The sequence below is a fragment of the Brachybacterium timonense genome, assembly GCF_900258505.1.
Taxonomy (GTDB): domain Bacteria; phylum Actinomycetota; class Actinomycetes; order Actinomycetales; family Dermabacteraceae; genus Brachybacterium; species Brachybacterium timonense.
Window position 1 is genome coordinate 2,869,347 of the sequence record NZ_LT984895.1, and the last position, 216,093, is coordinate 3,085,439.

The 216,093-nt window shown below is 68.3% G+C and carries 157 protein-coding genes, 2 tRNA genes and 1 other RNA gene; 80 read left to right on the forward strand and 80 right to left on the reverse strand.

Features of this window, described 5'->3' with window-relative positions; translation table 11 throughout:
- Positions 1-359 precede the first annotated feature (359 nt).
- The 5 genes from C8271_RS12795 to C8271_RS12820 all read right to left on the reverse strand — a co-directional run bounded on the left by C8271_RS12795 (position 360) and on the right by C8271_RS12820 (position 6,531).
- Positions 360-2,714, reverse strand: a complete 2,355-nt coding sequence (locus C8271_RS12795; RefSeq protein ID WP_138774580.1) for an ABC transporter permease — start codon at positions 2,712-2,714, stop codon at positions 360-362.
- Positions 2,715-2,716: 2 nt separating this feature from the next.
- A complete protein-coding gene (locus C8271_RS12805) occupies positions 2,717-3,535 on the reverse strand; it encodes an ABC transporter ATP-binding protein (protein ID WP_170957897.1) in 819 nt (272 codons plus the stop codon).
- An 80-nt stretch (positions 3,536-3,615) separates the two neighbouring features.
- Entirely contained in the window at positions 3,616-4,977 is a 1,362-nt protein-coding gene (locus C8271_RS12810) for a HAMP domain-containing sensor histidine kinase (protein WP_138774581.1), read from the reverse strand.
- A gap of 42 nt (positions 4,978-5,019) precedes the next feature.
- Complete coding sequence (locus tag C8271_RS12815; protein WP_106507619.1) at positions 5,020-5,706, reverse strand: response regulator transcription factor; 687 nt, start codon at positions 5,704-5,706, stop codon at positions 5,020-5,022.
- A 21-nt stretch (positions 5,707-5,727) separates the two neighbouring features.
- Positions 5,728-6,531, reverse strand: a complete 804-nt coding sequence (locus C8271_RS12820) for a DUF4194 domain-containing protein (RefSeq protein ID WP_245921141.1) — start codon at positions 6,529-6,531, stop codon at positions 5,728-5,730.
- A gap of 232 nt (positions 6,532-6,763) precedes the next feature.
- Here C8271_RS12820 and C8271_RS14320 point away from each other — a divergent pair, with 232 nt between their 5' ends.
- Positions 6,764-6,889 (forward strand): hypothetical protein, encoded by a 126-nt coding sequence (locus C8271_RS14320; RefSeq protein WP_281260367.1) that lies wholly within the window; start codon positions 6,764-6,766, stop codon positions 6,887-6,889.
- Positions 6,890-6,968: 79 nt separating this feature from the next.
- On the opposite strand, the gene C8271_RS12825 is transcribed toward C8271_RS14320, so the two are convergent.
- The 4 genes from C8271_RS12825 to C8271_RS12840 all read right to left on the reverse strand — a co-directional run bounded on the left by C8271_RS12825 (position 6,969) and on the right by C8271_RS12840 (position 11,274).
- Complete coding sequence (locus tag C8271_RS12825) at positions 6,969-8,582, reverse strand: type 2 periplasmic-binding domain-containing protein (RefSeq protein WP_106507620.1); 1,614 nt, start codon at positions 8,580-8,582, stop codon at positions 6,969-6,971.
- A gap of 101 nt (positions 8,583-8,683) precedes the next feature.
- On the reverse strand, positions 8,684-9,340 hold the full coding sequence (locus tag C8271_RS12830; protein WP_245921200.1) for a DUF624 domain-containing protein: 657 nt from the start codon (positions 9,338-9,340) through the stop codon (positions 8,684-8,686).
- Between the two features lies 1 nt (position 9,341).
- Entirely contained in the window at positions 9,342-10,313 is a 972-nt protein-coding gene (locus tag C8271_RS12835; RefSeq protein WP_212591351.1) for a carbohydrate ABC transporter permease, read from the reverse strand.
- Positions 10,314-10,317: 4 nt separating this feature from the next.
- Positions 10,318-11,274 carry an ABC transporter permease gene (locus C8271_RS12840; RefSeq protein ID WP_106507623.1) on the reverse strand — a complete coding sequence of 319 codons (957 nt, stop codon included), beginning with the start codon at positions 11,272-11,274 and terminating at the stop codon, positions 10,318-10,320.
- Between the two features lie 681 nt (positions 11,275-11,955).
- On the opposite strand from C8271_RS12840, the gene C8271_RS12845 reads away from it, so the two are divergent.
- Positions 11,956-13,161 carry a hypothetical protein gene (locus tag C8271_RS12845; protein WP_106507624.1) on the forward strand — a complete coding sequence of 402 codons (1,206 nt, stop codon included), beginning with the start codon at positions 11,956-11,958 and terminating at the stop codon, positions 13,159-13,161.
- A gap of 165 nt (positions 13,162-13,326) precedes the next feature.
- On the forward strand, positions 13,327-13,725 hold the full coding sequence (locus C8271_RS12850; RefSeq protein WP_106507625.1) for an MGMT family protein: 399 nt from the start codon (positions 13,327-13,329) through the stop codon (positions 13,723-13,725).
- Between the two features lie 54 nt (positions 13,726-13,779).
- Here the strand turns inward: C8271_RS12850 and trhO are convergent, their stop codons facing one another.
- The 5 genes from trhO to C8271_RS12880 form a co-directional block, all read right to left on the reverse strand.
- Positions 13,780-14,667, reverse strand: coding sequence for an oxygen-dependent tRNA uridine(34) hydroxylase TrhO (gene trhO / locus C8271_RS12855; protein WP_106507626.1), 888 nt, complete (start codon positions 14,665-14,667; stop codon positions 13,780-13,782).
- A 326-nt stretch (positions 14,668-14,993) separates the two neighbouring features.
- The gene (locus tag C8271_RS12865; RefSeq protein WP_106507628.1) at positions 14,994-16,490 is read right to left on the reverse strand and encodes a DUF3375 domain-containing protein; all 1,497 of its coding nucleotides are present in this window, start codon (positions 16,488-16,490) and stop codon (positions 14,994-14,996) included.
- Between the two features lie 162 nt (positions 16,491-16,652).
- Positions 16,653-17,285 carry an ABC transporter ATP-binding protein gene (locus C8271_RS12870; protein ID WP_106507629.1) on the reverse strand — a complete coding sequence of 211 codons (633 nt, stop codon included), beginning with the start codon at positions 17,283-17,285 and terminating at the stop codon, positions 16,653-16,655.
- Between the two features lie 8 nt (positions 17,286-17,293).
- Entirely contained in the window at positions 17,294-18,496 is a 1,203-nt protein-coding gene (locus C8271_RS12875) for an ABC transporter permease (protein ID WP_245921142.1), read from the reverse strand.
- Positions 18,493-19,815, reverse strand: a complete 1,323-nt coding sequence (locus tag C8271_RS12880) for an ABC transporter permease (RefSeq protein WP_245921143.1) — start codon at positions 19,813-19,815, stop codon at positions 18,493-18,495. Before C8271_RS12880 ends, C8271_RS12875 begins: the two co-directional genes overlap by 4 nt.
- Before the next feature lie 332 nt (positions 19,816-20,147).
- Between C8271_RS12880 and C8271_RS12885 the strand changes: the two genes are divergently transcribed.
- The 7 genes from C8271_RS12885 (at position 20,148) to C8271_RS12915 (ending at position 30,835) form a co-directional block, all read left to right on the forward strand.
- Complete coding sequence (locus C8271_RS12885) at positions 20,148-21,182, forward strand: hypothetical protein (RefSeq protein WP_106507630.1); 1,035 nt, start codon at positions 20,148-20,150, stop codon at positions 21,180-21,182.
- Positions 21,183-21,360: 178 nt separating this feature from the next.
- Entirely contained in the window at positions 21,361-22,164 is an 804-nt protein-coding gene (locus C8271_RS12890) for a hypothetical protein (protein WP_138774582.1), read from the forward strand.
- Between the two features lies 1 nt (position 22,165).
- Positions 22,166-22,846: a hypothetical protein gene (locus C8271_RS12895; RefSeq protein ID WP_106507632.1), complete on the forward strand. Its 681-nt coding sequence runs from the start codon at positions 22,166-22,168 to the stop codon at positions 22,844-22,846.
- Between the two features lie 192 nt (positions 22,847-23,038).
- The gene (locus C8271_RS12900) at positions 23,039-25,717 is read left to right on the forward strand and encodes a family 78 glycoside hydrolase catalytic domain (RefSeq protein WP_170957898.1); all 2,679 of its coding nucleotides are present in this window, start codon (positions 23,039-23,041) and stop codon (positions 25,715-25,717) included.
- Positions 25,718-26,192: 475 nt separating this feature from the next.
- Positions 26,193-29,165, forward strand: coding sequence for a glycoside hydrolase family 2 TIM barrel-domain containing protein (locus C8271_RS12905; protein ID WP_106507634.1), 2,973 nt, complete (start codon positions 26,193-26,195; stop codon positions 29,163-29,165).
- Between the two features lie 235 nt (positions 29,166-29,400).
- On the forward strand, positions 29,401-29,952 hold the full coding sequence (locus tag C8271_RS12910) for a hypothetical protein (RefSeq protein ID WP_106507635.1): 552 nt from the start codon (positions 29,401-29,403) through the stop codon (positions 29,950-29,952).
- 181 nt (positions 29,953-30,133) lie between these two features.
- Complete coding sequence (locus tag C8271_RS12915; RefSeq protein ID WP_106507636.1) at positions 30,134-30,835, forward strand: hypothetical protein; 702 nt, start codon at positions 30,134-30,136, stop codon at positions 30,833-30,835.
- Here the strand turns inward: C8271_RS12915 and C8271_RS12920 are convergent.
- Together C8271_RS12920 and tgt are read right to left on the reverse strand one after the other, a co-directional pair.
- Positions 30,804-32,618: a PQQ-binding-like beta-propeller repeat protein gene (locus C8271_RS12920; RefSeq protein WP_106507637.1), complete on the reverse strand. Its 1,815-nt coding sequence runs from the start codon at positions 32,616-32,618 to the stop codon at positions 30,804-30,806. The two genes, C8271_RS12915 and C8271_RS12920, sit on opposite strands and share 32 nt — an antisense overlap.
- Positions 32,619-32,650: 32 nt before the next feature.
- Positions 32,651-33,991, reverse strand: a complete 1,341-nt coding sequence (tgt, locus tag C8271_RS12925; protein WP_425428196.1) for a tRNA guanosine(34) transglycosylase Tgt — start codon at positions 33,989-33,991, stop codon at positions 32,651-32,653.
- A gap of 120 nt (positions 33,992-34,111) precedes the next feature.
- Between tgt and C8271_RS12930 the strand changes: the two genes are divergently transcribed.
- The 4 genes from C8271_RS12930 to C8271_RS12945 all read left to right on the forward strand — a co-directional run bounded on the left by C8271_RS12930 (position 34,112) and on the right by C8271_RS12945 (position 42,544).
- Positions 34,112-37,045 carry an acyltransferase family protein gene (locus C8271_RS12930; protein ID WP_245921144.1) on the forward strand — a complete coding sequence of 978 codons (2,934 nt, stop codon included), beginning with the start codon at positions 34,112-34,114 and terminating at the stop codon, positions 37,043-37,045.
- Between the two features lie 67 nt (positions 37,046-37,112).
- Complete coding sequence (locus C8271_RS12935; protein WP_106507638.1) at positions 37,113-39,149, forward strand: DUF6541 family protein; 2,037 nt, start codon at positions 37,113-37,115, stop codon at positions 39,147-39,149.
- Positions 39,146-40,456 (forward strand): M18 family aminopeptidase, encoded by a 1,311-nt coding sequence (locus C8271_RS12940; protein WP_106507639.1) that lies wholly within the window; start codon positions 39,146-39,148, stop codon positions 40,454-40,456. Before C8271_RS12935 ends, C8271_RS12940 begins: the two co-directional genes overlap by 4 nt.
- 24 nt (positions 40,457-40,480) lie before the next feature.
- Entirely contained in the window at positions 40,481-42,544 is a 2,064-nt protein-coding gene (locus C8271_RS12945) for an acyltransferase family protein (RefSeq protein ID WP_106507640.1), read from the forward strand.
- A 14-nt stretch (positions 42,545-42,558) separates the two neighbouring features.
- Here C8271_RS12945 and C8271_RS12950 read toward each other — a convergent pair whose 3' ends face one another.
- Positions 42,559-42,828 (reverse strand): hypothetical protein, encoded by a 270-nt coding sequence (locus C8271_RS12950; RefSeq protein ID WP_106507641.1) that lies wholly within the window; start codon positions 42,826-42,828, stop codon positions 42,559-42,561.
- The gene (locus C8271_RS12955; protein WP_106507642.1) at positions 42,825-44,147 is read right to left on the reverse strand and encodes a glutamyl-tRNA reductase; all 1,323 of its coding nucleotides are present in this window, start codon (positions 44,145-44,147) and stop codon (positions 42,825-42,827) included. The genes C8271_RS12950 and C8271_RS12955 overlap by 4 nt, the downstream gene beginning before the upstream one ends.
- Before the next feature lie 90 nt (positions 44,148-44,237).
- Between C8271_RS12955 and hemE the strand changes: the two genes are divergently transcribed.
- The 10 genes from hemE (at position 44,238) to C8271_RS13005 (ending at position 55,198) form a co-directional block, all read left to right on the forward strand.
- Positions 44,238-45,536: a uroporphyrinogen decarboxylase gene (hemE, locus tag C8271_RS12960; RefSeq protein ID WP_106507643.1), complete on the forward strand. Its 1,299-nt coding sequence runs from the start codon at positions 44,238-44,240 to the stop codon at positions 45,534-45,536.
- Entirely contained in the window at positions 45,533-47,086 is a 1,554-nt protein-coding gene (gene hemG / locus C8271_RS12965; protein WP_106507644.1) for a protoporphyrinogen oxidase, read from the forward strand. The genes hemE and hemG overlap by 4 nt, the downstream gene beginning before the upstream one ends.
- A complete protein-coding gene (gene hemQ, locus C8271_RS12970; protein ID WP_106507645.1) occupies positions 47,083-47,817 on the forward strand; it encodes a hydrogen peroxide-dependent heme synthase in 735 nt (244 codons plus the stop codon). The genes hemG and hemQ overlap by 4 nt, the downstream gene beginning before the upstream one ends.
- Before the next feature lie 17 nt (positions 47,818-47,834).
- Positions 47,835-49,091, forward strand: coding sequence for a ferrochelatase (locus C8271_RS12975; RefSeq protein WP_106507646.1), 1,257 nt, complete (start codon positions 47,835-47,837; stop codon positions 49,089-49,091).
- Entirely contained in the window at positions 49,088-50,038 is a 951-nt protein-coding gene (gene hemC / locus C8271_RS12980) for a hydroxymethylbilane synthase (RefSeq protein WP_106507647.1), read from the forward strand. Before C8271_RS12975 ends, hemC begins: the two co-directional genes overlap by 4 nt.
- Before the next feature lie 14 nt (positions 50,039-50,052).
- Positions 50,053-50,823, forward strand: coding sequence for a uroporphyrinogen-III synthase (locus tag C8271_RS12985; protein WP_106507648.1), 771 nt, complete (start codon positions 50,053-50,055; stop codon positions 50,821-50,823).
- A complete protein-coding gene (gene hemB / locus C8271_RS12990; RefSeq protein ID WP_106507649.1) occupies positions 50,820-51,827 on the forward strand; it encodes a porphobilinogen synthase in 1,008 nt (335 codons plus the stop codon). Before C8271_RS12985 ends, hemB begins: the two co-directional genes overlap by 4 nt.
- A gap of 154 nt (positions 51,828-51,981) precedes the next feature.
- The gene (gene hemL / locus C8271_RS12995; protein ID WP_106507650.1) at positions 51,982-53,325 is read left to right on the forward strand and encodes a glutamate-1-semialdehyde 2,1-aminomutase; all 1,344 of its coding nucleotides are present in this window, start codon (positions 51,982-51,984) and stop codon (positions 53,323-53,325) included.
- An 86-nt stretch (positions 53,326-53,411) separates the two neighbouring features.
- Positions 53,412-54,596 (forward strand): WD40 repeat domain-containing protein, encoded by a 1,185-nt coding sequence (locus C8271_RS13000; RefSeq protein ID WP_106507651.1) that lies wholly within the window; start codon positions 53,412-53,414, stop codon positions 54,594-54,596.
- 128 nt (positions 54,597-54,724) lie between these two features.
- Positions 54,725-55,198, forward strand: a complete 474-nt coding sequence (locus tag C8271_RS13005; protein ID WP_106507652.1) for a hypothetical protein — start codon at positions 54,725-54,727, stop codon at positions 55,196-55,198.
- Between the two features lie 69 nt (positions 55,199-55,267).
- Here C8271_RS13005 and C8271_RS13010 read toward each other — a convergent pair whose 3' ends face one another.
- From C8271_RS13010 to C8271_RS13025, 4 genes are all read right to left on the reverse strand, one after another.
- Entirely contained in the window at positions 55,268-56,392 is a 1,125-nt protein-coding gene (locus C8271_RS13010) for a glycosyltransferase (protein WP_106507653.1), read from the reverse strand.
- Between the two features lie 97 nt (positions 56,393-56,489).
- Positions 56,490-57,638, reverse strand: coding sequence for an NAD-dependent epimerase/dehydratase family protein (locus C8271_RS13015; protein ID WP_106507654.1), 1,149 nt, complete (start codon positions 57,636-57,638; stop codon positions 56,490-56,492).
- Positions 57,639-57,919: 281 nt separating this feature from the next.
- A complete protein-coding gene (locus C8271_RS13020; RefSeq protein ID WP_106507655.1) occupies positions 57,920-58,732 on the reverse strand; it encodes a serine hydrolase domain-containing protein in 813 nt (270 codons plus the stop codon).
- A complete protein-coding gene (locus C8271_RS13025; RefSeq protein ID WP_170957899.1) occupies positions 58,729-59,550 on the reverse strand; it encodes a serine hydrolase domain-containing protein in 822 nt (273 codons plus the stop codon). Before C8271_RS13025 ends, C8271_RS13020 begins: the two co-directional genes overlap by 4 nt.
- A gap of 237 nt (positions 59,551-59,787) precedes the next feature.
- On the opposite strand from C8271_RS13025, the gene C8271_RS13030 reads away from it, so the two are divergent.
- From C8271_RS13030 to C8271_RS13070, 9 genes are all read left to right on the forward strand, one after another.
- Positions 59,788-60,546, forward strand: a complete 759-nt coding sequence (locus C8271_RS13030; protein ID WP_170957900.1) for a L,D-transpeptidase family protein — start codon at positions 59,788-59,790, stop codon at positions 60,544-60,546.
- Between the two features lie 182 nt (positions 60,547-60,728).
- Positions 60,729-61,439 carry an FHA domain-containing protein gene (locus C8271_RS13035; protein WP_106507656.1) on the forward strand — a complete coding sequence of 237 codons (711 nt, stop codon included), beginning with the start codon at positions 60,729-60,731 and terminating at the stop codon, positions 61,437-61,439.
- A 7-nt stretch (positions 61,440-61,446) separates the two neighbouring features.
- Positions 61,447-61,947, forward strand: coding sequence for an FHA domain-containing protein FhaB/FipA (locus C8271_RS13040; protein WP_106507657.1), 501 nt, complete (start codon positions 61,447-61,449; stop codon positions 61,945-61,947).
- Positions 61,944-63,329 (forward strand): PP2C family protein-serine/threonine phosphatase, encoded by a 1,386-nt coding sequence (locus C8271_RS13045; protein WP_106507658.1) that lies wholly within the window; start codon positions 61,944-61,946, stop codon positions 63,327-63,329. Before C8271_RS13040 ends, C8271_RS13045 begins: the two co-directional genes overlap by 4 nt.
- Positions 63,329-64,711, forward strand: a complete 1,383-nt coding sequence (locus C8271_RS13050; protein WP_106507659.1) for an FtsW/RodA/SpoVE family cell cycle protein — start codon at positions 63,329-63,331, stop codon at positions 64,709-64,711. The genes C8271_RS13045 and C8271_RS13050 overlap by 1 nt, the downstream gene beginning before the upstream one ends.
- Entirely contained in the window at positions 64,708-66,153 is a 1,446-nt protein-coding gene (locus C8271_RS13055) for a peptidoglycan D,D-transpeptidase FtsI family protein (protein WP_106507660.1), read from the forward strand. The genes C8271_RS13050 and C8271_RS13055 overlap by 4 nt, the downstream gene beginning before the upstream one ends.
- Positions 66,150-67,724: a serine/threonine-protein kinase gene (locus C8271_RS13060; RefSeq protein WP_106507661.1), complete on the forward strand. Its 1,575-nt coding sequence runs from the start codon at positions 66,150-66,152 to the stop codon at positions 67,722-67,724. The genes C8271_RS13055 and C8271_RS13060 overlap by 4 nt, the downstream gene beginning before the upstream one ends.
- Positions 67,721-69,892 carry a Stk1 family PASTA domain-containing Ser/Thr kinase gene (gene pknB / locus C8271_RS13065; RefSeq protein WP_106507662.1) on the forward strand — a complete coding sequence of 724 codons (2,172 nt, stop codon included), beginning with the start codon at positions 67,721-67,723 and terminating at the stop codon, positions 69,890-69,892. Before C8271_RS13060 ends, pknB begins: the two co-directional genes overlap by 4 nt.
- On the forward strand, positions 69,892-70,539 hold the full coding sequence (locus C8271_RS13070; protein ID WP_106507663.1) for an anthranilate synthase component II: 648 nt from the start codon (positions 69,892-69,894) through the stop codon (positions 70,537-70,539). The genes pknB and C8271_RS13070 overlap by 1 nt, the downstream gene beginning before the upstream one ends.
- A gap of 72 nt (positions 70,540-70,611) precedes the next feature.
- Here the strand turns inward: C8271_RS13070 and C8271_RS13075 are convergent, their stop codons facing one another.
- From C8271_RS13075 to C8271_RS13085, 3 genes are all read right to left on the reverse strand, one after another.
- Positions 70,612-70,800 carry a hypothetical protein gene (locus tag C8271_RS13075; protein ID WP_106507664.1) on the reverse strand — a complete coding sequence of 63 codons (189 nt, stop codon included), beginning with the start codon at positions 70,798-70,800 and terminating at the stop codon, positions 70,612-70,614.
- Positions 70,801-70,804: 4 nt separating this feature from the next.
- Positions 70,805-71,488 (reverse strand): class E sortase, encoded by a 684-nt coding sequence (locus C8271_RS13080; protein ID WP_245921201.1) that lies wholly within the window; start codon positions 71,486-71,488, stop codon positions 70,805-70,807.
- Positions 71,489-71,595: 107 nt separating this feature from the next.
- Positions 71,596-72,402, reverse strand: a complete 807-nt coding sequence (locus tag C8271_RS13085; RefSeq protein WP_106507666.1) for a DUF881 domain-containing protein — start codon at positions 72,400-72,402, stop codon at positions 71,596-71,598.
- Positions 72,403-72,548: 146 nt separating this feature from the next.
- Here C8271_RS13085 and C8271_RS13090 point away from each other — a divergent pair, with 146 nt between their 5' ends.
- From C8271_RS13090 to C8271_RS13105, 4 genes are all read left to right on the forward strand, one after another.
- The gene (locus C8271_RS13090) at positions 72,549-73,163 is read left to right on the forward strand and encodes a cell division protein CrgA (RefSeq protein WP_106507667.1); all 615 of its coding nucleotides are present in this window, start codon (positions 72,549-72,551) and stop codon (positions 73,161-73,163) included.
- Between the two features lie 5 nt (positions 73,164-73,168).
- Positions 73,169-74,095: an SGNH/GDSL hydrolase family protein gene (locus tag C8271_RS13095; protein WP_425428197.1), complete on the forward strand. Its 927-nt coding sequence runs from the start codon at positions 73,169-73,171 to the stop codon at positions 74,093-74,095.
- A 196-nt stretch (positions 74,096-74,291) separates the two neighbouring features.
- Positions 74,292-75,293 (forward strand): LppM family (lipo)protein, encoded by a 1,002-nt coding sequence (locus tag C8271_RS13100; RefSeq protein ID WP_106507668.1) that lies wholly within the window; start codon positions 74,292-74,294, stop codon positions 75,291-75,293.
- A gap of 144 nt (positions 75,294-75,437) precedes the next feature.
- A tRNA-Arg gene (locus C8271_RS13105) sits at positions 75,438-75,510 on the forward strand.
- 705 nt (positions 75,511-76,215) lie between these two features.
- Here C8271_RS13105 and C8271_RS13110 read toward each other — a convergent pair.
- On the reverse strand, positions 76,216-77,406 hold the full coding sequence (locus C8271_RS13110; RefSeq protein WP_245921145.1) for a Gfo/Idh/MocA family protein: 1,191 nt from the start codon (positions 77,404-77,406) through the stop codon (positions 76,216-76,218).
- Positions 77,396-78,160, reverse strand: coding sequence for a ThuA domain-containing protein (locus tag C8271_RS13115; RefSeq protein WP_106507670.1), 765 nt, complete (start codon positions 78,158-78,160; stop codon positions 77,396-77,398). Before C8271_RS13115 ends, C8271_RS13110 begins: the two co-directional genes overlap by 11 nt.
- Positions 78,161-78,908: 748 nt before the next feature.
- Here C8271_RS13115 and C8271_RS13120 point away from each other — a divergent pair.
- Positions 78,909-79,994, forward strand: a complete 1,086-nt coding sequence (locus C8271_RS13120; protein ID WP_138774583.1) for an alpha/beta hydrolase — start codon at positions 78,909-78,911, stop codon at positions 79,992-79,994.
- Between the two features lie 126 nt (positions 79,995-80,120).
- Here C8271_RS13120 and C8271_RS13125 read toward each other — a convergent pair whose 3' ends face one another.
- The 4 genes from C8271_RS13125 to C8271_RS13140 all read right to left on the reverse strand — a co-directional run bounded on the left by C8271_RS13125 (position 80,121) and on the right by C8271_RS13140 (position 84,189).
- Positions 80,121-80,741 (reverse strand): histidine phosphatase family protein, encoded by a 621-nt coding sequence (locus C8271_RS13125; RefSeq protein WP_245921146.1) that lies wholly within the window; start codon positions 80,739-80,741, stop codon positions 80,121-80,123.
- A 103-nt stretch (positions 80,742-80,844) separates the two neighbouring features.
- Positions 80,845-82,548, reverse strand: a complete 1,704-nt coding sequence (locus C8271_RS13130) for an FAD-binding oxidoreductase (protein WP_106507673.1) — start codon at positions 82,546-82,548, stop codon at positions 80,845-80,847.
- On the reverse strand, positions 82,545-83,408 hold the full coding sequence (locus C8271_RS13135; protein WP_170957901.1) for a lysophospholipid acyltransferase family protein: 864 nt from the start codon (positions 83,406-83,408) through the stop codon (positions 82,545-82,547). Before C8271_RS13135 ends, C8271_RS13130 begins: the two co-directional genes overlap by 4 nt.
- Before the next feature lie 4 nt (positions 83,409-83,412).
- Positions 83,413-84,189, reverse strand: a complete 777-nt coding sequence (locus C8271_RS13140) for an SDR family NAD(P)-dependent oxidoreductase (RefSeq protein WP_106507675.1) — start codon at positions 84,187-84,189, stop codon at positions 83,413-83,415.
- A 135-nt stretch (positions 84,190-84,324) separates the two neighbouring features.
- Between C8271_RS13140 and C8271_RS13145 the strand changes: the two genes are divergently transcribed.
- A complete protein-coding gene (locus C8271_RS13145; protein ID WP_106507676.1) occupies positions 84,325-86,616 on the forward strand; it encodes an HAD-IB family hydrolase in 2,292 nt (763 codons plus the stop codon).
- 78 nt (positions 86,617-86,694) lie between these two features.
- On the opposite strand, the gene C8271_RS13150 is transcribed toward C8271_RS13145, so the two are convergent.
- From C8271_RS13150 to C8271_RS13170, 5 genes are all read right to left on the reverse strand, one after another.
- A complete protein-coding gene (locus tag C8271_RS13150; protein WP_106508086.1) occupies positions 86,695-87,480 on the reverse strand; it encodes an amino acid ABC transporter ATP-binding protein in 786 nt (261 codons plus the stop codon).
- Between the two features lie 77 nt (positions 87,481-87,557).
- A complete protein-coding gene (locus tag C8271_RS13155; RefSeq protein ID WP_106507677.1) occupies positions 87,558-88,541 on the reverse strand; it encodes an amino acid ABC transporter permease in 984 nt (327 codons plus the stop codon).
- Positions 88,538-89,449, reverse strand: a complete 912-nt coding sequence (locus C8271_RS13160) for an ABC transporter substrate-binding protein (protein ID WP_245921147.1) — start codon at positions 89,447-89,449, stop codon at positions 88,538-88,540. Before C8271_RS13160 ends, C8271_RS13155 begins: the two co-directional genes overlap by 4 nt.
- A gap of 90 nt (positions 89,450-89,539) precedes the next feature.
- Positions 89,540-91,582, reverse strand: a complete 2,043-nt coding sequence (locus tag C8271_RS13165) for an ABC transporter ATP-binding protein (RefSeq protein ID WP_106507679.1) — start codon at positions 91,580-91,582, stop codon at positions 89,540-89,542.
- Positions 91,582-93,318 carry an ABC transporter ATP-binding protein gene (locus C8271_RS13170; protein WP_106507680.1) on the reverse strand — a complete coding sequence of 579 codons (1,737 nt, stop codon included), beginning with the start codon at positions 93,316-93,318 and terminating at the stop codon, positions 91,582-91,584. The genes C8271_RS13165 and C8271_RS13170 overlap by 1 nt, the downstream gene beginning before the upstream one ends.
- Positions 93,319-93,435: 117 nt before the next feature.
- Between C8271_RS13170 and C8271_RS13175 the strand changes: the two genes are divergently transcribed.
- On the forward strand, positions 93,436-94,086 hold the full coding sequence (locus C8271_RS13175) for a DUF6318 family protein (RefSeq protein ID WP_170957903.1): 651 nt from the start codon (positions 93,436-93,438) through the stop codon (positions 94,084-94,086).
- A 14-nt stretch (positions 94,087-94,100) separates the two neighbouring features.
- On the opposite strand, the gene C8271_RS13180 is transcribed toward C8271_RS13175, so the two are convergent.
- The 6 genes from C8271_RS13180 to C8271_RS13205 form a co-directional block, all read right to left on the reverse strand.
- Positions 94,101-94,949, reverse strand: a complete 849-nt coding sequence (locus C8271_RS13180) for a hypothetical protein (RefSeq protein WP_106507682.1) — start codon at positions 94,947-94,949, stop codon at positions 94,101-94,103.
- Between the two features lie 18 nt (positions 94,950-94,967).
- The gene (locus C8271_RS13185) at positions 94,968-96,059 is read right to left on the reverse strand and encodes a WXG100 family type VII secretion target (protein WP_106507683.1); all 1,092 of its coding nucleotides are present in this window, start codon (positions 96,057-96,059) and stop codon (positions 94,968-94,970) included.
- 158 nt (positions 96,060-96,217) lie between these two features.
- Entirely contained in the window at positions 96,218-97,240 is a 1,023-nt protein-coding gene (locus C8271_RS13190; RefSeq protein ID WP_106507684.1) for a class I SAM-dependent methyltransferase, read from the reverse strand.
- Entirely contained in the window at positions 97,237-99,117 is a 1,881-nt protein-coding gene (locus tag C8271_RS13195; protein ID WP_106507685.1) for an ABC transporter ATP-binding protein, read from the reverse strand. Before C8271_RS13195 ends, C8271_RS13190 begins: the two co-directional genes overlap by 4 nt.
- Positions 99,114-101,168: an ABC transporter ATP-binding protein gene (locus C8271_RS13200; RefSeq protein WP_106507686.1), complete on the reverse strand. Its 2,055-nt coding sequence runs from the start codon at positions 101,166-101,168 to the stop codon at positions 99,114-99,116. The genes C8271_RS13195 and C8271_RS13200 overlap by 4 nt, the downstream gene beginning before the upstream one ends.
- Before the next feature lie 138 nt (positions 101,169-101,306).
- Positions 101,307-101,816 (reverse strand): DUF456 domain-containing protein, encoded by a 510-nt coding sequence (locus C8271_RS13205; RefSeq protein ID WP_245921148.1) that lies wholly within the window; start codon positions 101,814-101,816, stop codon positions 101,307-101,309.
- A gap of 184 nt (positions 101,817-102,000) precedes the next feature.
- Between C8271_RS13205 and C8271_RS13210 the strand changes: the two genes are divergently transcribed.
- Positions 102,001-102,648, forward strand: a complete 648-nt coding sequence (locus C8271_RS13210; RefSeq protein ID WP_106508087.1) for a VanZ family protein — start codon at positions 102,001-102,003, stop codon at positions 102,646-102,648.
- An 8-nt stretch (positions 102,649-102,656) separates the two neighbouring features.
- Here the strand turns inward: C8271_RS13210 and C8271_RS13215 are convergent, their stop codons facing one another.
- The 4 genes from C8271_RS13215 to C8271_RS13230 all read right to left on the reverse strand — a co-directional run bounded on the left by C8271_RS13215 (position 102,657) and on the right by C8271_RS13230 (position 112,885).
- A complete protein-coding gene (locus tag C8271_RS13215; protein WP_106507688.1) occupies positions 102,657-105,980 on the reverse strand; it encodes an AAA family ATPase in 3,324 nt (1,107 codons plus the stop codon).
- On the reverse strand, positions 105,977-107,170 hold the full coding sequence (locus C8271_RS13220; RefSeq protein ID WP_106507689.1) for an exonuclease SbcCD subunit D: 1,194 nt from the start codon (positions 107,168-107,170) through the stop codon (positions 105,977-105,979). Before C8271_RS13220 ends, C8271_RS13215 begins: the two co-directional genes overlap by 4 nt.
- A gap of 312 nt (positions 107,171-107,482) precedes the next feature.
- Positions 107,483-110,344 (reverse strand): ExeM/NucH family extracellular endonuclease, encoded by a 2,862-nt coding sequence (locus C8271_RS13225; RefSeq protein ID WP_106507690.1) that lies wholly within the window; start codon positions 110,342-110,344, stop codon positions 107,483-107,485.
- Positions 110,345-110,515: 171 nt separating this feature from the next.
- Positions 110,516-112,885 carry a bifunctional metallophosphatase/5'-nucleotidase gene (locus C8271_RS13230; RefSeq protein ID WP_106507691.1) on the reverse strand — a complete coding sequence of 790 codons (2,370 nt, stop codon included), beginning with the start codon at positions 112,883-112,885 and terminating at the stop codon, positions 110,516-110,518.
- A gap of 307 nt (positions 112,886-113,192) precedes the next feature.
- On the opposite strand from C8271_RS13230, the gene C8271_RS13235 reads away from it, so the two are divergent.
- Positions 113,193-114,731, forward strand: a complete 1,539-nt coding sequence (locus C8271_RS13235; RefSeq protein ID WP_106507692.1) for an NAD(P)/FAD-dependent oxidoreductase — start codon at positions 113,193-113,195, stop codon at positions 114,729-114,731.
- A gap of 321 nt (positions 114,732-115,052) precedes the next feature.
- Here C8271_RS13235 and C8271_RS13910 read toward each other — a convergent pair whose 3' ends face one another.
- From C8271_RS13910 to C8271_RS13255, 4 genes are all read right to left on the reverse strand, one after another.
- Positions 115,053-115,529, reverse strand: a complete 477-nt coding sequence (locus C8271_RS13910) for an endonuclease domain-containing protein (RefSeq protein ID WP_106507693.1) — start codon at positions 115,527-115,529, stop codon at positions 115,053-115,055.
- Positions 115,530-116,368: 839 nt separating this feature from the next.
- On the reverse strand, positions 116,369-119,452 hold the full coding sequence (locus C8271_RS13245; protein ID WP_106507694.1) for a transglutaminase TgpA family protein: 3,084 nt from the start codon (positions 119,450-119,452) through the stop codon (positions 116,369-116,371).
- Positions 119,449-120,999 carry a DUF58 domain-containing protein gene (locus tag C8271_RS13250; RefSeq protein ID WP_106507695.1) on the reverse strand — a complete coding sequence of 517 codons (1,551 nt, stop codon included), beginning with the start codon at positions 120,997-120,999 and terminating at the stop codon, positions 119,449-119,451. The genes C8271_RS13245 and C8271_RS13250 overlap by 4 nt, the downstream gene beginning before the upstream one ends.
- Positions 120,996-121,988: an AAA family ATPase gene (locus C8271_RS13255; RefSeq protein WP_245921149.1), complete on the reverse strand. Its 993-nt coding sequence runs from the start codon at positions 121,986-121,988 to the stop codon at positions 120,996-120,998. The genes C8271_RS13250 and C8271_RS13255 overlap by 4 nt, the downstream gene beginning before the upstream one ends.
- Positions 121,989-122,235: 247 nt before the next feature.
- Here C8271_RS13255 and C8271_RS13915 point away from each other — a divergent pair, with 247 nt between their 5' ends.
- The 3 genes from C8271_RS13915 (at position 122,236) to C8271_RS13270 (ending at position 126,884) form a co-directional block, all read left to right on the forward strand.
- On the forward strand, positions 122,236-123,585 hold the full coding sequence (locus C8271_RS13915) for a hypothetical protein (protein ID WP_170957904.1): 1,350 nt from the start codon (positions 122,236-122,238) through the stop codon (positions 123,583-123,585).
- 81 nt (positions 123,586-123,666) lie between these two features.
- Complete coding sequence (locus tag C8271_RS13265) at positions 123,667-125,166, forward strand: glycosyltransferase family 4 protein (protein WP_170957905.1); 1,500 nt, start codon at positions 123,667-123,669, stop codon at positions 125,164-125,166.
- A complete protein-coding gene (locus tag C8271_RS13270) occupies positions 125,163-126,884 on the forward strand; it encodes a heparinase II/III domain-containing protein (protein ID WP_106507697.1) in 1,722 nt (573 codons plus the stop codon). Before C8271_RS13265 ends, C8271_RS13270 begins: the two co-directional genes overlap by 4 nt.
- Here C8271_RS13270 and C8271_RS13275 read toward each other — a convergent pair.
- Entirely contained in the window at positions 126,879-127,958 is a 1,080-nt protein-coding gene (locus C8271_RS13275) for a hypothetical protein (RefSeq protein WP_106507698.1), read from the reverse strand. The genes C8271_RS13270 and C8271_RS13275 overlap by 6 nt on opposite strands.
- Before the next feature lie 329 nt (positions 127,959-128,287).
- Here C8271_RS13275 and wecC point away from each other — a divergent pair, with 329 nt between their 5' ends.
- The 3 genes from wecC to C8271_RS13290 all read left to right on the forward strand — a co-directional run bounded on the left by wecC (position 128,288) and on the right by C8271_RS13290 (position 134,617).
- Positions 128,288-129,535 carry a UDP-N-acetyl-D-mannosamine dehydrogenase gene (gene wecC, locus C8271_RS13280; RefSeq protein WP_106508089.1) on the forward strand — a complete coding sequence of 416 codons (1,248 nt, stop codon included), beginning with the start codon at positions 128,288-128,290 and terminating at the stop codon, positions 129,533-129,535.
- Positions 129,526-131,700 (forward strand): glycosyltransferase, encoded by a 2,175-nt coding sequence (locus C8271_RS13285; RefSeq protein ID WP_106507699.1) that lies wholly within the window; start codon positions 129,526-129,528, stop codon positions 131,698-131,700. Before wecC ends, C8271_RS13285 begins: the two co-directional genes overlap by 10 nt.
- 76 nt (positions 131,701-131,776) lie before the next feature.
- A complete protein-coding gene (locus C8271_RS13290; protein WP_106507700.1) occupies positions 131,777-134,617 on the forward strand; it encodes a heparinase II/III domain-containing protein in 2,841 nt (946 codons plus the stop codon).
- A gap of 55 nt (positions 134,618-134,672) precedes the next feature.
- Here the strand turns inward: C8271_RS13290 and C8271_RS13295 are convergent, their stop codons facing one another.
- The 3 genes from C8271_RS13295 to C8271_RS13305 form a co-directional block, all read right to left on the reverse strand.
- Positions 134,673-136,394, reverse strand: a complete 1,722-nt coding sequence (locus C8271_RS13295) for a glycosyltransferase family protein (RefSeq protein WP_106507701.1) — start codon at positions 136,392-136,394, stop codon at positions 134,673-134,675.
- A 141-nt stretch (positions 136,395-136,535) separates the two neighbouring features.
- Positions 136,536-138,026 (reverse strand): hypothetical protein, encoded by a 1,491-nt coding sequence (locus tag C8271_RS13300; protein WP_106507702.1) that lies wholly within the window; start codon positions 138,024-138,026, stop codon positions 136,536-136,538.
- Between the two features lie 87 nt (positions 138,027-138,113).
- Positions 138,114-143,213, reverse strand: coding sequence for a glycosyltransferase (locus C8271_RS13305; protein ID WP_106507703.1), 5,100 nt, complete (start codon positions 143,211-143,213; stop codon positions 138,114-138,116).
- A 316-nt stretch (positions 143,214-143,529) separates the two neighbouring features.
- Between C8271_RS13305 and C8271_RS13310 the strand changes: the two genes are divergently transcribed.
- The 3 genes from C8271_RS13310 to C8271_RS13320 are packed head-to-tail and all read left to right on the forward strand — an operon-like array spanning position 143,530 to position 146,987.
- On the forward strand, positions 143,530-144,849 hold the full coding sequence (locus tag C8271_RS13310; RefSeq protein WP_106507704.1) for a nucleotide sugar dehydrogenase: 1,320 nt from the start codon (positions 143,530-143,532) through the stop codon (positions 144,847-144,849).
- A gap of 32 nt (positions 144,850-144,881) precedes the next feature.
- The gene (locus C8271_RS13315) at positions 144,882-145,985 is read left to right on the forward strand and encodes a DegT/DnrJ/EryC1/StrS family aminotransferase (RefSeq protein ID WP_106507705.1); all 1,104 of its coding nucleotides are present in this window, start codon (positions 144,882-144,884) and stop codon (positions 145,983-145,985) included.
- A 3-nt stretch (positions 145,986-145,988) separates the two neighbouring features.
- A complete protein-coding gene (locus C8271_RS13320; RefSeq protein ID WP_106507706.1) occupies positions 145,989-146,987 on the forward strand; it encodes a Gfo/Idh/MocA family protein in 999 nt (332 codons plus the stop codon).
- A 75-nt stretch (positions 146,988-147,062) separates the two neighbouring features.
- Here C8271_RS13320 and wecB read toward each other — a convergent pair whose 3' ends face one another.
- The 6 genes from wecB to rfbB all read right to left on the reverse strand — a co-directional run bounded on the left by wecB (position 147,063) and on the right by rfbB (position 154,654).
- Positions 147,063-148,238, reverse strand: coding sequence for a non-hydrolyzing UDP-N-acetylglucosamine 2-epimerase (gene wecB, locus C8271_RS13325; RefSeq protein WP_106507707.1), 1,176 nt, complete (start codon positions 148,236-148,238; stop codon positions 147,063-147,065).
- 35 nt (positions 148,239-148,273) lie between these two features.
- Positions 148,274-149,305 (reverse strand): ABC transporter ATP-binding protein, encoded by a 1,032-nt coding sequence (locus C8271_RS13330; protein ID WP_106507708.1) that lies wholly within the window; start codon positions 149,303-149,305, stop codon positions 148,274-148,276.
- Positions 149,286-150,182, reverse strand: coding sequence for an ABC transporter permease (locus C8271_RS13335; protein ID WP_106507709.1), 897 nt, complete (start codon positions 150,180-150,182; stop codon positions 149,286-149,288). Before C8271_RS13335 ends, C8271_RS13330 begins: the two co-directional genes overlap by 20 nt.
- Positions 150,182-151,984 carry a glycosyltransferase gene (locus tag C8271_RS13340; protein ID WP_170957906.1) on the reverse strand — a complete coding sequence of 601 codons (1,803 nt, stop codon included), beginning with the start codon at positions 151,982-151,984 and terminating at the stop codon, positions 150,182-150,184. The genes C8271_RS13335 and C8271_RS13340 overlap by 1 nt, the downstream gene beginning before the upstream one ends.
- 150 nt (positions 151,985-152,134) lie before the next feature.
- Positions 152,135-153,559, reverse strand: a complete 1,425-nt coding sequence (locus C8271_RS13345; protein WP_106507711.1) for a sugar nucleotide-binding protein — start codon at positions 153,557-153,559, stop codon at positions 152,135-152,137.
- An 81-nt stretch (positions 153,560-153,640) separates the two neighbouring features.
- Positions 153,641-154,654 (reverse strand): dTDP-glucose 4,6-dehydratase, encoded by a 1,014-nt coding sequence (gene rfbB / locus C8271_RS13350; protein ID WP_106507712.1) that lies wholly within the window; start codon positions 154,652-154,654, stop codon positions 153,641-153,643.
- 225 nt (positions 154,655-154,879) lie between these two features.
- Between rfbB and C8271_RS13355 the strand changes: the two genes are divergently transcribed.
- Positions 154,880-157,831 (forward strand): AAA domain-containing protein, encoded by a 2,952-nt coding sequence (locus C8271_RS13355; protein WP_106507713.1) that lies wholly within the window; start codon positions 154,880-154,882, stop codon positions 157,829-157,831.
- Entirely contained in the window at positions 157,828-159,840 is a 2,013-nt protein-coding gene (locus C8271_RS13360; RefSeq protein WP_106507714.1) for a hypothetical protein, read from the forward strand. The genes C8271_RS13355 and C8271_RS13360 overlap by 4 nt, the downstream gene beginning before the upstream one ends.
- Before the next feature lie 8 nt (positions 159,841-159,848).
- On the opposite strand, the gene C8271_RS13365 is transcribed toward C8271_RS13360, so the two are convergent.
- The 9 genes from C8271_RS13365 to C8271_RS13405 form a co-directional block, all read right to left on the reverse strand.
- Positions 159,849-161,387, reverse strand: coding sequence for a hypothetical protein (locus C8271_RS13365; RefSeq protein WP_106507715.1), 1,539 nt, complete (start codon positions 161,385-161,387; stop codon positions 159,849-159,851).
- Positions 161,384-162,922, reverse strand: a complete 1,539-nt coding sequence (locus C8271_RS13370; protein WP_106507716.1) for a hypothetical protein — start codon at positions 162,920-162,922, stop codon at positions 161,384-161,386. Before C8271_RS13370 ends, C8271_RS13365 begins: the two co-directional genes overlap by 4 nt.
- A gap of 53 nt (positions 162,923-162,975) precedes the next feature.
- Positions 162,976-163,857, reverse strand: a complete 882-nt coding sequence (rfbA, locus tag C8271_RS13375) for a glucose-1-phosphate thymidylyltransferase RfbA (RefSeq protein ID WP_106508090.1) — start codon at positions 163,855-163,857, stop codon at positions 162,976-162,978.
- Positions 163,858-163,911: 54 nt separating this feature from the next.
- Positions 163,912-165,216, reverse strand: a complete 1,305-nt coding sequence (locus C8271_RS13380; protein WP_106507717.1) for a glycosyltransferase family 4 protein — start codon at positions 165,214-165,216, stop codon at positions 163,912-163,914.
- Positions 165,213-165,563, reverse strand: coding sequence for a PRC-barrel domain-containing protein (locus C8271_RS13385; RefSeq protein ID WP_106507718.1), 351 nt, complete (start codon positions 165,561-165,563; stop codon positions 165,213-165,215). Before C8271_RS13385 ends, C8271_RS13380 begins: the two co-directional genes overlap by 4 nt.
- 167 nt (positions 165,564-165,730) lie before the next feature.
- Positions 165,731-166,507 carry a TetR/AcrR family transcriptional regulator gene (locus tag C8271_RS13390; RefSeq protein WP_106507719.1) on the reverse strand — a complete coding sequence of 259 codons (777 nt, stop codon included), beginning with the start codon at positions 166,505-166,507 and terminating at the stop codon, positions 165,731-165,733.
- Positions 166,504-167,616: an aspartate-semialdehyde dehydrogenase gene (locus C8271_RS13395; RefSeq protein WP_106508091.1), complete on the reverse strand. Its 1,113-nt coding sequence runs from the start codon at positions 167,614-167,616 to the stop codon at positions 166,504-166,506. The genes C8271_RS13390 and C8271_RS13395 overlap by 4 nt, the downstream gene beginning before the upstream one ends.
- 194 nt (positions 167,617-167,810) lie before the next feature.
- Positions 167,811-169,178: an aspartate kinase gene (locus C8271_RS13400; protein WP_106507720.1), complete on the reverse strand. Its 1,368-nt coding sequence runs from the start codon at positions 169,176-169,178 to the stop codon at positions 167,811-167,813.
- A 787-nt stretch (positions 169,179-169,965) separates the two neighbouring features.
- On the reverse strand, positions 169,966-172,302 hold the full coding sequence (locus C8271_RS13405; RefSeq protein ID WP_106507721.1) for an NAD(+) synthase: 2,337 nt from the start codon (positions 172,300-172,302) through the stop codon (positions 169,966-169,968).
- A 140-nt stretch (positions 172,303-172,442) separates the two neighbouring features.
- Between C8271_RS13405 and C8271_RS13410 the strand changes: the two genes are divergently transcribed.
- The 5 genes from C8271_RS13410 (at position 172,443) to C8271_RS13430 (ending at position 176,397) form a co-directional block, all read left to right on the forward strand.
- Positions 172,443-172,763, forward strand: a complete 321-nt coding sequence (locus tag C8271_RS13410) for a helix-turn-helix domain-containing protein (RefSeq protein WP_106508092.1) — start codon at positions 172,443-172,445, stop codon at positions 172,761-172,763.
- Positions 172,760-173,581, forward strand: coding sequence for an ImmA/IrrE family metallo-endopeptidase (locus C8271_RS13415; protein ID WP_106507722.1), 822 nt, complete (start codon positions 172,760-172,762; stop codon positions 173,579-173,581). Before C8271_RS13410 ends, C8271_RS13415 begins: the two co-directional genes overlap by 4 nt.
- Positions 173,578-174,198, forward strand: a complete 621-nt coding sequence (locus C8271_RS13420; RefSeq protein ID WP_106507723.1) for a PIN domain-containing protein — start codon at positions 173,578-173,580, stop codon at positions 174,196-174,198. Before C8271_RS13415 ends, C8271_RS13420 begins: the two co-directional genes overlap by 4 nt.
- 94 nt (positions 174,199-174,292) lie before the next feature.
- Positions 174,293-175,297, forward strand: a complete 1,005-nt coding sequence (locus tag C8271_RS13425) for an ABC transporter ATP-binding protein (protein WP_245921150.1) — start codon at positions 174,293-174,295, stop codon at positions 175,295-175,297.
- Positions 175,297-176,397: an ABC transporter permease gene (locus C8271_RS13430; protein WP_106507725.1), complete on the forward strand. Its 1,101-nt coding sequence runs from the start codon at positions 175,297-175,299 to the stop codon at positions 176,395-176,397. Before C8271_RS13425 ends, C8271_RS13430 begins: the two co-directional genes overlap by 1 nt.
- Positions 176,398-176,480: 83 nt before the next feature.
- Here C8271_RS13430 and C8271_RS13435 read toward each other — a convergent pair whose 3' ends face one another.
- Both C8271_RS13435 and recR read right to left on the reverse strand, forming a co-directional pair.
- Positions 176,481-178,145 carry a hypothetical protein gene (locus C8271_RS13435; RefSeq protein WP_106507726.1) on the reverse strand — a complete coding sequence of 555 codons (1,665 nt, stop codon included), beginning with the start codon at positions 178,143-178,145 and terminating at the stop codon, positions 176,481-176,483.
- Between the two features lie 134 nt (positions 178,146-178,279).
- Positions 178,280-178,873, reverse strand: a complete 594-nt coding sequence (gene recR, locus C8271_RS13440) for a recombination mediator RecR (protein WP_106508093.1) — start codon at positions 178,871-178,873, stop codon at positions 178,280-178,282.
- A 135-nt stretch (positions 178,874-179,008) separates the two neighbouring features.
- Between recR and C8271_RS13445 the strand changes: the two genes are divergently transcribed.
- The 3 genes from C8271_RS13445 to C8271_RS13455 are packed head-to-tail and all read left to right on the forward strand — an operon-like array spanning position 179,009 to position 181,428.
- Positions 179,009-179,221 carry a DUF6199 family natural product biosynthesis protein gene (locus C8271_RS13445; protein WP_138774586.1) on the forward strand — a complete coding sequence of 71 codons (213 nt, stop codon included), beginning with the start codon at positions 179,009-179,011 and terminating at the stop codon, positions 179,219-179,221.
- Positions 179,222-179,261: 40 nt separating this feature from the next.
- The gene (locus tag C8271_RS13450) at positions 179,262-180,077 is read left to right on the forward strand and encodes a DUF6199 family natural product biosynthesis protein (RefSeq protein ID WP_106507728.1); all 816 of its coding nucleotides are present in this window, start codon (positions 179,262-179,264) and stop codon (positions 180,075-180,077) included.
- Positions 180,078-180,105: 28 nt separating this feature from the next.
- Positions 180,106-181,428, forward strand: a complete 1,323-nt coding sequence (locus tag C8271_RS13455; RefSeq protein WP_106507729.1) for a glycoside hydrolase family 125 protein — start codon at positions 180,106-180,108, stop codon at positions 181,426-181,428.
- 118 nt (positions 181,429-181,546) lie between these two features.
- On the opposite strand, the gene C8271_RS13460 is transcribed toward C8271_RS13455, so the two are convergent.
- From C8271_RS13460 to C8271_RS13475, 4 genes are read right to left on the reverse strand one after another with little or no spacing between them, the layout of a single operon-like run.
- Positions 181,547-182,968, reverse strand: coding sequence for a glycoside hydrolase family 32 protein (locus C8271_RS13460; protein ID WP_106507730.1), 1,422 nt, complete (start codon positions 182,966-182,968; stop codon positions 181,547-181,549).
- Positions 182,969-182,991: 23 nt separating this feature from the next.
- A complete protein-coding gene (locus C8271_RS13465; protein WP_106507731.1) occupies positions 182,992-186,108 on the reverse strand; it encodes a DNA polymerase III subunit gamma and tau in 3,117 nt (1,038 codons plus the stop codon).
- A gap of 9 nt (positions 186,109-186,117) precedes the next feature.
- On the reverse strand, positions 186,118-187,068 hold the full coding sequence (locus C8271_RS13470; protein ID WP_106507732.1) for a hypothetical protein: 951 nt from the start codon (positions 187,066-187,068) through the stop codon (positions 186,118-186,120).
- Positions 187,065-187,922: a metallophosphoesterase gene (locus tag C8271_RS13475; protein ID WP_170957907.1), complete on the reverse strand. Its 858-nt coding sequence runs from the start codon at positions 187,920-187,922 to the stop codon at positions 187,065-187,067. The genes C8271_RS13470 and C8271_RS13475 overlap by 4 nt, the downstream gene beginning before the upstream one ends.
- Positions 187,923-188,436: 514 nt before the next feature.
- Here C8271_RS13475 and C8271_RS14540 point away from each other — a divergent pair.
- Complete coding sequence (locus C8271_RS14540) at positions 188,437-188,871, forward strand: winged helix-turn-helix transcriptional regulator (protein WP_483861866.1); 435 nt, start codon at positions 188,437-188,439, stop codon at positions 188,869-188,871.
- A gap of 69 nt (positions 188,872-188,940) precedes the next feature.
- Here C8271_RS14540 and ffs read toward each other — a convergent pair.
- Positions 188,941-189,037: signal recognition particle sRNA small type (ffs, locus tag C8271_RS13485), an RNA gene on the reverse strand.
- A gap of 322 nt (positions 189,038-189,359) precedes the next feature.
- Here ffs and C8271_RS13490 point away from each other — a divergent pair.
- The 4 genes from C8271_RS13490 to C8271_RS13505 all read left to right on the forward strand — a co-directional run bounded on the left by C8271_RS13490 (position 189,360) and on the right by C8271_RS13505 (position 193,243).
- Positions 189,360-190,943 carry an alanine/glycine:cation symporter family protein gene (locus C8271_RS13490; protein ID WP_106507735.1) on the forward strand — a complete coding sequence of 528 codons (1,584 nt, stop codon included), beginning with the start codon at positions 189,360-189,362 and terminating at the stop codon, positions 190,941-190,943.
- Between the two features lie 204 nt (positions 190,944-191,147).
- Complete coding sequence (locus tag C8271_RS13495; RefSeq protein WP_106507736.1) at positions 191,148-192,815, forward strand: sodium-dependent transporter; 1,668 nt, start codon at positions 191,148-191,150, stop codon at positions 192,813-192,815.
- A 92-nt stretch (positions 192,816-192,907) separates the two neighbouring features.
- Positions 192,908-193,012: a methionine/alanine import family NSS transporter small subunit gene (locus C8271_RS13500; RefSeq protein ID WP_106507737.1), complete on the forward strand. Its 105-nt coding sequence runs from the start codon at positions 192,908-192,910 to the stop codon at positions 193,010-193,012.
- A gap of 146 nt (positions 193,013-193,158) precedes the next feature.
- A tRNA-Ser gene (locus C8271_RS13505) sits at positions 193,159-193,243 on the forward strand.
- Positions 193,244-193,287: 44 nt separating this feature from the next.
- Here the strand turns inward: C8271_RS13505 and C8271_RS13510 are convergent.
- Positions 193,288-194,520, reverse strand: coding sequence for an IS481 family transposase (locus tag C8271_RS13510; protein ID WP_106507738.1), 1,233 nt, complete (start codon positions 194,518-194,520; stop codon positions 193,288-193,290).
- 340 nt (positions 194,521-194,860) lie between these two features.
- On the opposite strand from C8271_RS13510, the gene C8271_RS13515 reads away from it, so the two are divergent.
- The 12 genes from C8271_RS13515 (at position 194,861) to C8271_RS13570 (ending at position 211,104) form a co-directional block, all read left to right on the forward strand.
- On the forward strand, positions 194,861-196,156 hold the full coding sequence (locus tag C8271_RS13515; protein WP_106507739.1) for a hypothetical protein: 1,296 nt from the start codon (positions 194,861-194,863) through the stop codon (positions 196,154-196,156).
- Positions 196,157-196,255: 99 nt separating this feature from the next.
- Positions 196,256-198,208, forward strand: a complete 1,953-nt coding sequence (locus tag C8271_RS14245) for a hypothetical protein (protein ID WP_245921151.1) — start codon at positions 196,256-196,258, stop codon at positions 198,206-198,208.
- A gap of 109 nt (positions 198,209-198,317) precedes the next feature.
- A complete protein-coding gene (locus tag C8271_RS13525) occupies positions 198,318-199,484 on the forward strand; it encodes an LLM class flavin-dependent oxidoreductase (protein ID WP_106507740.1) in 1,167 nt (388 codons plus the stop codon).
- Positions 199,481-200,218, forward strand: a complete 738-nt coding sequence (locus C8271_RS13530) for a CE1759 family FMN reductase (protein ID WP_106507741.1) — start codon at positions 199,481-199,483, stop codon at positions 200,216-200,218. The genes C8271_RS13525 and C8271_RS13530 overlap by 4 nt, the downstream gene beginning before the upstream one ends.
- 290 nt (positions 200,219-200,508) lie before the next feature.
- Entirely contained in the window at positions 200,509-201,531 is a 1,023-nt protein-coding gene (locus C8271_RS13535; RefSeq protein ID WP_106507742.1) for a LacI family DNA-binding transcriptional regulator, read from the forward strand.
- A 73-nt stretch (positions 201,532-201,604) separates the two neighbouring features.
- Entirely contained in the window at positions 201,605-203,257 is a 1,653-nt protein-coding gene (locus C8271_RS13540) for a xylulokinase (protein ID WP_106507743.1), read from the forward strand.
- Between the two features lie 246 nt (positions 203,258-203,503).
- Positions 203,504-204,946 (forward strand): sugar porter family MFS transporter, encoded by a 1,443-nt coding sequence (locus C8271_RS13545; RefSeq protein ID WP_106507744.1) that lies wholly within the window; start codon positions 203,504-203,506, stop codon positions 204,944-204,946.
- A 91-nt stretch (positions 204,947-205,037) separates the two neighbouring features.
- The gene (locus tag C8271_RS13550; protein ID WP_106507745.1) at positions 205,038-205,790 is read left to right on the forward strand and encodes an L-ribulose-5-phosphate 4-epimerase; all 753 of its coding nucleotides are present in this window, start codon (positions 205,038-205,040) and stop codon (positions 205,788-205,790) included.
- A 2-nt stretch (positions 205,791-205,792) separates the two neighbouring features.
- Complete coding sequence (gene araA / locus C8271_RS13555; RefSeq protein WP_106507746.1) at positions 205,793-207,301, forward strand: L-arabinose isomerase; 1,509 nt, start codon at positions 205,793-205,795, stop codon at positions 207,299-207,301.
- A gap of 450 nt (positions 207,302-207,751) precedes the next feature.
- Positions 207,752-208,498: a DedA family protein gene (locus C8271_RS13560; RefSeq protein WP_106507747.1), complete on the forward strand. Its 747-nt coding sequence runs from the start codon at positions 207,752-207,754 to the stop codon at positions 208,496-208,498.
- Positions 208,495-209,469 (forward strand): NAD-dependent protein deacetylase, encoded by a 975-nt coding sequence (locus C8271_RS13565; protein WP_170957908.1) that lies wholly within the window; start codon positions 208,495-208,497, stop codon positions 209,467-209,469. Before C8271_RS13560 ends, C8271_RS13565 begins: the two co-directional genes overlap by 4 nt.
- A 225-nt stretch (positions 209,470-209,694) precedes the next feature.
- Positions 209,695-211,104, forward strand: a complete 1,410-nt coding sequence (locus C8271_RS13570) for an MFS transporter (protein ID WP_106507748.1) — start codon at positions 209,695-209,697, stop codon at positions 211,102-211,104.
- A gap of 109 nt (positions 211,105-211,213) precedes the next feature.
- On the opposite strand, the gene C8271_RS13575 is transcribed toward C8271_RS13570, so the two are convergent.
- Complete coding sequence (locus C8271_RS13575; protein ID WP_106508096.1) at positions 211,214-212,083, reverse strand: uroporphyrinogen-III synthase; 870 nt, start codon at positions 212,081-212,083, stop codon at positions 211,214-211,216.
- 41 nt (positions 212,084-212,124) lie between these two features.
- Here C8271_RS13575 and C8271_RS13580 point away from each other — a divergent pair, with 41 nt between their 5' ends.
- The gene (locus C8271_RS13580; RefSeq protein ID WP_138774588.1) at positions 212,125-213,141 is read left to right on the forward strand and encodes a hypothetical protein; all 1,017 of its coding nucleotides are present in this window, start codon (positions 212,125-212,127) and stop codon (positions 213,139-213,141) included.
- A 1-nt stretch (position 213,142) separates the two neighbouring features.
- Here the strand turns inward: C8271_RS13580 and C8271_RS13585 are convergent, their stop codons facing one another.
- Both C8271_RS13585 and C8271_RS13920 read right to left on the reverse strand, forming a co-directional pair.
- Positions 213,143-213,913, reverse strand: a complete 771-nt coding sequence (locus C8271_RS13585) for a class I SAM-dependent methyltransferase (RefSeq protein ID WP_106507750.1) — start codon at positions 213,911-213,913, stop codon at positions 213,143-213,145.
- Between the two features lie 58 nt (positions 213,914-213,971).
- On the reverse strand, positions 213,972-214,451 hold the full coding sequence (locus C8271_RS13920; protein WP_170957909.1) for a hypothetical protein: 480 nt from the start codon (positions 214,449-214,451) through the stop codon (positions 213,972-213,974).
- A 214-nt stretch (positions 214,452-214,665) separates the two neighbouring features.
- On the opposite strand from C8271_RS13920, the gene C8271_RS13595 reads away from it, so the two are divergent.
- A partial coding sequence (locus C8271_RS13595; protein WP_106507752.1) for an APC family permease occupies positions 214,666-216,093 on the forward strand: 1,428 nt, incomplete at its 3' end.

A 216,093-nucleotide genomic window follows, 5' to 3' on the forward strand; every position in this document is an offset into this window, starting at 1 on the left:
ACTTCTCCGGCTCCACCCGAAGAGTCGCCAGTCTCCCGCGGATGCTCTGCTTGCACATACCGCGCGCCACGCTTGTGCCCACCTGCTCGAGCACTCCTGCTTGTACCAGCGCCGCGGGCGGGCGAGATACGCCGACAACTGCCTGCGCAGCTGCTCCAGGGCGTCGAGCAGTGCCTGGCGGTCACGGTTCAACGCCGGAGTCGCGATGATCGAGGTCCCGGCGGTGCGCATAACACCCCTCACGTCAGTTGATAACTGATGTGGCGAACTATTGCAGCCAACGTGGCCCAGGGCGAGCCCCGTCGGCCCGCCGTGCTTCGCACCCCAGCAAACAGGTCGGCGGCGGAGCGTCGCCCACCTCACTCCCCCATCAGCGCCACCGGGGTCACCCGGCGCAGCCGCAGCGCCGCCAGCCAGGTCACGGCCAGCACCACCGCCACCATGCCCACAGCGCTGCCGGCCACCGCGAGTGGGGACAGGGACAGGTCCATTTTCACCATGCCGATCGTCCCGAAGGCTGCGCTGATCAACGGGTTCATGCTGACTGCGCCGACGGTGGCGCCCAGCAGCGCCGCCAGCAGCACCACCGGCAGGTACGTCCAGATGATCTGGGAGACGAGGTCCGCAGTGGTGAAGCCCAGCGCCTTCTTCACCCCGAGCACGCCCTGGGACTGCACGATCATGGTGGTCACCACGAGCGCTGCCACGAGCACCACCGCGAACACCGTCAGCGACACGATCACCCCGGCGAGCAGCGTGATCATCGCAAAGTATCCGCCGAGCATGATGCGCACCGAGTCCGTGGAGGACTCCACCAGCTGCACCCGGTTCCCGAGCCGTTCCGTGAGGTCAGCGACCACAGCATCGATGTCAAGCCCGGGGGCGACACTGGCCGCGACCATCGCGGGCCGGTGGCCCGGGTCGAGGCGGTGCATGCCGTCCGTGGTGAAGGACAGGGTGCGGCCCAGGTTCCGCCCAGTGGACATGATCCCGGTGACCACGTACTCGGCGCTGCGTCCCGTCGAGGTGACGGTGTGCACGTCCCCCACCTGCAGGTCGAGCGCGCGGGCGGCGCTCGCCCCAACCACCATCTCGTTCTCATGCAGCGGGTAGCGTCCCTCGGTCAGGGAATCGGTGCTCCACACGCTGTAGTCATCCGTCACGGACACCACGTACGGATCGCCGTCGATCATCTGGCCGTCCCAGGAGATGCCGTACGGGTCCTCGATGCCCGGCGTGTCCCGGATGATGCGCATGACCTCGTCGGTGTCGGATATCGCCGACAGCCCCACGGTGACATCCTCGACGTCACCCACGACCATGCGGCTGAACGCCTGCGTGTCGCCGGTCAGGCTGGAGGCCATGCCGAGCGCGATCACGGGCGCGGCGGTGAGCAGTGTGATCGTCACCAGCAGCAGGAGGCTCTGCGCAGGCTGCTGCAGCAGGGTCTTCACACCCAGCAGCATGTTCAACGGCCCCCGCGCGGTGGCGAGCGGCAGGTGATCAATGCGGCGCGAATGGGTGGCGGTGCCGCCGCGCAGAGCCGCGACCGTGGTCACCTGGCGCACACGCAGCGCTCCCAGCAGCGCGAACACCAGCACAGCACCGGTGAGCAGTGCGAGGGTGAGCGCGGTGGCGGGCGGGCTGAACGGCGCCTGCCAGTCGATTCCGGACTGGGCGGCGAGCGCATCGGCCACCCATGGCAGCATCAGGTGCGACACGCCCACTCCCATCGTCGAGGCCACCAGGGCGGTGCCGCCGAAGACGATCAGCAGGTGCCCGATGACCTGGGCGGTGGTGAAGCCTGCGGCGCGCAGCACCCCGAATGCCGTCATATCGCGAGTGACCAGGTTCGCCATGACGAACCGCATGATCACGAGCGCGACCACGACGATCACCGCGGCAAGCACCAGGAACACCATCGTGAACAGTTCCGCGCCGAGCGCGGCGCTGCCCCGGGTGAGCACGTTGCGGTTCGCGCCCCAGGTCACGCGTGCGGAGACGCCGGACTGCTCGCTCGCCTCATCGACAGCGCCGACGGCGGCGTCATACACCGCGCCCTCGCCGCGCAGATCGGCCACGAGCGCAGGTTCGAGCCCTGGTACGAGCGGTTCATCCAGCGGATGGTCGACCGCGAAGTACAGCATCCCCATGGCCGTGGAAGCACCGAAGAGATCTTCGTAGAAGCCCTGGATGTGGAAGGTGACAGAGCCCTCCGGGGTGGTCAGCGTGATCGGGTCGCCGACGGCATAGTTCTCGGAGTAGAGCAGCAGGGCGGGCGCCCAGATCGGGTTCTCGACCGCCTCATCCGCTTCGGCGACCACGGTGCGCGATCCCATCTTCGGATCCTCGCCGCGGTCGAACACCGTGATGTTGATCGGCAGTTCGGAGCCGTCATAGTCGAAGGTGACCAGGCCGGTCTGGGCGTCGATCACGTCGAGCTCATGGATCTGCTCTTGGCTCTGCAGCGCGGCCGTAAGCAGTTCGCGCAGATGCCCGAGCGCATCTGGGGCGGCGTCGGCGACCAACACCACTGTGTCATCCGGGGAGCGGTCCGCGGTGGCGCGGGCCTCCAGGGAGTCGAGGTACGTGAAGGCCAGCACCATCGCGGTGTTCGTCAGGAGCGCTGCGATCAGGGTGAGCAGACCGAGGGTGGCCACTTGGCCGCGGCGCAGGCGCAGTTGGCGGCGCACCAGGGGGAGCAGGGCACGCATCCTCACCACCCCATCTCGGCAAGGAAATCATTGACAGTGGCCAGGCGGTCCTCGCTCTCCATCTCGAAGCGCGGCAGGTCCAGGTGTCCTCGCAGGGAGCCGTCGCGCAGATACCAGATGCGGTCCGCGCGGGCGGCGGTGCGCGGGTCGTGCGTGACCATGACGATGCTCTGGCCGCCGTGATGCACACGGCTGAGCAGGTCGAGCACGACACGGGAGTACTCAGAGTTCAGCTGGCCAGTGGGTTCGTCGGCGAACACGACGGCTGGGGAGGCGATCAGGCTGCGCACGATGCCGACGCGCTGCGCCTCGCCGCCGGAGAGCATGGAGGGGAACTTCCGCTGGTCGCGCGGACCCAGCCCCACCATGTCGAACAGCTCGTCGGCGCGGGCGAGGATCTCGCGGCGCGGTCGACCGGTGAGCAGCCCGACGGTCAGCACGTTGTCACGAACACTGAGGGAATCCAGCAGGTGGATCTGCTGGAACACGAACCCGCAGTGGTCCCGGCGGAAGCGGGCGAGCTGATCCTCGCTGCGGCCGGAAATCTCGGTGCCGTCCACGGTGACGGTGCCGAGAGTGGGCCGATCCATGCCGGACAGTGCGTACAGCAACGTGGACTTGCCCGAGCCTGAGGGGCCCATGATCACGGTGAAGCTGCCGCGATCGATGTCAAGGTCGATGTTCTTCAGCACATGTTGCTGGGTGCCGCCGTGGGAGAACGTCTTGGACAGCAGCCGCGCTGTGATCACTGGGTCAGTGCCGGCGGCAGCCCGGGCGGCGTCGTCGGGAGTTGAGGAGACGGTCGCAGTCGTGGAGCTCATGGCCATCACGCTATGCAGGCACTGCCCACACGTCGCTGACCGATTCCCTACGAAAGTCCTAACGCCACGGCGTCCGTCACTCACGCCAGCGGCACATCGAGGTCGACCACGAGACCGCCACCGGGACGGTTGCGCACAGCGAGCGCGCCGCCCATGCGCTCCATCAAGTGCGCGGCGGTGAACAGGCCGAGCCCGCTGCCGGGCACCTGCTCTGCGGCGCTGCCGCGGACGCCGCGCCCCAGGATCAGGCCGAGCTCATCCTCGGGCACCCCGGGCCCCGTATCGGCGAGGCTCATCCGCAGCAGGTCGCCCTGACGTTCGAAGCTCACCTCGACACCGCTGCGGGCGTGCTTGTGGGCGTTGGATATGACGTTGTCGATCACCTGCTGCATGCGCCGCGGGTCGATCTGCACCAGGAGGGCAGGCGGTTCCTCCATGCGGGAGGGGGCATCCACCACTGCGTGGTGCACCATCTGCGCGAGCTGCGCGGCCGGAACGGTCTCGGGTTGCACTGGAAGAGCGGAGAGCTGATCACGGTTTGCCACAAATAGGTCCGTGACCAGGGCGTCCATCTGTGCGGCTTTGCGGGCCACCACGTCGAGGCGGTCGCGGGTGGTCGCGTCGTGGGTGCCCAGCTGCAGCAGCTCCACGGTCGCGGCGATCGACGCGACGGGGGTGCGGACGTCGTGGGAGAGCTGCGCGAGGATCGTGCGGGTGTCCTCACGGGCCTGCTCTTCGGCTGCACGCGCAGCCGCGAGCTCGGTGCGCATGAGGTCGAAGCTCTCGGTCCAGGCGCCGAACACATTGCCATGGTCCATGTCCAGCGGAGCATCCAGGTGCCCGGAGGCGACGTCCTGCGCGAACCCCTGCAGGCGGCGGAACGGCGCGAGGACGCGTCGGTCGAGCACCAGCACAGTCACGACAGCGATCGCGAGGATGACGAGCACACCGAGCGTGGCGGCTAGGCGGGACCGGATGATCGCGTCCCGCACCGCCGCGACCGCTCCGGGGTCGGTGGCGTGCACAGTGCCCAGCACGGTGCCATCCTGCGCGGTGATCGGCAGCGCCAGGGCGCGGGCGGCGAGCACTTCCTGCACGGTCACGATCGGCGGACCGGTTGCGTGCAGCACCGCCCCGTCGGCGTCCACCACGGTGACCTGTGTTCCGGGTGGCAGCGGCATGACGCTCGCCGTGCCGGCATCGCCGCGCAGCGCCGCATCCACCGCCTCCGCAACGATCCGCGCATCCGGCTCCGCGGCCTCGCTTACGCTGGCAGGTGCCTCGCGCCCGTTCCCCCAGGCGTCGGCGAGCTGGTGCGCGAGGTGGTTCAGCTCGCCGACGGGCGGGCGCGGCGCCTTGGTCTGGGCGGGCCACCACAGTGCGCTGAGCACTGCGGCGGCGGTGGCGGCGAGCAGGAGCACGGTGACGTGGAGAGTTCTCATCGTCGCCTCGACGTGCTGCACCGGGCTGCCGGAGACGCAGGCTCAGTGCGCATCGGCATCGAACAGGTAGCCACGGCCCCACACCGTGCGAATGTAGGTGGGCTGGTCAGGGTCAGGTTCGATACGGGCGCGCAGGCGGCGCACGTGCACGGTGAGCGTGCCGTCGGAGGCGTCGGGCTCACCCCAGACGTCGTCGAACAGCTCCTGCTTGGTGACGACGCGGCCGCGGTGCCGCACGAGATGGCGCAGCAGTCTGTCCTCCATCGCAGGCAGCACGATCTCCCGGCCATCCAGCCAGGTGCGTCCGGACTCCTCCACACGCAGGCGACCATCGTCGAACGAGGCCGATGGCTGCTCCTGCTCCTCCTGTCCCCGGGCGAGAATCCGACGGATCTTCGCCAGCAGCACGGCGAGGGAAAACGGCTTAGTGATGTAGTCGTCCCCGCCCACACCCAGGGCGAGCACCTGGTCGTCGTCGGTGCCGCGGGCGGACAGGAACAGGATCGGCACCTGGCTGCGTGTGCGCACCTGACGGGTGAAGCGGAAGCCGTTCATGCCCGGTAGGTTCACGTCCAGCACCACGACGGCGGGGGCGAGCTCGTCGAGCCGTTCCAGAGCAACCTCCGCGGTGCCGACGCCGACAGCACTGAGGTCGAAAGCGCTCAGGTACTCGACGATGGAGTCGACGATCGCTGCTTCATCGTCGACGACGAGAACATCGACACCCATGCGCTCCTCAGCTCCCTTCTCTCAATCCTCAGCACCCTGGGGATCGGCGCCGTCCTCATCCGCGTCCCCAGCGGCGAGCGGATCGTCGGCCGGTGCGCCAAGCGCCACTCCCGCCTCGCGGTACAGGCGGCTAAATTCGCGTGCCGTGTCCGGGCCGATCATGAGGCGCAGCACCGGGGAGACTTCGTAGGAATCACCCTGCTCATCCAGCAGCCCGGCACGCTGGATCTTCGCGATCGAGGCGCGGACCTCCTTGGCGAAACCAGCCTCATCGGTGGAGGCGGTGCGGCGGTAGGCGGCAAGAGCCTGCTGGATCTCCGCCTCGTTCACCACTGCCCGCTGGCCACGGGAAGACTGAGTCAGCAGCATCTGACGCAGCACCAGCAGCAGCACACTATCCAGACGGTTCAGACCGGTCAGACGACGCAGCAGCTTCGGGGCGTCTGCATCGTCCTCGCTCTGACGCAGGAACGCCACTTGTGCGTCGTCGTCGACCACGAGCTCGAGGTACAGATCCGCGAGGCGCGCTTCGATCGCGGCGCGGTCACGCAGCAGCTGCGCGTACCGCTGGGGGTCTTTGCGCCCGTCGAGGAACGGGCCCTGCAACAGCGCCACCAGCACGCGGCGGGAGTCATCGACCAGGGCACCGAGCATCGCCGACGGGGCCGCGTGAGTGTCGGCCGTCTCTTCGTCGGTGTTCGTCTCACCTGCGGCTGCTGAGGTGAACGGGCCGCGGCGGGCGGGATCGTGCTGGGCGGTGCTGTCGGGCTGCCCAGTGCGGGCAGGATCGCCGCTGGGCCTGGCCGGGTTCGAGGAGCTGGTCACCCGACGAGCCTACCGGTCTGCCGACGCTACATTCCCGGCAGGCGTGGCGCGCCACGGCCCGACTGTCCACACAGGAGAGCTCCCCATCGCCGACTGTCCTCTCCCCGACTTCGACAAGCTCCTCGACGTTCTCGCCGGAGTTCCCCATCGCCGCGCAGCCTCGCCCCTGGTTGGATGAACTGCACGGAGCTCCATGAGAGGACACCGATGGTTTTCTGCGACGCTGATGCTCATGCATGATCATCACGGCACCCCACTGGCCCGTCGCGCTCTGCTCGCCGCCCTGCCACTTGTGGCCCTGGGCGGCTGCGGCCAACGCACGACGCCGCTACCTGCCCGCGACACCAACTGCGGCTGACATCTCGTTGGGAACACCGGGCGCAGACCGCACGTGACAGGGGCGCCAACCGTTGTCGTCAGCGCCCCCATCACCCTGGTCAACCGAGGCGATCGTACGCCGCCTGCTGGATCTCCAGGAACTCGGGCAGACCAATCTTGTCCAGAGTGGCCACGTAGTCATCCCACTCGGACATCTTCTTCTGCCCGGTCACAAAACCAGCGCGGGATTCACCGAGGAACGTGCCGATCTCCGTGCCGACCACGGACAGTCGGTCCGCTTCTTCCTCGGTCAGCGGGAACGGGTTCCACACGTCATCGATCGCGTACTCCGAGACCATCCGGGACGCCTCCATGGACTGCTCGGAGCCCTCCACGCCCTTGAACCATTTCTCCGTCACCCACCCCGGGTAGCTCCCGCCCATGAACAGGGCATGCGGCTTCAGCCCGTCGTCGAGTGTCTTGCCACCCTCGGTGATCTCTGGCTTGAGCGTGTACTCCCCGTCGACCTCATCCCAGCTCTCGCCCTTGGCACCCAGGAAGAACGTCGCCGCGCCCTCCTCGCTGTACCAGTAGTCCATCCACCGGGCCAGCTCCACGGGATGCTCACAACGGTCGGTCATCACGAACTGGCCGATGCCTGCACACTCGGCGCGCACGGCATGCCACGTCGGCTCATCACCGGCGTTCTTCACCAGAGGCTTCAGCGGAATGTAGTTCTCGCCCACCTCGCCGAAGAATCCCGCCGGAGTCTGGGTGGCGCACGCGGCCAGGCGTCCGTCGGCGCCATACGTGTTGAACTTGGCCCGATCGGTGGAGAAGATGTCCTGCAGAATCAGTCCCTTGCTGTACAGGCGATTCAGGTACTCCATCATCTCCCGGTACTCATCGGATGCCGGGAAGTACCGGACCTTTCCGCTGCTGGGGTCCAGGTCGATCTGCCCGGCAGCGTCGCCGTGATTGGCAACCCCGAAGATGCCGTAGAAGCTCGACCACATCTCACCGAAGCTGGCGGCGTCGGCCAGGCCGATCGCCTTGTCGTGCTTGTTCACGGCTTCCTCGAGGTATGCCTCGAACTCGTCGATCGTCTCCGGCGCATCCATACCGGCCTCGTCCAGCCAATCCTTGCGCGCCCAGAGCTTGAACATGTAGCGCATTCCGGCGAAAGAGGAATCGTAGATCTGGGGCAGCGAGTAGATGTTGCCGTCAGGGAAGGTCAGCGCCTTGCGAACTCCCGGCATGTCCTCCAAGCGCTGCTTGACGTTCGGCATGTAGGACTCGATCAAGTCGTTCAACGGCAGGAACGTCCCGCGAGCCCCGTACTTCGCGATGTCACCGGTGGGAACCCCGGTACGGAAGAAGGCCTCCGGATAGTCACCGCTGGTCAGCAGGAGGTTCCGCTTCTCACCGGCGCCGTCCTGGGGGACCAGACCGAAGTCGATCTTCACATTGGTCAGCTCCTGCGTGGCCTTCACCGCGCTGACCTCATCCCAGTTCTCGGCAGTGGTAGAAGGCCGGGCGCTCAGGAACGTGATCGTCACCGGCTCCTTCACGATCGGCATGCCCTCGGCGTTGATATTGGGGTCCAGATCATCGATCGCCTTGGCGAGGTCCTCGTTCTTGTCCGAACCGCCTCCTCCACAGGCTGCCAGAGCAGCGGTGGAAGCGAGAGCGGCACCAGAAGCAAGGGCGGTGCGTCGGGTGACAGAGCGCATGGTCGGGTTCCTTTCGGGGTTGCAAGTCAGGCACTCGGTTGGGGGAACGGCATGAACGGCTGGAGGGGAAAGAACAACGACGGGTACAGGACCGATAGGAGTCAGGAGGGTGGACAAGGGCGGTGAGTCAGGGCGCGAGCCTGCAGCCGCGCCGCAGCTGCGATCGGCACGCTCGCTCCGAGTACCGGTAGTAGCCCTGGCCAACCGGACAGGATCAGCAACACCGGCCAGCCAGCGGTAAGCGCGAGTAGCGCTGCCGTGAGCATGGGCTTGCCCACGCCGACAGCGAAAGCTGCAAGCAGGACCGACGGCCACCGGCGGGGCGCGCCGGGTGTCTCCCGGGTTGCCACCCACAGCACATGCGGCGCCGCGGCGAGCACCATAAGCAATCCGATGCTGGCTAGCCCCTGGCCGATGCCCGAGGCGATCGGACTGAGGTGTCGAGCCTGTAACAGAGTCAGCAGGAGTCCGATGGTGGTGACACCGAGCACGAGCACTGGCGCGGTCACACGTCGCACGTCGCGGCGGTACTGGGCCCACATGGACTGAGCGATAGGGGCATCGACGTCCCCGTCGGCCCACCGCGACGCGACCGCGAGCGCCGCTGACGTGGCCGGCCCGATGCCGAGCACAACCGCGCCGAGAACGGTGAGAGCACTCCAGCAGACGTTCAGCCACACCAGACGGACCAGCCACTGCAGCATCCGATCCAGTGCACCCAGTGGACCCTGCATCGGCGCCATAGCTCTGTGCGTCATATCAGCCACGCACCGATCCGATGAGCACGCCCTGAGTGAAGTACCGCTGCAGGAACGGGTAGACGATCAGCAGCGGCGCCGACGCCACGATCATCACCGCGTACTTGATCAACGCGGCCAGGCGCTGCTGCTCGATGAACGATGTGTCGCTGGCGGCCTCGCCCTGCGAGGCGTCCTGTGCCACGACCAAAAGCTCACGCAGCACCAGCTGCAGGGTGTACTTGTCGCGATCAGTCAGATAGATCAGCGCTTTGAAGTACTCGTTCCACAGCCCCACACCGTGGAACAGCGCAAGTGTCGCAATAATCGGGGCCGACAGCGGCAGAGCGATCCGGAAGAAGATCTGGACGTCACCGGCGCCGTCCATCTTCGCGGCCTCCGCGATCTCCATAGGGACGGTCTGAGTAAAGAAGGCGCGGCCCACCAGGATTGACCACGCCCCTGCGGCACCTGGCACCACCACTGCCCACATGGTGTCCAGCATCCCCAGCTGCTTGACCACCAGATAGGTGGGGATGATGCCGCCGGAGAACAGCATCGTGAACAGGATGTACCAGGTGACTGCGGTACGGCCAGCCATCGTCGATCGCGAGAGCGCGTACGAGCAGGGCAGCACGATCGCAAGATGGATCGCCACACCCACCACGGTGTAGATCGCGGTGTTGCGATACCCCGTCCAGATCGCCTTGTGGGCGAAGACCCGCTTGTAGCCGTCGAATTTCAGGTCCACCGGCCACAACCACACCTTGCCGGATTCGACCGCATTCGGGTCACTGACAGAGGCGATCAGCACGAACCACAGCGGGTAGCCGATCGCGATCACGACAGCGATCACCAGGACAACGTTCAGTCGGTCGAACCAGACGTCGTCCCGCGCCCGGACCGATACGCGCTGAGTGTCGGCGCTGCCGCCGATCCGGTGGCCGTCGGCGACATCGCTACGTGAGGCCCCATTGTTGTGCACCATCGTCATGTCATCACCACAGGCTGTTCTCGGAGTAGCGGCGCGCCAGCTGATTGACGCCCACCAGCAGAAGAATGTTGATCACGGAATCGAACAGCCCCACTGCTGCCGCATAGCTGTACTGGCCCTGCAGGAGGCCGGTCTTGTACACAAAGGTCTGAATAATGGAGGAGGTATCTGCGTTGAGGTTGTTAGACATCAACAGCACCTTCTCGAAGCCCACTGACATGAAGCTGCCAAAGTTCAGGATGAACAGAATGACGACAGTGGGCATAATCGCGGGAATGTTGACGTGACGGATACGTTGCAGTCGGTTCGCGCCATCTACCTGAGCGGCTTGATGCAGCTCCGGATTCACCCCAGCCAATGCCGCCAAGTAAATGATCGTGCTCCAGCCCAACCCCTGCCAGACCCCCGACCACACGTAGATGTGCCGGAACCAGCCCGGCTCCTGCATGAACTGCACAGGCTCGAGCCCGAGGAGCCCCAGAAGGGTCGTGATGAGGCCACTATGAGGATCCAGGAACGCGAACAGCATGCCGACCACAACAACGGTGGAGACAAAGTGAGGTGCATAGGTCAGGGTTTGCGCGAACCTCTTGAAGATCACGTTCTTCAGCTCGTTCAACGAAAGCGCAAGGATGATCGGCAGCGGGAAAAGGAGCAGCTGATAGAGGCTTAGCGCCACAGTGTTCCAGAGCAGGCGCCAGAAGTAGTAGGAGTCGAAGAATCGCTGAAAGTGCTTAAACCCGGCCCATTGACTCCCCCAGACCCCGTCGGAGGCAATGAAATCCTTGAACGCGATCTGGACGCCATACATCGGCACATAGTTGAAGATAAAGAAGAAGATGATCGCCGGAGCTGCCAGTGCATACAGCTGCCAGTTAGCTGCGATCACCGCCCCCAGTGACTTACGGCGCCGGACGTTCGGACCGGAAGACCCGGCCTTCGGGTCCACGACAGTGGACATAACGCTCCTTCGAGTTCCGACGAGACCCGCCAGTGGCAGAACAGGTCCAGCGTCGGGACGACATAGAAATCAAGGTGCTCGGCCGCACCGCACTCGACTCGCTCATGCAAGTGAGTGACCGGGCCGCAACATCGGATCACCGGGCACCGCATCTACTCTCAACCGCGGGTCAGCCCGCCGCTGCGTCGGCACCGACCGGGACCCCAAAAGTCTATCAGAGCTACAGCCGATCCCACCTCTCACCTGCAGCGTTCCCGCGAAAAGCGTCGATTTTGTTATGTCGAGTTCACCCCCATCCATTGCTGTTCATGCCGTCGACGAGCTGCCGTCACTTTCCAGTCCCCGCCTTCTGGGCGCAGCCGCCACCGGAAGCCATCGTGACGCGCATGCAGAACCGCCGAGGCCAGGCTCGATGTCACGCGCACATACTCGGCGGCGGTTCCGCCCGAAGGCGCCTTGCCGATCACCACATCCGCCTCGGCAACTCCGGAGCCGACATCTCCCCGACGCCCCGGCATCCCCGATTCCGACCGATCGTTCGAAGCCCACGCCCGCCGCCTTGACATGCAAAAACGTCTCGAATGTGGCGCCGGACACGTCTGATCTGGTGCAATCCTCCCGTTCACGGAATGTCGCGCAGATGGGCAAGCGCCCACGAGCTCCCGGAAAGGAACGCCTCCCATGAACAACCTCCCCAGCTGGGTGATCCCCGTCCTGATCGTGGTTGCGGTACTCGTGGTGATCGCGATCATCGTCGGTATCGCTGCCGCGGCTCGTGCCTCGAAAAAGAAGAAGGAACGTCAGCAGGAAGCGGATCGGGCACGTGCCGCCGAGCTGCGGCAGCAGGCTGAACGCGACCGACTGAAGGTCGAAGAACAGGAGCTGAGTGCTCGCGAAGCACAGTTGCAGGCTGACCGCACCCGCCACCAGGCTCGCCAGGAGGAGCAGGCCGCGGCCCAGCGCACCGAAGAGGCTCGCGCCTCCCGCTCGCAGGTCGATGAGCGCCTCGCTGAGGCCGACCGTCTGGATCCTGCCGGCGCTCACGATCGCCAGGCTGACCACCGCGGCGCCGCCGCAGGAGCTGCTCGTACCGATGCTGAAACCTCGGCCCAGAGTCGCCGCGATCACGGCAGCGCGCCTGATCACCGTGATGGGCTGGACAATCGCAACGAGGACGGCACTGCGGTGCACGGCGACCAGCACCAGGACGCTCGGGCCAACGCGCAGACTTACAGTCGGTACGACGGCCGCGAGAACCTGTACGCCGACACCCAGCACGACCGCAACGAGGGCCAGTACCGCAATGCGCAGGGTCGTGACGACGAGCGTCGCGAGACCCATCTCGGCGCTGACCAGTACGACGATCGACGCGATGGCCGCCCCACCGCAACGTCAACCGGTGCCGTTGCAGGCATCGAGAGCGATGGCTCCGAAAACGGGAGCACTGTTGCAGCCGACGGGCACGGACGTCACGCTGCACGTCACGACGAGCACGGGTATGAACAGCCGGCACAGGGCTACGCCCAGGCTGATCAGCACGGCTACGACCAGCGCGCGGCCACGCAGGGCTACCCCCAGAACGACCAGTTCACGCGGGAGGCACACGACGGCCAGCAGGGCTACCCCCAGGACGCCCACGTCACCCGGGAGGCACACGACGGCCAGCAGGGCTACCCCCAGGACGCCCACGTCACCCGGGAGGCACACGACGGTCAGCAGGGCTACCCACAGGACGCCCAGCAGGACTACGAGCGGCAGAATCAGGAGGGTTTCGACCAGCACGAGCAGCAGGTCGATGAGTTCGGTCAGCCGGACCAGCCCGGTCTGAACGAGCAGCAGGGTCAGAGCCAGTGGCGCCCGCAGGACGGCGACACCCCGCGTCACTGATCCCACCAGCCACCCACCGCGTCTGAACTGGGACGCATCGTCGGGGCGCAGCGCACCACACGTTGCGCCCCGACGTCTATCCGCCCAGCCGCGTCGTATCGTCGGCCCCGGTGCGCATCACCGATCGCGGCGCACGACTCATCACCGCTCAGCGCTAGGAGGGCCATGGACGATGTGATCGTCGAGCGTGTGCTGCGCACCGTCGAATGCATCCCGCCGGGGCGAGTCGCCACCTACGGCGAGATCGGGTCGCTGCTCGGGCTGTCACCACGGATCGTCGGCCGCATCATGGCCACGTGGGGATCCTCCACCCCGTGGTGGCGTGTCACGAACGCTGCTGGCGAGCTGCCAGCCCATCTGCTCGCCGACGCCGACGCCCACTGGCAGGCAGAGGGAATCACGAAGAAACCCACCGGCCGCGGCTGCCGCATCCGCGCACACCGCGTGGACCTCAACCGGCTCGCAAGCGATGCCGACGCAGCCTGCGCCGACCTCCCGGCGACGACCTCCGGCCCCCGTGGGCACGACACGGCCTCAGGTTTCCGCCGCGATCACACCCGCTGATCCCGCAACCGTCCACACTGCGCCCGCGGGCCCTTCGGTCGGCCCTACCCAACCTCAGTCAGCGTGGACCGCGTGCAAAGACTCGGCTTCCTGCTCACAGTTCTCGCAGGCCAGCACCATTTTCCTGCAGGTTGACACCTCACAGTTCACGTACCGCGGGGTCGGCTCGCCGCAGCGGATGCAGCACCCCAGAGACTGGACACCGTCGGCGAACTCACGATGCATTGTGCCGTCGAAGGTGTACAGCGACCCTTTCCACAGGCCCCGGTCACGGAACGCCTCGGCGTAGCGGACGATCCCGCCATCCAGCTGGTACACGTCCTGGAAACCACGGTTCTTCATGAGGACTGTGAGCACCTCGCAGCGGATCCCTCCGGTGCAGTAGGTGACAACGGGTTTGTCCTTCAGCTCGTCATACCGGCCTGACTCGAGCTCAGCCACGAAGTCACGAGTGGTCTCCACCTGAGGCACAACCGCCCCCTCGAACCGCCCGATTGCCGCCTCCATCGTGTTGCGCCCGTCGAAGAAGACGACGTCCTCGCCGCGGGCGGCCACCAGCTCGTGCAGCTGCTGCGGGGTTAGGTGCTCACCACCGCCGAGCACCCCGTCCTGGCTCACCTTGATCTCCTCGGGGCGGCCGAAGGTGACCAATTCGGGGCGGACCTTCACCGACAAGCGAGGGAAATCGTCGCCGGTGCCCTGCGACCATTTGATGTCCGCGTCCTTGAATGGCGCGTACTCCTTCAGACCCCGCACGTACTGCTTGATCGCGCCGAGCTCTCCGCCGAGCGTCGCGTTGATGCCGTGCTCGGAGAGGATCACCCGGCCGCGCAGGTCCAGGCTGCGGGCCAGCGTCAGCTGCCACAGGCGGACGGCATCAGGGTCCGCCAGCGGCGTGAAGACGTAGAACAGGATGATGCGATGCTGGGTCTGTGGGGGCACTCTTGAATCCTAGGTGCGAGCCCATGGGTCACCGCCTTGCACGATCCGCGCGCACGCCACCGCACACCGCACGCCCCGGCCCGCACGCCACCGCACGCCCCGTCCCGCACATCCCGCGCCCCGCCCCGCACACCCTGCACACCCCGCTCGCCCGCACCCCCGCCCGAACATGGTGCATAGAGCATCTCAACAGCCCGGTGAAGGGTGACTTTCGCATCACGTTCACGGCGCAACGGCCGCTGTCGCGCGGCCGACGCTGATCATGCCCACGCGCCGTATCCTCAGACGCGGCAACGGCCTCTGCCACGGGGCCAACGGCCGCCGGGTCACTGCGCCGGGACGTCGTCCAGGAAGTAGTAGGCCGGCACCTTCGCGGCGTAGTCGTTGCCGTCCAGCTCACGCCAGGTGACGATCTCGGTGGAGCCCTCACGCGCCTGCGCATGCTGTGTGGCCAGGAACATCAGGCCGATCACGCTCGCCAAGCCCTGCCGTGCCGGGGCGGCACGCAGCACGTCGCCAATAGAAGCCTGACCAGCTCTGCCTCGCACCGTGTTGACATCGTCCGTGAGCGTGACGATGTCGATGTCGTTCGTGCGCACCAGATCCTGCAGCACTTCAACGCTGAGCGTGGTGGCGTCGTGAACCTCCGCCTCGGCAGGCGCACCCGGATCGGTGGGATCCTTCAGCTGGTGCTGGGAGACTGACGCGAGACGAGCACGGGACAGCAGCGGCTCGAGGGGGAATGGGGCGCGGCTGGACACCTCATCCTTCTGCGCCAGCGCAATGCCTTGGGCTTCCTGCAGCGCCTCCAGCAGCACCCGGTGCTGGCGGAAATCCTGAGAGCGCACGAACCGAGCCAGGGACCGGTACAGCTCGGTCTTCACGTCGAGGACTTCCTGCGCCGGCTCGTACAGGTCGCTGAACACGTTGGCGAGCTTCTCGCGTTCCTCCCGCGTGAGAGTGCGTGCGAAGTCGCGCTCCAACAGGCGGTCCACGAGCTCCTGCGCCATGCGGGTCTGCTGCGGATCGTTCAGCATGCGGAAGAACGCGGTGAACGTGCGTCCCACCGTGGATTGGCCCAGCAGGTCGTCACCGGCAAGCAGCTGTTCGAGCACCTCGCCACGGGATCCCTCGGGGCTGAGGATCTGCTCGCGCAGGCTGAGATCCACCGCCCGCAGGTCCTCGCGGTACTGCAGGAAGTCGCCTGACAGCTCGGAGGCGATCTGCAGAATGTCCCGCAGCCGATCCACCGACGCCTCCGGGCTGGGCAGTAGCAACTCGCCCTCGGCCAGCTCCCGGATCTCCGCCTCGATCCGTTCGCGTCGGCGCTGCAGGTCTGCCAGGCGCACGTCGCGGTCGGTCTCGGTCTCCTGCGCGAGGCGTTCGAACTGCTGGACCACCAACTGCAGGCGGGACTCAGTGGTGGTGGGACGATGCTCCTCGAGGGAGGCGATGAACTGGATCGCGTCGATCGTCGCGGGTGACGGCTCGAAAGTGGTCTCCACTCGCTGCGGGTCATCGCGCCGCGTCAGATAGCCCTCACGCACCCAGGAATCGACGTACTCGGGCGCGGTGCGCGCCACCTGCTCATCCTCGTGCAGCAACGGCAGGTGAGTGGCCACACGCGCCACCAGTTCGGAGCGGGGCAGGCGCCGATCCCCGCCGGGGAAGACGGCCTGCAGGATGGAGAGCACCGCTGGCGCTTTGGTGGCGGCCAGCAGACGCCACGTGGACAATCCCCGCAGCTGCTCGTACGCCTCCTTGCGTGCGGCCACGGCGTCGCGGCGGGATGCCGCGGGGCCGTCACGGAAGGGTGGGTTCACGATGGGCGAGCCTACCAATGCGGCTCGAGAACCTGTCGGTCCCCGCCGTGCATCCGTCCCGCCATCAGCGCCGCCCCGCCGTGCATCCGTCCCGGCGCCGACGACTCCCGCCGCTCTGCCGAACGACGCTCCCGCCGCACTTCCGGCCCACGTGGCGCGCGGTCAGCGCTGCACGAGTGCGCGTCGCTCCAGCTGAAGGGAGACGTCTGCCGCCCGGGCGAGCTGTTTGGAGTGCGTCACGACGATGACGCATTTGTTGCGCTCATGTGCCGCGTCTCGAAGGATGTCGATCACTCCTTGGGCAGTGTCTTCATCCAGGTTTCCCGTGGGTTCATCGGCAAGGATCACCGGTGCCGAAGACACGAGGGCTCGAGCAATCGCCACTCGCTGCTGCTGGCCGCCGGAGAGCGCCAGGACACTACGTTTGGCGGCGTCGGCGTCGATGCCCAGCTCCTGAAGGGTGTCGACCGTCGCCTTCCGGTTCACCAGGCGCAGGTTCTCCAGCGGGGTGAGGTAGTCGATCAGGTTGTAGTTCTGGAAGACCAGCGCGATGTTCTTTCGGCGGTGCGCGGAGTATCCGGATGCGGCAATGTCTTTGCCGTCGAAGCGCACGGTCCCCGAGCTGGGGGCATCCAGCCCGGCCAGCAGATTCAGCATCGTCGTCTTCCCCGCCCCGGAGCGGCCGACGATAGAGTAGAACGTCCCCGTCTCGAAATCATGCTGGACGTTGTTCAGCACACGCTGCGAGGTGCGCTTATAGGTGTAGCTGACATGATCAAGCTGCATAATGCTCATTATTGTTCCTAACTCATCGAAGAAAGAATGTGCTGCGGCCGCTGCCGCATGATGGGGAAAACTCCGACGGTGATTCCCACCGCCGTGACGAGCACTCCGATTCCCAGCGCGATAGCAATACTGGATGCACTGATCGTGAAATGAACAGCGGAGAGGGCCTCACTGCCTGCGTGCGCAACGACCGTGCTTGCGAGATGGCTCGAGAGGAGCTGCCCCACCACCGTGGCGATCACCGCGGCGATGAGAGCGAACACTCCCGATTCGAGAGCTAGTTGGGCCACGATGGCACCTTTGCTCTTCCCGACTGCTAACAGGATTCCGATCTCGCGAATGCGCCCGCGGACCCAGAACGCGCTCACCAGCGCCAGCACGGATCCGCCCGCAGCGCTGAGGCCCAGGAGCAGCAGGGTCAGCAGACGCTCCACCCCGGCGATCGCGTGAAGCACCGGCGCGAACTGCGCGGAGTTATCGTCCAGCACCAGATCGGGGGCGGCCCGCTCGGCAGCGTGCAGAGCGGCAGGAAGCTGGTCGGCCGACGCGGCGAGATACCGGCCGGCGGACAGCTGAGCACCAAGCTCTTGGGCCGACGCCACGTCGACGAACACCTGATTCTCCGAGTCCCCAGACGGCAACCCCGACGGATTGTCGGCCTTTCCGTCGAAGATCCCGACCACCGTCACGGTGACCTCGGCGCCTTCCCGGGTGAGCGTGAATGTGCTGCCCACCGTCAGCGAATTGTGCTCGGCGAACGCACGATGGACGAGCGCCTGCCGCTTCCCTGAGCCCACACCGCTGCCCTCCACGAGGCGATACAGCGAGCCCTGGAAAGCCGGATACAGCGCCGAGTTGCCCGCGCCGATCACACTGACATCACCGCCGAACTCGGGGTCGAGCTGAATGCCGCCTGTCCCCGGCACCGCGCTGGCTCCTGCCGGTGTGGCGAGGGTTTCTGCTTCGAGACTGTGCTGGGCGACTTCGGGCAGGTGGGCCAGCCGCTCCGCCTGCTCCGCATCCAGGGTGGGTTCGCCGTGGGCGGTGAACCCTGCACCGATGCTGGTGTTGATCGCCTGTTTGACGTCATGCATCGTCGATCGCACACCGGACTGGGCGACGAGCGCGGTGAACACCACGGCCATGAGCAGGACCATCAGCGCGCTGCGGCGCGGTCTGCGGATGATGCAGCGCCAGGCTCTGGACCAGGCGTCGCTCATGCGTCAGTCACCAGGATGTCGCGGGGGTGCTTGCGCATCATGGGGAAGGCAGCGATGGCAACCACCAGCACGATGACAGCAAGGCACAGAACGGCTGCGTAGATTCCCGCGTCGGGCGTCAGACCCACGGACAGGCTGTCCAGCGTCTGCGTGGACATCGCTGACTCCATGTCCGCGCCGAACTGGCCGGCCCGAGACATCTCCTCCTGGGCCGCGGCGTTGACGGCGCTCAGCGTCGCGTTCCCCATGGACTGGGCGATGAGGCTCGCTGCCCCGAAGGCGATCACGCATGCCGGCACGGCGATGACCAGCAGTTCGATCAGGTATTGGCCGACGATGCTGGCTTTGGTGACGCCCAACGACAGCAGCGTGCCCGTCTTTTTATGGCGTTCGTTCAGCCAGAGGAACAGGATGAGCATGACGATGGCGGCAGCGATGATCGTCGTAGCCGTCGTCGTCTTCCGCATCACGCTCTTGATTCCGTCCACGGCGCCCGTGATGCCCGAGAAGTACTGCGTGGCGCGGGAGAGCTGATAGTTCTTCCAGTCGATGCTCAGACCGGCGGCGTCCCTGACCACCTGATCGACGTCGGCGCCCGACGCGACGAAGAAGTTCGCGTCCTGATAGATCTCGGTCTCGTCAGTGAACTGATACAGCGCCCGCGTGGTGTCGAGGTCCGTGAAGACCGTATTGGCGTACAGCTCGCTGCGCTGAGCAACGGGGCCGGTGTTCTTGCCGGAGAACAGGCCGACGATCTCAGTCTCCACTTCCTCGGTCGACTGTCGCTCATTGTCGGCGTCGTACTTGTTGCCCTTCACCGTGAGCTTGCTGCCCACGGTGAGGTTGTTGGCCTTGGCCAGGTCCTCATGAATCAGCGCCTTATGCGTATCGTCGGGCCTGAGGTGACGGCCTGCGCTGAGTGTCAGAGCACCGCTTCGGAAGTTGCCCGCGATCTCGCTGGTGTTGACGCCCCACACATTGACGGCGTTACCGAACTGAGCCTCACGTTCGCTGTCGTAGTCATCGCGGTCGAGCTTCTGGACCGTCGCACCGACCAGATCAGCCGTGACGTTCTGCCTGGCGACGTAGTCCTGCACCCGATCCAGCTGGGCGATCTTCTCGATGTCGGCACGTTTCACTGTGCCCGCACCGCGCGGCGTCCCCAGGTTGTTCTGCGGGTTGTTCTCGAGCACGAAGCCCTGGCCTGTCTTGGCGTCGATCTCATCCGAGACCTTGTCAGCTGCGTGGGTCACTGCATGAGTCGCCATCACCACCGTGGCCATGATGGTGAAGACCACCAGGATGATGAGGGTCTTCACCGGCTTTCTGGCGCAGTAGCGCACTGCTCTTCCTACGAACGACAACGATGTCCCTTTCCTGTCGGCATTCCTGTCGGCATCAACGGTGCTCGCCCATACCAGGGGGGAGTGTGCGCATCGTTCCTGTGGAACTCATGGATGACACTTGTACGGATGCTGTCATCTGCGTGGGTGCTGGGAGCAGCGTCGTCGTCAGCCCCCGGAGGACCCACCGGGATGGCACGGGGACTTCTCCCCATCGACGTCCCCCACGCCCACGTCTACTGTCTGACGTGTTCGGGTCGACGGGCGGCCCTGGTACGACCCACTTTTCACTCGCCAAGGAGGCGGCGATGACGTTTTATGGCGCTGATACCGAGCAGCTGCGGACGATGTCAGACACGATGCGCGCCAAGATCGGCACGCTCACCGATATTCAGAACCGGGTCATCCAGTCGTCCCAGACCGTGACGTGGGAAGGTCCCGACGCCGACACGTTCCGCGACACTGTCTTCAGCAGCATCAGCCCGCGCTTCAACGACCTGACGGCCTCGCTCTACGACCATGCTGACGAGCTCTCCACTCACGCCGACGAACAGGATGACGCCTCTGACCCCCGCAGCTTCTGGGAGAAGCTCAACGACTGGCTGAAGGGGCCCGCCGACCTCACCAAGCTCGCCCGCAATATCCAGAAGCTCATCCAGGACCCGAAGAAGATGCTGGACATGTTCAAGCGCTTCCCGGATCTTCGAGATGCCTTCAAGGACCTCAAGAACCTCGAGCAGATGTTCCCGGCCCTGGCGGAAATGGAGCGCAAGGCTATCCGAGCCGAGTGGGTCGATGAGCTGCTCGGCAAGGGCTGGGAGAAGCTCGGCAACGCAATCCCCAAGACGATCAGCTCGCTCTTCGGCATCAACATTCCGGGCAAGGAGTGGGCGGGGAAGCTCCTCTCGCACATGGATGAGATCACCGACGCCACCAAGCCGTGGGTGAAGCTCGGCTCGAAGACCTTTGGGAAGCTCCTGCCAGGTCTCGACATCGGCCTGGGCATAAACCAGATGATGAGCCCGGACTCCACAGGCTATGACAAGTTCTCGGGTGGCCTGTCCGTTGCCTCGGGCACCCTGACCCTCATTGCTCCGTTGACCGGCCCGGCTGCGCCGATCGTCGCTGGTGTCGGCATCGGGCTCGGCGTGGTCTCGGCCGGTATGGATATCGGCAAGATGGCGTACGAGAACATCCCGCTCGTGAGAGGCGCCGCGGACGCTGTCGGCAATGCCGCCGTGAGTGCCGGCAACGCAGTCGTCGATGGAGCGAAGGCCGTCGGGAATGCGATCGGCGACGGGCTGGGGGCCGTCGGCAACGCTTTCGGCTCGATCTTCGGCTAAACCGCCGCGTCACCTCGTCGCAGCCGAGCGTGGTTGCGAACGACATCACCGGATCGTCGGATGAACCTCGCACTGTATGCGAGGATCACATCAACCCCGGCTCCACAAAGCCCCTTCGTGGAAGGACCCCATGGCTGCCTCGACTCCTCCCCCTCCGACCGGTGCCTCCCGTGCAAACATGTGCGCCGCTGTCGTCCTCGAGGGGGCTGACGACGGCCCCCAGAAGTTCGGCATCTTCACCGATGAGGAGCTGATCGCGCTTGACGGCATCGCCACCGATCAGCTCGTGCCCACACCGTGGATCACCGCCAATGCGGAGACCATCAGCACAGAGCACGCCGCGAGCGTGGCACTGCGCGGGCTGATCGCCCGCCAGCTAGTTCTGCCCGCTGAGATGCTGGCCGAAGACTGGTCAGACCTTGGCGACGATCCTCGCCGTTTGATCGCTGCCGACCCGGTTCAGGGGCTGATCACGCTACGTCGATCCGCCTCGTCGGTCGTCTCTTTCCATCGGGTCGTCCAGCAAAGTTCCCACACACTGATTCACTACGGCTACGAAAACGGTCGCATCCTCGAGGAAGAGATCACCCAGGATGGCTTCCACCACTTCGTCGTGCTACCTGCGGCCCAGGCTCCCCAGCGCGCACTGATGCTCGTGGACCAAGACCAGGTCGCCTCCAACGACGGAGAGTCCATCGTCGCTGATCTCGATGATCTCAGCGAGACCTCGCCGCTGAGCACAACGCTCGCCGATACCCGCGCCCTGACAGTCGCGACCGTCGTCCGCCGTGACACGGAGCCAGAGCAGTTCACCTTTTATGCAACTAGCACTGCGCTCCTGGTCTCCCGCCCGGAGTCCGAACCTGGTACGGCCGACGACTCGACGCCGATGCAGTTCATCGAGATCTCCCGCGCGACCGCCGAGCAGCTCCTCGGCGAACTTCTCGAGGACGACGCCACACCGCCCAGCGAGGCAGGCTGAGGTGTCCTCACCGCTATCGCATCCCGACCTCGTCGGCGTACCGCAGGCCCGCTTCATCATGCACTGGCCGTGGTACGTCTGGATCGTGTTGTGGTTCCTGCCCGTGCTGATCGCGCTCGGTATTCTCGCCACGGGCAGCCCGGGCGCAGCGATCGCTATCCTCGGGGCCCTCTGGGTGCTCGTCGCGGCCCCGCTCAGCTGGTTCCTGTGCCGCCACCGACTTGTCATCACCGACCGGGCGATTGTGATGGGCGCGTTCGTCCCCGGCGGACGCCCCGATGTCATCTTCCTCAACGACGTCGACCCAGCCTGTGTGCGCACCTGGTCCAACCTCCGCGCCTACCTGAAAGCCGTCGACAGATCGTCCTTCACCAGCGGCATGATGATCACCGAGGGTTCCGGAACAGGCGTCTCGCTCCGTGTGCGGCGCATCGGCACCGTGCGCAATGGCCGCCTTCGGGAGAACGAGATCGTGGCCAGCATTGGCAGCACTGTTGAACTCTTCGCGCTGTCCGGGTCCGCCGAACGGTTCGTCCACGCCCTCACCGCCGCCATGACGAATGCTCGAGTGCCCGGCGCCGAGCAGATCCCCTCGGTTGCACTGCCGCCCGGTCGCCTCTCCGGTGCCCCTGGTTCCCATCGGCAGGAGATCCCCGGCTGGGGCGCCGGCCGGGCCACCTAACAACACCGGATTGCGCGAGCATCACCTGGGCGCGCACGGGTGAGCCCACCCTCTCGTCGGCAGTCGATCCGAACCGCACACAGGTGAGCGCGTGAACGCGCCGGACAGTGCTCGCCGGATCCCCATCACGCTGCGATCCATAGGTGAGTCTGCATGCTCGTCGGCCAGCGGACGACATGGTGGAATGGGGCGATGAACGGCCCGGAGCCCTCGCCCCACCTCGCAACGGACACTGCGCAGCCCGCAACGGGCTCAGACGGTGCGCGGTGGATCAGCGCCCCGTTCCATGATCTGCCGGCTCCCCTGCTGCGTCGCGCCATTCCCGTGGATGCAGTGCTGTCCGATGACGATGCACCTGCTGCCGGAGCGCAGGCGGCGCTGCAGCGCCCCCAACAACGCGACTCCGCGCGCCGTACCGCCCACCGGCTCGGGGACCGCATCGCGCGCTCGACCGTGACCTGGTCGGTGCTGGGCACCGCGGATCTGCGGCTGAACGGGCACCGCCTCGATGATGCCCGTCTGGCCCCTGGCCAAAGCAACTTCTCCACCATCGCCCGCTGCCGCACCGTCGACCTCACCGCCCTCGTGCGCGCGCTGCTCGACGGGCGCGCCCCGGCATCGGACACCACGGCAGTGCGCGGCGCGGACCCGAATGCCGAATCGGCTGCTCCAGAACTCGTGCTGTCGGCTGAGCTGGGCCGCGGTTTCTACGACATGCACACTCTCGGCGCCTGGCAGTGGGAGTCCGCCCCGTGGCGTGGCCGGCCCGCCCTCTGGCTGCGATGGGATATCGAGCTGCACGACGGGGCGCGCATCCGGATCTGCACCGACCAGCAGTGGCGCTGCGCCACCGGTGCCCGCCGCTTCGACTCACTGTACGAAGGCGAGACCTGGGAGGAGCCGCGAGAGCCCGCCGGTTGGCGCGAGCCCGGCTTCGATGACAGCCCCTGGGCAGCCGCAACGCCCCATCCGCACGCGCCGCAGCTGCGCGAGGCCATCACCCCACCGATCCGCGTCATCGAACAACCGACCGTCTCCTGGACCCAGGTCGCTCCGTCCCACTGGGTCGGCGACCTGGGGCGAGTCATTGCGGGCTGGGTGCGCGTGGAGCCGCAGCGCCCCGGACCACACCGCCTGGAGGTGATGCACGGGGAGAGCCTCGGGCCCGACGGCCGCATCGATACCCGATCGGTCCATATCCCCACCGGACGCTTCCAGCGCGACATCGTCACCGTGGATCAGAAGCCCTACGAAGCCGAGCACTCCTGGAAGGGGTTCCGCTATCTGGAGGTCACCGGCGCGGAGGTCGGCACCGACGTGCAGGTCATTCCCCGCGAGGCACGCGCAGACGTCCCGGTCACCGGCACTTTCGCCTGCTCGGACCCGACTCTCACCTGGCTGCATGAGGCATTCGTCGCAACGGCCGCGATGAATCTGTTCTGGGTCCCCACCGATACCCCGACCTACGAAAAGAACGGGTGGACGGGCGATGCGCTCACGTCCCTCCCGGCACTGCTGGCAAGCTTCGATCTGCGCACGATGATGCTCAGCTGGCTGCAGGACATGCGCGATGCGCAGCGAGATGACGGGGCGCTGCCGGTGATCGTGCCCTCCGCCGGATGGGGCTTCGCCCCCGGCCCGTGCGCACCAGCACCGGAGTGGACGACGCTGTACCCGATCCTGGTGGAGGCGGTCGCCCAGGAGTACGGCGAGGAGGTATGGCCCGAGCATCGTGAGTCGGTGCTGCGGTATCTGCGCCATGAGCTGTCGGTGCTGGATGCGGACGGTCTCGCGGTCGGCATCCTCGGCGATTACCTCTCCCCCGGCACGTGGGGCGCCCCGCCCGAGGACACACGCTTCTATGCAACGTCGGCCCTGATCCGGGCTCTGCGCACCGTGCATGACTCCCCCGGCGCCGACGCCTCCGGGTGCGGCTTCGGTCAGGCGGCCGACGCGCTCACCGCGGCCCTGCACCGCGTGTTCTTCGATGAGACGAGTGGTTGCTTCCGCACCGGTGTGCCCGGCGCCGGGGACTGGCCGCAGGGCGCCCCGTCCGGCACCGACGACTCACCGCAGAGCGCCGCTCCCGGCACCAACGTCTCACCGCAGGGCACCGTATCTGGCGCCGGGGACTGGCCGCAGGGCGCCCCGTCCGGCACCGACGACTCGCCGCAGGGCACCCCGTCCGGCACCGATACTCGTGAACCCGCGCCTCAGCCGTGGGAGACCGCCCCGGGCGCCCCGTCCGGCAACGAAACCCGCGAGCCCGCACCCGATCCCGCCGGCGCGCGCCCTTACCGGCAGGCGCCCAACGCCCTGGCCCTCGCCCACGGCCTGTGCCCGCCAGGCACCGAGCAGACGGTGCTGGACTCACTGCTGGCCGACCTCGCCGCACGCGACGGGCATCATCACGTGGGTTGTCTGGGCATCGCCGCGCTGCCCGGCGTGTTGACGCGTGCAGGTCACGGCGCGGAGGCGATGCGGATGGCCACCCACCCGCAGGCTCCAAGCTGGGAGGCATGGCGACGGGCAGGGCATTCGACGCTGCTGGAGATGTGGGTGGATCCGGTGCGATCGCGCGCGCACTACTTCCACGGCTCCGGCGCGATCTGGTTGCACGAGGACGTGCTCGGGCTGCGGCGCACGGGCCCGGCCTGGTCCTCATTCACGGTGGCACCGACGATCCTGCCCGGGCTGACGTGGGCGCGCGGCCGACGCGGAAAGATCAGTGTGGACTGGGCCGTGCGGGACCGGCGCTTCCACCTCACCGTGGCCGTGCCGGCAGATGCACAGGCACGCGTCGAGCTGCCCGACGGCACCGTGCACGAGGCAGGCCCGGGCGAGCACCGCTTCGCCTGCCCCGCCGCCTGACCAGGTCCTTCCCGTGCTCGGCCTGGCCCGTAACCGCCCCTCCCACCGCGCCACGGCCGGGCCCTTTCCACGCTCGGCCCGGCCCACAATCACCCCTCCCGCCGCGCCGCGGCCGGGCCCTTTCCACGCTCGGCCTGGCCCGTAACCGCCCCTCCCACCGCGCCGCAGCCAGGCACCTCCCCCACTCGGCCAGGCACCTGTGGCATCCCCGGCGGGGGAATTCGGTACTGCAGCGTGGTGCCACCGCCCTGTGGCACGGTGACGCCACGCTGCAGTACCGAATAGCACCGCCCAAGCCGAAGCACCGACCGAAGGGCGTGGCCCAGACCATCACAATGGCGCGGAATCGGTGCACGATGGCCCCCACCGAACGCCCAGGCCCAGACCCACGCTCAGCCCCAGCCCACGCCCAGGCCAGCGCATCGGGGGCTAGGGTTATCGGGAACGCTCAGAACCCGCCGCTGGGAGGACACCGATGCCCACCACCACGATCCCCGTCGACCGCACCGACCGTTGGTGGGAAGAGCTGCCCGGCGGCCGCAATCGCCTGCCCGCCCGCGCCCACCTGAACAGCGACGCACCGCAGCTGAACCTCGACGGCACCTGGGGTTTCCGCTACGGACAGCGCGCCGACGGCACCGGCCTGGGTGAGCCCGGCACGATCGAGGTGCCCGGCATGTGGCAGCTGCAGGGTCACGGCGCCCCGCAGTACACCAACGTCATCTATCCGATTCCGCGGCAGGCGCCGCATGTGCCGGACGAGAACCCCACGGGCCACTACTTCCGTACCGTGCAGGCCCCGGCGGAGTGGTCGAACACTGTCGAGGCGGGCGGCCGGATCGTGCTGCGTTTCCTGGGTGTCGACTCGGCGGCCCGTATCTGGATCGACGGGCAGGACGTCGGCGTCACCTCCGGATCCCGTCTCACCCAGGAGTTCGACGTCACTGATGCGCTTGCGGACGGAGCCGAGCACCTGCTCGAGGTGCGCGTGGTGCAGTGGTCCGTGAACACGTACCTGGAGGACCAGGACATGTGGTGGACCTCCGGGATCTTCCGCAGCGTGGATCTGCTGCTGCGTCCCGCCGGCGGTGTCGAGGACCTCACCACCGTGGCCGACTATGACCCCGCCACCGGCGCCGGCACCCTCACCGTCACGGCCCGCGACGCGTCGGGCGAAGAGATCCCGGCGCAGGTGCAGGTGCCAGCCCTCGGGATCGATGCGTCCAGCACCGACGGCCCGATCACCGTGCAGCAGGTCGCGCCGTGGTCTGCGGAGGGGCCGACGCTGTACGACGCGACCATCGCGACCGACTCCGAGACGGTCACGCTGCGGATCGGTTTCCGCCGCGTCGAGGTGGATGGCGAGATCTTCCGGATCAACGGGGAGCGCATCGTGCTGCGCGGCGTGAACCGTCACGAGGCCGATCCTCGTGTGGGCCGCACCCAGCACTTTGAGAACATGGACCGCGATGTGGAGCTGATGAAGCTGCACAACCTCAACGCGGTGCGCACCAGTCACTACCCGCCGCATCCGCGCTTCCTCGAGGTGTGCGACGAGGCCGGACTGTACGTGCTGGTCGACGGCGACTTCGAAGCTCACGGCTTCCACTCCGACTCCACCTGGGGCGAGGATCCCTCCGGCCGCGCTGAGCGTCCCGCCGATGACCCGCAGTTCAAGGACGCCCTGGTGGAGCGCACGCGGCGGTTCATCGCCCGCGACCGCAACAGCACGTCGGTGGTGATCTGGTCGCTCGGCAACGAGGCGGCCACCGGGCAGGTCACCGATGCCATGTTCGACGCCGCCGAGGCCGCGGACCCGACGCGCCCGGTGATCTACGAACAGGACTACCGCACCGATCGCTCCGCCATGTTCTCCCTCATGTACTCCACGCATGAGGAGTCCGAGCAGATCGGTCGACGCGAGCTGAGCGCCGAGTACCGCGAGAAGCTCGTGCACATGCTGCGCGGGCTCGGCCTGGATGCACCCGACGGCGGTTTCGACGACGCCCCAGCGCTGACCAAGCCGTTCTTCTGGATCGAGTTCGCGCACGCCATGGGCAATGGCGCCGGCTCCCTCAAGGAATACATGGACCTCGTCGAGCAGTACCCGGCGCTGCACGGCGGATTCATCTGGGAGTGGATCGACCACGGCATCGACACCACCGATGCCGACGGCAACCCGATCTGGGGCTACGGCGGTGACTTCGGGGAGCGCCTGCATGACGCCAACTTCGTGGCCGACGGCCTGGTGCTGCCGGACCGCACCCCCTCCCCCGCGCTGGAGGACGCCAAGCACCACTACTCGCCGGTGCGTCTGGAGGTATCGCCCGGGCGCGCGGTGGTGAAGAGCCGCTACGCCTTCCGGGATCTCAGCCATCTGCGCGCCGAGGTGTCGGTCGATGGCCGCGTCACCTGGCAGGAGCTCGAGCTTCACCCGGTCGCCCCTGGGGAGCAGACTGAGCTGACGCTGCCCGACGCCGCAGAGGTCACCACGGTGCGCCTGGTGACTCGGGAGGCCGATGGCCCGGTCCCGGCCGGGCATGAGCTGGTCACCGCGGATCACGTCGACGCCCGGGCGCTCGCCGCCCGCGTGCCGGCGCTCAGCCGCCAGGTCGCACCCGAGCAGCTGGAGGACGGTTCCTGGCAACTCGGCCCAGCCCATTTCGATGACCTCGCTCGTCTGACACAGCTCGGCTGGATAGAGGTTGAGCATGCCTGGGCTGACCTGTACCGGGCGCCGGTGGACAATGAACGGGCCCGCACCCGCGTGCCACTGGAGGCGCGGTGGAAGCAGATCTGCCTGGATGTGGCCCGTCGGCGTCTGGTCGAGGCCCGCGCTGATGGCGATGCGCTGGTGGTGCGCACTCATCTGGGGTTGGACGGCAACGGGCTCGGGGCCGACGTCACAGAGACCTGGACCAGCGACGGCACAGCTGTGGACGTGCAGGTGGAGATCGCGCCGAGCAGCAGGTGGCCGGAGGATCTGCCGTTGCCGCGGCTCGGGTGGACGATCGCTCTGGACAGGCAGCTCACCGCGGTGGAGTACGACGGGTACGGGCCGCACGAGTCCTACCCGGATACCGGCGGCGGCACGACGTTCGGGACCTGGTCCGCGACCCTCGAGGAGCTGCAGACCCGCTACGTGTTCCCGCAGGAGAACGGCAACCGCGCCGGCACGGTGCGGGCGCGGCTGACCGACGACGCCGGAGGGGTCGAGTTCGCCATGCCTGAGGGTCTGGGCTTCGCGGCCCGGCCGTGGTCCAGTGCTGAGCTTGACCTGCGGGCACACAACGGGTCGCTGCGCGCCGACGGCCGCACCTGGGTGACGATCTCTGCTGCGCTGCATGGCGTGGGCTCGGCCGCCTGCGGCCCCGTCCCGCTGCCTGAGTACGTGCTCACGGCCCGGTCGGCCACCCTGCGGATGCGGCTGACCCCGGTCTCCGCCTGACCCACACCGTTCGCCGACGGTTCAGGAGATTCACGCCATGGCACAGGACCCGTTCGGTCCCGGCACCGGGCCGACGGGGCCCGCACCGGCCCCGTCAGGCCCCAGCACAACCCCGTCAGGGCACAGCGCCGCCCCTTCGTGGGGCAGCGCCGACCCGTCGGGGCCGCCCCCTGGCCAGAAGGCCCCGTACCCCACCGCGTCAGGTCCTTCGACGGCGTCGGCTTATCCCACGGGGGTGGCGCCGACCGCCGCCACTGGGGGACCCCGCGCTATCGGCTCCCTCGCCACCTGGCTGCTGATCCTCGCGATCGCGGTGATCGTGCTGCGGGCCATCGCGCAGGTGATCCGGCTGATCTCGATCATGACCACGCCGTATGCGGTCCTGTCCGAGGACACCTCCCCCGCTCAGCTGGGCATATCCGAGGCGGCAGGCTTCATCGCCCTCGTGCCCAGTGCGCTCGCGCTCGGGGCGCTGCTCGCTCTGGTCATCATCGCGGTGATCACCGCGATCCGCGCCCCTGGCGCCCCACGGCTCTGGTCGATCGTGCTCGCGGTCGCTCCGTTCGCCCTGTGGCTGGTCGAGGTCATCCTGGGGTTCGTGGTCGGCCTCATCTGGGGTGCGGCTCTGGGTGATCCCGCCACGGGCGTCGTGGCTGATGACGGGGGTTCGCTGCGCTGGTTCGCCCTGGCAACGTGGGCGATCACCGCGCTCAGCACCCTTGCGCTGGGTGCTGTGCTCGTGATCGGTGCGCTGCGGGTGCGCCGCGCGGCGAGCGTCTCCGTCTGAACGCGTGCCGCGAGCTCTGGGGCAGAACGTGGCCATCGCACGGCCGCACCGGTGGATGCTGGCCCGCTCCGCGAGCTCGGGGACATCACCGCGTCTGCGCACGCACCAGCATGCGGTTAGATTGGTCCCCGTCGAGATCCGTGCCAGGCACGGACAGCACACGTGATCCAGGGGGTTATTCATGACGCAGGGCCACAACACACCGTATGGCGCACCCGGGCCGTACTCCTCCACGCCGGGAGGTGCACAGCAGGGAGCTCATGCGCCGGGAGGTGCGCCGCAGGGAGCACACGCGCCCGCAGGCGCCTACGCTCCGGGTGGTACCCCGCCGGGCACGCCCTCCTTCCAGCCAGGCACGGTCACGCCGCAGCAGCGCAGCCTCGTCCGCAAGCTCGGCACAGCCATGCTGATCCTGTCGATCGTGATCGTGCTCATCCGCATCTTCGTGCCTGGCACAGTGATCGCGGCTGCTGCGGCAGGCGTGGGGCTGGCCTCCTCGACCGATGGCGCGAGCTTCGGCATCTTCGGGATCGGGCTCCTTCTGGCCGGCGTGCTCAGCATCATCGGCCTCCTTCTGGCGCTCGCCCTGACGGTCGTCGGCATCGTCGCAGCTATCCAGGCGCGAGCCTCGGCCCGCGTGGCAGCGATCATCGTGGCGGCGGCTCCCGCTGTGTTCTGGGTGCTCGGCATGATCGTCTCGGTCATCATCAACATCGCCACCGGCGTGTCCGACTCCTCTGAGCCTGGCGCGGTGGCCGGTATCGCGGCGGGCGTGGGGCTCGCGGGCGGGATCGCCACGCTGGTTCTTGCGCTGCTGTTCGCTGTGGTCGTGATCGGCGGTTCGATCCGTGTCAGGAGCTGGGGGAAGGCTCCGCAGGCCTGAGCAGCCAGCTCGCCTCATCCGTGCTGAGCACAGCGCCAAACGCATCCGCGGCCGGCACCGCCGTGACCTGATCAGCCACGATCCACTGGCCGCTGATGTGCCCGTCGGCATCCACCAACCGGATCCGGCGGGCATTGCGCGGCTCGAGGGGGCGTGTTCGCGGCGCACCATCGATCACCGCGGCGCCCCGGGACCCCAGGGCGCCGCGCGCGACGGCAGGCTGCTGCCCGTGCTCAGCAGACCCTGTCGACTCCGCAGCCGGCAGTGTCCACGGGTTCTCCCCGGTGGCGGTGTCGTACGCGACCACCTGACCGTGAGCGTTCTCGACCAGCATGATGCTGCCGTTCATACCGATGCGGGCCCGGATCGGATCCGCGGATTCCAGCAGCACGCCACCGGGCGCCCACCATGCGTCCTGCGCCTCCGAGGCGACGATCTCGCCCTCAGTATCCGTTCCGGTCTCCGTGCCGCGGGCGATCACGCGAGCACTGTCCATCGTCACGCGCCAGGTACCCGTCGGGGAGGCCTCGGAGCGCCACAGTTCCTCGCCGTGTCGCAGTGCAGCCGCCACCAGCGCCCCGTCATGCTCCGCGCAGACCGTCATCACCAGCGGTTCTGCCCCGGTGCGATCGGTGGTCACGGCCACGCGGCACGGCTCTGACGCAGCGCTGATCACCTGACCCACAGGGAAGCCCGTGTGCGGGTCGACCTGGATCCAGCCCTGCGCGTCGTCATAGCGCACGGGGATCGGTGCGAGCAGGCCGGTGGCGCGGATCGCGTCCAGCGCACCGGCTGGCGGCGCCGCGGGATCCAGCATCACGCCAGCGGGGTCTGGCCCCCGCTCTTCATCAGGCACCGTGACCGCCCAGAGCGGCGCCTCCTCATCGGGCTCCGAACCGCCGACCGCTGCGAGGTCATATCCGCTCATCCGGCAGATTCCGTCGCTGCAGTCCCGCATCACCAGCACCCCGTCGCCGAGCGACACCGGCGTGCCCGGCAGCTGTGCGATCCGGCTCGGTGAGCTGCTGCGCAGCGCGAGGAGTTCCGTTGCTCCGTCGGCGATCCGAGCGAGGTGCGTGCCGGTGTGGTCCAGGGCGAGTACCTCACCGGCGCTCGCCTCCACCTCGTGCACTGTTGTCCCGAGCACCAGCTGGGCCGTGCCATCGGCGCGTCGGATCAGCACCGGGCCCGATGGGACGGGCGGCGCCACCACGCGGTCGCCGTCGCCAAGCGGGGCGAGCCGCACCGCAGCGACATCAGCGAGGCGTTCAGGTCGCGTGCTGACCCAGCCGGGCACTACGAGCATCGCCGTGACGGCAAGGCCCAGCACTGCAGCCACTGCCTTGATGCGCAGGTGCCGATGCCGCAGAGGGACCAGCGCGGCGCACACGGCAGCCACCCCGGCCAGGATCGAGGCGAGAATCTGCAGGTCTCCGCGCAGCAGACGGTCCGCGATCAGTGCCGCGATTCCGGCGAGCGCAAGCGCGACGATCGCCGCGCCGAGCAGTACCACGGGGTCCCGCGTCCATGGCTCGGCAGTGTCCGTGTCGTCGTCGGCTTCGCGGCGAGCATCAGCGTCGCTGTCTCGACCATCCCGGCCTGTCCCGTCGGCCCCACGAGTCTGATTGGCCCGGCCCGCCCCGTCGGCCCCGTCGGCTCCACCGACCTGATCGACCCTGAGGGCGTCACCAGCGCTGGAGGGCTGACGGTGACGCACGGCGCCGTCATCCCAGGCGCTCGACGGCACCTCATGTGCAGACGGCGACTCGTTGTGCCTGTCCATGTCGTGCTCGATCGTGCGTCCCTTCTCGCGGTTCAGCGGGGCGCACCGTAGTAGGCCGCTGTCCGCTCCTCACGCAGCGCATCGAAGGTGCCGTCATGCAGGCTCGCACGGATCTCATCGACCAGGCGCACCACGAAGCGTTCGTTGTGGATCGTGCACAGAGTGGAGGAGAGCATCTCCTTGGCACGGAAGAGGTGGTGAATGTACGCGGCGGTGTAATGCGTGCAGGTGTAGCAGTCGCAGGCCTCGTCGATGGGGGCGAACTGCCGGCGGTAGCGAGCACCGGTGAGGTTCACGCGGCCGGAGCGGGTGTAGACGGCACTGTTGCGCGCCACCCGTGACGGGGAGACGCAGTCGAAGGTGTCGGCCCCTGCAGCAACCGCCGTGAACAGGTCATCGACCTCGCTGATGCCCAGCAGATGGCGGGGCCGATCCTCAGGCAGCTCCTCGCTGACCCAGCCGACGATCGTGCCTAGATTCTCTTTCTCGAGCGCACCGCCGATGCCGAAGCCGTCGAAGCCACGGCCGTCGACCTCCATCGTCCCGAGGTCTCGGGCGGCCTTGCGGCGCAGGTCCTCGTACTGCGCGCCCTGGATCACGCCCCACAGCTGCTGGTAGGGGCGGTGGGTGCGCTCGGCGGTGAGGCGGTGGTGCTCGGCCAGGCAGCGGATCGCCCACAGGCGGGTGCGTTCCAGTGCTTTTTCCTGGTAGCCGCGGGAGTTCATGAGCGTGGTCAGCTCATCGAAGGCGAACATGATGTCTGCCCCGAGCCCATGCTGGATCTGCATGGAGACCTCGGGGGTGAAGCGGTGCACATCGCCGTTGATGAAGGAGCGGAAGGTGACGCCGTCATCGTCCACGTGGGCCAGGCGCTCCTTGCCCTCGGCGACGTCGTCGTCCTCGCCGGAGGCGGTGCGGGCTTTCTCGCCTCCGGAGAACTCGCTGGAGAGGACCTTCTTGAAGCCGGCGCCGAGGCTCATCACCTGGAAGCCGCCGGAGTCGGTGTAGGTGGGGCCGGACCAGTTCATGAATGCGCCCAGCCCGCCGGCCTCGTCGACCAGGTCGTGCCCGGGCTGGAGGTACAGGTGGTAGGCGTTCGCGAGCAGCGCCTGTGCGCCCAGCTGAGTCATCGACTCGGGCAGCACCGCCTTGACGGTCGCCTTGGTGCCGACGGGGATGAAGGCAGGGGTGGAGATCGCGCCATGCGGGGTGCGGATCACGCCGGCACGCGCTCGTTCGCCATGGCGTGCGGTGATGTCGAAGCCGACGTCTGCGCGCCCGGGGCCGTGAGCGGTCGCGGAGTCGTCGGCTCTCCCCTCGGCGGCGGACGCAACGGGATGGGACTGGTGCTGGTCATCGGCGCGGTCGGTCACCGGCCCATGGTCCCACGATGAGCGGCTTCGTGCGGCTCGGGGCGTCCACTAGGATCTGCTGAGCACTGCCTGTCAGCGCTGCAGAGGCCGTGCACAGACTCGTCGGGTCCTCATCGGGAGGTGGAGCACATCAGCTCGCCGGGTGATCCGCCGACTCCTCCTGCCGGCCGCCGACGTGGACGTCGCGCCCGGGCACTCACGCCGGAGGAGCTCGACGCACGCGAGCGTGCCGCCCGGGAGCAGGCACGTCGCGAGGAGTCCGAGCGCGCGCGTCGTGAGGAGACGGCTGATGCCGACACGGACACCGGCACCGACGCTGACACCGGCACGGCCACTGACACAGGCCCCGGCACCGGCACGGACTCCGGCGCCGTCACGGCCACTGACTCCGACGCCGACACCGGGCCAGACACCGGCCCCGGCGTGGTCCCGACGCCGACCCCGCCACCAGCCGCGTCCGCCGACGACTGGTTGCAGGACGACCCCGGCGACGACACCGTGGCGGTGTGGCTCTCTCCGCCGAGTGCCGAACCCGCTGACCTCGATTCTCTGGATACATCGACAGAGGGCGGCACCGTCTGGACACCGGTTCCGCACCACATCGCGACACCGGAACCGCACACCACCGCACAGGCGTCGGAACCGCACACCGACCCGCAGACAGGCGACCAGACAGTCACGTCCCCGGCTGTGCCCACCTCCGCCGACGACTGGGAGACGCCAGCCGATCCGCTCCTGGAGTCCATCGGGTACCTCGCCGATGACCTCGGCGACTGGCTGCAGGGCCCGATCGAACAAGAGGCCGAACAGGACGCCGAAGATGCCTGGTCCACCGGGCGCGCAGTGTCGCGACGCACCGAGGAGGCACCCGCCCGTACCGGCGAGCAGCCGGCCCTGGCGCCAGCAGGTGAGGGGTCGGGCAGCGCCGAGGCACCGCAGACGCCAGCAGCGGCTGCGCCTGCGCGGCCGCGAAGCCGCGCCGCCTTCCGCGGGGAGCTGCACGGGCTGCGCGCCGTGGCGCTCGGACTCGTCGCGATCTACCACGTGTGGCTCGGCCGGGTCTCCGGCGGTGTGGACGTATTCCTGTTCCTGTCCGCTTTCTTCCTCACCGGCACGTTCGTGCGTCGGCTCGAATCCGGCAGGCCACTGGGGATCCCCCGATACTGGCTGCACACCTTCAAGCGGCTTCTCCCCCCGGCGGCTGTGACCATCGTGGCCACGCTCGCCGCCACCTGGGCGTGGCTGCCGCAGTCACTGTGGCCCACGGTGATGGAGCAGGCTGGAGCTAGTGCGCTGTACGTGCAAAACGTCCTGCTGGTGTTCCAGGAGGTCGACTACGCGGCCCGTGACGCGGGCGCCGCTTCTCCGCTGCAGCATTTCTGGTCGCTGTCGGTGCAGGGGCAGATCTTCGCCGCATGGCCGTTGCTGTTCCTGCTCGCGCTGCCGTTCGCGCGCCGCGGGCGCAGCGTGCGACGCCCCCTGCTGCTGGTGATGCTCATCGTGTTCGGCGCGTCGCTGGCCTGGTCGATCACCGAGACAGTGCGCAACCAGCCCGTGGCCTACTTCGACACCACGGCACGACTGTGGGAGTTCGCGGCCGGATCGATGCTGGCGCTGAGCCTGCGCTTCATCGACCGCGTGACGGGCGCTGCGCGACCCGAGGACGACGTCGCGCCTCGCTGGCGCACCGCCCGTGCCCTGCTGGGCTGGATAGGCCTGATCGCGCTGCTGGCCTGTGGAATGGTGCTCAACGTCGCAACCGTATTCCCGGGGTGGATCGCGCTGTGGCCACTCGCCGCGGCGGGCGCCGTTGTGATCGCCGGATACTCGGGCCGGGCCTGGGGCGTGGACAGGCTGCTGTCCACGAGACCCGCCGCGTTCATTGGTGACATCTCCTACGCGCTGTACCTGGTGCACTGGCCCGTGCTGGTGGTGTGGCTGCACCACTCCGGCCAGGAGCGTGCCGGGCTGGCCGACGGATTCGTCGTCCTGCTCGCCTCGGTGGTCCTCGCCTGGCTGCTGACACGGATCGTCGACGCACCGATCCGCCACTCGACCTGGCTTGAGGCACGACCCTGGCGGGCCCTCACCGCCGTGGCGGCCAGCATCGCGCTGGTGCTCGGCACTGCTGGCGGTTGGTGGTACGGGCTGGTGACCACCCGCTCGCAGGTTCCTCCTGTTGTCTCCGACGGCGGCGGTTCGGATGAGGGCGGCTCTGCCGACGGAGACATGATCACCGCCGATCAGGTGCGGCCATATGGGTGGGAGCTGCCGGAGCAATGGCCCGATCTTCCTGAACGTTGCGCCGGGGCCTGGGCTCCGTCGGCTCCGTTCCGCGAAGTGAATTGTCAGCAGGCACTGCCCGGAGATGCTTCGGTCTCCGGCACGATCGTGGTGGTGGGCAGTTCCCATGCACGTCAGTTCATCCCGGCAGTGCTGCCTGAAGCCCAGCGGCAGAACCTGCAGGTCGTGAACCTCAGCATGTCCGGGTGCACGCTCACCACACCGGAGACAGAGGGCGACTACTGCGCGGGCTACCACGACTACGTGATGGCGTACCTGGCCCAGGTGAAACCCACGGCTGTGCTCACCACGGTGACCCGCACCACGCCGGACTCGGCTGAGGAGATCGTTCCCGCGGGAACGGATGAGGCCGTGCAGAGCATCCTGGACAGCGGCATCACCGTCGTCGGGGTGCGGGACACGCCGCGCTGGCCCCAGGACCAGTACCAGTGCCCGGAAGCGGTGCTGGACGGCGGCGGCACTCCAGCGGATGCCGACGCACAATGCGGAGCACCGCGTGCTCAGAAGGTTGCCGACGTTGATCCGGCAACCGATCTCCTGGCCAGGACCGGAGCGCCCCGCACGGACGGGACACCCGCACGCATCCTCGGCGTGGACCTCTCGGACCGGGTCTGCCCCGACGGCCGCTGCGCGCCGATCGTCGGCACCACCTACGTCTACCTTGACGACAATCACCTCACCCGCCAGTTCGTCGAGCAGACGCTGACTGACCCCTTGTCCGTCACGGTCCGTGAGGCGACGATCCTCTAGGATCAGCACTGATCCGGCCGCACGGCGTCGGAGCCGCTGCGACCCCCACCTGCAAGGAGTACCCACGATGGATGTCGCGGCCGCTGTTCTCATGGCCGTGGCTGTTCTGACTGTTCCGGGCGTGCCCCTTGCCCTTGCGCTGCGCTTGCGCGGTGCCGCACTCGTCGGCTTCCTCGCCCCACTGTCACTGACTATCGTCACGATCGCCGCAGAGGGCGGCAGGGCCCTCGACATCCCGTGGACGCCCCTCTCACCACTCGTGCTGGGGCTCCTCCTGGGCGCCGTCGTTGAGCTCACGCATCGGGTCCGCGGCCGAACGCCGTCGGCCCCATCCCAGCGCGCCGCGGATGGGATGCCTGCTGCGGCACCGACGGATTCAGCCGACGGCCCTGCGACCTCGGGCCACGGTGTGCTGTCGATGCTGCGCACCCGTCCGGGGATCACCGCCGTCGCGGGGGTCGCTGTGGGCGGTGCCGTGCTCGTGGTGCAGCAGCTGCGACTGATGGGCTCCATCCGTGCGGTGAGCCAGACCTACGATGCGGTGTTCCACCTCAATGCCGTGCGGCACGTGCTGCGTGCACAGGACGCCTCTGCCTGGTTGGTCGGCAGTATGACGGCTATGCCCGGGCACTCCGCCTACTACCCGGCGCTGTGGCATCAGGCGGCGAGCCTCGTGGTGATGAGCAGTGGCGCCGACATCCCGCTGGCATCCAATGTGCTGATGCTCACCCTCGGTGTTCTGGTGTATCCGATCGGGCTGGTCATGATCGTGCGCACCTGCACGACCGCTGGACCAGTCGGTCTCTTCCTCGCGGGAGCTCTCGCGCCGATCACCGGTGCTTTCCCCCTGATCATGATGAGCTGGGGCATCCTTTGGCCGTACCTGATGTCGATCGCCCTCGTGCCGGCGGCGATCTGCGTCTGCGCGCAGCTGCTACGCCTGGCACCGGCTGGTCCGCTCCGACTCACCCCAGGGCAGCTGGCCGTGGCGTTTCCCCTCGTGGGGCTCGCGATCGTGGCCGCACATCCGACGGGGTTCTACGCCGCCATGTTGCTGTGCGGGCCGATGTTGGCGTGGGCGAGCGTGCTGCGCGCTCATCGACTCGTGCGGCGGGAGCCGGGCGCCCTGCTCCCCTTTGCGGCAACAACCCTGCTGACCATCGTCGCCGCTGTGGTCACGGCAGTGGTGTGGAAGACGTTTCGCCCCAACTACGAATCGGCCATCTGGGCCGGCGACGCCGCGCCCCGAGACGCCATCGGGCAGGCGCTGTCGATGTCTGCCCACGCAAGCTCCACCGTGCTGTGGCTCGGCGCGGTGGTGGCGGCGTCCGTTTTTGTGCTCATTCTGACGGGCACTGAGCGGTGGATGGTCGCCGCTTTCACTCTGGCCACCGTGCATGGCGTGTTCGCCCGAACCCTCGACATCTCACCGCTGCGATACCAGCTCACAGGAGGTTGGTACGGCGATACGTTCCGCATCACCGCGATCGCGCCACTGATCGGCGTACCTCTTCTCGCTGTCGGGATCGACCATGCCCTCCAGTGGGCTGCTGCGCGCCAGCAACGTCTCTCCTTCCTCACGCATCCTCTGACCGCTGCGGTGATCGCCGCACTCATGCTCACCGGCAGCACCACCTCGACAGCCCAGGGGCAGGTCACCTCTGGGATGGAACCGCTGTGGCAGCATCAGCAGCTGCTCAGTGACGACGAGCTGCGTCTGCTCCAGCAGCTCCCTCAGTACGTTCCCGAAGACGCCGTGATCGCCACGAATGCATGGAACGGCAGCTCGCTCGCCTACGCCATCTCGGACCGCGCTGTGCTCAATACGTTCATGGGTTTCCAGGCTGAGCCGGAGGTCCACCTGCTGAACGCTCGTCTGGACGAGGCGAACACAGTGCCGGAAGTGTGCGACGCAGCCGACGAGTTGGACGTGGACTACGCCCTGGATTTCGGACCCGAGGAGCTGCTCGATCGACGCGCCACCTACACCGGGCTGAACGAGATCTCCTCGACGGGCGCTGCGGTCGAGGTGCTGAGAGTCGGCGAGGCCTCCCTCTGGAAACTCAAGCCGTGCCTCGGCACCGATGGAACAATGCTGGAATGACTGCTTCACCCGCCTCCGAATCGCTGCCCGCCGACGCCCGCGCCGCCGCACGTGACCTCGGCTCCTTCGTCACCGCGTCGCCGTCGTCCTTCCACGCCGCACGTGAGAGCGCCCGCCGCCTGACCGAAGCCGGTTTCCGCGAACTCGACGAGCACGAGGAGTGGTCGGCGCAGGATGTGACCGGCGCCGTGTTCGTGGTGCGCGATGGGGCGATCATCGCGTGGATCGCCCCAGAAGCTGCATCGGCGTCGACGCCCTGGCGGATCGTCGGCTCCCACACCGACTCCCCCGCGCTCAAACTCAAGCCGAACCCGCGCCTTGCAGCAGAGGGCATCGCGCAGATCGGCGTCGAGATCTACGGTGGCCCGCTGCTGAACTCGTGGCTGGACCGCGAACTGCGCCTGGCCGGTCGGCTCGCGCTGCGCGATGGCTCCACGGTGCTCGTGGACACCCCACCGGTGGCGCGCGTGCCGCAGCTGGCGATCCACCTGGACCGCGGGGTGACACGCGATGGCCTCACCCTGGACCCGCAGCGACACATGCAGCCGATCCTTGGTCTGGGCGAGGCAGATGTGCTCGAGCTGCTGGCGAAGCGCGCTGGCGTGACGGTGCACGACGTCGTCGGTTTCGACGTGGTGACGGTGGATGCGCAGGAACCGGCCCTGTTCGGCGCCCAAGAAGAGTTCCTGGCTTCCGCTCGACTCGACAACCTCAGCTCGGTGCATGCCGAGACGCAGGCGCTGATCGAGCTCGCCGGCGCAGACACCCCCGCCGACGCGCCGATCGCGCTGATGGTGGCGAATGACCATGAGGAGGTCGGTTCAGCGACGCGCTCCGGTGCCGGCGGACCGTTCCTCGAGGATGTCCTGGTGCGGATGCATGCGGCGCTCGGCGGTACGGATGCGTCGCGCCGCCAGGCGTTCGCGTCCTCGTTCGTGCTCTCGGCCGACGCCGGGCACGCCGCCCACCCGAACTACCCGGAGCGGCACGATCCAGTGGAGCGGCCGCGACTGGGCGGCGGCCCGATGCTGAAGGTCAACGCACAGCAGCGGTATGCCACCGATGCTGCCGGCACGGCAGCATTCGTTGCCGCCTGCGAGAAGGCTGGTGTGCCGCATCAGACGTTCGTGTCGAACAACGCCATGCCGTGCGGCTCCACCATCGGCCCGATCACCGCGACCCGCCTGGGCATGGTGACCGTGGATGCCGGGATCACACTGCTGTCGATGCACTCCGCGCGCGAGATGTGCGCCGCGAGCGATGTGCTGGCGCTGCAGCGCGCCTGCGCCGCGTTCCTGCGGCCGTGACCCACCAGTGGTGTCCCGGCAGACGTGACTGCTGCGTGCGAAGCCCCGACAACGGGGCCTGACAGGTATCGGCCCGAGCTGCACGGTCTGCGCGGCGTCGCGATCGGCTTGGTGGTGCTCTACCACGTGTGGTCCGGGCGCGTCTGGGGCGGGGTGGACGTGTTCCTGTTCCTGTCGGCATTCCTGCTGACCGGAAGCTTCGTGCGGCGCGCTGAAGCCCGTCGCCCTCTGCAACCGTTCTCCTACTGGGCAAAAACGTTCAAGCGGCTGCTCCCACCAACAGTCGTGGTCTCCCTGGCAACCCTCACTGCCGTCGTCGCCCTGCTCGAGCCCGAACATTGGATGCCAGCTCTCGCAGATGCCATGGGATCGGTGGGCCAGGTGGAGAACTGGGTGCTGATCCACCGCGACGTGGACTACTACGCGGCCGACGTCGGCGGCCCCTCGCCGTTCCAGCATTTCTGGTCGCTGTCCATCCAGGGGCAGATCTTCCTGATCTGGCCGGTGCTCATCGAGGTCACCGTCGCCATCGCCCGCCGACTCCGGGTGCGTGTGAGCATGGCGCTGCTGGTGGTCTTCAGCATGGTGCTTCTCGCCAGCCTGGTCTGGTCGGTGTATTCCACGGCCGCCCAACAGCAGGTCGCCTACTTCGATACGCGCACCCGGGCCTGGGAGTTCGCCGCCGGCTCCGTGCTGGCGCTGCTGCTGCCGACGCTCGAGCGCCGACGCGCCGCCGGGGCGCATCGCGCGATCCGGGTCGCTCTGGGCTGGTGCGGGCTGCTCGCACTCCTCCTGTGCGGCCTGCTGGTGGATGTGCGCGGGGCGTTCCCGGGATGGATCGCGCTGTGGCCGCTGGGCGCCGCCGCGCTGGTGCTCCTGGCCGGTGACACCGGGCATCCGCTGAGCGTTGACCGGATGCTCTCGACCCGCCCAGCCCGCATTCTGGGCGACATCTCGTATGCCCTGTACCTGGTGCATTGGCCGCTGCTCACCATCGCCCTGGCGCTGCTGGGACGCGAGCGGGCCTCCTTCGGTGTGGGTGCCGCCCTGATCCTTGCGTCGCTGCTGCTGGCGTGGCTGCTCACCCGCGCTGTCGATCAGCCGATACGACGCAGCGTGTACCTCAACGCGGTGCCGTATCGCGCCGCGGCCGTCGCTGTGCTCGCCCTCGTCGTCGGCCTGGCACCACCGTTCGCGTATCAGCAGCATCTGCTCGCTCAGGAGCGTGATCTGCAGGCGCGCGCCGTGGCGGACAATCCGGGGGCCCGGGTGCTGGATCCGTCGTACGAACCACATCCGGATCGTGACGCGCACGCGCCGTTCCTGCCCACCACGGCGTTGGCCGGGAAGGACTGGGTGGGCGTTCCCGGCACCTGCGAGGGAGAGCTCGCCCCGTCGGACCCTGAGCTGGCGGATCTCTGCCACGTGCAGAGCGCCGGGGAGGATGCCCCGGTGCTGGTGAGCATCGGGAACTCGCGCATGGAGCAGTTCACCGGTGCGATTCTGCCGCTCGCTGCCGAGCATGGCTGGAGCGTGGTGACGCTGTGGGAAGGTGGCTGCACCTTCTCCCCCGAGGCACAGATCAGCCCCGACTGCGATGCCTACAGCAGTGCCGCCCGCGCATACCTGGAAACGGTGCGACCGGACGCTGTTCTCCTGGCCACCACGTTCTTCACGCCCGCTGGCGAGGAGATCATCACCCCGGGGCTCGAGGAGACGATCCCGGCGCTGCTCGCACAGGGCACCCAGGTGATCGCGCTGCGTGACCAGCCCCGCCTCCCGATCGATCCACCGATCTGCATCGACGAGAACGGGGTGGACGCTTCGAACTGCGCGCCACCGATCCCCGCCCCGCTGACAGCCGAGCGGCCAGACACCGCTCAGATCGCCCAGCTCACCGGCGGGCGCACCCCCATCGTGCCGATCGACGTGAACGACCTCGTCTGCCCCGACGGCATCTGCTCACCCATCATCGGGAACGTGCTCGTCTCAATCGACAGATTCCACATCAGCGCAACATTCGCGGCCTCCATGCAGGACGCCGTCGATGCGCGACTTGAGGGCGCCGGGTTCCGCTGGAGGGTCTGAGGGCCGACGGGCGCTCAGTCTGTGCTGGGCAGTGCCGCCTCCACATGGGCGAGCGCGGCACGTGCCGTAGCGGTCGCCTCCGCGTCCTCACCATGCGCACAGCGCGCATCCTTCAACAGCTCGTCGGCCTGATAGAGGGCGTCCTCGAACCGGCCCGCATCGGCGGTGACCCGTGCCAGTCGTGCACGCACGTCGATGGCACGCTCAGAAGCGGCGTCCTCACCGTCGTCCAGCAGGGCGAGCAGGGCAAGAGTGGTCTCGTGCAGATCATCGGGGGCGTTCATGCGGGCTCCTCCTGCTCGCTTCGCTGCGGGGCGTCGTCTCCACGTGGCGAGTCGGACTGATGGGGTGCATTCTGCGATGGTCGCGGTGGGCGTGAAGCCTCCTGGACATCCACCCCGAACAGCGTATGGAAGGCCGCCACGTACTGTTCGGCCTGCCCGTCGCGGGCCAGTTCGCGGGCTCGCACCGTGGGTGAGTGCAGCACCTTCGCGGCGATCCGCCGCAGGTGGCGTTCGAAGTCCTCGGCTACGGCGTCGTCGTAGCGTGCCCGGATCTTCTCGACCTCCTCGCTCACCGCGCCCGCGACCGTGCCGCGCAGGAAGGTGACGGCCGGGTCCACAGTGCGCATGCGCTGGCGGGACGTGAAGCGCCGAGCCCCCTCGGCAGCGATCATGCGGGCCTGCTCGAGCAGGGCGGTGTCGTCGATGTCATCGGCGATGTCACGCAGCGTGATGACGTCCACACCGTCGAGGTCGCGGACACCGGGCTCACAATCGGAGTGCAGGGCCAGGTCGAGCACCACCAGTTGCCTGCCGCCACGTGCGGCGACGTCGGCTGCTCGGAGGGTCCGCTCACCCTGCCCGGAGGCGGCCACCACCAGATCAGCGCTGAGCACCGCGGCTGCGAGCCCATCGGCGGCAACGGCACGCACATCGTGGCTGCGGGCGTAGTCCTGCGCGCGGCCCGACGGCGAGTACACCAGCACCTCGCGTGCCCCGCGCCGCTGCAGCTCAGCGGTGATCACGCGGGCGTAGGCGCCGGTGCCGAGCAACAGCACTGTCGTCTGCGCGAACGGGACGGTCAGGCGCTGTGCCGCGCGGTCGAGTGCGACGATGCCACCAGAACGACCGACGGAGCCCAGTCCAGTGGTGCTCGAGACACGTTTGGCGTGCTGCAACCCCACGTGGAACAGGTCGTTCAGCATGGCCGTGGTGTGTCCGGCCTCCAGCGCCCGGGTGAAGGCGCCGCGCACCTGGCCAGCGATCTCGGATTCGCCGACGACCAGTGAACGGAGCCCGGCCATGACCTCATACAGGTGGGTGACGGCGTCGGCCCCCATGCTCATCTCGAGCGCTCCGGCCACCTGCTCGCGTCCCAGCCCGCTGGCCTGCTCGATGGCGCCCACCGCAGCGTCGATCGCGGGGTGGAACCGTTCGGCATCCATGTAGATCTCGAGCCGGTTGCAGGTCGAGATCACCACGGCGCCATCGATGTCCTCGCGCGCCGCGAGCACGGCGTCCAGGTTCTCGGTGTGACGGGTCAGCGCATCGAGCACCCCGAGATCGAGGTGCTCATGGGAGGCACTGGCCGCAACAAGCATGCCTTCGATGGTAGGACGTATCACGCCATGGAGCCCCTTACGGCCTTCCTGAACGCGCCAGTGTGAGACGACATGCACAATGGGTGTGTCATGACACGGAACAGCAGGCCACGCGCCACTTTTTACGACGCCCCGTCAGATTCGCCGTCTTCGGAGCCGACGGCTGCACAGGTCACGCCCGGGCACACGCCGGGGCTGCCTGGTGAGCAGTCGGATCCGCTCGGCTCTCTGCCTGCAGGGCATCCTCTGCGCCGGTCCGCGGCCGACGGCGGCACGGCGGATGCGTCCCTGATCGAGCGTTACCGCGGCAGGCCCACGTCGGCCCCACCGAGCGTGTGGTTCATGCGGCAGGCGGGACGCTCCCTGCCCGAGTACCGGGCGCTGCGCGAGGGTATCGACATGATCGACTCGTGTCTGCGGCCGGACCTGGCTGCCGAGATCACCCTGCAGCCGGTGCGGCGCCATCGCGTGGACGCGGGCATCTTCTTCTCCGACATCGTCGTGCCGCTGCGTGTGGCCGGGATGGGCGTGCATATCGAGCCTGGCGTGGGTCCCGTCTTCGATGAACCCGTCGCCACAGAGGCCGCGATCACCGCCCTGCCACCGCTGGGCGATGACTTCGAAGCGGCGCTCGACCCGATCCGCGAGGCGGTCTCCCGCACCGTGGCAGAGCTCGGCAGCGTGCCGCTGATCGGTTTCGCCGGCGCCCCGTTCACGGTGGCGAGCTACCTCGTGGAGGGTCGACCCAGCCGGGACCACCTTGCGGCGCGCTCCCTCATGCGGTCCCGCCCAGACCTGTGGAATCGTCTCGCCGGCTGGGTGGCGCAGGCCTCCGCGCGTTTCCTGCGGGCGCAGGTGCTCGCCGGTGCCTCTGCGGTGCAGCTGTTCGATTCGTGGGCCGGTTCCCTGGATGAGGACTCCTACCGTGCCGGCGTGCTGCCCCACTCCCGCGCGGTGCTCAGTGCGCTCCCTGACCTGCCGGTGCCGCGGGTCCACTTCGGGGTGGGCGCCGCTCATCTGCTGCCTGCCATGCGGGAGGTCGGCGCAGACGTGATGGGCATTGATCACCGGCTGCGGCTGGACCGCGCCACAGCACTGCTGGGTGCCGACGTCCCCCTGCAGGGCAATATCGACCCGGCCGTGCTGTTCACCGATGAAGCCACCCGCTTCGCACATGCCGACCAGGTGCTGGCCGCCGGTGCGTCGGCGGCGGGGCACGTCGTGAACCTCGGCCACGGGGTGCCGCCGCAGACCGATCCGAGCGTGCTCACTGACCTGGTGGCTCACCTCCATGAGCAGCCAAGCCCCTCGGCCTCACCGCGCGTGACCGCGCCAGCACATCGGCCCGATGGTGACACCACAGCTGCTTCGGGGGCACCGACGGCATGAGCACGTCACCTCGCGTCGTCGTGATCGGCGGCGGTATCGCTGGCCTGCTGGCCGCCCGTCGGCATGCACGTGCCGGCGCCCAGGTCACGCTCCTGGAGGCCGACGAGCAGCTCGGCGGGGCTCTGCGCAGCACCGACGTCGCCGGGATCACGGTGAACGCCGGCGCCGAGGCGTACTCGACCCGCACTGGCGCGGTCGACGCCCTCATCGAGGAGCTCGGCCTGGCCGACCAGATCCGCTCCCCACGCGCCGGGCTGCCCTCACGTCTGGTCTCCGCGGCAGGCACCCACGTGGCACCCGTCGGCGGCATGCTCGGCATCCCCGGCCACCCGTTCTCCGCGTCGACGCGCACCGTGATCGGCTGGCGCGGCGCCCTACGCACCCTCGTGGACCGGGTGCTGCCGGGACGGATCGGACTGCGGCCCGGCGTGACGCTCGGGCAGCTCGTGCGTCTGCGCATGGGGCGGTCCGTCACGGATCGCCTGGTGGCGCCGCTGGTGGGCGGCGTGCACTCAGCTGACCCCGACACGGTCGAGGTCTCCTCGATCATGCCGACGCTGCCCGAGGATCTGCAGCGCCACGGCTCCCTGCAGGCGGTGGTGCGGGCACGCCGCAGTGGGACCCGCGCAGGGTCGGCGCCGCGGCATGGCTCCGCATCTGGCGCACCTCGCAGCGCGGGCACGGCCGTGCATTCCCTAGCGCCGACGATGTCGGCCCTGACCGACGCCATCGCGCAGGACCTGCAGGCTCACGGCGGCCAGATCCTCACCGGCGCACCGGCCACGTCGATCACTCGGCATGCCGACGGATCCTCGTGGACCGTATGCACCGGCGGCACACAGCTCGCCGCCGATCACCTGGTGCTCGCCTGCCCACCCGATGCGGCGCACGACCTGCTGCATGACCCCGCCCCGGCAGTCGCCACGGCGATCGCCCCGGAACCGGCGGTGCCTGTGCGGCTCGTGGCGCTTGTCCTGGAGGATCACCGCCTGGATGCCTTCCCCGTCGGCACCGGCGCACTCGTGGCCCCGGGCACGCCGGGGATCCGCGCGAAAGCCCTCACGCATGCGAGCGCGAAATGGGAGCATGTGCAGTCCGCTGCCGGGACGGCGCATGTGGTGCGGCTGAGCTATGGCCGACCCGGTGAAGAGCTTCCGTCGGTCGATGATGCCCCGGCCCTCGCGCTCGCTGACGCCTCCGCCATCCTTGGGGTGCCGCTGCGAGAGGCTGACCTGCGCGGTTCCCAGGTGATCACCTGGGAGCGCACCATGCGTGGTGCCAGCCCCGGACGCAGCGACCGCCTGGCCGAGCTCGAGGCAGCACTGGAGGATGAGCCGAACCTCGAGCTCGTCGGCGCCTGGCGGGCCGGCACCGGCATCGAGATGATCGTCCGTGCCGACACCGCTGCCGTCCACGCAGACACACCGGCTGCCGCCGCAAGGGCCGCCGATACCGCCCCTGCGAATACCCCGGCCCCGTCGGGCCCGCACACCGCATCGCACACCATCCCGTCGCCACACACCACCACCGCATCGGAGGATCGACCATGACCACACAGCACCCCGCACCCGCCCAGCCCCACGGCGCCGAGAGTTCGAACGGCGAGGTCACCCGCTACACCTCGTACACCGTGTTCCGCCGTCTGGGCGGCCTGCGCGCCGAGGGCGATATCTCGCGCGACCAGATCACCGGCGCCCTGTCGGAGGCTGTCACGCTGATGGAGGCCGACGGCGCCGAGATCCTGGGCTGGTATGACATGACCGGCTTCCGTGCCGAGGATGACCTCATGGTGTGGCTTGCCGCCGACGAGCCGGAGGCGCTGCAGTCGGCGCTGCGCGCCCTGGAGTCCTCGCTCGCCGGTTCCCTGCTGCACCGCGTGTGGGCATCCGTGGGTGTGCACCGCGACGCCGAGTTCACCCGCTCGCACATCCCCTCATTCATGGATCCCTCGCGTGAGCGCAAGCAGTGGATCACCGTGTACCCGTTCGTGCGCTCCTACGACTGGTACCTGCTGCCGGAGGACGAGCGGCGCGAGATGCTGCGCGAGCATGGCCTGCTGGGCCGCGACTTCCCGCAGGTCAACGCCAACACGGTGGCGGCCTTCGCGCTCGGCGATTACGAATGGCTGCTGTCCTTCGAAGCCGATGACCTCCACGATCTGGTGGACATGATGCGCCACCTGCGCTACTCCAAGGCGCGCCTGCACGTACGTGACGAGCTGCCCTTCCACACCGGGCGCCGCCTCACGGACCTGGGCGACGTCGCTGATCTGCTGTCCTGACCATCCGAGGAGAGACCATGACCCCGCAGCCCGCCGCCCCGACTGCGCCCCTGCCGCGCGCTCTCGATGCGGACTCACCCGACCATGTGCGCCGCGGCCAGACGCGCGGGATCGACGCGATCCTGTTCGCCTCCTTCGGTGGCCCGCAAGGCCAGGAGGATGTCATCCCGTTCCTGCGCAACGTCACCCGTGGCCGGGGCATCCCCGATGAACGCCTTGAGGAGGTGGCCGGGCACTACCGCGCACTCGGCGGTGTCAGCCCGATCACCGCACAGAACGAGGCGCTGATCGCCGCTCTCGAACAGGAGCTCGCCTCCCGCGGCGTGGACCTGCCGGTGTACTTCGGCAACCGCAACTGGGATCCGTACGTCACCGACACGGTGCGGCAGATCCACGCCGACGGTCACCGCCACGTGCTGGGCCTCGTGACCAGCGCCTACTCGTCGTACTCCTCCTGCCGGCAGTACCGGGAGGACTTCGGGATGGCTCTCGAGGAGACGGGCCTCGCCGGTGAGCTCACGATCGACAAGGCGCGCGTCTACTTCAACCATCCCGGGTTCCTGGAACCGGTGCTGGATGGCGTGCGCGAGGCACTGGAGTCACTGCGGCGCGAGGGGCACGACACCGACCGCGTGCGGGTGCTGTTCTCCACGCACTCGGTGCCGCTGACGATGGCGGAAGCGTCCGGCCCGCAGTCCACGCGCACGCCCGGTTCCGGTGGCTGGTATGTGGCGCAGCATCTGGCGGCCTGCCGCTGGGTGATGGAGGAGCTGGACGACGAGCTCGCCGACACTCCCGCCTGGGAGCTGGTCTACCAGTCCCGCTCCGGCGCACCGCATGTGCCGTGGCTGGAACCCGACGTGAACGATGTGATCGAGCGGGTGGCCGCCGAGGACCAGGCGGATGCCGTGGTGGTGGTGCCGATCGGTTTCGTCACCGACCACGTGGAGGTCGTGTGGGACCTGGACACGGAGGCGAAGGACACCGCTGCGGAGCACGACCTCGCGTTCCGGCGTGTACCGACCTCCGGCACGGATCCCCGCTTCACCGCGGCGCTCGCGGACCTGGTGCAGGAGCGGCTCGATCCGAGCTTCGAACGGCGCGCACTGACCGACTTCGGCATGACTCCGGATGTGTGCGGCGCACGCTGCTGCGTGGGCCGGATGTGTCGGCCGACGACAGCGGGCGTGGACTCCGAGGAGGACGTCGCCGCCGCACGGGATGCCGCTGCGCAGGCCCCGGCGTCACCGCAGACCGGGCAGGCAGTCTCGTGACGAAGCCGCACACGATCCGGGTGGGCACGCGCGGTTCGCTGCTTGCCCGCACCCAGTCCCGTTCGGCCATCGACGCACTGACGGCTGGCATCGACGCACGCGTTGAGCTGGTGGAGGTGCGCACGCAGGGCGATGTGGACCGTCGGCCCCTTGCGACCATCGGCGGCACCGGCGTGTTCGTGACCGCCGTGCGGCAGGCGCTGCTGGACGGCGAGGTGGACGTGATCGTCCACTCCTGCAAGGACCTCCCCACCGCTCCTGCTGACGGAATCACGCTCGCCTGCATTCCGCCGCGCGAGGATCCGCGCGACGCGCTCGTGACACGAGACGGTGCGCAGCTGATGGACCTTCCCTCGGGGGCGCGCCTCGGCACGGGATCGCCGCGCCGCGCCGCTCAGCTGCGGCGAGCGCGTCCGGACCTGGAGGTGGTGGCGATCCGCGGCAATATCGATACCCGTATCGCCCGTGCCCGCGGCCCTCAGGCGGACCTGGACGGGGTGATCCTCGCGCTGTCCGGGCTGCGCCGTGCCGGCCGCGATGACGTGGTCGCCCAGGCTCTCGAGCCGGAGGTGATGCTGCCCGCCCCGGCGCAGGGTGCGCTCGCGATCGAATGCCGCGAGGCCGACGCCGCAGCGGAAAGCTGGCTCGGCGCGCTGCTCGCCGCCGGGAATGACGCACACACGCGTGCCGCCGTCACGGCTGAACGCTCGCTGCTCGCCACCCTGGAAGCAGGGTGTTCTGCACCCGTTGCCGCTCACGCTGTGCCGACGGCCGATGGTCTGTCCGTGCGGGCGCTCGCGATCTCTCCGGATGGTCGTACCGTGGTGGCGGGCGAGCGGCACGGCCTGCCGAGCGCAGCGGCCGCACTGGGCCGGGAGCTTGCGGGCGATCTGCTCGCTCGCGGCGCAGCCGACCTGCTCGCCGCTGCCCGATCCACCGCCGACTGATCCCGAGGAGCACTGTGAGCATCGCTGTGACCGATAAGCCGATCCTCGTGCCGCGTCCTGCGGGTCGCGGTGGCGAGCTCATCGAGCGCCTGCAGCAGATGGGGTACTCGGTGGACCACTCCCCCTTCGTCGAGCTGAAGCTCGAGCACGACGCCGACATGCGCGAGGCGGTGCGGCAGCTCGCCGATGGCGGGTTCGACCGTCTGGTGCTCACCAGCCGCACCGCCGTGGAGGCTCTCGCCTGGTTCGAGGATGCCGATGAACATGGCGCCTGCTTCGCGGTGCCGGATGGCGTTGAGGTGTGGGTGGTCGGTGATGGCACGGCGCAGGAGCTGCGCGAGCACGGCATCGAACCGGATCTGGTGGCCGACGGGTCAGCGGCAGCGCTCGTCGAGCAGGCACCGCCCGCACCCGAGGGTGGCGGCACCGTCCTGTTCCCGGCGTCGGCCGCTGCAGCGCCGACAGTGGAGCGCGGGCTGGCGGAGAAGGGATGGAGCATCGAGCGTGTCACCGCCTACCGACCGCGATCCGCGGCCATTGATCCGCAGATGGTGCTGGACCTACGGCTGGGCACCTACGCGGCGGTGGTGCTGACCAGCTCAATGCTCGCCACCCTGGTGGGCAGCCTCGCGATCAACGTCGCAACCCGTATCGTCACCATCGGCGAGCCCACCAGCGAGGCGGCACGCGCCCGCAACCTGGTGGTGCACGCCCAAGCGGAGCAGCCCACGGATCGGGCTCTTGCCCGCGCTGTCCATCTCGCCCTCACGGAGAACCTGTCATGACTGGACCTGCTATCCGCCCGCGCCGCCTCCGCTCGACGGCAGCGATCCGCACCCTGGTGCGTGAGCACACCCTGCGGCCACACGACCTCGTGTTGCCCATGTTCGTGCGCGAAGGCATCGAGGATCCCCGCCCCATCTCCTCCATGCCCGGCGTGCTCCAGCATACGGAAGCTTCCCTGGTCACCGCCGCTCGCGAGGCAGTTGCGAACGGTGTGGGCGGGCTGATGCTGTTCGGTGTGCCTGAGCGGAAGGACGCGGTCGGCTCGGGCGCCACTGATCCCGATGGCGTGCTGAACCGGGCGCTCGCCCGGCTGCGGGAGGCGCTGGGTGATGACACCGTGCTGATGGCCGATCTGTGCCTGGACGAGTTCACGGACCACGGGCACTGCGGTGTGCTCGATGCCCGTGGCCGGGTGGACAACGACGCGACGTTGGAGCGTTACCGGGAGATGGCCGTCGCCCAGGCTCGGGCGGGTGCGCATCTGCTGGGGCCGTCGGGGATGATGGACGGCCAGGTCACGGCGATCCGTGATGCTCTGGACGGTGATGGCCATCAGGACGTCGCGATCTACGCGTACACCGCGAAGTATGCGTCGGCGTTCTTCGGCCCGTTCCGTGAGGCGGTCGATTCCTCGCTCACCGGGGATCGCCGCACCTACCAGCAGGATCCGGCGAACCGACGCGAGGCGCTGCGCGAGCTCGAGCTGGACCTCGCCGAAGGCGCTGACCTGGTGATGGTCAAACCGGGCATGCCCTACCTCGATGTGCTGGCTGATGTCGCGGCCGCCTCCCCAGTGCCGGTGGGGGCCTACCAGGTCTCGGGAGAGTACGCGATGGTCGAGGCCGCGGCGGCGAACGGCTGGCTGGATCGCGAGCGCGTGATCCTTGAGTCCTTGCTGTCGCTGCGCCGCGCTGGCGCGGACACCGTGCTCACCTACTGGGCGAGCGAGGTGGCCGGCTGGTTCCGTGACGGCCTCCCGGACCACCTGCACGAGTACCTGTGAGCCCGCGCTCCTGATTCGTCGTGCAGACCAGCACAGCACCCCAGAACGGAAGCTCACCACAGCAAACCAGTACAGCAGCCCCTCACAGTCACCCACGGCGCGAGCACCGCGTTCTGCCACTTTCCGACGACATCGCTCAGAACGGATATCCACGATGACCTCCACTCCTTCCGACCCGTCGAGCACCACGACGACGCGACCGATCGCGCATGAGCAGTTCGCCCGCGCCCAGCAGGTGATCCCCGGTGGCGTGAACTCCCCGGTACGCGCCTTCGGCTCCGTGGGTGGCACCCCGCCGATCATCGCCTCGGCCGCCGGTGCGCTGCTGCGCGATGTCGACGGCCACGAGTACGTCGACCTCGTGGGGTCGTGGGGGCCGATGATCCTGGGGCACGCCAATCCACGCGTCGTCGAGGCCGTGCGCGAGGCAGCGGGGCGCGGCCTGAGCTTCGGTGCACCGCAGCCCGGTGAGGTTGAGCTGGTCGACGAGGTGGTGCGCCGCATCGCGCCGGTGGAGCAGCTGCGGCTGGTCAATTCCGGTACCGAAGCAACGATGAGCGCGATCCGGCTCGCGCGCGGCGCCACGGGTCGTGACGTGATCGTGAAGTTCGCCGGCTGCTATCACGGTCACGTTGATTCGCTGCTCGCTGAAGCCGGCAGTGGGATGGCGACCTTCTCCCTGCCGGGCTCCGCCGGTGTCACGGCCGGGGCTGCCCGCGACACAGTGGTGCTGCCCTACGGGGATCGGGTCGCGGTGCGTGAGCTGTTCGCTGAGCGCGGCGGCGAGATCGCGGCGGTGATCACGGAGGCTGCGCCCGCGAACATGGGTGTCGTGCCGCCGCCTGTTGAGGACGGTGTGGGCTTCAACCGCTTTCTGGCCGAGACCGCGCATGCCGCTGGGGCCCTGCTGATCAGCGACGAGGTGCTCACGGGGTTCCGGGCAAGCCGCGCCGGCCAGTACGGCCTGGACGGCGAGGGATGGACGCCGGACCTGATGACCTTCGGCAAGGTGATCGGCGGCGGCCTGCCGGTGGGTGCCTTCGGCGGTCGGCGCGACCTCATGCAGCAGCTCGCCCCGCTCGGCCCTGTCTATCAGGCGGGCACGCTGTCCGGGAACCCGCTGGCGACCGCAGCAGGCCTTGCCACCCTGGACGGGTTGGACGCCGCTGCGTACACCGCGATCGACCGCGCCTCTCGCACCCTGCGTGAGGCCGTGTCCCAGGCGCTCACCGCCGAGGGTGTGCCGCACGTGGTCCAGTCCACCGGCACCCTGTTCTCGGTGTTCTTCCGCGAGCAGCCGGTGCGCACCTACGAGCACGCGAAGGACCAGGACACCGACGCGTTCGGACGCTTCTTCCACGCTCTACTGGAGCAGGGGGTGCACCTGCCGCCGAGCGCTTTCGAGGCCTGGTTCGTCTCCACAGCGCACACCGACGACGTGCTCGACCGGATCATGCAGGCGCTGCCGCAGGCGGCGAGGGCGGCGGCGCGCGGCTGATCTGGCTCTGGGCGTACCCGATTCCGGTATGCGATCCTGGCAGCACGCCGCACGTGGCCCGTCGGCGTCGCACGGAGGGGGCTGCGATGAACGACCATCGACGCAGGACGCGTCGGCGCCTGCTGATGACCGGCGCCGCACTGCCGGCGGCCCTGGCCATGTCCGGATGCGGGGTGGACCTGCCGCGCCTGCCCGCCCTGCCCTTCCTACCCGGCAGTGGTGCGGGGCGGAGCCACCGCGGCGGCACCCGATGCCTGGATGGGGCTGAGCAGGTCCCGAAGGAGTATGAGAAAACGATCCCTGAGGGCACGGAAGTGGACCCGGCACCTGCGGATCCCCGGCTACGGTTCCTGAGCCACGGACTCGCGCTGTCTCCGGACGGCACCCGGATCACCGCCTACCGCATCAGGCCGGACGCGCCTGACGTCAAAGCCGGAGGGATTGTCGTATGGGGCACCGCCGACGGGACGGTCACCCACGAACTCGACGTTCGTTCCGGCGGAGCGATCGCCTGGCTCCCCGATAACGAACGCCTGATCGTCGGCAGGCACCGCTACGCCAGCGTGGTCTCCCTCGAAGGGGAGGTGCTCACATACCTGCTCGGGCATGACCTGAGGAGGGATATCGCGGGGATGCCGTCGGTCGCTGTCTCTCCCGACGGGTCCCGGGTCGCCACGCTGGGCACGGACGACACGGTGCGACTGTTCACCGTGGACGGCGAGACCTGCGGCGGAGGCAGCACGCTCCACCTGGGGACGGACTATGACGCGAGCGCCCTGCACTGGAGCTCCGACGGGACGAAGCTGCTGGTCGGCGCTGCATCGTCCCACTCTGAAGGAGCGCCGGACAACGTCCCCCAGTGGTGGGATATCGAGAGCCGTCAGCTCCTCGGTTCGGTCGACGGGTTGACAGGTCGTGTCTTCTCGATCGCCCTGTTTGAGGACGGCACTGTGCTCGGTCTCGCCGAGAAGCCCAGCGCTGTCCAGGTCGTCGCCCCGGACGGCACCGTCTCCACCGGTCCTGAGCTCGAGCCCGGCTGGTGGGGTGACCTCGTCGCCGGACCGGACGGGAAGGTCCTCATCACCGAGCGCAGCGATGCACTGCTGCTATGGGACCGCACGACCGACCGCGTCGAGGAACTGCCGCGCCAGGAGACACAGCAGTGGTGCTTCTCTCCGGACGGCGCGACCCTCTACGGGCTGTCGGAAACCGAAGGCGTCATGGCCTGGGACGGTTCCCAGTGGCAGGCCTTCGACATGCCCGACGGCTGACCGCGTCTCGTGTAGCCGCGGGGTTCCCGCTGCCAACAACGGCTGCCTCCTCCCGTTGCGAGCACCATGGCGGCTGCAGCGCGCTCGATCCTGAGAACAGTCCTGCACCCGGCTACGCTGGGGCGGTCATGGAGATCAACCCGTATGTTGCGCGGCAGCGCATGCTCGAGCAGTTCGATGGCGTGCGGCTGCAGCGTGAGGCACTGCCGGATGCGGAGACTGCCGGCTGCCCCGGGTGCCCCTATTTCTGGACCTGCCCTGTGCCACATCGCGGCGAAGAGGTCATCGCCCCTGCCGAGGTCGAGCGGGAAGACGTCGTAGACCAGATGGGTGAGCGGGTCGCATTCCGGCCGCACGACGAATCGGATATCGGCTGGACCGACCAGTGGATCGAGGAGGACGTCCCTCCTGGGGACTGGGACGACAGGAACGATTCGGACGACGGCGTTGATGAGCCTGATGCCGACGACGGGGACGACCGCACGGATTCGCTCACAGACTCAGCGGAATCAGGAAGAAACCCCACCGAGGGTGACGCGCCGCGCCGCTCTGGCCGGGGCCGACGTCGCGCCCCACGCCGAGGACTGTTCCGCCGTCGCTGAACGACAAGCGACCCCGAGGTTGCGCGTGCCGACCGTTCCATCGCGTCGCCCCTCGCACAACCGCTCGGCTCAGCGCCTACCGTGCTTCTCGATCGCCATCTCGTAATAGCGCAGCAGGTCATCGGACGCCCGCTCCCACGAAAGGGGCTCCGCTTCCTCCCGGGCCGCTGCCCGGATGGTGCCGCGCAGCTGCTCATCACCGAGCCGATCCAGAGCAGCATCCAGGCTTGCCGGGTCATCGTGATCGAAGAGCAGCCCGTTCACGCCATCGGTGACCTGCTCCATCGTCGGTCCCGAGCGGGCGGCGACCACGGGCAGACCCGAGGCCATGCCCTCGAGGATCACCAGGCCCAGGGTCTCGGTGACGGAGGGGAACACGAAGGCGTCAGCAGAGGCGAAGGCACTCGCGAGCTCCTCCCCCTCCATGAAGCCGGGGAACGTCGTGGCGGTGCCGGCGAACAGCTCCTCGAGCTCGCGTCGATACGGGCCATCACCCACGATCGCGAGCGCCACGTCCTCGCGCCGCTCCATCATGGGGCGCAGGCGGTGGATCTCCTTCTCCGCGGCGAGGCGGCCGACGAACACCAGCAGTTTCTTCTCCGGATGCCCATCGGTGAGCCGCTCGCGCATGGCATCGGAGGCGAAACGGGGATGGAAGGCGACAGTATCCACGCCGCGCTGGATCACGTGGAGGTTGGTGATGCCCTTGCTCGCGAGTTCGGCGCGCATGGTCTCGGAGGTGGCGAGGTTGATGTCTGCCAGGGCGTGGTTGCGTTTGATCTGCCACCACACGGCGGGCTTGCCCCAGCGCCATGCTCGGTAGAGGTCGAGGTAGCGCGGAATGTGGGTGTGGTAGCTGGCCACCAGCGGAATGTTCTGCCGACGGGCGGCGAAGGCACCGGAGCTGGCCAGCAGGATCGGCTGTGCAGCGTGCACCACGTCAGGGTGGAAGCCGCGGATGATGCCGTCGACGTTCGGGGTGGGCAGCGTGAAGCGTCGATGCTTGTAGAACGGCAGCGTCACGGGCCGCACACCCACAACGCGGGCGCCGTGATGCTCGGTGACGCCCAGGTCAGGGGCGATCACCATCACCTCGTGGCCCAGGTCGGTGAAGCGCTCGACGGCGTGCCGCAGGCGGGTGACGACGCCGTCGACGGAGGGCAGGAACGTCTCGGTGACGATGGCGATCTTCACGGGATACCTCGAGCGCAGTGGTGGTCGGAAGCTTGCCGGGGCCGCTGCGCAGCGGCCCCGGCTCGCGCATGCGGGCGCAGTCGCGCCCGCATGCGGCTCACTTCCAGGTGACGGTGGGCAGAACCAGTTCGCGCTTCACGCGGTCGGTGTTGGCCTTCGCCACAGCGAGGATCTCCGCGAGCACGTCGTCGGTGAGCAGGTGGGGCTGCAGGCCGAGGTCCAGCAGGCTGGTGTTGACCGCGTTGTAGTAGTGGTCGTACTTCTCCACGCGGGGGTTCTCGATGTGGTCGATCGTGGTGTTCAGGCCGATGCTCTGGGCGACCTTCGCGACCTTCTCGGCGAGATCCTGTACCGAGAACTCTTCCGTGAACTGGTTGAACACTCGGAACTCGCCGCGCTCAGCCGGGTTCTCGCAGGCGATCTCGATGCAGCGCACAGTGTCCTGGATGTTCAGGTAGCCGCGGGTCTGCGAGCCGTTGCCGTAGACGGTGAGGTCGTGGCCGATCGCCGCCTGGATGAGGAAACGGTTCAGGGCGGTGCCGAACACGGCGTCGTAGTCGAAACGGTTGACCAGGCGGGGATCCAGACGGGTCTCGTCGGTCTCCAGGCCGTAGACCACGCCCTGGTTGAGGTCGGTGGCGCGGATGCCCCAGATGCGGCAGGCGAACATGATGTTGTCGCTGTCGTGCACCTTGGTGAGGTGGTAGAAGGAGCCGGGCTGCTTGGGGAAGGGCAGGCGGTCGGTGCGGCCCTTGTGCTCGATCTCGATCCAGCCCTCTTCGATGTCGATGTTGGGCTGGCCGTACTCGCCCATGGTGCCGAGCTTGACCAGGTGGCAGTCGGGGGCGAAGTCCTTGATGGCCCACAGCACGTTGAGGGTGCCGGTGATGTTGTTGCGGTGGTTCTCGATCGCGTGCTCGCGGTCGATCATCGAGTAGGGCGCGCTGCGGTGCTCAGCGAAGTGCACGAACGCCTCGGGCTGCAGGTCACGGAAGATCGCGGAGACGGCGTCGTAGTCGCACAGATCCGAGATCCGCACGTCGATGTCCTTGCCGGACACCTCCTTCCACGCGGCCACACGCTCCTCGAGCGGCAGGATCGGTGTCATGGAGTTCGAGCCGAGCTCCTCGTCGATGTCACGTCGCACGAGGTTGTCGACGATGGTGACGTCATGACCCTTCTGCGAGAGGTACAGCGCAGTGGGCCAGCCGCAGAATCCGTCTCCACCGGCGACGACGATCTTCATCTCGAGGTTCCTCCAGAGTGTGCGTGACCGGTGAGCGAGCGGGCCTCTCCCCCGGCGATGTGCATCAGGTGATACCTCCCTAACGTAGTCCAGGAGCGGGCCGACTCAAAGATGGCCGACACCCCGGTGAACAGGGAAAGAACACCCCATGACGCGCCTCTTCCCGCCATGACTCAGGGCCCCGGCGATGACGCGGCACTCCACGCCAGCGCGCCGTTCCTGACAGCGTCACTCCCGACAGTGCACCGTTCCCGACAGCGTCACCGTCGGCACTGCACCGTTCACGGCCGTGCGAATTCCTCCAGCACCGCGTCGGAGAGCTCAGGGAGCACCCGCCGGTGAGCGTCGCAGATGTCATGGGCGGTGCCCACCACGAGCGCCATATCAGCCACGGGGTCCACCCAGAACAGGCTGCCCCGCATCCCGAAGTGCCCGTAGGTCGCGGGATCATTGCGCGATCCCGTCCAGTGCGGGCTCTTGTGGCCACGGATCTCGAAGCCCAGTCCGAAGGGGTTCGGGCGTTGATGACCGAAGCCGGGCATCACTCCCGGCAGATCAGGGAACTGCGGGGTGGTGGCAGCGCGATGCCACTGCTCCTCCAGCAGGGTGGGGCGCAGCATCTCGGCGGCGAAGAGGGCAAGGTCGTCCATGGAACCCGCGGCACCGACAGACGGGGAGCCGTCCCACTCCACACTGGTCATGCCGAGTGGGTCGAGCACGCGCTGCTGCACCCAGTCCCCGAAATCCATGCCGATACCCCGGGCCACGTGTCGACCCGCTTCGTCGATGGCGTAGTTGGAATAGGCGCGCCGCGTGCCCGGCGGATGCAGGGTGCGATTGGACTCGTACCACAGTCCGGAGCAGTGGGAGAGCAGATGACGCAGGGTCGAGTCCGGCGGACCGGCCGGGTCGTCCAGGCTCACGAGCCCCTCCTGGACGGCGATCACGCAGGCGGCTGCGGTGATCGTCTTCGTCACGGAGCGCCACAGGCGCACCTGCTCGGTGTCTCCGCGGCGGGCGCGGACTCCTTCCGGGCCGAGCACCAGGGCGCAGGCTTCGAAGCCCAGGTCGTCCAAGAGGTCGAGGGCGCTCATGCGGCACCGCCGGTGGCGAAGCGATCGAGGATCGCGTCGGTCAGCGGTGGCCAGGCCTCGGCGTGGGCGGGCGAGAACGGCTCGGTTCCGAGGAAGGCGGCGGCGAGGTCTGCGTCGGGATCAACCCAGAGGAAGGAGCCGGATTGCCCGAAGTGCCCGAACGTGCGCGGCGAGGAGTGCGCACCGGTCCAGTGCGGGTCCTTGCCGTCGCGGATCTCGAAGCCGAGCCCCCAGTCATTTGTGGCCTGACGGCCGAAGCCGGGCAGGATTCCGCCCAGGCCGGGGAACTGACAGGAGGTCGCCTCACGCCACAGCTCTGTGCTGATGAGCGTCGGCCGCAGCAGTTCACGGCCGACAGTCAACAGGTCACGCACACTGCCTCGGTACCCGGCTGCGGGAGAGCCGCCGACATCCAGGGAAACGAGCGACAGAGGCTGGACGACGGCCTGCTCCACCCAGTCCGACAGGTCGTAACCGGTGGCGTCCTCGACAACCGCCCCAAGCACCTCGAACCCGGTATTGGAGTAGATGCGGCGGGCACCCGGCTGTGCGATCGGGTCGGCTCCGTCGAAGGGATAGCCGGCCGTGTGGGCCATCAGATGGCGCACTGTGGCTCCTTCAGGGCCGGCAGGCTCATCCAGATCCAGCAGCGCGCGGTCGATGGCGACGAGCACAGCGAGCGCGGCGATGGGTTTCGAGACGGACGCCAGGGGGTGGATCTCGTCGATGTCTCCCTGGTGGTGCAGATCAGTGTCGGGCCCGGTCACCCCGAACGCAGTGGTGAACGGGAGATCCAGGGTGAAAGGTGCGCTTCTCACCCGCTCAGCTTCACACAGTGTGCCGCGTCGCGACACGCCGAGAGAACCTCGCGAGGCAGCGATGTGCGTCGACGGTGCAACCTCAGGACCAGGCCGTTCGCCGATTCTCGCCAAAAATTCCAACCAACTGCCTTTTACCCCTTGTTTACTCTTCCTTGACCATGCAAGGTAGTGGCATCCGCAGGGATGACACGAACCCTGAGGATCCACCAAACCACCACACGAGGGGGAACCATCATGTCCGGCACGATCGCGAGCACCACACCCATGACATCCGAGCAGACCCTGGAGGGACACGGGGGCGCCGTCAGTCGACGCGGCCTGCTGCTCGGAGTCGGCGGGATCAGCGCCGCACTCGCGCTGGGTGTGGGGTCGCAGACCGCAGCCGTGGCCGCACCGCCGAAGCTGCGCAAGGGCGACCGGGGGGCCGCCGTCACTGAGCTGCAGAACAGGCTCAACGCCGCGAAGTATTGGTGCGGCTCCGCCGATGGAGCCTTCGGTCCGACCACGCAGCAGGCGGTGTACGCACTGCAGAAGGCCGCCGGTCTGGGGAAGGATGGCGTCGTCGGCCCCAAGACCTATGACGCCCTGAGCCGCAAGGTGCTGCCGAAGGCCCAGATCACCTCAGGCACCGCCTTCGAGATCGACCTGGACAAGCAGCTACTGCTGTGCATCGCTGATGGGAAAATCGCCTACGTGCTGAATACGTCGACCGGTAGCGGCGAGCGCTACTACTCCGGCGGGCGCTGGAAGCGTGCCACCACACCGAAGGGCGATTTCCGCATCTACCGCAACCACTCCAAGGGCTGGCTCAACGGTTCCCTGGGCCGCATGTACCGACCCTCGTTCTGGGACCGCGGTTGGGCGATCCACGGCTCGACATCAATCCCGCCGTACCCGGCCTCGCACGGCTGCGCCCGGATCAGCACCGCTGCATCCGACATGCTGTGGAAGCGCAACTGGTTCATCATCGACCGCCGCGTCCTCGTCCGCTGACCATCGCCCTCCACACAACCTGCACGACCTCCCCGCAGTGCCCGCGCCCCCAGGGCCCGGCGTTCGCCGAGCCTGCACGGTACGATCGGTGAGGCGCCCACGAGGGCGTCGGCTCCGTTCTCGCTCCAGGGCGCGGGCAGTGCGGAGCGAGGATGCACGGTCGGACAGCGGAGGGACGCCCAGTGGGGATCTTTGATCGGATCGAACGTGGCCTCGACCGTGGCGTGACGAGCATCTTCTCGCCCGGGCGCGGCCAATTGAAACCGCTGGATCTCGCCCAGGGCCTCAAGCGCGAATGCGATGACCAGATCCAGGTCATGGACCGCACGCGCACCCTCGCCCCGAACGTGTACACCGTCTACCTGCACTCCGAGGACTACGACAGGTTCGCCTCCTGGGAAGACACCCTCATCGACGAGCTCGAGCACGTGCTCACCACGCACGCTGATAAGCAGCGTTACATGTTCGTCGGCGCCGTGAGTGTCAGCCTCGAGCGCGATGACGAGGTGCGCGCCGGTCGCTTCGAGACCGAGTCTCACACCGAGCGCGGCTCCGTGGCCCCCGCCACCGGCGCGGCGCGCACCGGTGCGGACCCGCACCCGATCCTGGAGATCGACGACCAGCAGTATCTGCTCACCGGCGCTGTCACGGTGATCGGCCGCGGCGGGGACTCCGACATCATCCTCGAGGACACCGGCGTCTCCCGGCACCACCTCGAACTGCGACACGAGCACGGCACGCTTGTGGCCACCGACCTCGGCTCGACCAACGGCACATTCGTGGACGGCGACCGGATCCGCACCCCCGTCGCCCTGCAGAACGGCTCACAGCTGACCGTCGGACGCACCCGAATGACCGTCCAGCTGCCGGCCGATCCGGCCACGGCCCTGTGAGTCGCCCATGAGTGAATTGACCATCATCGCCATCAGGGTCGGCTTCGTGCTGGCCCTGTGGTTGTTCGTCGTCGCCGTGGTGCTGGTCCTGCGCAACGACCTGTTCGGCACCACCGTCGTCAATCGCTCGAGCCGCGATCCACGTCGGGACCAGCGCCCCAGCGCCGATCCGGCCAAGGCCGCCTCCGTGCGCACAGAGCCGCCTGCCACCGTGACGTCCCTCGTGGTGACAGCGGGCCCACTGCGCGGCACGTCTCTCACATTGGGCTCGACGCCGGTCCTGATCGGCCGTGCCCCGGAATGCACGCTCGTGCTCGATGACGACTACGCCTCCAACCGCCACGCCCGGATCCTCCGCCAGGGGGACGAATGGATGGTCGAAGATCTGGGCTCCACCAACGGCACCCTGATGTCCGGTAGGCGCATTGACGGCGCCGAGCCGTTCCGCCCGGGTGCCGCGGTGCGTATCGGCCGCACCGAGATCGAATTGAGACGAGGACCGCGATGAGCGTCGCTCTCCACTACGCCGCCCGCTCGGATGTGGGCCTGGTGCGTTCGAACAATCAGGACTCCGGTTACGCCGGCAGCCACCTCATCGTTGTCGCCGACGGCATGGGTGGCCATGCTGGTGGCGATGTGGCCAGCTCGGTCGTGGTGGGCGAGCTCTCGCGGCTGGACGCCGATACTCCGGCGAGCGACCTGGTTGCCGCACTCGAGTCCACCGTGCTCGAAGCGAACCAGGAGATCCTGCGCCGCGCCCGCGATGAACCCCAACTCGCCGGGCTCGGCACCACCGTCACCGCCCTGCTGCGCTCCGAAGGGAAATTCGCCCTCGCCCACATCGGCGACTCCCGCGCCTACCTGTTGCGCGACGGAGAGACCACGCAGATCACGAAGGACCACACCTTCGTGCAGCGGCTGCTGGACGAGGGCCGCCTCACCGCAGACGAGGCGGAGCGCCATCCGCAGCGATCCGTGCTGATGCGTGTGCTGGGCGACGTGGACGCCGACCCCGAGCTTGATCTCTCCCTGCGACCGGCACATCCCGGGGACCGCTGGATGCTGTGCTCCGACGGGCTCAGTGGCCTGGTATCGCTGGAGACGATCTCCCATGCGCTCTCCGAGATCAGCGATCCCGGATCCTGCGCCGACGAGCTCGTCCAGCTTGCTCTCAAAGGCGGCGGCCCCGACAACATCACCTGCATCGTGGCTGACGTCGTGGATCTCGATGCACTTCCGCGCGGAGTCTCCGCACCCTCGACCACGCCGCAAATCGTCGGCTCGGCTGCACGGAACCGGCATCAGCCGACGTCAGCCTCCGGACCTGCGGCGCGCGCCGCGGCCCTCACCCGTGACCCCGAGCCCGACCATCCGTACGAGGATGAGGACTTCGAGGAGCAGGAGCAGCCTCGTCGGGGGCTCTGGCCCGCGATCGTGGCTGGCATCCTCGCGCTCGGGCTGCTCATCGCAGGTCTCTGGGCGGCCTATGGCTGGTCACAGACGCAGTACTACGTCGGCACCGACGGCACGCATGTCGTGGTCTATCAGGGCCTGTCGCAGGATCTGGGGCCACTGTCTCTGTCCCATCCGGTGGAAGTGACAGACGTTCCCCTCGACGATCTGTCCGACGTCTCACGCGACCAGGTGGAATCGACCATCTCCGCCTCCGACCGCACGAAAGCCGACGCCATCGTGGACCAGCTGCGCCGCGAGGCCCTCGAAACGACCGTGGACCGCCAGTCGGGTCTGCCCGGCTCCGGCGGGCCGAGCGATGCAGGCGGGGCGAGCGATGCTGGTGGCGCCGCAGCGGAACAGCCCTCCCCTGGCACCGGCACCATGCCCAGTCGCGGCCGAACCGCCACGCCTCCCGACAAGGGTGAGGCCCGCTAGTGTCCACCGTCGTCTCCTACACAGCCCGACCCCGACGGCTCACCCAGGTGCTCCTGTTGATCCTGGCCGGAGCCACCGGGGTGACTGCCTATGCGCTGGTGGGACTGGGCCGTTTCGGAGAACTGGACCCGCGCGTGATGACAGTGGCCATCGGCACCGGGGTCCTCATCGTGCTGCTGCAGGTCGCCGTGATGTGGCGGGCCCCCTATGCGGACCCGGTGATCCTGCCGATCGTGCTGATTCTGAACCTGCTCGGCATCAGCGCGATCGCGACCGTGGACTCCGCGAACAAGCTCTACCGCGGCAAAGAGACCGCTATGGCGGACCGGCAGATGATGTGGGCCGTACTCGGCGCGGCCTTGGGCATCGCGGTCATCGTGGCGTTGCGCGATCACCGCTGGCTGCGCCGATACACGTGGATCACCGCGACGGTGGGCGCCATCTTGCTCCTGCTGCCGCTGGTTCCGGGCTTGGGCAGCTCGCACAACGGCTCCCGGATCTGGATCAGTATCGCCGGCAACTCCTTCCAGCCCGCCGAGCTCGCGAAAATCCTGTTCGCCGTGTTCTTCGCTGGCTACCTGGTGTCACGACGGGACACCCTCGCGCTGGCAGGCCCGAAGGTACTGGGTATCCATCTGCCGCGCTGGTCTGACTTCGGCCCGATCCTCGTGGCGTGGGCCTTCGCCATGGCGGTCCTGGTGTTCCAGACCGACTTGGGAACCTCGCTGATGTTCTTCGGCCTGTTCGTCGCCATGCTGTACGTGGCCACCGACCGACTCAGCTGGCTCGTGATCGGCGCAGTCATGTTCCTGCCGCCCGCCGTGTTCGCCGCGACCCAGATGAGCCATGTCCGCCGGCGCCTGACCTGCTGGCTGGATCCGCTGGACCCGGAGAACTACGACCGCTGCTTCCAGGTGGCCACCGGCCTGTTCGGGCTCGCGAACGGTGGTGTGGTCGGCACCGGTCTGGGCGAAGGACGGCCCAACATCGTGCCGCACTCCGAATCGGATTTCGTGTACGCGACCATTGCGGAGGAGATGGGCCTGATCGGCGCATTCGCCGTGCTGCTGCTGTATCTGCTGCTGGTGCAGCGTGCGCTGCGCTCCGCGGTAGGAATCTCCGACGGATTCGGCACGCTGCTCGCTAGCGGCCTCGGCTTCGTGATGGCGCTGCAGGTGTTCGTCGTGGTCGGCGGCATCACCCGAGTGATCCCACTGACAGGCCTGACCATGCCGTTCCTGGCCGCCGGTGGCAGTTCGCTGGTGTGCAACTGGATCGTCGCCGGCCTGCTGGTGCGCCTGTCGGACGCGGCCCGTCGGCCCGCTGCCCGACAGCTTCCCGTCGCTGACGCGGCGTCGGTGCGAGCGGAGGTGGCCGCGTGAACAAGCCGCTGCGCCACATCTGGCTCGTCGTGGCAAGTCTGTTCCTGCTCTTGTTCGGGTCCACCACCTACTTCCAGGTGATCGACCAGAGCCGGCTGGAGAACGATTCGCGCAACGCCCGCACGGTCTACAACGAGTTCGGGCGCCACCGGGGCCCGCTCGTCGTGGACGGTGAAGCGATCGCATACTCCGAGAGCAACCAGGACCGGTATGGATATCAGCGCATCTACAAGCACGGTCCCCTGTACGCACCGGTGACCGGGTACTACTCGGTGGTGTACGGGTTCACGGGCATCGAGCGTTCCTTGAACGACACCCTCTCTGGAGAGTCGGATGCGCTGTTCTACCAGCGTGTGGCCGACACGCTGGCTGGCCGCGCCGCCACCGGCGCCACTGTGGAGCTGACGCTCGACTCTGCTGCTCAGCAGGCTGCCTGGGACGGTTTGGACGGCCGACGCGGCACCGTGGTGGCGCTGGACCCGACCACGGGCGCAATCAAAGCGCTGGTCTCCTCCCCCAGCTATGACCCGAACCAGATGGCCTCCCACACGACCTCCGAGGTGCGCGACGCCTGGAAGAGCCTGAACGATTCGTCGGATCGCCCCTTGACCAACCGTGCCATCGGCGGAGACCTGTACCCGCCGGGCTCGACGTTCAAACTGATCACCGCCGCAGCGGCGCTCGAAACGGGCGACTACACCGCCGACTCCGTCGTGCCCGGACCGGGCAGCTACCAGCTGCCGAAGTCCAGCTCGGTGCTGGCCAACCATTCCGGAGGCGACCGCACCCCGTGCGGGCCCGATGACCGCTCCACGCTCACCGAGGCGATGCGTACGTCCTGCAACACCTCCTTCGCGATGCTCGGCGTCGAGATCGGCCAGGATGCGCTGCGGCGCACGACCGAGGAGTTCGGCTTCGGTGAGAGTCTGGAGATCCCCATGGGTGTGACCCCCTCGGGCATCGGCACGGATCTGGATGACGCACAGCTGGCCACCACCTCCATCGGGCAGTACGAGACACGGGTGACGCCGCTGCAGATGGCGATGGTGGCAGCCGCGGTGGCGAACGACGGTGTGGTGATGGAGCCGCAGCTGGTGCAGTCGGTGCGCACCAACGACTTCGCCGAGCTGCAGAAACTCACTCCGCGGAAACTGTCGCAGCCGCTCAGCGCTGCGAACGCTCAGCAGATGCGGACGATGATGACCGCCGTTGTCGAGGACGGCACGGGCACGAGCGCCGCCATCGACGGGGCGGAGGTCGGGGGCAAGACCGGGACTGCGCAGTGGAAAGAGGGCCGCGCGCCGCACTCGTGGTTTGTCGGATATGCCCAGGATGGCGATACGCGGGTCGCGGTCGCCGTGCTGGTCGAGGAAGGCGGGTTCGGTTCCCGCGTCGCGGCCCCGATCGCGAAAGATGTCATGGAGGCGGTGATCCACGGATGAAGACACGACCAGGACTCGTGCTCGAAGGACGCTACGAACTCACCTCGCTGATCGCCACCGGCGGCATGGGCCAGGTGTGGAAGGGACGCGACCGCGAACTTGACCGCGCCATCGCCGTGAAGGTGCTGCGCGAGGAATACGCAGGTGACGAGAGCTTCCTCAAGCGATTCCGTGCCGAGGCCCGACACACGGCGGCGCTGTCGCACGATGCGATTGCCGCTCTGTACGACTACGGGGAGCTTGACGGCCGCGCCTTCATCGTGATGGAGCTGTGCCCCGGCAAACCGCTGTCGGACATCATCGAGCGCAATCCCGGTGGGCTGCCGCAGAAACGCGTGGTGAGCCTGCTGATCGATCTGGCCCGCGCACTGGACGCCGCCCACACCAAGGGTGTGGTGCACCGTGATGTGAAGCCCGAGAACATGCTGGTGGACCAGAAGAACGGCTGGTCGATGAAGATCACCGACTTCGGTATCGCCCGCAGCGAGGACCAGGCGCGCCTGACGAAGGAAGGCCTGGTGATGGGCACCGCCCAGTACCTCTCACCCGAGCAGGCGATGGGGAAGCAGGCCACGAGCCTGTCGGACATCTACGCACTCGGCATCGTGGCGTACGAAATGCTCGTGGGGCATCGGCCGTTCACCGGTGCCAGCCAGGTGGAGATCGCGATGGCTCAGGTGAAGCAGCAGCCGCCGGAGCTACCGGCGGACATTCACCCGGATCTGCGCCGCCTGGTGATGATGGCGCTCGCGAAGGCACCGGCGAACCGGCCGCGCTCCGCATCAGCCGTCGCACGGATCCTGGAGTCGATCCAGCGCGGCGAAACGCCGCGATTCACCACCGGCTCGATACCGACCACCCGCGTCGATGACCACGACTGGTCCGGCGGCGAGCGCGCCAGCAGCGGTTCGGCTGACCACTCGGGTGAGGGGGCGAGGGGTGCGTCGGGCTCGCCGGCCAAGGGCGCCTCCCCCACCGGGACGCGGACCGCGGCCATGCCGCTGCCGCTGTCCGGGCGCCGTGGCATCCGCCATCGTGCCTCCGGTGCGTCGGCCTCGTCGGGCCCGTCGGCTCTGTCTGCTTCCTCCGCATCGTCGGCCCCGGGGGCGCACCGGGACCGCCGGCGCTCCACCTCCCGCTCGGCCCCTGCGCAGGCCCAGGCGGGGTCATCGAGTCCGATCCATGGCTCGATGGCGACCGCCGCCCCCGGTGAGAAAGCAGCCGCAGCGTCCATGGCCCAAGCGCCCGCAGCTGGTCACGGGAATCCGCCGTCCTCCGCGGAGGGGTCGCAAACGCGCGGCGAGGCGACGCATGAACCAGCAGAGACGAACGCAGCGTCCGCACAGCGCGCGCCGCGCACTCAGCGCAGCACGGGCCAGCGCCTGGGGCCGTTCAGCCTTCCCGGGCTGGCGCTGCTCCTGCTGCTGGCGATCATCGTGGTGGCGATCCTGGCGTTCACCGGCGTGATCCCCATCGCGGCACTCGAAAGCGTCACGGAGTCCAGCGATCCTGCACGTACGATGGCGGGATCGGTGTGGCCGGGCCCGATCACGAGGATGGGTGAACTGTGAGCGAAGAGAAGATGGTCCTGGGCGGTCGTTACGCTCTGGGTCGGGTGCTCGGCCACGGCGGTATGGCTGAGGTGTACCTCGCCGACGACACTCGTCTGCACCGCACGGTCGCGGTGAAGATCCTCCGCTCGGACCTGGCGCGGGACGCGAACTTCCAGGAGCGCTTCCGCCGTGAGGCCCAGAGTGCTGCTGCGCTGAATCACCCGGCGATCGTGGCCGTGTATGACACCGGCGAGGAGCACACCACGTCGATCACGGGTGCCGACCTCACCATCCCGTACATCGTGATGGAGTACGTGCAGGGCACGACGCTGCGTGAGCACATCGATCCGGAGAACCCGATGCCCGCCGCGCGTGCCGGGGAGATCATGGCGACACTGCTGAGCGCCCTGGAGTACTCGCATCGCGCCGGCATCGTGCACCGCGATATCAAGCCCGGCAACATCATGATCACCGAGGATGACGAGGTGAAGGTGATGGACTTCGGCATCGCCCGTGCGATCGCCGACGCCACCAGCGCGATGACCGCCACCCAGGCGGTGATGGGCACTGCCCAGTACCTCTCCCCCGAACAGGCCCGCGGCCAGATGGTGGATGCCCGATCGGACATCTACTCTGCCGCCTGCGTGATGTACGAGATGCTCACGGGCCGTCCGCCGTTCACCGGCGACACCCCCGTCTCGATCGCCTACCAGCACGTGCGTGAGACGCCGACGGCCCCGTCGGTGTTCAACCCGCAGATCACGCAGGCGATGGACGCCGTGATCCTCACGGGCCTGGCGAAAGACCGTGAGGAGCGCTATGCGAGCGCGGTCGCGTTCTCACGGGACATCTCCGCCGTGCTCGCCGGGCGTGAGCCGTCCCTGGTGAACGGTGTGGTTCCGCCTGGCGCCGCGTCTGCCGAGGAGACGACGGTGCTGGGCCCCGTGGAGGGTGCCACCGAGGTGCTGCCAGCCGTGAACAGCGCCGCGCTGAACGCGGGTGCTGGTCGCCGCCGCGCGCCTGAGGCTGCCACGATGCTTTCTCCAAGCAGCCCTGCGCCGGCGCCAGTGACGGAGGAGGAGACGCCCAAGCGCCGCACCCCATGGTGGCTGCTGATACTGGTTGGTCTCGCCGTGCTCGCCGTGATCGCTGCAGTGCTCCTGTTCCTGCGTCCCTGGGACACGGGGCCTGGCAAGGTCGAGGTCCCCGATGTTGTGGGCATGGCGCAGGCCGAAGCACAGGCCGAGCTGCAAGGCGCGGGCTTGGAGGCACAGTTCACCGAGGCCAGCTCCGACACTGTGCCCAAGGGAGACGTCATCTCCACGGACCCCGAAGGCGGCCACGAGGTCGAAGAAGGCAGCAGCGTCTCGGTGGCCATCTCCACCGGTCCCGAAACGGCGAGCGTGCCGGATCTGAAGGGGAAGACACGCGACGAGGCGCAGAAGCTCTTGGACGACGCCGGCCTCGTGCTGGAAGTGGCAGGCGAGGAGGATGCGCCGAAGGCGAAGGCGGGCACCGTGACACGGACGACCCCGCAGGGTGGCGCGAGTGTCACCAAGGGCGACACCGTGCAGGTGTGGCTGGCCAGCGGCAGCGTGGAGGTTCCGGACGTCACCAAGCTCACCCTGGAAGAGGCGACCAGCCGTCTCGAGAGTCAGGGCTTTGTGGTGGAGTCCACCGAACGCGAGGACGCTGACCATGACCCGGGCACGGTGGTCGACCAGACCCCGAAGAGCGGCATGGCAGAGGTCGGGTCGACGGTGCAGCTGACCGTGGCCACGGAGGTTGGACCATCCCCGATGCCGAACGTGATCGGCCGCACCGAACAGGAAGCCCGTGACCTGCTCGAAGAAAAGGGCTGGGGCGTCGACCGGACGACCGAGCATTCCGACTCCGTGGAGAAGGGCCGGGTCATCAAGACTCAGCCCGACCCGGACACGCCCGTGGCCCCGAACGCGACCGTGACGATCATCGTGTCCGCGGGCCCTGAACCGACCCCTGAACCGACACCGGAGCCGACGCCGTCGCAGACGCCGTCTGAGACACCGACCCCGACCGAGGGGAACGGGAACGGTAATGGCAACGGGAACGGGAACGGCAACGGGAAGACGCCTCCTGGGCAGAACCGCGACAACCCGAATCCGCGCGGCCAGAACGCGGTCGCGCCGGTGACGGGCAACCACTGATGAGCACGACGCGCCTGCTGGTTGTCGATAACTACGACAGCTTCGTCTTCACCATCGTCGGCTACCTCGAGCAGATGGGCGCCGACTGCACCGTGGTGCGCAATGACGCCGTGCCTCAGCTGGACTCCGGCGCCGTGGACCTCTCAGGGGCCGACGGGGTCCTCGTTTCCCCTGGGCCAGGCAATCCGGACACCGCGGGCCGTTCACTGGACGTGATCGCCGCGTGCGCCAGCGCGCGCCTGCCGATGCTCGGTGTATGCCTTGGGCATCAGGCGCTCGGGCAGCTGTTCGGCGGTCGCGTCGAGCATGCGCCGGAGCTCATGCACGGTCGCACCAGCCGCATCATCCATGAGGGCGCCAGCGTGTTCCACGGGGCACCGAGCCCGCTGACTGCCACGCGCTACCACTCGCTGACGGTGGTGCCAGAGTCGGTTCCGGACGAACTCGAGGTCACCGCTCGCACCGAATCCGGGATCGTGATGGGGCTGGCCCACCGTGAGCTGCCGTTGCACGGGGTGCAGTTCCATCCGGAGTCGGTGATGACTGAGCACGGTCACCTGATGCTCGCGAACTTCCTGCAGCTGTGCGACGGCGTTGATGCGCTGGAGCGGTCACGAGGCCTGGCGCCGCTGCTGGCCACGAGCTGACGCAGGGTCTGGCCCGTCGGCCGATCGAACGGCGCTGTCAGAGGAGATCGTCGCTGTCGGCGCCGCGGTATGTCAGCTGAGCAGCGGGGGCGTCGTGCCCTGCGGTGCCCCCACCAGTCCGTCGTTGAACGGCATGTATGGGGCGATTGCCGGGAACACCCAGCCGAACAGCACCACCACGAGTGCCGCGAGGATCAGTACGGTCAGCAGGATCCGCAGCCACAGCGGGCCGGGAAGGTGTCGGAACATCCAGGCGTACACGGGATCACTCCTCTCCGCCGGCGAGGGCCTCGGGGATGCCGTCGGCGCGGTCGGTCCAGTAGGCGAACTTCGCATGCACGATGTAGCGCTCTCGGGCGGAGTACATGGGGTGGCAGGCGGTCAGCGTGAGCATCGCTTCGGTGGGTTCAACGGTCGGATCACCCGGCGTCGGGGCGATGACCTCGTTCTGGTCCGGGTTGACCACCTGGTGGCTGGTGACTTCGTAGACGTAGAACGCATTGCCGGTTTCGACCACGATGGGGTCGCCGGGCTTGAGGCGGGCGATGTCCTCGAAGGGGCGTCCGTAGGTGTTGCGGTGCCCGGCCACGGAGAAGTTGCCCACCTGGCCCGGTAGCGCGGTCTCTGGGTAGTGGCCGACGCCCTTGACGTTGAGGACTTTCTCCAGGCTGACGCCTTCGGCGAGTGGGAAACGCGTACGGTCGAAGGCGGGCACATGCATGGTGCCGAACACCATGTCCATGCCGTTCAGCTCGGGTACAGGTGGTGGCCCTTCCTGGCGCGGGGCGATGCGCTCCTTGTCCACACTGCCCCACTCGCGGTCGAGCTCGGCCACGATGCCTTCCTGCTCACGGTCTGCCACCACGTCGGTCCACCACAACTGCCAGGTGAGGAACAGCAGCAGGAGCACACCCAGGGTGATCAGCAGCTCGCCGGCGACGCCGACCACAGCAGACACGGTGCCGCCGCGGCGTTCAGATCGCCGCCTGCCCTCACCGCGCGTGCGGGCTTCGCTGTCCGCGGGGGATGCCCCCTGGGAACGATGTGTCGGGGACATCATCCTGCCTTCGCGATGTCGATAGTGAGGGAGCCGTCGAAGCCAGGAAGGGTGGCATCCGGAAGGTCCTCGATCGTCTCCCCCAGCCCTACGTAGGCGACCCAGTCACGGTACACCTGGACCGCATGGGAGTCATCAAGAGCGTGCCGCATGCTCTGTGTGTTCCCGATCGCTGTGACGATGAACGGCGGCGAGTACACGCGGCCTTCGAGCAACAGTGTGTTTCCGGCGCAGCGGAACGCGCTGCCCGCCACGACCCGCTGGTCTTGCAGCATCATCGCTTCAGCTCCGCCGGCCCAGAGTGCGTTGATATACGACTCGAGGTCTTGCTGGTGGACCACGAGGTCGTCGGGGCCGACGTCCGGCAGAGTTCCGAGCACCCCTTCCGGGGCGTCGCTGAGGGAGATGCGCAGACCGGGCCCGTGCACTTCGGTCAGCCCCACGGCTTCGGAGTAGCGCTGCAGTTCACGGGCGGTGGAGTCGCCCTGCTGGGCAGTGAGCTCATCCACCTGGGCTCGCTTGCGCCGCGCTTCTGTTTCCAGGGTTGAGATCTCCCGCTCGCGTCGGCGCAGAATATCGGCGGTGGTTGAGACGTCGTCGCGGATTGCACCGCCGGCTGACGTGCGGGCGCTGGTGGCGAACAGTATTCCGGCCAGACCCATGACGGCGCCGACCCCCACTGTGCCGACGGTGCGACGGGTCGGGCGCGGTGAACCGCCCGTCGGCGCCGGTGTCGTGCCAGCGCGCAACGCGGTGTCAGCCGAGGTTGTCTCCTGCGGCGTCGGATCGCTGTCCCGTTCCTGCATTACACCCCCTCACATCGCGGTGTCGCATCAGCTTCACGTCGCGTGCTCAGCTCGTGAGCACTAATCTAGGTCACGGCTTGTCGACCGGCAGGCCCGCGCGGAGACATCTTTCGCGCGCCGTGGACGTCGAGGGAGCATCAAGCGACATGGCCAGGAGCAAGCGGGCGCGACGCAACGCGCAGGCGACGACCCCGGCAACCACGAAGAGCCAGGCCACGGATGTGGACGACGACGCGACGCCCGCCGAGGCCAACGATCCCCGCGAGGCCGCCGATGCCACGGAGGCGGGTGACGCCTCCGCAGACGACGCCGACGCTGCGGACGCCACGGATTCCGGAGCGTCCTCGACGGAGCAGCCTTCGCGCACCGCCAGCAAGAAGACGGCTGCAGCGAAGACCTCGACGAAGACCACGTCAGGTTCCTCGGACACCGCACGGAAGGTGACGGACCCGAAGAAGAAAAAGTCCGCGGCTTCGTCCCCGACGGCTCAGAAGGCGAAGGACGCCGCGACGAAGCGCAGCCCGAAGGCGTCGGCTGCTCAGGAGAGTGCCCGCACCCGCAAGCGTCGAGTCGCCGCGGCCGCACCGAACCCGCCGTGGCTGATCCCTGCCGCACTGACGCTGCTGATCGGTGGCCTCGTCTACCTGGTGACGTATTACCTGTCCTCCGGAACGCTGCCGCTGTCGATCGGTGACTGGAACCTCGCCGTCGGCTTCGGAATGATGATGCTCGGCGGCGGCCTGCTCATGTTCTGGAAGTGACCGGTGTGAATGATCAACCAGAAGGCATCGACACTGCGCGTGCCCTGACCCGACCGGAGCCGTCCGCGGATGGGGCCACTGACCGGACCGGCCCGGCGCATCCCTGGCACCGCTTCGTGGCGCTGGGCGACTCCTTCACCGAGGGCATCGGCGATCCTGACCCGGATCGTCCCGGATCGTGGCGCGGCTGGGCCGATCGGGCTGCGGCCGAACTCGGGCGCAGCGTCGACGGATTCGAGTACGCGAACCTCGCGGTACGCGGCAAGCTGTACCGACAGATCCTCGATGACCAGCTCGAACCGGCGATCGCCCTCAAACCGGATCTGGTGAGCCTGTGCGCCGGCGGCAATGACGTGCTTCGGCGCGGCGACCCGGACGAGATCGCCGCTGCGTTGGATGATGCCGTGGGGCAGCTCGCAGCGGGCGGCGCAACGATCGTCATGTGGACTGGTGCTGACATCGGTGAGACACCGGTGCTGAACCTGGTGCGCGGACGCGTGGCGATCTACAACGAGAACATTCGCTCGGTGGCCGCGCGCCACGGCGCAGCCGTCGTCGACATGTGGGGACTGCGTGCGCTCACCCACGAGTCGATGTGGGCCGAGGATCGGCTCCATTTCTCTGCCGCAGGGCATCTGCTGATCGCTTCCGCAATGCTGGACGTGCTGGGCGTTGAGCACACCCTGGACCCGTATCCGCTGGAGGATCCGCACACCCGCCCCTGGCGGGAAGCACGCCAGCAGGATTTGCACTGGGCGCGAACGCATTTCGGCCCGTGGGTGATGCGGCGTCTGCGCGGCCAGTCCTCCGGCGACGGCATCGCGCCGAAGAGGCCGCACCCCGAGCCCGTGTTCGGCCAGCCGATGCCGCCCGGGGTCTCCGCAACCGAGGCCGACATCGACCCCGACGGGCATCCCCGCCCGGAGCGCTGAGTCCGCGCACCGTCTGTTTCACAACCATTGGGCAACAGTTCAGGAGATGGGGAGTAATCCCCACTGCGGGCGAGCGGGCGCGCCGATACAGTGGCGTGGACGGGGAGCGCGCGAGCAGTCCGCACCGCACCACGCGCAGCAGTCGGCGCGCGCAGCCCCACCGTCACCATGTACCAGCTTTCGACGGGGGCATTTCATGCATCTCTCCACCTGGCGGCGCCGTATCGCGGCCGTCCTCATCATCCCCTTCCTCCTGGTGCTCGCAGGCTGCGGTCGACTCCACGCCGACTTCACCATCAAGAGCGCCGACGAGATCAACCTCAAGATGGACATAGGCATCCAGGAGGACTTCCTCGAGGAGATGGGGAGCCCGTACAGCTCCGCGCAGGAGATGTGCGATGAGATGGCTGAGGACACCAGCCAAGGCGACTTCTGGGGCGACGTGACGCCCAAGGCTTACGAAGAGGACGGCATCTGGGGGTGCCGCGGCGAGGGTGTCGTCAAGCGTGAGGACTTCGGCAGCGGTTTCTCCCTCAAAGAGGCCGACGGCAAGTACCACCTGACGATCTCTCCCTCCGAAGGCGCTGACACCGGCTCGGTCGGCGCGGACATGTCTGACTTCGACTTCCAGGTCACCTTCGCCTTCCCCGGAAAGGTTGAGGAGTCCAAGGGCGGCAAGATCGACGGCAAGACTGTCACCTACACCGATATGGACGACTTCAACAAGGGTGTGGACATCACCGCCAAAGCTGGCGGGTTCCCCTGGCTGATCGTCATCCTTGTCGTGCTTGTGCTCGGTTTCCTCCTGCTTGTGGCAGTGGCTATCGGCGCTTTCCTGTTCATCCGTTCCCGCAAGGGCAAGTCCGGCTCGACCGGTGGCTCCGGCTCGTCGGTGCCGTACGGTGCGGGCGCTTCCGCTCCGTCGGCTCCCGGCCAGCAGCCCCAGGGCGCCGCGTCGCCGTACCCCGGCCAGTCCTCTCCCGCTGCTCCGCAGCAGAGCGGACAGGGATGGGGCGGCCAGGGCTCTCCCGCCGCACCGCAGCAGGGCACTCAGGCGTGGGGACAGGCACCCGGCCAGGGCACGCAGCCCCCGACGCAGGGCGGCCAGCAGAGCTGGGGCCAGGCACCCGGCCAGGGCACGCAGCCCCCGGCACAGGGCGGCCAACAGGGTTGGGGCCAGCCACCACATCAGGGCTGATCCATGACAGCTGTGCGGGGCGGGCTGATCGGCCCGCCCCGTCGGCGCACCTGAGAGACCCGCATGTGAGCAGGCTCATGAGCTCTCGAATGGCGCGCAGGCGCGTGGAGCACTAAGCTTGTTCAGGTCGGATTCATCCGGCGGGCGCCCGTAGCTTAACGGATAGAGCATCTGACTACGGATCAGAAGGTTGGGGGTTCGAATCCCTCCGGGCGCGCTTCAGGAAACGGCCCTCACCAGCAGGTATGCACTGCGGGTGGGGGCCGATTCGCATGTGTGGCCGCGGCAAGAATCCTCTTCACGCCCGGACCGCTGCTGCGGGGCTGACCTGCTCACCACGGCGTCGCGCTGCGACCCGACCGAGCATGCCGCAGCTCCGCCAGCCGCCCCAGCACACCGCAGACCAAACCAGCCCACCGCGGCGTCGCCAGCCAACCGGCTTGGCATGCCGTAGCTCCGCCAGCCACCCCAGCACACCGCAGACCAAACCAGCCCGCCGCGGCTCCGCCAGCCAACCGGCTTGGCATGCCACAGCTCAGCCAGCCACCCCAGCACACCGCAGCTGCAGCACCACCTCCCCACCAGCTCTGCACGCTCGGGATTGGTCCTGCGTAACGCGAGGGGTAGAGAGGGCGTCGAGCCGCCGGCTCTGCACACCGCAGCCCCACCTGCACCGACTCTGTACGCCCAGGATCGTCAATTCATGGCGGTATATCTGGAGCCGCGACGATATTGCCGCGGCTCCAGATATACCGCCATCATCAGCACGGCTGACCACCCGGTGCGTGCGCACGTGCTGCGGTGCGCACTCAGGGGGTCCAGCGCGCGCGCAGGTGGTGCGGTGCGCGCACGTGTGGTGCGACCGTCGGCCCGGCGGCGCCGGCGCGACCCTAGGTCAGCTGACCAACACCTGCGTCCCGACCTACACCTGCGGGCGGACCTGCTCCCCGGCGCCAGCCTGCGCCTGCGTGATCGCGGCGCGGACCGAGCCCCAGCTCTCCATCACCGCTCGCGCGTCGTCGTCGCGCTCGGCGGCGATCGCATCCTGGCGGGCCGTCTCCAGCAGCTCGTCGATCTCCACGCGGGCACGGTTCTCCACTGCGGCAACGGCCGCCTCCACCATGGCGAAGCTGAGCACGTTGTCGTGCACTTCGCACAGCGGCCGTCGGCCTTCCCGCAGCGCGGAGACGAACTCGATCAGGGAGGCGTCGATCTGGTTCGGCTCAGCCTCGCGCGGTGCGGAGAGTTCCGCGTTCAGTTCGCGGTCGCGGTCCTCATTGTCCGTACCGACCACGGGCGTGCCCTGGCCGTCCCAGGTGGCTGTGCCGTTCTGCCCGGCGATGCGCCATTCACTGTTCCAGTAGGTGGGCAGGCCGCGGGCGTTCCAGGTTCCGTTGTAGACGAACAGGGAGCCGTCGGTCATCTCGAAGGTGGCGGTCACGCTGGCGTCGTGGCTGTACACGCTCCACGGCGGCCGATGCCCCTGCGCGGTCACCGCCACTGGGTCGGTGCCGAGCACGTGCCGCGCCGTATCGAAGGCATGGATGCCCATATCGCGCAGCATCGGGTGGCCCTGCGTGCGCCGGAACCCGTCGTGCTCCGTGAACAGGGAGAAGAAGGCACTGGTGAGCACCGCCGGACCATGCTCAGCGACGAAGGCACGCAGCTGCCTGACCTGCGGGAAGAATCGCCTGGACTGCGAGACCATGAACGGCACACCGGTGACCTCGGTGTGCGCCATGAGGCTGATCGCCTCCGGCAGGGTCTCCGTGACGGGCTTCTCCCCGAGCACGGGGATACCGGCATGCAGCGCAGCGACTGTCACCGGGTGGTGAGCGACCGGCACGGTCGGATTGACCAGGATGTCCGCCCCCAGGTCACGGGCGAGCTGCACGCCATCACGACCCACCGCGATGGAATCGGGATCCTCCGCACCGGACTGGGCGACCGCCGCCCGCGCGACAGACTCGTCGAGGTCCGCCATACCCACGAGCTCTGCGACCTCGCTCGCAACGATGGAGCGAGCCCACCATCTGCCCATCGATCCGGAGCCGACGATAACTGCCCTTGCCGGACGGTCAGAGGTGATCACGGGCTGATTCTCAGATGGCACGCTCGGCTCCTTCCACGCGGTACCAGTCCAGCGGGGCGTGGGCGATGCGCACCGGTCGCTGCTCGCGCTCCTCGGGCCGTGCCCAGACGACGGCATTGGCGAGCACGCGGCGAATCTCCGGCTGGTGGTAGACCGGGTATTCCTGGTCGCCCGGGCTGAAGTAGAAGATCTTGCCTTTACCGCGACGGAACACGCAGCCGGAACGGAACACCTCACCACCGGCGAAGGAGGAGATGAAGACGAGTTCATCGGGTGCAGGGATGTCGAACATCTCGCCGTACATCTCCTGCTTCGGCACGATGATCGGGTGTGGGACACCCCGGGCGATGGGGTGGGAACCGTTGACGGTCCACACCCGTTCCTCCTCGCCGTCGTTGCGCCACAGCAGGTTGCAGGTGGTGCCCATCAAACGGGTGAACGGCTTGGAGTAGTGGGCGGAGTGCAGCGGGATCAGGCCCATGCCGTCGTGCACGCGACGCACCACGGCGTCGGCCACATGGTCGGGCACGTCGCCGTGGGCCATGTGACCCCACCAGGTGAGCACGTCGATCTCGGCGAGAGCCTGGTCGCTGAGCGACTCCTCGATATCGTCGAGCAGGGCGACGCGCACCTCGGCATCGACGCCGTCGGCGGCGAGTGTCTCGCGCAGGCCGTCGGCGATGACGGTATGCATGCCCTCGGGATACACCTGCTGGACGACGGGGTCGGATTTCTCGTGTCGATTCTCTCCGAACACGGTGATGCGGAGTGTCATGGTGCGGTGCTCCTGGGTGGGGTGATGGGGCCGCTACAGAGGAGACGGCAGTTCGTAGCGTGCTTCATCGTAGGCGCCTGAGATGACCAGCAGGAGGCTGTCCACGCCGCCATTTCCGCCCTGTCGCCCCTGCGGTGCCGTCCCCGCTCGGCACCCTCACGGGGTGCGCCCCCGCAGGGCTCAACTTCCCCAGAGGCGCGGACGACATCCGCCGTGATGCCTTGATCGCTCCGATCTCCATCGCCTCGACACCGCTGCGACCAGGACGTTTGGAAAACGTGATGGTCACGTGACCTGCCTCCCCCTCATTGACCGACAAGTAGCTGATTACTGTGTCGACGAGGCCCCCTCAAGGACGCGGGGGCCTTGCTCACTCCATAGCGCGGGGCCTTGCTCCTGGCCGTCGACGACCGCCGCTGCCACCGCCGCCGCCCGCACGACCGCAGGCCCTCGGCCAGTCCAGCCCCTCGGGCTTTCGACGGAGATCCCACTCCCCTACCCCCTCCTTGCGACCCATCTCTCCGCCAAAAGTACTGGTCAGCGCCCCCTCCAGGAATACCGATGTGACCTGCATCCTTTGCTGGATCAGCGGGTGGCACGTCAGGCTGATCTCAGCGACGCGACCGTGCATCGGACCACGCGGCCCCGCCCCGTTCCGGGCCAGGACTGCGCGGCAGCCCTTCCGGTCCGCGACGCTGCAGAACCCTGTCTCGACGCCCACCGCACAGCGATCCTCCGAGGAGAACACGTGTCCAGTCTCGACAAGCTCGCCCCGTCCCGCCGCTCGCTCCTGCTGGGAGCCGCCGCCGTCGCCCCGCTCGTCGCTCTGGGCGGCGCCTCCGCACATGCCGCAGTCGGCGGCCTGAAGAACGCGGGCGGCCTGACTATCACCCATCACTGGGACCACCCGGAGATCCGTTCGATCGACTACCGCTTCGACACGCACGGGATGGTCAAGCTGTTCCCGCCGTCGATCCGCGTCACGGTGCCTCCGAGCTACTTCGAGAACAAGGACCGCCGCTACCCGGTCCTGCTGCTGCTCCACGGTCAGGGCGGCTACTACCTCGACTGGACGAAGATGGGCGGCGTTATCGAGCAGACCGAGAAGCACGAGGTCATCGTGGTGATGCCCGATGGCGGCGGCTCGTTCTACTCCAACGCCAACCAGCCGCTTCCGAACCGAGAGGCGAACTGGGAGTCGTTCATCATGACCCAGGTGCTGCCCTTCGTCCACGAAAACTTCCGCACCGACCCGAAGCGCATGGCCATCGCCGGCCTGTCCATGGGCGGCTGGGGCGCCCTCGCCCTCGGCCAGCGCTACTGGGGTCACTTCCGCTCTGTGAGCTCCTACTCGGGGCCGGGCGACCGGCGCCCCGAGACCGGGGACGGAGCCGGCGTGCACCTCGCGATCTGGATCAGCCCCGGACTCGAGGTCTTCAAGCGCGGCCCGCACGTGAACCCGCCCGGCTCCACGTGGGGCCACGCGGTGAACCCGCCGATCGCCAAGACCTATAACCCGATCGAGAACCTCGACAAGTACAGGGGCAAGCGCCTGTTCCTGCGCACCGGTGACGGCGGCTGGGACGACTTCTTCGGTGGCCTCGCGCAGTCTCCGGACCTGGCCGCGCAGTTCGCGGAGAAGGCGAACAGCCTGGGTGTGGATGTCATCGAGGGCTTCGTCCACCCCAACCTCGAGCGCTTCCACAAGGCTGCGGTCGACGCGGGCCTGGACAGCGACTTCAAGCTCTTCCCGGGTCGCACGCACGATTGGGGCCTGTGGAAGGAGAACCTCGCCGAGGACCTCCCCGGCATGATGAAGGTGCTCAACGCCTGAGCCGCCCGGGGGCTGTCCCTCCCCCTGAACGCTCGTCGGCCCCGGTGCGCCCACCCGCTCGGGGCCGACGAAGCCCACCACCTGCCGGCGCCCGCCCCATCATCTCCTTCTTCCGGGGACGGTGCGTCAGCGACTCTCCCCCAGGTGCCTCATCTCGGCGTTGCCGAGGTGAGGCACCTCTCTGTGGTCGTGAGGGTCCATGCCGGCGCCGAGCGCGAGCGCGATCTGCAGGATGTCGCCATGCGCGACGAGAACCACATCCACGCCGGTCGCGGCGAGCGCATCAGCATCCTCCACCGCGGAGCGCACACGGTCGGCGACCGCACGCACCGGCTCCACCTCCCCGCCGGGGTCCCGCCTCGTGCGGTCAGCAGTCCACACGAGCTCGTAGGCACTGGCTGGCCCCTCGTCATGGATGCCGAAGAAGCGCTCGCGCAGCCTCTGGTCGATCCGCGGTGCAGCGGCGCCGATCCCCGCGGCGAACTCCTGAGCAGTCTGCAGGGCGCGCGCGTAGTCGCTGGAGACCACCACGGTGTCGGGGCCGAGCCCGTTCTCTGTACGGGCACTGCGGGCCGCGGCCCGTGCCTGTTCCCGTCCACGCGCGGTCAGGTCCACCTCGACGAGCGCCCGCTCGCCCGGGGCGGAACAGATCAGCCCCTCGACATTCGCGGTGGACTCCCCGTGGCGCAGCACCCATACTCCGGCGGCACCAGCATCTGCTCCGCGCATGACGTTAGGACGGTTCATTGCGGGGCCTCCAATCTGGTTAGTCAGGCAGGAGCCAGTGCGGGGCCGCCGGAAAACCCCGCCCCATCGACCGGGATCAGCCCCGCCCCCGTCGACCGTCAGCTCAGGGGACGATCTTGCCGGGGTTCAGGTTCCGGCCCGGGTCAGCGTTCTCATACAGGCCCTGCAGCATGCGCACGCCCACCTCACCGATGTCCTGGCTGATCCAGGGGCGATGCTCGGTGCCAACACCGTGGTGGTGGGACAGCCCCGCGCGCAGGTCGACGAACTGCTGCTGGATTGCGTTCTTGATCTCGTAGTACTCCTCGAGCGCGGTCTCCTCGGAGGAGTACGGCACCGCGAAGGTGAAGTACAGGCAGGCGCCACCGTGGTAGCTGTGCGACATGTGGCAGAACAGGAAACCGGGGCGGCCGGTGGCGTTCTGGACCTCGTAGAAGCGGTCATACACGCGCGAGTGGATCTCGTTGAGCTGAGACCAGGTGCCGCCGGTCTCGCACACGTCACCGAAGACCTGGTAGTTCAGCAGGAAGTCGCGCAGGTAGGGGGTGTCGAACTTCTTCTGGTCGTACACCGCGCCTGGTCCGGCGCCCAGGGTGATGCCGCCGTTCTTGCCGACGATCTTCTTCACGAGCGCCTTTTCCCGCTCGACATTGGCTTTGGTGCCCTCGAAGCAGACGTAGGCGATGCACATTTCTTCGTCGGTGTCCCAGCCGCGCGAGCGCAGGAAGGCGAAGAGGCCCTCCTGAACCTTCGCCATCGCCTTCCCCTTGGTGGAGGTCGGCTCCTTCACGAGCGCCAGGGAGAAACGGGTCTCGGGGCCGTCGGACAGGCGGGCGAAGACGGGGTTCGCTTCGGAGCGGGCAATGGCGTGCATGCCGCGGATGCCGTGCTCCCAGTCGGGGTACATGTAGGCGATCACCTGGCGCACCGGGGCGAGGCGGTGCACCTGCACGGTGCATTCCGTGATCACGCCCAGGCGCCCTTCGGAGCCCAGCAGCATTTCGTGCACGCTCGAGCCGGAGTCGCGGCCGGGGATCGGCTTGGTGACCACGACACCGTCGAGGGTCACGGCACGCATACCGCGCACGATGTCCTCGATGTCGCCGTACTTGTCGGACTGCATGCCGGTGGAGCGGGTCGCGGCCCACCCACCGAGCGTGGAGTAGGTGAAGGAGTCGGGGAAGTGGCCCAGGGTCCAGCCCCGCTCATTGAGCTGTTCCTCGAGCTCGGGCCCGTACGCGCCAGCCTGGATGCGGGCGAGCGCGGCGGTGTCGTCGATCTCCAGCAGCTGCTTCATCCGCCCCATGTTCAGCGACAGAACCGGGCGCTGCTCGTCCTCATCGGGTGTGACGGAACCGGAGATGCACGAGCCGCCACCGTAGGGGATCACGACAAGGTTCCGCTCGGCGGCCAGACGCAGCACGCCAGCCACCTCATTCTCATCGCCGGGATACACCACGGCGTCGACCACGCGACCGAAGCGACCGGTGCGCACACGGAACAGGTCCGGCAAGGAGCGACCGAAGGACATGGTCACGCGGGTGTCATCGTCCACGCGCAGGTTCTCGGCTCCGACGATGCCCTCCAGCGCGGCCTGCAGTTCGGAGCCGAGGATGCTCGCGGGCACCTCGTGGTCGGCCAGCTGCGGCTCGACCGGTTCCGGCTTCTGCGTGAGGTCGATGCCGATCTTCTCCTTGGCCAGCGGGTTGAAGCCCGGCTTGTTGCGCCAGTTGAAGGTGACGTCGTCCATCCCCCAGCCCCACCACTTGTGGCGCTTGACGTCTGCTGCGGTGATAGGTGCGCTCATCGGGCGCCTCCTTCGTCCTGCGGCGCTGAGCCGAGGACCTCGTCGTGGTGCTGGTCATACAGTTCGCGCACCCGATCGCGGATGCGTGAAGAGAATTCGACTGCAGACTCTCCGGTCTGCGCGGTCATCGGGTCGCCGAACACGACGGCGACGGGCGGACGCCCCTTCACGGGCCAGCTGCGGCCCTTGGGCATCGCTTCATAGCCGCCCACGAGCGCGGCGGGGATCACGGGCACGCCCACGCCGATCGCGAGGGCGGCGGCGCCGGGGTTGAAGGTGCCGATCCGGCCGGTCTTCTGTCGCCCTCCCTCAGGGAACACCAGGATCGGCACACCGGCGCGCAGCAGCCGACGGGACGTGCCGGAGTGGCGCTTGGAGCCGTCGCGGTCGATCGGGAAGGCGTTGAACAGCCAGCGCACGAACCAGCGTCGGTACCAGACGGTGAAGAAGTAGTCGGCGGCCACTCCGGTGGAGAGGAAGCGTGCCTGCGACCACGGCAGACCCTGGGCGATCATGGGGGCGTCCAGGTGGCTCGTATGGTTGGCGACCAGCACGAATGGGCCGCGCACCGTGCGGACGCGACGCGCGACGTTCGCACTCGGGGTGATCGCGGAGCGCACCACGGAACGGAACACGACGCGCTGCAGGACGAACCGTGCGGCGGCGCGCCAGCGCGACCGGTATTTCACGAGGTCGCCGTCGGGAACGTCCCAGCCCTCACCGCGTGAGCGTGCGGACAGCGAACCGATCGGGCGGGCCGACGGTCGGGCAGGCCGCGCTGAGCCCGGCTCAGCGGGCGCCCGTGCACCCGTGGGCTCGGTGGTTGCGTCGTCGCCTGCCTGCTCGTGCCGTGACGTCACCGGGTCAGCGCTCCTTGCTGCGTCGATGAGACAGGATCGCGCTCAGCCGCGCCACCAGGGAGCGCGGGGTCGAGCGCAGGACCGCAGCGATCAGCTTCCACCGCGCGGTCGGGATGCTGAAAGGCTTGCCACGTGCGAGGTCCTGCAGGCAGCCCTCCACGAGGGTGTCCGCATCGATCCACAGGAACGGCGGGATCGAGGACCCCTTGATGCCGGCACGGGAATGGAACTCGGTGCGCACCCACCCGGGAGCCAGGCACGTGACCCTCACGCCGGTGCCCGCGAGCTGCACGCCGAGAGACTCGGAGTAGTTGTTCGTCCACGCTTTGATCGCGGTGTAGTTGTTCTGGGTCACGAAACCGGACACGGAGCCGACGTTGACGATCCAGCCATGGCCTCGTTCGCGCATGCCGCGCCCGGCGGCGCCGCCGAGCTTCAGCACGGCACGGATCATCACTTCGAAGCCGTGGTCGTGATCGGTCAGATCAGGATCCAGCAGGCTTGCGCGCACGGAGAAGCCGGCATTGTTGATGAACACATCGATGGGGTCGGCCGCCTGTTCGAGTCGGTCAGCCACACGCTGCTGAGCATCACGGTCGGCAAGATCCGCGACGATGGTCTCCACGTCAACGCCGTAGGTCTCTCGCAGAGACTGTGCGGATTCCTCGAGCCGTTGCGGGTTCCGGGCGACCAGGACGATCGCTGCCCCCCGTGCGGCGAAAGCCCTCGCGAATGCCGCCCCGATGCCTGAGGTTCCACCGGTGATCAGGGCCCTATGCATGACGGCTACGATACACTAGCGCCGCTTTGACCAGCGCTGGGAAGAGGCGTCCGCCCCTACGGCACGAACGCCCGCGACATGGCCTCCGACCTCGGCGTCCAGCCCTCCCGGCGATCCCGTGAACCGAGGGGAACCATGACCGAGACGACTCCCGTTCAGCCCGCCGATGATGCGGCCGCCCGCAGCGACGCGTCGACCTCCACGAGCGCCCCGTCGGCGCCCCGGCGAATCCTGCTGACCGGCGTCACCGGGTTCCTGGGTCAGGCCGTTCTGCAGACCCTGCTGGAGACCACCGACGACGTGCATGTCACCGCCGTGGTACGCGCCAAGGGCAGCACCACCGGCCAGAAGCGCGTGCGCGCACTGCTCGGCAAGCCCGTGTTCGCGCCGTGGCGTGACCGCATCGGCCGCGCGCAGGCGGAGAAGATCTTCGATGAGCGCGTGGACGTGCTCGAGGGCGATCTCACAGCCATGCCGGCCATCACGCAACCGTTCGATGTGGTGATCCATTCGGCGTCCTCTGTGTCCTTTGACCCGCCGATCGACGAGGCGTTCCGCACCAACGTGGGCGGCGCCCGCAACCTGTACCAGGCGCTGCTGGATTCGGGGCAGGACCCGCACGTGATCCACGTGTCCACCGCGTACGTCGGCGGCATCTCCAAGGGTCTGCGCCAGGAGGGCCGGCTGGTCCACGACGTCGACTGGCGAGCCGAGTACGACGCCGCCCAGGACGCCCGCGCCCGCGTGGAGGCCGAGTCACGTCGGCCTGAGACGCTGCGCTCGCAGTTGCGCACAGCCCGCGGCACCACCGGCCGGATGGGCCCGAAGGCCGTGGCTGCCGCCGCTGAGGAGGCCCGCCGCGCCTGGGTGAACGAGCGCCTGGTGGACTTCGGCCGCACCCGCGCCCAGTCCGTGGGGTGGACCGACATCTACACCTTCACCAAGGCCATGGCTGAGCGTGTGGCCGAGGAGATGTGGGCTGACGCTGGCCATCGCGTCTCCTTCGTGCGGCCCTCCATCATCGAGTCGGCGCTTCGGAACCCTGCGCCGGGGTGGATCGACGGCTACAAGGTGGCCGACCCGCTGATCATGGCCTACGGCAAGGGTCTGCTGCCGGAGTTCCCCGGGCTTGCGGACTCGATCCTCGACATCATCCCGGTGGACTTCATCGTGAACGTCATCGTGGCGTTGGCCACGCAGGACACCGAGCGCCGCGGTGATGACGCCTACTTCCAGGTGGTCTCCGGCAGCACGAACCCGCTGCCGTTCCACGAAATGGTCTCCGCGGTGCAGAGCTACTTCCAGGAGCATCCGCTGACCGACGACAAGGGCCGGGAGATCCAGGTTCCCACCTGGTCCTTCCCGGAGGTCGAGCTGGTCGAGCAGCGATTCCGCGCGAAAGAGCTCGCCGCGAAGGTCGGGCAGAAGGTCGTCTCACACCTGCCGGCGAACAAGCAGACGCGGGCATGGACCTCGCAGCTGCACAAGGCGACCAGCGGCATGACAACGCTGCGCAAGTACATCGAGCTGTATCGCCAGTACACGAAGACGGAGATGGTCTTCGATGACGCGAACACGCGGGCGCTGCGTGAGGAGCTGCCGGCGTCCTTCCTCGAGCGTCACGACTTCGATGTGAGCGACATCGACTGGCAGCACTACTTCCGCGATCTGCACCTGCCGGCCGTGACCGAGCTGACGAAAGCCTACTCGCGCCGCAAGGCCGCCCTGATGTCTCGCTCCGAGCGGCCCGCCCCGGCGGTGACGGCCAACCCGCGAGCGATCGCCGTGTTCGACCTCGACGGCACGGTGCTTGCCACCAACGTGGTGCGCCAGTACTTCGAGATGGTCCGTGCCACGAAACCGCGCGGCACCTGGCTGGGCGAGATCAGCGGCCTGCTGGCGAGCGTCCCCGGATATCTGCGAGCCGACAACCGCGACCGCTCTGAGCTGATCCGCATGGTCAACCGCCGATACAAGGGCTTCCGCGCGGACGACATGCGCCGCCTCGCCTCGGGTGACCTGGGTGAGCAGATCCGTTCCTCGATCCGTCCGGCCGCCGCCGAGGTGATCGGTCGCCACCGCGCGGCCGGGCATCACACGGTGCTGGTCACCGGCGCGCTCGACATCATGGTGGAACCGCTTGCGGACCTCTTCGACGAAGTGGTCGCCACCTCGATGGATGTGGACGCCGATGGTGTGCTCACCGGCTACCTGGCGACGCCTCCGGTGGTCGACGAGGCCCGCGCGAACTGGCTGCGCAAGTACGCCGTCGAGCATGACGTGGATCTGTCTGCTTCCTACGGGTACGGCGACTCGCACGCCGACGCCGCATGGCTGGAACTTGTGGGCACGCCCACCGCGGTGAGCCCCGACCTGGGGCTGTACGCCGTGGCGAAGAAGAAGCGCTGGGCGATCCTGGAGTGGTGACGCCGCGCGCCCGGACGGCTTGACGCTGTCAGCGGTGTCCGGGCAGCTGCGCGGCCATGATTGCGGCCGTGGACCGGGTCACAGCACGGAGGCGAGGAACTCCCGCAGCCTGGGTGAGCGCGGATCAGCGATGACCTGCTGCGGAGCGCCCGCTTCGATGATCCTGCCGTCGTCCATGAAGACCACCTGATCAGCGACCTCGCGGGCGAAGCCCAGCTCGTGGGTCACCACGATCATGGTCATGCCGTCACGGGCAAGGTCCCGCAGCACGCTGAGGACCTCGGCGACGAGCTCGGGATCCAGGGCACTGGTGGGCTCATCGAAGAGCATCAGCTCCGGGTCCATGGCGAGCGCCCGCGCGATCGCGACGCGCTGCTGCTGGCCACCGGAGAGCTCCGACGGATAGTGGTCGGCGCGGTCGGCCAGGCCTACGCGGTCCAGCAGCTCCAGTGCGCGATCGCGTGCCTGTTCTCGCGGCAGACGGAGCACCTGCACCGGCGCTTCCATCACATTGCCGAGCGCTGTCAGGTGCGGGAACAGGTGGAAGCGCTGGAACACCATGCCGATGCGGGCGCGCTGCGCGGCGATCTGCTTCTCGCTGAGGCGCTGCCAGCGACCGTCGGCCAGAGGCTCGGGTGCCAGGCCCTGCAGTTCACCGTCGATGCGCACGAATCCGGCGGTGGGGCGCTCGAGCTGGTTGATGCAGCGCAGCAGGGTGGACTTGCCGGAGCCGGAGGGACCCACGAGCACGCACACCTCGGAACGCGCCACCGTGAGGGAGCATCCCTTCAGAACGGGCAGGTCGCCGAAGGACTTGTGGACGTCCTCGATCTCGACCAGGGGGCGAGGGCTCCCGGCGGACATCGCCTCGGTGGCCGACGGGTCGTGGTGGGTGCCCGGGTCACGGCGGGTGCCCGGGTCGGGACAGGTGTCAGGCTCGGTCACAGTTCCACCTCCGGCAGCGGGTCGCGGGGCGTGGTCCCCGCACGGTTCACGGCGGCCTGGCGCGAGCGGCGTCGGGGCGCGGCTGTGGTGCCGTCATCGAAGCCGCGGCCGAAATACCGCTCCAGGTAGTGCTGGCCGATCATCAGCACGCTGGTGATCGCGAGGTACCAGGTGGCGGCGACGATCAGCAGCGGGATCGGGGTGTACAGCTTGTTGGCGATGGCGTTGGTGGCATAGGTGAGGTCCAGGGTGAACGGCACGGCGAGCACCAGCGAGGTCGTCTTCAGCATGCCGATGGTCTCGTTGCCCAGCGGCGGCACGATCACACGCATCGCCTGGGGGATCACCACCCGCCGCAGGATGGCCCCCTCCCCCATGCCGAGTGCGCGAGCGGCCTCGCTCTGGCCACGGTCCACACTGCCCAGGCCGGAGCGGATGATCTCCGCGAGGTAGGCGCCCTCGTTCAGCCCCAGGGCGATCACGGCCGCCCAGAAAGCGGTGAACAGGTCACGAGTGGAGAAGGACAGCAGCTCCGGCCCGAAGGGCACACCGATCACGATCTTCGGCACGATCACGGTGAACAGGCCCCAGAACACGAGCTGCGTGTACACGGGTGTGCCGCGGAACACGAAGATGTATGCCCAGGAGACGCCGCGCAGCACAGGGTTGGAGCTGCGCCGCATGAGGGCGGCGGTGAGTGCCACGGCGGTGCCCAGCAGCATGGACAGCACCGTGAGCAGCAATGTCCAGCCGACGCCCTGCACGACCTTCACGTCCAGCAGGTAGGTGGCGACCGTGCCCCAGTCGAACACCGGGTTGCGCACGGCGAACAGGATCAGCCCCACCGTGAGCACGGCGGTGATCACGGCGGCCACCCAGGTGCCGGGTCGTGGCGCGGGGCGCACCCGCAACCGCGGCGGTGCAGTGCCCGGCTCGGACGCGGCGCCGTGGGGCGCGGGATGTGTGGATGCGGTGGTCATGAAGTCGGGTCCACTTCTGCGACGGGGATCATGCCGGATTCATTGCCCCACGCGGCGAGGATTCGCTGCATGTGACCGGAGTCGATGAGGTGCTGCACGGCGGCGCGGATCGCCTGGGCCAGCTCAGGCTGATCGCGAGCGATGACGATGCCGTTCAGGGCCGACTCCTCGATCTGGCCGATCGCCTCCAAGGTGCCGCGGGAGCGCTCGATGGCGTAGGCGGTCACCGGGGAGTCGGCCATGAAGATGTCGGCTTTGCCGCCGGCGGTGTTGGTGGCGGCGTCGGCGTTGTCGACGTAGGCGAGCACGTCGTAGCCGGGGCGGCCGTCGGCGCGGCACTGGGCGGTGCGGATCTCGGCGAGCTCTTCCTGATATGTGCCCACCTGCAGGGCGACGCGTTTGCCGCACAGGTCCGCGGGGTCGATGTCGTAGGGGTTACCGGACTTCACGGCGTAGGAGACGCCGGCACGGAAGTAGCTGACCATGCTGACGGTTTTCAGCCGTTCGGGGTCGATAGTGAAGGAGGACATGCCCACGTCGTACAGCGACCCGATCGCCGGGATGATCTGGGAGAACACGGCGGACTCGGTGCGGGTGGCAAGGCCGAGTACGCGACCGAGCGCGTCGAAGATGTCGATGTCGAAGCCCACCGCGGTGCCGTCGGAGCCGACGAACTCCCCCGGCGCATAGTCGAGGGAGGCGCCGTTGACGAGCTCGCCGCGCTCCCGGATCTGGGCGGGCACCTGGTCGGCGATCTCGGGCACGGCGGTGATCTCGGAGAGGTCCACGTGCGGGATGACATTCGCCTCGGCGTCCAGGCGCTCACTGGCGCGGGTGCACGAGGCAAGGCCGGGCGCAATCAGCGCGGCCGGGAGGGCGCGCAGCAGGGTTCGACGGGACGGGATCACGACAGCAAGGTTATGCAGTCCTGCGCATACTCACCAGCTGATGGTGGTCCTGTGTGGCATACGGAACGTGGGTAAGTCCCCCGCGCCCGTTCAGAACCCCATCGGGCCGCTCGGCGCCGTGGCCGGTTCGTCGGCCGATGGCTGCTGCTCCGCATCGGGATCCACCACAGCACCGTCGAACTGGGAGCGGTACAGCCGCGCGTAGGCGCCGTCGGCCTCCAGCAGCTGATCGTGGGTGCCCTGCTCCACGATGTCGCCGTGCTCCATCACCAGGATCAGGTCCGCGTCGCGGATCGTGGAGAGCCGATGGGCGATCACGAAGGAGGTACGACCCTGCCGCAGACGGTTCATCGCCTGCTGCACGAGCAGCTCGGTGCGGGTGTCCACGCTCGAGGTGGCCTCGTCCAGGATCAGCAGGTTCGGTCGGGCCAGGAAGGCACGGGCGATGGTCACCAGCTGCTTCTCGCCGGCCGACAGCGACGAGCCGTCGTCATCCACCTCGGTGTCGTAGCCATCGGGCAGCTGCCGCACGAACTCGTCCACGTGGGTGGCGCGCGCCGCCTCGATCACGTCCTCGTCGGTGGCATCGAGACGGCCGTAGCGGATGTTCTCACGGATCGTGCCGGCGAACAGCCAGGTGTCCTGCAGAACCATGCCGGTGCGGGAACGCAGCTGATCGCGGGTGAGGTCGCGGATATCGGTGCCATCCAGGGTGATGCGGCCGCCATCAATCTCATAGAAGCGCATCACGAGATTCACCAGCGTGGTCTTGCCCGCGCCGGTGGGGCCGACGATCGCGACCGTGCTGCCGGGATCGGCCACGAGCGACAGGTCGCGGATCAGCTCACGATCCGGGCTGTAGGAGAAGCGCACATGCTCGAACTCGACGCGGCCTTCACGGATCGCGGCTGCTGCACCCGGCTGCTCCGTCTCAGGCTCCTGCTCGTCAGCGTCCAGCAGCTCGAAGACCCGCTCGGCACTGGCCACACCGGACTGCAGCATGGTGGCCATCGACGCGACCTGGCTGAGCGGTTGGGTGAACTGGCGGGAGTACTGGATGAACGCCTGCACATCGCCCAGGCTGAGCTGCCCGGAGATGATCCGCAGACCGCCCACCACGGCCACGGCGACATAGCTGAGGTTCCCCACGAACATCATCAGCGGCATGATCAGGGAGGACACGAACTGCGCCCCGAAGGACGCGCGGAACAGCTTCTCGTTGCGCTCCTCGAAACGGCGCGCCACCTCGGCGCGACGGCCGAACACGGTGACCAGGTCATGCCCGGTGTAGGCCTCCTCCACCTCGGCGTTCAGCACACCGGTGGCGTCCCACTGCTGGGCGAACAGCTTCTGGGAGCGTGAACCCACCACACCGGTGATGAGGAACGCCACCGGGATCACCGCAAGCGCGATCAGGGACAGCTGCCACGAGATCGCGAACATCATCACCAGCACACCGATCAGTGTGAGGATCGAGTTCAGCAGCCCGGTGATCGTGTTGATCAGGGTGTTCTGGATGTTGTCGATGTCGTTGGTGACCCTCGAGAGGATCTCGCCGCGCTTCATCCTGTCGAAGTACGCCAGCGGCAGGCGGTGGATCTTCTCCTCCACGTCGCGGCGCAGCCGGTAGACCATCCGGAAGATGATGCGGTTCAGCGCGAGACCCTGCAGCCACATGAGCAGCGCCGCCGCCACGTACAGGCCGATCACCAGCATGAGTGTGCGGTGCAGGGCATCGAAGTCGATGCCTTGACCGGGTGTGAGCGGCATGGCGGCCACCATGTCCGCGAACTCGTCCTCGCCGCGGGCGCGCATCCCCTCGACCACCTGCTCCGCGGTGGCATCGGCGGGCAGGTTCTTGGAGATGAGGCCGGTGAAGATGATGTCCGTGGCGTGCCCGAGGATGCGCGGGCCCACGGTGGACAGCGCCACAGAGATCGCGCCGAGCACGATCGCGATGGCGACGTAGATCCGTTCCGGACCCATCTCCCGCACGAGGCGTTTGGTGGAGGGCCAGAAGTTCTTCGACTTCTGGCCGGGGCGCAGACCGCGGGAGGCGTCCTTCTCCGCGGCGATCTCGGCGGCTTCGCTCGCTTCGTCCCCGGCCACGGGGCTGGGCTGCTGCTCGCTCATCACGCCACCTCCTCTTCAACACCCTGGGAGCGCACGATCTCGCGGTAGGTCTCCGAGCTCTCCAGCAGTTCCTCATGCGTGCCGCGGCCGACGATCCGGCCGTGGTCCAGCACGAGGATGAGATCGGCCGACGTGATGGTGGTGACGCGCTGGGCGACGATGATCGTGAGGGCGTCCTGCGTGATCGGTCCGAGGGCGGCACGCAGCTTCGCATCCGTGGTGAGATCCAGGGCGCTGAAGGAGTCATCGAACAGGTACACCGACGGCTTCGCGACCAGGGCGCGGGCGATGCACAGCCGCTGCCGCTGCCCGCCGGAGACGTTAGAGCCGCCCTGGGCGATCGCGGAGTCGAGCTGCTGTGGCATGGCGGCCACGAAGTCGCGGCCCTGGGCGACCGTGAGGGCGTGCCACAGCTGCTGCTCGTCGGCGTCCGGATTGCCGAAGCGCAGGTTGGAGGCGATCGTGCCGCTGAACAGGTAGGGGCGCTGCGGCACCAGGCCGATGCTGTCCCACAGCACGTGGGCGTCGAGGTCACGCACGTCGTGACCACCCAGGGTGATACGTCCTTCGGTGACGTCCAGGAGCCGCGGGATGAGGCTCATGAGGGTGGATTTACCGGAGCCGGTGCCGCCGATGATGGCGACGGTCTGGCCGGCCCGGGCGGTGAAGGAGATGTCTTCCAGAACGGGACGCTCAGCTCCCGGATAGGTGAAAGACACGTTCTCGAAGGCGAGCTCGATGCGGTCGGGAATCTCGCGGATACCGTTGGTGCGCTGCACCACGGAGGTGTCGGTGGCGAGCACCTGCTGGATGCGATCCGCCGAGACCATGGCACGCGGGATCATCATCGTCATGAAGGTCGCCATCATCACGGCGATGAGGATCTGCACCAGGTAGGCGATGAACGCGGTGATGGCGCCCACCTCCATGGTGCCGTCCTCGATCCGCGGGGCAGCGAACCACAGCACGAGCACGCTGGAGATGTTCAGCATGAACATGATGATCGGGTTGATCACGATCATCAGGAATCCGACCTTGCGGTTGAGGTCGGTGAGTTCGAGGTTCACCTGGTCGTAGCGTTCGCGTTCCCGCTGTTCACGCACGAAGGCGCGCAGCACACGCACGCCGGTGATCTGTTCGCGCAGCACCTGGTTGATGCGGTCGATCGTCTTCTGCATCGCCTTGAACAGCGGGGCGGCCAGCAGGATGATCATACCCACGCTGAGCAGCATCGCGGGCACCATCACGGCGATCAACCAGGCGAGTCCGGGCTCGACGCGCAGCGCCATCACCACACCGCCGATGCCGGTGATGGGTGCCTGCACCAGGAAGTTCAAGGAGAAGAAGATGAGCATCTGCACCTGCTGCACGTCATTCGTGGAGCGGGTGATCAGGGACGGTGTGCCGAAGTCGTGCAGTTCGCGCGGCGAGAAGGTCTGCACCCGGTCGAACACGCGGGAGCGCAGGTCACGCCCCACCTGCATGGAGGAGCGGGCGGAGAAGTAGTTGGCGACGATGATCGCGACGATATTGCCCACGGTGATGGCGAGCATGACGGCGCCGAGCCGCCAGATCACGGGGATGTCCGCCTTCGCGACGCCATCATCGATGATGTCGGCGTTGATGGTGGGCAGGTAGAGGGCGGCCATCACGCCCGCTGCCTGGAACAGGACGACGAACAGCACCCACAGCCAGTACGGCTTCACGGAGCGCAGCGCCAGACGCAGAAGAGTCACGGGCAGGTTCCTTCCTTCGGCGTCAGCCCCGGTTCGGTGCGTGCGCCGCATCGCAGTCTACGGTCGGGGGCCGACGAATGACATGACCCGGCAGGCGCATCCTCTACCGTGGGCCGGGTGAGCAAGCCCGTCCAGCGCATCGTGATCATCGTCCTGGCCCTGGTGCTCGTTCTGCCCATCGGGTTCTTCGGGCTGAGCGAGCTGATAGGGCCGCGCGAGCAGCCGTCGGCCTCTCCCACCGACGGACCGGACCGGCCTGCGGTGGATCCTGCCGATCAGCCACCCCGACCCGAGATCCCCAAGCCTGCCGAGCCGGCCGCCATGACCCAGCAGACCCCCGAGGGCGCCGAGGCGACCCTCGCCTACCTGCTGGACTCCTACACGTACATGATGACCACGGGGGACACGTCGGTGTGGTCGAACTCGGTGGACCCCTCATGCCAGGTGTGCACGACGTTCCTGGGGAACGCCGAGCAACTGCACGAGCAGGGCGGTTATCTCGTGGACGGTGAGTTCACGGTGGAGAGCACGAGCTTCACGGCCGACGGGGATGCGTCGGGCACGCCCACCGCAGGCTCTGTCACCGCGACGTTCTCGCAGGAGGCCTCAACGATCATCGACGACCCGACGCTGCAGGGCGGTCAGCTCGATGCGGTCAGCGGCGACCTCACCGCACAGATGACCTGGGATGGGCAGCGCTGGCGGGTGCTGGACATGTCGATCACACCCACCGGTGGCGCCTCCGATGGCGGTGGCGGCGCCGGCTGATGTGATGTGGCCGGTCAGGCAGCCTCGGGGCCGGCGACGATGCCCTGCAGGAACTGCATGAGGGTGGTCTTCGCGACGGCTCCGACGCGCCGCAGCTCGGCACCGTCGGCCTCGACCGACTCCATCAGCTCCACGTGATCGGGCAGGGCGAACAGGCTCATGGCCATCGGGTCGGCGCCCTCACGTTCGAGCACCAGCACGCTCGTGGCGGCGCGGGACTGCGCCAGGCGCTGACCCGTCTCGCTCAGCTCGAAGTCAGCGCCCGGCACCTCGACGGGGTCGCCGTCCTGATCACCGATCACGCCTTCGGGGTCTGCGAAGCCCAGCAGCTGCTCGGGGAAGGTGTCCCCCTCCATCAGGAAGAACAGGTGGAAGCCCATGTCATCGAACACCTCCCACAGCACGCGCACGCCCTCATCGAGGCGGAACACGTAGAAGTAGGAGCGGGCGGAGCCGCGGTCGGTGATCCGCTCAGTGATGACCACGGCGTCTGCGGTGCGTCGCGCCACGGACGTGCCCTGCAGCTCGGGCACGGAGACGAAGCGGTTGGATCGCTGAGGGTCCTGCTCGAAGGCCCGCGGGTCCAGCGCAGCCTCCGTGGTCACCAGGCCACGGGCCATGAGGGACCGCATGGCGGTCGCGGTGGCCGCTTCCTTCGGGGCGCCGTCACTGATGTTGGCGCTCGCCCACGGCAGCGGGGTGATCTGTTCCTTCTGCAGACCCTCGACGGCCAGCAGTTCCTCATCGGTGAGGGTGATGAGTTCGGTGACGGGCTCGCTGAGCTCGCGGGTGAGCAGACGCACCGCCACGGCGACGTCTTCAGCGGTGAACGGGGAATCCTGCAGCGGATCAGTGGAGGTCATGGTCCTAGCCTAGAGGGCTCAGAACAGCCCGGCGAGACCGGAGACCAGGGGCCCCGCCACGCCGCCGAGGGGGCTGGAGGCGAAGCCACCGGAGACCATGCCACCCAGGGCACCACCGATGCCGCCACCGCCCAGAGCGCCACCGATACCGCCACCCAGCGCGCCACCGATACCACCACCGCCCAGAGCGCCACCGATGCCGCCGCCAATGCCGCTGCCGGCAATGAGACCGCCGATCGGGCTGCCTGAGGCCATCGCGCTGATGCCCTGCGGGCCGCCAGCGGCATTGACCAGGCCGCTCACACCGGGGCCCAGAGTGGAGACCGCGTCGCTCAGCGACACCGAGCCACCAGCCTCCATGGTGTCCATGAGCGGGCCCGCGGAGTCCCACAGGTTCGAGGCTGCACCGGCCATCGCCACGCCAGCGGGGCCGATCGGGCCCAGCGGCACGCCGACGGTGGAGGCGATCTGCCCGGCGCCGCTGACAGCCTTGAGGCCGCCGAAGACGCGGTCGCCCAGGCCGCGCCAGCCGTCGTGCGGCGGGTCGACCACAGCGTCCACGCCGTCGAGGAAGGTGTGTGCGCCACCGACGATGGAGTTCAGGCCGGAGCCCAGGAACTGGCCGACGGGGCCGAGCTTTCCAAGGAAGCCCGTGACGCCCTTGACCAGCGGGGAGTCCAGCACGGAACGGGCGGCGTCGCTGATCCCGTTCCAGAGGGTCTTGATGCCGGTGACCTCGAAGATGGTGTCGATGGCATTGTTGATGCCCTCGCCGAGGTCGCGGAAGAAGTCGCCGATGGCATCGAGGATGCCGCCGCCCGAGCCGCCGCCGTCTGCACCGCCGGTGGCGGAGGCGTCGTCCTGTTCCTCAGCGTGCTGCTCGAGCGTGCGGCTGTTCTCGATGAGCAGATCGGAGCTGTTGCGGAACAGGCTGGAGATGCGGCCCGTGAAGTCATCGCGGAAGGAGTCGGCGTCAGGCCCGATCCATTCCACACTGGTGACGGTCTGCTGCAGGCGGTCCCTCAGCTCGCCCAGCGCCTGTCCCCCACGCACCACGTGACCGCTGTAGTCGCGCAGCGCTTCCGTATCCGCTCCCCAGAAACCCGCCATGGTCGATCTCTCCCCGTGATCCTCGCGTATGCATTCACCTCAGCCGTGACCGATGACCACGCTACTGGCCTGCGGTTCCGTGAGCTATGGGGAGTTCTCCCCATTCGATTCCCGGCCGGTCATTGCCACGTCGACGGCTGGGTCTTCCCGCGGGCATCTCACGCAGCGGGGGCCGAGTGCAGCGGGCGGCACAGGAAGGCGTCGGTGCGATACGGCAGCGGGACGACGTCCTCGGGCCGGTGCCCGAGATGGTCGAACAGGTACCAGCGCAGATTCGTGAGCACGCGTTCCTGCTCGCGCGGTGCGGCGGCGGCCACGTAGCTGCGGGTGCGGGCGAGGTCCACGAGGTCGCTCGCGCGCATCGGATCCTCCCAGCGGATGGCGACGCGTCGGTCGACACGCAGTCCGCGCCCGAGCGGTGGGGTGAAGTCCTCGCGCTGCACGTCACCGGCGTGCATGATCCGCGAGTAGCGGTGTACCCATGGCACGGTCACGTCCATCGTGTTCCACAGCAGCAGCAGGACTCCCCCGGGCCGGAGCAGTCGGCGCACCTCTGCGCTCGCGGCCTCGGTGTCGAACCAATGCCAGGCCTGGGCGGCGGTGACCAGGTCGGCGCTCGCGGTGGGCAGGCCGGTGTCTTCTGCCGTGGCGACCACGGTGCGCACTCCCCCGTCGGTGCGCGGAGCTGAGGCGCGCGCGGGATGCTGTGCGTCACGACCATCGGTCGGCCCGGATGCGGCGTGCCGCGCCTCATGCTGCTGGCGTGCCACCGCGAGCATGCTCGCGCTCGGGTCAACGGCGGTGACGTGAAGACCGCACTCGGCGAGGGCGAGGGCGAGCTTCCCGGTGCCGGCCCCGAGATCCACGGCATCCCGCCCGGGGGCGATGACGTCACCACCAGGGTGCTGCGGATCCGCCGCCGCAGCGAGCGCATGCGCGATCTGTTCAAGCGGGTAGCCGGGCCGGAGACGATCGTAGTCGGCGCCCTGGGCGGTGAAGGTGGCGGCGAGCTGTCGGCGCCGCTCGGGACTGCCGAAGCGTGGCTGCTCACGCGCGGAGATCCGCGGGATGGGCCGGGCGGCCGACGGGTCGCGTGGCTCGGTGGGTGATTGCGGCTCGGTGCCGTCGGCCGACGCACCGTCGCCCTGGGCGGCCCCGCCTGGTTCGCTCTCGGGTCTCATCGCGCGGTGCGGTGGGCCACCCAGGAGCGGTGCAGCCCGGCGTAGATGCCGCCCGGCAGATCCACCAGCTCCGCATGGGTGCCCTGTTCCACCAGATCACCGTGGTCGAGGACGAGGATCATGTCGGCCCGCTCCGCGGTGGAGAGCCGGTGGGCGATCGTGAGCGTGGTGCGACCGCGGGCGAGCCCGTCGATCGCCTGCTGCAGCCGCACATCAGCCAGCGGATCCACGGCGCTCGTGGCCTCATCCAGCACGATCACGTCAGGATCCGCGAGGTAGGCGCGCGCGAGCGCCACCAGCTGCCGTTCCCCGGCGCTGAGGGATTCGCCGCGCTGACCCACCGGCGTGTGCAGGCCTTCCGGGAGGGAGGCCAGCCAGTCCGCGAGGCCCAGCTCGCTGATGGCGCGGGTCATCTCGTCCTCGGTGGCGCCGGGCCGGCCGTACAGCAGGTTCCCGGCCACGGTGGTGTCGAACAGGAACCCCTCCTGCGGCACCATCACCACGCGGTCGCGCAGGGACGCGAAGGGCACCAGGTGCAGCGGCACGCCGCCGATCAGCACCTGGCCGGCTGCCGGATCCATCATGCGGGTCACGAGCTTGGCGAGGGTGGTCTTCCCGGAGCCGGTCTCCCCCACGATCGCGACGCGGGAGCGGGCGGGGATGGTCACGTCGATGCCGTGCAGCACCTCGGGACCGTCGGGGTAGGAGAACCGCACCTGGTCGATGCGCACGTCCAGTGCCCCGTCGGGCAGCGGCGTCGCCCCGGGAACCGGGTCGGTGCGGTGCCCGGTGTGGGGGTCCATCGCACCGCCGGGGTCAGCGACGTCCGCCGGGGTGTCGAGCACGCCGAGCACGCGCCGCCAGCCCGCCACGGCGTTCTGCGCCTCCGACAGCATCTCGATGCCCATGCGCACCGGCTGGCTGAACAGCGAGACCAGGAAGATGAAAGCGACGAGCGAGCCAGCAGTGAGCTCGCTGCCGGGCAGGTCCAGTCCGAGCGTGTTTGTGCCCAGCAGCACGCCGACGACGATCACGACGGCGGTGGCGAGACCATCACCCGTCTCGGATAGGAAGAAGGAGGCTGACTGCGGCCGCAGCACCCCGAATTGGGCGTTGCGCACATCGCGGACGCGTTCGATCTGGGCATCGCGGGTGTCGTCCTCGATGCCGTAGGCCCGCACGGTGGCGGAGCCGACGAGGGATTCGGAGACGGTGCCGAGCATGCGGCCTACGGCGGCGCGGACCTTCTGGTAGCGGGCACGGATCCGCTTCTGCAGCGCAGCCATGAGGAAGAACACCGGCAGGTAGGCGAGCCACACCGCGACGGCGAGCGGCCAGGAGTACAGCGCCATCACCACGGTGGCGATGACGAGCTGCATGCTCATCACCACCAGCATGATGCCGCCGAAGCTCATGAACTGGCTGACGGTGTCCACATCACTGGTGACTCGGGAGACCAGCGCGCCACGCTGCTCCGTGCCCTGGGTGAGCAGGGACAGGTCGTGGATGTGGCGGAAGGCGCGGGCCCGCAGGGTGGCCAGTGCAGTCTCCGCCATCCGGAACAGCCGACGGTTCATCAGCACATTGCAGCCGGTGGTCACCAGCAGCACTGCGGCAGCGGCCCCCGCGGCTGCGGCGACGACGGCGACGTCGGGTTTCTCGGGCGCGATGATGCCGCGGTCGAGGATGGTCTGCACGCTGATCGGCACCACCACCTTCCCTGCGGTGGCGATCACGGCGAGCAGCAGGGTCAGCCACAGTCCCTTCAGGGCCTGCGGGGTGAGGGCGAGACCGCGGCGGATGGTGGTGAGGGCGCCTTCGTCGGTGGTGTTCTCGACGCCGAGACGGGAGGAGCGGACGGCGGGTGCGGTGCTCATCGCTGCGCCTCCTTCTGTCCGTCGGTCGTGTCGCCGTCGGCCCCGTCTGTGTCGGTCTTGTGCCCGTCGGTGCTGTCTCCGTCGGTCTTGTGCCCGTCGGCCCTGTCTCCGTCGGCCTCCAGCAGGTCGTGGGCGATGGCGGCTTCGTCATAGGCGTCCACGAGCGCGCGGTAGGCGGGTACGTCGGCGCGCAGCTGTTCGTGGGTGCCCTGGGCGGTGACGCAGCCGTGTTCGAGGAGCACCACCGCGTCGGCCAGGGAGATGGTGGATTTGCGGTAGGCCACCAGCAGGAGTGTCGAGTCGGTGAGCTCGCGTCGGATGCCGTCGAGGATGGCGAGTTCCACGGAGGGGTCGCAGGCGCTGGTGGCGTCGTCGAGAATCAGCAGTCGGGGCCGACGGGCGAGCGCGCGAGCGAGCGCGATGCGCTGCCGCTGCCCACCGGACAGGGAGCCGCCACGTTCGCCGAGCTCGGCGTCGAGCCCGCCGTCGAGGTCATCGACGAAACCGTCGGCCTGGGCGATGCGCAACGCCCAGCGGATGGTGTCCTCATCGATGTCGGCACCCAGCGTGACGTTCTCGCGTACGGTGCCGTCGAACACGAAAGCCTGCTGCAGCACGAGCGCGACCTCGGTGGTGAGGGCGTCATGCGTGAGGTCGCGCAGGTCGACCCCGTCCAGAGTGATGCGGCCGCGGGTCGGGTCCGCGAGGCGGGCGGCCAGCAGGGCGAGCGTGGACTTACCGGAACCGGTGGCGCCCACCACGGCGACCACGCGGGAGCCGCCCGTCGGATCAGCGCTGAGGGTGACGTCGTGGAGAGCGTCGCTGATGCGGGTGCGCTGATCGGCGAGGCTGGTGGTGCGGCCGAGCACGAGGTCCTTGGGGTCATCACGGTAGGTGAAGGAGACGTTCTCGAAGCGCAGCGTGCCGGGGCCGGGCGGCAGCGTTGCCGTGCCGTGCTCGCGGGTATCGGGCACGTCGAGGATCTGCTGGACGCGGCCGCCGCCGACGACGGTGCGGGACAGATCGCCGAGCACCCAGCCGAAGGAGCGGATCGGCAGCGACATGAGGGTGAACAGGTAGGAGACCTCCACGAGCTGCCCGGTGGTGAGGTGGCCTTCGCCGATGCGCCACGCCCCCAGGACGGCGACGGCGAGGATGCCCAGGTTCGGCAGGGCGTCGATGGTGGGGTCGAACCAGCCGCGCACGTAACCGAAGCGGATGCCGTTGCGGCGCAGCCGCTCGGTGGCGTCGGCGAACCGGGCCTCTTCCACGCTCTCGCGGCCCAGCGACTTCACGACGTTCGCACCGTCGAAGGACTCGTGGGCGATCTGGGCGACCTCGGCGCGCAGCTGCTGAGACTGCACGGCGATCGGGGCGGCATAGCGCTGCAGCAGAATGTTCAGCACCACGAGCACCACGATGAGGGCGAGCATGACCAGCAGGATCACCGGGTCGATGCGGGCCACGACGATCGTGGCGTACACGAGCATGACCATGGTGGACAGCGCGAAAGGGAATGGCGCCATCGCGAAGAATGCTGCTTCGACATCGGCGTAGACGGAGGAGAGCAGCGTGCCGGTGGACTGGCGGCGGTGCCACAGCAGCGGCACCCGCGCGTACACGGTCACCAGGCGCTCGCGGTAGATCCGGAACAGGTCGTACTGGGAGGCGGCGGCGAACACACGCCGGGTGAGGACGCCGATGGCGCGGGCCACGGCGATGCCGAGCACGGCGAGACCGCCCAGGGCGAGTGCACCGCCGGCGACGTCACCGGCGGAGAAGCTGGGCACGATCACCTGTTCGGTGACGCGGCCGATGATGGCGGAGGTGGCGATCTGCAGCAGCGCGAATGCGATGGCGCCGAGCACAGCGGTCACGAACCAGCCGCGCACCTCCCAGGAGCCGCGCAGCAGGCGGGTCAGGCCCGGGATGAGCACGGCAGGGTGCTGACGGTCGATCGCCGGTGGGGTGAGGCGGCCGACGGGTGTCGAGCGCTGCGCGGGCTCGGCGGTCTCGGCGGCGGGATCGGGGGCGGGGGGTCTTGATTCCAACCGGCGCCGCCCGACGACATGCCCGGGGGGGGCAGCGGGGGGCGCGGCACAGCAGAGAAAAAAAACAGGCAGACGCAATGAAACGCGCAGCAGNCTTCGGGGCGGGGCATGTGGGGGTGAGGGGTTCCTGGTCGAGCGTCAGCGGGTCACGAAGTGGGCGACGATCGCGATCGCGAAGGTGAGCGTGGAGCCGAGGGCGAGCACGAGTTCGACGGCGAAGCCGATGCCGAGCGCTTTGATCGCCACCCACGACGTCTTCAGGCCACCGGACCAGTCCTGCTGGCGGATCGATTCGGCCACGTACAGGCCCAGCAGGAATCCGATGATCAGCCCCAGGAAGGGGATCACGAAGATACCGACGATGCCGCTGGCGAGCGCGACGAGGATCGGCCAGGTGGGCACCTCGTGCTTCTTGAGGCTGCGGCCGGTGATGAAGTAGTTCGCGGCCATGCCGGCGATGCCCAGGATCAGGACGATGCCGAAGCAGATCCACCCTGGCGTGGACCCCATGACGATCGCCCAGATGAGGGTGGCGATCACGATCGTGATGGTGCCGGGAAGGATCGGGACGACGATTCCGGCGAGGCCCACGCAGTAGGCGAGGGCGGCCAGCACGGTCACGATGATCTGCATGGTCAGGGAGTCCACCGCGCCATGCTATCGGCGTCCGAAGAAACTGACCCGGTGGTCAGACGGTGTGCCCGCGCGGTGGCTGCGGCCCGCGCGCATGGCTGTGTGTCTCGTGGTGTCACGTGCTCGCGAGATCGCGTCGGCGGATGCGCCGCGTGTGGTGCGCATCGGATGGTCATGTGGGCGCGCTATCCTCGCGGCCGTGTCAGAGCTCTTGCGCCTGCTGACGGTCGGCCTGCTGGGCGGCGCTGTGCTGTTCGCGGTGCTGCTGGTGCCGGCGATCCTGCATCAGCGCCGACGTTTTGGGCAGGTGCGGCCGCGTCGCCTGCTGGGGCTTGCGATCATCTGCCTGTACTCGATGACGCTCGTGGGCTTGACGCTCGCGCCTGCCTATGACGTGGCTGTGACCTGCCGTCACCGCATCGGTGGGGTGGTGCGGCTGGATCCTGTGGGCACGGTCTCTGCGGTGATGCAGTTGCGCCGTGAGGGCGCCAGCTGGGCAGCGGTGGCTACCTCGTTCCCGGTGATGCAGGCGGCGATGAACACGGCGCTGTTCGTGCCGACGGGGCTGATCCTGCGCGGCATGCTGCGCTGGGATGCGGTGACGTCGGTGGCGGCGGGCATGATGCTGTCGGCAGCGATCGAGGTGACGCAGTACACGGGTGCGTGGGGGCTGTATCCGTGCGGGGTGCGGATCGCGGATATCGAGGACCTGCTGTGGAACACGGTGGGTGTGGCGATCGGTGCACTGGTGGGGCATCTGCTGGCTCGCGGAGCACGAGCCCCCTACACGGATCCGGTCGAGGGTGATCTGGCGGGCACGGTCCTGGACAGGCACGACGACATCTGAGCACCTGCTCAGGCGGTGACGGTCAGGGTGGAGGTGGCGTCGGCCCGACGGCGCACGCTGATGCGGTCAGGGATGCGGGTCTTCAACTCGGCGACGTGACTGACGATGCCGACGCTGCGGCCGCCCTCAGCGATGCGCGCGATCTCTTCGATGACCCCGTCGAGCCGCTCGGGGTCGAGGCTGCCGAAGCCTTCGTCGATGAACAGGGTCTGCATGGTGATGCCACCGGCTTCCGCGCTGACGGTGTCCGCGAGGCCCAGTGCGAGCGCGAGGGAGACGATGAACGTCTCGCCGCCGGAGAGGGTGTCGGGGCGTCGCGTCTGGTCGGTTCGTCGGTCGATGACCAGGAGGTCCAGGCCGGTTTTGCCGCGACCGCTGAGGTCGTCGTCGCGCACGAGTTCGAGGTGTGCGTCGCCCATGCGGGCCAGGCGTGCGTTGGCGGCGTCGACCACGTCCTCGAAGCGGCGCATGAGCACGTAGGTGGACAGCCGGACGCGGTCGCCGGCGTTGCCGGTGGCGAGGTCGGCGACGCGGATGATCGCCCCGGCCTGGTCGGCGACGCTGCGCAGACGGGTGATCGCGTCGGTGAGGTGAGCGCGGGCGCCGCGGGTGCGCTCGGCACGGTCGGTGGCGGTGCCGGCGGCAGCCTGCGCCTGGGCTGCGGCCTTGTCGGCGCGGGAGACGTTCTCGCGCGCATCGGTGACGGCGGTGCGGGCAGCCTCGAGCGCTTCGGGGGTGGCGGTGAGGTCAGCGATCCCGGGTTCGGCGAGACCATCAGCGAGGCGGGCCCGATCGACGCGATGCTGATTCACGCGCTGGTGCAGCCGGGTGCGTTCAGCTGTCTCGAGCACGGCGGCGCGCACGGCGTCATCGGTGGCGAGGGCGGGACTGATAGTGGCGGCCGCGTCGGTGTCGGGGTCACTGGTGCGGGCAGTGTCACCGTCTCGTGCGCTGGCCTCGCGACCTGCATCGCTCGCGTCACTGTCCGTGTCGACGGCATCGGCGCCGGCGTTTGCCAGGTGGGCACTCGCCTCAGCGCGGATCCGCTCGGCCTCCTGGCTCAGCTCGTGGTGTGTGGTCGTGGCCTGATCGGCAGCGCTGTGCATGTCGCGCAGGTGTTGGGCAGCGCTGGCACGGTCACGGTGGGCCTGCATGCGGGCGGTGACGCTCGGGGCGTCACCACGGGCTGCGGCGAGGGTTTCGCGATCCTCGGCCAGGCGCTGCTCGGCGTCGGTGATCCAGGTGGTCGCCGCGTCGATACGGGCACGCTCGGCCTGTTCCTGTTCACGCAGCGTCTGGCTGGTGCGGTCGTGCTCAGCGAGGGCGGCTTCCAGGCGCTCGGCGTCGGCCTGTGCGCGGGTTGCTGCGGCCACGGCAGCCTGGGCGTTCTCGAGCTGTGCGCGCGCGGTAGCCACGTCGATCCCGCCGGTCTTTTCCTGTGCCTCCGCGAGGCGTTCACGGGCAGTGGCGAGGGCTGCCGCGGCGCGGGCGTGCGCCGTCTCAGCGCTGGAACGGGCCTGCTCGGCGGCCTCGAGCTCATCCGCGTCGACGTGGTCGGCGCCGGGCGCGGCAGGAGCCGGATGCGTGGTCGAGCCGCAGACTGCGCAGGGTTCACCCTCCTCGAGGGCGGTGGCGAGTTCGGCGGCGAGCCCGGCGCGGCGCCGGGTGCGCAGGGCGTGCTCATGGTCGATCGCGCTCTGCGCGGCGGTGGAGGCTTTCTGCGCGGCGCCTTCGGCACGGGTGACCGCTTTCGCGCGGGTAGCGGCTTCCTGGGCGGCGGTGACAGCGTCAGCCGCGGAGCGTTCGGCGAGCTTCGCATCTGTGAGGGCGCTCGCTGCCGTCTTCTCGTCCTCCAGCTGGGTCTGGAGCTGCGCGCGGGCGGCGGGTCGCTCGGCGCTCTGAGTGGCGAGCGCATCGGCGCGGGTGATCGACTCCTGGCGGGCGGCACGGCGCTGCGTGATGGCGTCGGCGCGCTCGGGCAGCTCCTTTTCGAGATCAACGAGGCTGCTGAGCCGACCGGCGAGGTCCAGCTGAGTGCTGGCGAGCTCGGTGAGCGCGCTGGCGGGGCTGTCCCCGTCGAGCAGGGCGCCAAGGTCATGGTTGTCGCTGGCCAGTTCCTGCCGGGCAGCGGCGAGCGCCTGCGCGGCCTGGGCGGCGCGGGCTGCAGCCGCGTCCCGACGCTGCAGGGCATCACGCACGGGTCCGGCGGCCTCGTGCAGCAGGAGCCGACGGGTGTCGTCGCGGTTCTGCTCGGCTGCGGCGTCGAGCCGTGCCGCGAGCTCATCGAGACTGGCGCGGCGCTGCAGAAGCGTGAGCGCTGACTCGCGGGACTGCAGGAGGTCACGGGCTGTTGCCAGGTGCTCAGCCTGGGCCGCGGCCTGTTCACGCAGCTGCATCGCGGCCGCATCGACCGCCGTCGTGATGCGGTCGGCATCCTCGGCGAGCAGGTCCAGGCGTCGCGTCTCGACATGGGCCGTGAGCGGCACCGGCTCGCGATCTGCCTCAGCTTCCGGCTGGGCATCATCCTCAAGCTGCAGCATCAGCTCGGGCTCGGGATCGGGCGCCTGCTCGGGCTCGTGCTCTGGCTCGCCCTCAGGCTGCGGCGCGGGGGCGGCGGCGTGAACGGAGGCTTCGGTGAAGCGTTCGACGGCGCGTCCGAGCACACTGCTCGCGTCGGCTTCGTGTGCGCGGGCCTGCTTGCGGCGCATCTCGAGCTCCCGCTCGATCTCCTCGTACAGCTGCGTGCCGAAGACGCGGGTGAGCACCTGCTGCCGCTCAGCGGTGCGGGCTTTGAGGAAGCGCTGGAACTCGCCCTGCGGCAGCAGCACCGTCTGCGTGAACTGCTCGCGGGTCAGCCCGATGGCGGACTGGATCTGGGCGCCCACCTCATCCAGGCGGGTAGCGCGAACCTCCACACCAGCACCCTCCCCGAGCGCATCTGCGATCGCGGCGGGGATCAGCGCGGGCGAGTCGAGCCGCCACAGCAGCGCCTTGGCGTGCTGCGTCGTGGTGCCGTCCCCGCGTTTCTTGGGTCGCTCGTACTGGGGGCTGCGCCGCACACGGAAGATCCCGGCGCCGGTTTCGAACACCAGATCCACGTACGACGGCTCGAAGGGATCCGCGAACTGGGAGCGGATCCGGTCAGTACCGGACCCCTCCCCCGCCACGCCGCCGTAGAGCGCGAACACGATCGCGTCCAGGACAGTGGATTTGCCGGAGCCCGTCGGCCCTTCGAGCAGGAACGTGCCGCTGGCGCCGAGCGCCGCGAGGTCGATCGCGGCGTCGTCACGGAACGGCCCGATGCCGCGCAGCCTCAGGTGGTGGAGTTTCATGAGGCCTCCTGTCGACGGATCCGCACCGCACTCAGGGCGTCGTCCAGCACGGCCCGATCGGTATCGGTGGCGTCGCTCCCGGTGGTGAACGCGAGGAAGTCGCCCATCACATCCACGGGATCCACCTCGCCGCGCACCTGCCGGGCGCGCTGCTCTTCGCCGCGACCCTCCGGTTCGTGGCGGGCTGTGAGCAGGTGGCCGAACACGGCGCGCAGCTGTTCCTGCAGATGGGCGGGCCGTTCACGATCGGTGACGGTGATCGCCGCCCAGTCGTTCCCGTGGGTCTGTCCCTGTGCGAGCACCTCGCTGAGGGTGCCGCGCAGCTCGACGATGCGGCGCGGCTGGGTGATCGGCAGACGTTCGACGGTCTCGACCCCCTGTGCCCCCATGTCGATGAGCAGCATCGACTTCTTCTGATTCTTCTCCGACAGGGAGTACGGCAGCGGCGAGCCGGAGTACCACATGGCGCCGCCCTCATCGCCAAGCAGCGAGGAGAGGTCCTGGCAGCCGTGCAGGTGGCCGAGCGCGACATAGTCGAAGCCCGCGAAGATCGGGCCGGGCACCGTGTCGACTCCGCCAACGGTGAGGTCCCGTTCGGACTCCGATTCGGTGCCACCGGCTACGAAGGTGTGGGCGAGAACGACGGAGCGCGGACGCGGCGCCCCGTCGGCGGCGAGAGCGGAGGTGCGCTCGGCGAGCCGGACCCGCACTCGATCCAGGGCAGCGCGAGTCACCGCCTCGTGGCTGCGTGGCAGTGGCTCCTCCCCCGCCGCGAGGGTGTGGCGGGCGATATCCGGCTCGAGGAACGGCAGCCCGAAGAACAGCACCTCACCGTGCTCGTCCTGCACGGTGACGGGATGCTCGATGCCGGGAGTGTCGGTGAGCAGGTGCACGCCGGCGCGCATCATCTCCTTGCCGAAGCCGAGCCGCGCAGCAGAGTCATGGTTGCCAGGGGTGAGCACCACGGTGGCGGTCTGGGCCAGAGCCGCGAGGGTTCGCGACAGCAGCGTGACTGACTGCACCGGCGGGACGGCACGGTCGTACACATCACCGGCGATCACCACGACGTCCACGTGCTTCTCGCGGACCGTCTCCAGCAGTTCACGGTGAAACGCCTCATGGTGCTCGTGCAGGTCATGCCCGTGCAGGGTGCGCCCCAGGTGCCAGTCCGAGGTGTGCAGGATCTTCATACCGATAACGCTACGAGGAGGGTCCGACAAACGAGCCCATTGCGCGCGTGATCCCGCGGTAGGCGAGGCCGATCACCCCGCGCCTGCGAGCCCGAGTCGGCGGTCGAGCGCGGGCATGGTGGGGCTGGCCATGGGGTGATTCTCCCGGAGGTCACGGGCGGTCGCGAACGGGATCAGTCCCCGGTGCCGACAGCACACGGGTCCGGCACCGAAGCGGTGCCGGACCCGTGCGGCGTGAGCGATGGCCGGATCGGAGTCTCGGACGGCTCTGTGAGCGCGCCGGACCCGCGCGGCGTCAGCGAGGTACCGGGGTCAGCCGTCCTCGCGGCGGGCGACGGTGGCTCCGCCGACGATCAGCGCCACGGCCACACCCGCGATGCCCAGCGCGGCCACACCGGTGCGGGCCAGGCTCGACGCGCCGCCGAGGGCCGCGAGTCCGCGTCCGGCATGGTCGGGCTTACCCGGCTGCCCGGCGTGCTCCGGCGTGCCGGGCTGACCAGCATGCTCCGGGGCCTTGCCAGGGTTCTGACCCGGGCGATCGCTGCCTGCGCCAGGGTCCGTGCCCGGCTCAGCGGGGGCGTTGTCCTGTGCCGGGAACCCGGCGTCGAGGCCGACGATGATCGGGTTGTGGTCGGAGGATCCGTACACGCCCTCCTCGACCAGGTTCACCTCGTTGTTGCGGTAGCGGGAGTACTGGGTCATCACGGACTCCGGCCCATTGATCGACCAGCCCGTCGCCCCGGTCACGCGCTCAGCAGCGGCAGCGTTGGCGAGCACGTGGTCAAGGGAGCCGACCATGCCGCCGAAGCTGTAGGACCACGCCTCGGACTCGTGCTCACGCACGGTGTTGACGAACCCGCCGTCGTAGAACACCTGGAGCGGATCCTCCATGGTGTAGGCGTTGAAGTCGCCGCCATGCAGCACGGCGTCCACGCCCAGCTCCTTCGCGCGGCCATTCGCCCACGCATTGAGCGCCTTCGCCTGCTTCACGCGGGACGTGCGAGCGTTGCCCTGCACCGGATCCTCGGGAAGGTTCGCGTCCTCACCATCTTTGGAGCCCTTGGACTTGAAGTGGTTCACGGTGAAGAAGAACGGCTTGCCCTCCAGCTTCTTGCCGTCCCGCTCAGTGACCGGCACGAACACCTGCCCGATCGGCTCGCGGGCGTTGTCGAACGCCTGATCGTTCACCAGGACCTCGACGCCGCCACGGGGCGTGACCGCTGCCGGCTTGTAGATGATCGCGTTGGTGATGACGTCCTGGCCACCCTCGGCGCCGGCCGCCTTGTACGCGTCACCGGTGGGGATGTACGCCCAGGTGCCCTCGCCGTCCTTCGCGTTGAGGGCATCGACCAGGGTGGCGGTGGCTTCGTCGGGCGTCTCGCCGAGCCGAGCGGAGTTCTCGATCTCCATCAGACCCACCACGTCAGCGCCGGTGCCGGAGATCGCCTCGACGATCTTCCCCTGCTGGCGCTGGAAGCTGGCGTCGTCCCAGGCGCCACGCAGGTCGCAGCCACCGCGCACATTGGTGCCCTCGCCGTCCATGTTCGTGTACGGCGTGCACCCGGGCACGTCCTCGCCCAGGGTGGTGAAGTAGTTCAGCACGTTGAAGGTGGCCACCTGCAGGTCGCCGCCCACGTCGTTCGGGGTGTCCTGGCGGGTGTTCTCGAAGTCCACGCCGTCGGTGTCATGGGAGGCCCAGGGGCTGGTGGGGTTCAGCCGCCACTGGTCATGGGAGTAGGCCACCACGACGGGCTGGGTGAAGGTCGCGCCCGCGCCCACCCGCACCGGCTCCTCGGTGGTGAGCCAGCTCATCGGCTGGTCGGGGTTCTTGGAGAAGTTGGTCGTCTTGCCGTCGTCCAGCAGCACCTTCTTGGTCTGCTGCTCCTCGTAGTAGGCGGTGGCGTCGGCGCCCGGGGCCATGACGTCGCCGGCCTGGCGCAGCGGCTTGTCGCCGATGGCGAGCGTGACCTCGCCGAACTTGTTCGTCGGGTACACGTCGGTGACGGTGAAGTCACCCTTACCCGGCTGGTACAGCATGTGTTCGATGGATTCGCGCTGCGCCTCGTCGGTGGGGAACAGGTCGACGGTGAGGGGCTTGACGGGATCGAAGGCTTTGTCGGCCTTCGTCAGGCCGTCAGCGGCCACGCTGATCTGGGTGGAGCCGTAGTACTCGGACACCTCACCGGTGACCTGCACGGAGTCGCCGACTGCCACCTTGTCCATGGTCTCGCTGGAATACACGAACAGGGCGGTGGAGCCTGTGTGGCTGGAGAAGTCGAGTGCACCGCCGGTGCCGCCGGTCTGGATCACGTAGCCATCCAGCCCGCCGGTGGCGTACACCGCAGTGACCACGCCTTCGGTGGTGACGGTCTTCCCCTGCAGCGGGGATTCAGCGCCGGTGCCCTGGATCTTCGCGATCGGGGTGATGGCCAACGGGTCTGCGGGATCGTCTGGATCCTCGGGGGCGGGGTCAGCCGGGTCCTCAGGGGCCGGCTCGGCCGGATCCTCGGGAGCCGGTTCGGAGGCGCCGGACGGCTGCGGCGTGGGGGCGCCCGCCGTGAAGTCCGTCGAGTTCTCGCCGGTGGAGGCCACGCGGGCGACACTCGTGTCATTGGATGTGCCAGGCGCGGCCGCGTCACCGGAGAAGGTGGTGGCGCCGCCCCATCCCACCAGGTCCACCACGGCGGGGTCGCTCGCGCACGTGGCGCCGGTGCAGGTGAGCTTGCCGTCAGCGTTGGACAGGGCGAACACGCCGCCGGTGCCGGAGGCGTTGATGTCGCCGGTGGCGTCCGCCGTCGGCAACGCTTCGCCGTTGCCGTTGCCCGCGGCGAGCTGGATCAGGAAGGTCTGACCGGCCGGAACGGTGCCGCTCAGGGCGACGGAGTTGTTGAACGCGCCCTTCTTGGAGGCGTACTGGAGGGACCAGCCGTCGATGCTGATGTCCTTATCGGAGGTGTTGCGCAGCTCCACGAAGTCGTTCTGGTAGGCGGCGCCGGAGTTGCCGCCTCCGCCGTACACCTCGTTGATCACGAGGTCGCCGGGGGTGACAACGGCGGCCTGGGCGGGGGTGAGGCCCGCGAGGCCGCTCAGGCCCAGGGAGGCGATCGCGGCGGCGGCGCCGACGCGGCTGATGCGCGCACGAAGGCCGGCGTGGCCGGTGATGACTGAAGACATCGGTGTGGTCCTTCCGGGTGAGGGGGTCACTGCAGCAGTGCTGCACGTCAGGGGCAACGGCTTGTCGCTGCCCCGGTGTCACGGCGCGGTGGGGGCACGCCCGGTATCGGATTCTTCTGAGGACACGGAACGGGGCCGAGCCAAGGGGCTCGACCCCGTTCCGACAGTGGGTCAGTCGCGGCCGACGCGGCTGCGCAGACCGTACGCGCCCAGACCCGCAAGGGTCAGCAGCAGCGCCGCAGCGCCCAGAGGCGCAGCGTCGGTGCCGGTGCGGGCGATGTCGCTGGACTGAGGAGCGCGGTAGCCCGGATCCTTGGGGCGGTCGGCGGAACCGTCGTCGCCGCCGGTTCCCTCGCCGTCACCGTCCGTGCCGCCGCCCGTCTGGTCATCGCCGCCCTGGTCGTCGCCATCCTGGTCGCCGCCCTGGTCATCACCCTGGTCGTCGCCACCCTGGTCGCCACCCTGGTCGTCGCCATCCTGGTCGCCACCACCACACTCGGCCGGAGCGTTGCCGTTCTCCCAGGTGAAGGCGGGCATGTCGATGACGTACTCGGTGCCGGTATCCGGCACAGCGGTGATGGTCAGCGGCACCTCGGTGCCCTCGGGCACGCAGAGCCAGTCGGTGAAGGTGACGTCGGCGTACCAGGCGCCGTCGTCGTCCTGCTCATAGGGAGCCTCGAAGGTGCCGTACTCGCCAGCATCGACGATGACCTTCTCGATCTTCGGCGCGCCCAGGCTCTGGGACTCCAGGCCCCGGAAGCGCAGCACCGGATCCTGGTCGATGCCCTCCTCGCTGCTGTACTTACCCTGCTCGATGCTCTGGACCTCGACCTGACGCTGCGAGTAGTCAGGCTGAAGATCCTCGTTCGCCGCGAGGTACTCGGACAGGGCGTCACGGTCGAGCACGCCGGTGTCCTTGATATCGGTGGCCTTGGCCAGGGTCGCCATGCCATCGCCGCCCTCGAAGAGGAAGGAGGCGCCGACGATGGTGTAGGAGGCCTCGAGGTCGATCGGCTTGCCATTGACGCGCACGTCGATGAGGCGGGAGCCGGCCTCGGCGGTCGAGTCGTAGGCGTAGCTGATGTTCTCGGAGACCGAGAACGCGAGGAAGCCCTTCTCGCCCCACTGCTCCTCGAGCATCTGCACGAACTGTGCGCCGGTCACCTTGCCGGAGTACAGGGTGTTGCCGAAGGGCACCATGTTGTTGGCCTCTGCGAGGGTGACGACGCCATCGCCCTCGGCACCGGACTGGTTGTACCAGAACTCGGCACGGATGCCGCCCGGGTTCATGAAGCCGATGATCTCCTCGCCCTCGTTGGTGCCCCGCTTCTCGAGGAACCACTTCATGGAGTCAGCGAGCATGTTGCCGGCAGCGCTGTGGCGGGTGCGGTTGTCGCCCTTGGCGACCTCTTGGGTCTTGGTCCAGACCCCGTCGACGTACTCGGCCTTGTCGGTGTCCCAGGAGGTGGTGATGTCGCCGCCGATGGTGCCGACCTGCTCTGCACCGATGATCTCGGCCTTGTCCAGGGCGGCGTTCGAGATGGAGGTGGCGCCGGCGTAGACCTTGCTGTCGGCGCAGGCGGCCAGGTCCTTGCCCTCGGTGGCGATGAGCTGGGGCGCCTCGACGGCGATCCAGTCGGTGCCATCGGCGTTCAGCTTCAGCGTCACGGAGCCGACGAAGGCGCCGCTGGCGCCGGCCTGGATGATCGGGCGGGTCCGCTCGGTCTCGGCCTCCTGGATCCCTTCGAAGGCGTAGGTCTTGTGGGAGTCACCGTTGATGATCGCCTCGACATCGGGGTGGGTCTCGTTGACGATCCGGTCGAAGATCGGATCGGAGTTCGGCGGCGAGAGCGTCGAACCGATCTCGGAGGAGCCGGACGCGCCCTCGTGGTAGCTGGCGATCAGCAGATCGTACTGCTCACCCGACTTCTTGAGCTCCTCGACAGCTTTGTTGACCTCATCGACCGGGTCGCGGAAGCTGAGCCCCTTGATGGCGGCCGGGGAGACCTTGTCGATGGTCTTGGTGGTGACGGCGCCGACAACAGCCACCTTCAGGCCGTTCTTCTCGACGATGGTCCACGGGGCGCTCAGACGCGAGCCGTCGGCCTTGTAGACATTGGCGGCCACATGGGGGAACCCGGCGTTCTGCTCGATGCGCCCGGTGAGGTCGTCCTGGCCCTGATCGAACTCGTGGTTGCCCACCGCGGCGGCGTCCGTGCCGAGGGCGGTGAGGTAGTCCAGCGTGGGCTCGTCGTCCTGGATGGCGGAGGCGAACTCGGAACCGCCGACGTTGTCGCCGCCGGAGATCAGGAAGCTGTTCTCGTGCTGAGCCTGCTCATCGACGACGGTGCAGGCGAACTCCTCGCCGACGCTGAGGGCGCCGTGGAAGTCGTTGTAGGTCACCAGGTTGATCTCGGTGCCGGGGGCGGCAGCGGCCTCGGCGGGGGCGACCGGAACGACGGCGACGCCGAACGCCAGGGCGGCTCCCCCGAGCCCGACCGTGGCGCCGCGGGCGATGCGCCGCGCAGGGGTGGTGAACATGGGTGTCTCCTGGGAACGTGATGTGAGGAGGATGAGTGCGCCCACCATCCTCCCCATGTTCACCACGCTTCACCAGCGGTGTCGTCGGATCGGTCGCGAGGTGTCACCCGCCGTTCACTTTGAACAGCGTCGGCTGCGCGTGTCGCGACGAATCGTTGACATGGGCTTTGCCTGGGCTTGACTCGACCGTCCGGGTTCTGACGCTCGTCGGTGCCGGAGGGTACTGTGCCAACCGGCAGTGCGAGGCATTGCGAGCCTGGGCCGCCTGCCGTCTTGCGCCCGATCACCATCGCCTACAGGAGCACTCATGGCTTTCGGCCTCCTCCGTCGCCGCCGCACGGTTCCCGCGAAGGACGGCGCCTCCTGGCCACACGTCGTGATCATCGGCGGCGGCTTCGCCGGCGCGAACGCCGTGCTGGGGCTGCGCGACACGCGTGTTCGGGTCACCCTCATCGACCGCAACTTGTACAAGACGTTCCAGCCACTGCTGTACCAGGTGGCCACCGCGGGCCTGAATCCCGGTGACGTCACCATGATGCTGCGCAGCCTGTCCCTGACAGTGCCCAATATGCGCTACCGCCAAGGTGAGGTGGTGGGCGTCGACCCGACAGCCAGGACAGTGCGGATCGACGGCGGCGAGGAGCGGCTCACCGAGATCCCCTACGACTATCTGGTGCTCGCTGGCGGCGCCACGACCACGTTCTTCGGCACGCCGGGCGCTGAGGAGCATGCGATGCCGATGTATACGCGCTCGCAGGCTCTCGCGATCCGGGAACGGCTGTTCTCCGAGCTCGAGCGGGCCAGCCGCGAGGCTCCTGCCACGCTGGCCACCGACCCCGCTGCAGTGGGGACAGCCGCAGCTGCGGCGTCCGCGCTCGGGGCGGCGCCGTCCCCGGCCGGCGCATCGAGCACGGGGAATGACGGCGCCGACGGCCGCCGAGCCACGGCCGGCCATCGTCACACCTTCACCCAGAACCGCACCGTGGATCGCCTCCACGTGAGCGTCGTCGGCGGCGGACCCACCGGCGTCGAGATCGCCGGCGCGCTCGCAGACTTCCGACAGCAGGAGCTCGACATTCTCTACCCGGAGATGGACCCGGGCACCCTGCAGGTCACGCTCGTCCAGCGCGGCACGGAGCTGATCAAGGAGTTCCGGCCGTCCTTCCGCGCGTACGCCGCCCGCGAGCTGCGCAGCCGAGGTGTCGAGCTGCGGCTCGGGCACGGCGTGAAGTCCGTCGGCTACGACCACATCGAGCTCGACGACGGCACCATCCTCGAATCCGACATCACCATCTGGGCCGCCGGCGTGGCGATCCCCGAGTCGGTGACAGCCTGGGGCTTCCCACAGGACCGACGCGGCCGCATCGACGTGGACGATACCCTGCAGGTCAAGGGGTTCCCCGGGGTGTACGCCGCCGGCGACATGGCCGGCGGGGACAACGCCCAGCCACAGCTCGCGCAGCCCGCGATCCAGACCGGGTCCTGGGTGGCGAAGATGATTCACGCCGACGTCACAGGCGGTCCGAAGCGGCCGTTCCGTTACGTGAACCTGGGAACCATGGCCACGATCGGGCGCCGCGCGGCGATCGCGGAGATCCCGCACTTCCCAGACCTGTCCGGCTCCGTGGGGTGGATGGCGTGGATGGGCGTGCATGTGGGCAAGCTGCTCGGTCACCGCAACCGCCGCGCCGTGGCGATGAACCTGCTCTCGCTGTACGGCGGCACACGGGCCACACATCAGCCGAACCCCGTCATCGGCGAGGTCGACTCGATCTCCGCCGCACGGCGCTTCCGTGCCGAGGCGGCGAATCGTCGCTTCGGGGAGGGCGCGGGCGGGGCGTTGTGATGTCTTTTTATTTTGCTGGCCTCCTTTGTATTTTTTGAATTTCTCCAACCTCGGCTGACATCACGAAAACGGTGCGTTTACGCATCAGATCCATGTACTCACCGCCGGTGGCGTGCACACCCGGCGATGCGCACACCCGGCGATGTCCACGCCCGGCGATGTCCACGCCCGGCGATGTCCACGCCCGGCGATGCGCACGACCGGCGATGTGCACGGCCGGCGATGTGCACGCCCGGCGCCGCCTCCCGAACTGCTCGGCACAGTCCGAACCGCCATAGCCACGAGGACCCGGTGCACGCACGCGCACCCGCCCGACCCTTCTCAGACAAGAGCGTTCGCCCGGCGCAGCGCGGCCCCCACCCTGCGCACGAAGGCCTTGGGTGCGGCCAGATCCCGTGCCGTGATTCGGTAGACCATCCAGCCGAGCCCTCGCAGCAACTCATCCTTGTATCGGTCGCGCCGCCAGGGCATCTCTGACTCGTGCCACCAGCCGTCGTACTCGATCGCGATCCGCGCCTCCCGGTAGGCGAGGTCCAGCCAGTAGCTCTGGCCCGTATCGGGATCCAGGATCCGCAGATTCGTCTCCGGTTCCGGCAGCCCGGCCCGGACCAGGATGAGGCGCGCCCTGGTCTCCTGCGGCGAGTCAACCCCGTCGCGCGCCTGCACAAGTGCCTCTCGCGCCAGCGCCACGCCTCGTCCGCTGATCGCCGATAAGCGCTGCGCGAACTGCGCTGTGGTGATACGCGGGAGCCCTTTGCGTTCTCGCAGCCGTGATGTCAACTCATCAATGCAGGCCACGCGCTCAGTAACACTGAGCGACCCCATGAGCGAGGCCACAACACCGACAGGTTCGGCACACGGCACCCCGTGGACGGTCACGGCCGTGGTCGCCGTGCGCTGGTGGACGGTAAGACCACGCGCTGACGACGTCCTGTGCTCGGGCGCAACCGCACAGTGGATGGGCTCGCCGTCGGCGTAGCGTCGTCCCCGTGGCAGTGGGAGGCCCAATATCTCGGCCGCTGTGAACGAACACGCCACTGCGGAGGGCCGGAGATGCGCAACAGCTGCTCTGGTCACTGCCTCCACGCCTGCAGGATGCTGAGTGGGTGTGTAGTGACCGGGGAGCACACGGGTGAACTCCTCCGAGTGGAGACGTCTCGTCCCGACGCCGAGGGCGCGCAGCTCATGCCTGGACAGAACGGAGCCGGGCGGCACCTGTGGTCGGCCACTCGTCGGTGTGCTTCGGGAGGTCATAGGCCGACGGTAGGGACCTGCGCCGACTGCGCGCAGGCGAACCTCGACGCCTGGGGATCTGGGCGAATGGGGAGGACGCGGCGCGGCCGGCCGAAGTAACGGGCCCGAGGGTGGCCGCGCCTCACGGCTCTAGTGGCGCGCCTCCCGTGCTCGAACTCATAGAAATGATGCGTTTGCGCACCATTTGTATGCATTCGTAGCACAAGGGATCTGCCGCTGCGGTGCAGGCCCGCTTCCCCGCCATGCGAGTTCACAGAAACGATGCTTTTTTGCACCAGATCTATGAAGTGGGCACGGTGGATGGCGCCGGGCCGGGGCGTGGTGGGTAGCGGCGGCGTGGAACGTGAGGGTGAAGAGGTCGCACCGTGACGGCGGTCCCGTCCTCACGGGCGCATGATCGCGTCCCTGAGCAGTGCCACGTCGCGGCGGATACCGTCGACACGCTCCGCATCTGCGCCTGCGGAGGCATCCTCACCATCTGAAAGCTCGACGGGTGCGTAGCGCGCACGCGCAACGAGCACTCCGACCCGTTGCGCGGCCACGGCGGCAGCGTCCCAGCAGACCTGGCCGCTCCTCGCTGCCTCGCTCGCCTCAGCTGCCCCGGCCGCGGCCACCTTGCCGCCTCCGGCCGCAAGCCTCCCAGCGCCGAGGGTGGGGCCCCCGTGCTCCCGTCGGCCCGGGAACACCGCGCCGCTGCCTGCCGCGCGCCTTTCGGCGCCACCAGCACGGCTGTCGCCATCACGGCTGGCACCGCTTCGAGCGGCACCGTCCGCCGCGGCCGCTGACCTCACCTGTCGCACGAGTTCGTGCAGCGCCGTCGTGGGGCCGAGCGAGGGGTCGAGCTCGACCGCCACAGCAGGCCGCCCCCAGCGGCCCGTCATCAACGCACGCAGCGCACCACCACGGCGGCATGGAGCCGGGCGCTCCAGCGCACCCGCGCCGTCTGATCGCTCGGCGCGCCTGGTACGTCCCGCGCCCATCGAGCGGGCCGACGACTCCTCCGATTCCACACCCGCGCCGTCCGATCCCTCGGCACGCCCGGTACCGCCCGCGCCCTTCGAGCGGGCCGACGGCTCCTCCGATCCCCCACCCCCGACGCCTGCCGCGGGCCCTGCTCCCCCGGGCAGCCGCACCGCAGCCAGCCCGGCCGGCCAGGTCACGGCTCGTCGGCGTGTCGGCACTGCAGCCAGCCGGCCCAGCCAGGTCACGGCTCCCCAGGGCAGCCGCACCGCAGCCAGCCAGCCCAGCCAGGTCACGGCCCGTCGGCGGGTACGCACAGCCGCCTCGACCTCCGCCCAGGCGAGCTCCGCGACCGCTGCGTCGCCGGCCCGCGCAGCGGCATCCCACCGCGCCTCACGCCAGCGCGCGACAGCCCGTCGGCCCTGAATCCAAGCGACCACACCTGCCGCGGCTAGCAGGGCGACGGCAAGCGCCACGCCCCACCATCGCGCAGCCTCAGGAGTCTCCTCCCCGACGTCGCTGCCGTGCTGAGCCTGGGCCGGCGTGGTCGGCTCCTCCGGATCGGCGGAGTCGCCGCGCGCCTCGGATGTCGGCTGTTCCTCGGGCTGGTCAGCGGCCGTCGGCTCCTGAGCCTGGGGCGTCTCCTGCTCGGGCTCCGTCTGCGGCACAGGCCCGGCGTTCACACCGTTGGCGGCGTCGGCCGGGGTCGGCTCGAAAGGGATCCAGCCGTAGTCGGGCCCGAACCACACCTCGGGCCAGGCGTGCGCGTTCTTGCTGGTCACCACGTAGCCGTCGCCGGACGGGGCCCCCGCGGTGAACCCCACCGCCACCCGGGTGGGGTACCCCTGCGAGTTCATCATCAGCGCGAATGTGGCCGCGAACTGCTCGCAGTACCCCACCTTCTCGGAGAGGAAGGAGGTGAGCGGATCCTCCCCCGGTGGTGTCGCCACGGTGACCGAGTAGTCGAACTGTGTGCGGAAGTGCTCCTGGAAGGCCATCGCGGTGTCGTAGGCGCCGCGGGCCCCGGTGCTCTCCACGATCTGGGAGGCCAGCTCGGTGGATGCCTCCGGCAGGTCGCCGACGCTCAGGTACCCGCTGGTGAGCGGGTCGGACAGGCCCGCTGGATCAACGGCCCGCAGTGCGTCCACGTCGATCTGCGGGCGTTCGTGGCGCACGTCGTAGGTCATGCCGGCAACGGTTGTTCCTGGATCGGTGCGGGCCACTTCCCCACTCGTGCCGAGCGTGGCGAGGGGAGCGTCCACCGTGTCGTGGCTGCCGTCTCCGGCGGGGCGCTGTGCCTCGGGGGCCTGCTGCCCTGGCGCGCCGTTGGTGCCCTTCTCGGGGCGCCCCGCGGGTGAGGGGCTCGCGGCCGCCGGGGCTTCGGCGCGGATCGACCGGACGTGGCCTGGCACCGGCAGGAGGTGCCCGCCGAGCGCCGCGACCTGGACCCGTGTGGTGGCGAGGTCGTGGCCCTCCAGCGCGGTCTCGCCCAGCTGGCGGGAGTCGCTGGGTGAGGCTGGCATCGCCTGGCCTGCATCACCGCTGCCGGGCTGGAAGGTGTGCCCGTCGAAGCTGGTGAGGGTGCGCAGCCGCAGGTAGCCGGGGTCAGCATCATCGGTGGTGTAGCTGAGCACCCGGGTGTTGCCCTGGTCGAGCAGGGCGCGGCGCACGGAGACGCTGTCGTCCACCATGACCGCGCCGAGCTGGGCGCCTTGACGGCCCTGCCAGGCTTTGACCTGGTCGATGGTGAGCGGGATGCGGGTCTGTGCAAGCGCGGGCAGACGGTCTCCGAGCGGGGCGGCGCTGAGCGCCACCAGCGTGATCACGGCGAGGGTGGCGAGCGTGGTGCGCAGCGGGCGCTGCAGTGGCCGGGCTTGGGGCCGTTGATCGCCTTCGAGGTATTCGGGGTCGGCGTGCACGGTGCGCACAGCCAGCAGCAGCATCGCGGCGCCGACGGGTCCTGCAATGGTCCACCACGGTCCACCGCCGGGGTGTTGCAGTACGGGCAGGAGGCTGAATCCGAGCAGGAGCAGCGCAGTGGGGGTGTGCCAGGACAGGTCGATGGCCAGCAGGTCCAGGGCGAGCGTGATGAGGGCGATCATCAGCACGAGCACCACGCTGCCGCGGGCGCCCACCACCAGCGGCGGCTTCCCGGCGACGAATTCGCTGAGCCCACCCACGATGGTGGTGCCGAGGATGGTGGGCAGGTCGCCGAGCACAGCGTCCGGTGGCACGAGGTTCTGCCGGTATGTGGCGATGATGAGCAGGGCGAGGATCACGAGGATCTGCAGCAGCGGCACGATCACCGTGCCGCGCAGTCGCAGACGCAGCAGCATCCCGGCGGCGATCACCGGGGTGGCGCCGAGTAGCGGGAACACGATCCACGCGTCGCCCTTCAGCAGCAGGGTGAGCGGCGTGGAGGCGAGCAGGATTGCCATAAACAGCACCAGACTGCGCACCGTCGCAGCCCCGGGGGTGAGGGCGGGCCGACCGATGATGCCGCTCATCGCGGGGCTCCGTTCGGCGCGGCGCCCTGCGTTCGACCCGGCGCGGAACTCCTCGCGACGCCCGACGCTCCACTCGACGCAGCACCCGGCGCGGCACCGGCGACGGCATTCGGCGCGGCAGCGCTGAGCAAGTCATCGAGGCTGTCCTCGAGGTCGCCGGTGACGACGGTCCACGCCCCACGGCGGCCTGTGGTGATGCCACCGGTCGGGTCAGCACGGTCGCGGGTCGGGCCCGCCGGTGCGCTCCGCCGATGCACACCGCGCCGTGCCGCGGGCAAGCCCCGTCGGCGCCTGCCGCGCCCGGCCGCCTCCGCGTCGTCGGCCTGCCCTCCCCCGCTGCGCAGGGTGGTGGCGGGGTGATCGACGGGATGTGAACCCGACCGATGCCCTTCCCCGCTGCGCAGGGCGATGGCGGTGCGTGCCGTGGCGCGGCCGGCGTGACGGTCGAGGTCCAGCCCGTCGAAGGGTGCCGGCTCGGCGCGGCCGACGGCGAGCGCCAGCGCGGTCTGCGCAGCGCCGTGATCACTCCGCCCGTCACCGGCCGCGTCAGGGTCGTCGAAGCCGACCACGGCGAGTGCTCGCTGTGCCGCACGCGAGGCGATGGCGTCGGCCTCTCCGCCAACTGCGGAACCGCTGGCCCCGCGGCGTGCAGGGGTGCGGGTGAGTTCGTCGCCGGTGGCGTCCAGCACGCGCACCTCCCAGCCGTGGGCGCTCAGGCTCTCCAGCAGGGAGGCGACGATCGAGACGAGCCTGTCCTCGAGGGCGAGGTCGGCGGGTCCGTCGGCGCCTGGCCGGGTGTCGAGCAGGATCGTGGCGGTGCGGGCGGTGGGGGCTTCGTCCTCGCGGGTCATGAGGCGGCCGGTGCGGGCGGAGGCGCGCCAGTGGATGCGGCGGATGTCATCGCCGCTGGCATAGGGCCGGGCGATGGGTCCGATCTCGCCGATGCCCGTGTGGGCGTGGCTGGGGGCTGCGTCGCCGCGGTCGATGTGTGCGGTGCGGGCGGCTGTGGGGCCGACGGTTTCGCGCTCAGGCAGCACAGTCACGGCGGCGTGGTCGAGGGTGCGGTGGCGCAGCTGCCACAGACCGAGGACGTCCCGCACGATGATCGTGGCGGGGGCGAGGCTGTGATGGCCGCGACGGATGGTGGGCAGTGTGTGGGGCATGGCGGGGGCGAGCGCGAGGTCACCGGTGCCGCCCAGGGCGTCGGGCAGGTGTTCGCGCACGGCGCCGCGGCCCAGGGCGAGGTGGGCGAGCAGGGCGCGGGGCGCAAGGTTCATCTGCACGCGCACACGCTCGCCATGCGGGATGACATCGTCGACAACGGCGCGGTCAAGCCGCAGCCCGAGGCGTGCGAGCAGCATCGCCAGCAGACCCAGCAGCAGGGCGGCCAGCAGCGCGGCGGCGAGTGCCCTCGGCACCGCGAGAGCGAACAGGTCGCCCAGCAACCACAGTGCGAGGGCGAGTGCGCCGAGCAGCGTGCCGCGCAGGGTGGGGGTGAGGCGTGTGCTGGTCGTTGCCGTGTTCTCGCCCGCTGGGGCGGTGGTCACGATGGCACCGGGACGGCGGCGAGGACCTCATCGAGCACCCTGGCGGCGTCTGCTCCGCGGGAGAGCGCCTGGGGGCTGAGGTGCAGACGGTGGCGCCACACGGGCTGGGCGACGGCTCGGATGTCCTCGGGCAGCACGTAGGGGCGGGCCTCGAGCGCGGCGTGGGTTTTTGCGGCACGCACGAGGTGCACGGCGGCGCGGGGTGAGGCGCCGAGCGTGACCTGCGGGTGGGTGCGGGTGGCGTCTGCGAGGCGCACGGTGTACTCGAGCAGGCTGGGCGCGATGTAGAGGTGTCGCAGGGCGCGGATGGCGTGGGCGATCTGCGAGGGGGTCGTGCGGGCGGTGATCGCGTCAACGGTGTCGCGTTCACCCTCGCGCACGGGGCCGGTCTGGGCGGCGAGCATGCGGGCTTCGGCCGCGGCCACGGGGTATCCCATGGAGGTGTGAGCAAGGAACCTGTCGCGCTGCGCTTCGGGCAGGCTGTAGGTGCCCTCCATCTCCACGGGGTTGGCGGTGGCGACCACCATGAACGGCTCAGCCAGCGGGTAGGTGACGGAGTCGATGCTCACCTGCCGTTCTTCCATGGCCTCCAGCAGGGCGGATTGGGTTTTCGGGGAGGCACGGTTGATCTCGTCGGCCAGCAGGATCTGGGTGAACACGGCGCCGGGACGGAATTCGAACTGGCCGGTGGCCTGGTTGAACACGCTGGCGCCGGTGACGTCGCCGGGCAGCAGGTCCGGGGTGAATTGGATGCGGTGCCGCTCGGCGCCGATCGCGGCCGCCAGGCATTTGGCGAGCATGGTCTTGCCCACGCCGGGGATGTCTTCGATCAGCAGGTGGCCACCGGCGAGCAGCACGAGCACGGTCAGGCGCACGACATCGGGTTTGCCTTCGACCACGGTGGTGATCTCGTCGATTACGGCGCGGGCGTGCTGGGCGATCTGCTGGGTATCCGGCTCGCTCAGCCGCTCCGACTGCGTGGTGGTCACGGGCGGTGCCTCCTGCTCGGGTGCGGTGGGGTCGGTCCGTCGTTCAGCTGTTCCTCGCTGGCCCTGGGGTGACCGTACCTGGCCGCCCTGAGCGGCGTCGCTCTGAGCGGCGAAAGGCTCGCCGACCTGGCCGCACGTGGCGGGAAGTTCACGAAGAGTTCGCCTACGACCCGCCGACACGCCGAGCGATGAACGCATCGTCACTCTAAGATGGGCGCGCTGACCACTGCGCTATGAGGAGACTGCTGTGCCCACTGTTCGTCGTTCCCCGTCCGTTCGCCTCGGAGCTGGACTGGCCCTGGCTGGGGCGTGCGTTGCTGCGCCCGCGGCTTTTCCTGCGGCAGCGTTCGCAGAGTCGGTGTGTGGCGGCGCGAAGGTCGCGGCGTCCGACTCGACGGTGACGGTGGGCGACAAGGTGACGCTGCGCGGCGAGTGCACCGGCGGTGGCTCCGCGAGCTTCGTGGTCGATGGCCAGGGGATCGGTTCGGCGAGCGCGAACGCCGATGGTGATGTGCGCAAGCGGTTCACGGCGAAGCGCGCTGGCACTCTCACCGTCACGATGTCCACGCAGAACGGCCAGGCCGTGACTCGCATCGAGGTGGCCGATGCCAGCGATGGCGGCGGCGACGAAGGCGACGGCAAGGAGAACCCGGGCGAAGGCGACGGCGACGAGAACCCGACCGACCCCGACCCCGGCGCCCCCGGGGATGACGACGACGACAACGGCGGGGACGAAGGCGACGACAACGAGGACCCAACCGACCCCGATCCCGGCGCCCCGGGGGATGACGACGAAGGCGACGGCGGAGACGAGGGCGACGACAACAACCCCGACAACCCCGGCGACGACGGCGACACCCCTGGCGATGATGACAACCCCGGCGACGACGGCGACGGCGGAGACAACGGCGAGGACGACCCCGACGACAGCGACGGCGGCGGGGACGAAGACAACGACAACCCTGGTGACGACGGCAACGACAACGGCGGAGATAACGGCGATGGTTCCGAGCCGCCCAGCGAGGAACAGCCGCCAAGCGACGAGCCGCCCAGCGAGGAGCAGCCCGGAGACACGGGCAACGACGACGGCCCGGTGAACGCTGGTCCGGAGAACCCGGGGAAGAAGCCGACGAAGCCGGGTGGGCCCACGCAGAAGCCGCCGCCGAGCAACGAGCCGGAGCAGGCTCCCACCAAGCCGTTCCCCGGCCGGACCGACGCGGATTCCGGGCAGCGCAAGTCCAAGCCGGCACCGGAGGCGTCGGGGCGGGGCAAGCGCATGATCGACCCGTCGACCACGCCGAATAAGAGCGGCACGAAGGCGTTCCCGGGTGAAGAGTCGGAGCGTAAGCCCACCGTCAGCGCGCCGGTGTCCGCCCGCGTGGGCGTGGCTGCGGACCTGCTGGCCCGTGCCTTCGGTGGCGGTGGCGCCCTGGGCTCCGAGTCTGGTTCTGGCACGGACGCCCCGGAGAGCTCCGACGGTGGCGGCGAACTCGCAGCGACCGGTGCGAACATGCACACCGCCGCGCTGCTGGGTTCGCTGGCCCTGAGCTCCGGCGCCGTGACGATCTGGATGCAGCGTCGCCGCACGGAGCGCTGATCGAGGCCGGGGCCGCGGCGGCACCCGTAGGATGTCGATGTCCTGACCTGCCGCCGCCCCCGGAGGATGCCTGTGCCGTCTGTGTGGAGCACGCCCCTGAAGACCCTGCGCACTGCCGCATGGCATCTGCGTGAGGGTGGCGTGCCGCAGCTGCGGCTGTGGTGGAGCCGTCAGCCTCCGTTGCTGCCCCGACGGCGGCGGACCGGGCGCCCCAGCACCACCCCGTCGGCCACCACGCGTCCGCAGCCACGCGTGCGGTACGGCTGGCGCGGCGACCCCAGCGCCGGCATCTCCAACGGCTACCTCGCCGACCACGGCTTCCCCCTGCCCGAACGGGCGGCGGTCCCCGCCTACACGCCCGAACCCCGCCACGTGCTCTACCTGCTGCACAACGCGCTGCCGCACCACTCCGGCGGCTATGCGACCCGCACGCACGGCCTGCTCACTGAGCTCAACCGGATCGGCTGGGCCGTCGACGGCGTGACCAGGCTCGGCTACCCCTACGACATGCCGGGAAAGGCCGATATCCCCGATCTGCCACCGTCCGAGGTTGTCGGCGAGGTCAACTACCACCACCTGCTCACCGGCCGACAGATCGAGAAGAAGAACCCGATGTTCGACTACACCGAGCGGTACGTCGACGCCCTGCTGCCCCTGGCACAACGCGAACGGCCTGCGATCCTGCACGGCGCCTCGAACCACTGGAACGGCCTGGCGGCGGTCAAGGCCGGCAATCAGCTCGGCATCCCTTCGGTCTATGAAGTGCGCGGCCTGTGGGAGGTCACCCGAGCCTCGCGCGATCCCGAATGGGGCGCCGGCGACCAGTACCGGTACATCGCTCGGATGGAGGCCGATACGGCACGCGGCGCCGACCGCGTCATCGCCATCACCGGGGCACTGCGCGATGAGCTCGTCGCGCGCGGGGTCGACGCCGAGAAGATCACCCTGGTGCCCAACGGCGTGGACACGGAGCGCTTCGCTCCCCTGCCGCGTGATGAGGAGCTTGCCGAGTCGCTGGGCGTCAGCGGGAAAACCGTGATCGGGTACGTCGGCTCCGTCGTCGACTACGAAGGGCTCGGGCTGCTCATCGACGCCGCCCGCGCGCTGCGCGCTTGCCGCGAGGACTTCCACGTGCTCATCATCGGCGACGGCGCCGCTCTCGAAGACCTGCAGGCCCAGGCTGCCGACCTCTCCGATGTGGTCACCTTCCTGGGACGGATCCCCCACGAGGACGTCGAGCGTCACTACTCGATCATCGACATCACCCCCTTCCCACGCCGCCCACTGCCGGTGTGTGAGATGGTCTCCCCGCTCAAGCCCTTCGAGGCGATGGCGATGGGCAAGGCAGTGGTGGCCTCCGACGTCGCGGCACTGGCAGAGATCGTGGACGACGGCCACACCGGGCTGCTGCACGCCAAGGGAGACGCGCAGGCGCTGGCCGCCCGGATCGAACAGCTGCTGGACGACTCGGCGCTGCGGGAGCGACTCGGCGCGCAGGCCCGCGACTGGGTGGTGGCTGAGCGGGACTGGCGTTCGCTGGCTCGGATGGTGGCCGACATTTACGAGGAGATCACTGCGTGAGCCTGGATCTGGATGCGGCACGGCGACAAACGCTCGCCACCTCGTTCCGTCCCGAGGATCTCGACGCGTTGCTGAAAGGGCGGCTGATCATGCCCCCGCACGAGCAATGGACCCTGCCGGAGCAGCCGACGTGGCAGGAGGACCCGTTCCACGACCGCAACTGGTGCTTCCAGTACCACACGCTGCGCTGGCTGGAGCCCGTGCGGCGCGCGGCCGCGAAAGGCGATGACACCGCGTACGCGATGTGGCTGCACTGGGTGTTCGACTGGGTGGAGAAGAACCCGCCCGAAGCCCCCCGCTCCCCCTGGGCGTGGGCCGATATGGCCGACGGTATACGAGCGCTGCATCTGTGCCAGGCGGCGCCGATGGTCGCATCTCGCTCCCACGAGCTCATCGATGGGCTCGAGCAGGCGATCCGCACCCATGCCGAGCACCTCGCGGATCCGGCCAACATCGGCCACGCGAACCATGCCCTGCATCAGGCAGAGTCCCTGTTCGTGTGCGGGAGGGTGCTGCAGGACGAGGGCCTGTGGCGACTCGCCGCGGACCGGATGTCCGCTCTGCTCCTGGAGCAGTATGACACGCAGGGCATGAACGCGGAGGGAGCCGTGGCCTATCACCACAACAACGTGCTGTGGTGGGAGCGCGCGCTGAGCCGGATCGACCGCGAGGAGCTGCCACGCCCCCAGGGCGCGGAGCGCTTGGAGATGGCCCTCGAGGGCCTCACCCATGCCACGCGTCCAGACGGCACGTATGTGACGATCGGAGACACTGACCGGATGAGCCCGGAGACACTGGATCCGCACCCGGTCACCGACTACGTGCGCTCAAACGGCGCCGACGGATCACCTCCGGACCGGACGACGGCAATCTATGAGGCCGGATGGATCTTCGCGCGCTCCGGCTGGGGCGATGCCGAGCGTCCCTACCACGACCACACCTACTTCACGGTGCGCTTCGGCCCGTCGAAACGGGTGCACGGTCACGCCGATGGCACCTCCCTCACGTACTCGGCGCACGGCGTGAACTGGGTCGTGGACCCCGGGAAGTACGACTATTCGGCCAGCACACCACGGGCACATGTCATTTCACGTGCCGCCCACTCCGTCTTCTCCCTCGAAGGGCGTCGTGTGAAGAGGGACGCTCGTGTGGACCTGGTCCGACGAGTCATAGCGCCGACTCACCACGACTTCGTGCTCACGGATTCGAGCTTTGGCCGTATCGCGGTGCGGCGCCGGATCATCTGGTCCGCGTCAGGGGAATACCTGGTGGTGATCGACGAGGCTGCGCGGGCGCGCCACAACAGAGCTCTGCAGCGGTGGCAGCTCGGCCCGGACGTGGAGGCACAGCTCGACGGGGCGCAGGTGCGCCTGCGCAGCGGAGATCAAAGGGCGCTGATTGCAGTTCTCTCCCCCACGGTTCGGATCGCAGCGGTCCGCGGGCAGACGGAGCCGTTCGACGGCTGGGTCTCCACAGGATGGCGGACCATGACCGAGGCGACCGCTGTGCAGGTGCGCGCTGAGATGGCCCGTCCCCGTATGGTGACGGTGCTCGCGGCTGGCACGGAGGCAGATCCGCAGGCGCGCCTGGTCAGCTATCGGCTCCTGGGCCCGACGGTGCTGGACGTGTTCACGGGCGCCGCGCATGAGCGGATGAGGATCACCGAGGGCGACGTGCTGATCCGACCCATCACGCACGACGCAAGCGAGACGTCATAGCGAGCGGAGGCTCGTCTCGGTGCTGACTGCGACCAGAGAGCTGTTCTTCCCGTGGACCACGAGGCCGGCGGGGCCGGAGTTCGTCAGCTGGATGCGCACCCGAGTGGTGGGCGAGCACGGATCGGTCGGCATCGCGGCTGCCTCGTCGAAGGACAGCAGGTCGTGGTGGACCCATTTGTCGATCCCCACCGTCCGGGTCTCGTCGACGAGGTGGTCGCAGACCTTTCCGCTGCTGTCCACCAGGTCGATGAGCAGCCGTGCCGACACGGTATTGCCACGCTCGTCGATCGCGGAGGTCCGGCACCATGTCCGGCCCTGCTCGCGCGAGCCATTGACCCCGGTGCATGTGGTCATGTGCACGGTCGCCAGGGCCGTCACGACGCCCTGTGGACGGGCGGGGACTGTCTGTTCGAGCACCACCGAGGATTCATCGGCGGGTAGCAGACGCGGCAGTGTCTGGTCGGCATCCGCCTGTTCGACGGCCCCGCCCTTGGCGATCCGATCGATCCGCCAATTTGCGTCCAGCTGCACTGTTGTGTCCTTCGCTCCGACGTTGTCGTAGGGCGCGTTAGCCAAGACGTTGCAGCGGTGAACGCCATCCTTGCGGGGCTCAAGGACCAGGGTGTTGCGGTAACTCACGGGCTCGCCCGGCACGAGGTTCTCGGTGCCACCGATGGACCCGGCACCGGTGCCGTCCGCAGTGACGCAGCTGAAGGAGACACCCAGGTACATGCCGACCCCGGGGGCTGACCTCGGCTTCACGGTGCTCAGGTCAAAGCGCACGAGGTAGGACTCTCCCGCCCGCAGGTACATGGTCCCCGCGGCGAGACGGACCTCGTCCGGCAGCGTCAGCGACGCGCGATCCTCGACACCGAGCGGGGGCTCAGCGGCGGGAAGGAGTGTCGGTGACGGTGGCGCGCTCGACGAGGCTGCCGGCGACTCGATGGACGCGGGCTCCTGCTGCGACCCGCTGATCGTTGCCCACATGCCGATGGCGAGAAGCATGGTCACCACCACAACGCTGCCGACCCACCAGCCGGGTGCGAGACGGTTGCCGGTCGTGGTTCGAGGCATCCGGCTCCCTTCTGCGCCTGGCGCCGCCCAGGTGCACAAACATCGATCAGGCAGGCTCTACAGTACGGGGCGCCTGCGACGGGTACAGCGGCGAAACCGGTGGGACTGCAGGGTGGTCGGGATGTGACCAGATCGGTCTGAGTAGGACGACGGGTCTGTGTGCAGGGCCAGACCGGCGACCCCGTTCACCAAGTCACTACGTCCAGGCCGTCTCGGATTCAATCACTGACTTCCGCACGCATGCCCAGGACGCTACCGTAGGACGTTGACAGGCGTCTTCCCCGACTTTCCCTCCCGACCCCGCATCCTCGAGGAGCAGCGTGAACCCGATCGGATCCTCCATTGACACCGTCTGCGTGATCGGCCTCGGTTACATCGGCCTGCCGACCGCCGTCGTCTTCGCCCAGGCGGGCAAGCGCGTGATCGGCGTGGACGTCAAGGAAGAGAGCGTCGAACGTATCAATCGCGGAGAACTGCCGTTCGTGGAGGCAGGCCTCGAGGCTGCACTGAAGGACGTCGTGGACCGCGGCCTGCTCTCCGCCCAGCTGGAGACGCCAGCCGCTCGCGCCTATATCGTCTCGGTGCCCACCCCGTTCAAGGGCGACCGCGATCCAGATCTGTCCTACATCGAGGCGGCCGCGCGCGGCATCGCCCCGAATCTCACCGGCGGCGAGCTCGTGGTCTTGGAATCCACTTCCCCGCCCGGGGCCACCGAGCATATGGGCGAGGTCATACTCACCGAACGCCCCGACCTGACCCTTGAGGTCGGCAAGAAGAACACGCTCTATCTGGCTCACGCCCCCGAGCGCGTGCTACCCGGCCGCATCATGATCGAGATGGTGGAGAACGACCGCATCATCGGCGGCACCACACCGGAAGCCGCGCAGATGTGCCGCGACCTCTACGCTTCCTTCTGCAGCGGCGAGTTGCTGATCACAGATGCGAAGACCGCAGAGATGGCCAAGCTCACCGAGAACGCGTTCCGCGACGTCAACATCGCTTTCGCCAACGAGCTGTCGATCCTCGCCGAGAACATGAGCATCGACGTGTGGGAGCTCATCGAACTTGCCAACCATCATCCCCGCGTCAACATCCTGCAACCCGGGCCCGGCGTAGGCGGCCACTGTATCGCCGTGGACCCGTGGTTCATCGTCTCCGCGGACCGTGAGAACGCGAAGCTCATCAACACTGCCCGCAGCGTCAACGACAGCAAGCCCCAGCGGGTGATCGCGAACGTGCTCGAGGCCGCGAAGGGCATCGAGCACCCGACCGTCGCCGCGCTCGGGATCACTTTCAAGGCGAACATCGACGATCTGCGCGAGTCACCGTCGAAGAACATCGCCCTGGAGCTGGCCGATCGACTCGATCACGGCACGGTGCTCGTCGTCGAACCGAACGTGGATGAGCTTCCGCGCGAGTTCGAGGGCAAGGCAAATGCGGAGCTCGCCAGCGTGAACGACGGCATCGAGCGCGCCGACATCGTGCTGCTGCTCGTGGACCACGACCCGTTCCGGATGGTCGCTCGCGAGAACCTGGACGGCAAGACCGTCATCGACACGAAGGGGCTGTGGCGTTGAACGTGCGCCTGCCATGGTCGGCGAACAAGCCTGCACCCTCCGCATCCGCGCCCCCCGAGCCTGCGCGCTCCGGCGACGCGACGGACGAGGTCGATCTGCGCGTGACGAAACTGCTGCGGGCCGCATCCGCGCACGCGAAGGATCCCGAACTCACGGAGAAGGCGACCGGGGAGTACCGCGAGGCAGTCACCGCCTCCGGCTTCAATGCGGACGTCCTCATGCAGTACGGACGGTTCCTCGTCTCACGAGGCCGGCGCGCCGCCGCCGAGGAGATCCTCGCCATGACGCTCGCCGCCGACGGAACCCGGGTCGACGCGGTCGAGCTCTACCTCGATCTTGTCCACGATCTGAAGCTCCCCAACAAACGGGCCGCATGGGCTATCAAGCGGTTGCGCACCGTGATCCATCAGGCACCGGAGCGCTACGAGGAGGCACTGTTCTACCTCATCGCCCACCAGTGCACCGAGGCGATCGCCGCCATCGCGGACGGACCGGCCGGCCCCGCTCTCGCGATGGTCCAGATCAACCGCCTCTACGACGACGAAGCCGTCTCTCCCGAGGCGCTGCGCCGGATTGCAGCGGAGAACCGGCTCACCGATGAGAAGCTCATCCGGTGCCAAATCCGAGTAGCCCTCGCCCGCGGGAACCGCTCGGTCGCGCGCGAGCTCCTCGAGAGCGCGCCCGACGAGGCGGTGCCTGTGCGCACGCTCCGACGCGCCATCCGACGCGCCCGAGCGCTGGGACGCAAACCCCAGGTCCTCACGTACCTCGACGCCTACGATCGCGTCCGACCGAAGGACGCGTGGGCACGCCACCTGCGCGCCGAGATGACCACATCGGAGAAGGCGGGAAAGGGCACGTCCTCGCCGTCGAACTACCAGCTGGGCAAGACCGGCTTCCCGTTCCCCCCAGCACGGAAGACCCCTGCCTACGAGGCCGATCCAAAGCGCGTCTTCTACCTCCTACACAACTCGCTCCCCCATCATTCGGCCGGGTATGCGACCCGGACTCATGGCCTCCTGACCGAGCTCAATAAGCTCGGCTGGGACGTCGACGGTGTCACCCGCCTCGGCTATCCCTACGACATGCCCGGTCGTGAGAACATGCCCGACGTCGACCTGCATGAGGTCGTCGGTGGCGTCGACTATTACCGGCTCCTCACAGGGCGGCAGATCGAGAAGAAGAACCCTCTCTTCGATTACACCGAGCGCTACGCCCAGGAGCTGCTTCGCCTGGCGCAGGAGGAGCGTCCCGCCATCATTCACGCGGCCTCAAACCACTGGAACGGTCTCACCGCCGTGAAGACCGCCAACCAGCTGGGCCTCCCCTCCATCTACGAGGTCCGCGGCCTCTGGGAGGTCACCCGCGGCTCTCGCAACGCCGAGTGGGCCAAGAGCAACATGTACAATTACATCGCTCGGATGGAGGCGGATGCCGCGAAGAGCGCGACCACGGTCTTCGCGATCACCAAGGCGCTGAAGAACGAGCTGGTGGACCGCGGGGTCGAGGCCGACAAGATCACCGTCGTGCCCAACGGGGTGGACACCACGCGCTTCACACCGATCGCGCGAGACCAGCAGCTCGCCGCCGAGCTCGGGGTGATTGACAAAACCGTCATCGGGTACGTCGGCTCTGTCCTCGACTACGAGGGCATCGAATTGATGCTGGAGGCCGCCCGGCAGATGGCGCGCACCCGCGAGGACTTCCACTTCCTCATCGTCGGTGACGGAGCAGAGCTCGAGCGCTTCCAGGGCTACGTCGCAGAGAACGGCCTGGAGCACGTCATCACCTTCACCGGCCGCGTGCCGCATGAGGAGGTCGAGCGCTACTACTCGCTGATCGACATCACACCCTTCCCGCGCCTTCCCCTTCCCGTGTGCGAGATGGTCTCGCCGCTCAAGCCCTTCGAGGCCATGGCCATGGGCAAGGCGGTCGTCGCCTCGGATGTCGCGGCGCTCGCGGAGATTGTGACCCCAGGTCTCAACGGCCTGCTGCACGCGAAGGGCTCCATGGAGTCTCTCCTGGAGCAGCTGACCCGCCTGCTCGACGACCGGGAGCTGCGACAGCGCCTGGGCGCTCAGTCCCGGGACTGGGTCGTGGCCGAGCGCGACTGGGGCAGGCTCGCGAAGCTCGTCGCGGACACCTACGCCGAACTCACCCGCTGATCCGGACGATGTCGTCCCGTTCCCAGGAACGGGACGACATCGCCGTAGCAAGGACATCTCGAAGGGCTGGAACATCATGCCGCTGGACATCGACGCCGCGACTCGCCAGGCGTTCGGCTATCCTGTTCGCCCGGACGCCCTGCGCAGCGTGCTCGACGGCCGCATCACCCTGTCTCCGCACCCGACCTGGACGACCCCCGGCATCCCCGACTGGGCGGCCGATCCCTTCGACGACAGGAACTGGCGACACCAGTTCCAGATGCTCCGGTGGCTGGATCCGGTGCGAAACGCCGCATGCCGTGGCGACGAAGAGGCGTTCCGGCACTGGTTTGCCATCGCCCATGACTGGACCGTGAAGAACCCGCTATCGCGCCCGCGCTCGAAGTGGGCGTGGCGGGACATGGTGGACGGGATCCGCGCTCTGCACTTCGCACTGGCCGCGCCCGCCGTGTCCCGGTTCCGCCCGGACGCCCTCGCCTGGCTCGAGGACACCCTCGGGACGCATGTCGACTGGCTGGCGGATCCCGCGCACCTGGGGCACTCGAACCATGCGCTCAACCAGCACATCGGGCTGTTCGTCGCCGCACGCGTGCTGAACGACCGGCAGAACGTGGAGCTCGCCGTCTCCCGCCTGGATGAGCTGCTCACGGAGCAGTACGACGACGAGGGCATCAACGCCGAGGGGGCCATCGCCTACCACTACCGGAACTACCGCTGGTGGACACGAACCCTCGAACGTCTCGACCTCGAGGGGATCGACCGCCCGTCGCAAGCGGGGCGGCTGGAGGCGAGCCCGACCGCGCTGGCGCACGCGACGCGCCCCGACGGGATGCTCGTGCCGATCGGTGACACCGATGCCGAGCCGGCGCTCGGGATCAAGCATCCCCATCTCGACTACGTCCGCAGCGCAGGTGCCCAGGGCATGCCGCCGTCGGAGGTGACGGCCGTGTACTCACGGGGGTACGCCTTCGGACGGAGTGGATGGGGGGAGACCGAACGGGAGTTCTGCGACGAGACCTTTTACTCCCTGAGCTTCGGCGAGTCAACCCGCGTGCACGGCCATGCCGACGGCGGCTCCCTCACCTTCAGCTCTCACGGCGTCAACTGGGTTGTCGACCCGGGCAAGTACCAGTACGGGGACAGCCCGATGCGCGACCATGTGCTGTCCCGCCGAGCACACAGCCTCGTCGACCTCCCCGGGAGGACTCCGGCTCCAAACAGCACGGTGACGCTCGTTCGCTCCGTGACAGACGCCCGATACCACGAGTACCTCCTGGACGACAACTCCTTCGCCCCGATCAGGCTCTCCCGGCGGGTGATCTACTCCGTCACCGGCGATTACCTCGTCGTCGTGGACAGCATCGCCGGCGACGAGACGGTCGACGCCGAGCTCCGGTGGCAGCTCGGCCATGAGGTGCGGCTTCCCGAGCAGCCCGGGACCCACCAGGTCCCTCTCGATGCCGACGGCGCCCACGCTCTCCTCGCATTCTCCGGGACGAAGGGTGCGATCGAGTGCATGCGCGGGTCCGTCGACCCGCTCGACGGCTGGGTATCCAGCGGCTGGAAGCAGAAGGAGCCCGCGACCACTATCATCCAGAGGAAGTCCGGGACCTCGTTCCGGTTCATCTCGGTCCTCGCCGCGAGCACGAAGGGGCGGCCCACAGTGGCGGCCCTACGCGGTGCCCCGGCCGGGGTCGCCCGACTGGAGATCGACACCAGAACCGTCTGCGAGATCATCGAGCTCTCGAACGAACAGGTCGCCTTCCCCGAGAGCGACGAGCTCACGGGTCCGCCCAAAGCCGATCGGATCGAACTCGACCCAGGCAGGGCCTCCGCAGCCGCACCTGCCCCCGAGACCCGGGCCAAGGTGTTCGCATCAATCGAGGCTGCACGGGACGCCGCTCGCGGCGCCGCGGCCGACATGCGCCGGCAGCTCGCGGTCTCCCTGCGGGACGAAGCTCATCGCCTGGGACTCGGCCCGTCCCGGGACTGCGGTGTCACGGCGGCGCTCTCCGACCTCACCGGAGCGATGCGCGGCAAGGACAACCCGCGCCGCATCGACGCCCACCGCACTGCGCTGATCAACTGGGAGGGCGACTCCTCCTGGCGTCCGACCTTCTATCCTCTGCCCGTGGTCAGCCACGACGGGCTCCCCGCGTCGCTGCCGTCGACGCCGGCACTGCACACCATTCCGGTGGGCCCGTTGGTGCTCCCCTTCGGCCTGGACCCCGCACCGCGTGGAAAGGTGCTGTCCGTCCTCTTCCATGGCGCGATCGACCGAGCGAAGACCCGAGTCCCCATCCTCCAGCGCTGGCGGCACCACCGTGAGCTGGAACTGGGCCCCACGATGTGCATCGCCGATCCGACGCTCGACCTCGACTCCGACCTCCGGCTCGGGTGGTACCTGGGTACGGAGGTCGTCGACCTGCATGCCTGCATCGCAGACCTCGTGCAGCACGTCGCGGACCGGCTCGGCTGCGAGACCATCCTGCTCACCGGCAGCTCCGGCGGCGGATTCGCGGCGCTCCAGACAGCCGTCTGCGTCGGCGAGCGGGCAGTCGCCGTGCCCATGAGCCCCCAGGTGGACCTGCGAAACTACCCGCAGCGCTTCAACCGCGCGGCCTACAGCGCCGCCTTCGGGCTGCAGAGCGAACCGCAGGAGCGCAAGTTCATACGGCGCATCAGTGTCGTGGATCGGATCGTCTCGCGCGGCCAGTTCCCGCGCGTCCATCTGATCTCGAACGTCGGGGACGTCATGCACCGAGAGCTGCACGAACAGCTGCTACGGGACAAGTACGGGGCGTCGGGGCACGGCACCCTTCTCCGAACCGTCTCGATCGACCTCGGCGCAGGCCACAGAACGGTCGGCAACGAGGAGTACACATCCATCCTCACCGCGGTGTTCGACGAGGTCTGAATCCCCTGGCGACTATTGGAGTGACGCCGTCAGGAAACCGCGCCAAACCTGTGCGTCACTCGGCGTACGGAACCCGCTGCGGCTTCTCTGACCGTCCGTACCGGTCGGTGAAGTGGTAGAACTCGGCGTTGCGATTCTTGAGCGGCTGCGGATTCTCTGAGAAGAAGATCGCCTTCACCGAGATGCCACGGGAGGTCAGCGTGTCCGTGACGCGGAGGAACCGCTGGTAACGGCTCAGGTCTCGGAAGCCGAGCAGGGTGACTGACGTGGGGTTTCCCAGGAACTCGACCAGTCCGTCCTCAAGGCTATTCCAGGTTACACGACGCCTGGCCTCGATCATCGCCTCCCGGTACCGCGGCAGGCCGTCCAAAAGCGTTGCGATCCCTGCCCGCCAGGACTCGGCTGTCACGTCCGAGATGGCGATGCCGCAGCCGTGTTCGTCGATATACCTCTTGATCTCGCGCAGGGGCGGAGCGAGAAAGGGCAGTCCTGCCGTGGTGAAGTCGAAGACCCGGTTCGGTAACGAGACCGAGTGATTGGGGTTCTCGGGGTCGAGAGTAATGATCCCTGCGTCAGCATCAGCCAGCATGCCAGCGAGCTCGTCGTACGGCACGAAGGAGAGTAGATGGACACGGTGCTCCATGCCGGACCGGATGACATGCTCCCGCACCCGATCGGCGTAGCCGGACGGGCTGAACCGTGCGAATGCCACGAGGTGCACATCCTCCGGGAGCCCTGCGATGGCGTCCACGATCGCCTCAAACCCATTGACGATGTTCCCCGTGGTGACGAGAACGCGCGCAGCCTCCGGGAGGCCGACTCGCGCTCGCAGGCGACCCGAGGGTACCGCCTCTTCGTACCAGCGGTAGTTCGGCTGCAGGCGCACCGGCGGGCCGAACCGTTCCAACGTCTCCGCGACGGCGCTGCTGACCGTCATCATGCCGTCGACCTGCGACAGCGCCCCGTAGGCCATCAGATTCACCATCTGCAGCGCAGTCGGGTGGATGTTCGGCGCCAGCGAGTGACGCTCAACCTCCACGTTCTCCACGCAGTCGCAGATCACCCGGCCTCCGTGCCGGCGCTGCAGCGTCATCGCCGCCGGCACCGTGCTGGGCAGGAGGCTCAGGTAGGTGTCAGCACTGAAGTCCACGTCGAGCTTCTCGATCTCATCGAAGAGGAGACCCTGCCGGAAGACCGTGAAGAACCGACGCGAGTTCCTCCAGAGCGTGTTGAGGTCTGCCGTCCGATCGCGAAGCGTCGCGATGACCTCACGGTTCTTCTCCTGCTGCGCCGCGGCCCTCTCCCCGCGGTCACGAAGCGCCTCGCGCAGCACGGAGTTGGTGGCCAGTAGCTTCTCTGCGCGCTCGTTCCTTCGGGCACGTTCCTCGAGCATGCGCTCCCGGCCGGAGAGGATCTCCGTCCGCAGAGAGCTCTTCGTCTCGCGGAGCTGCTCGCGCAGGGTCTCGTTCGAGTCCCTGAGCTTGTCACGCGCCTCCCTGATGTCATTGGCCCGGGACGCGGAATGGCTCAGCCTCTCGCGGAGGGCCTCCACTCTCGAGGACAGGACTTCATTACGAGCCCGCAGCGAGGCAACGCGCTCGTCGAGAGTGTCGACCTTGCGGGCCATGAGCTCGTTCTCGCGCTCGAGCCGGTCGGCGTGTGCCCGCATCGAACTCATCCCGTGCTCACGGCTGCTCGTGACGGCCGCGGCGCGATCCACGTGCTCATTGCCGGCGCCTGTGCGCTGTGAGAGGTCAGCGGGATGGTCATTGGTCATGTCGGTTCCTCTGATCATGAGCGCTCGTCTCCCGGCCTGATCTGCACTCCAGCCGCCCTGATGGCCATCACCTAGGTTACCTGGGCAGGTCTGCGCGAATCACTACTCGAGAAGTGTGAGCCGTGCCCCGAAGACCCCCCATCACGTCTCATCACCGCAGGAGTCCGGGAGATGAGCGGCGATTTCGGCCGCCGCGAGAAGGGTAGCGCCGAACACACGCTGCGGAGGAGCCTTCGCTGCGATCTCCACCACACTGCGTGCGAGCTCCGGGCTCCACCAGCTTAGCTCGGCCCAGGCGCCCACGAAGGAGTCCACGAAGCCGTCCCGCGCATTGGGCTCGTCGTCACCGGCACTGAAGCCGACCGACGGACCGCTCGCGGTCACGCGGATGAACGACTCGACGACCGAGCGGGCCGCCGTCTCCAGAACACTTTCCGTGATGATCTCCGGTGCGAGCCGATGCCAGAGCGGGAGTGACCGTGCGCGCACCGACGCGTGCGATGCGTCCTCGGGCCGGAGCGCTGCGCGTACACGCCGCTCGGCCAGAGGGTGTTCCCTCGCATGCGCGATCCCGGCGTCGCCGTAGCGCGGGTAGTAGTACCAGGCCTGCGGGATATCCCGTGCCTCGTACGCACGGAGTTCCTTCACGAATCCGTGGAGGAGCGATCGCCCGACATCCGACCGCCGCCGATCTCGCTCCCTGGCACCGAGGAGGAGCTGGGCGCTCGCCACGTCCACGACATGGTTGTGCGGAAGATCGAGGCCGAGCCGCCTTCCTGGGAAGTCCTCCGGGGTGAAGTACCAGGCACCCCCGTGCGAATCGTGACGGATCTCGCCACTGTGCTCATCGAGAGCTGCCGCGGCAGCGCCACGTAGCTCCTCGGCACGGTGTCCGTTCGCTGAGCGCGACCCCTCCGGCAGCGCCTCGAGCAGGTCCGCCGCTTCGACGAGCGCGAGGGCGATCGCCCCGGTGTGGACCAGATGCGGGGCCATCTGGGGTCGCACCTTGAACACGCCCGCGGGGAGCCCCTCGAGCGAGATTGGCCCGGGGAGACCGCGGAACAGAACCGCGTGAACAGAGCTCCTGCTGGCCATCAGATCCGGCAGGTAGTCCTCATCCGAGGGGTCGAGCGATCCTTCGGTGCTCGTCCAGACGGCTTCGCCTCCGCGGTACGCCGTGATCCGAGCACGGCCAGTCGTCGGCAGCTCGATCTCGATGCTGTCAGCAGCAGCCTGGATCCGCAGGGGCACTCCGCCCACGTCCGCGAGGTCGACCGTCCCGGCCGTGTACCTTGGACCGGATGACCAGCGGTAGCCGCTTCTGCCCCGCCAGTCCACGATGCCCTGCTCGACGTCGGTCCTCTGGATGAGGTGCTGGGCCCAGTGCAGTGCCTCCCCGCTGAAGAAGTCATCTCCAGTGGTCCTCCAGCCCAGCACCGCCGCGCGGACGACGTACGAAAGGTCCCAGGCGAAGTGCCCATCCCCGTTCGACTCGTACTCACGCGCCCCGACCGTAGCGTCACGGAACACTGCCAGCCCGTCACGGAGGAAACGGGCGTAGGCTGCGACGATTTCCTTCCTCGCGGCGCTGGCCGGTCGCCTGCACGGAAAGTCGATCGCGTCGTGATCCACGCCCGCTCCTTCCTGGGTCCACCTTGGTCTGCATGGTTCTCACAGAGTCGTCGACGATCGCCGACAACGTCCTCAGTGCTGCACCAATCAACGCCGGCGAAGAAGCTCCTCATAGAGTCCGATGAGCCGAGGCACATAAGCCTGCCAGTTGTCGCGTGCGGCGAACTGCCTCGCGTTGCGCCTCATCGTTCCGAGATCCGAGTCCGACAGCGCATTGATCGCTGCAGCGATCTCCGCGGGATCCAGGCTCCGCGGTACCGTGATGCCGATGCCGTTCTCAGTGATGCGCCGGGTCATCTCGGGCATATCCGTTGCGAGGATCGGGACGCCGGCAGCGGGGTACTCCCACAGCTTGTTGGGCGAGCAATACAGATGGTTGAGGCCGGTGTCCTCATAGGGGATCGCACCGAGATCGGCGCCGGCTGTCCAGCCCAGGAGCTCGTCGTGAGGGACGGCGGGGATCACGGCGACCGCGGGGCGATCACCCGGTCGCTCCGTGTCCCGGACGGCGTACTCATGGATGAGATCCCCGAGCTTGCCCCACCCCATGAACACGACCGTCCACTCCTCACCGAGGAGCATCGCGGCCTCCAGCAGCGCCGGGATCCCCCGATGAGGACTAAACCCGCCCTGGAAGAGGACGACGCGCTGGTCACTCCGGATACCCGCAGCATTGTGGAGCCGTCCGTCGTACACGGCGGGGCCATGGCCCTCGCTCACAGCATTGGGGATCAGCGTCGCAGGTGGCAGCGCCGGGTAGTTCTCGGTGTAGAAGCGACCGATGGATTCGTTGAGCGTGATGAACCCGTCGACCTCGAAGGAGCCGGCACGCACGATCCGAGCGTTGACAGCGGCTCTCGCGGGGTCGAGGTTCGCGAGATCCTCATAGATCTCGTGCGCATCCCAGACGACCCCGCAGCCGAAGGCGGCACGATATTTCTCGGCAGCCGTCAGAGCGACGTGATCATGGATATGAACCACATCCGGGATCATCCGTTCGCGAACGGCGCCGAAGAGGGCTTCCCCCTGGATCCTGAAGGACGCCCGGATCGAGTTCTCCTTCCCCGGCGCCACGCCTTCGCCCTTGACCCTCTCCGAGATCAGGTTGCGGTCCCATGACTCGAGATGGACGGGGATCCCGCCGTCGAGGAGGAAATCCTCAGCTTCTCCCTGTGTCAGGCCGAACACGCGGACGTCGAATCCGGCTTCGCGGAGAGAGCCGGCGGTCTTGAGGACCCTGGCGTCATGGCGCACACCGTTGTGCACGACCATCGCGACCCGGGGTGAGGCCTGGGAGCCTGCCCTCCCACCGGCGATCCGCAGGCGCCCGGCCGCAGACGGTCGCTTACGGGCATCCCTGCGTCCGCCGTCGCCGCCCATCAGGCGGTGGACCGTGGTCACGATGATCTCGCGCTCCGTCTCCCACGAGTTCTCACGTCCATAGGAGGCCGCATCCGCTCGGAACCGGGAGTGCACGGCCCCGTCGAGGACAGTGCCAACGGCCTCCGCGAGGGATGCCGCGTCGAACGGGTCGTACACGACTCCACACCCGCTCGCTCCGGTCACCTTCTGGATCTCCGGGGCGTCAGCGGCGACGAACGGGATCCCCGCGGCTGTGAATTCGAAGAGCTTGTTCGGCAGCGTCAGACGGTTGTTCTCAGAGACCGGCTGGTACGGGATCACGCCGAGATCCGCACCTGCTGTATATCGCGCCAGTTCGCCGGGGTCGACCTGAGGGACGAAGTGCACCCTGGCGTCCACGCCCTCGTCCACGGCAAGACGACGAAGGTCCTGCTCGAGCCGACCCTTGCCGATCATCACGAGGTGAACATTCGGCTCGAGCGACGCCATCGCCTTCACGCAGACGTCGAGGCCCCGGCCCTCAGCCAGTCCTCCCTGGTACAGCAGGATCTTCGAGTCCGCGGGAAGACCCAGCATCCCGCGCAGATCACACGGGGCATCTAGAACCGCCTGCGGAACGCGCGGTGCGCAGTTGCGCACGACGCTCCCCATCACCCCGTAGCGCCTCCGGTACTCGTCCCGGATCGACTCGTTCACGACGATGACGGCATCTGCACGCCTCATGTAGTGCTTCTCGACAGGAGCGAGCAGTTTGCGCTCGAGCGCGCCAATCGTCGTGCTCTCCAGGTAGAGCTCGTGGCAGTCATGCAGATGCGGCACACCGAGCCGCGCGGCCGCGATGCTCGCGCCGACGAGCCCGGGAAGGTCGGAGCTGATGATCAGGTCAGGCTGGTGGGACTGGATCCGATCTGGGCTTAATCGCCAGAACTCGACGAACCTGTTCACCAGATGAGCGTTCTTCAGCGTGTCCCGGATCCAGAGATCCCTCTGCTGCCGGGCAGCGTTCCATCGCTTCGTGACGGTCTTGTCGGCCTGGGTCCACTTCTCCCTGACGTCATGCCGCAGAGCCTCGAATCCAGGGGTCATCCACGCACGCGCGGCCAGCCCGGTCCCGGGAACGCCGCTCTGGATCCATGCGGGCAGCGGATCGGCATTCCGGGCGGAATCCCCCGCCTCTTCGAGCCGCTCAAGAGCCCATCGCTCGCGACGCTGTCGGTTCTTGCGGGTCATCCGGCCCTGATACTTCACGGCGAGGGACTCGACGTCGATGAAGTCGGCGCTGAGATTCGGGTGCTCGAGGCCCTGGAAGAAGCCCGAGCGAGGCCTCATGTTCACGACGACGACCTCTGCTCCGAGATCGAGCATCGTCTGGATGTTCCGTCGGATCCGGCCTGCAATCTGCGGTTTCATCGCGACGACCACGACCTTCTTCGGTGTCGGAGCCGCCGTGCCCTCCGCGTTGTCCCGCCGCGTCAGTGCGGTCGAGGCCCTCGGGGCGCGGTGGACCCGTCGGCGGAGCCCGAGCGTCCTGTAGACACGCTCGTAGGCACGCGCATTGCCCTCCCAGGTCCTGTTGCCACGGACCCATCGCGCCGCGCTTAGGCTCAGCTCGAGACACCTCGGTTCGTCGTCGACCAGACGACGGAGCTTCTCCGCGAGGTCGTCCACGTCATCGGCACGGAAGACGACAGCCGACTCGGAGTCATCAGCGATCTCACGCAGCGCGTCGACGTTCGACATGACGACGGCCCGTCCGGTCGAGAAGGCCTCGAAAGGCTTCAGCGGGGTCACGATGTCAGCCACCGTCGACTTCGCCCGCGGGACGACGAAGATGTCGATCAGTCCGAAGTACTTCGGCACCTCGTAGTACGGGACCGCACCGGTGAACACGACTCGGTCGAGGATCCCGCGTGCCCGCGCGCGGGCCTTCAGAACGTCCAGGATGGGGCCGTCTCCGACCAGGACGAGACGGATCGGGAGGTCAGTACGGCCCTCCAGGCGTCCGACCGCATCGATGAGCGTCTCGATCCCCTCGTACGCGACCATCGATGAGACGTACCCGATCGTCACCGCGCGGCGAGGGATCCCCAGCGACGCTGCAAGGCTCTGGTCCCGCCGCTGCACGGGGAAGTCCTGCGGGTCCACCGCATTGGGGACGACCGCGATTTGATCGCTGCGAAGATCGTTCGCAGAGCTGCTCAGGATGTGCTGCCGCATGGTCTCGGCAAGGGTGATGTTTCTGTCGACCAGTCCTCGTGCCGTCGCCTCTGCGCTGCTACGCAGCGCGTAGGCATCCGGGAGACCGTACGCCGTAAACGCTGTGGCCTGGTCGGGACCCCACGCTCCTGCGGCGGACTGGCGCGAGAGCCAGGACTCCTCCCAGAACCCCCGGGATTCATAGATCGTCGGGATGCCGTGCGCGAGACCGACAGCATGCACCAGCAGCGCGTTGTGGAAGTCGGAATGCGCATGGAGGACGCTCGGTCGGAGCCTTTGGACGAGCCGGGACAGCTCCCTGGCGTTGCGCTCGATCCAGCGGGCCGTACGGACCTTCCCGCGTTCCGGCCCGGGGAGGACGTAATAGTCGACGCCGTCGACGGCGTGCGAGAGCAGCCGGTCCGCCGGCGCACCGCTCGCACCGGAGTGCCCGACGACCGCGACGCGCAGACCGGTTGCCTTCTGCGCCGCTGCGATCCGATGGGTGCGCAACGTGTACCCGGACTGCGTCGTCGGGAGCGTCTTCCCCACGACATGGAGGACGGGCCCGTCCGGTGTGTGCGCCGGGGTGCGCTCCAAAGAAGGCAGCGCCGCCACGGGCCTGCGGAAGAACTCGATCTCATCGCCGAGACGCCGAGCAGTCTTCACGTCGTTCGGGAGGCCGGTCACAGTGGCGATGTGCTGGACGACCTTGTGGGCGAGCACCCAATAGCCGGCATCTCTGAAAGTCCTGTACAGCACCCGGTTCGTGCCGAGCCTCGTCGTGCCGAGGAGGTCGAAGTCCCGCACCAGCGGTGCGGTCTCCAGGTAGTGCCTGCCCTCGATCAGGCGGCGGAAGAGCTCCGCGGCACCCTCCTCGTCGAGGACGGCTCGGGGATCGGCTCCGTGCCGGAGCGCCGCTCGGGCGCTCAGGGCCCAGGCCTCATCCCGCTCCTGAGTCTGTGTGCTCAGTGAGGCCTCAGCCTCGACGAGCTGCCTCGAGAGCTCTGCGAGGCGGGCATCGTATTCGTCGACGCGTGCCGTGAGCGCCTCCATACCAGAGAGCAGTCCCGCGACATCCTCGTCGTGCGACGCAGCCTGCTTCACCGACGCATTCTCGACCGCCACCAGATCCGCACGAAGCGCCTCGAGTCCGCTCTCGAGACGCGGGGCCGTCTCTTCGATGGTCGCCTGCAGCGCCCCGACGGCCTCAGTCAGTTCATGTCGCTGCGCTTCCGCGGCGTCCATCGCTCCTGATGTGGCCACGAGGCCGGCATTCTGCTGCTCCGCAGTTGCGGCTAGCCGCGCGAGCCCCGTCTGGAGCTGCCGGATGTCATCGGCCATGCCGCGATCGCCTGCCCGATCACGCTCGATGTTGGCGAGCCGCGTCGCGTTGCGATCACGGGAACGCGCCGCCTTCCCGATCGCGATCCAGGCTCCGATCACGATCGCGCCGATCATCACGATCCACCCGATGTCGGCGGCGAGGGCCAGAGCTGGAGACTCGTACACGATCCCCACGATGTCGACACAGAGGAGTGCGATCAGCGCCAGTCCCGCGAGAAGCGCACCGGCCTGAAGGAGACTGCGCAACGACCTGCGAGCGCCCCGTCCACGCTGACCACTCATGTGGCGACCTCCTAACCTTCGCTCATCTGGGGAGGAGCTATCCTTCGGGCCACAGCCCGGTGAATCTGCGGCTTCGCGTCCGCACAGGCAGCAGAACACGGACTCTCATGATCCCATCTGGGTCGCGCAGATGCATGCGTTCGCCCTCTGCTGTGACGGACGTCCGGGCACCCTCGTCCCGGTCTCCAACGGATTCCGGCAACGATTCGATCACCGGCGCCGTACCATGGTGGCGCGCGTCCGGTGTTTTCGGGCGCGATGGAGCAGCCGTGGACCCAACCGGACGCTCCTGCTGCATCGCGATGTGAGGACCACTGTGAAGACTGCTGTCGTTGCCCTGGGGAAGATCGGTCTGCCGCTGGCGGTGCAGTTCGCCGATGCCGGTCACGAAGTGATCGGCGTGGATGTGAATCCGCGTCAGGTCGAGCTGATCAATCAGGCGACCGAGCCGTTCCCGGGTGAGGCCCACCTCGACGAGAAGCTCAAGGAGCTCGTCCCCGCTGGCAAGCTCAGAGCCACCACCGACTATGCGGAGGCGATCCCCGGCGCTGACGCGATCGTGATCGTCGTGCCTCTGTTCGTTGATGACGAGACCTGGGAACCCGACTTCGACTGGATGGATGCAGCCACTCGTTCCTTCGCCGAGCACATCACCCCCGGCACCTTGGTCTCCTACGAAACCACCCTGCCTGTGGGCACCCTCCGCGGTCGTTTCGTCCCGATGATCGAAGAGATCTCCGGACTGAAGGAATCGAAGGACTTCTTCGCCGTCTTCTCCCCCGAGCGCGTGCTGACCGGTCGTGTCTTCGAGGACCTGCGCAAGTACCCCAAGCTGATCGGGGCGATGAGCGAAGAGTCCACCCGCCGTGCCCGCGAGTTCTACGAGTCCGCCCTCACCTTCGACGAGCGTTCCGACCTGCCGCGCCCCAATGGAGTGTGGGACCTGGGCTCGCCGGAGGCCAGCGAGCTCGCGAAACTAGCAGAGACCACCTACCGCGACGTGAACATCGGCCTGGCCAATGAGTTCGCCCTGTTCGCCCAAGACAACGGGATCGACGTGTACGCGGTGATCGAAGCGTCGAACTCCCAGCCCTACTCCCACATCCACCGTCCCGGCATCGCCGTCGGCGGCCACTGCATCCCGGTCTACCCGCGTCTGTATCTCTCGGGTGACCCTCACGCCGAGACGGTGCGCACCGCCCGCACCCTGAACGCCTCCGTCCCGGAGCGTCTCGTCGCCCGCGCCACCGAGCTGCTGGGCGACCTGAAAGACCTGAAGACCGTCGTCCTGGGCGCCTCCTACCGCGCCGGCGTGAAGGAGACCGCGTTCTCCGGCGTGTTCCCGACCACCTCGGCGCTGCGCGAGCGCGGCGCCGAGGTCGCCGTCCACGACCCCTTCTACACCGACGAGGAGCTGACCGGATACGGCTGGGAGCCCTACCATCTCGGCGAGCCCGCGGACCTGGTGATCATCCAGACCGACCACCCCGAGTACAAGGACCTCACCGCCGCCGATACCCCCGGTATCCGCCTGCTCATCGATGGCCGCAACATGACCGCCCCCGAGAACTGGATCGGCACCCCCCGCCTCGTCCTCGGCGACGGCCAGGGCTCCACCGCCAGCAGCCAGAGCTGAGCATCATCCGCCTCCACAACGAAGGAAAAGATGTGAGCAGGACATTCATCACGCCCGCCAAGCCGTTGATCGAGCAGGAGGAGCGGGATGCTGTTGATCGTGTGCTGCTCTCGGGCATGGTCGCTCAGGGGCCTGAGGTGAAGGCTTTCGAGGAGGAGTTCGGTGCTCATCTGGTGGGCGGGCGTGAATGTGTGGCCACGAATTCGGGCACCTCGTCGCAGCATCTGGGAATGCTCGCGCTGGGGTTGAAGCCGGGGGATGAGGTGATCGTGCCATCGTTCACGTTCGCGGCGACGGCGAACTCGGTGGCGGTCTCGGGTGCGACGCCGGTGTTCGTGGATGTGGATCCGGAGACGTTCTGCATGGACCCGGTGGCTGTGAAGGCGGCGGTGACGGAGCGGACGGTCGGTATCCAGCCGGTGCATCTGTACGGGCATCCGGCGCCGATGGGCGCGATCATGGCGATCGCTCGTGAGCATGGTCTGTGGGTGTTCGAGGATGCGGCGCAGGCGCATGGTGCGCGTCTGGGTGGGGTGCAGGTGGGCACCTTCGGCAACGGGGCGATGTTCTCCCTCTATCCGACGAAGAACATGACCTCGGCTGAGGGCGGTATGACGGCCTGCGCGACGGGTGAGACGGCCCGGAAGGTGCGTCTGCTGCGCAATCAGGGTATGGAGGTGCAGTACGCGAATGAGGTCGCGGGTTTCAACAATCGTATGACCGACATCCATGCCGCGATCGGTCGTGAGCAGCTGCGCAAGCTCGATGGGTGGACGGCTCGTCGTCGTCAGATCGCGGCACGGTACGATGCGGAGCTGGAGAGTGTGCGGGTGCCGGTGGTCCGTGAGGGCGCTGAGCACGTCTACCACCAGTACACGATCCGCATCGCGGGCAGCAGTGGCCTCGAGCGTGACCGGTTCCGGGAGACGTTGCGCGAGGAGCACCAGGTGGGGTCCGGTGTCTACTATCCGACGCCGGTGCATCGTCTGCCCTCCTATGGTCTGGACCTGGATCTGCCGGTCACGGAGATGCTGAGCCGTGAGGTGCTGTCGCTGCCGGTGCATCCGGCGCTGTCCGACGAAGATGTGGACCGTGTCATCGAGGCGGTCAACACGGTGGCGAAGGCAGGTGCGTGAGACGTGGCGAAGACTCTGCGAGCCGGTCTGATCGGTCTGGGCATGATGGGGCGTCATCACGCCCGCAATCTGCAGGCGCTGGAGGATGTGGAGCTCGTGGCGGTGGCCGATCCCGGTGGGGACCCGCATCACGCCGCGGACGGCTTCGACATCCTGCCGGATGCTGAGGCGCTGGTGAAGGCCGGCATCGACTATGCGGTGGTCGCCGTGCCGACCGCGTTCCACCGGGATGTGGCGCTGACCTTCGCGCAGGCGGGCGTGCACTGTCTGGTGGAGAAGCCGTTGGCGTTCGACCCGGCCGAGGCTGAGGAGATCACGTCGGCCTTCGAGTCGCGGGGCCTGGTCGGAGCGGTCGGTTACATCGAGCGTTACAACCCTGCACTGCAGGAGATGCGCCGCCGGATCGCTGATGGTCAGCTCGGGGAGATCTATCAGATCGCTACCCGCCGTCAGGGTGGCTTCCCGGCGCGGATCGCGGACGTCGGCGTCGTCAAAGACCTGGCCACGCATGACCTTGACCTGACTGCGTGGGTCGCCCAGTCGACCTACGCCTGCGTGGCGGCGACCACCACTGGCCGCTCCGGTCGTGAGGACGAGGACATGGTCTCGATCGCAGGTCGTCTCGCCAACGGCACCATCACCGGGCACCTGGTGAACTGGCTGTCCCCCTTCAAGGAGCGCGTCACCGTGGTCACCGGTGAGAAAGGCGCCCTGGTGGGCGACACACTGAACGCTGATCTGACCTGGTATGAAAACAAGGCGAACAAGACGAACGTCTGGGAGTCGATGGCCTCCTTCCGCGGGGTCTCCGAGGGTGACATGGTCCGGTACGCACTCACCCGCACCGAGCCGCTGAAGACCGAGCACGAGGCGTTCCGCAACGCCGTCAACGGCGACCCCTCCAACATCGTGACCATGCGCGAGGGCCTGAACACCGTCCGCACGATCGAAGCGGTCCTGGAGAGCGCTCGCGCGGGCATGGTGTCAGCGCCTCAGGCCTGATCGGCCGCTGCGCAGATTGCGTGCGAGGTGAAGCGGGCACGGGAACCTCCCGGGCCCAATTCATCTCGTCACAGCTCAGACGGTGCGATCGTCACCGAAGTCGACCGGACGCGCTCCACCCGCGAACTTCCAGCGGACGGCCTCGATCGTGCGCTCGGCAGCCCTGCCATCGCCATACGGGTTCACCGCGTTGGCCATGCCGTTGTAGGCCTCTTCGGAGTCCAGCAGCAGCGAGACCTCATCGACGATCCGCTGGCGGTGCGTGCCGATGAGCTTCACGGTGCCGGCCACCACGGCCTCGGGACGTTCAGTGTTCTCGCGCATCACGAGCACCGGCTTGCCGAGAGACGGCGCCTCCTCCTGTACACCGCCGGAGTCGGTGAGGACTACATCGGCGAGGCTGAGAGCCTTGGTGAACTGCGCATAGGCAAGCGGCTCGATGAGCAGCACGTTCTGCAGGCCTTCGACCGCGGGGCGGATCGCTTCGCGCACCTTCGGGTTGCGGTGGATCGGGAAGACCACCGTGAGGTCGGGATACTTTGTCGCAAGGTCCGCGATGCCCTGACCGATCTGCACCATCGCCTCACCGAGGTTCTCGCGACGATGCGCCGTCACCAGCATGATCCGGCCTGCGGTGCCCGCATCCCGCGCAGCACTCAGGGCCTCCAGGCGCTCATCGTCGAAGGTCACCTCGAGGTTCTCGGTGGCGAACAACAGAGTGTCGATCACGCTGTTGCCAGTGATCACGATGTCGTTCTCGCTGACGGCCTCACGCACCAGGTTGTCCTTGCTGGTCGCCGTCGGGGCCAGGTGCAGCGCGGTGATCTGGGTGGTGAGCTTGCGGTTGGCCTCCTCGGGGAAGGGCGAGCTGATGTCGCCCGAGCGCAACCCCGCCTCCAGGTGGATCACGGGGATTTGCCGGTTGAAGGAGGCGACCGCCGCCCCCATCACCGTTGAAGTGTCGCCCTGGACGATCACGGCGTCGGGCGCCTCGGCTTCGAGGATCCCGTCGATCCCAGTGATCACGCGTGCGACGATCTCGTTGAGGGTCTGGCCGGCGCTCATGATGTTCAGGTCATAATCGGGCACGATGCTGAACATGGTGTTGACCTGGTCGAGCATCTCGCGATGCTGGCCGGTCACCACGGCAATGCTTTCCATTCCGTCAGCTGTCTCGATCGCTTTGATTATCGGGGCGACTTTGATCGCTTCCGGGCGGGTGCCGTAGATGGTCATGATGCGCAGGGTCATGGAGCGTCCTTTCGAGCTGTCAGCGGCCGAAGATCTCAGCTGCGTGCATCCGGGGGAAAAAGGGTGGTGGGGAAACGTCGAGCGTGCATGTCCTGGCTGAAAATCTGCGCGAAGGGGTCTGGCTCCAGCTCCGGGGTGCGGTCCGGGCGCGCCGGAACGTCCTCGACGCGAGAGGCGAAGGGCGAGTTCGCGGTTCGCTCAGCTTCACCCTCAAGCATGGCCTCGCGCAACAGCTCCATCGCTTCGCTCTGCCGATCCTTAGCCAACAGGTACGCGAACGAACGGTACCGGGAAGAGACCTCCTTGGTGTCTCCGTCCAGCACGATGCGCCCCTTCTCCATCCAGATGACACGTGAACAGATGTTCTCAATGGTACGCGGCGCGTGGTTCACCATGAATACCGTGCCGGCGTTCTCCAGCAGGTCGTCCATCTTCTTCTTCGACCTCTCGGAGAACGTGGCATCCCCGGTGGACAGCGCCTCATCGATCATGAGGATCTTCGGCTCTGCCATCACGGAGATCGCGAACTTCAACCGGGAGGACATCCCCGAGGAGTAGGTGCGCATCGGCAGGTCGATCGCCTCCCCCAGCGCGGACAGCTCTGCTGCCTGATCGAACTTCTCGGCGATCTGCGCCTCGGACATACCCAGCGCCAGAAAGCCCAGCCGGATGTTCTCCGCTCCGGTGAGGTCGCTGATCAGGGCGGCACTCACGCCCAGCAGCTGCGGGCGATGGCTGGTGAGGACCATGCCCGACGTCGGCGGCTCGACCCCCGCGAGCATACGCAGCAGCGTGGACTTCCCCGAGCCATTACGGCCGATGATCCCCACGAACTCGCCTTCGCGCACAGTGAGGTCAACACCCCGCACGGCCGAAACGGACACCATGTGGCGCTTGGGCAGCATCTTGCCCAGAAGCCCCTTGCGAGGAGTTCGGTCGGTCCGGGGAGCCTTGTAGCGCATGCGGAGCTGACGCGCCACGACAGACAAGGGCGAGTGCTCCGGCGCAACCCAGAGGTCGTCACGGTCATCGTCTGTCGGATTCGCCTCAGCGGAGTTCTCGGCCATAACTCGCCTCCCCGCGCCAGAAGTAGACGAAGCCGAACACGACCAGCACGATGATCCAGACGATGGTGATCAACCATGAGTCCAGGGCGGGGACCCGACCGTCAATCAACACGGCCCGTGCCATATCGATGATGCGGAACAGCGGATTCAGGGTGACAATCCATGCGATCGTCGGGTCACTGATGAATCGCTCGATCGGGAACATGACACCGGATCCGTACATCAGGAACCTGCTTGCCACCGACAGCATGTTCTTCATGTCCGGAAAGTGGAAACCGAGTCTGGCAGTGACGAGGGTGATGCCCAGGTTCAGCAGCGTGTGCAGCACAAAGATCGGAATTATCAGCAGCCACGTCACCTTCGGGAACGCGTGGGGAGGGACGGCCGCGATCACCACACAGAGCGTGAGGATCGTGAACACCGAAGTCATCGCGCTCTGCAGGACGCTGGCGATCGGGATCGAAGCTCTCGGAAAACTGAACGCCCTGATGATCGCCTTATTGTTCGGAAGCAGCCCCGCTCCCCCGCCAATCGCGGCGGACGTCGAGCGGAAGAGCAGCACTCCCACGGCCAAGAACGCCGGGAAATTCTCGACTCCTCGATCCACGCTGAGGAGCAGTCCGAAAATCACGAAATACACGCTGACGTCCACCAACGGACGAAGCACGAGCCACAGGTTCCCCAATATATTGCGGCTGTTCTGCGTCGCTGCCCGCTGTCGCGAGTCGTACCAGATGAAGCGCCGCCGCTCCCATAGCTCACGCAGGTACTGGGTGATCGGGGGGCGGACACCAATGGGAGAAAGGGAGCTCGCGTCGAGTCCAGCGTCCTCGAGCTGACGGATCACATCCGCCGTTCGCGTGGCCTTCTCCGCCATCAGTGAGTGCCTTCCTGCGGAAGCTCTCGCAGTCGTTCGTAGATACAGAGGTAGTTTCTCACCAGCTCGCCCCACAGTCTCTCTTGCGCGATCGGAGCCGCCGCGGACGTGACCGATCCATCAACGCGCTCGCACTCCTGCACGATCGCCGCCGCCAACGCGTCGGCGTCCTCAGCAGGCACAAGACGCGCTCCGGTATCGCCGTTGGCACTCGTGGCAACCTCACGCAGCGCCGGTAGGTCGCTGCAGATCACCGGCCTACCGAGCGCCATCGCCTCGATCGGCTTCTGAGGCGTGACCATGCGGGTCACGGCGCGGTCCACGCGCGGGATCACCATCAGATCCATCGCTTCCACCCACCGCCTGGCCTGAGCACGCGGCACACGGCCAGGCAGAATCACGCGGTCTGCGATCCCCAACTCCCGGGCAAGCTGAGCGAGGCCAGGGGCGGCCACCCCATCGCCCACGAGCACCACCCGCAGGCGCTGTCGCACCGATCCCGGAACCGTCTCATCGTGCACAATCTGTTCCACGGCGCGCAGCAGAACGTCGAAGCCCTCGTAATCCACCAGGGCGCTCACCGCACCCACGATCACGGCCTCCGCGTGGCCGATACCCAGCTCGGCACGCGCCTCGCGTGGGGAGACATGGTCGTTGAGCAGCGAAGCATCCACGCCGTTCGGCACGATCGTGATCGCAGCACGATCCACACCACGGGACGCAAGCTCATCGGCCATAGTCGCGGACAGCGTTACCACCGCATCCGCGGCCCGCGCCAGCTCCGCCTCCTTCGCCGAAACCAACTGCACCTTCTGCGCCTGGATCGCCTGCTCACGCGCATCCGGATCAGCATGCGAAGCCACCCACGTCTGTTCCATCAGGCCGCGCACCTCGAGCACCCACGGGATGCCAGTCGCGCGGCTCACCGCCTGAGCCACCAGGGCATTGCGATAGTCGGTGGTGGTGTGCAGAACGTGCGGTCGGAGCTCCTCCACCATGCGCAACGCCTCCAGCGCTTCCTGCTGCAGCCGCCCCTCGGGGAGGGCAGCTAGCCGTCTCGGCAGGGTACGACGGTAGCGAATGCCGTCTACCACGTCCTCTCGAGCCGCGGCCGCCTTCCCCACCATCACCGGGTAGCCCGTGCGGGTCAGCGCCATCGATGAGACACCAGCATCACGCAGCGCTGTGAGGATGCGGTGAGAGCGTAGCGAGTAGCCGGACTGGGTGTGCGGGAGAGAATTCGTAAGCAGGTGCAGCACCCGCACGCCAGGGCCGTCGGCCTCTGACCGTACAGGCAAAGCGTTTCGGCGAGGCGGGAGGTCGAGCACGAAGCCTGGCTCCAGAATCCGTAGTTCACTGCGCAGACGCTGCGCGTACGTGCTCTCCCCGAGTCCTGCCGCATCGAGGATCGCGACCGCTTCGCTCATTTGTCCACGCGCCCATGCCGCGCGGGCCCGAATCCGCGGTGGATCCTGCGGCCCCACCAGGTCCATCCGCCCCAACAGCACCGCGACCTCGCCGCACAGGCGCGAACGGTCATGACCTCCCGACTCCTCGACCAGGCCAAGCGCCGCGGAGCGGTCCCCTGCCATGAACGCCCCGAGCGCCGCCAGTCCATGGCCGGCAGCGATCCGCCTGGCCGCGCCATGCAGCACCCGGCCGGCGAGGACACGTGCGCGGAACGGCATTCGGCGACTGACCTGCATCACCAGAAGCGCCGGGTCGTCTGCGGCATGCTGGGCGGCAGACTGCAGCAGCAACCGCCCGTTGCGGAGCACAGCACGCAGATCCGGTGCGACCACTCCGCCTCCCGGGTGACTCGACGACATGCGCTGGAAAGGCAGATTCTATCCAGCCGCCCAGGGCACTCTCAGAGAAACGTCGAGCGCACACCCGATGGTCCCAGATACGGCGAGCACCCCTCGCCGTATCTGCCCGGATCCGTGGACCGCTCAGCTCGCCGCGAGGTACGCCCCCAGCGCATCACGCTGATCCCGCGGCAGGAAGCCGGTCGCCTCGATCTTCGCGAGGTCAAGCACGGAGCGGCGCGGCCGCGGAGCCACGGTGCCGTCGCCTTCCGTCGTCCCCTGCGCGGCGTAGTAGTCGGCGGTCGTGACGGGCATGACGCGCTCAGGTGCATGGCCCGTCATCGTGAACACCTCAGCAGCGATCTGCGCCCAACTCATCGGCTCCCCCGCGCAGGTGAGGTTGTACGTCCCAGGCTCGGGCCGCGTGCGGATCAGGTGGTCGATACCGGCGGCGAGGTCCTGGGTGAAGGTGAGGCGGCCGATCTGGTCATCCACCACGGAGGGGTCCACGCCCTTCTCCGCGAGCGCCGCCATGGTGCGCACAAAGTTCTTCCCCTCGCCCACCACCCAGCTGGTCCGGACCACGTAATGCTGCGCCAGGGTGCCCACCAGCAGATCGCCAGCGGCCTTCGCCTGCCCGTAGACGCCCAGCGGCGCGAGCGGCTCGTCCTCGGTGTGCTGCTCGGCCTCACCGTCGAACACGTAGTCGCTCGAGACGTGCACGAGCAGCGCCCGCTGCGCGCGTGCCGCCTCGACCAGGCGCCCCACGCCGGTGGCGTTCGCTGCCCAGCAGGCCCGTCGGCCCTCCGGGGTCTCGGCGAGATCCACCGCCGTGTACGCGGCGGCATTGACGATCACCCCGTATGGGGAGAAATCGAAGGCGGCCACAGACTCGGCGGAGGCGATGTCCAGGACGTCACGGTCCACACAGTCAACGTCGGCCCTCCCCTCCCACAGCGCACCGAGCGCGCGCCCCAGCTGCCCGCGGGCACCCACCACAAGGGTCCGACGGGGAGGAACCGGGGTGACGTCCGCCAGACGCGGATGGGCGAGGTCCTTCGCGGAGCGCTCGGCCCGCTCGAGCGGGATCGGCCACGGGATCGCGACGGTCTCATCGGCCAGGTTCACAAAGGTGTACCGGGCCTGCTGAGCCTCGGACCAGTGGTCGTTGACCAGATAGGTATAGGTGGCGGGCGCCTCGAGGGTCTGGAAGGCATTACCCACCCCGCGCGGCACGTACACCGCGACATCGGGCGTGATCTCGTGCCAGTAGGCGGCTCCGAACGTCGGCCCCTCACGCAGATCCACCCAGGCGCCGAACACGCGCCCGGTCGCCACCGAAATGTATTTATCCCACGGCTCGGCGTGGATCCCGCGAGTGACGCCCACTGCCTGGTTGAAGGAGACGTTGTTCTGCACCGGGCCCAGGTCCGGCAGGCCCGCGGCGACCATCTTCTGCCGCTGCCAGTTCTCCTTAAACCAGCCGCGCGCATCCCCGTGCACTGGCAGGTCGATCACCAGCAGGCCGGGGATCGGGGTCTCATGGATCGCGAGGGGCTTCGTGCTCACAGGACATGCTCCTTCACGGGCAGGACGCCCGGACGACGAGTTGGGCAGGGACACGACGGACGCGGGCCCGTCGCGCTGGGCTCACTGCCCGGTCTTCGCGTACTTCGCCTCGGTTTCCGCCTTCTGGGGCCTCCACCAGGCCTCGTTCTCGCGATACCAGTCGATCGTCGCGGCCAGGCCCGCCTCGAAGTCCTGGAACGACGGGGTCCAGCCGAGCTCTTCGCGCAGCTTCGTGGAGTCGATCGCGTAGCGCAGGTCATGGCCCGGACGGTCAGTGACGTGGTCGAAATCGTCGGCGGGGCGGCCGAAGGCCTCCAGGATCATCTGCACCACCTCGAGGTTGTTCTTCTCGCCATCGGCACCGATCAGGTACGTCTCCCCGATGCGGCCACGATCCAGGATCGCCAGCACGGCACTGGAATGGTCATCGGCGTGGATCCAGTCGCGCACGTTCAGCCCGGCGCCGTACAAGCGGGGGCGGATCCCGTCGATCAGGTTCGTGATCTGCCGGGGGATGAACTTCTCTACGTGCTGGCGCGGACCATAGTTGTTCGAGCAGTTCGAGATCGTGGCCTGCACACCGAAGGACCGCACCCAGGCGCGCACCAGCATGTCCGAGCCCGCCTTCGACGCCGAATACGGGCTCGACGGGTTGTACGCCGTGTGCTCGGTGAACCGCACGGGATCATCCAGCTCCAGGTCGCCGTAGACCTCGTCGGTGGAGATGTGATGGAAGCGGACATCGTGCCGGCGGGCAGCCTCCAGCAGCGTGAACGTGCCGATCAGATTCGTGGTGAGGAACGGCGAGGGGTCGTTCAGCGAGTTGTCGTTGTGGGACTCTGCCGCGTAGTGCACGATCGCATCGTCCTCACCGGTGAGGGAACCGACGAGCTCGTCGACCAGGCCCTGATCCGCGACGTCTCCAACGACCAGACGCACCCGCTCCTCCGGCAGGCCCGCGAGGGATTCGCGGTGGCCGGCGTACGTGAGCTTGTCCAGCACCGTCACGTGGGCGTCGGTGGTGGTGACCACGTGGTGCACGAAAGCGGAGCCGATGAAGCCGGCTCCACCGGTGACAAGCAGATGACGGGGCATGTGACCCTCCAGGACAGAACGCTGGCGACTGCTCCACAATAGGAGGTCATCGTCCGCCGAGAGCCGGTGCAGGGCCGTCACTCAACAGTTCACATCGCTGCAACGCTCTGCGTGGCTGGATCCGGCTCTCTCCCCCGCGACTGGATCCGTCCCACTCCAGCGTGACTGGATCCGGCGCTCTCCCCCGGCCTGCCCGGTGCCGTCCACGTGATCTAGCATCGCATCATGCAGGTGGGGCAGGGCTCGGCAGCGGAACGCGCTTGGGAGTATCACCGTCGAGCAGCCGTCGTGATGGGAGCCGCGCCCGACGGCCCCTCCGTCGCCCGCAGCACTGCGGCCGTCTCCTCCGGTTCCCGCACCGCTGGCAGGCCACCTGACCTCAGATCGCTCACAGAGCTGCAGAAGGACCAGGCGAACTACTCCCTCGCCTGGTATTTCGCGGACGATAATGCTCGAGTCAGCGCACTGTCGAATCCACTCGTCGCGGCCTACCTCTCCGAGAGCGAGCTCTGCTCTCCTGTACCGGCATCGTCACCGTCGAACGGTGCCGCTGAACTCGACTGGCTCGTCAACGACCGCTTGAACGACAGTCAGCGCAGAGCGGTCCACGAGGCACTCACCCGCCCGGTCACCATCATTCAGGGCCCACCCGGCACCGGTAAGACGCAGGTGATCCTCGAGCTGATCGCACAGATTGAACGAGCCGGGAGCACCGCAGCCGTTGTCGCGCAGAACGGTGCTGCTATCGCCAACGTCATCCAGCGCGTCGGTTCCGGCGACGGGCATCTGCGCACCCTCCGCTCGCGCCTCGCCGAGCTCGGCAATTCGGCGAAGCGACGGCGATTCTCCCAACGCCACCCCCAGTGGACGTTCGCGGCGGGACCGGGCGGCCGCGAGACCGCGATCAGCGCCGCTCAGTTTCTTGCCGAGTTCCCCATCGTGACAAGCACGATCCATTCGCTGCCGAAACTCGTCACCGACGGCACCCGGCACCTCTACGACTACGTGATCGTCGATGAGGCCTCCCAGGTGGACCCGGTCGTCGGGCTCGTGGCGATGGCGTCCGCTCGCCGTCTCATCCTGCTGGGCGACAAGCATCAGCTCCCACCCGTGCTCGATCGGACGACGGTCTCACGGGTCAAGCGCCTCACCGACGACCTTACCCACCTGCACGACGCGTCCTGGGTGCTCCGCGAGGAGACGAGCTTCCTCGAGGCGGTCGAGGCGAGCTCGCGCAGGCTCGGGGCGGGTGCGGTTCTGCTGGACACCCATTACCGCTGCCATCCCGGGATCATCGACTTCTGCAACCGGCACGTCTACGGCGAACGGCTGAGCGTCAAGACGGATACGAGTGCGTTCTTCACGAAGGACATTCCGGTGCCCATCCGTGTGCGCTGGTTCCCGGGTGCGTTCGGCGAGCGCGTCGTCACCGAAGCGGCGGCGCGCCGTGCACGTGCACGCGGCGAGAACCCGACCAGCACGCGGCGCAACCGCAAGCAGGTCGAGGTGTTCATGCGGGAGGAATGGCCCGCCCTGCACAAGCGGATGGAAGCCGCGAGCGCCGACGCCCCACTCTCGGCATGCATCCTGTCCCCCTACCGTGGCCAGCTGGAGGAGCTCAGGCAGGCGCTCAGGGAAGCCCTCTCGGCACCGAACCCGATCGACACCGCATCGGACGACCACCCGGGCACGCACGCCGCTGCCGCCCCCGCTCGGAGCCCGCTGACGGCCGATGCGATCTCGATCGATCCCGTCGAGCCGTCGGCGCAGCGGGAGGAGGACGACGACGCTCCGGTCGATGCTCCCCTGGCTCTGACGATCCACACGTCCCAAGGGCGGGAGTTCGACATCGTCTACGTCCTGCCCGTGGACGATGGGGCGTGGGAGTTCCCCTGGTCTCAGCACCGACGGCTGATCAACGTCGCCGCATCCCGCGCGAAGCAGGAGCTCGTGGTGGTGGTCGGTTCCGACCAGATGTCCGAACCCCTCCAGCAGCGGCTGCTCGGATACTCGATCCCGACACGCCACGCCCCACCTGACCGGGGCCCGTCGAACACGCGCGAGAACGGCGCCGATCAGATGTTCGTGCAGCGTCTGATCGATGACGTGGCCGAGCGGACCGGCGTCGACACGGCGCAGAGCCACCCGTCGGGCTACGGCCTTCAGCGCAGCGGACTGGTCTCGGTTTTCGACCGGGTCTCGGCGATGCGTGAGCGGATCCGGCGTGCCGGTCTGCCGGTGGTGGCCGAGAGCGGCGACGGTTTCGCCGCACCCGAGGAGATCGTCGCCCAAGCACTGTTCGATGCCGGTCGCCGGGTCGGTTCGCGACGCCGCGAGGGCGCTCGCGACACGGGCCGTGCCCCGTGCGAACGGCCGGGCGTGATCGTGATCCGCGAGCTTCCCCTCAGCTCCTGCCATGGGCTGCAGCACGATGGCGTCGACAGCCGGTCCTTCGACATCGTCATCGTGCACGAGGCGACCCGAAGGCTGCTGGTGGCCATCGAGATCGACGGTCCCTACCACCGCCACCACGCAGATCCCGCGAGGCTCGAAGCACAGCGCACCGCCGATTTCGTGAAAGATCGGATCGCCCGGGACTCCGGTGCCGCAGTGATCCACGGCCGGACCATGGTGGCAACGCCCGAGGAGCCTGCCTTCGTCCTGCTGCGGCTGCCCAGCGACGGCAGCGTCTGGGGTGAGTTCGATAAGCAGCAGACTGCGAGCACCGTGGAGATTCCCTCCGGCGGCCATCCCCTGGCGGGCATGAGCATCGAAGCACTCGTGCAGGCACAGCTCTCCCGCAGCATCGCCCACCCGATCACAGTCGGCGACTGCACACTGTTCAGCCCCTATCTGGCGCGTATCGGCGCGAGCGGCGTCACCAGCAAACAGCTGCACGACCGCCTCGCGGACCAGGGGTTTCTGACGTACGGGCCGGCGCTCGACGAGACTCCGTCCACCGCAGCGCCGACGGCGAACGGCGGGAGGCGAGGCCCGCGTCGGCCCACGCCACAGGGACGTGACCAGGGCTTGAGGTCATGCATGGCGTTCAATGAAAGCGGCGAGGCCTATTGGGGGGTCCGTGTCCTCACGCCGGGCAGTTCACGGCTCCGCGACATCGCGCATGATCTCGCCGCTGACCGATCCGTCCCGCACTCGACAGGAGACCGCAGATGACCGGAGACGTTCAGACGAAGCCGAGCAGGGCCTCGGTGCGGGAGCAGTTCGCGACCGATGCCGGGTTCCAGGAGTGGTTCGAGTGGAAGCTCACGCGCCTTCTGCACGTGCCGAGCCACCATTGGAGTGGTGTGCACTGGCCGGAGCTCGACCGTGACCGTGATCTTGGCGCAGCCATCCGCGAGTTCCCGGTGTCGCGGTCCACGAGAACGCCCGACCGACTGCTCGTGCTCGCCGTGCCGACCGCCCTGTCCGATGCCTCGCGCACCGCTGGGGACCCTCTCGATGCCGCCCCCGCCCGGCTCTGGGCGACGGACGATGATGCAGTGTGGATCCCACGTCACATCCATCGAGCAGCCGGCACCGACGATCACCTGGTCTGCGCCGATGGGAAGGACCTCGCACATCCGTACGAGGGCTCGGCACCTGCTCGCGACGGTGCGGGAACCCCCTGGGTCCCCCTGATCATCGGGTTGAAGCGGTTCTACGGCTTCACCGACTACGAGTTCGCGGTCACCTACGCCCTCGCCGCCGAGCTGCGATCAATGCGGGACAACGTCGAGCTCTTCGAGCACATCGAGCGCACCGATCTGGACGAGCGCGTGCTGATGAGAGCGCTGGCGCTGATGATCTCCGGCTGGACGGCTGATGGTCAGGCCGACGACTCCCGCATTCGACTCGAGCATGCGTCACGCACGACGCTCGAGACTCTGATGCTCGTGGTCAGGCTCCTGAAATCCGCTCGTGAAATCACCGTCGAGGGCGATGCCGTCACCCTGTCCATCACGCTCGACGCCGACCCTGAAGCGGAGAGTCTGGGACTGCACCTCAGCGAGCTCCTGAGCGGTGGCAGCGCCACCTGGCTGTTCCAGACTGCGACCACGACGAACTCCAGCCTCCACCTCACCACATCGGGCCACGTGATCGGCGTCTTGGAGCACGCGCCCTTCCTCCCTGCTCAGGAGGGAAACCGGTTCATCGCGTCTCTGCCGCGCACACCTGTTCCACAACGGTCGGATCGAGCGACGGTCAAGAACCTGTGCGTACGCCCGCCCGTCGACTATGGGTGGGCTGTGCGACGGCGCCACATCACCCCCGCGTCATCCCACCGCTCAGCCGGACCCCTGTCTGGTTCCGGGCGCGCGTCGGATGCCACGCATCCGCACCCGGGCGAGGACCGGTCACAGCCAGAGTGTGCAGACGCGTCGCCATCACCTGCCCAGATCGCTGCGGCGTTCACCCTGCACCCGGGCAAGGAGATCTCGGTGACGAGCACCGCCACCTGTGTCGCTGCCCATCCCGACGCAACGGGTGATGAAGGCGCCGAGGCCCTGACCGGTGAAGTCTTCGCGGTGCAGCGCCATGGCGCCTGGTCCCCCTGGTCCAACAGCGCGGTGCGGCGAGGATGGAACGGGATCAACCAGAGGAACGGTCTCAAACTGGCCATCATGGACTCGCTCGTGGATGCGTCGTTCGGCCCGCATGGCGCTCTCCTGGCTGCCGTCCACCAGAACGATCCCGAGCAGATCCGCCGGCTCGCTCGCGGGCTCGGCGTCACCGTCGCGGAGGAGTCCATCGACGACTCCGCGCACGCGACCGAAGCCGGGGCGCGTCCCGTCCCGTCGACCTCCCGCATCTGGTCGCGCCGCCTGCTGGACCTGCAGGATCCCGCACAACCCGCCTCCCAGGTCAGTCTCGACATTCGGCGACATCTCTATGCGGGCGACGCTTCTACCGAACCGCTCCTCTTCCAGGAGCTGAGTCGACAGCAGCGTCTCGAGCTCCTGAGCCTTGACGGCGCCACGATCGTGGACATCGACACCGGCGAGATCCTCGCCGTCGGCGCGATCGTGAACCTTGACGAGAAACAGGAGGCCGGTGGAGGACGGGCCAGCGCCGCCCGCAGCCTCGCCAAGCACGGCGTCGCCTTCAAGGTGTCCCAGGACGGTGCGATCCATGGCTGGCACCACTGGCGCGGTGTGATACAGGAATGCCTGTTCCTGGGCTGACGCCCAGCTCAACCGAACCCGTTCAGTACGCGAGCGTCGCTGTCGGCGTCCGGTCGGCTCGGCCCGTACAGGGTCACCTCACCGTCCTGCGACACCTTGAACGCGGCCCCGAACTCGGCGAGGGCGAGGGCGGCGCTCTTACGGCCCCCGCTGGCGCCACCCCGCACGCGGACGATCGCGCCCGACGCGATGATCCTGCCGCGCCGGTCAATGATGGTGGCGCCGTCCATGCTGAGCAGTTCGAGCCGCTGTGCACGGGAGAGCTCGGCGAACCGGTACCCCTCGTACTCGTCGCTCAGATCGGTCCGCCCCTGACAGAGCAGCTGGCATCGAAGGTCGAGCTGATCATCGACACCGTCGGCGGAATACCAGAGCAGGCCGGGATCGATGATCGTCTCGCCGTCGACGCCCCCGCCGATGCTGTCGACCTCGCACTCGCCGTAGAACTCGACGAAGCCCTGGCTCGACAAGACGGCGAGCACGGCGCCGTGCCCGCTGAAGCTCGCGTCCAGCACACTCTCCAGGATCGCCGCGCGAACCGTTGAGTTCACCTCGTACGGGCCGGCATCGGGAATGTCCACCTCGAACCTCACCGTGCCGAACTGCTGCCAGCGTATGTTCTCCGCGATCACACCCCACTCACCGCGACGATGCACACACCGAACCGCCCCATCCTTGAGCACCGCAATGTCGCCGTTACCCGTCACAGCGAAACCCAACGTCGAACCGTCATACGTCACCGCAGCCAGGTCCTCCAGCTCCACCGGGAAGGCGTGGCTGAGGCGGTTGGTGTCGCCGACCGCATGATCACGAAGATCCCACATCGCCTCGACCAACCCGTCGGCGCTCACCACCGTGGCTGTGCCTCCGCTCGCGCCCAGCAGCGGGGTCCAGGGGTACCGGCCACGCCGGACGTAGTCCGCGAACGACACCGCTCTGGGAGCCGAGAACGCGAACGCGTCAGCGGCTTCCGCAGCCTTACCCTCCTCATGCGGGACTGTCGTCACGATGAAGCGAGGCGCGTACCGCTGCCCCTCGTACGTCGAGGCGGCGGCATCCTTCAGATGCTGGAGCAGGGCGACGATCGTTTCGCGAAGCTTTTCCGCCAGATCCTCATCGTCCATCGCTGTCGCGGTGGCGAGGAACCGCGCGATCGCCTGCTCGACGAGCGTCGCGCGCAGAACCTGCCAATGCTCTGGCGCGCCGCGGGAGGCCGACACCAGCTCCGCCGCACTGTGCAGCGCGGTCGCGTAGGACCTCGCCAGCTCCTTCTCATCGGGGGTGAAAGGCTGCGACCGCGACAGAACGAGGAAGTCCGTGTCCCGTTGGCGCTCACCTGTTCGCGGGAGCCGGAGCTGGATCTCGGTGGCGCTGAAACCGACAAGGCGCTTCTTGTCCCTTTTGAAGATGTCAATGCCGTGCCGTCGACGGCTCGGATGAATGCCGAGCAGGCGGCCCAGGTCCTCCTCCGCCTGGGCGTAGAACGTCCCGTGGCCCGGCGTTTCATCCTGGGCGTCAGGCATCGGGTTCGGATCGATCATGGTCACGGAGCGTTCCTCGGACGAGTGCGAATTCGGTGCCGAAGCCGCTGGGCGGCACGGGACAGGCGGCCGGAGACGCGACCGGCGGGCTGCGAATGTGTGGTGTGGGCGCCGAGTGGTGTCAGGCCCACGGTCTCCGGGAAGACGTCGAACAGTGCGAGACCTGGCCGGCCGTCGCGCGGGGTGGTGGGCGCATCGTAGGTCCCCCACAAGCGCAGTCGCGCGGCCATGTCCGCGGGGAAGAAGCGCGTCGGCGCCGACGTGCTCTGCGGGGGCGGGGCCCCCGACGGCGCAGGGCGCAGCGACGAGGCCGGGCCTCGCGTCAATGGCTTCCGCGCTGGCCAGTGCGGCGTGTGTGCGAGAGCTGCGCCGAGCATGAACGCGATCACCCGCGGCACGCGCGCCGTGAGGTGGATCTGGGCGTTCGGGTACCGAGCCAAGGTCCAGGCGATCACGTCGGCGAAGAAGATCGCGACGGTCTCCGGGTCGGCGACGAGCGCGTCTCCGGTTGCCTGCTCGCGACGCGACGTCACAGATGCCCTGCCGGTGGACGTCAGCTGCGAGATCTGCACCGAGGCGAAGCGCCGCACCGGAGCGCCGGTGGGCGTCGAACCGACCCGCGTGTCCGGACCGGTGCCATCGAGCAGAGCCCCAGCCTGGATGAACGGGCCGCTCTCGCCCCACAGCGGCACCTCAGCGAACGGCATCCAGCACTCGATGCCACCCTTCTTCACCGCCCCCAGGGAGAGACGCACACGTCGAACGGATGGATCCGGGCGGAACGTCTCGCGCCAGCGAGGAACGTCCTTCCCGTCGACGGTGACGCGCAGCTGCGCCTGCTCCTCGGCCTGCACGTCGGGATCATGACGCGAGACGATGCGCCGGTAGGCTTCGGCGTCGAACTCAAGGAACCGTTCACGCTGCTCCCGACTGAACCCACCCCGGCCGGGGGTCGCATTGTCGGGCACCTCGAAGAGTCGAAAGTCCGACGGCAGGAACGTGAGCGCGCCCATCCCGATGATGGCCGGGATCGGACCCTCCGGCGTGATCCGCACCAGATCCGCATGGTGGGCCTCCAGCACGCGATCCAGGCCGCTGACGAGGTCGCCGAGCTGCCCTGTCACGTCGGCGCGGGCCACGGCGTCTCCCGTCCCGTTCCACGGGACGGGCTGCACCGAGAAGGAGCGGTGCAGCCCGGCGAAGGAGGTCATCACCGTGCGGTCCCATGTCGAGGACCGATCGTCTGCCCGGCCCAGCTGGGTCAGGTGCATATCGACCACAACGCCGCTGTCGATCCGTCGCTTATAGACCAAGGCGAGCAGCGCCGCGGCGCCGAAGAGCGCGGCGAACCCACCGAACAGCCACGCAGAGCCCCGATCGCCCTCCGGCGGCACGAGAACATACTCGCCGAACAGGCCCACCGCGGCGGTGAACAGCGAAAGGGCGGCCGCAATGAAAACGGCCGCGGCCGCATGCCGACGGCCGGTGTTCTGCCGACCCTCCAGCATCTCGAGCGTCGAGCGCGGCGTGGTCGACGGCATATGTATTCCTCCTCTGGCCCGAACGTCAGGATAGGGCGCAGAGCATGCATCCCTCAGCGCTGGCCGGCGCGTTCCCGCTCCAGCACATCGATCAGATACCGTCCGTACCCGGACTTCACCAGCGGCTCAGCCCGCTCACGCAGCTCATCATCAGAGAGGTAGCCCATCCGCCAGGCGACCTCCTCCGGGGCGCCGATCGAGAGACCCTGCCGCTTCTGCACAGTACGGATGAACTCTCCGGCTGCAGCGAGATCATCGAACGTGCCGGTATCCAGCCAGGCTGTGCCTCGGGTGAGTACCTCGACATGCAGGGTGCCTTCGTCAAGGTAGCTGCGGTTCAGGTCCGTGATCTCCAACTCGCCGCGGGCCGACGGCCTCAACGCTCGCGCCCGCTCCACCACGGTCTGGTCGTAGAAGTACAAGCCCGGCACAGCAAGATTCGAGCGCGGCTGGTCAGGTTTCTCCTCCAGTGACACCGCCCGCCCTGATGCGTCCACCTCCACCACGCCGTAGGCGCTGGGGTTCTTCACCCAGTAACCAAACACCGCCGCACCGTCGACCTCGGCGTAACGGCGCAACTGCGTACCCATGCCGTAGCCGTAGAACAGGTTGTCGCCCAGGACAAGCGCTGCCCGCTCCCCCGCCAAGAACTCCTCACCGAGCAGGAACGCCTGCGCCAGACCATCGGGAGACGGCTGCACAACGTACGAGAGGCTCACGCCGAAGCGGCTGCCGTCTCCCAGTACCCGCTGGAACGCCTCCTGGTCATGCGGCGTGGTGATGACCAGGATGTCCCGGATGCCCGCGAGCATCAGCGTGGACAGCGGATAGTAGATCATCGGCTTGTCGTACACCGGCATCAGCTGCTTCGAGACACCGATCGTGAGCGGATGCAGGCGCGTACCGGTGCCACCGGCGAGGATGATGCCCTTCATGGACGCCAGTATGTCAAGCACGCGTAGTGTCGTGCGGCATGCTCACGTCGCCGATCAGCGCCGGCCCGACCGCCCGCGCTCGACAACCTTGTGCAGGATCTGCAGATACCGCTGGGCCAGCAAATCATCGTCGGCGTGCGCAGCGACCCAGTCGCGGCTCGAGGAGCGCACCCGCACCCGCTCACGATCAGCCGCGCACTGGCGCCACAGCTCCACCAGGGCGTCCGTGTCCCCGGGCGGCAGCACGTCCCCGGCGCCGCTTTCACGCACCACGTCGGCCGCTTCACCGGCGAGCAGCGCTGTGATGTGGCGCCCCACCGCCAGCAGCTCGTACAGCTTCGACGGGATCGTCCACGCGAACGGCTCCCAATCCCGCAGCGAGACGATCACCGTGTCCGCCCATGCGTACTCGTCCGCCACCGAATGGTGCGGAATCCGTTCATGCACGCTCACCGGGGCGCGCAGCTCCTTCGCGAGGTCCGCGAGCGCTCCAGCCTCCACACCGTGGCCCACCATTCGCACATGGAGCTTCACACCCTCCGCGTGCAGCTGCGCCGCAGCTCGCACCACCGTCTGAAGCCCCTGCGAACGACCCATATTGCCGAGGTACAGGCAGCGCAGCTCCTCATGATCGCCCGCCGGGTGATCGTGCTGCAGCTGCACCCGGGAGAGGTCACTGCCATTGCGCACAACTTCCGCAAGTGCGATACCGCGCATCTGCAGCACGTCGGCGAACCGCTGCGTGGTGGTGACCACCTCAGCGGCACCGCGCTGCCACGACGTCACCGCCCTGTGCACCTGGCCCTTCGCAATCCCGACCGCCAAACCCAGGGCCCGCTTGGCCGTTGAAGGCCGCGGCGGATGCGCGAGCTCCTTCGGCACAGCAGCCGACGGGCCCACATGCGTGACCAGATCCGGCCACGCATCCCGCATCTCCGCCACCAACGGCACTCGCCACATGGCAGCCAGCAAAGAGCCCACCATCAGTGAGGGGATCGCCGGTGCGGTCGCCACGATCACGTCCGGTCGATGGTCACGCCGCTGGAACCGCAGCGCCAGCCGACAGGCCGCGTCGGCCGACGCCACCAGGTGATCAGCGGTGCGGGAGATGATGTCGGCGCGATGCGGCAGATACGCCGTGCGAAGCACCGTCTCGCCATACTCGCCGCGCTCCACCGCACCGATCGGATGCTCGCGCCGCTCACGCGCCGTCGGCAGACCACGCGGGTAATGCGGCACCGGCGCAGACACAGTCACCTGATGCCCCGCAGCGATAAACCGTTGGATCAGAGCCGACCACCGGCGCTGCGGCGCCCCGAACTCCGGCGCGTAATAGTGCGTGATAAGCAGGATCTTCACAGAGTGGCTGGCTCCTCGATGCCGACGGCGCGGGCCGCCTCCACAAGCTCCTGCCGACTCACATGCCCGGTCTCCGGGGGCACAGCGGCGCAATCCAGGGCGCTGCGCGGGATACGCAGCCGCAGTTCGATACCGTCGCGATCCTCTGACGTCCTCACCAGCTCCACGGCAGCGGCCGGAAGCAGCACCTGACGGGTGCGGATCCGGCCCCGGGCGACGGTCACCGCAGCGAGGTCACCGCTCGCATCGGTGCAGAACACATCGCGCACCCGGCCCACGACCTCCCCCTCGGCAGTGCGCACCAAGGCGGACGCCAGGTGGGCGCTGGGCACGGTGTTGCCGGACATGGGTTCATGATGACACGTGTTCGACCGCGTCACCCGGCCGATCGGGCGGTGAGACGCCCACCGTGCGGCTGTACCGGATCTCGCCCTCATGCATCACAGGGTGCGCTTCGCCGCGGGGTCACCGGGCGGACCCGTCGGCCGATACCGCCCGCGCAATCGGCCGGTGTTCAGTCACGCAGGAACGAACGCACCAGCTGCTGCAGATCCTGCACCGGGTCGCCGTCACCGTTCTTCTGCAACGCCCGCACCGAGTTCTCGCGCACCGACAGGCTCAGCATCACCGACACCGTCGTGCGTGCGAGGAATGACGGGTCAGCACCCTCCACCAGCAGGCCGCGCTCCTGGAAGGACGCGAGGACCTGCTCGATGACATGCTCATGCACCAGACGCAGCCGGGCGATGCGGAACCGCCCCGGATGCTCCGGGTTCACCGTCTCCGCCGACAGCGTGGCCAGCAGCGTCATCAGATGAGTCGTCGGATTCCACACCCCGGCCAGAGCCGCCAGCAACGCCTGCGGTGAACGCTTCAGCTCCCCCGTGGCATCGATCAGCCCCTGCGCATGCTGCTCCAGCCGATCGATCACAGCACCCAGCAGCGCGTCCTTCGAGGCGAAGTGATGCAGCATCCCCGGATGCGAGATACCCACGCGCCGGGAAATGTCCCGCAGGCTCGCCCCGTGGTAGCCGCGCTCAGCGAACAGCGCAGCGGCCCCATCCAGGATCTCCTCGCGTCGCGACGGGCTGCGGCGGGTCACAGCCCCCTCGGGCACATCAGCGCTGATCGAATCCAAGCTCAGCAACGCCTTCGTGAGCGGATCCCCGATCTCCGGGCCATGCACGCCGGCCTCACCCGCTCGGTCCGACAGTGCGGTCGACAGCGGCGCCGGACCGGGGCCCGGGCTCGGCGACGGGCCGACTGCGCCGGACAGGGCAGGGTTCGTCATGCATCCAACTTTCGCGCAAGAAGCTCAGTGATCTGCACGGTGTTCAGGGCAGCGCCCTTGCGGAGATTGTCAGCCACAGCAAACAGCACCAGGCCACGGCCGTCGGGCACCGACTGGTCCTGGCGGATACGACCCACGAACGTGCCGTCCCGGCCCGCGGCCTCAAGCGGCATGGGCAGATCCACGAGGGACACACCATCGGCATCCGCGAACAGCTCGCGGGCGCGCTCCGGGGTGATGGGCCGCTCGAACTCCGCGTGGATCGCTAAAGCATGCCCCGTCACCACGGGTACACGCACGCATGTGCCCGCGACTGCGAGATCGGGCAGACCCAGGATCTTGCGAGACTCATGGCGCAGCTTCTGCTCCTCATCGGTCTCCCCGGAGCCGTCGTCCACCAGGCTTCCGGCCATGGCCAGCACGTTGAACGCGATTGGGGCGACATACGCCGCAGGCTGCCCCAGCTCCACGGCGGAACCGTCCAGGGCCAGCTCCTCCATCCGGTCAGCGCCCGCACGCAGCTGGGTGGCGAGCTCCGCCACGCCCTTCACGCCGGAGCCGGAGACCGCCTGATACGTCGCGACCTTCAGCCGCTCGAGCCCTGCCTCGTCGGAGAGCACCTTCAACGCCGGCATCGCCGCCATCGTGGTGCAGTTCGGGTTCGCGATGATGCCCTTCGGGCGGTTCTCCAGGTCAGCAGGGTTCACCTCAGCCACCACAAGCGGCACCTCGGGATCGCGGCGCCACGCGGAAGAGTTGTCCACCACCACGGCGCCGGCCGCCGCGAAGCGCGGGGCCAGCCGACGCGACGCCTCCCCACCCGCGGAGAAGATCGCGATGTCGACGCGGCTGCTATCACTGGTGATGTCCGCCGTCTCGACGTCCTCCACCAGCAGCTCACCGCCGTTGAACGGCACCGTCGAGCCGGCGGAGCGAGCCGAGGCGAAGGCACGCACGCGACTGTGCGGCACCTTCCGCTCGGCCAACAGCGTCAGCATCACGCGGCCCACCTGGCCGGTGGCGCCGACCACGCCGATCACGGGGGCGGTGCTGCGCTGGGGAGGCGTGTCACCGGCCGACGCGTCGGAGGGCTGCCCGGCTGCAGTCATTGCCGGGTGTGCCTGCGCTGCCCCGTCTGCCGGCGCGCTCGTTGCCGGGTGTGCCTGCGCTGCCGCGTCGGCTGGCGCGCTCGTTGCCGGGTGTGCCTGCGCTGCCGCGTCGGCTGGCGCGCTCGTTGCCGGGTGCGCCTGCACTGACCCGTCGGCCGATCCGCCCTGCGCCTCGGGCACCTGCTGGTTCTCGCTCATCGTCCCGTCCCTCCGTAGACCACAGCCTCCGCCTGCTGAGCATCCAGACCGAACGCCGTGTGGACCGCGCGCACGGCCTCATCCAGCCGCGACAGCTCCGTCACCACCGAGATGCGGATCTCCGACGTCGAGATCATGTCGATGTTGATACCCGCCTCCCCGAGCGACCGGAACAGCGTGGCAGACACACCCGGCGAGGACTTCATGCCGGCCCCGACCACCGACAGCTTCCCGATCTGATCCGTGTACCGCACCTCGGTGTACCCGATCGCCTCATGCGCGGCCTCGATCGCGTGGATCGCCGCGTCGGCGTCGGCCTCCGGGAGAGTCAGGGAGATCGCCACCGTGTCGTCGGTCGTGGATGTGTTCTGCACGATCATGTCGATGTTCGCGCCCGAGTTCGCGACCACGTCGAACAGCAGCGCGGCCTTGCCGGGCACGTCCGGCACCTCGACGACCGTGATCTTCCCCTGCGTGCGGTCGTGGGTGACGCCGGAGATGATCGGGGCCTCCAGGCCCGGGTCCAGATGTTTGTCCACGGGAACCTCCTTGGTCGGGTCGGCGGCGTCGCGCCTGGCGACATCCGCGGTCCGGACGACGACGCCCGGGTCGATGGGGATCTCGCGCTCGAGGTCGTCGGACACGATCGTGCCCAGACGACCCGAGAACGACGAGCGCACGTGCAAGGGGACCCCGTACCGGCGGCCGTACTCGACGCTGCGCACCATCAGGATCTTGGCTCCATTGGCGGCCAGGTCCAGCATCTCCTCGCAGGAGATCAGCGGCACCCGACGGGCCGACGGCACGATCCGCGGATCCGCCGTGAACACGCCGTCCACGTCCGAGTAGATCTCGCAGACGTCGGCCTTCAAGGCAGCGGCGAGCGCCACCGCCGTCGTGTCCGAGCCGCCGCGACCCAGCGTGGTGATCTCCTTGGACTCGTCGGACACGCCCTGGAAACCGGCGACGATCGCCACCGACCCCTCATCGAGCGCCGCCGAGATGCGGCCGGGGGTGACCTTCATGATGTGGGCACGGCCATGGTCGCTATCGGTAATCAGACCAGCCTGCGAGCCCGTGTACGCGCGGGCGTCAACGCCCAGCTCGTTCAGCGCCATCGACAGCACCGCCATCGAGATCCGCTCACCGGCGGTCAGCAGCATGTCCAGCTCACGCGGCGGCGGTGCGTCGGTGATCGAGCCGGCCAGGTCGATGAGGTCATCGGTGGTGTCACCCATCGCAGAGACCACCACCACGACACGGTGACCAGCGTGGGCGTACTCGGCGATGCGGCGGGCGACGCGCTTGATCGACTCCGCGTCCGCGACGGAGGACCCGCCATATTTCTGGACCACCAGGCTCATACGCTCGGCTCCTCCGTTCCATTCGCTCGCGGGACCACCGAGGCCGTCGGCGCAGGCGCCCTGGCCGCTGGAGCGGGTGCCCGAGCCGTTGGCGTCGGCACCCTGGCCGCTGGTGCGGACCAGTCTGCTCGGCGTGCAGGACCTGCACCATCCTACTCAGGGCCGCTCACGGCGCATGCGTCCACCGGCGTGCCACGTGACCGGTCGGTCGTGTGCCGGTGCGGGCGGGAGGGCCGTGTCTTATTCCCCTCTGACGCGGCCGACGGACCACCCTGTGCAGCTCTTGGTGGGCGCCGCTTCCTTAGAAAAACAAGCTCAAGCCATCACATTCTTCGCCACCTATCACAACTCCAAATTCTCCACTGCACAGATACCTGTTACTATTCACACTCATCAGTACCATCCAGTCGACCATTACCCTANGGTCCGGTCTTGCCATGGCACCGGGTCGGCCTCGCCCCCGTCGGCTGGCGTGCCCGGGCGCCGCGTGTCGTTTCGTGGACGTATTCACGAAGCCGTGGCGATATAGCCGCGGCCCCACGAATAACGCCACGCATGAACCACCGCACCCGCAACTCGAGCCCTCACACCCCGGCCGCACGGGGCCGGCGGCGCCCGGGCACGCCAGCCGACGGGGGCGAGGCCGACCCGGTGCCATGGCAAGACCGGACCGGTGCCTGGACATGCCAGTCGACGGACGAGGCCGAGCCGGGCCATGGCGAGGCCGGAAAGACACCCGAGCGGGCGAGCCGGGTGCCGAGTCAGGCTGGGGATCCGCCGTCGGGCGTCACTCCCCCGGCACGTCCCGTTCGAGGGCGTCGAGCCAGGCACGGCTGGAGACGTCTGCCGGGGCGCGCCAGTCCCCACGCGGCGAGAGTGAGCCGCCGGCCAGCACCTTCGGCCCGTTCGGCACGGCCGAGCGCTTGAACTGGTTGGCGAAGAACCGCTTGTGGAACACCGTGAGCCAGTGTTTGATCTCGGCACGGGTGAAGGCGCGTTTGTCGTCGGCCGCGAAACCGGCCGGCCAGTCCCCCGCCTCTGCGTCGCCCCAGGTCTGGTGGGCGAGGTAGGCGATCTTGCCGGGCCCATAGCCGCGGCGCAGCAGGTGGTACAGCGTGAAGTCGTGCAGGGCGTAGGGGCCGATGGAGTCCTCGGTGGACTGCGCCTTCTCCCCCTCCTGATGGGGGATCAGCTCGGGTGTGATCTCGGTGTCCAGCACTGCCTGCAGCACATCGACGGTGTCCTCATCGAACAGCCCTTCCGCGATCACCCAGCGGATCAGATGCTGGATGAGGGTCTTGGGCACACCGGAATTCACCGTGTAGTGGCTCATCTGGTCGCCCACGCCGTAGGTGCACCAGCCCAGCGCCAGCTCGGAGAGGTCGCCGGTGCCCACCACGATGCCGCCGTGATGGTTGGCCAGGCGGAACAGATAGTCGTATCGCATGCCGGCCTGGACATTCTCGAAGGTGACGTCGTAGACGGGTTCGCCGTCACCCGCGGGGTGCCCCATGTCCCTGAGCATCTGGGTGCAGGCAGGGCGGATGTCGATCGTTTCGAAGGAACAGCCGAGCGCCTCGGCGAGCTTCTGCGCGTTGGACCGGGTGTGCTCGGTGGTGGCGAATCCCGGCATCGTGTACGCGAGGATCTCGGAACGGTCACGGCCCAGCAGGTCCATGGCGCGAGCGCACACGATCAGGGCATGTGTGGAATCAAGGCCGCCAGAGACGCCGATGACGGGCTTGGTGCCGCCACGCTGTCCGCCGCCGATGGCGCGCAGACGCTGCACAAGGCCTGCCACCTGGATGTTGTACGCCTCGTAGCAGTCCTGGGCCAGGCGCGCCGGGTCTGCGGGCACGAAGGGGAAGCGAGCCAGCGGCCGACGCAGCGGGCCCGTGGCCGGGGCGGGCAGGCCGCCGCCCTCCCCGCTGCACCCGGTGCGGTAGGCAACAGCAGGAGTGTCGCGGGCGACAGCGGGAGCGTCGGGGGTGCCACCCGAGTCGGCGGAGTCCTTCCCATCACGGTCGCCGACAGCATCTCCGACAAGCGCGGCCTCCGGCGACGGTGCGGCATCGTGGAGCCAGGGTTCCCCGCAGTCCTCCACTCCGTGCAGCAGGATGCCCTGCTCCGTCTTCCACTGCTCGACGGCCTCAGCGTGCGTACGGCGGTTGTCGTCGAAACTGCCCTGCCGCAGGCGCTCGCCTGCGATCCGATCGAGGTCCACGTCCACGATGGTGGCGGTCACGCCGGGGGCGAAGCGCTCGGACTCGCCGAGCAGGTCGCCGCATTCGTACACGAAGGTCTGGCCGTCCCAGGCGAGGTCGGTGGTGGACTCGCCCTCGCCGGCCGCGGCGTAGAGGTAGGCGGCGACGCAGCGGGCGGAGGCGGAGCGGGCCAGGAGCTTGCGGTCCTCAGCGCGGCCGACGGTGATCGGGGAGCCGGAGAGGTTCGCGATAACGGTGGCACCGGCGAGCGCAGCCTCAGCCGACGGTGGGATCGGCACCCACATGTCCTCGCACACCTCGATGCCGATGACAAGGCCCGGCACATCCTCCACGTCGATCAGGCCGTGAGGGCGCACCGGGGTGTCCCCGTCGCGGAGATGCACCGTCGCCCAGTCCTCGCAGGCGTCGTCGCCGGGGGCGTACCAGCGGCGCTCGTAGAACTCGCGATAGTTGGCCAGGTTCTTCTTCGGCACGATCGCGATGACCTCGCCGCGGTGGATCGCGACCGCGCAGTTCATCAGCCGCGAGCGGACCTGCAACGGGGCGCCGACGACGACGACCGGCATCAGCTCGCGGCTCGCCTCACGCAGGGTCTCAATCGCGTCGAGCACAGCCTCCAGCAGGGGGGTCTGCAGCACGAGGTCATCCAGGGAGTAGCCGGTGAGGCTGAGTTCCGGGAAGACGGCGAGAGCCACCTGCTGATCGTGCAGGTCACGCAGGGCCTCAAGGTGGCGCGTCGCGTTCTCGGCCGGGTCGGCGAGAGCGACGGGCAACGTCACCGCGGCGACGCGGGCGAAGCCATGGTCGTAGACCGATGCGTGCGGGTCGCGGATCTCGGGCTGCCCTGCCTGGCCGGGTGCGGCAGCGCGTGCGGTGGCATCTGCGTCAGCGGTGCTCATGGGCCTGAGCCTAGCTGCGGCAGGTCCTCCCCAGTGCGACGTCATCCACAACCTGTCGACGGGGCTCCCGGATTGATCTACGATTGAATCACTTTCCTGCAAGTGATTCAGGGGGTGTGATCATTGATCCGGAGGTCACCGTGTCCACTGCGTCAATCCTGACCAACGCCTGCCAAGAAGCAGGAATCTCACAGCGCCAGCTCGCCAGCCGCACCGGTATCTCGCAGTCCACGCTCAGCCGCCTAATGTCGGGGGAGCGATCAGCGAAGCTGACCGAACTCGTTCTGCTCGCCGATGCGCTCGGCTGCCCTCTGAGCACACTGACGGGCAACGGCGCAGAGAGCCGGGTGGTGTGCACCGCACGATCCACCGACGGCGCCGACATGACGACAATGCGCCGCCGTCTCGTCCAGTTCGTGGACCTCGATGCCGACCTCGCCGACCAGGGGTTCCTTGCGTGACTGCGAGCCGGAACGAGCATGAAGCTCGGCAGTGCGCTGAAGCCTTCCGAGCGGAGAACAACCTCGGCACCCAGCCAATCAGAGATCTCATCAGCCTGATCGAACGCGCAACCGGTCACGACGTCGCGGTTCTCAACGCAGGAGAGAACGAGCATGGGCTGACCGTTCGCGATCCCCAACGAGACGTCACCTTCATCGGCGTCGCCACCACGCCTCACCCGATGCGGCAGCGCAGCACACTTGCGCACGAACTCGCGCATGTCCTCTTCGGCGACGCCGAACTTGCCGTTGGCAAGCGACCGGCCGCCGAGATTCGGGCTGATGCCTTCGCCCGACACCTCCTGGTGCCGCAGGAGGGAGTCATGACACTTCTTGGCGAGCGTACGGATGTCACAACTGCGGAATTGTCGGAGGTGGTGCAGACCTACCTCGTTTCTCCGCGGATCGCCGCCATCGCGCTCAGGGATGCAGGCTTCGTCAGCCCTCAGACATATTCGGAGTGGGCCACGCTGAGCACCCGCTCTCTTGCCACACGCTTCGGATGGTCCGACCAGTACTCGGCATTGGCTGCGGAATCACAGTGCACTCGCGCCCCGCGTCGCCTCCTTGCACGTGCCATCGACGGGTACATCGCTGGGGTCGTCGATGCGCAGAAGATCGCCATGCTCCGCGGGGTGCCGGTCGCCACCGTCCGTGCCGACTTTCAGGCGGCCGGTATCACCGCTCGCCGAGCCGATCCGACGGACCTCCCCGCCGATGCACTTCCACCGGTCGAGGTGGATCTCAGCGAGCTCGACGAAGGCGATGACACGACGTGAGCTCCCGGCCAATCCTCGATGCGGGGCCAGGGCTGAACTTCCTTGCCTTACACAAGGAGCGCTTGCTGTTCAGCGCCGTCGGCCCCTTGTCTGCGCCCGCATGCGTCGAGGAGGAGATCCTGCGCAAGGCTCAGGCAGATTCTCGTTTCGAGGCAGCCGACCGGGTCTGGCGCAAACTGCCTGAACACCTCATGTCGGTTCTCCCCGATGATCCGACGCTGGAGCTCGAGCGTGCGGTGGAGCGAATCTCTAGTCTGCCGCTCGATGAGCGCTATCAGCGGCGCCGGGACCTCGGCGAAACCATGGTGGTCGCCCATGCAGCTGTCGCTGCCGACCGCGGTGTGCGAATGATCGTTCTCATCGACGACCAGTGGGGGCGCCGCCTCGCAGCCGCCGAGCAGGGACGACTCGAGCGACTGCGCTCGCATGGTCGTCCCGTGGGCCGTATCGACCTCATCAGCACGACGACAGTCTTGGAGCGCGCGGCAGGGAGTGTTCACCTTCCTGACCGGGCGAGCCTACGGGCCCTCTATCAGCGGCTCCGGACGCTTGATGACGGGCTTCTGCCGCTGCAGACGACGGGATTGCTCGATCTCCCCGCCTGGAACCGTCGTTAACCGCGCAGGTCGTCGCTGAGCTCACCGATTCCCGCCCCACCGACACGTTCCCGAGCACCCGGACAGCACCCAGGCCGCATGGCAGAGTATGGCTATGTCTCTCGCACCGGCACCGGTCGCCGCATCCGAGGGGCCACGTGGGGGTGTGGATCCGATGGGGATCCGCGTGGAGAACGTGTGGCGGTCCTTCGGGGCCGTGCTCGCGGTGCAGGACCTGTCCTTCACCGCACCACGTGGCTCCGTCACCGCCCTGGTCGGCCCCAATGGCTGCGGCAAGTCCACGCTCATGCTCATGCTCGCCTCACTGCTCGCACCTGACAGCGGTCGCGTGCTCATCAACGGAGTGGATCCCGCCCAGAACTCCCCCGCGGTCCGCGCGCAGGTGGGCTGGATGCCCGACCAGTTCGGCGCCTGGGACTCGCTGCGTGTGGCCGAGGTCCTGCAGGTCACCGGGCAGGCGTACTTCGTGCCCACCGCACAGGTGAACCAACGGGTGGAGGAGCTGTTGGCGCAGATGGACCTGGTGCCGCTCGCACAGCAGCCCGCGCATGTGCTTTCCCGCGGCCAGAAGCAGCGGCTCGGGCTCGCCCGCACCCTCGTGCATCGGCCACAGGTGCTGATCCTCGATGAGCCCGCCTCCGGCCTGGATCCGGCTTCACGCAAGCGGCTCCTGCATGTCGTGCGGGAGCAGGCCGCGGCCGGTGCCACCGTGCTGATCTCGAGCCACATCCTGTCCGAACTGGAAGAGATGGCCGACCATGTCGTGTTCATGGACGCCGGTCGCGCCGTGGACATCGCCTCCATCCGTGAGCTGGCCTCCCGCCCGAGGCCCTGGCGGATCGCGTCGCTGGATCGCGACGCCCTGCAACGGGCCCTTACTCAGCTGAAGGTGCAGCACAGCCCCGTCGGCGATCCGTCGGCTTCCACGAGCGGTCACGCAGAGACCACGGTGGTGCTGCCCGACGAGGCGACTGCCGCCCGGCTGCTCGCCGACCTTACGGCTCAGCAGGCGCAGGTGGTGTCCTTCGGCCCGGCCACGGGCCGACTTGAAGCGGCGTACCTCGCCTCGGCCGCCGCCCACCGGGAAGGAGCGCTGTGATGAATGGTGCACTGAGTCTGCGCCCGCGCGGCATCTGGCTGGTGATGTCCCTTGAGCTGCGGCAGCGGATCCGCTCCAAGCGCTGGTACATCGCACTTGGCGTGTGGACGGTGATCCTCGCAGGGATGGGCGCGATCGTGCTCGCGGCAGCTTCCATGGTGGCCACTGATGTCGGCTCGGTCCGCGTCACCGCCGCGGCCATGTTCAGCCTGCTGGCGATCATGGTGCTGATGGCGATGCTGGTGGTGCTGCCGGCGCTGTCCGCCGGCGCGATCAACGGGGACCGCACTGCTGGCACGCTCGCCACGCTCCAGGCCACATTGCTCAGCCCGCTGGAGATCGTGCTCGGAAAGCTGCTCGCCGGATGGATGACGGGCCTGGCCTTCCTGGCGCTCGCGCTGCCGTCACTCCTGCCCACGGCGCTGCTGGGTGGGATCAGCCCGTTCTACCTGCTGCGTGTGCTCGCGATGATCGCGGCTCTTGCACTGTGCGTGACAGCGATCGGTTTGGGTCTTTCCGCTGTCACGAACCGTCAGCTGGGCTCCGTGGTGCTCACGTATGTGCTGGTCGCGGTGGTGACCGGGATGCTGCCGGCGGTGTGGCTGTCCAGTGCGGCATTCCTGCAGCAGGAAAAGGAAGTGACGATCTGGACCGAGGAGTACGATCACCGCGCCGACGTCACGGAAACAGGGTGGGCGCCGCGTTTCTGCATGAAACAGCGCGAAACGCGCACGGTGATTCGTCTCGACGTGTCGCAGCCGCTGATCTGGGGAAACCCTGTGGTGATGCTCGCGGATGTCTCTCCTCAGCTCAGCGAGGCCTCCACCACGGGGCAGATGGCTGATGATCCACCCGACCTGCTGCGGCTGCTGAGTTTCGGGGTTCGGTATGCCACCTCTCCGATGCACCCGTCGAACTTCAATTACTGCGCCGACGACACCCCCGGTGCACCCCGGGATCTGGGCGAACCGAGCAGTATTCCGCGGTGGCCGCTGGGTCTGATGATGTGGGTGAGCGCCGGTGGCGGCGCCTTCGCCACCGCCGTGTGGCGGCTGTCCGTGCCGATCAAGCGTTTGGGCAAGGGCACCCGTATCGCCTGATCGTCCGCGTCAGCGCAGCGGCCGACCGGCCGGGCGCACCGGCCGACGGCGTCGTTCGTGCCCGCGGCGCGTCGGGCTCCGCGTCAGCGTTCCTGCAGGCCGCGCACGGTGTCCGGAATCGAGGTGCGGTCCTGTTCGGGGCTGGCCTGGAACGGCGAGTCGTCAGCCCCGAAGTCCGGAAGGATGCCTCGGGCGACGTCGGCCTCGCGCACATCGGTGTCCTTCGCGCCGGGCAGCGACTCGTCCAGCCACAGTTTCTCGCCAGCGGCCGCGTCGAGGTCGAACAGCTCCAGCTCGTGATCACCTGCTTGGGCGCGCAGCCGGGTGCGCAGCGCAGCCCGCACGGCCGGGTCCTGCCCGCGCTGTGTGCGCGTGCCGATATCGGGTGTCACCAGGGCTGGCGTGGTCTCACGCCGCATGTACCAGCCGGGTGGCCCATACAGCACGGTGCGCAGATCAGAGCGCATCGCGTGCACGGCGGCGCCGGCCAGCAGCGGCGCCATGATCAGCACAGCCACAAACACGCCGGTCCACAGCAGCGCAGTGGAGTGCCCCACCAGGGTGGTCAGCAGCGCATGCCCGAGCACCACCGCGATGCAGGCACCGGCCACGAGTCCACCGGTCCACGCCACGGCCGATGCCTCCCACCGGTTCACGCGCGCACGGTGCTCCCACTGGGCGTATGGCCGCTGATCGATCACGCCCTCGCGGGACGTTCCAGCCAGCTGCACCGCGAGCGCCGGCGCGAATGCCACGGCGACTGCGAGCACGAGCAGCGCGGGGATGCCGAGCAGCAGCATCCAACTATCCAGCGGCTGACCGCGCACCTGCAGCAGGTCCTCCTCGAGCATGCCGGAGAACACCTGCGTGACGTCGACCATCGCGAAGATGGCCCAGCCGATGCTGGCCATGGCAGGCAGCACCCACACCAGTGCGCGGGCACTGATCAGGCGCAGCGCCCGCCACGCCCCGGCAGGCCTCGCCGCGGCACGAGCCTGCGGTGTGCCGGGGTTCGGCGGCAGGTGCCGACGGTCCTGGGCAAGCAGCGCGGCAGCAGCGCGGTGACGTTTCTCCAGGTCAGGGTCGATGCGGGCGGTGCGCTCGAGTGAGTCAGCCGACGGGATCTGCAGGATTCGATCGGCTCGCATCCACGCACGAATCCCAACGAAGGCGCCTTGCACAGCGAGCACCGCGGCGCAGAGCATCGACAACGGTCCCGGCGAGAAGGACTGCCATTGCAGCGGAGCGCCGACGGCGATCGCGAGCAGCAGCAGCGTGATCGTGAGGATCACAGGTGCGATCAGCACCCAGGTGACGCGGGAGGACACAGCCTGCTGGAAGGCTCGTTCGGACAGGAAGTCCCGTGGGTTCAGTCCCGCGATCCAGCGGGCTGCCAGCGGCAGCAGGGCGAGGCTCACGGCCGTAGCGCCGGCAGGCAGCAACAGCGCGGTAATCCACAGCCCGTTCGTAGAAAAGCCGAGGGCGGTGAAGGTGTAGCGGAAGAAGCTCGGATCGGCCAGTGAGGCGAGCGCCGCCAGGAACCACATCGTCGGGGAGGCACCCAGGACGTACATCAGGAAGAGCAGTGCCCACAGAGAGATGAGGATCGCGGCTGGCACAGCGCTGAGGCGCAGCAGGCGCCTCGTGAGTGCGCGCACGGATTCGGCGAGGATCTCCGCTGGCGGCACCAGGCCTGGGTCTTCGGGTTCGACGCGGGGCGGAGGTGGCAGGTTCAGCAGCGGCGGCATGGGCCGATACGAGTCCAGCGCACCACCCCCAACCGGCGGGCCCGGCCGCTGGGTGGTGTCAATACCCGGCGAGCCTGGCCGATGGGTGGTGTCCATGCCCGGCGGGCCAGGCCGCTGGGTGGCGTCGGGCCAGGTCACAGCGCCCTGCGCCCCAGGAAGGCGCGGCCGAGCGTCATTTCGTCGGCGTAGTCGAGGTCACCGCCCACCGGCAGCCCGGAGGCGAGACGGGTGACGGTCAGCTCCATCGGGGCGAGCATGCGTGAAAGGTATGCAGCGGTGGCCTCGCCTTCGATGTTGGGGTCGGTGGCGATGATGACCTCGGTGGTCTCCCCGCTCCCGAGGCGTTTCATCAGCTCGGCGATGCGCAGGTCGTTCGGGCCCACCCCGCCAATCGGGTCGATGGCGCCGCCGAGCACGTGGTAGCGGCCCTTGAACTCGCGGATCCGCTCGATGGCGACGATGTCCTTCGACTCCTCCACCACGCACAGCACCTCGTCGGTGCGGCGGGGGTCCGCGCAGATGCGGCACTTCTCCTCCGCGGAGACGTTCCCGCAGATCTCGCAGAACCGCACGGTGTCCTTCACCTGCACCAGCACCTCGGCCAGCCGACGCACTGCGGCATCATCGGCGTCTAGCAAGTGGAAGGCGATGCGCTGCGCGGACTTCGGGCCGATGCCGGGCAGCTTGCCGAGCTCGTCGATCAGGTCCTGCACAATCCCCTCATACACGGGCATCACTGTAATAGTGTGGTCTGACGATCGACGCAGGGGGTGTCGACAGCGACGTTGCTGTAGCGGGCTGATTGCGCACGTCTGAACGGTGCTGACAGCGCGCGGATGCAGCAGGATTGTGGAGGGGTGGCCATGCTGATTGTTCTGGGACTCGTTCTGCTGGGGCTCGGCGTGTGGATGCTGCTGAATCCCCAGGGCTTCCGTCGAGCCGCGACGTTCGAGAACAAGCATCCTGAGGCACATGAGCTCTCCACCGCCGGAGTGGTCATGTACCGCATCCAGGGCGTGATCGCACTGCTGCTCGGGATCGTATCCCTCACCTCGCCGCTGTGGCTGCCGTCATGACCAGGCGCTGAGAGAGCTCCATCCATAACAGGAGGCGCACATGCAGCAGAACTCCGGAGTCACGGCCATCATGATCGTCGGCAGCCTCCTGGCGCTCGGACTCGGCCTGTGGATGCTGCTGAACCCTCGCAGCTACCGACGCGCCGAGACGATCGAGTACAAGCACCCAGAGGCGCATGAGCTCTCCAGCACCGGCGAGAGCATGTACCGATTGATGGGCCTATCCCTGGTGCTCATCGCGGTCGTCGGCTTCACCACACCGGCGTGGCTGCTGCGCGACCACCGGGCAGAAAAGGAAGCGGCCACAGCCTCCGCGTCTGCCGCGGCGGAGTCGGCACGAGCCGAGCGTCACGAGAAGCTTGGTTATGCGGCGTGGGGTCTGGAGGACACCGAGTACGTCTACCGCGCTGAGTATCCGGCGATCACGCGTGTCAAGGACCCGGCGCAGTTCGAAGAGGGCCTGCCCGATCAGCCTGATGCGCAGCTGGACACCCTCTCGTGGGCGCCGGTGGATGTGGCCAGCGAGCAACCGGCCATCCTGTGGGACCCCGACACTGACGACACCCCGGGCGCTATGGCCTGGTCCCCCGATGTGGACGAGAACCCTTTCACGCCACCGAGCCACGACGCGATCGTTGTGGCTGTGCCCGCCACGAAGTGCAACCTTGAGCTGCAGGTTCTCGAGCAGGATGACGCCGTGACGATCCAGAGCGTTGGCCGGCCCATTGCGGAGCATTGGCCGTGTTCGCAGCCGGAGACCGCGGTGCTGCTGGCTGTGGTCACGCTGAATGAGCCGCTCGGGGACCGCCGGGTGGTGACTCCCGACGGCGCTGAGGTGCCGAAGGCGATAACCTGATCTGACCGCCGCGACCCGAGGAGAACCCATGGTCAAGCTGCCCGCTTCCCTGCTCGACGCCACCCGCACCCGCGTGGTGGAGGGGCTCGAAGGCCGAGCCGATACCGAGCTCGCCCACGAGATCGCCAACCGGGTGATCGCGTATCTGCGCAACACGTCGGAGACCACCGTGAGCGTGGAGGAGGACGGCACCACCTTCGTGATCACCGGTGACATCCCCGCCATGTGGCTGCGGGACTCCGCCGCGCAGCTCGCCCCGCTGCTGCGCCTGGTGGTCGCCGGTGTGGGCAGCGATGCGGACCGTGCCGAGCTTGTGCAGCTGCTCGCTGGTCTGCTGCGCCGCCACTGGATGTACATCGAGATCGACCCGTACGCCAACGCGTTCAACCGCTCCCCCGATGCCGCCCGCTGGGATCAGGACACCACCGAATTCGACAACCCGTGGGCGTGGGAGCGGAAGTTCGAACTGGATTCGCTCTCCTACGGCCCGGACCTCGCGTGGCGGCTGTGGCGCGCCACCGGCGACACCTCCTGGGCCGACGAGCGCTTCGTGCCCGCCGCCAAAGCAATCCTGCGCACCGTCCGCACCGAACAGCATCACGAAAAGCTTTCCGACTACACGTTCCAGCGCGAGAACTGCCCCGAGACCGACACTCTGGAGCGGCAGGGCAAGGGCTCGCGCACAGTGCCGACGGGTCTGGTGTGGGCCGGGTTCCGCCCCTCCGACGACCGCTGCGAGCTGGGATTCAACATTCCCGGCAACCATTTCCTCGCGCTCGCCCTGGACCGGCTGGGCGACCTGCTGGCGGAGGTCGCCCAGGAGGCCGACCTCGCCGCGGAGGCGCGCCTGGTGGCGCAGGAGATCCGTGCAGCGCTGGGCGAGCACGGCCTGATCGACGGTCCCAACGGCACACGGATCTGGGCGTACGAGGTGGACGGTCTGGGCGGCTCCGTGTTCATGGACGACGCGAACGTGCCGAGCCTGTTGTCGCTTCCATACCTGGAATGCGCCGACCGTGAGGATGCGACCTACCAGGCAACCCGCGCCGCCGTACTGTCCGAAACGAACCCGTTCTACTTCGCCGGCGAGCATCTGGCGGGTGTGGGCTCACCGCACACCCCACCGGAGTACGTGTGGCCGATCGCGAAGAACATCGAGGGCCTCACCAGCGGTGACCCGGAGGTGCAGCGGGAGATCCTCGCGCAGCTGATCGCTACTGACGGCGGCACCGGCATGATGCATGAGGGCGTGCACGTGAACGACCCGACGCAGTTCACCCGCGAGTGGTTCTCCTGGTCGAACTCGATGTTCTGCGAGCTCGCCCTGGATCTCGCTGGCGTGGCGCGCTGACTGAGCCTCACCGCGTACACGTGAGGGCGACGACGCCCGGGCATCCGCACACGGCGTGACGGCCCGGGCGTCAGCGTGCGGGCAGAGGCCTCGCGGCGTGAGCGTCAGGGCGTGAGCGTCAGGGCGCCAGCGTCCAGGCGGCGTCGATCGCACCGGTGATCAGGAGTTTCTCGCCGGGCTCGGCGTAGAACCGGGTCGTGCGCGGCGTGCTCTGCGCGGGCAGGATCTCCAGGATGCTTGCGTCCACGAAGAGCGTCGCGGCGCCGCCCTCGTGGTGTGCGACGGTGCGCCGTGCCCCCGTGGCCGGGTCGATCAGCTCGACATGCACGGGCCCGGTGGCGTGTGCCTCAAGCCGGGCAGGAGTGTCCACCTGCAGGCCGACGGGGGCATCTGGGGTGCTCGCATCGCGACCGTCGGTGTCTCGGTGCCCTGCCGCGTCGAGATGCAGCGCGTTCTCGTCGGCGTCTCGGCGCCCTGCCATGTCAGGTTGCGGTGAGATGTCGTGCTGCAGGGCGATCTCCTCGGCGCGCAGTGCTGCCAGTTCCCGCACGGGAAGCGCCCACAGCCGCCCGTCGGCCTCCCGCAGTTCCCGCGGGAACGTGAGGCAACCGGCCCAGCCCTGCGCGTCGGTCTGTTCCTGGGTGCGGTCGCGGCCCTCCCAGGACCAGCCCCACAGCAGGATGCGGTCACCCTCGGTGTCGACCACGGCCTGCGGGGCGTAGAAGTCGGGTCCCGCATCGACGCGTCCACCGCCGTCGGGCTGGAACTGTGGGGCGCCGTCGGGGCCGGTGGCGAGGCTGCCGCTGAGGTAGGCGACCTCGGTGGTGGAGCGGGCCACGATCTCGGGGCGGAACCACAGGGAGACGAGCAGGAACCAGCGCTCCCCCACGGGCACCAGCTGAGGGCATTCCCAGATCTCGGCACGGGCATGTTCGGCCGCCACAGGATCCGCGCCGGTGAGCAGGGGACGCACGTACTCCCAGAAGCCCAGGTCATCGCAGGAGTACAGCAGCACAGCGGGGGTGACGTTGTCGCCGTCGCGCAGGCCAGCGCCCTGCAGCGCCCAGCGTCTGCCCTCGTGATGGAACACGAACGGGTCGCGGATCCCCACCAGCGACAGATCCTGCGGGACCGGGACAAGCACCTCCGGCGCAGCTGCGGGACCGGACAGGTCTGGATGCAGCGGGACACGCACCACCTGGGAGAAGTCATTGTGCTCGCCATCGACAGCGGAGTACACGGTGGTAGGCGTGAGGGTGCCGTCGACGCCCCGGTCCAGAACGCCGACGCCGCTCCAGCAGCCGCCATGGTCCGGCCCCTGCTCGGTGGGCACGGGCCCGAGCGGCGCGCTCTCCCAATGGGCCAGATCGGAGGAGACCATGTGGCCCCAGTGGATGCGGTGGTGCCGGGCCGAGTACGGGTTGTACTGGAAGTACACGTGCCACTGGCCGTCGACGTGCATGATCCCGTTGGGGTCGTTGATCCAGCCGCGCGGGTGAACGCGGTGCAGGGTCGGGAAGTGCGAGTCGAGGGTGGTCATCTCACGCCTCCAGAACCACGCTCTCAGCGCCCGGTCTCGTCGATCACTTCGAGCACGGTGCCGCCGAGCACGGCTTCGATGACCTCGCGGCCGCTGCGGCTCGTGTACTGGGCGTCCTCATCGTCGCGAGAGGCGCCGCCGGTGGGATCGTCATCGATCGGCTCGGGATCGGGTTGCACGGGTGCCTGCGCGCCCCTCGCTGCGGATCGCCCTGCGGTGCGTCGGCGTGCAGCGAGCGAGGCGTGCGCGGCCTGACGGGCGAGCTCGGCACCGGTTGCTGCGGGCGCAGCTGCAGCAGGTTCCGGCGAACGTGTCGAGCCGGGCTCGCTCGGGGCCGTCGGCGCAGGATCGGGGTGGCTCATCTGCGGGGGCACGGGCTGTCGCGCCGACGGTGGTGCAGGATGCTCCTCACGGGACAGTTCCGGCACCTGAGCCGCTGAATGCTCATCGGGGCGACGAGGCTGCTCCTCACGGGACGGCTCCGGCGCGCGCGTGCCCTCATCCTGGTCGTGACAGCTGTTTTCATCGGCATCGCTGCCGGGGCGGGGCTGCGCTGGCCGACTGTGCACCACGCGGCCTTCGGCAATGGCTCGGCGCAGCGCGGCCTGGCCGTAGGTGCGCGGCTCACCCGATGGGAGGCTGTCGCGGCCTTCATCCTCAACCTCGGGTGGTGGACCGGCTGGGGTCGCATCACTGCGCACCGGCCCGTCGGCGGGCGGAGTCATCTCCCCCGGTGACGATGCTTCGTAGGCGTCCGGCTCGTCAGGATCCGGCGGGTAGGGGTCGTCAGGCTCAGGCGGATACTCCGGCTCCGACGCCTGCTGGCTGCCATGGGAGTCGCGAGCTGATCGGGCGTTCTGCGTCGCCCGCGCGGCGAGCGCAGCCCCCATCCCACCAGGCTGGCCGTACGACGGGCCATCGTGCGGGGCGCTATCCCTCGGTCCGGGTCCGGCGGGCAGGGTGCGGTCGGGTTGGCCAGGGGCGTCGGCCGGAGCATAGCCGCGCTGCGCAGAGCCGCCTGCCGGGCCGTCGTTGCGAGCGGCATCGTGGGGCTGCGCACCACCGGGCTGGCTGCCATTGGGGTGGCCGCCAGTGGAGTAGCCGCCGCCAGGCTGGCCACCGCCGGGGGTTCCTCCCCCGGGCTGTTCGCCACCCCCGGATCCACCTGGGCCATCGCCCACCACGGCGTCGACCGTGAGCTCGACACGGAGGATCCGCCGCACGGCGTCTGACAGATTCTGCGCGGCGGTGCCACGGCGGAATGCGGCCACCAGGCCTTCCGTGCGGAAACCGAGCACTAGCGTGGAGCCCTGAACGGCGTTCACCTGGGCGTTCTGGGAGATCAGCGCCCAACTCGGGCGACGGATCCCCTGCAGGGCGTCCATGATCGCCGACCAGTTCTCCTGCACATCCGTCGCCGACACCCCAGCGGAGTCACCGGCCGACGGGGCGGGCTTATCGCCCGGAACCGACGAGGCGTCCTGGTCACCCGGACCTGACTGGCCGGCCTGGGCCCACTGGCCACCCGCTGGAGGCTGTGCGGATTCGAGCCGCGCAGGCTCCGGCCGTGCGGACTCAGAATTGAAAGATTCGGTCTGAGCGGGCTCGCGCTGAGCCGGTTCGGGGCGCGTGCTGCGCCGTGCGTCAGGCTGATCCGCCTCCGGCTGTGCGGTGCGGGGCGCTGCCTGGTGGCCAGGTTCGGGCTGCCCGGCAGTCGGCACCGCGGGCTGCGGCTGTGCAACCGCCGCAGGACCCTGCTGCGGTCCCCGCGCGTCGGCGCGGGGCGCTGAGGTGGCGCTCTGCTGTCCGCGGGCACGGCGACTCGCCTCGGCTCGCTCAGCCGCGATCCGTCGGGCCTCCTCACGTCCGCTGTTCGCGCCCGAGACGCCACCAGCCTGCGCGGGCCCGTCGGCCCCTGCGGCCGGACCCCGCTGCCCATGCTGAGCGGCCCGCTCCCGCCCTGCCTGCGGACCGGTTCCCGTCTGCGGCGCTGCTGCACCGCGCGCGGCGGCATCCCCGAGCACTCCGCCGGCCAGGCGCTCCTCGCGCAGCACCAGTCGTGCAGCGAGCAGCTCCAGATGTACACGCGGCGAGGTCGCGCCGCTCATCGTGGCCAGGGTTTCGTGCACGAGATCACCGCACAGCGACAGCTGCGCAGGGCTCATCAGACCGGCCTGGGCGCGCATCCGTTCAAGGTCGTCAGCCGGGATCTGGGGCAACAGGTCAGCTCCACGATCCGGGACGGCAGCGAGCACGATCAGGTCGCGGAACCGCTCCAGCAGGTCTTCCACGAAGCGGCGCGGCTCATGACCGGTGGCGATCACCTGGTCGAGCACGGCGTACAGCTCGCTGGCATCGTGGGCCGCGATCGCTTCGACCGCGCGGTCTAGCAAGGCGGTATCGGTGAAGCCGAGCAGAGCGATCGCCGTGGCGTGGTCGAGCCCGTCCTCGCCAGCCCCGGCCATGAGCTGGTCCAGCACCGAGAGGGAGTCGCGGGCCGATCCGCCGCCCGCGCGCACCACCAGCGGCAGCACGCCATCACCCACGGGCACACCCTCGGCCTCGCACACCTGCGCAAGGTACGGGCCGAGCACCTGCGGGGGGATCAGTCGGAACGGATAGTGGTGGGTGCGCGAGCGGATGGTGCCGATCACCTTGTCCGGCTCGGTGGTGGCGAACACGAACTTCACGTGCTCAGGCGGTTCCTCCACAAGCTTCAGCAGGGCGTTGAACCCCGCCGAGGTGACCATGTGCGCCTCATCAATGATGAACACCTTGTAGCGGTCCCGCGCGGGCGCGAAGGTGGCGCGCTCGCGCAGCTCGCGGGCGTCGTCCACACCGCCGTGGCTCGCTGCATCGATCTCCACCACGTCCAGACTGCCTGGGCCACCGCGGGCCAGGTCACGGCAGGAATCACACTGCCCACAGGGAGTATCCGTCGGCCCTTCGGCGCAGTTCAGGCAGCGCGCCAGGATGCGGGCCGAGGTGGTCTTGCCGCAGCCACGCGGACCCGAGAACAGGTACGCGTGCCCCACTCGACCAGCACGCAGCGCACGGCGCAGCGGCGTGGTCACATGGTCCTGGCCGATCACCTCGGCGAAGGACTCGGGACGGAAACGGCGGTACAGAGCAGTGGCCACCGCCCCAGGCTAGTTCAGGGCACTGGCCGACGGGGCACTCGTGGATGCGTCCGCCTGGGGAGGATGCACCGCGATCACACTGCGCACCCCGGCCGCCACGCGAGCGTGAAGATGCGTTCGCAGCGCCTGTTGCTGCGCCTCCAGTCGGGTCAGACGCCTGCGCCCCGCGACATACGCGGCCCACGCGCTCGCGATGATCACCAGCACGCTCATCACGGGGCCGATCCCCCACTGCGGGAGCAGATCCAGCAACGGGCGCAACCAGCCGAAGAGAAACTCCAGCAGCGGCCCGACCCAGCTGAACAGCGACCCGATCAGGTCCAGGATCGCACTCAGCAGCCGGCCGATGGGTTCCAGGATCTCCGTGACCCAGGTGACCGTTGGCCGCACCGCCTCCTCGGCTGCATCCTGGGCGGGCTGCGTGGCTCGATCGATGAGCTCACGGATGCCCAGCAGCGGCAGCACCACCTTCAGCGACGCCATGACGCCCCGCAGCAGCGCCCGGCGGTACGGGTGTGCCCGCAGCGCGTCATCGCGCGCAGCGGACGGCGAGCGTTCCGCTGGCAGAAGCGCTGTCAACGCCCCCACGGCGGAGGACCGGACATCGACTTCGCCTGTACGTCCAAGTGAGCGTGTGCGCACGATGATCCGCTCACGTACGCGATGGCCGTCAACCTCCGAGCTGTCCTCATCGTCGGTGTCGGCGTCACGATCCGAGCCGTCGCCGCTGCTTGCGGAGTCCTGGCGCGGATGGTGCACAAGCACGGTGAAGTCTTCGGACCGCTCCCCCGTCCAATACGAACCGTCAGGCGGCGCATCGCCGCTGGAGCTCGCGAACTCGGGGATCTGGACCCCGTCGATCCACAGGTCGACGTCCGGGCGGCCGAGCAGTTGGTGACGGACATCGACCTCGATCATCTGCCCGTCCACGACGCCGTGGTAGCGCGTCGACTCAGTCATTCGGATTCCGTTGACCCTGGCGGCACTGCCGTGATCTTCACGATCTCGGGGCGGTTGAAGATCCGCGGCACGATCGTGTTGCGCGTGGCGAGCCCGCGCGAGACCACGTGATACGCATTGCCGCGGGCGGTGGTCACCTCGAACACACCGCTGGTGCGCTGCGGCAGCAGCCCCTGATTCGGAGCGAGAAGCCCTTGTTCGAGCAACAGCGGGAGCCGCCACTGTCCGCCGTGTGCGTGACCGGAGACAACCAGGTCAGCGGGAATATCGCGATAATCGTGCAGCCGCTCCGGGCGGTGCGCGAGCAGCACAGCGGGCCCTTCCGGATCGACCGCGCCGAGTCGACGCAGCTCATCGTGGTAGAGCCGCTGACCGGCGTCGGGATCATCCAACCCCAGCACCGTGATCGGGGTGCCGCGCACCTCGAGTTGATGCGCCTCGCCCTCCAGCACCATCGCGCCCAGGCGCTGCATGTCCTGTTTGATGCGCGGCAGCTCATCGGTCCAGGCGTCATGGTTCCCGCTGGTCCAGAACGTCGGCGCGATCTGCGTCAGGCCCTCCACGACGCGATGAGCAGGCCCCTCGGGCAGCACGTCATCGACGATGTCCCCCGGCATCAGGATGAGGTCCGGTTCGAGTTTCCGGACCTGCTCCAGCAGCTCAGCACCACCGTCCGTGTACGGCTCACTGTGCAGGTCAGCCAGGACCGCCATGGTCACCGGGCAGCGCAGCCCCGGTATCTCGAGCGTCCGTTCAGTGACCTCGAGACGGCGATCCAGGGCCACAAAAGCACCGCCCGCGGCGGCGAGCGACAGCGCCCCGGCGCCGATCAACAGGCGACGTCTGCTGAGCACGGCACGGGGTGGTTCCTCCGGCGTCGTGCAACCGTGATTCGTCATACCGTCGCCTCCGAGTCCCGGTCAGCAGGCGCTGGTGACACCGTCCCGGCAGGCTGGTGCTGTGTGCGCATGTGGGCAATCTACAAGCCCTGCCCGTTCGTCGACTCCTCCCTTCGTCGGTGCTACTGGGACGCGGCATGGTTTGACGGGGCAATCACTCTGGCTGCTCCTGAGCCATGCACTCGCTCTCCCGCACACGTGTGCGCCATGACGCGGCAGCTCGCACGTCTCGCCTGCTGACGCAGTGCAGAATCTCAGTAAAGGAGGCGACAACCTCACTGTAGACGCCAGATGCCTCACTATAGGCAGTGACGGCCTCACTGTAGAAAGTGATGGGCTCACTGTAGAAAGTGAGGAGGCGATCGCCCTACACCCCAATGCGATGAGCCTTCCCGCACCCGACTACAGCGAGTCGACAATCGATCACGTCGTGGTCCGTCTGGCTCGGTTCGGATTGATCTCGCCTGAGATGCAGAGCTGGCTCGCTAGTCTCCCCGGAGCAGCGCATCGACCACGCGCACAGGAAATCGCCCTCGCACTTGCCCGCAGCTCAGGTGACGTGTCACTGGTCGACCTCCGAAACAATCTGGGTCTGGACTCCGATGAATGCCGGAGCGCGTTAGCGGATCTCATCGCGGATGGCTTGCTCATTGGTCACGCTGACGGGCCCTATGCTCTGGCTGATCTTCGCCGGCATGAGGCCGCGACCGGCGCCAGATGGGAAGTCCTCAGCCACCTCGATCCGCACGTCGAGCTCTCGATCGCCGATCTCGCCGAGAGGACTGGAAAAAGCCGCAACGCACTTCGGCCGATTCTTCGCGAGCTTGTCGACAGTGGACTCATCATTGCGACCGCGCCGCCGCAGAGCCGGAACCGCCGCTACACCCTCGCGTCGAACAGATAGCCCTGCGAGCAGATAGTCGGACTGCCGGGGGTCCTGTCGCACCTAGGGGCACCGTCGACCCCGCACACATGCGACGACCCCTCGCACACCTGCCAGAGCCCGCCTGCCCTTGCTGCCGTCAAGCCCTGGGGGAGTTCAGCGAGATAACACCGTACGAGGGGTCGTCACAGAGTGTAGCGGCGCGCGGCGGCAGGCACGAGCCCGTCGAGCCTCAGTGTGGCAGGACTCCCGTCGGCCGACCCCACAGACTCCGTGGCCATGTCACGGCTGAGTAACAGAATCCCGCTGGAGCGCGACGACTGGCCACCCGTCCGCTAGCTTCCCGTCAAGTCGTGACCGTCCTCACAGCGCTCTCGTCTCGCACGCTCCACCTGCCGGGTACAACCACCCGCACGAACGACGGGTTGGCGCACAGGACACTCCGTCGCGACCCTCTGCCCCCGCCAGTTGCCGATCCCTTACCCGCACAACAGCTAGGAGTCCACGCGATGACATTCGCCGATGTGGTTGAGGCGGTCAACGGTTTCATCTGGGCGTTACCCCTGGTGATCCTCTGCCTGCTCGCCGGCCTCTACTTCTCCCTCCGGACCCTTTTCGTCCAGGTCCGCGGCATTCCCGAGATGCTTCAGCAGCTGGTCAAGGGCGAGAAGTCCACCGACGGCACCTCACCGTTCCAGTCCCTGATGATGTCCCTCGCCAACCGCGTGGGTATGGGCAACATCGGCGGCGTGGCCACTGCGATCGCCTTCGGCGGGCCGGGCGCTGTGTTCTGGATGTGGACGGTGGCCTTCCTGGGCGCCTCGACCTCCTTCATCGAGTGCACGCTCGGCCAGATCTACAAGGAAAAAGACCCGGACACCGGGGAATACCGCGGCGGTCCGTCGTACTACCTGGAAAAGGCCTTCAAGCACACCGTCGTGGGCCCACTCTTCCTGATCTACGCGATCGTGTTCGCCGTGGTAACGGTGTTCGCGATGGCGTTCTTCCTTCCCGGCGTGCAGGCCAACGGCATGGCCTCAGCCTTGAACCACGCCTGGGGTCTGCCGGTGTGGGTCTCCGCCCTGTTCATGGTGATCTGCCTGGCGTTCATCGTGGTCGGCGGCGTCAAGCGCATCGCGCAATTCGCAGCCTTCGTTGTGCCGCCGATGGCGATCCTGTACATCCTTGCGGCGGTCATCGTGTTCTTCGTGAACTTCTCGGAGATCCCCCACGTGTTCGGCATGATCCTTGGCTCCGCGTTCGGCACCGACGCCATCTTCGGCGCGATCATCGGCCTGGCAGTCAAGTGGGGCGTGCAGCGCGGCATCTACTCCAATGAGGCCGGTCAGGGCACCGGCCCGCACCACGCTTCCGCCGCAGAGGTTTCCCATCCGGCCAAGCAGGGCTTCGTGCAGTCCTTTGCGGTGTACATCGACACGCTGTTCGTGTGCACCGCGACCGCGTTCATCATCATCTCAACCGACATGTACACAGTCTTCCGCGGTGAGACGTTCCCCGCCGAGGGCGAGCCGTACTACGTGGGTGCGATCGGTACCGAGATCGAGCCAGGCCCAGGCTTCGTGCAGTCCGGCTTCGACTCCTTCGTTCCCGGCCTTGGCGGCACCTTCGTGGCACTGGCACTGGGCTTCTTCGCCTTCACCACCGTGGTGGCCTACTACTACATGGCCGAGGTCAACCTCGCCTACCTCACACGCAAGATGAAGAACGCGAGCCTGCGCCGCATCCTGGTGCTCGGCCTGCAGTTCCTCGTGCTCGCCTCCGTCGCCTACGGCGCCGTGTCGACGGGCGGCGCGGCCTGGACGCTTGGCGATGTTGGTGTGGGCTCGATGGCCTGGCTAAACATCATTGCGGTCCTCATCCTGCAGGGCCCGGCCCTGAAAGCGCTGAAGGACTACTACGCCCAGAAGAAGCAAGGCATCGATCCGCACTTCGATCCACGCCCGCTGGGCATCCGCAACGCCGACTTCTGGGAGATGCGCGCCGATCAGCGCGCTGCGAACCCGGTGGCCGGGTCAGCCGCTGCCGGCGGCCCGTCTGAGGGCGGCGATCCCGATAGCCCCGCTCAACGCTGACCTGAGCGATCGGACCCGCTTGGCGGCCGGGTCCGTGCAACCTGCTGCGTGGGGGCCAGCACGGGCCCGGCCGTCCACTTGTCAGGATCACTGTCCGCATCGCGAGAAGGCATGGTTGGGGTCGGCCGTCGGCGGCAGAATGCCGCGCATCGCCCTGACGACGGAGTAACCGTCTCGTCGCACCCCTACTTCCGAGGACACGCCATGAGCTCCCCCTCCGCCCCCACCGCCGCGGGCACCTCTGCCAACGGCGCGACCGCCACGAATGCGCGACGCGGCTCGTTCTCCGGCCGCGGCGCCTTCATCTTTGCCGCCATCGGCTCCGCCGTGGGCCTGGGCAACATCTGGCGGTTCCCCGCTGTCGCCTACGACAACGGCGGCGGCGCCTTCATCCTCCCGTACCTGGTGGCACTGTTCACCGCCGGCATCCCACTGCTGTTCCTGGATTACGCGATCGGGCACCGCTGGCGCGGCTCCGCCCCGCTGGCGTGGCGTCGCATGCGGCGCTGGACAGAGTTCGTGGGCTGGTGGCAGGTACTGATCTGCGTGATCATCGCGATCTATTACGCGCTGATCATCGCCTGGGCCGCGAACTACACGATCTTCTCCATCGATCGACGCTGGGGTGATGATCCCGCGGGGTTCTTCGGTGAGTTCACGCAGGCGCTCGGCGGGCAGGACCTCACCGTGTCCTTCGACTACGTGGGCCCCGTGCTGCTGTCGATCATCCTGGTGTGGGCAGCTGTCCTGGCGGTGATGGTGCTGGGCGTGCAGAACGGCGTGGCCCGCTCCTCGATGATCTTCATTCCGCTGCTGGTGATCATGTTCGTGATCCTGGTGATCCGCGCCATGATGCTGCCCGGCGCCTTCACCGGTCTCGACGCGTTCTTCCGACCCACCTGGGGTGCACTACTGGACCCGCAGGTGTGGGTGGCTGCCTACGGGCAGATCTTCTTCTCTCTGTCCGTGGCGTTCGGCATCATGCTCACCTACGCCTCCTACCTGAAGAAGAACACCGACCTGACCGGCTCCGGCCTCGTGGTCGGGTTCGCCAACTCCGGTTTCGAGATCCTCGCAGGCATCGGCGTGTTCTCTGCGCTCGGCTTCATGGCGCAGGCACAGGGCGTGGACATCTCTGAGGTGGTTGCGTCAGGTATCGGCCTGGCCTTCATCGCGTTCCCCGCGATCATCACGGAGGCTGGCAGCGCCGGACCGCTGATCGGTGTGCTGTTCTTCGGCGGCCTCGTTCTGGCCGGTTTCACGTCACTGATCTCGATCGTCGAGGTAGTGGTGGCCGCGTTCCAGGACAAGTTCGGGCTGGGCCGCGTCGCCGCGACACTCGGCATCGGGGTGCCGCTGGCGATCATCTCCACCGTGCTGTTCCCGACGACGATGGGCCTGGGACTACTGGACGTGTTCGACAACTGGGTGAATCAGTACGGCATCGTCTCCGCCGCCCTGGTGGCCACCGTGCTCGTCACCTTCCTGCTGGGCGCCCTGCCCACGCTGCGCGACCATCTGAATCAGAAGGGCACGTTCCGCCTGGGCTGGGCGTGGATGGCGTTTGTTGGCGTGATCGCCCCGGTGGCGCTGCTGATCACACTGGCGCTGACCACGTGGGGCTTCATCACACAGGACGGCACCTACGAGGATTATCCGGGCTGGTTCGTGCTCGTCTTCGGCTGGCTGATGGCCGCAAGCCTCGTGGTGTTCGCAGTGATTCTGTCTCTCGCGCCATGGCCCGCTGGCTCCAACCTCGACCGGCCTGACTCCGACGGTGACGACGTCGCCCCCGAGGCGAAGGCGTTCACCGGCCTCGACGGCCCCGCCGATGCTCCGCCTCACCAACTGCGCCCTGCCGACGAGGTCTGACCGCGCAGGTGCACCACCCCGCTTCGCGTCCCACATCTCGCGTGCCGCCGCGCGCTGTCCACTCCGCTTCCGTTCTCGACCTGGAGGTTCCCATGTCTGCATCCGCAATCATCATGATGGTCGTCGCTCTCCTCACCGTCTGGGGCGGCCTGGCAGCGGCGGTCGTCAACATCGTGCGCCACCCCGAGGAGAGCTGACCCGCCTGCTTGTCCATGGAACGTTGCGCCTCGCCTTGGACACAGCAGTGCGCAGCACAGCAGAGCGTGCACAGTGTGACCTGAATCGAGCCGACTCGCACCACCCCGTCGGCGTCAGGTACGCTACTACTTGCTCTACGAGCACTGGAGGATTCGCCTAGCGGCCTATGGCGCACGCCTGGAACGCGTGTTGGGTTCACGCCCTCGGGGGTTCAAATCCCCCATCCTCCGCAGTTGTCCTGAGTCGCGACATCGTTGACAGACGGTGTCGCGGCTCAGGTTTTTTTGCGTGGGTTCACTGACGGGCCGGAGTCCGGTCTCCTGGTGGGTGTGTTGTGGGTTCGGGGGAGCTTGGGCTGGTAGTCCCGGGCAGGGTCGATGCGGTGCTCAGCGATGATCTCGCCGGTGGTGGCGTCCGAGGTGACGGCGTGGTCGTCGTGGACCAGGATCAGGACGTGGCGGCCGGCGTGAGCGCGTCCGTAGCCGAGGTGACGCAGGCGGCCGGCGTAGCGCAGTGAGACTTTCCCGTTCTTGTCGATGCGGTCAACGCGGCAGCGCCATTCGGGTTCGGTCAGTGCGCTGCCGGGGGTGGCCTTGGGTAGAGCGGTGTAAGCCTGCGCGGGGGTGCGGCGGCCGGTGGCGCGGTGCGGGCGTTCGGTGTTGTACCAGGTCTGGAACTGGTCCAGCAGGGTCTGGAGGTCCTCGATGGTGTCGGGGCGGGGCCGGGAGGTAAGCCAGCGTTTGAGGGTCTGGTGGAACCGTTCGATCTTCCCCTGGGTCTGAGGGTGGCCGGGCCGTCCGTTCTTCTGACGGATCCGATGGGCCTGGAGGAGTTTCTCGAAGCCGTTACGGCCTCCACGGCGTCCGGCCAGACGCGCGGTGAACACCAGACCGTTGTCCGTCAGTGTCGATGCCGGGGCCCCATATGCGCTGATCAGGTGGTTCATTGCGGTGACGACCATGGCGCCGGAGAAGGCGGGTGCGGCCTGGATGTGCAGCAGGTAGCGGGAGTGGTCATCGAGGACGTCGAGGATCTCCACCCGTGCACCGGTGGCGAGGAAGGCGTGGGTGATATCGGCTTGCCAGCACTCGTTGGGCAGTTCTGCCTCGAAACGCCGGTAGGAGGAACGGGGACGTTTGCGGGGCTCGGGTGTGATCAGGCCGTGAGCGTGCAGGATTCGACGGATGGTCGCCGTGGACGGGGCATCGATGCCGTCGTTGTCCAGATGCCAGGCGATCGTTGCTGGTCCTGCATCAGCACCCTGGCGGGTGAGGGTCTTGCGCAGGGTGAGGATCCTCTGGCGCACCGCCTCCGGTGTGGTGCCGGGTCGTGAGCGTGGAGCTCGTGAGCGCGGCTCCAGGGCTTCGGGACCACCGAGCTGGTAACGCTGGACCAGGACATGGACCCACTGCCTGGAGACGCGGTAGCGCTCAGCCGCTTGGGCGTGCGTGAGGCCTTGTTCGAGGACGGAACGGACGATGACGAGGTTCTTGTTTTTGGAGCCCATGTCGCATCGTCGCGGCCAGGGCGTGTCAACAATGTCGCGACTCACCGGTCAACGAACACGACCCCTGGTTCGTCAACGATGACCCGACTCACCGGTCAACAATCAGCCGCGAGTTCCCTGCCCCGGACTGTCAACGATGTCGTGAACTCACACACCCCATCCTCCGCAGTTGCCGAGCGGCACGATAAGCGCCCCTGACCCGGGTTGACTCCCGGGGATGGGGCGCTTTCGCATGCAGCGGCACGGTCACCGTTGGGCCACAGTTCACCGCTGCACGGGCCACGGCGACGGCTGCCCGATACGCTGGGCCGGACAGTGCTTTGAACGCCACGGGGGTCACATGTCGACGACGGGAGGCCAGGGAGAACCCTGGAACCAGGAGCAGTCCCAGCCCTGGGGCACGGGCCCCCAGCAGCCCGGTCATCCCTCGCCGCCGCCACAGGGCGGCTCGTACGGATACGGGCGCGGCGCCCACACCTCTCCATCCGTCGGCTCTCCTCCCCCGCCGGATGATCCCACTCACTTCAATCCCACGGGTGAGCAGAGCACACGTTTCAACCCCTCAGGCCAGCAGCAGGCGCCCTGGCACAGCGCCGACCCCGCTCCATACGAGACGGGAGGCGGCCAGCAGACGCCGCCGCCGAAGCGCCCGTGGCCGCTGATCGCCGTAGCTCTCGGCTGCATTGCCACTCTCGTGCTCGTGATCGGCGGCGGCATCACCTACCTCATGCTCAACCGGTCCGGCCCCGAGCCGACGGCCGACACCACAACAACCACGGAGCCCGGCACCACGGAGCCACCCAGCACCGACCCGGAGTCACCTTCGGCCTCGGAGACTCCCACTGACGGGCCCACCTTCAAAGCGATCAGCCCGATCGATGAGCCCGAGGGAACCGGCGACGACATGGTCACGATCATGTCGAACAGCCCGATGACCACGGGCACCATTCCGGCGGTGCGTGAATGCGAGGTTCCCTCGACCCCGGTCGAGCACACCCCTGAACAGCTCCAGGCGATGCTGTCCGCACTTGGCGGATGCCTGAGCCAGGCCTGGTCGCGTGCCGCCTCGGATCGCGGTCTGAACTGGAGCGCCCCCAGGATCACGGTGTTCACCTGGCCAGACATCCCCGCCGATGCGGGCTGCAAGACCGAGACCTTCGAGGAGGGCCAGGCACGCATGTGCAACCTGGACAATGTGCTGTACTGGCCCGTCGGCTACGGGAAGACGGGCGATCCGCAGACCCCGGAAGAGGTCCCCGGTTCGTACCTGTTCAACCTGTCCGTGCAGTACCTCAACGCCGTCACCTGGCAGATGTCCCTGTACGTGTACGCCGACAGTGCGGAGAAGAAGTACGAAGCAGAGGGCGACGAGGAAGGGCGCCGACTGGCTGCGCACCGCTGGGCGATGCAGCTGTACTGTCTGACGGGCATGTCCATCAGCCAGATGCCGGACGCCGTCCAGCCCAGCGAACGAATCCTGCAGACGATCACCGATCCGCAGAACTGGAGCACCGGGGAACCCCCGTATGACTTCAAACCCGAGCAAAGGGTCAGCTGGCTCGAAAAGGGCCTAGAATCCGGCGGGGAGCTGGGGCAGTGCAACGCCTGGGCAGCGCCGGAGTCGACCGTGGTCTAGGACACGGCATACAGTGCGCGGACCATACGGCAAAGGTCACATCGCCCTCACCGGCATCTGAACCGGTGTGGTCCCTGAGCACTGCGTCTAGTCGATGACATGATCGAGCCGTTCATACCGAGAGCAGGGGGAACAGTGGGCAGTGGCGAGCGCCCGTTCGGGGCCGACGGCAGCGGTGTCGGCGATCCGGATGAGGACACCATTCTCCGACCCGCGCATCCCGCAACGCAGCATGACGCGGACACACCCCCCGCAGCGACCACCGATGGCGATCCCAGCGCCGGTGACGCGGATGCCGCGGATACCGTGCTCCGGCCCGCGCCCCGCGATGACGTGCCAGCTGAGGACACGGAGGACACGATCCTGCGGCCCGCTCCGCTGCACGACATACCGCTGGAGGACACCGAGGACACGCTCAATCCGGAGGCTTTCGCCCCGCCGGTGAACGGCGCGCCCGCGACCTCTTTCGCTCCCGCTCCCGCACAGCCGGAGGCGTCGTCGGCTCCAGACTCTGACTGGATGCTTGATCGGGCACCGATGATGTCCGACGGGTTCGGCGACGATGACGAGCTGGATGAGACGCGCGTGCGGCCCTGGCACGAGGATCCGCTGTACCGCAGCCGTCATGAGGTGATCAACGAGGTTCCCGAGGCATCCGGTGGCGGCGGCGAGGGGATGTGGCCGGTGTTCGAATCCCCGGCCGCGCCCCCGGGGCCGGCATCAGCGCCGAGTCCCGCGCCCGCATCGGAGCAGGTGTTCCCAACGGCACCGGCGGCCCCGCACCAGCCGGCGATGCCGATGTCGAGCGCGCCGACCGTCGGGACTCCCGCTCAGGGCACCCCCGCCCCCAGCTATCCCTTTGCGGGCTCACCTGTCTCCGGGTCGCCGGCACCGGGATCACCACTGCCAGGTTCACCCGCCTCAGGGTCCCCAGCTCCGGGCTCACCCGCCTCGGGGTCACCGGCGCCGGCGCCGGCCTACGTGCCCGATCACGCCCCGATTCGGCCATTCGATCGCCGGCCACGGTTCGCCTCGGCGCTCTCGGCACCGTCCCCCTCGGAGGCAGAACCTGATCCGCAGGGGTCGCTGCCGCCCGGCGTGGATGCCACGGAGCCGCGCCGTCGGCGCGGAGCCGTGGTCGCAGTCGCGTTCGGCTGCGCGATGCTCCTCCTGCTCGGGCTGGGAGGCGGCGGAGCCGCTTGGTGGCTGTGGATGCGCAATGACCCATCGGCGCAGGCCGAGGAGGACGCGGCAGGGCAGGGCGCCGGAGACAACGGCACGTGGAAGGCACTCGAGTCGGGCCAGACGCCGTCCGGCACCACGGAGGAGCTCGTCGGCGTGCTGGCGGAGAATCCTCTGACTGCGGCCACGTTGCCGGTCCCTGTCTCGTGCGAGCTGCCTGCCGTCAGCGGGCTCGTCCCGGAGCAGGAGCTGCAGGGCTTCCTCGACGCGGGTGCGGCATGTCTGGAGTCGATGTGGTCCGATGCGCTGGGTGCGCAGAATGTCGAGTTCACCGGGCCGCGGATCAAACTGTGGACGCCTCCGGAGACGCCGGGGAACTCCGCGTGCCGTCCCGAAGAGTTCTCCGACGCTCCACGTGCATGTCTCGCCGATGACGTGCTGTATTGGCCCACCACGTGGGATCCGGGCTTTTCCAATACGCAGGATGCGGAAACAGCGCAGCTGTACATGTGGCACCTGTCGTACACGTACGCGGTGTTCGCCATCTCGGCGGTGGACCTGGATGCGTACTACGGTGCCGCGATCTCCGCGGTGGGTGACGACATCGAGGCCTCGGATGCGCTACGCCGACGCTACGGCCTGCAGCTGTCCTGCCTGGGTGCAGCATCCGCGTTCCAGATGCCGGAGGGGGTGCGCCCCTCGGACCGGGTCGCAACCTTCGTCACCTCACCCGAAGCGCAGGCGGATCCGACGGATTCCTCGCATCCGTCGGTGGATGCGCGAGCCCTGTGGGTGGTGCGCGGGCAGCAGGCCCGGGGTGGCTTGTCCTCCTGCACCACCTGGACCGCGCCGGACGCAGAGGTTGCCTGAGGCACCGACCTATCCTGGCTCTGGGCGGTCAAATGGTTCAGATCTGAATCATCAGTGTGTGCGTCGGCCTGCGGATCGCCGCCCTCCCTCGCCGACCCAAGGAGCGTCCATGCAGTTCGGCATCTTCACCATCGCCGACATCACCCCGGATCCGACCACCAGCCGCGTGCCCACCGAACATGAGCGGCTCGAATTGATGGTGGAGGAGGCGGTCCTGGCCGAGCAGGTGGGGCTTGACGTGTTCGCGATCGGTGAGCACCACAATCCGCCGTTCGTCACCTCCTCCCCCACCACCACACTGGCGTGGATCGGGGCCCGCACCGAGCGGATCATCCTGTCCACCGCCACCACGCTGATCACCACGAATGACCCGGTGAAGATCGCCGAGGACTACGCGATGCTGCAGCATCTCTCGGGCGGTCGCGTGGACCTGGTGATGGGACGCGGCAACACCGGACCCGTCTACCCCTGGTTCGGGCAGGACATCCGCAAAGGCATCGAGCTGGCGATCGAAAACTATGCGCTGCTGCACCGCCTGTGGCATGAGGACGTCGTCACCTGGGAGGGCGAGTTCCGCACACCGCTGCAGCAGTTCACCTCCACCCCGCGCCCATTGGACGGTGTACCGCCGTTCGTGTGGCACGGCTCAATCCGCTCCCCGCAGATCGCCGAGCAAGCCGCCTATTACGGCGACGGCTTCCTGCACAACAACATCTTCTGGCCGATGAGCCACACCAAGCAGATGGTGCATCTGTACCGCGAACGCTACGAGCACTACGGTCACGGCACCGCCGCGCAGGCGATCGTGGGGCTGGGCGGTCAGGCCTTCATGCGGAAGAACTCGCAGGACGCCGTGCGCGAGTTCCGCCCCTACTTCAACGCCGCGCCCGTATACGGCGGGGGCCCGTCCCTGGAGGATTTCACCCGCCAGACCCCGCTGACTGTCGGTTCACCCGAGCAGGTGATCGAGCGGTACCTGACCATGGCCGACCATGTTGGCGACTATCAGCGCCAGATGTTCCTCATGGACCACGCCGGTCTGCCGCGCAAGACCGTCATGGAGCAGATTGAACTGCTGGGCACCGAGGTGGTGCCGGTGCTGCGCCGCGAGCTGGACGCCCGTCGTCCCGCTGACGTGCCCGACGCCCCCACGCACGCGTCGCTGGTCGCGGCCGCGGAGGCTGAGCGCGGCGCCTTCGATCCCTCCTACCGTTTCGAGACCGGCGATAACTGGACGGGCCTACGCGCCGAGGATCGGCGGGAGCAGCGCCGATGAGCACCGACGCACGTATCCTGGTGCTGTCCGCCGGGCTATCCACGCCGAGCTCCACCCGGATGCTGGCCGACGGTCTCGCGCGTGAAACACGGCAGGCACTCGCCCATCACGGTGTGACCGCGCACGTGGACACCGTGGAGCTGCGGGAGGTCGCGCACGACGTGGTGGACATGCTCATCACCCGTTTCCCGTCTCCGCCTCTGAGCACTGTGCTGGATGCGCTGCGGGCTGCCGATGGCGTGATCATCACAACCCCCGTGTTCAACGCGGGCCCCTCCGGACTGCTGAAGTCCTTCCTGGATGCCGCAGATCCCGCGCTGTGGCATGGACGTCCGGTGTTGCTGGGTGCCACCGCAGGCAGTGCCCGCCACGGGCTCGTGATCGACTACGGCATCCGGCCGATCATGGCGCATCTGCGCGCGGATGTGGCCGCCACCTCGGTGTTTGCCGCCACCGGTGATACCGGGGACGACGGGCAGGGGCACCGTGACGCCACCCCGCTGGATCAACGGATGGCGCGCGCGGCCCGCGACCTGGCGCACCTGGTGCTGCAGCGCCGCGGCCGCACCGGCCTCACGGACGCGGCTCGCGATGCTCCCGAGGCCGACGGCACACGCCCGGCCGCCCAGGACACCGATGCGACTGGCGGCCAGCCGCAGGTCGCCGCTGGCCTCGACCCGGAGTTCGCCGACTTCGTGCCGATGGACGAGCTGCTGGGCAAGCGAACGGACTGACCACGCCCTACCGCCGTGGGCCTGGCTGCGCATCCCCGGGGAGTCGGCGATGTCCTTAGCCGTTCCGGCGGGCCGCTGCGGAGTTGACAGCTGTGTTGCGCACCGCTGGGGACGCCGGAGTCGGCTCCGATCCCGTCGCAGGTCACGATGTCGCAGCGCCGCCGATCGCATCCACACCGCACTCTGGCGGGAGCGCGCCCGCCACCGCCCGCCGAGCTCGGGCTAGGCGATCTGCGCAGGTCATCACCCTGTAGAGTGCCGCTCGACCGACCGTCCGCGAGGAGAACGCCATGAGTACAGCGACGCGCCGCCCGTCGATGACCGACGTCGCACGCCGCGCCGGGGTCTCGTACCAGACGGTTTCCCGCGTGCTCAACCAGCCCGGCATCGTGCGCCCCGAGACCCGGGAGCGGGTGCTCGCGGCGATCGCCGAGACCGGCTACGCCCCGAACCGTGCCGCCCGCGCCCTGAAGACCACCCGCTCCTCGCAGATTGGCCTGCTGACCGACGGCTCCTCTCTGTTCGGCCCTTCTGAGACGGTCACCGCAATCGAAGCCGCGGCCCGCGAGGCGGGCTACTCGGTGCTGCTGACGACGGTCCGCCCCGGGGACCCCGCGGGGGAGACGCCAGGCGCTGAGCTGATCGGCTCGGGCGTCGACGGCATCCTCGTGGTCGCGCCGCACGAGGGGATGCAACCGGTGGTCGCGGCAGCGGCCTCCACGATCCCCGTCCTCGCCGTCTCCGCACAGCCCCCCGCGTCCGCGTCCACTCAGGTCGTAGGTGTGGACCAGCGCCGCGGCTCGCATGCGGTGGTCGAGCATCTCGCACGCACGGGCGTACGCTCGGTCACGCACCTGACCGGCCCAACAGACTGGTACGACGCACGTGCCCGCCTTCACGGCTTCCGCGAAGCAACCGCGGAGCTGGGCCTGGTGGGAACCACGACCGCACCCGGCGACTGGACACCGAGGTCCGGGTACGAGCTGACGCGCGGCCTGCTCGCAGACGGCGTCCCGGAGGCGATCTTCGCGGCGAACGACATGATGGCGATCGGCGCGCTGCATGCGCTGCACGAGCACGGCGCGCGCGTGCCGGTGGACGTCGCTGTGGCGGGCTTCGACGACACCGCCGGGGCGGAGTTCCTGCTCCCCTCGCTGACCACTGTCTCCCAGCCCTTCGCGGAACTGGGCCGGCTCGCGCTGCACCGAATGCTGGAGCTACTGGAGGCTCCGGAGGATCCCGGCCCTCCCCCGCAGCCGCTCTCGCCGCGCCTGGTCGTGCGCCGCTCGACCCGTCCCGAACAGCCCCACTGAACGCCGCGCCCAGGAGGCAGACACCCCAATGTGAACGTTGACAGAGTGGGCGGGAACCTGGTTCAGTGATCCCATGACGCACGCTGACGTGTCCTCCACCCAGTCCTCCTCCCCTGCACTCGGAGGGGATGACACCGCAGCCCTGATCGCTGCTGGTGGCGCCCACCTCGGGATCGAGCTGGGCTCCACCCGCATCAAGGCCGCCCTGGTCGACGGCGCGGGCGCGGTGCTCGCCACCGGCTCCCACGCCTGGGAGAACGAGCTGGTAGGCGAGACCTGGACCTACTCACTGGACGCGGTGTGGGCGGGGATCCGCGAGTGCTATGCCGACCTCGCCCGCGAGGTGCGCACGCAGCACGGCACGGAGCTCACGACCCTCGGCGGCCTCGGCATCTCCGCGATGATGCACGGCTATCTCGCCTTCGACGCCGACGGAGAACAGCTCGCCGAGTTCCGCACCTGGCGCAACACCTTCACCACCGAGGCGGCGGCGCTGCTCAGCGAGACGCTCGGGCAGAACATCCCGCTGCGCTGGAGCATCTCCCATCTCCTGCACGCCGCACAACAGGGCGAGGAGCACGTGGAACGCCTCGACTTCCTCACCACCCTCGCCGGTTACGTGCACTGGAAGCTCACCGGAAGGAAGGTGCTCGGCGTCGGCGATGCGAGCGGCATGTTCCCGATCGGCGCCTCGGGCGACACCTTCGATGCCGAGCTGCTCGAGCGCACCGCTGCGCTCACGCCGATCGCGGCGATGCCCTGGTCGCTACCCGACCTGCTACCCGAGGTGCTCGTCGCCGGGCAGGACGCGGGGCGCCTGACGGCCAAGGGCGCAGAACTGCTGGACCCGTCCGGGACCCTCCAGGCCGGGGCAATCACCGCGCCACCCGAGGGTGACGCTGGCACCGGCATGGTCGCCACCCACGCCGTTGAGCCCCGCACCGGCAATGTCTCGGCCGGCACCAGTGCCTTCGCGATGGTCGTCCTCGAGGGCCCGCTGTCCGGGCCGCGCGAGGAGATCGACCTGGTCACCACGCCGTCGGGCCACCCGGTCGCGATGATCCACACGAACAACTGCACGACCGACCTCAACGCCTGGCTGGGCCTGTTCGCACAGTTCGCGGAGCTCATCGGCGCACCACAGTCCGCCGAAGACCTCTACGGAACGATGTTCTCCGCGGGGGCCGACGGGGACGCCGATGCCGGCGGAGTGCTGACCTACAACTACGTCTCCGGCGAGCACCAGACGGGCGTCGCCTCGGGCCGCCCACTTCTGGTGCGCGAGCAGTCCGCCCGCTTTACGCTCGAGAATTTCATGCGCGCCCAGCTTTACGGCGCCTTCGGAGCCCTCGCAGTGGGGATGGACGCCCTGCTGAAGGACGAGGGCGCGCGGCTGGACGTCATGTACGCCCACGGCGGCATCTTCCGCACCCAGGGCGTCGCCCAGCAGGTGCTCGCCGATGCACTCGGCGTCTCGGTCTCACTCGGCGAGTCGGTCGGCGAGGGCGGCGCCTGGGGCATGGCGCTGCTTGCCGCGCACACCACCCGTACCGCTGCGGGTGAGACGCAGTCCCTCAGCGCCTATCTCGACGAGGTTGTCTTCGCCGGCCAGGACATCACGACCCGATCCCCCGACGCAGCCGGCCGCGAGGGCCACATGACCTGGCTGAATGCCTACCGCGGCGGGCTACCGCTCGCCCGTCAGGCCGGGGACCTGCTCGGCTGATCCCTCCCGGCGACGGGGCACGCCCGCCCGCTGCCGACCCCGCTTTCCACCCGCATCGACGGGCGACCGATTCCCTCGACATTGACGGAGGTTCTACACACCCGAGAATGTGAACGTTGACAGACGGTTCACGCGACCGCCGGAACGACCCAGCGGACACCCCACGGCCTCGGCACGGCGACGTCACCGACGACGTGGCTCCCCGGCCCCGGCCTGCACCACCATGAAGTACCCCGAGGAAGTGGCATGGCAAGCACATCAACACCCGACGACGCACACACGACACAGGAGAAGAGCACCGGCCGGAGAGTCTCCACACGATTCATTTATTTCTTCGGCGCCTTCGGAGGGATCCTCTTCGGCTACGACATCGGCGTGATGACCGGTGCACTGCCCTTCCTCCAGGAGGACTGGGACCTCGCTGGCAACGCCGCCGCGATCGGCTGGATCACCTCCTCGCTGATGCTCGGCGCCGTGCTTGGCGGGGCGCTGTCCGGGCAGCTCTCAGACCGGATCGGGCGTCGCCGCGCGATCCTCGCCGCCGCCGTCGTCTTCGCGCTGGGCTCCGTACTGCTGGGCATCACCCCGCACCAGTCCATCGCCTTCATGGTCACGGTGCGGGTGTTCTTGGGTCTCGCCGTTGGCGCAGCCTCCGCCCTTGTGCCCGCCTACATGTCCGAGATGGCGCCGGCGCGGCTGCGCGGCCGCCTCTCGGGCCTGAACCAGACGATGATCGTCTCCGGCATGCTGCTGTCATACCTGATGGCTTGGGTGCTGCAGCACCTGCCCACCACCCTCGCCTGGCGCTCCATGCTCGCCATGGCCGCGGTGCCCGCGATCGTGCTGTTTCTGGGCGTGCTGCGCCTGCCCGAGTCGCCGCGATTCCTGATCACCCACGGCCGGGACGACGAGGCCTACGAGGTGCTGCGCACCCTCCGCCCCGGCGGGGCGATCGAGGACGAGGCGCGCGAGATCAAGGAGACCGTCGCCGCGGAGACCGCCGCCGGCGAGCGCACCTCTTGGGCATCCCTCTTCCAGGGCCGCTACCGCTATCTCGTGATCGCCGGCGCCGGTGTCGCCGCCTTCCAGCAGTTCCAGGGCGCAAACGCGATCTTTTACTACATTCCGCTGATCGTGGAGGAGGCCAGCGGCACCGCGGCGCAGTCCGCACTGCTGTGGCCGATCGTCCAGGGCGTGATCCTGGTGCTCGGTTCACTGCTGTTCCTCGCGATCGCCGACCGCTTCAACCGTCGAGCACTCCTAACCCTCGGCGGCCTCGTGATGGGCGCGTCCTTCCTGTTGCCTGCGCTGATCCACTGGGTCGCTCCCGGGGCGAATCCCATGCTCCTCGTCGCCTTCCTCAGCCTCTACGTCGCCTTCTACTCCTTCACCTGGGCGCCGCTGACCTGGGTGATCGTCGGCGAGGTCTTCCCGCTGATGATCCGCGGTCGGGCAGCAGGGCTCGCCTCGTCCCTGAACTGGATCGGCTCGTTCCTGGTGGGGTTGCTGTTTCCGATCATGACTGCATCGATGCCGCAGCCGGCGGTCTTCGCGATCTTCGGCGTGATCTGCTTGCTCGGCGTCGTCTTCGTCCGCACCCGCGTGCCAGAAACCCGCGGTCGCACCCTCGAGGAGATCGAGGAGTCCGCTGCACTGCGGGAGACCGGGAAGGAGAGCCAGTCCCTGTGAGCATGATTGCGTCGGCATCCCTTCGCCCAGCGCCCCTTGAGACCCGTCGGCCGGCTGCCCGTCGGCCCCACCCGCACAGGAAGGAAGTCCCATGACCCTGGTCCTGACAGACCTGCCCGACGCCGTTCAGCGCGCCGTCGCCGCAACCCGCGAGCGCGTCGCCGCCCTGCACGCCGAGCTGCCCCGCAACCACCTCGTGGTGTGGACCGCCGGGAACGTCTCCGAGCGCGTCCCGGACCTGCCAGAGGGCGTCCCCGGCCTGTTCGTCATCAAGCCCTCCGGCGTCTCCTATGACGAACTCACCGCCGAGAACATGGTGGTGTGCACCCTTGACGGGCAGAAGATCGTCGACGGCACCCCGGATGCACTCTCCCCCTCCTCGGACACGGCCGCGCACGCCTACGTGTACGCGCATATGGACGAGGTGGGTGGGGTGGTGCACACCCACTCCACCTACGCGACCGCTTGGGCGGCGCGCGGGGAGGAGATCCCCTGCGTGCTGACGATGATGGCCGACGAGTTCGGCGGCCCGATCCCCGTGGGCCCGTTCGCCGTCATCGGCGACGACTCCATCGGCCGCGGCATCGTCGAAACGCTGCGCGACTCCCGCTCCCCCGCCGTGCTCATGCAGAACCACGGCCCATTCACCCTCGGCAAGGACGCCCGCGCCGCGGTGAAGGCCGCCGTGATGTGCGAGGAGGTCGCACGTACCGTGCACGTCTCCCGCCAGCTGGGCGAGCCGCTGCCCATTGAGCAGTCCCTCATCGATTCCCTCTTTGACCGCTACCAAAACGTCTACGGCCAGCCGGCCGCCGTCACCACAGAGCAGACCCAGGAGGCCTGACCATGCAGAACCCCTTCGAGACCCGCGAGATCTGGTTCCTCACCGGCAGCCAGGGGCTGTACGGCCCCGAGACGCTTGACCAAGTTGCCGAGCAGTCCCGCACCATCGCCAAGACCCTCGACACCGCCGAGGACATCCCGGTGAGGATCGTGTGGAAGCCCGTGCTCACCGACCGCGATGCGATCCGCGAGGTGGCGCTGGCCGCGAACGCGGACCCGGCCTGCGTCGGCGTCATCGCCTGGATGCACACCTTCTCCCCCGCGAAAATGTGGATCCAGGGGCTCGACGCGCTGACCACACCGCTGCTGCACCTGCACACGCAGGCGAACGTCGAGCTGCCCTGGTCCACGATCGACATGGACTTCATGAACCTCAACCAGGCTGCACACGGCGACCGCGAGTTCGGGTACATCGCCACGCGGCTCGGCGTGGACCGCAAGACCGTCGTGGGCCACGCCTCGGACGCTTCGGTGCAAGCCAAGATCGGCCGCTGGGCTCGCGCCGCGACCGGCTGGGCCGAGATGCACTCCCTCAAGCTCGCCCGTTTCGGCGACAACATGCGCAATGTCGCCGTCACCGAGGGCGACAAGACCGAGGCCGAGTTGCGGCTCGGCGTCTCCGTGAACACCTGGGGCGTGAACGATCTGGTCGAGGTGGTCGACGGGATCGAGGAGAGCGCGGTCGACGAGCTCGTCGCGGAGTACGAGGAGCTCTACGACGTGGTGCCAGAGCTGCGTCGCGGCGGCGAACGCCACGAGTCGCTGCGCTACGGCGCCCGGCAGGAGCTGGGCCTGCGCCGCTTCCTCGAGGAGGGCGGCTTCGGCGCGTTCACCACGAACTTCGAGGACCTCGGCGGGCTGCGTCAGCTGCCGGGCCTGGCTGTCCAGCGCCTCATGGCCGACGGGTACGGCTTCGGCGCCGAGGGCGACTGGAAGACCGCGATCCTGGTGCGGGTCGCCGCGGTGATGGGCTACGGCCTGCCCGGCGGCGCCTCCCTGATGGAGGACTACACCTATGAGATGACGCCGGGCAACGAGAAGATCCTCGGCGCACACATGCTCGAGGTCTCCCCGACTCTCACCACCGGCAAGCCCAGCCTCGAGATCCACCCGCTGGGAATCGGGGACCGTGAGGACCCGGTGCGCCTGAAGTTCACGGCCGACGCGGGTCCGGCGGTGGTCGTGGCGCTGTCCGACATGCGTGAGCGGTTCCGCCTGGTCGCGAACGTTGTCGAGGTGGTCGAGCCCGACGAGGAGCTGCCGAAGCTGCCGGTCGCCTGTGCCGTGTGGGAGCCGGCCCCTGACTTCGCCACCTCCACCGAGTGCTGGCTGACTGCTGGCGCCGCCCACCACACCGTGATGAGCACCGCGGTGGGCCTAGAGGTGTGGGAGGATCTCGCCACGATTGCGGACATCGAGCTCGCGATCATCGACGAGTCCACGACCGTGCGCTCCTTCGCCCAGGACCTGCGCACGAACCAGGTGTTCTACCGCCTCGCCCAGGGCTTCTGAGTCCAGCACCGGGGATGCTGCTGCGAGCACCAGCATCACGCCCGGCACGCGTTGGTCCGGGCCCGTCGTCGACGGGCCCGGACCGCTCCACCGGCCTACATCGCTCGCCGATCTGCAGTCTCTGGTGGGGCGCACCCCGCGGATTCGTGCACTAGGCACCCGTCACTCCTTCTCCCGCGTCGCACAAAGTCAGCACGACCTGGTGACCCTGGATGGAATGCCTCCGGAGCTCGACGGGTACCCGTGGATCCGGCAGCACCCATCGCGTGCTGGCCGCTTCCGTGCGGTCCATCGACAGCGCGACGCCCAGCCGCACCCTGGACAGCGTGCGCATCCCCGTGAGAGCGGGCGCCGTCACCGCCAGTTCACCGATGCGACAGGCGCGGCCCGTACCCTGACCCCGGTCACGCCGCAATCCGCACAGGGGACAACACGAGAGGAGGGCGCTGCATGGACCTCGCCTCTGTCGCTATCCGCATCATGGAGCTACTGGGCGGGCCGGGCATCGCCCTCGTGCTCGCTGCCGAGGCGCTGTTTCCGCCGGTGCCTGGCGAGGTGCTGCTGCCCTTTGCTGGCGTGACCGCTGCAGCGAACGGTGAACCGATCTGGGTGCCGATCTTCTGGACCACGCTCGGCTCCGTGGTGGGCGGGATCGGCGTGTACGCCGTCGGCCGAGCGCTGGGTCTTCACCGCACCCGACGTCTGATCAGCCACCTGCCGCTGCTGGAGGAGCATGACGTCGAGGTGGCGGTGCGGTTCTTCGACAAGTACGGGTTCCCCGCTGTGGCGATCGCGCGGTTCGTGCCGATGGTGCGCACGTTCATCTCCATTCCCGCGGGCATCGAGAAGATGCCGCTGTGGCTGTTCGCCCTGGCCACCGGGCTCGGCTCCGGCATCTGGAACGCCGCGTTCGTGGTGGCGGGGTACCTGTTCGGGCAGGCCGGCGGGGAGACTCTCGAGGCTTTCGTGCGGATCTACTCCTCAATCGTGGCCGGTCTGGGGATTCTCGCGGGCATCGGATTCCTCACGCAGCGCTGGCGCTCGCGCCGGGCCGACGGGGCGGAGACGGACGCCCCCAACACCGAGGACCCACGTGGAGACGAAGCCGGCGATGACGCCGGCGAGGACTGCGCCACGGTCGAGGGCGACCACGCGAACACACCGGCGTCCCACGAGCCCTCTACGCTGGATCGGTGAGCGCTCGGACCACCCCACCGCCTCCCCAGGGTGCGGACGTCGGCCGTTGGTTCTCCACGGCAGGCCGTGCAACAGCTGGCGCACGGGGCCTCCCCCGCATCCCCGCGTGGGGACGCATCGATGGCGGCATCTACGGTGTGACCAGCCCTGATCAGGAGATTCTCGACGCACTCGAGCTCATGCGGCCCGGATCTGTCGCGGTGCTCACCGGGGCGGGAATGTCCACAGCCTCGGGTCTGCCGGACTACCGCGGCGCCGAGGCTGTGCCGCGCTCCCCGATGACGTACCAGGAGTTCATCGGCTCGGATCTGTCGCGTCGGCGCTACTGGGCGCGCTCCACGGTGGGCTGGCCGCAGTTCCTGCGTGCCCGGCCCAATCGTGGCCACGAGATGCTGGCCGCGCTGCATTCCGGCACGCTGCGCCTGACCGGGGTGATCACCCAGAACGTCGATGGGCTGCACCAGAAGGCCGGATCGTCCCCGGTGATCGACCTGCACGGACGACTGGATCAGGTGCGATGCCTCAGCTGCGGAACGGTGGTTGACCGCAGCGTGCACCATGAGCGGCTGCTGTCGATGAACCCGTGGGTGGCGGCGCGTCTGCCCGAGCTCGTGGCCGACGCTGAACAGGCCCCGGACGGCGACGCAGAGGTGGACCGCACTTCCGCTTTCCGCTACCCGTCGTGTGCGCTGTGCGGCGGAATCCTCAAACCCGACGTGGTGTTCTTCGGCGAGTCCGCGCGGCGCGCGACCGTACACTCGGCGTTCGACGTGCTCGAGCAGGCACACTCTCTGCTAGTGCTCGGGTCGAGCCTCACCGTGCAGTCCGGGCTGCGTTTCGTGGTGGCAGCGCAAAAGCAGGGCAAGCCCGTGGTGATCGTGAACGACGGCCCCACGCGGGCCGATGACCGCGATGTGGTCCGTGTGCACGGCCGCATCGAGCACGTGCTGGAGTACTGGTCACAGGCTTAAGAGATCGTCCCAGAAGCTGGCGACAACTGCCGGGGTGGGGCGCAGCACGATACCGTCGTCTCCGCCGCTCGGCGTCCCGCGTCTGATGGTGCCTGCGATCCTCAGCGCCACCGCCTCCCGGTGTCATCGGCCGCCGGTGCCATCGTTCCTCGCTGTCGTCGCTGCTGGGGTCAGCACCGTCGGTGCTGCGCGGCCCCGGGGCTCCCTTTCCCATGAACGGAGATCATGTCCTCCCGTCTGCTCGTCTCCTCCTCGTCACTGCTGTGGGGGCTGCAGTTCGCGCTGCTCACCCCGGCGCTCGCGCTGATCCTCTCCGCGCTGTACGACGCGTCGACGGCCGACATCGGGGGGACGCTCGCGATCTACAACACCGGCGCGTTCATCGCCGCTCTCGTGATCCCGGTGTGGGCGGATCGGCATCACTCCTACGTGTCCACCATGCTGATGGCCGCTGTCATGACGCTGCTGCTCGCCCTCGCCCTGGCGCTGCTGACCAGCCTGCCTGCGGCAACAGCAGCACTGGTGGTGCTCGGCGGGCCAGCCGGTGTGGGCGTGACGCTGCTCTTCGCTCATCTGCGACATGCCGGTGAGTCCACGGCGGCGATCATGAACACGCGCGCGGTCCTCGCGGCCGCATGGATGGCAGGGCCGCCGCTCGCCGCGGCGATCATCGGTGTGGCCGGAGGGCGCGGCGTGTTGTGGACAATCGCGGCCATCGCGGTGGCGAACATTGCGACCACTGTGCTGCTCAGCAGGAGGCAGCGCCCCGCTGCCCCGTCGGCGGCCGACGCCCCGCACCATCAAGGCCCTCGAACCAACCGTCGCCCCGCGCCCCCATCGGCGGCCGACGACACCCCGGCGGCGGGCACAGCGGAGTCAACGGGACACACCAGCACCGCACCAGCACCAGTGGAAACGAGCGAGCTGGCGAACCACCCCAGCACCGCACAGCCGCACGCGACCGCACAGCCGCACCCGACCGCACAGCCGCACGTGACCGCACCGGCCCTCGGGCCGGAGGAGGACCCCGCTCCCTCCGCGCCACCGCCACTGCGGCTCGGACGCTGGGCAGTGACCCTCGTGATCCTCGCGGTCACGCTGTTTCAGACCACGAATGCCACCGCCGTGTCCTTCCTGACGATCTACTCGGTGGAGACCCTGCAGCTGGAGGCTCTATGGGCCGGGCTCGCGCTCGGCATCGCCGCGGGGCTCGAGATCCCGGCGCTGGTGATGTTCGGCCGGATCGGGGACCGGGTCAGTCACCTCACGGTGATGGTCCTGGGAGCGGTCGCCGGAGTGGGCTACTACCTGGGGATCGCCCTGGCCACCGGGCCGGTGATGCTGATCGGCCTGCAGGTGCTCAACGCCATCACCGTGGCGACCGTGGCAGGGATCGGGATGACGCTGTTCCAGGAGATCCTGCCGGGGGCGGGGTTCTCCACCGGCCTGTTCATGAACACGCGACGGATCGGCGCGATCATCTCCGGTCCGCTCATCGCCCTGGGCGCCCTCGAACCGTTGGGGCAGCGTGGCGTGTTCTGGGCGTGCGCGCTGCTGACCGGGCTCGGCCTGATCGTGATGGAGGCGGTGCGTCGCAGCGCGCGGCAGCCGCAGCACGGGCCCGTCGGCGCCTGAGCAGCCCGTTCAACTGGACGCGGAGTCATGCCGGCTGTCCAGCGCCCGGAGAGGCTGTATCAGCTGGACACGGAAACGTGCCTGCTGCCCGGCACCCGGTGAGGCCGCGTCAGCTGGCTGCAGAGCCTGGTCTGCCCCAGCCACGCTCGGCGTGGGCGAGGATCTCACGGATCATGGCACCCATCCGCATCCGTTCGCGGTACAGCCCCGGCATGCCCGCCTGCTCAAGCGGCTCCGCCGTGACCGGGCCGACGCCCGCGAGCACCAGCTGACCATCCTGGGCGCGCTGCACCAGCTGCTCCAGCACACCGTCCTCGCGGGCGTACTCGACCCAGCGGTGCGCACCGGGAGCAGCCGTGAATACCACCAGATCCAGGCTGCCTGCCGCGGCATCCTGCACGCTGCGACGCACCGCCAGCTCATCGGGGGCAGGGCCCCAGCGATAGACGGTCAGGCTCACCACGTCAGCGCCGAGCTCGGCAAGCAGCTCATCGAGCCCGTCGGCGCCCGAGCCGTGGTGCTGCACCGCCACCCGTTTCCCGGCCACATCCAGAGTGCGCAGGTGGGCGGCGACCTCGGTGTGCACTTCGGTCTCGGAGACCCAGTCGGCGTGCAGGCCAGCCTGCTGCAGAGCGCCACGCCCCTTCGGTCCACGCGCGAGGATCACCGCGTTCGTAAGCGCCTGGCGCAGCTCGTCGGCGCACCCAGCAGCGTCGGCAGCTTCGAACCACCCGCGCACACCGACGCCGGTGGTGATCACGAGCATCTGCGGCGGGTGCTCGATCAGGTCGCGGGTGCGGGAGAGCAGGGCGGCGTCGTCGGCGTGCGGGATGGTGCGCAGCGCGGGTGCGATCTCCACCGCGGCGCCGTGTCGTGCGAGCGCGGCGGCGAGCTCCTCTGATTTGCGGTCCACGCACAGCACCACCCGCTTGCCGGCGAGCGCGTCGGACAGGGCAGGTGCATCATCGGCGCGGTTCATACCGCCAGCGTAGAGGGTGAGCGGTTGGATAGTGTGCACGCATGTCATCTGTGACCTGCCGTCCTGCCACGGTGGAGGACGTCGCCCGCGCCCGGGCTGGAGGGCTCACCGACGTGCAGCCCGATCGGTGGCGTGACGGCGATAACCGGCGCTCGCTCATAGCGGTGGGCACCGACGGGGCGTTACTGGGGCACTGCCGCGGAATCGACAACGTGTTCCATCCGGACTCACGCACCTATGTGCAGGAGATCGCCCCATCGGTCCCTCGCGGCCCGAGCTGGGCTGAGGTCGCTGATGCTCTGCTCGCTGCGCAACGGGCCGTATCCACCCTGCCGTTGCGCATGAAGCCGCAGGCGCACGAGGAGGAGCTGATCGCACTCGCCGCCAGGCACGGCGGGGCGGTGATCCAGCTGATGCCGCCGTGGCGGCACCTGGTCGATGCCACGTTGCGCTCCTGGGCACAGGATCACGCGATGACGGCCGACGGGCTACGCGCCGAGATCGTGGAGCGGGCCGCAGTCAACGACGACACTGTGCATGAGCTGATGCTTGGCCTCTACGTCGAGCACTACACCGCGCAGCATGCGCGCTGGTCGCCCGCCGCTGCGCCGGATCGGTTGCGTGAGGAGAACGCACCCGATTTCGTGCCCGGTGCCGCGGGTGCCTTCGATCCGCGTCGTACTGCGACGCTGCGGCGCGGCGGCCAGATCGTGGCGCAGGCACTGGTGTGGCCGCCGGAACCGGACGGCGCTGCGGAGGTCACACTGGAGTCGCGACCCTATGAGGGACCAACGACGCGTGCCGACATGGCGGCGTGCCTGGCAGCCGTGGTGGAGGCCAGCGCCGACGGGGACGTGCTGCTGATCGACTCGCATCTGACCGAGCCCTGCGAGTCCGCTCTGCTGCGCAATGTACCGAAGCCGTCAGGCGAGAATCAGGACCCGTGGACAGCGATCGTCGCGATCCCGGTACCCGGGAGGCCGGTGCCTGCGCCGCTGCCGGTCAAACTGGTGCCCGAGGAGCCGGCGCGGGCATTTGCAGCGATGCTCGGCGCCTGAGTTACACGCGCCGGGCGGTCAGCACGGTGTAACCGGTCTGTGCGCGGATGCGGCCGTCGTCATCGGCATGCTCCTGCAGGTGGCCACGCAGGGCGGCGAGCAGATCGTTCGCGCGCTCACCCGCAGCGGCCAGGGAGAACGTATGCGTGGGGCTGCCGTGCAGGTAAAGCTCCATGCCGTGCTCCACACTGTCGAAGCACCACGGCAGGATGTGCTGCTCAAGCGTCAGATCCACGAAGGCACCGTCAAGCCGCTCACACGCCACCTCCGCGTCACCCCAGAGCATGTGGGGTGGTCTCGTCGGCGCCCCGGGGCTCGTGACTGCGGTCATGCGATCGGTCATCTCCGCGAGGAACCCGTGCTCGTTCCACACGGTCATCGCGAGCACGCCGCCGGGGCGCAGGATCCGTGCCCATTCTGCTGGCCCGGTGTTGGGATCGCAGAACATGGTGCCAAAGGAGCTGGCCACCGCGTCGACATCGCCCTCGGGTAGTCCGGTGTCCTCTCCTGTCGCATTGATCCACTGTGCCTGTGGAACCTGGCGCATACCCTCGATGCGCATTCGTTCCACGGGCTCGATCGCGGTGACGCGGGCGCCGATATCGAGCAGGGCGTGCGAGGTGTGTCCGTGGCCGGCACCGATATCCGCGACGTGGGCGCCGGGGGTCAGTTCAGCGATGACCTGCGCCAGGACGGTAGAAGCCGGAGCAAGCCGCTCGGCCGTCGGCGCATAGTCGGCGGCGGCCCAGATGTCAGCGGGAGTGAGCGTCATGCGCCCACACTAACTGCGAACGGTTCTCGGCTGAGGGTCGGGCAGGACGCGGGTGGGCTCAGCGATCCTCTGCGTCGTCGGCTGCCCGATGGTGCCGTCGGCGTCGCGACCCGATCATCCACCCCGCACCGAGCCCGAGCGCGATCCCCAACGGCATCCCCATCACCATGCCCATCGCGAGATCGTTGATCCTCATGCCGATGAACAGGCCAATCATCGGGCCGATGGTCACGGCGGCGACCATGCCCACAGCGGCGCCATTCACGGAGCGTTCCGCAAAGGTGGCCTGCTCAGCGCGGACCTCATCTTCCCAGGAGGTGCCGTCGGCGAAGGGTGGCGGCGCGTCGGGGCGGGTCGGCGCATCGGGGCGAGCGGGCACCTCGGGACGCAGCGTCGCGTCAGCGCGCGCGGGCGTCCCGCCGGGGCGTGCAGCAGCCCGGGTGGGCATATCAGCGCGGCTCGATGCATCGGTACCTGCGGGCGCCTGCGGGTGTTCAGTCGCGCCCCGCTCGGCGGGCTCATCGGCGGAATCGGGCATGCCATCAGAGTAGGCGCCAGGACTCGTCGGGCTTCCGTTGCTGAACGCCTGCGCACGAGGCCACGCGCCCCGTCCGTCGGTCCTGCCGCGGCGTGCCACCGGAACAGACAGATCACGATTCGGCGCGCTTGCAGCACACAGCCCACCGTGACGTGCACCATAGGTGCACATTCCGCCGCGCCGGTTCCACCCGGCCCGCTCCTCGGAGGTGCCCATGACAGAGCTGAAGAAATCACTCGGGATGCCAGCGCTCATCGCGCTCGGCGTCGCAGGAGTGGTGGGCTCCAGCTGGATCTACACCTCCTCCACGTTCTTCACCGAGTACGGCGCCGGCGGCATGATCCTGGGCCTCCTGGTGGGCGCCGCCCTCGCGGCCTGCGTCGCCCTGGCCTACGGTGAGCTCACCAGCACCATCCCTCGCGCCGGTGGTGAAGTGGTGTGGGGCTTCGTCGCGCTCGGCCGCCCCGCCGGATTCGCCACCGGCTGGTTCCACATCGGCGCATACATCTCCTCCCTCGCCTTCTACGTCACCGCCTTCGGCACGCTGCTGGGCAAGTACGTGCCGGCGATGGAAAAAGGCACCCTGTACTCCCTCGCCGGGGCCGACGTGACCTGGCCAGTGCTGGCCGTGGGTCTACTACTCACCCTGCTCGTGTTCGGCATGAACTGGTTCGGCGTGGGCGTCGGCGCGCAGATCCAGGTGGGCTTGTTCGTGGTGATGATCGTGATCGCGCTGGCACTTGCCGGCACAGCCCTCGTACACGGCTCCTTCGAGAACCTGTCGCCGCTGTGGATGGCCACTCAGGAACCGGTCACCTCCACCGCGCGCATGGTGGTGCCAGGCATCACCTACGTCGTCGGCTTCTCCCTCGTGGCCGTGTTGGCCGAGGAAGCAAAACTCCCTGCCCGCCGCATTGGCCTCACCGTCGTTCTCACCGTGGTGTTCGCTGCGCTGTTCTACACCACCGTGCTCGTGGCCACTGCCTTCGTGGTGCCGTGGGAGTCGATCGCGGACCCGGGGCGACTGGGAACCATCGACGCGTTCACCGATGCTGGCTTCCCGATCCTGGGCTTCGGCGCCTTCCTCATCGGTGTGTTGGGCCTGATCACAAGCTTCATCGGCCTATTCGTTGCCTCCAGCCGGGTGGTGCTAGCCCTCGCCCGTGCCCGCATGCTGCCACGCGGGCTGGCGCACGTGCATGAGGGCTCGGGCGTGCCGCGCCGGGCACTGCTGTTCATCCTGGTGGTCACCGTGGTGCTGGGGCTGCTGGGCCCCGGCGCCATGACCTGGTTCCTCGACGCCGGCGGCACATTCCTGGGCATCGTGTGGCTGCTGGTGGTGATCGCGAAGTACGTACTGCCGCGCCGCTACCCAGGGCTTGAGCCCCAGTACCGGGCCCGGCCAGCGTTCCTGCCGGCAATCGGCGCACTGGGCGCGCTCCTGGTCATCACCTTCACAATCATCCCCGGCACCGGCATGACGCTCGTGTGGCCGGCGGAGTACATCATGTTGGGCGGCTGGGCGCTGCTGGGCCTGGTGCTCTTCCTCGCGACGCCGAAACCGGCCGACCCCTCGCAGGTGTTCACCGAGATGCTCGGCCCCCACGCAGGGAAGGTCGCTGCCGCGCGGAGGGGCGCGGGC

What these genes read in the sequence shown, in the direction of transcription:
- C8271_RS13305 (WP_106507703.1), bottom strand. Translation starts at nt 143,213, where the DNA reads ATGAGTGGTCAGCGTGGACGGGGCGCTCGCAGGTCGTTGCGCAGTCTC.
- C8271_RS13220 (WP_106507689.1), bottom strand. Translation starts at nt 107,170, where the DNA reads ATGAAGATCCTGCACACCTCGGACTGGCACCTGGGGCGCACCCTGCAC.
- C8271_RS12805 (WP_170957897.1), bottom strand. Translation starts at nt 3,535, where the DNA reads ATGAGCTCCACGACTGCGACCGTCTCCTCAACTCCCGACGACGCCGCC.
- C8271_RS13330 (WP_106507708.1), bottom strand. Translation starts at nt 149,305, where the DNA reads ATGGCCGAGAACTCCGCTGAGGCGAATCCGACAGACGATGACCGTGAC.
- C8271_RS13360 (WP_106507714.1), top strand. Translation starts at nt 157,828, where the DNA reads ATGACCGGAGACGTTCAGACGAAGCCGAGCAGGGCCTCGGTGCGGGAG.
- C8271_RS13235 (WP_106507692.1), top strand. Translation starts at nt 113,193, where the DNA reads ATGGCTTTCGGCCTCCTCCGTCGCCGCCGCACGGTTCCCGCGAAGGAC.
- C8271_RS13575 (WP_106508096.1), bottom strand. Translation starts at nt 212,083, where the DNA reads ATGAACCGCGCCGATGATGCACCTGCCCTGTCCGACGCGCTCGCCGGC.
- C8271_RS12975 (WP_106507646.1), top strand. Translation starts at nt 47,835, where the DNA reads ATGACCCCGCAGCCCGCCGCCCCGACTGCGCCCCTGCCGCGCGCTCTC.
- C8271_RS13230 (WP_106507691.1), bottom strand. Translation starts at nt 112,885, where the DNA reads ATGTTCACCACCCCTGCGCGGCGCATCGCCCGCGGCGCCACGGTCGGG.
- C8271_RS13580 (WP_138774588.1), top strand. Translation starts at nt 212,125, where the DNA reads ATGTCATCTGTGACCTGCCGTCCTGCCACGGTGGAGGACGTCGCCCGC.
- C8271_RS13370 (WP_106507716.1), bottom strand. Translation starts at nt 162,922, where the DNA reads ATGCCGTCGACCACGCCGCGCTCGACGCTCGAGATGCTGGAGGGTCGG.
- C8271_RS12950 (WP_106507641.1), bottom strand. Translation starts at nt 42,828, where the DNA reads ATGAACGCCCCCGATGATCTGCACGAGACCACTCTTGCCCTGCTCGCC.
- C8271_RS12935 (WP_106507638.1), top strand. Translation starts at nt 37,113, where the DNA reads ATGGATGTCGCGGCCGCTGTTCTCATGGCCGTGGCTGTTCTGACTGTT.
- C8271_RS13455 (WP_106507729.1), top strand. Translation starts at nt 180,106, where the DNA reads ATGGTCAAGCTGCCCGCTTCCCTGCTCGACGCCACCCGCACCCGCGTG.
- C8271_RS13405 (WP_106507721.1), bottom strand. Translation starts at nt 172,302, where the DNA reads ATGAGCACCGCTGACGCAGATGCCACCGCACGCGCTGCCGCACCCGGC.
- hemL (WP_106507650.1), top strand. Translation starts at nt 51,982, where the DNA reads ATGACCTCCACTCCTTCCGACCCGTCGAGCACCACGACGACGCGACCG.
- C8271_RS13085 (WP_106507666.1), bottom strand. Translation starts at nt 72,402, where the DNA reads ATGCAGGAACGGGACAGCGATCCGACGCCGCAGGAGACAACCTCGGCT.
- C8271_RS13540 (WP_106507743.1), top strand. Translation starts at nt 201,605, where the DNA reads ATGACGCACGCTGACGTGTCCTCCACCCAGTCCTCCTCCCCTGCACTC.
- C8271_RS12870 (WP_106507629.1), bottom strand. Translation starts at nt 17,285, where the DNA reads ATGAGCATTATGCAGCTTGATCATGTCAGCTACACCTATAAGCGCACC.
- C8271_RS13030 (WP_170957900.1), top strand. Translation starts at nt 59,788, where the DNA reads ATGTCCGGCACGATCGCGAGCACCACACCCATGACATCCGAGCAGACC.
- C8271_RS13490 (WP_106507735.1), top strand. Translation starts at nt 189,360, where the DNA reads ATGACATTCGCCGATGTGGTTGAGGCGGTCAACGGTTTCATCTGGGCG.
- C8271_RS13070 (WP_106507663.1), top strand. Translation starts at nt 69,892, where the DNA reads ATGAGCACGACGCGCCTGCTGGTTGTCGATAACTACGACAGCTTCGTC.
- C8271_RS12830 (WP_245921200.1), bottom strand. Translation starts at nt 9,340, where the DNA reads ATGACGCACAGAGCTATGGCGCCGATGCAGGGTCCACTGGGTGCACTG.
- C8271_RS13090 (WP_106507667.1), top strand. Translation starts at nt 72,549, where the DNA reads ATGGCCAGGAGCAAGCGGGCGCGACGCAACGCGCAGGCGACGACCCCG.
- C8271_RS13500 (WP_106507737.1), top strand. Translation starts at nt 192,908, where the DNA reads ATGTCTGCATCCGCAATCATCATGATGGTCGTCGCTCTCCTCACCGTC.
- C8271_RS12955 (WP_106507642.1), bottom strand. Translation starts at nt 44,147, where the DNA reads ATGCTTGTTGCGGCCAGTGCCTCCCATGAGCACCTCGATCTCGGGGTG.
- C8271_RS13215 (WP_106507688.1), bottom strand. Translation starts at nt 105,980, where the DNA reads ATGAAACTCCACCACCTGAGGCTGCGCGGCATCGGGCCGTTCCGTGAC.
- C8271_RS13435 (WP_106507726.1), bottom strand. Translation starts at nt 178,145, where the DNA reads ATGCCGCCGCTGCTGAACCTGCCACCTCCGCCCCGCGTCGAACCCGAA.
- C8271_RS13530 (WP_106507741.1), top strand. Translation starts at nt 199,481, where the DNA reads ATGAGCACCGACGCACGTATCCTGGTGCTGTCCGCCGGGCTATCCACG.
- C8271_RS13515 (WP_106507739.1), top strand. Translation starts at nt 194,861, where the DNA reads ATGTCGACGACGGGAGGCCAGGGAGAACCCTGGAACCAGGAGCAGTCC.
- C8271_RS13155 (WP_106507677.1), bottom strand. Translation starts at nt 88,541, where the DNA reads ATGACCACCGCATCCACACATCCCGCGCCCCACGGCGCCGCGTCCGAG.
- C8271_RS12890 (WP_138774582.1), top strand. Translation starts at nt 21,361, where the DNA reads ATGTGCGCCGCTGTCGTCCTCGAGGGGGCTGACGACGGCCCCCAGAAG.
- C8271_RS13570 (WP_106507748.1), top strand. Translation starts at nt 209,695, where the DNA reads ATGTCCTCCCGTCTGCTCGTCTCCTCCTCGTCACTGCTGTGGGGGCTG.
- C8271_RS14320 (WP_281260367.1), top strand. Translation starts at nt 6,764, where the DNA reads ATGCATGATCATCACGGCACCCCACTGGCCCGTCGCGCTCTGCTCGCC.
- C8271_RS13920 (WP_170957909.1), bottom strand. Translation starts at nt 214,451, where the DNA reads ATGCCCGATTCCGCCGATGAGCCCGCCGAGCGGGGCGCGACTGAACAC.
- C8271_RS13460 (WP_106507730.1), bottom strand. Translation starts at nt 182,968, where the DNA reads ATGACCACCCTCGACTCGCACTTCCCGACCCTGCACCGCGTTCACCCG.
- C8271_RS13450 (WP_106507728.1), top strand. Translation starts at nt 179,262, where the DNA reads ATGCAGCAGAACTCCGGAGTCACGGCCATCATGATCGTCGGCAGCCTC.
- C8271_RS12815 (WP_106507619.1), bottom strand. Translation starts at nt 5,706, where the DNA reads ATGGGTGTCGATGTTCTCGTCGTCGACGATGAAGCAGCGATCGTCGAC.
- C8271_RS13560 (WP_106507747.1), top strand. Translation starts at nt 207,752, where the DNA reads ATGGACCTCGCCTCTGTCGCTATCCGCATCATGGAGCTACTGGGCGGG.
- C8271_RS13400 (WP_106507720.1), bottom strand. Translation starts at nt 169,178, where the DNA reads ATGAGCCTGGTGGTCCAGAAATATGGCGGGTCCTCCGTCGCGGACGCG.
- C8271_RS13125 (WP_245921146.1), bottom strand. Translation starts at nt 80,741, where the DNA reads ATGAACCGTCCTAACGTCATGCGCGGAGCAGATGCTGGTGCCGCCGGA.
- C8271_RS12835 (WP_212591351.1), bottom strand. Translation starts at nt 10,313, where the DNA reads ATGACGATGGTGCACAACAATGGGGCCTCACGTAGCGATGTCGCCGAC.
- C8271_RS13355 (WP_106507713.1), top strand. Translation starts at nt 154,880, where the DNA reads ATGCAGGTGGGGCAGGGCTCGGCAGCGGAACGCGCTTGGGAGTATCAC.
- C8271_RS13535 (WP_106507742.1), top strand. Translation starts at nt 200,509, where the DNA reads ATGAGTACAGCGACGCGCCGCCCGTCGATGACCGACGTCGCACGCCGC.
- wecB (WP_106507707.1), bottom strand. Translation starts at nt 148,238, where the DNA reads ATGACCCTGCGCATCATGACCATCTACGGCACCCGCCCGGAAGCGATC.
- C8271_RS14245 (WP_245921151.1), top strand. Translation starts at nt 196,256, where the DNA reads ATGATCGAGCCGTTCATACCGAGAGCAGGGGGAACAGTGGGCAGTGGC.
- C8271_RS12850 (WP_106507625.1), top strand. Translation starts at nt 13,327, where the DNA reads ATGGACGATGTGATCGTCGAGCGTGTGCTGCGCACCGTCGAATGCATC.
- C8271_RS13395 (WP_106508091.1), bottom strand. Translation starts at nt 167,616, where the DNA reads ATGACTGCAGCCGGGCAGCCCTCCGACGCGTCGGCCGGTGACACGCCT.
- C8271_RS14540 (WP_483861866.1), top strand. Translation starts at nt 188,437, where the DNA reads ATGCAGAGCTGGCTCGCTAGTCTCCCCGGAGCAGCGCATCGACCACGC.
- C8271_RS13275 (WP_106507698.1), bottom strand. Translation starts at nt 127,958, where the DNA reads ATGCCTCGAACCACGACCGGCAACCGTCTCGCACCCGGCTGGTGGGTC.
- C8271_RS13000 (WP_106507651.1), top strand. Translation starts at nt 53,412, where the DNA reads ATGAACGACCATCGACGCAGGACGCGTCGGCGCCTGCTGATGACCGGC.
- C8271_RS13180 (WP_106507682.1), bottom strand. Translation starts at nt 94,949, where the DNA reads ATGACCTCCACTGATCCGCTGCAGGATTCCCCGTTCACCGCTGAAGAC.
- C8271_RS13550 (WP_106507745.1), top strand. Translation starts at nt 205,038, where the DNA reads ATGACCCTGGTCCTGACAGACCTGCCCGACGCCGTTCAGCGCGCCGTC.
- C8271_RS13165 (WP_106507679.1), bottom strand. Translation starts at nt 91,582, where the DNA reads ATGAGCGAGCAGCAGCCCAGCCCCGTGGCCGGGGACGAAGCGAGCGAA.
- C8271_RS13145 (WP_106507676.1), top strand. Translation starts at nt 84,325, where the DNA reads ATGACCGAGACGACTCCCGTTCAGCCCGCCGATGATGCGGCCGCCCGC.
- C8271_RS12875 (WP_245921142.1), bottom strand. Translation starts at nt 18,496, where the DNA reads ATGAGCGACGCCTGGTCCAGAGCCTGGCGCTGCATCATCCGCAGACCG.
- C8271_RS13225 (WP_106507690.1), bottom strand. Translation starts at nt 110,344, where the DNA reads ATGTCTTCAGTCATCACCGGCCACGCCGGCCTTCGTGCGCGCATCAGC.
- hemQ (WP_106507645.1), top strand. Translation starts at nt 47,083, where the DNA reads ATGACCACACAGCACCCCGCACCCGCCCAGCCCCACGGCGCCGAGAGT.
- C8271_RS13100 (WP_106507668.1), top strand. Translation starts at nt 74,292, where the DNA reads ATGCATCTCTCCACCTGGCGGCGCCGTATCGCGGCCGTCCTCATCATC.
- C8271_RS13245 (WP_106507694.1), bottom strand. Translation starts at nt 119,452, where the DNA reads ATGAGCGGCATCATCGGTCGGCCCGCCCTCACCCCCGGGGCTGCGACG.
- C8271_RS12905 (WP_106507634.1), top strand. Translation starts at nt 26,193, where the DNA reads ATGCCCACCACCACGATCCCCGTCGACCGCACCGACCGTTGGTGGGAA.
- C8271_RS13045 (WP_106507658.1), top strand. Translation starts at nt 61,944, where the DNA reads ATGAGCGTCGCTCTCCACTACGCCGCCCGCTCGGATGTGGGCCTGGTG.
- C8271_RS12920 (WP_106507637.1), bottom strand. Translation starts at nt 32,618, where the DNA reads ATGGACAGGCACAACGAGTCGCCGTCTGCACATGAGGTGCCGTCGAGC.
- C8271_RS13150 (WP_106508086.1), bottom strand. Translation starts at nt 87,480, where the DNA reads ATGTCCGCCGGGAGCCCTCGCCCCCTGGTCGAGATCGAGGACGTCCAC.
- C8271_RS13585 (WP_106507750.1), bottom strand. Translation starts at nt 213,913, where the DNA reads ATGACGCTCACTCCCGCTGACATCTGGGCCGCCGCCGACTATGCGCCG.
- C8271_RS13545 (WP_106507744.1), top strand. Translation starts at nt 203,504, where the DNA reads ATGGCAAGCACATCAACACCCGACGACGCACACACGACACAGGAGAAG.
- C8271_RS13040 (WP_106507657.1), top strand. Translation starts at nt 61,447, where the DNA reads ATGAGTGAATTGACCATCATCGCCATCAGGGTCGGCTTCGTGCTGGCC.
- C8271_RS13425 (WP_245921150.1), top strand. Translation starts at nt 174,293, where the DNA reads ATGTCTCTCGCACCGGCACCGGTCGCCGCATCCGAGGGGCCACGTGGG.
- C8271_RS13335 (WP_106507709.1), bottom strand. Translation starts at nt 150,182, where the DNA reads ATGGCGGAGAAGGCCACGCGAACGGCGGATGTGATCCGTCAGCTCGAG.
- C8271_RS13385 (WP_106507718.1), bottom strand. Translation starts at nt 165,563, where the DNA reads ATGTCCGGCAACACCGTGCCCAGCGCCCACCTGGCGTCCGCCTTGGTG.
- hemG (WP_106507644.1), top strand. Translation starts at nt 45,533, where the DNA reads ATGAGCACGTCACCTCGCGTCGTCGTGATCGGCGGCGGTATCGCTGGC.
- C8271_RS12840 (WP_106507623.1), bottom strand. Translation starts at nt 11,274, where the DNA reads ATGTCCACTGTCGTGGACCCGAAGGCCGGGTCTTCCGGTCCGAACGTC.
- C8271_RS12940 (WP_106507639.1), top strand. Translation starts at nt 39,146, where the DNA reads ATGACTGCTTCACCCGCCTCCGAATCGCTGCCCGCCGACGCCCGCGCC.
- rfbB (WP_106507712.1), bottom strand. Translation starts at nt 154,654, where the DNA reads ATGCCCCGTCATCTGCTTGTCACCGGTGGAGCCGGCTTCATCGGCTCC.
- C8271_RS13295 (WP_106507701.1), bottom strand. Translation starts at nt 136,394, where the DNA reads ATGACCAATGACCATCCCGCTGACCTCTCACAGCGCACAGGCGCCGGC.
- C8271_RS13130 (WP_106507673.1), bottom strand. Translation starts at nt 82,548, where the DNA reads ATGAGCGCACCTATCACCGCAGCAGACGTCAAGCGCCACAAGTGGTGG.
- C8271_RS12825 (WP_106507620.1), bottom strand. Translation starts at nt 8,582, where the DNA reads ATGCGCTCTGTCACCCGACGCACCGCCCTTGCTTCTGGTGCCGCTCTC.
- araA (WP_106507746.1), top strand. Translation starts at nt 205,793, where the DNA reads ATGCAGAACCCCTTCGAGACCCGCGAGATCTGGTTCCTCACCGGCAGC.
- C8271_RS13470 (WP_106507732.1), bottom strand. Translation starts at nt 187,068, where the DNA reads ATGACTGAGTCGACGCGCTACCACGGCGTCGTGGACGGGCAGATGATC.
- C8271_RS13525 (WP_106507740.1), top strand. Translation starts at nt 198,318, where the DNA reads ATGCAGTTCGGCATCTTCACCATCGCCGACATCACCCCGGATCCGACC.
- C8271_RS13020 (WP_106507655.1), bottom strand. Translation starts at nt 58,732, where the DNA reads ATGAGCGCCCTCGACCTCTTGGACGACCTGGGCTTCGAAGCCTGCGCC.
- C8271_RS13190 (WP_106507684.1), bottom strand. Translation starts at nt 97,240, where the DNA reads ATGAGACCCGAGAGCGAACCAGGCGGGGCCGCCCAGGGCGACGGTGCG.
- C8271_RS12810 (WP_138774581.1), bottom strand. Translation starts at nt 4,977, where the DNA reads ATGAGAACTCTCCACGTCACCGTGCTCCTGCTCGCCGCCACCGCCGCC.
- C8271_RS12900 (WP_170957898.1), top strand. Translation starts at nt 23,039, where the DNA reads ATGAACGGCCCGGAGCCCTCGCCCCACCTCGCAACGGACACTGCGCAG.
- C8271_RS12845 (WP_106507624.1), top strand. Translation starts at nt 11,956, where the DNA reads ATGAACAACCTCCCCAGCTGGGTGATCCCCGTCCTGATCGTGGTTGCG.
- C8271_RS13390 (WP_106507719.1), bottom strand. Translation starts at nt 166,507, where the DNA reads ATGACGAACCCTGCCCTGTCCGGCGCAGTCGGCCCGTCGCCGAGCCCG.
- C8271_RS12915 (WP_106507636.1), top strand. Translation starts at nt 30,134, where the DNA reads ATGACGCAGGGCCACAACACACCGTATGGCGCACCCGGGCCGTACTCC.
- C8271_RS13495 (WP_106507736.1), top strand. Translation starts at nt 191,148, where the DNA reads ATGAGCTCCCCCTCCGCCCCCACCGCCGCGGGCACCTCTGCCAACGGC.
- C8271_RS13510 (WP_106507738.1), bottom strand. Translation starts at nt 194,520, where the DNA reads ATGGGCTCCAAAAACAAGAACCTCGTCATCGTCCGTTCCGTCCTCGAA.
- C8271_RS13115 (WP_106507670.1), bottom strand. Translation starts at nt 78,160, where the DNA reads ATGACACTCCGCATCACCGTGTTCGGAGAGAATCGACACGAGAAATCC.
- C8271_RS13060 (WP_106507661.1), top strand. Translation starts at nt 66,150, where the DNA reads ATGAAGACACGACCAGGACTCGTGCTCGAAGGACGCTACGAACTCACC.
- rfbA (WP_106508090.1), bottom strand. Translation starts at nt 163,857, where the DNA reads ATGAAGGGCATCATCCTCGCCGGTGGCACCGGTACGCGCCTGCATCCG.
- C8271_RS12885 (WP_106507630.1), top strand. Translation starts at nt 20,148, where the DNA reads ATGACGTTTTATGGCGCTGATACCGAGCAGCTGCGGACGATGTCAGAC.
- C8271_RS13015 (WP_106507654.1), bottom strand. Translation starts at nt 57,638, where the DNA reads ATGAAGATCGTCGTCGCCGGTGGAGACGGATTCTGCGGCTGGCCCACT.
- C8271_RS13290 (WP_106507700.1), top strand. Translation starts at nt 131,777, where the DNA reads ATGCCGCTGGACATCGACGCCGCGACTCGCCAGGCGTTCGGCTATCCT.
- C8271_RS13195 (WP_106507685.1), bottom strand. Translation starts at nt 99,117, where the DNA reads ATGAGCACCGCACCCGCCGTCCGCTCCTCCCGTCTCGGCGTCGAGAAC.
- C8271_RS12795 (WP_138774580.1), bottom strand. Translation starts at nt 2,714, where the DNA reads ATGCGTGCCCTGCTCCCCCTGGTGCGCCGCCAACTGCGCCTGCGCCGC.
- hemE (WP_106507643.1), top strand. Translation starts at nt 44,238, where the DNA reads ATGACACGGAACAGCAGGCCACGCGCCACTTTTTACGACGCCCCGTCA.
- C8271_RS13430 (WP_106507725.1), top strand. Translation starts at nt 175,297, where the DNA reads ATGAATGGTGCACTGAGTCTGCGCCCGCGCGGCATCTGGCTGGTGATG.
- C8271_RS13445 (WP_138774586.1), top strand. Translation starts at nt 179,009, where the DNA reads ATGCTGATTGTTCTGGGACTCGTTCTGCTGGGGCTCGGCGTGTGGATG.
- C8271_RS13185 (WP_106507683.1), bottom strand. Translation starts at nt 96,059, where the DNA reads ATGGCGGGTTTCTGGGGAGCGGATACGGAAGCGCTGCGCGACTACAGC.
- C8271_RS13005 (WP_106507652.1), top strand. Translation starts at nt 54,725, where the DNA reads ATGGAGATCAACCCGTATGTTGCGCGGCAGCGCATGCTCGAGCAGTTC.
- hemB (WP_106507649.1), top strand. Translation starts at nt 50,820, where the DNA reads ATGACTGGACCTGCTATCCGCCCGCGCCGCCTCCGCTCGACGGCAGCG.
- C8271_RS13140 (WP_106507675.1), bottom strand. Translation starts at nt 84,189, where the DNA reads ATGCATAGGGCCCTGATCACCGGTGGAACCTCAGGCATCGGGGCGGCA.